Annotated in this window: 203 protein-coding genes, 1 other RNA gene and 3 pseudogenes (2 of these 207 only partly in view); 116 read left to right on the plus strand and 91 right to left on the minus strand. The window is 66.6% G+C overall.

Annotation, left to right across the window (positions count from 1 at the left end):
- On the minus strand, positions 1–410 hold the start of the coding sequence (locus ACCQ12_RS00975; protein ID WP_372382721.1) for an aminotransferase class V-fold PLP-dependent enzyme. 772 nt of this gene lie to the left of the window's left edge; the window shows 410 of its 1,182 coding nt (coding positions 1–410); it begins with the start codon at positions 408–410; its stop codon lies beyond the left edge, outside the window.
- 65 nt (positions 411–475) lie between these two features.
- Here ACCQ12_RS00975 and egtB point away from each other — a divergent pair, with 65 nt between their 5' ends.
- Genes egtB through ACCQ12_RS00990 form a run of 3 tightly spaced genes read left to right on the plus strand, consistent with a single transcriptional unit; the run spans position 476 to position 3,033 of the window.
- A complete protein-coding gene (gene egtB, locus ACCQ12_RS00980; RefSeq protein WP_372382722.1) occupies positions 476–1,765 on the plus strand; it encodes an ergothioneine biosynthesis protein EgtB in 1,290 nt (429 codons plus the stop codon).
- A complete protein-coding gene (gene egtD, locus ACCQ12_RS00985; protein ID WP_372382723.1) occupies positions 1,762–2,751 on the plus strand; it encodes an L-histidine N(alpha)-methyltransferase in 990 nt (329 codons plus the stop codon). Before egtB ends, egtD begins: the two co-directional genes overlap by 4 nt.
- A gap of 12 nt (positions 2,752–2,763) precedes the next feature.
- Positions 2,764–3,033, plus strand: coding sequence for a DUF3253 domain-containing protein (locus tag ACCQ12_RS00990; RefSeq protein ID WP_372382724.1), 270 nt, complete (start codon positions 2,764–2,766; stop codon positions 3,031–3,033).
- A 371-nt stretch (positions 3,034–3,404) separates the two neighbouring features.
- Here the strand turns inward: ACCQ12_RS00990 and ACCQ12_RS00995 are convergent, their stop codons facing one another.
- Together ACCQ12_RS00995 and ACCQ12_RS01000 are read right to left on the minus strand one after the other, a co-directional pair.
- Complete coding sequence (locus ACCQ12_RS00995; protein ID WP_372382725.1) at positions 3,405–4,328, minus strand: IS110 family RNA-guided transposase; 924 nt, start codon at positions 4,326–4,328, stop codon at positions 3,405–3,407.
- Positions 4,329–4,583: 255 nt separating this feature from the next.
- Complete coding sequence (locus tag ACCQ12_RS01000) at positions 4,584–8,291, minus strand: indolepyruvate ferredoxin oxidoreductase family protein (RefSeq protein ID WP_372382726.1); 3,708 nt, start codon at positions 8,289–8,291, stop codon at positions 4,584–4,586.
- 195 nt (positions 8,292–8,486) lie between these two features.
- Between ACCQ12_RS01000 and ACCQ12_RS01005 the strand changes: the two genes are divergently transcribed.
- From ACCQ12_RS01005 to ACCQ12_RS01060, 12 genes are all read left to right on the plus strand, one after another.
- Entirely contained in the window at positions 8,487–9,122 is a 636-nt protein-coding gene (locus ACCQ12_RS01005; protein WP_104580250.1) for a tetratricopeptide repeat protein, read from the plus strand.
- Positions 9,123–9,719: 597 nt separating this feature from the next.
- Positions 9,720–10,637, plus strand: a complete 918-nt coding sequence (locus ACCQ12_RS01010; RefSeq protein WP_047695559.1) for an AEC family transporter — start codon at positions 9,720–9,722, stop codon at positions 10,635–10,637.
- A gap of 66 nt (positions 10,638–10,703) precedes the next feature.
- Positions 10,704–11,768, plus strand: coding sequence for a hypothetical protein (locus tag ACCQ12_RS01015; protein ID WP_372382727.1), 1,065 nt, complete (start codon positions 10,704–10,706; stop codon positions 11,766–11,768).
- A 162-nt stretch (positions 11,769–11,930) separates the two neighbouring features.
- Positions 11,931–12,563, plus strand: a complete 633-nt coding sequence (locus ACCQ12_RS01020) for a nucleotide-binding protein (protein WP_005992682.1) — start codon at positions 11,931–11,933, stop codon at positions 12,561–12,563.
- Between the two features lie 13 nt (positions 12,564–12,576).
- Complete coding sequence (locus ACCQ12_RS01025; protein ID WP_005992684.1) at positions 12,577–13,053, plus strand: SixA phosphatase family protein; 477 nt, start codon at positions 12,577–12,579, stop codon at positions 13,051–13,053.
- Positions 13,054–13,056: 3 nt separating this feature from the next.
- Positions 13,057–13,629: a YceI family protein gene (locus tag ACCQ12_RS01030; protein WP_104580248.1), complete on the plus strand. Its 573-nt coding sequence runs from the start codon at positions 13,057–13,059 to the stop codon at positions 13,627–13,629.
- Positions 13,626–15,668: a phospholipase D-like domain-containing protein gene (locus ACCQ12_RS01035; protein ID WP_372382728.1), complete on the plus strand. Its 2,043-nt coding sequence runs from the start codon at positions 13,626–13,628 to the stop codon at positions 15,666–15,668. The genes ACCQ12_RS01030 and ACCQ12_RS01035 overlap by 4 nt, the downstream gene beginning before the upstream one ends.
- Before the next feature lie 277 nt (positions 15,669–15,945).
- Positions 15,946–16,374 carry a hotdog fold thioesterase gene (locus ACCQ12_RS01040; protein ID WP_039415093.1) on the plus strand — a complete coding sequence of 143 codons (429 nt, stop codon included), beginning with the start codon at positions 15,946–15,948 and terminating at the stop codon, positions 16,372–16,374.
- Between the two features lie 21 nt (positions 16,375–16,395).
- Positions 16,396–17,295 (plus strand): lysophospholipid acyltransferase family protein, encoded by a 900-nt coding sequence (locus ACCQ12_RS01045; RefSeq protein ID WP_372382729.1) that lies wholly within the window; start codon positions 16,396–16,398, stop codon positions 17,293–17,295.
- A gap of 63 nt (positions 17,296–17,358) precedes the next feature.
- Complete coding sequence (locus tag ACCQ12_RS01050; protein ID WP_039415099.1) at positions 17,359–18,345, plus strand: YheT family hydrolase; 987 nt, start codon at positions 17,359–17,361, stop codon at positions 18,343–18,345.
- A gap of 57 nt (positions 18,346–18,402) precedes the next feature.
- The gene (locus ACCQ12_RS01055) at positions 18,403–20,475 is read left to right on the plus strand and encodes a tetratricopeptide repeat protein (protein ID WP_372382730.1); all 2,073 of its coding nucleotides are present in this window, start codon (positions 18,403–18,405) and stop codon (positions 20,473–20,475) included.
- A gap of 569 nt (positions 20,476–21,044) precedes the next feature.
- Positions 21,045–21,656: a YbhB/YbcL family Raf kinase inhibitor-like protein gene (locus ACCQ12_RS01060; protein WP_104580243.1), complete on the plus strand. Its 612-nt coding sequence runs from the start codon at positions 21,045–21,047 to the stop codon at positions 21,654–21,656.
- 52 nt (positions 21,657–21,708) lie between these two features.
- Here ACCQ12_RS01060 and ACCQ12_RS01065 read toward each other — a convergent pair whose 3' ends face one another.
- A complete protein-coding gene (locus tag ACCQ12_RS01065) occupies positions 21,709–22,521 on the minus strand; it encodes an META domain-containing protein (RefSeq protein ID WP_372382731.1) in 813 nt (270 codons plus the stop codon).
- A 169-nt stretch (positions 22,522–22,690) separates the two neighbouring features.
- Positions 22,691–23,485, minus strand: coding sequence for an undecaprenyl-diphosphate phosphatase (locus tag ACCQ12_RS01070; protein WP_372382732.1), 795 nt, complete (start codon positions 23,483–23,485; stop codon positions 22,691–22,693).
- A 224-nt stretch (positions 23,486–23,709) separates the two neighbouring features.
- Between ACCQ12_RS01070 and glnA the strand changes: the two genes are divergently transcribed.
- The 7 genes from glnA (at position 23,710) to ACCQ12_RS01105 (ending at position 31,739) form a co-directional block, all read left to right on the plus strand.
- Complete coding sequence (gene glnA, locus ACCQ12_RS01075) at positions 23,710–25,119, plus strand: type I glutamate--ammonia ligase (RefSeq protein WP_005992704.1); 1,410 nt, start codon at positions 23,710–23,712, stop codon at positions 25,117–25,119.
- Positions 25,120–25,392: 273 nt separating this feature from the next.
- On the plus strand, positions 25,393–25,731 hold the full coding sequence (locus ACCQ12_RS01080; RefSeq protein ID WP_002808480.1) for a P-II family nitrogen regulator: 339 nt from the start codon (positions 25,393–25,395) through the stop codon (positions 25,729–25,731).
- Positions 25,732–25,753: 22 nt separating this feature from the next.
- Positions 25,754–27,196, plus strand: coding sequence for an ammonium transporter (locus tag ACCQ12_RS01085; RefSeq protein ID WP_047695549.1), 1,443 nt, complete (start codon positions 25,754–25,756; stop codon positions 27,194–27,196).
- Positions 27,197–27,461: 265 nt separating this feature from the next.
- On the plus strand, positions 27,462–28,517 hold the full coding sequence (locus ACCQ12_RS01090; protein ID WP_039565894.1) for a two-component system sensor histidine kinase NtrB: 1,056 nt from the start codon (positions 27,462–27,464) through the stop codon (positions 28,515–28,517).
- Positions 28,510–29,934 carry a nitrogen regulation protein NR(I) gene (ntrC, locus tag ACCQ12_RS01095; RefSeq protein ID WP_166743502.1) on the plus strand — a complete coding sequence of 475 codons (1,425 nt, stop codon included), beginning with the start codon at positions 28,510–28,512 and terminating at the stop codon, positions 29,932–29,934. The genes ACCQ12_RS01090 and ntrC overlap by 8 nt, the downstream gene beginning before the upstream one ends.
- Before the next feature lie 508 nt (positions 29,935–30,442).
- Positions 30,443–31,045, plus strand: coding sequence for a superoxide dismutase family protein (locus tag ACCQ12_RS01100; protein WP_166751636.1), 603 nt, complete (start codon positions 30,443–30,445; stop codon positions 31,043–31,045).
- A 46-nt stretch (positions 31,046–31,091) separates the two neighbouring features.
- Positions 31,092–31,739, plus strand: coding sequence for a superoxide dismutase family protein (locus tag ACCQ12_RS01105; protein ID WP_047695547.1), 648 nt, complete (start codon positions 31,092–31,094; stop codon positions 31,737–31,739).
- 218 nt (positions 31,740–31,957) lie between these two features.
- On the opposite strand, the gene ACCQ12_RS01110 is transcribed toward ACCQ12_RS01105, so the two are convergent.
- Positions 31,958–32,353 (minus strand): VOC family protein, encoded by a 396-nt coding sequence (locus tag ACCQ12_RS01110; RefSeq protein ID WP_372383527.1) that lies wholly within the window; start codon positions 32,351–32,353, stop codon positions 31,958–31,960.
- Between the two features lie 38 nt (positions 32,354–32,391).
- Positions 32,392–33,276 carry a hypothetical protein gene (locus ACCQ12_RS01115; RefSeq protein WP_372382733.1) on the minus strand — a complete coding sequence of 295 codons (885 nt, stop codon included), beginning with the start codon at positions 33,274–33,276 and terminating at the stop codon, positions 32,392–32,394.
- Positions 33,277–33,364: 88 nt separating this feature from the next.
- On the opposite strand from ACCQ12_RS01115, the gene ACCQ12_RS01120 reads away from it, so the two are divergent.
- Complete coding sequence (locus ACCQ12_RS01120; RefSeq protein ID WP_104580239.1) at positions 33,365–34,660, plus strand: acetyl-CoA C-acetyltransferase; 1,296 nt, start codon at positions 33,365–33,367, stop codon at positions 34,658–34,660.
- 122 nt (positions 34,661–34,782) lie between these two features.
- The gene (locus tag ACCQ12_RS01125) at positions 34,783–35,325 is read left to right on the plus strand and encodes a hypothetical protein (protein ID WP_047695543.1); all 543 of its coding nucleotides are present in this window, start codon (positions 34,783–34,785) and stop codon (positions 35,323–35,325) included.
- 66 nt (positions 35,326–35,391) lie between these two features.
- On the opposite strand, the gene ACCQ12_RS01130 is transcribed toward ACCQ12_RS01125, so the two are convergent.
- The 3 genes from ACCQ12_RS01130 to ACCQ12_RS01140 form a co-directional block, all read right to left on the minus strand.
- Complete coding sequence (locus ACCQ12_RS01130; protein WP_047695542.1) at positions 35,392–36,663, minus strand: heme biosynthesis protein HemY; 1,272 nt, start codon at positions 36,661–36,663, stop codon at positions 35,392–35,394.
- On the minus strand, positions 36,660–37,637 hold the full coding sequence (locus ACCQ12_RS01135; RefSeq protein WP_372382734.1) for a hypothetical protein: 978 nt from the start codon (positions 37,635–37,637) through the stop codon (positions 36,660–36,662). The genes ACCQ12_RS01130 and ACCQ12_RS01135 overlap by 4 nt, the downstream gene beginning before the upstream one ends.
- Positions 37,638–37,740: 103 nt before the next feature.
- Positions 37,741–38,517, minus strand: coding sequence for a uroporphyrinogen-III synthase (locus ACCQ12_RS01140; RefSeq protein WP_372382735.1), 777 nt, complete (start codon positions 38,515–38,517; stop codon positions 37,741–37,743).
- A gap of 214 nt (positions 38,518–38,731) precedes the next feature.
- On the opposite strand from ACCQ12_RS01140, the gene ACCQ12_RS01145 reads away from it, so the two are divergent.
- The 6 genes from ACCQ12_RS01145 (at position 38,732) to ACCQ12_RS01170 (ending at position 42,913) form a co-directional block, all read left to right on the plus strand.
- Positions 38,732–39,541, plus strand: coding sequence for a glycosyltransferase family 25 protein (locus ACCQ12_RS01145; RefSeq protein WP_047696395.1), 810 nt, complete (start codon positions 38,732–38,734; stop codon positions 39,539–39,541).
- 274 nt (positions 39,542–39,815) lie between these two features.
- On the plus strand, positions 39,816–40,286 hold the full coding sequence (locus ACCQ12_RS01150; RefSeq protein ID WP_039565878.1) for a YiiD C-terminal domain-containing protein: 471 nt from the start codon (positions 39,816–39,818) through the stop codon (positions 40,284–40,286).
- A 30-nt stretch (positions 40,287–40,316) separates the two neighbouring features.
- A complete protein-coding gene (locus tag ACCQ12_RS01155) occupies positions 40,317–40,739 on the plus strand; it encodes a hypothetical protein (RefSeq protein ID WP_104580234.1) in 423 nt (140 codons plus the stop codon).
- 76 nt (positions 40,740–40,815) lie between these two features.
- Positions 40,816–41,250: a rhodanese-like domain-containing protein gene (locus ACCQ12_RS01160; RefSeq protein WP_005992735.1), complete on the plus strand. Its 435-nt coding sequence runs from the start codon at positions 40,816–40,818 to the stop codon at positions 41,248–41,250.
- 109 nt (positions 41,251–41,359) lie between these two features.
- Positions 41,360–41,872, plus strand: coding sequence for a protein-export chaperone SecB (gene secB, locus ACCQ12_RS01165; protein ID WP_039565876.1), 513 nt, complete (start codon positions 41,360–41,362; stop codon positions 41,870–41,872).
- A 15-nt stretch (positions 41,873–41,887) separates the two neighbouring features.
- Complete coding sequence (locus ACCQ12_RS01170) at positions 41,888–42,913, plus strand: NAD(P)H-dependent glycerol-3-phosphate dehydrogenase (protein ID WP_104580233.1); 1,026 nt, start codon at positions 41,888–41,890, stop codon at positions 42,911–42,913.
- 285 nt (positions 42,914–43,198) lie between these two features.
- Here the strand turns inward: ACCQ12_RS01170 and ACCQ12_RS01175 are convergent, their stop codons facing one another.
- Complete coding sequence (locus ACCQ12_RS01175; protein WP_039415115.1) at positions 43,199–43,795, minus strand: OmpO family porin; 597 nt, start codon at positions 43,793–43,795, stop codon at positions 43,199–43,201.
- 359 nt (positions 43,796–44,154) lie between these two features.
- Between ACCQ12_RS01175 and poxB the strand changes: the two genes are divergently transcribed.
- From poxB to ACCQ12_RS01205, 6 genes are all read left to right on the plus strand, one after another.
- Positions 44,155–45,864 (plus strand): ubiquinone-dependent pyruvate dehydrogenase, encoded by a 1,710-nt coding sequence (gene poxB / locus ACCQ12_RS01180; RefSeq protein ID WP_372383528.1) that lies wholly within the window; start codon positions 44,155–44,157, stop codon positions 45,862–45,864.
- Between the two features lie 49 nt (positions 45,865–45,913).
- A complete protein-coding gene (locus ACCQ12_RS01185; RefSeq protein WP_372382736.1) occupies positions 45,914–47,356 on the plus strand; it encodes a sensor histidine kinase in 1,443 nt (480 codons plus the stop codon).
- Positions 47,341–48,687, plus strand: coding sequence for a sigma-54-dependent transcriptional regulator (locus ACCQ12_RS01190; protein ID WP_372382737.1), 1,347 nt, complete (start codon positions 47,341–47,343; stop codon positions 48,685–48,687). Before ACCQ12_RS01185 ends, ACCQ12_RS01190 begins: the two co-directional genes overlap by 16 nt.
- A gap of 186 nt (positions 48,688–48,873) precedes the next feature.
- Positions 48,874–49,626 carry a hypothetical protein gene (locus tag ACCQ12_RS01195; protein ID WP_104580230.1) on the plus strand — a complete coding sequence of 251 codons (753 nt, stop codon included), beginning with the start codon at positions 48,874–48,876 and terminating at the stop codon, positions 49,624–49,626.
- A 102-nt stretch (positions 49,627–49,728) separates the two neighbouring features.
- Positions 49,729–50,346, plus strand: coding sequence for a hypothetical protein (locus tag ACCQ12_RS01200; protein ID WP_047694412.1), 618 nt, complete (start codon positions 49,729–49,731; stop codon positions 50,344–50,346).
- Positions 50,347–50,450: 104 nt separating this feature from the next.
- A complete protein-coding gene (locus ACCQ12_RS01205) occupies positions 50,451–51,680 on the plus strand; it encodes an MFS transporter (protein ID WP_179453376.1) in 1,230 nt (409 codons plus the stop codon).
- Between the two features lie 338 nt (positions 51,681–52,018).
- Here ACCQ12_RS01205 and ACCQ12_RS01210 read toward each other — a convergent pair whose 3' ends face one another.
- Together ACCQ12_RS01210 and ACCQ12_RS01215 are read right to left on the minus strand one after the other, a co-directional pair.
- Entirely contained in the window at positions 52,019–52,495 is a 477-nt protein-coding gene (locus tag ACCQ12_RS01210; RefSeq protein ID WP_039406870.1) for a tRNA (cytidine(34)-2'-O)-methyltransferase, read from the minus strand.
- A gap of 26 nt (positions 52,496–52,521) precedes the next feature.
- Positions 52,522–52,983 carry an XAC0231 family protein gene (locus tag ACCQ12_RS01215; protein WP_372382738.1) on the minus strand — a complete coding sequence of 154 codons (462 nt, stop codon included), beginning with the start codon at positions 52,981–52,983 and terminating at the stop codon, positions 52,522–52,524.
- 384 nt (positions 52,984–53,367) lie between these two features.
- Here ACCQ12_RS01215 and ACCQ12_RS01220 point away from each other — a divergent pair, with 384 nt between their 5' ends.
- The 4 genes from ACCQ12_RS01220 (at position 53,368) to ACCQ12_RS01235 (ending at position 57,123) form a co-directional block, all read left to right on the plus strand.
- The gene (locus ACCQ12_RS01220; protein ID WP_039406865.1) at positions 53,368–53,688 is read left to right on the plus strand and encodes a DUF4156 domain-containing protein; all 321 of its coding nucleotides are present in this window, start codon (positions 53,368–53,370) and stop codon (positions 53,686–53,688) included.
- Between the two features lie 101 nt (positions 53,689–53,789).
- The gene (locus ACCQ12_RS01225; RefSeq protein WP_372361926.1) at positions 53,790–54,806 is read left to right on the plus strand and encodes a 3-oxoacyl-ACP synthase III; all 1,017 of its coding nucleotides are present in this window, start codon (positions 53,790–53,792) and stop codon (positions 54,804–54,806) included.
- Positions 54,807–54,921: 115 nt separating this feature from the next.
- Positions 54,922–56,091, plus strand: coding sequence for a Fic family protein (locus tag ACCQ12_RS01230; RefSeq protein WP_372382739.1), 1,170 nt, complete (start codon positions 54,922–54,924; stop codon positions 56,089–56,091).
- A gap of 129 nt (positions 56,092–56,220) precedes the next feature.
- Positions 56,221–57,123, plus strand: a complete 903-nt coding sequence (locus ACCQ12_RS01235) for an alpha/beta fold hydrolase (protein ID WP_372382740.1) — start codon at positions 56,221–56,223, stop codon at positions 57,121–57,123.
- 142 nt (positions 57,124–57,265) lie between these two features.
- Here the strand turns inward: ACCQ12_RS01235 and ACCQ12_RS01240 are convergent, their stop codons facing one another.
- Positions 57,266–57,649: a YkgJ family cysteine cluster protein gene (locus ACCQ12_RS01240; protein WP_039406853.1), complete on the minus strand. Its 384-nt coding sequence runs from the start codon at positions 57,647–57,649 to the stop codon at positions 57,266–57,268.
- Between the two features lie 293 nt (positions 57,650–57,942).
- On the opposite strand from ACCQ12_RS01240, the gene oleC reads away from it, so the two are divergent.
- The 3 genes from oleC (at position 57,943) to ACCQ12_RS01255 (ending at position 60,919) form a co-directional block, all read left to right on the plus strand.
- Entirely contained in the window at positions 57,943–59,595 is a 1,653-nt protein-coding gene (gene oleC / locus ACCQ12_RS01245) for an olefin beta-lactone synthetase (RefSeq protein WP_372382741.1), read from the plus strand.
- A gap of 90 nt (positions 59,596–59,685) precedes the next feature.
- Positions 59,686–60,696 carry a 2-alkyl-3-oxoalkanoate reductase gene (gene oleD / locus ACCQ12_RS01250; RefSeq protein ID WP_372382742.1) on the plus strand — a complete coding sequence of 337 codons (1,011 nt, stop codon included), beginning with the start codon at positions 59,686–59,688 and terminating at the stop codon, positions 60,694–60,696.
- A 64-nt stretch (positions 60,697–60,760) separates the two neighbouring features.
- Positions 60,761–60,919 carry a DUF1328 domain-containing protein gene (locus ACCQ12_RS01255; protein WP_003468167.1) on the plus strand — a complete coding sequence of 53 codons (159 nt, stop codon included), beginning with the start codon at positions 60,761–60,763 and terminating at the stop codon, positions 60,917–60,919.
- A gap of 113 nt (positions 60,920–61,032) precedes the next feature.
- On the opposite strand, the gene ACCQ12_RS01260 is transcribed toward ACCQ12_RS01255, so the two are convergent.
- Together ACCQ12_RS01260 and ddlA are read right to left on the minus strand one after the other, a co-directional pair.
- A complete protein-coding gene (locus ACCQ12_RS01260; RefSeq protein ID WP_104580223.1) occupies positions 61,033–61,515 on the minus strand; it encodes a GNAT family N-acetyltransferase in 483 nt (160 codons plus the stop codon).
- The gene (ddlA, locus tag ACCQ12_RS01265) at positions 61,512–62,618 is read right to left on the minus strand and encodes a D-alanine--D-alanine ligase (protein WP_372382743.1); all 1,107 of its coding nucleotides are present in this window, start codon (positions 62,616–62,618) and stop codon (positions 61,512–61,514) included. The genes ACCQ12_RS01260 and ddlA overlap by 4 nt, the downstream gene beginning before the upstream one ends.
- A 342-nt stretch (positions 62,619–62,960) precedes the next feature.
- Here ddlA and ACCQ12_RS01270 point away from each other — a divergent pair, with 342 nt between their 5' ends.
- The 4 genes from ACCQ12_RS01270 to ACCQ12_RS01285 all read left to right on the plus strand — a co-directional run bounded on the left by ACCQ12_RS01270 (position 62,961) and on the right by ACCQ12_RS01285 (position 66,863).
- Positions 62,961–63,605, plus strand: coding sequence for a ubiquinone biosynthesis accessory factor UbiJ (locus ACCQ12_RS01270; RefSeq protein WP_355606530.1), 645 nt, complete (start codon positions 62,961–62,963; stop codon positions 63,603–63,605).
- Complete coding sequence (gene ubiB, locus ACCQ12_RS01275; protein WP_047694421.1) at positions 63,602–65,275, plus strand: ubiquinone biosynthesis regulatory protein kinase UbiB; 1,674 nt, start codon at positions 63,602–63,604, stop codon at positions 65,273–65,275. Before ACCQ12_RS01270 ends, ubiB begins: the two co-directional genes overlap by 4 nt.
- A 111-nt stretch (positions 65,276–65,386) precedes the next feature.
- A complete protein-coding gene (locus ACCQ12_RS01280; protein ID WP_372382744.1) occupies positions 65,387–65,977 on the plus strand; it encodes an O-methyltransferase in 591 nt (196 codons plus the stop codon).
- Between the two features lie 112 nt (positions 65,978–66,089).
- Entirely contained in the window at positions 66,090–66,863 is a 774-nt protein-coding gene (locus ACCQ12_RS01285; protein WP_372382745.1) for a pseudouridine synthase, read from the plus strand.
- Positions 66,864–67,352: 489 nt separating this feature from the next.
- Here the strand turns inward: ACCQ12_RS01285 and ACCQ12_RS01290 are convergent, their stop codons facing one another.
- Complete coding sequence (locus ACCQ12_RS01290; RefSeq protein WP_372382746.1) at positions 67,353–67,931, minus strand: DUF2059 domain-containing protein; 579 nt, start codon at positions 67,929–67,931, stop codon at positions 67,353–67,355.
- A gap of 56 nt (positions 67,932–67,987) precedes the next feature.
- Here ACCQ12_RS01290 and arfB point away from each other — a divergent pair, with 56 nt between their 5' ends.
- The 5 genes from arfB (at position 67,988) to lepB (ending at position 73,984) form a co-directional block, all read left to right on the plus strand.
- On the plus strand, positions 67,988–68,419 hold the full coding sequence (gene arfB, locus ACCQ12_RS01295; RefSeq protein WP_047694425.1) for an alternative ribosome rescue aminoacyl-tRNA hydrolase ArfB: 432 nt from the start codon (positions 67,988–67,990) through the stop codon (positions 68,417–68,419).
- Between the two features lie 2 nt (positions 68,420–68,421).
- Complete coding sequence (locus tag ACCQ12_RS01300) at positions 68,422–69,051, plus strand: lysophosphatidylcholine acyltransferase (protein ID WP_039406796.1); 630 nt, start codon at positions 68,422–68,424, stop codon at positions 69,049–69,051.
- Positions 69,052–69,655: 604 nt separating this feature from the next.
- Positions 69,656–70,666: an isoaspartyl peptidase/L-asparaginase family protein gene (locus tag ACCQ12_RS01305; RefSeq protein ID WP_372382747.1), complete on the plus strand. Its 1,011-nt coding sequence runs from the start codon at positions 69,656–69,658 to the stop codon at positions 70,664–70,666.
- A gap of 300 nt (positions 70,667–70,966) precedes the next feature.
- Positions 70,967–73,135 (plus strand): peptidyl-dipeptidase Dcp, encoded by a 2,169-nt coding sequence (dcp, locus tag ACCQ12_RS01310; RefSeq protein WP_372382748.1) that lies wholly within the window; start codon positions 70,967–70,969, stop codon positions 73,133–73,135.
- A 219-nt stretch (positions 73,136–73,354) separates the two neighbouring features.
- Positions 73,355–73,984: a signal peptidase I gene (gene lepB, locus ACCQ12_RS01315; RefSeq protein ID WP_372382749.1), complete on the plus strand. Its 630-nt coding sequence runs from the start codon at positions 73,355–73,357 to the stop codon at positions 73,982–73,984.
- A 79-nt stretch (positions 73,985–74,063) separates the two neighbouring features.
- Here the strand turns inward: lepB and ACCQ12_RS01320 are convergent, their stop codons facing one another.
- Positions 74,064–74,990 (minus strand): oxidoreductase, encoded by a 927-nt coding sequence (locus ACCQ12_RS01320; RefSeq protein ID WP_372382750.1) that lies wholly within the window; start codon positions 74,988–74,990, stop codon positions 74,064–74,066.
- Complete coding sequence (locus ACCQ12_RS01325; protein WP_372383529.1) at positions 74,987–76,015, minus strand: MBL fold metallo-hydrolase; 1,029 nt, start codon at positions 76,013–76,015, stop codon at positions 74,987–74,989. The genes ACCQ12_RS01320 and ACCQ12_RS01325 overlap by 4 nt, the downstream gene beginning before the upstream one ends.
- A 124-nt stretch (positions 76,016–76,139) precedes the next feature.
- Between ACCQ12_RS01325 and ACCQ12_RS01330 the strand changes: the two genes are divergently transcribed.
- The gene (locus tag ACCQ12_RS01330; protein WP_372382751.1) at positions 76,140–76,772 is read left to right on the plus strand and encodes a TetR/AcrR family transcriptional regulator; all 633 of its coding nucleotides are present in this window, start codon (positions 76,140–76,142) and stop codon (positions 76,770–76,772) included.
- A gap of 143 nt (positions 76,773–76,915) precedes the next feature.
- Here ACCQ12_RS01330 and ACCQ12_RS01335 read toward each other — a convergent pair whose 3' ends face one another.
- The 4 genes from ACCQ12_RS01335 to ACCQ12_RS01350 all read right to left on the minus strand — a co-directional run bounded on the left by ACCQ12_RS01335 (position 76,916) and on the right by ACCQ12_RS01350 (position 80,911).
- On the minus strand, positions 76,916–77,278 hold the full coding sequence (locus ACCQ12_RS01335; protein WP_104580367.1) for a VOC family protein: 363 nt from the start codon (positions 77,276–77,278) through the stop codon (positions 76,916–76,918).
- 73 nt (positions 77,279–77,351) lie between these two features.
- A complete protein-coding gene (locus ACCQ12_RS01340) occupies positions 77,352–78,077 on the minus strand; it encodes a DUF6597 domain-containing transcriptional factor (protein WP_372382752.1) in 726 nt (241 codons plus the stop codon).
- Positions 78,078–78,321: 244 nt separating this feature from the next.
- On the minus strand, positions 78,322–79,584 hold the full coding sequence (locus ACCQ12_RS01345) for a cation:proton antiporter (protein WP_372382753.1): 1,263 nt from the start codon (positions 79,582–79,584) through the stop codon (positions 78,322–78,324).
- A 370-nt stretch (positions 79,585–79,954) separates the two neighbouring features.
- Complete coding sequence (locus tag ACCQ12_RS01350) at positions 79,955–80,911, minus strand: LysR family transcriptional regulator (RefSeq protein WP_372382754.1); 957 nt, start codon at positions 80,909–80,911, stop codon at positions 79,955–79,957.
- Between the two features lie 118 nt (positions 80,912–81,029).
- Between ACCQ12_RS01350 and aceB the strand changes: the two genes are divergently transcribed.
- The 4 genes from aceB (at position 81,030) to ACCQ12_RS01370 (ending at position 87,867) form a co-directional block, all read left to right on the plus strand.
- Positions 81,030–82,646 (plus strand): malate synthase A, encoded by a 1,617-nt coding sequence (aceB, locus tag ACCQ12_RS01355; protein WP_372382755.1) that lies wholly within the window; start codon positions 81,030–81,032, stop codon positions 82,644–82,646.
- 163 nt (positions 82,647–82,809) lie between these two features.
- Positions 82,810–84,105, plus strand: coding sequence for an isocitrate lyase (aceA, locus tag ACCQ12_RS01360; RefSeq protein WP_372361952.1), 1,296 nt, complete (start codon positions 82,810–82,812; stop codon positions 84,103–84,105).
- A gap of 192 nt (positions 84,106–84,297) precedes the next feature.
- Complete coding sequence (locus tag ACCQ12_RS01365; protein WP_039406762.1) at positions 84,298–85,374, plus strand: GGDEF domain-containing protein; 1,077 nt, start codon at positions 84,298–84,300, stop codon at positions 85,372–85,374.
- A 3-nt stretch (positions 85,375–85,377) separates the two neighbouring features.
- Complete coding sequence (locus tag ACCQ12_RS01370) at positions 85,378–87,867, plus strand: putative peptide modification system cyclase (protein ID WP_372382756.1); 2,490 nt, start codon at positions 85,378–85,380, stop codon at positions 87,865–87,867.
- 25 nt (positions 87,868–87,892) lie between these two features.
- Here ACCQ12_RS01370 and ACCQ12_RS01375 read toward each other — a convergent pair whose 3' ends face one another.
- Positions 87,893–88,204 (minus strand): NHLP-related RiPP peptide, encoded by a 312-nt coding sequence (locus tag ACCQ12_RS01375; RefSeq protein WP_039563860.1) that lies wholly within the window; start codon positions 88,202–88,204, stop codon positions 87,893–87,895.
- Positions 88,205–88,328: 124 nt separating this feature from the next.
- Between ACCQ12_RS01375 and ACCQ12_RS01380 the strand changes: the two genes are divergently transcribed.
- Positions 88,329–89,444 carry a putative peptide maturation dehydrogenase gene (locus ACCQ12_RS01380; protein WP_372382757.1) on the plus strand — a complete coding sequence of 372 codons (1,116 nt, stop codon included), beginning with the start codon at positions 88,329–88,331 and terminating at the stop codon, positions 89,442–89,444.
- A 125-nt stretch (positions 89,445–89,569) separates the two neighbouring features.
- On the opposite strand, the gene ACCQ12_RS01385 is transcribed toward ACCQ12_RS01380, so the two are convergent.
- The 5 genes from ACCQ12_RS01385 to ACCQ12_RS01405 form a co-directional block, all read right to left on the minus strand.
- On the minus strand, positions 89,570–90,511 hold the full coding sequence (locus tag ACCQ12_RS01385; RefSeq protein WP_372382758.1) for a cyclase family protein: 942 nt from the start codon (positions 90,509–90,511) through the stop codon (positions 89,570–89,572).
- A 313-nt stretch (positions 90,512–90,824) separates the two neighbouring features.
- Positions 90,825–92,912 (minus strand): S9 family peptidase, encoded by a 2,088-nt coding sequence (locus ACCQ12_RS01390; protein ID WP_372382759.1) that lies wholly within the window; start codon positions 92,910–92,912, stop codon positions 90,825–90,827.
- Between the two features lie 99 nt (positions 92,913–93,011).
- A complete protein-coding gene (locus tag ACCQ12_RS01395) occupies positions 93,012–95,039 on the minus strand; it encodes an acetyl/propionyl/methylcrotonyl-CoA carboxylase subunit alpha (protein WP_372382760.1) in 2,028 nt (675 codons plus the stop codon).
- Positions 95,040–95,223: 184 nt separating this feature from the next.
- Positions 95,224–96,834, minus strand: coding sequence for a carboxyl transferase domain-containing protein (locus ACCQ12_RS01400; protein ID WP_372382761.1), 1,611 nt, complete (start codon positions 96,832–96,834; stop codon positions 95,224–95,226).
- 10 nt (positions 96,835–96,844) lie between these two features.
- Complete coding sequence (locus ACCQ12_RS01405; protein WP_039406742.1) at positions 96,845–98,008, minus strand: isovaleryl-CoA dehydrogenase; 1,164 nt, start codon at positions 98,006–98,008, stop codon at positions 96,845–96,847.
- 128 nt (positions 98,009–98,136) lie between these two features.
- Here ACCQ12_RS01405 and ACCQ12_RS01410 point away from each other — a divergent pair, with 128 nt between their 5' ends.
- The 3 genes from ACCQ12_RS01410 to ACCQ12_RS01420 all read left to right on the plus strand — a co-directional run bounded on the left by ACCQ12_RS01410 (position 98,137) and on the right by ACCQ12_RS01420 (position 99,733).
- Positions 98,137–98,754, plus strand: coding sequence for a TetR/AcrR family transcriptional regulator (locus ACCQ12_RS01410; RefSeq protein WP_068838512.1), 618 nt, complete (start codon positions 98,137–98,139; stop codon positions 98,752–98,754).
- Positions 98,755–98,840: 86 nt separating this feature from the next.
- Positions 98,841–99,215 carry a hypothetical protein gene (locus ACCQ12_RS01415; RefSeq protein WP_039406735.1) on the plus strand — a complete coding sequence of 125 codons (375 nt, stop codon included), beginning with the start codon at positions 98,841–98,843 and terminating at the stop codon, positions 99,213–99,215.
- The gene (locus tag ACCQ12_RS01420; protein WP_184553546.1) at positions 99,212–99,733 is read left to right on the plus strand and encodes an RES family NAD+ phosphorylase; all 522 of its coding nucleotides are present in this window, start codon (positions 99,212–99,214) and stop codon (positions 99,731–99,733) included. The genes ACCQ12_RS01415 and ACCQ12_RS01420 overlap by 4 nt, the downstream gene beginning before the upstream one ends.
- A 12-nt stretch (positions 99,734–99,745) precedes the next feature.
- On the opposite strand, the gene ACCQ12_RS01425 is transcribed toward ACCQ12_RS01420, so the two are convergent.
- Genes ACCQ12_RS01425 through ACCQ12_RS01440 form a run of 4 tightly spaced genes read right to left on the minus strand, consistent with a single transcriptional unit; the run spans position 99,746 to position 102,672 of the window.
- Positions 99,746–100,081: a DUF3325 domain-containing protein gene (locus ACCQ12_RS01425; RefSeq protein WP_372382762.1), complete on the minus strand. Its 336-nt coding sequence runs from the start codon at positions 100,079–100,081 to the stop codon at positions 99,746–99,748.
- The gene (locus tag ACCQ12_RS01430; RefSeq protein ID WP_372382763.1) at positions 100,078–101,694 is read right to left on the minus strand and encodes a PepSY-associated TM helix domain-containing protein; all 1,617 of its coding nucleotides are present in this window, start codon (positions 101,692–101,694) and stop codon (positions 100,078–100,080) included. Before ACCQ12_RS01430 ends, ACCQ12_RS01425 begins: the two co-directional genes overlap by 4 nt.
- Complete coding sequence (locus ACCQ12_RS01435) at positions 101,691–102,002, minus strand: DUF3649 domain-containing protein (protein ID WP_047694447.1); 312 nt, start codon at positions 102,000–102,002, stop codon at positions 101,691–101,693. The genes ACCQ12_RS01430 and ACCQ12_RS01435 overlap by 4 nt, the downstream gene beginning before the upstream one ends.
- Before the next feature lie 25 nt (positions 102,003–102,027).
- Entirely contained in the window at positions 102,028–102,672 is a 645-nt protein-coding gene (locus tag ACCQ12_RS01440) for a hypothetical protein (RefSeq protein ID WP_104580203.1), read from the minus strand.
- A gap of 281 nt (positions 102,673–102,953) precedes the next feature.
- Here ACCQ12_RS01440 and ACCQ12_RS01445 point away from each other — a divergent pair, with 281 nt between their 5' ends.
- Positions 102,954–103,472, plus strand: coding sequence for a c-type cytochrome (locus ACCQ12_RS01445; RefSeq protein WP_039412147.1), 519 nt, complete (start codon positions 102,954–102,956; stop codon positions 103,470–103,472).
- 279 nt (positions 103,473–103,751) lie between these two features.
- Positions 103,752–105,470, plus strand: a complete 1,719-nt coding sequence (locus ACCQ12_RS01450) for an ExeM/NucH family extracellular endonuclease (RefSeq protein WP_372382764.1) — start codon at positions 103,752–103,754, stop codon at positions 105,468–105,470.
- A gap of 42 nt (positions 105,471–105,512) precedes the next feature.
- Here ACCQ12_RS01450 and ACCQ12_RS01455 read toward each other — a convergent pair whose 3' ends face one another.
- Complete coding sequence (locus ACCQ12_RS01455; RefSeq protein ID WP_372382765.1) at positions 105,513–105,899, minus strand: MerC domain-containing protein; 387 nt, start codon at positions 105,897–105,899, stop codon at positions 105,513–105,515.
- 61 nt (positions 105,900–105,960) lie between these two features.
- On the opposite strand from ACCQ12_RS01455, the gene ACCQ12_RS01460 reads away from it, so the two are divergent.
- Positions 105,961–107,286 carry a GTP-binding protein gene (locus ACCQ12_RS01460; protein WP_372382766.1) on the plus strand — a complete coding sequence of 442 codons (1,326 nt, stop codon included), beginning with the start codon at positions 105,961–105,963 and terminating at the stop codon, positions 107,284–107,286.
- Between the two features lie 65 nt (positions 107,287–107,351).
- Here ACCQ12_RS01460 and ACCQ12_RS01465 read toward each other — a convergent pair whose 3' ends face one another.
- Entirely contained in the window at positions 107,352–108,233 is an 882-nt protein-coding gene (locus ACCQ12_RS01465; RefSeq protein ID WP_372382767.1) for an EamA/RhaT family transporter, read from the minus strand.
- Between the two features lie 66 nt (positions 108,234–108,299).
- On the opposite strand from ACCQ12_RS01465, the gene ACCQ12_RS01470 reads away from it, so the two are divergent.
- From ACCQ12_RS01470 to ACCQ12_RS01490, 5 genes are all read left to right on the plus strand, one after another.
- Positions 108,300–108,962, plus strand: coding sequence for an alpha/beta hydrolase (locus tag ACCQ12_RS01470; protein WP_039412159.1), 663 nt, complete (start codon positions 108,300–108,302; stop codon positions 108,960–108,962).
- 78 nt (positions 108,963–109,040) lie between these two features.
- Positions 109,041–110,135, plus strand: coding sequence for a cell division protein ZapE (gene zapE, locus ACCQ12_RS01475; RefSeq protein WP_372382768.1), 1,095 nt, complete (start codon positions 109,041–109,043; stop codon positions 110,133–110,135).
- A 293-nt stretch (positions 110,136–110,428) separates the two neighbouring features.
- A complete protein-coding gene (locus ACCQ12_RS01480; RefSeq protein ID WP_184440856.1) occupies positions 110,429–110,887 on the plus strand; it encodes a MarR family winged helix-turn-helix transcriptional regulator in 459 nt (152 codons plus the stop codon).
- A 111-nt stretch (positions 110,888–110,998) separates the two neighbouring features.
- Positions 110,999–111,427, plus strand: a complete 429-nt coding sequence (locus ACCQ12_RS01485; protein WP_104580196.1) for an organic hydroperoxide resistance protein — start codon at positions 110,999–111,001, stop codon at positions 111,425–111,427.
- 165 nt (positions 111,428–111,592) lie between these two features.
- Positions 111,593–112,294, plus strand: coding sequence for an alpha/beta fold hydrolase (locus ACCQ12_RS01490; RefSeq protein WP_372382769.1), 702 nt, complete (start codon positions 111,593–111,595; stop codon positions 112,292–112,294).
- Between the two features lie 142 nt (positions 112,295–112,436).
- Here ACCQ12_RS01490 and ACCQ12_RS01495 read toward each other — a convergent pair.
- Positions 112,437–113,271, minus strand: a pseudogene (locus ACCQ12_RS01495) (DUF2884 family protein).
- A gap of 175 nt (positions 113,272–113,446) precedes the next feature.
- On the opposite strand from ACCQ12_RS01495, the gene ACCQ12_RS01500 reads away from it, so the two are divergent.
- Positions 113,447–113,863, plus strand: a complete 417-nt coding sequence (locus ACCQ12_RS01500; RefSeq protein WP_047694459.1) for a hypothetical protein — start codon at positions 113,447–113,449, stop codon at positions 113,861–113,863.
- A gap of 682 nt (positions 113,864–114,545) precedes the next feature.
- On the opposite strand, the gene dkgB is transcribed toward ACCQ12_RS01500, so the two are convergent.
- The 3 genes from dkgB to ACCQ12_RS01515 form a co-directional block, all read right to left on the minus strand.
- Positions 114,546–115,349, minus strand: a complete 804-nt coding sequence (dkgB, locus tag ACCQ12_RS01505) for a 2,5-didehydrogluconate reductase DkgB (protein WP_104580192.1) — start codon at positions 115,347–115,349, stop codon at positions 114,546–114,548.
- A gap of 75 nt (positions 115,350–115,424) precedes the next feature.
- Positions 115,425–116,453, minus strand: coding sequence for an NADPH-dependent curcumin/dihydrocurcumin reductase (gene curA, locus ACCQ12_RS01510; protein WP_372382770.1), 1,029 nt, complete (start codon positions 116,451–116,453; stop codon positions 115,425–115,427).
- A gap of 102 nt (positions 116,454–116,555) precedes the next feature.
- Positions 116,556–117,524 (minus strand): aldo/keto reductase, encoded by a 969-nt coding sequence (locus ACCQ12_RS01515; protein ID WP_372382771.1) that lies wholly within the window; start codon positions 117,522–117,524, stop codon positions 116,556–116,558.
- Between the two features lie 234 nt (positions 117,525–117,758).
- Between ACCQ12_RS01515 and ACCQ12_RS01520 the strand changes: the two genes are divergently transcribed.
- Entirely contained in the window at positions 117,759–118,613 is an 855-nt protein-coding gene (locus ACCQ12_RS01520; protein WP_039413952.1) for a class I SAM-dependent methyltransferase, read from the plus strand.
- Between the two features lie 314 nt (positions 118,614–118,927).
- On the plus strand, positions 118,928–119,500 hold the full coding sequence (locus ACCQ12_RS01525; protein WP_372382772.1) for a pseudouridine synthase: 573 nt from the start codon (positions 118,928–118,930) through the stop codon (positions 119,498–119,500).
- 233 nt (positions 119,501–119,733) lie between these two features.
- Here the strand turns inward: ACCQ12_RS01525 and ACCQ12_RS01530 are convergent, their stop codons facing one another.
- Positions 119,734–120,165: a hypothetical protein gene (locus ACCQ12_RS01530; RefSeq protein ID WP_039413958.1), complete on the minus strand. Its 432-nt coding sequence runs from the start codon at positions 120,163–120,165 to the stop codon at positions 119,734–119,736.
- A gap of 324 nt (positions 120,166–120,489) precedes the next feature.
- Positions 120,490–122,991, minus strand: a complete 2,502-nt coding sequence (gene hrpB, locus ACCQ12_RS01535; protein ID WP_372382773.1) for an ATP-dependent helicase HrpB — start codon at positions 122,989–122,991, stop codon at positions 120,490–120,492.
- 181 nt (positions 122,992–123,172) lie between these two features.
- On the opposite strand from hrpB, the gene ACCQ12_RS01540 reads away from it, so the two are divergent.
- Positions 123,173–125,287, plus strand: a complete 2,115-nt coding sequence (locus tag ACCQ12_RS01540; RefSeq protein WP_372382774.1) for a methyl-accepting chemotaxis protein — start codon at positions 123,173–123,175, stop codon at positions 125,285–125,287.
- Positions 125,288–125,472: 185 nt separating this feature from the next.
- Here ACCQ12_RS01540 and ACCQ12_RS01545 read toward each other — a convergent pair whose 3' ends face one another.
- From ACCQ12_RS01545 to ACCQ12_RS01595, 11 genes are all read right to left on the minus strand, one after another.
- Positions 125,473–125,946 carry a YehS family protein gene (locus ACCQ12_RS01545; protein ID WP_166749796.1) on the minus strand — a complete coding sequence of 158 codons (474 nt, stop codon included), beginning with the start codon at positions 125,944–125,946 and terminating at the stop codon, positions 125,473–125,475.
- Between the two features lie 326 nt (positions 125,947–126,272).
- Positions 126,273–126,632 (minus strand): hydroxyisourate hydrolase, encoded by a 360-nt coding sequence (uraH, locus tag ACCQ12_RS01550; protein ID WP_081422395.1) that lies wholly within the window; start codon positions 126,630–126,632, stop codon positions 126,273–126,275.
- Positions 126,602–128,023 carry an FAD-dependent urate hydroxylase HpyO gene (gene hpyO / locus ACCQ12_RS01555; RefSeq protein ID WP_372382775.1) on the minus strand — a complete coding sequence of 474 codons (1,422 nt, stop codon included), beginning with the start codon at positions 128,021–128,023 and terminating at the stop codon, positions 126,602–126,604. Before hpyO ends, uraH begins: the two co-directional genes overlap by 31 nt.
- Complete coding sequence (gene uraD, locus ACCQ12_RS01560) at positions 128,020–128,511, minus strand: 2-oxo-4-hydroxy-4-carboxy-5-ureidoimidazoline decarboxylase (RefSeq protein WP_166743561.1); 492 nt, start codon at positions 128,509–128,511, stop codon at positions 128,020–128,022. The genes hpyO and uraD overlap by 4 nt, the downstream gene beginning before the upstream one ends.
- Entirely contained in the window at positions 128,508–128,903 is a 396-nt protein-coding gene (gene hpxZ / locus ACCQ12_RS01565) for an oxalurate catabolism protein HpxZ (protein ID WP_166749792.1), read from the minus strand. The genes uraD and hpxZ overlap by 4 nt, the downstream gene beginning before the upstream one ends.
- Entirely contained in the window at positions 128,900–129,790 is an 891-nt protein-coding gene (gene puuE, locus ACCQ12_RS01570; RefSeq protein ID WP_104580183.1) for an allantoinase PuuE, read from the minus strand. The genes hpxZ and puuE overlap by 4 nt, the downstream gene beginning before the upstream one ends.
- Complete coding sequence (locus tag ACCQ12_RS01575; protein WP_228334618.1) at positions 129,787–131,043, minus strand: pyridoxal-phosphate-dependent aminotransferase family protein; 1,257 nt, start codon at positions 131,041–131,043, stop codon at positions 129,787–129,789. The genes puuE and ACCQ12_RS01575 overlap by 4 nt, the downstream gene beginning before the upstream one ends.
- A complete protein-coding gene (locus tag ACCQ12_RS01580) occupies positions 131,033–132,319 on the minus strand; it encodes an allantoate amidohydrolase (protein ID WP_372382776.1) in 1,287 nt (428 codons plus the stop codon). Before ACCQ12_RS01580 ends, ACCQ12_RS01575 begins: the two co-directional genes overlap by 11 nt.
- A 616-nt stretch (positions 132,320–132,935) precedes the next feature.
- Positions 132,936–134,933 (minus strand): TonB-dependent receptor, encoded by a 1,998-nt coding sequence (locus ACCQ12_RS01585; RefSeq protein WP_372383530.1) that lies wholly within the window; start codon positions 134,931–134,933, stop codon positions 132,936–132,938.
- 171 nt (positions 134,934–135,104) lie between these two features.
- Positions 135,105–135,566: a hypothetical protein gene (locus tag ACCQ12_RS01590; protein WP_372382777.1), complete on the minus strand. Its 462-nt coding sequence runs from the start codon at positions 135,564–135,566 to the stop codon at positions 135,105–135,107.
- A 285-nt stretch (positions 135,567–135,851) separates the two neighbouring features.
- Positions 135,852–136,742: a LysR family transcriptional regulator gene (locus tag ACCQ12_RS01595; protein ID WP_179453427.1), complete on the minus strand. Its 891-nt coding sequence runs from the start codon at positions 136,740–136,742 to the stop codon at positions 135,852–135,854.
- A gap of 383 nt (positions 136,743–137,125) precedes the next feature.
- Between ACCQ12_RS01595 and ACCQ12_RS01600 the strand changes: the two genes are divergently transcribed.
- On the plus strand, positions 137,126–138,013 hold the full coding sequence (locus tag ACCQ12_RS01600) for an alpha/beta fold hydrolase (RefSeq protein ID WP_123137577.1): 888 nt from the start codon (positions 137,126–137,128) through the stop codon (positions 138,011–138,013).
- A gap of 208 nt (positions 138,014–138,221) precedes the next feature.
- Here the strand turns inward: ACCQ12_RS01600 and ACCQ12_RS01605 are convergent, their stop codons facing one another.
- The 3 genes from ACCQ12_RS01605 to ACCQ12_RS01615 all read right to left on the minus strand — a co-directional run bounded on the left by ACCQ12_RS01605 (position 138,222) and on the right by ACCQ12_RS01615 (position 141,433).
- Complete coding sequence (locus tag ACCQ12_RS01605; protein ID WP_372382778.1) at positions 138,222–139,811, minus strand: hypothetical protein; 1,590 nt, start codon at positions 139,809–139,811, stop codon at positions 138,222–138,224.
- Between the two features lie 366 nt (positions 139,812–140,177).
- Complete coding sequence (gvpU, locus tag ACCQ12_RS01610) at positions 140,178–140,636, minus strand: gas vesicle accessory protein GvpU (protein ID WP_039411978.1); 459 nt, start codon at positions 140,634–140,636, stop codon at positions 140,178–140,180.
- A 317-nt stretch (positions 140,637–140,953) separates the two neighbouring features.
- Positions 140,954–141,433, minus strand: a complete 480-nt coding sequence (locus tag ACCQ12_RS01615) for a hypothetical protein (RefSeq protein ID WP_372382779.1) — start codon at positions 141,431–141,433, stop codon at positions 140,954–140,956.
- Here ACCQ12_RS01615 and ACCQ12_RS01620 point away from each other — a divergent pair.
- Positions 141,424–142,511, plus strand: a protein-coding gene (locus ACCQ12_RS01620) for an IS3-like element ISXcd1 family transposase (RefSeq protein ID WP_372382780.1) whose coding sequence is annotated in 2 segments (ribosomal slippage) — positions 141,424–141,676 and positions 141,676–142,511 — 1,089 coding nt in all. Because the reading frame shifts where the segments join, the coding sequence is not laid out codon by codon here. The two genes, ACCQ12_RS01615 and ACCQ12_RS01620, sit on opposite strands and share 10 nt — an antisense overlap.
- A 19-nt stretch (positions 142,512–142,530) precedes the next feature.
- On the opposite strand, the gene ACCQ12_RS01625 is transcribed toward ACCQ12_RS01620, so the two are convergent.
- From ACCQ12_RS01625 to ACCQ12_RS01660, 8 genes are all read right to left on the minus strand, one after another.
- Positions 142,531–142,980 (minus strand): Imm44 family immunity protein, encoded by a 450-nt coding sequence (locus ACCQ12_RS01625; protein ID WP_372382781.1) that lies wholly within the window; start codon positions 142,978–142,980, stop codon positions 142,531–142,533.
- Between the two features lie 277 nt (positions 142,981–143,257).
- Positions 143,258–144,838 carry a gamma-glutamyltransferase gene (ggt, locus tag ACCQ12_RS01630; RefSeq protein WP_372382782.1) on the minus strand — a complete coding sequence of 527 codons (1,581 nt, stop codon included), beginning with the start codon at positions 144,836–144,838 and terminating at the stop codon, positions 143,258–143,260.
- Positions 144,838–146,298, minus strand: coding sequence for an AtzE family amidohydrolase (locus ACCQ12_RS01635; RefSeq protein WP_184368859.1), 1,461 nt, complete (start codon positions 146,296–146,298; stop codon positions 144,838–144,840). The genes ggt and ACCQ12_RS01635 overlap by 1 nt, the downstream gene beginning before the upstream one ends.
- A 210-nt stretch (positions 146,299–146,508) precedes the next feature.
- Positions 146,509–147,666, minus strand: coding sequence for a nucleoside hydrolase (locus ACCQ12_RS01640; RefSeq protein ID WP_184368862.1), 1,158 nt, complete (start codon positions 147,664–147,666; stop codon positions 146,509–146,511).
- A gap of 130 nt (positions 147,667–147,796) precedes the next feature.
- A complete protein-coding gene (locus ACCQ12_RS01645) occupies positions 147,797–149,350 on the minus strand; it encodes an adenosine deaminase family protein (protein WP_372382783.1) in 1,554 nt (517 codons plus the stop codon).
- A 118-nt stretch (positions 149,351–149,468) separates the two neighbouring features.
- Positions 149,469–150,782 carry an NCS2 family permease gene (locus ACCQ12_RS01650; protein ID WP_372382784.1) on the minus strand — a complete coding sequence of 438 codons (1,314 nt, stop codon included), beginning with the start codon at positions 150,780–150,782 and terminating at the stop codon, positions 149,469–149,471.
- Between the two features lie 256 nt (positions 150,783–151,038).
- Positions 151,039–151,998, minus strand: a complete 960-nt coding sequence (locus tag ACCQ12_RS01655; protein WP_372382785.1) for a PDR/VanB family oxidoreductase — start codon at positions 151,996–151,998, stop codon at positions 151,039–151,041.
- Between the two features lie 17 nt (positions 151,999–152,015).
- Positions 152,016–153,068 (minus strand): Rieske 2Fe-2S domain-containing protein, encoded by a 1,053-nt coding sequence (locus ACCQ12_RS01660; protein WP_372382786.1) that lies wholly within the window; start codon positions 153,066–153,068, stop codon positions 152,016–152,018.
- Between the two features lie 126 nt (positions 153,069–153,194).
- Here ACCQ12_RS01660 and ACCQ12_RS01665 point away from each other — a divergent pair, with 126 nt between their 5' ends.
- Both ACCQ12_RS01665 and ACCQ12_RS01670 read left to right on the plus strand, forming a co-directional pair.
- The gene (locus tag ACCQ12_RS01665) at positions 153,195–154,112 is read left to right on the plus strand and encodes a LysR family transcriptional regulator (RefSeq protein ID WP_047694501.1); all 918 of its coding nucleotides are present in this window, start codon (positions 153,195–153,197) and stop codon (positions 154,110–154,112) included.
- A 446-nt stretch (positions 154,113–154,558) separates the two neighbouring features.
- A complete protein-coding gene (locus ACCQ12_RS01670; protein WP_047694503.1) occupies positions 154,559–155,365 on the plus strand; it encodes a TatD family hydrolase in 807 nt (268 codons plus the stop codon).
- Positions 155,366–155,383: 18 nt separating this feature from the next.
- Here ACCQ12_RS01670 and ACCQ12_RS01675 read toward each other — a convergent pair whose 3' ends face one another.
- Both ACCQ12_RS01675 and ACCQ12_RS01680 read right to left on the minus strand, forming a co-directional pair.
- Positions 155,384–156,052 (minus strand): VOC family protein, encoded by a 669-nt coding sequence (locus ACCQ12_RS01675; RefSeq protein WP_372382787.1) that lies wholly within the window; start codon positions 156,050–156,052, stop codon positions 155,384–155,386.
- 156 nt (positions 156,053–156,208) lie between these two features.
- Positions 156,209–157,096 (minus strand): LysR family transcriptional regulator, encoded by an 888-nt coding sequence (locus ACCQ12_RS01680; RefSeq protein ID WP_184440900.1) that lies wholly within the window; start codon positions 157,094–157,096, stop codon positions 156,209–156,211.
- A 98-nt stretch (positions 157,097–157,194) separates the two neighbouring features.
- Between ACCQ12_RS01680 and ACCQ12_RS01685 the strand changes: the two genes are divergently transcribed.
- Both ACCQ12_RS01685 and ACCQ12_RS01690 read left to right on the plus strand, forming a co-directional pair.
- Positions 157,195–158,466 carry an MFS transporter gene (locus ACCQ12_RS01685; protein ID WP_506191668.1) on the plus strand — a complete coding sequence of 424 codons (1,272 nt, stop codon included), beginning with the start codon at positions 157,195–157,197 and terminating at the stop codon, positions 158,464–158,466.
- Positions 158,466–158,573 (plus strand): annotated as a pseudogene (locus ACCQ12_RS01690) (VOC family protein); the annotation flags it as partial. The gene ACCQ12_RS01685 and the pseudogene ACCQ12_RS01690, both read left to right, overlap by 1 nt.
- A gap of 30 nt (positions 158,574–158,603) precedes the next feature.
- Here ACCQ12_RS01690 and ACCQ12_RS01695 read toward each other — a convergent pair.
- Positions 158,604–159,026, minus strand: coding sequence for a MerR family transcriptional regulator (locus ACCQ12_RS01695; RefSeq protein ID WP_372382789.1), 423 nt, complete (start codon positions 159,024–159,026; stop codon positions 158,604–158,606).
- A gap of 89 nt (positions 159,027–159,115) precedes the next feature.
- Between ACCQ12_RS01695 and ACCQ12_RS01700 the strand changes: the two genes are divergently transcribed.
- From ACCQ12_RS01700 to purU, 6 genes are all read left to right on the plus strand, one after another.
- Positions 159,116–160,051, plus strand: coding sequence for an alpha/beta fold hydrolase (locus tag ACCQ12_RS01700; RefSeq protein WP_372382790.1), 936 nt, complete (start codon positions 159,116–159,118; stop codon positions 160,049–160,051).
- A 400-nt stretch (positions 160,052–160,451) separates the two neighbouring features.
- Positions 160,452–161,333: an NAD-dependent protein deacetylase gene (locus tag ACCQ12_RS01705; protein WP_372382791.1), complete on the plus strand. Its 882-nt coding sequence runs from the start codon at positions 160,452–160,454 to the stop codon at positions 161,331–161,333.
- A gap of 81 nt (positions 161,334–161,414) precedes the next feature.
- A complete protein-coding gene (locus ACCQ12_RS01710) occupies positions 161,415–162,512 on the plus strand; it encodes an NADH:flavin oxidoreductase/NADH oxidase (protein WP_506191674.1) in 1,098 nt (365 codons plus the stop codon).
- Positions 162,513–162,549: 37 nt separating this feature from the next.
- On the plus strand, positions 162,550–163,425 hold the full coding sequence (locus ACCQ12_RS01715) for an NAD(P)-dependent oxidoreductase (RefSeq protein ID WP_039411023.1): 876 nt from the start codon (positions 162,550–162,552) through the stop codon (positions 163,423–163,425).
- Between the two features lie 425 nt (positions 163,426–163,850).
- Positions 163,851–164,243: an XVIPCD domain-containing protein gene (locus ACCQ12_RS01720; protein ID WP_039411022.1), complete on the plus strand. Its 393-nt coding sequence runs from the start codon at positions 163,851–163,853 to the stop codon at positions 164,241–164,243.
- Positions 164,244–164,461: 218 nt separating this feature from the next.
- Entirely contained in the window at positions 164,462–165,313 is an 852-nt protein-coding gene (purU, locus tag ACCQ12_RS01725) for a formyltetrahydrofolate deformylase (RefSeq protein WP_039411020.1), read from the plus strand.
- A gap of 90 nt (positions 165,314–165,403) precedes the next feature.
- Here the strand turns inward: purU and ACCQ12_RS01730 are convergent, their stop codons facing one another.
- Positions 165,404–166,318, minus strand: coding sequence for an AraC family transcriptional regulator (locus tag ACCQ12_RS01730; protein ID WP_372382793.1), 915 nt, complete (start codon positions 166,316–166,318; stop codon positions 165,404–165,406).
- A 98-nt stretch (positions 166,319–166,416) separates the two neighbouring features.
- Between ACCQ12_RS01730 and ACCQ12_RS01735 the strand changes: the two genes are divergently transcribed.
- Positions 166,417–167,178, plus strand: a complete 762-nt coding sequence (locus tag ACCQ12_RS01735; RefSeq protein WP_372383531.1) for an SDR family oxidoreductase — start codon at positions 166,417–166,419, stop codon at positions 167,176–167,178.
- Between the two features lie 322 nt (positions 167,179–167,500).
- Here the strand turns inward: ACCQ12_RS01735 and ACCQ12_RS01740 are convergent, their stop codons facing one another.
- The 3 genes from ACCQ12_RS01740 to ACCQ12_RS01750 all read right to left on the minus strand — a co-directional run bounded on the left by ACCQ12_RS01740 (position 167,501) and on the right by ACCQ12_RS01750 (position 171,732).
- The gene (locus tag ACCQ12_RS01740; protein WP_372382794.1) at positions 167,501–169,456 is read right to left on the minus strand and encodes a choice-of-anchor X domain-containing protein; all 1,956 of its coding nucleotides are present in this window, start codon (positions 169,454–169,456) and stop codon (positions 167,501–167,503) included.
- A gap of 304 nt (positions 169,457–169,760) precedes the next feature.
- Positions 169,761–170,651, minus strand: a complete 891-nt coding sequence (locus tag ACCQ12_RS01745; RefSeq protein WP_372382795.1) for a methylenetetrahydrofolate reductase — start codon at positions 170,649–170,651, stop codon at positions 169,761–169,763.
- Positions 170,652–170,817: 166 nt separating this feature from the next.
- Positions 170,818–171,732, minus strand: coding sequence for a LysR family transcriptional regulator (locus tag ACCQ12_RS01750; RefSeq protein WP_372382796.1), 915 nt, complete (start codon positions 171,730–171,732; stop codon positions 170,818–170,820).
- Between the two features lie 177 nt (positions 171,733–171,909).
- Between ACCQ12_RS01750 and msuE the strand changes: the two genes are divergently transcribed.
- The 3 genes from msuE (at position 171,910) to ACCQ12_RS01765 (ending at position 174,689) form a co-directional block, all read left to right on the plus strand.
- The gene (msuE, locus tag ACCQ12_RS01755; RefSeq protein ID WP_166778255.1) at positions 171,910–172,503 is read left to right on the plus strand and encodes an FMN reductase; all 594 of its coding nucleotides are present in this window, start codon (positions 171,910–171,912) and stop codon (positions 172,501–172,503) included.
- Between the two features lie 146 nt (positions 172,504–172,649).
- Positions 172,650–173,633, plus strand: coding sequence for a DUF1852 domain-containing protein (locus tag ACCQ12_RS01760; RefSeq protein ID WP_372382797.1), 984 nt, complete (start codon positions 172,650–172,652; stop codon positions 173,631–173,633).
- A gap of 27 nt (positions 173,634–173,660) precedes the next feature.
- Positions 173,661–174,689: a methionine synthase gene (locus ACCQ12_RS01765; RefSeq protein WP_039411004.1), complete on the plus strand. Its 1,029-nt coding sequence runs from the start codon at positions 173,661–173,663 to the stop codon at positions 174,687–174,689.
- Positions 174,690–174,754: 65 nt separating this feature from the next.
- Here ACCQ12_RS01765 and ACCQ12_RS01770 read toward each other — a convergent pair whose 3' ends face one another.
- Both ACCQ12_RS01770 and ACCQ12_RS01775 read right to left on the minus strand, forming a co-directional pair.
- The gene (locus ACCQ12_RS01770) at positions 174,755–176,206 is read right to left on the minus strand and encodes an OprO/OprP family phosphate-selective porin (protein ID WP_166743588.1); all 1,452 of its coding nucleotides are present in this window, start codon (positions 176,204–176,206) and stop codon (positions 174,755–174,757) included.
- A gap of 748 nt (positions 176,207–176,954) precedes the next feature.
- The gene (locus ACCQ12_RS01775; protein ID WP_372382798.1) at positions 176,955–177,833 is read right to left on the minus strand and encodes an SDR family oxidoreductase; all 879 of its coding nucleotides are present in this window, start codon (positions 177,831–177,833) and stop codon (positions 176,955–176,957) included.
- 135 nt (positions 177,834–177,968) lie between these two features.
- On the opposite strand from ACCQ12_RS01775, the gene ACCQ12_RS01780 reads away from it, so the two are divergent.
- The gene (locus ACCQ12_RS01780; protein ID WP_047695528.1) at positions 177,969–178,400 is read left to right on the plus strand and encodes a winged helix-turn-helix transcriptional regulator; all 432 of its coding nucleotides are present in this window, start codon (positions 177,969–177,971) and stop codon (positions 178,398–178,400) included.
- Positions 178,401–178,769: 369 nt separating this feature from the next.
- Here ACCQ12_RS01780 and ACCQ12_RS01785 read toward each other — a convergent pair whose 3' ends face one another.
- The 5 genes from ACCQ12_RS01785 to ACCQ12_RS01805 all read right to left on the minus strand — a co-directional run bounded on the left by ACCQ12_RS01785 (position 178,770) and on the right by ACCQ12_RS01805 (position 182,129).
- Positions 178,770–179,561, minus strand: a complete 792-nt coding sequence (locus ACCQ12_RS01785; RefSeq protein ID WP_372382799.1) for a hypothetical protein — start codon at positions 179,559–179,561, stop codon at positions 178,770–178,772.
- A gap of 251 nt (positions 179,562–179,812) precedes the next feature.
- Complete coding sequence (locus tag ACCQ12_RS01790; protein WP_228313354.1) at positions 179,813–180,169, minus strand: SymE family type I addiction module toxin; 357 nt, start codon at positions 180,167–180,169, stop codon at positions 179,813–179,815.
- A 407-nt stretch (positions 180,170–180,576) separates the two neighbouring features.
- Positions 180,577–180,933, minus strand: a complete 357-nt coding sequence (locus ACCQ12_RS01795; RefSeq protein ID WP_184440927.1) for a hypothetical protein — start codon at positions 180,931–180,933, stop codon at positions 180,577–180,579.
- Between the two features lie 401 nt (positions 180,934–181,334).
- Positions 181,335–181,805: a hypothetical protein gene (locus tag ACCQ12_RS01800; RefSeq protein ID WP_184440929.1), complete on the minus strand. Its 471-nt coding sequence runs from the start codon at positions 181,803–181,805 to the stop codon at positions 181,335–181,337.
- A gap of 60 nt (positions 181,806–181,865) precedes the next feature.
- Positions 181,866–182,129, minus strand: a complete 264-nt coding sequence (locus ACCQ12_RS01805) for a hypothetical protein (protein WP_104579377.1) — start codon at positions 182,127–182,129, stop codon at positions 181,866–181,868.
- Between the two features lie 1,216 nt (positions 182,130–183,345).
- On the opposite strand from ACCQ12_RS01805, the pseudogene ACCQ12_RS01810 reads away from it, so the two are divergent.
- A pseudogene (locus tag ACCQ12_RS01810) lies at positions 183,346–184,364 on the plus strand (integron integrase).
- A gap of 254 nt (positions 184,365–184,618) precedes the next feature.
- On the opposite strand, the gene ilvD reads toward ACCQ12_RS01810, so the two are convergent.
- Positions 184,619–186,457 (minus strand): dihydroxy-acid dehydratase, encoded by a 1,839-nt coding sequence (ilvD, locus tag ACCQ12_RS01815; RefSeq protein WP_372382800.1) that lies wholly within the window; start codon positions 186,455–186,457, stop codon positions 184,619–184,621.
- Between the two features lie 381 nt (positions 186,458–186,838).
- Here ilvD and ACCQ12_RS01820 point away from each other — a divergent pair, with 381 nt between their 5' ends.
- Positions 186,839–188,209, plus strand: coding sequence for a glycoside hydrolase family 5 protein (locus tag ACCQ12_RS01820; protein ID WP_372382801.1), 1,371 nt, complete (start codon positions 186,839–186,841; stop codon positions 188,207–188,209).
- A gap of 55 nt (positions 188,210–188,264) precedes the next feature.
- Positions 188,265–188,531, plus strand: a complete 267-nt coding sequence (locus ACCQ12_RS01825) for a YkgJ family cysteine cluster protein (RefSeq protein ID WP_052077060.1) — start codon at positions 188,265–188,267, stop codon at positions 188,529–188,531.
- 297 nt (positions 188,532–188,828) lie between these two features.
- On the opposite strand, the gene ACCQ12_RS01830 is transcribed toward ACCQ12_RS01825, so the two are convergent.
- Positions 188,829–189,374, minus strand: coding sequence for a gamma carbonic anhydrase family protein (locus ACCQ12_RS01830; protein ID WP_039408784.1), 546 nt, complete (start codon positions 189,372–189,374; stop codon positions 188,829–188,831).
- A gap of 777 nt (positions 189,375–190,151) precedes the next feature.
- Here ACCQ12_RS01830 and ACCQ12_RS01835 point away from each other — a divergent pair.
- The 6 genes from ACCQ12_RS01835 to ACCQ12_RS01860 all read left to right on the plus strand — a co-directional run bounded on the left by ACCQ12_RS01835 (position 190,152) and on the right by ACCQ12_RS01860 (position 197,296).
- Positions 190,152–191,462, plus strand: coding sequence for an MFS transporter (locus ACCQ12_RS01835; RefSeq protein WP_372382802.1), 1,311 nt, complete (start codon positions 190,152–190,154; stop codon positions 191,460–191,462).
- 141 nt (positions 191,463–191,603) lie between these two features.
- Positions 191,604–192,845: a cyclic di-GMP phosphodiesterase gene (locus ACCQ12_RS01840; RefSeq protein ID WP_372382803.1), complete on the plus strand. Its 1,242-nt coding sequence runs from the start codon at positions 191,604–191,606 to the stop codon at positions 192,843–192,845.
- A 500-nt stretch (positions 192,846–193,345) separates the two neighbouring features.
- Complete coding sequence (locus tag ACCQ12_RS01845) at positions 193,346–193,822, plus strand: MarR family winged helix-turn-helix transcriptional regulator (protein WP_039408776.1); 477 nt, start codon at positions 193,346–193,348, stop codon at positions 193,820–193,822.
- A 137-nt stretch (positions 193,823–193,959) separates the two neighbouring features.
- Complete coding sequence (locus tag ACCQ12_RS01850; protein WP_184374584.1) at positions 193,960–194,979, plus strand: SphA family protein; 1,020 nt, start codon at positions 193,960–193,962, stop codon at positions 194,977–194,979.
- 33 nt (positions 194,980–195,012) lie between these two features.
- Positions 195,013–195,780 (plus strand): coniferyl-alcohol dehydrogenase, encoded by a 768-nt coding sequence (locus tag ACCQ12_RS01855; RefSeq protein ID WP_123137553.1) that lies wholly within the window; start codon positions 195,013–195,015, stop codon positions 195,778–195,780.
- Between the two features lie 34 nt (positions 195,781–195,814).
- Positions 195,815–197,296 carry a benzaldehyde dehydrogenase gene (locus tag ACCQ12_RS01860; RefSeq protein ID WP_104579366.1) on the plus strand — a complete coding sequence of 494 codons (1,482 nt, stop codon included), beginning with the start codon at positions 195,815–195,817 and terminating at the stop codon, positions 197,294–197,296.
- 106 nt (positions 197,297–197,402) lie between these two features.
- On the opposite strand, the gene ACCQ12_RS01865 is transcribed toward ACCQ12_RS01860, so the two are convergent.
- Positions 197,403–198,299 carry a helix-turn-helix domain-containing protein gene (locus ACCQ12_RS01865; protein ID WP_372382804.1) on the minus strand — a complete coding sequence of 299 codons (897 nt, stop codon included), beginning with the start codon at positions 198,297–198,299 and terminating at the stop codon, positions 197,403–197,405.
- Between the two features lie 96 nt (positions 198,300–198,395).
- Between ACCQ12_RS01865 and pobA the strand changes: the two genes are divergently transcribed.
- The 3 genes from pobA to ACCQ12_RS01880 all read left to right on the plus strand — a co-directional run bounded on the left by pobA (position 198,396) and on the right by ACCQ12_RS01880 (position 200,448).
- Positions 198,396–199,583 (plus strand): 4-hydroxybenzoate 3-monooxygenase, encoded by a 1,188-nt coding sequence (gene pobA / locus ACCQ12_RS01870; protein ID WP_372382805.1) that lies wholly within the window; start codon positions 198,396–198,398, stop codon positions 199,581–199,583.
- A 212-nt stretch (positions 199,584–199,795) separates the two neighbouring features.
- Complete coding sequence (locus ACCQ12_RS01875) at positions 199,796–200,311, plus strand: nuclear transport factor 2 family protein (protein WP_039408763.1); 516 nt, start codon at positions 199,796–199,798, stop codon at positions 200,309–200,311.
- Positions 200,312–200,372: 61 nt separating this feature from the next.
- Positions 200,373–200,448: non-coding RNA, sX9 sRNA (locus ACCQ12_RS01880), on the plus strand.
- A 116-nt stretch (positions 200,449–200,564) separates the two neighbouring features.
- Here the strand turns inward: ACCQ12_RS01880 and glpK are convergent.
- The 7 genes from glpK to ACCQ12_RS01915 form a co-directional block, all read right to left on the minus strand.
- Positions 200,565–202,064: a glycerol kinase GlpK gene (glpK, locus tag ACCQ12_RS01885; RefSeq protein ID WP_104579363.1), complete on the minus strand. Its 1,500-nt coding sequence runs from the start codon at positions 202,062–202,064 to the stop codon at positions 200,565–200,567.
- 132 nt (positions 202,065–202,196) lie between these two features.
- Positions 202,197–203,018 carry an MIP/aquaporin family protein gene (locus tag ACCQ12_RS01890; protein ID WP_123137549.1) on the minus strand — a complete coding sequence of 274 codons (822 nt, stop codon included), beginning with the start codon at positions 203,016–203,018 and terminating at the stop codon, positions 202,197–202,199.
- Between the two features lie 176 nt (positions 203,019–203,194).
- A complete protein-coding gene (glpD, locus tag ACCQ12_RS01895; RefSeq protein ID WP_047695514.1) occupies positions 203,195–204,709 on the minus strand; it encodes a glycerol-3-phosphate dehydrogenase in 1,515 nt (504 codons plus the stop codon).
- A gap of 223 nt (positions 204,710–204,932) precedes the next feature.
- Positions 204,933–205,760 (minus strand): DeoR/GlpR family DNA-binding transcription regulator, encoded by an 828-nt coding sequence (locus tag ACCQ12_RS01900; RefSeq protein WP_184374587.1) that lies wholly within the window; start codon positions 205,758–205,760, stop codon positions 204,933–204,935.
- A gap of 154 nt (positions 205,761–205,914) precedes the next feature.
- A complete protein-coding gene (locus tag ACCQ12_RS01905) occupies positions 205,915–206,898 on the minus strand; it encodes a PDR/VanB family oxidoreductase (protein WP_166743604.1) in 984 nt (327 codons plus the stop codon).
- The gene (locus tag ACCQ12_RS01910) at positions 206,891–207,694 is read right to left on the minus strand and encodes a GntR family transcriptional regulator (RefSeq protein WP_372362018.1); all 804 of its coding nucleotides are present in this window, start codon (positions 207,692–207,694) and stop codon (positions 206,891–206,893) included. The genes ACCQ12_RS01905 and ACCQ12_RS01910 overlap by 8 nt, the downstream gene beginning before the upstream one ends.
- A 22-nt stretch (positions 207,695–207,716) precedes the next feature.
- A complete protein-coding gene (locus ACCQ12_RS01915) occupies positions 207,717–208,793 on the minus strand; it encodes an aromatic ring-hydroxylating dioxygenase subunit alpha (RefSeq protein WP_039408740.1) in 1,077 nt (358 codons plus the stop codon).
- A gap of 255 nt (positions 208,794–209,048) precedes the next feature.
- Between ACCQ12_RS01915 and ACCQ12_RS01920 the strand changes: the two genes are divergently transcribed.
- The 9 genes from ACCQ12_RS01920 to ACCQ12_RS01960 all read left to right on the plus strand — a co-directional run bounded on the left by ACCQ12_RS01920 (position 209,049) and on the right by ACCQ12_RS01960 (position 217,127).
- Positions 209,049–209,912, plus strand: coding sequence for a CoA transferase subunit A (locus ACCQ12_RS01920; protein WP_372382806.1), 864 nt, complete (start codon positions 209,049–209,051; stop codon positions 209,910–209,912).
- The gene (locus tag ACCQ12_RS01925; RefSeq protein WP_104579358.1) at positions 209,909–210,697 is read left to right on the plus strand and encodes a CoA-transferase subunit beta; all 789 of its coding nucleotides are present in this window, start codon (positions 209,909–209,911) and stop codon (positions 210,695–210,697) included. Before ACCQ12_RS01920 ends, ACCQ12_RS01925 begins: the two co-directional genes overlap by 4 nt.
- Positions 210,694–211,902, plus strand: a complete 1,209-nt coding sequence (gene pcaF / locus ACCQ12_RS01930) for a 3-oxoadipyl-CoA thiolase (RefSeq protein ID WP_104579357.1) — start codon at positions 210,694–210,696, stop codon at positions 211,900–211,902. The genes ACCQ12_RS01925 and pcaF overlap by 4 nt, the downstream gene beginning before the upstream one ends.
- Positions 211,903–211,985: 83 nt before the next feature.
- Positions 211,986–212,717: a protocatechuate 3,4-dioxygenase subunit beta gene (pcaH, locus tag ACCQ12_RS01935; RefSeq protein WP_104579356.1), complete on the plus strand. Its 732-nt coding sequence runs from the start codon at positions 211,986–211,988 to the stop codon at positions 212,715–212,717.
- A 4-nt stretch (positions 212,718–212,721) separates the two neighbouring features.
- Positions 212,722–213,285 carry a protocatechuate 3,4-dioxygenase subunit alpha gene (gene pcaG / locus ACCQ12_RS01940; RefSeq protein ID WP_372382807.1) on the plus strand — a complete coding sequence of 188 codons (564 nt, stop codon included), beginning with the start codon at positions 212,722–212,724 and terminating at the stop codon, positions 213,283–213,285.
- Between the two features lie 288 nt (positions 213,286–213,573).
- The gene (locus ACCQ12_RS01945; protein WP_372382808.1) at positions 213,574–214,926 is read left to right on the plus strand and encodes a 3-carboxy-cis,cis-muconate cycloisomerase; all 1,353 of its coding nucleotides are present in this window, start codon (positions 213,574–213,576) and stop codon (positions 214,924–214,926) included.
- 10 nt (positions 214,927–214,936) lie between these two features.
- On the plus strand, positions 214,937–215,719 hold the full coding sequence (pcaD, locus tag ACCQ12_RS01950) for a 3-oxoadipate enol-lactonase (protein WP_047695504.1): 783 nt from the start codon (positions 214,937–214,939) through the stop codon (positions 215,717–215,719).
- 23 nt (positions 215,720–215,742) lie between these two features.
- Positions 215,743–216,129, plus strand: coding sequence for a 4-carboxymuconolactone decarboxylase (gene pcaC / locus ACCQ12_RS01955; RefSeq protein WP_372382809.1), 387 nt, complete (start codon positions 215,743–215,745; stop codon positions 216,127–216,129).
- 71 nt (positions 216,130–216,200) lie between these two features.
- On the plus strand, positions 216,201–217,127 hold the full coding sequence (locus ACCQ12_RS01960) for an alpha/beta hydrolase (protein ID WP_047695502.1): 927 nt from the start codon (positions 216,201–216,203) through the stop codon (positions 217,125–217,127).
- Between the two features lie 101 nt (positions 217,128–217,228).
- Here ACCQ12_RS01960 and ACCQ12_RS01965 read toward each other — a convergent pair whose 3' ends face one another.
- Positions 217,229–218,089 carry an IclR family transcriptional regulator domain-containing protein gene (locus ACCQ12_RS01965; protein WP_372382810.1) on the minus strand — a complete coding sequence of 287 codons (861 nt, stop codon included), beginning with the start codon at positions 218,087–218,089 and terminating at the stop codon, positions 217,229–217,231.
- A 148-nt stretch (positions 218,090–218,237) separates the two neighbouring features.
- Between ACCQ12_RS01965 and ACCQ12_RS01970 the strand changes: the two genes are divergently transcribed.
- Both ACCQ12_RS01970 and ACCQ12_RS01975 read left to right on the plus strand, forming a co-directional pair.
- A complete protein-coding gene (locus tag ACCQ12_RS01970; RefSeq protein WP_047695500.1) occupies positions 218,238–219,095 on the plus strand; it encodes a PA4780 family RIO1-like protein kinase in 858 nt (285 codons plus the stop codon).
- Between the two features lie 495 nt (positions 219,096–219,590).
- On the plus strand, positions 219,591–220,538 hold the full coding sequence (locus ACCQ12_RS01975) for an alpha/beta hydrolase (RefSeq protein ID WP_372382811.1): 948 nt from the start codon (positions 219,591–219,593) through the stop codon (positions 220,536–220,538).
- 80 nt (positions 220,539–220,618) lie between these two features.
- On the opposite strand, the gene ACCQ12_RS01980 is transcribed toward ACCQ12_RS01975, so the two are convergent.
- The 3 genes from ACCQ12_RS01980 to ACCQ12_RS01990 all read right to left on the minus strand — a co-directional run bounded on the left by ACCQ12_RS01980 (position 220,619) and on the right by ACCQ12_RS01990 (position 224,939).
- Positions 220,619–221,329 carry a DUF2490 domain-containing protein gene (locus tag ACCQ12_RS01980; protein WP_104579353.1) on the minus strand — a complete coding sequence of 237 codons (711 nt, stop codon included), beginning with the start codon at positions 221,327–221,329 and terminating at the stop codon, positions 220,619–220,621.
- 654 nt (positions 221,330–221,983) lie between these two features.
- The gene (gene mnmG / locus ACCQ12_RS01985; RefSeq protein WP_372382812.1) at positions 221,984–223,888 is read right to left on the minus strand and encodes a tRNA uridine-5-carboxymethylaminomethyl(34) synthesis enzyme MnmG; all 1,905 of its coding nucleotides are present in this window, start codon (positions 223,886–223,888) and stop codon (positions 221,984–221,986) included.
- Positions 223,889–224,465: 577 nt separating this feature from the next.
- The gene (locus tag ACCQ12_RS01990; RefSeq protein WP_372382813.1) at positions 224,466–224,939 is read right to left on the minus strand and encodes a hypothetical protein; all 474 of its coding nucleotides are present in this window, start codon (positions 224,937–224,939) and stop codon (positions 224,466–224,468) included.
- Between the two features lie 158 nt (positions 224,940–225,097).
- Between ACCQ12_RS01990 and ACCQ12_RS01995 the strand changes: the two genes are divergently transcribed.
- The 3 genes in view from ACCQ12_RS01995 to ACCQ12_RS02005 are tightly spaced (at most 42 nt apart) and all read left to right on the plus strand, a layout consistent with a single transcriptional unit that may run on beyond the window.
- A complete protein-coding gene (locus tag ACCQ12_RS01995) occupies positions 225,098–226,057 on the plus strand; it encodes a pyridoxal-phosphate dependent enzyme (RefSeq protein WP_372382814.1) in 960 nt (319 codons plus the stop codon).
- Positions 226,042–226,659: a YdcF family protein gene (locus ACCQ12_RS02000; RefSeq protein ID WP_123137571.1), complete on the plus strand. Its 618-nt coding sequence runs from the start codon at positions 226,042–226,044 to the stop codon at positions 226,657–226,659. The genes ACCQ12_RS01995 and ACCQ12_RS02000 overlap by 16 nt, the downstream gene beginning before the upstream one ends.
- A gap of 42 nt (positions 226,660–226,701) precedes the next feature.
- Positions 226,702–226,714 carry the beginning of a nuclear transport factor 2 family protein gene (locus ACCQ12_RS02005; protein WP_166749741.1) on the plus strand. 407 nt of this gene lie beyond the right edge of the window, so the window shows 13 of its 420 coding nt (coding positions 1–13); it begins with the start codon at positions 226,702–226,704; its stop codon lies off the right edge, out of view.

Consider the following 226,714-nt stretch of genomic DNA (forward strand, 5'->3'; position numbering starts at 1 on the left):
TGCGCACCGACCTCGCTGCACCGCCGCTGCCAGATCAGCAGGTTGGACGGAAACTGCCCTTCCAGCACCAGCACCGCTTCGCCGCGCTGCAACGGCAGATTGCGTGCGGCCGTGGCTAGCCCATGCGCGGCCGATGGCAGCATCGCCACCGCGTCGGCATCGCCATCGAACACCTGCGCAGCCAACCCACGCAGCTGCTCGATGTCCCGCATCCACGTATCGATCGGCAACCGCCACGGCGTGGCCATCGCCTCGACGGCCTCATGGGCAATGCCCTGCACCGCACGCAGCAGTGGCCCGCGAGAGGCAGCGTCCAGATAGATGACCTCATCGGGCAGCGCAAACGCCTGTTGGCGGTGCGCCCAATCGAAGGGGGCGGGGAACGAGCTGGACAGCGAAGACGTCGGCATGCCAACAGCTTACCGCTGGCTGCCATGCCGCCGACACGGCGCGTTCACGGGCGCTGACCAAGCATATGGCGATGTCTGCAACCTCACCCCTGCTGGTCGATCGCCAGCAACAGCAGTTGTCCCTGCTGGAACGCTATGCGCAGACTCGCGCGTTGAGCGATCGCCTTGCCGCACCGTTGAGCGCCGAAGATGCGATGGTGCAGAGCATGCCCGATGCCAGTCCCAGCAAATGGCATCTGGCCCATACCACCTGGTTCTTCGAACGCTTCGTGCTGCAGGCCGACCCGGCGTATCGCGTGTTCGAGCCGGCATGGGATTTCCTGTTCAACAGCTATTACCAGAGCGTGGGCCCGATGCACGCGCGCGCGCGTCGCGGCGTGTTGTCGCGCCCGTCGCTGCAGCAGGTGCGCGACTACCGTGCGGCCGTCGACAGCCAGATGCAGCAATGCCTGCAGGAGGGACGGCTGGATGCGCAGGCCTGCACCATCGTGCAGTTGGGCATCCAGCACGAGCAGCAGCATCAGGAATTGCTGCTGACCGACATCAAGCACGCGCTCTGGAGCAACCCGCTGCAGCCGGCCTACCGCGATGCGCCGGCGCCGCCTGCCGCCATTGCCAGTGCGCTGCGCTGGCACGCGCGCGACGAGCAGATCGTCGAGATCGGCGCTGCCGCATGGCCACACTGCGACAGCTTTGCCTACGACAACGAATCGCCCCGTCACCGCGTGCTGGTGGGCGCGCATGCGCTGGCGCATCGGGTCGTGACCAACGCCGAATTCAAGGAATTCATCGACGCCGGTGGTTATCGCAGTGCCGGCGCCTGGCTCAGCGATGGCTGGGCCATGGTGCAGGCGCAAGGCTGGCAGCACCCGCTGTACTGGGACGCGGACGGGCGCGAGTTCACCCTGGATGGCTGGCGCGTGCGCGATCCGCATGCGCCGGTCTGTCATCTGAGCCTGTTCGAAGCCGATGCCTTTGCGCGCTGGGCCGGCGCGCGCCTACCCACCGAAGCCGAATGGGAACAGGCCGCCACCGGCGTGCCGGTGCAGGGCAATTTTGTCGACGGTGATGCGCTGCACCCACGGGGCGCCGAAGCCGTGGATACCGGGTTGCAGCAACTGTTCGGCGATGTCTGGGAATGGACCGGCAGCGCGTATCTGCCGTATCCGGGCTTTGCGCCGTGGCCTGGTTCGCTGGGCGAATACAACGGCAAGTTCATGAACGCCCAGTGGGTGCTGCGCGGCGGTAGTTGCGCCACGCCGGCCAGCCATATGCGCGCCAGCTACCGCAACTTCTTCCCCTCCGATGCGCGCTGGCAATTTGCCGGCGTGCGCCTTGCCAAGGATCTGTCTTGAACGCCGCCGCCCATGCCATGCAACGCGCCCATGCCGCGCTGACCGATCTGCGCCCGCAGCCGGACGACATCACTGCCGATGCCCTGGCCGGTCTGTCGCAGACGCCCAAGACGCTGCCGTCGAAGTATTTTTACGACGCCCGCGGGTCGGAGCTGTTCGAAGCCATCACCCGGCAGCCGGAGTATTACCTCACCAGCACCGAGCTGGGCCTGCTGGAGGCCAGCATGACCTCGATCGCGCAGGCAATCGGCCCCGGTGTGCATGTGGTGGAATACGGCAGTGGTAGCGGCCGCAAGACCGAACTGCTGCTGCAGGGCCTGCGCGATGTGGTGGCCTACACGCCGCTGGAAATCTCGCGCACCGCGCTGCTGGACAGCACCGCGCGGCTGGCCCAGCAGTTTCCACAGATCCAGATGCTGCCGGTCTGCACCGACTTCACCAAGCCGCTGCGTCTGCCTGAGGCACAGCGCCCGGCGCGTCGCCACGTGGTGTTCTTCCCCGGCTCGACGCTGGGCAATTTCACCGACACTGCGGCGGTTGCGCTGATGGATGCCATGCGCCAGACCATGGGCAGCGACGGCTGCGCACTGATCGGCATCGACCTGGACAAGGACACCAGCCTGATCGAAGCCGCCTACAACGATGCGGCCGGGGTCACCGCCGAATTCACCTTGAACCTGCTGGCGCGCCTCAACCGCGAGATCGGCAGCGACTTCGATCTCGGCGGCTTTCGCCACCATGCGGTGTATGCGCGCGAGCGCGGCCGCATCGAAACCTTCCTGATCAGCCAACGCGCGCAACGCGTGCAGGTCGGCGGCCAGGACATCGCGTTTGCCGAGGGCGAGGCGATGCAGGTCGAATACAGCTACAAATACACCGACGCGCGCTTTGCCGAGCTGGCCGCCGCGGCAGGGCTCAAGGTCACGCACGGCTGGAACGACGCCAAGGACTGGTTCGGCCTGCGCCTGCTGCGTCCCCTGTCATGACGCGGTGCAGGCGTGCAACCGCCCGATGACGCGCAGATTGCCGCGCTGATTCGGCACTTGCTCGCGCAACGGCGGCCCGAGCAGTCGATCTGCCCATCGGAGGTTGCGCGCGCACTGAGCGATGATGCGTCTGTGTGGCGCACCCTGATGCCGCAGGTGCGCGCGGTAGCTGCGGCGGCCGCAGAGGCCGGCGTCGTCCGTGTCACCCAGCAAGGCAGAATCGTGCAGCTGCCCGGCGTACGCGGGCCGATCCGCCTGATGCGCGGGCCGCAGTTCGACTGAGGTTTGGCCTGCACGATAAGCGGTACGAGCAATCACTTCGTGCCGGTTCACTCCAGGGTGGATGATCCAGGCGAAAGCTGTGATCTGTAGCTTGGCTGCAGGACCCTCTACCAGATTTGAAGACAGCCAGCCATCTCGACACGCACGATGCAAGCGTCGCTATCTGATTGCTCGATCCGGGCAGATCAGGCGCAAAGCGAATCATCTGCGCCTTTGCTGCAGGGTCCTTGCCCGCCCAGCATCGCAGGACACGCCGCAAGTACATCCCTGTAGCAACTGTGTTGTTGGAGTGGCTCTGGCTAGTCCATAAGCCGGGCACGGTGGTGCCGGCCGCTGGTCGGCAGCCGTCGCCCCGTCCAGCGCATGGACACTCAGGTCGGGATGGCTTGGGCCACTCCAGCTAGAGCGTCTCTGGCGCGGGCGTTGAGGATGACCAGCATCTTGCGCATCGCCGCCACGACGGCGACCTTGCCTGGCTTGCCGCGTGCTCGCAGGGACCGATAAAACTCCCGGATCCGTGGCTCGTGCTGGATGGCCGACAGGCACGCCATGTACAGCACGTTGCGCACATCTATGCGCCCGCCGCGGATCCGGCGGATGCCGCGCATGCTCCCGCTGTCGTGGGTGATGGGGGCGACGCCGACCAGCTTGGCAATGGCCTTGCCATCGAGGGTTCCTAGCTCTGGCAAATAGCTGGCGATCACGGCTTGCAGGGTCGCTCCCACGCCTTTGAACGCGCGCATCGCCTCCAATTGCGGTTGCTGGCGGACCTGTTCTGCAATGTGCTTTTCCAATCGCAGGCAGTTCTTTTTCATCTGGTTGATGTTGGCCTGCAGTGCGCGGCGCAACGTCGTCTCTGTCACGTGTTCCAACTGGTTTTCTGCGCTCATCGTCAGGTCCACGAGCTGCTGTCGTGCGCGCACGAACTCGCGTAGCTTTCGCCGCCAAGGTTCCATCGGCTGATAGGGCCGCAGCTCCAGCGTGGCGGCCATGCAGGCCAGATTGACCGCATCCAGGCGATCTGTTTTTGCCGACACACCGGTGGCAGCAGCGAAGGCATGGCAGCGCCGCGCATCGGCCCGCACGACCTGGTGACCGGCGTCGAACAGGGCATCCAGCACCCGCTGCTCATAACCGCCAGAGGCCTCCAGGACAATCTGGCCAGCTTCCCGCCTGGCCAGCCAGGACAACAGCTTTCTGTGACCGGCAGGGGTGTTGTGAAACCGTGCGAAAGGGCCGCAATGGACGGCCACATCCAACATGGCCTTGGACACATCAATCCCGATGCCATTCATAGCGAACTCCGTTAGGCTTGAAGGGTCGAGAGCTCCCCTGCCTGCCCAGCCTTACGTCTACGAGCGTCAACTCTGGCAACTGTTCGGGCGACACAGGGGAGATACCGACGTGGGCACCCTGCTACAAGACGATCGGCAAGGATCTAGGCTCTCACGGTGGCCCACGTCGGCTCTCGACACCCACACTGGCAGAATTCCAACAGATAAGCTCCGTGGCCGCAGCGGTCCGCGCTGCAGTGATTGCCGAAGGCTGCCTCAGGCCGCCTGCACTACGTGTAACGCCTTCGGGTTACGCCACTGCGCCAATAGCGCCGCCTCGCGTGCCTTGGCTTCCTGCAGATGCGCGTGCTTGATATGACCGTAGCCACGGATGTGTTCGGGTATGCTGGCGATCTGCGCGGCTAGCCCCACATTGTCGGCATCCAGGCGCTCCAGCAGGTGCTCGACGGTGGCGATGTAATCGGTGATGAGCTGACGCTCGCCACGTCGCTCGGCGGTGTAGCCAAACACGTCGAACTTGCCCCCGCGCAGGAATTTCAGCTTCGCCAGTAGCTTGAAGGCGGTGAACATCCACGGACCGTATTCGCGCTTGAGCAGGTTGCCGTTGGCATCCTTCTTGGCCAGCAACGGCGGCGCCAGGTGGAAGCGCAGCGTGTAGTCGCCTTCGAACTGCTGTTGCAGCCGGCGCTGGAAATAGCCGCGCGTGTACAGGCGCGCCACTTCGTATTCGTCCTTGTAGGCCATCAGCTTGAATGCGTAGCGCGCCACCGCTTCGGTCAAGGCGCTGCTGCCCGGCGCGCGTTGGGTTTCGTGCGTGCGCACGCGTTCCACCAACGTGCGATAGCGCTGCGCATAGGCGGCGTCCTGATAGTCGGTGAGGAATGCGACCCGGCGTGCGATGGCCTCGTCCAGCGATTGCGCCAGCTGCTCGTCATCGAGCGGATGTGCCGGTGCATCGGCACCGCCATGCAGCGTGCTGCCATCGGTCTGCGCCAGTGCACGCGGTGCGCTGGCACCGCTGAGATCGTGTTCTTCCCAACTGCCCGGTGCGCGTGCGGCCGGCGTGTCGCCGTGCAGGTGCGCAGCTGCGTCCGTGGTGCTCAGGCCTGCTGCACGACGCACGGCCGGCAGATCCACCGCGGCCAGCCGGCCCCACGCAAAGGCCTGCTGGTTCATCGCAACGGCTGCGCCATTAAGTTCGATCGCGCGCATCAGCGCCGCATGTGACAACGGCACCAACCCGTGTTGCCAGGCGTAGCCCAGCACGAACAGATTGCTGGCGATCGCATCGCCCAGCAGCGCGGTCGCCAGCTGCGTGGCATCCAGCAACAACGGCTCCTGCCCGCCAAGTGCAGTGCGCACGCCGGCGATGATCTCGGCCGCCGGAAATTGCAGATCCGGCTGGGTGGTGAAGCTGCCCGGCATCGCTTCGTAGGTATTGAGCACCACCTGGGTGCGGCCATCGCGCACCTTGGACAGCGCCCAATAATCGTTGACCACCACCATGTCGCAGCCCAGCACCAGGTCGGCTTCGCCCGCAGCGATACGCACGGCATGGATGTCGGCGGGGGTGCGTGCAATGCGGATATGCGTGGTGACCGCGCCGCCCTTTTGCGCCAGGCCGGTCTGGTCCAGCACGGTGGCGCCCTTGCCTTCCAGATGCCCGGCCATGCCCAGCAGTGCGCCGATGGTGACCACCCCGGTGCCACCGACGCCGGTGATCAGGATGTTCCAGGGCCGCTCCAGCGTGGTGCGTTGTGGTGGCGCGGGCAGGCTGTCCAGCAGCGCGCTGGCATCGCGCTGTTTGCCCTTGCGCGGCGCACCGCCATGCACGGTGACAAAGCTCGGGCAAAAGCCCGACACGCAGGAATAGTCCTTGTTGCAGTTGGACTGGTCGATCTCGCGCTTGCGCCCGAATTCGGTGTCCTTCGGCAGCACCGACACGCAAAAACTCTTCTCGCCACAATCGCCGCAGCCTTCGCACACCAGCGAATTGATCATGACCCGCTTGGGCGGATCGATCAGCTTGCCGCGCTTGCGGCGGCGGCGTTTTTCGGTGGCGCAGGTCTGGTCGAAGATCAGGATCGACACACCCTTGACCGTGCGCAGATGCTGCTGCACCGCATCCAGTTCGCCACGATCGTGAAACGCGACCTCGGCAGGAAACAGATCGCGCCGCCGCGTCCACTTGCCGATATCGTCGCTGACGATGGCGATCTCGTGGATACCTTCGGCGCGTAGCTGATGCGCGATGTCCGGCACGGTGAGCGTGCCGTCTACCGGCTGGCCACCGGTCATGGCCACCGCGTCGTTGTAGAGGATCTTGTAGGTGATGTTGACGCCGGTGGCCACCGATTGCCGGATCGCCAGCGAGCCGCTGTGGAAATACGTGCCATCGCCAAGGTTCTGGAACACGTGCGGCGTGTCGGTGAACGGTGCCTGCCCCGACCAGGTCACGCCTTCGCCGCCCATGTGGGTGAAGGTGTCGGTGGCACGATTCATCCACGTCACCATGTAGTGGCAACCGATGCCGCCGAGTGCGCGCGAGCCTTCCGGGACCACCGTGGAGGTATTGTGCGGGCAGCCGGAGCAGTAATGCGGCACGCGCGGGAACTGCGCGCGCGGCAAGGCCATCTCCGCTTCCTTGGTCTCCATCCAGCGCAGCCGCTGTTCGATCGCGTCGGCGAATGTGCTCGATGGCAACCCGAACCGCTGGATACGTCTGCCGATCACCGCGGCAATGGTGGCCGGTGTCAGCTCGCCGGTGGACGGCAGGATCCACGCGCCCTGCTCGTCGTACTTGCCGACGATGCTCGGCCGCGCCCCTGCACTGGCCGGCCAGTTGTAGAACAGCTCCTTCATCTGGCGCTCGATGAAGGCCTTCTTCTCTTCCACCACCACGATGTCTTCGAGCCCGCGCGCAAACGCGCTGATGCCCACCGGCTCCAACGGCCAGGTCATGCCGACCTTGTACACGCGGATACCGATCTGCGCGCAGGCCTGCGCATCCAGGCCCAGGTATTCCAGTGCCTGCAGCACGTCCAGGTAGCTCTTGCCGGTGGTGACGATACCCAGCCGCGCGTTTGGCGAATCCAGCACGATGCGGTCGATCCGGTTGGCCCGCGCAAAGGCCTGCGCCGCGGCCACGGCATAGCGATGCAGGCGCATTTCCTGATCCACCGGCGGGTCCGGCCAGCGGATGCTCAACCCACCCGGCGGTAGTGCGAAATCCTCCGGCAGCACGATGGTGCGTGCGAACGGGTCCACGTCCACCGAGGCGGACGATTCCACCGTTTCGGCAATCGTCTTGAAGCCGATCCAGCGCCCGGTGTAGCGGCTCATCGCCCAGCCCAGCAGGCCCATGTCCAGGATGTCCTGCACCCCGGCCGGGTTGAGGATGGGCATCATCGCGCTGACGAATTCGTCTTCCGAGCCATGCGGCAGGGTCGAGCTGCGGCAGGCATGGTCGTCGGCGGCCAGCGCCAGCACGCCGCCGAAGGGCGAGGTGCCGGCGGCATTGCCGTGCTTGAACACGTCGCCGCTGCGATCCACACCCGGGCCCTTGCCGTACCACATGCCGTACACGCCCTGCACCTTGGCGCCGGGGAACAGGTTGGTCTGCTGGGTGCCCCACACCATGGTGGCGGCCAGGTCCTCGTTCAGGCCGGGGGTGAAGGTCACTCTGGCCGCGTCCAGATGCTTGCGTGCGCGCCACAGTTCCAAGTCCAGCCCGCCCAAGGGGCTGCCGCGGTAGCCGCTGATGAAGCCGGCAGTATCCAGGCCGGCAGCCTCGTCGCGCAGGCGCTGCAGCAACGGCAGCCGCACCAGCGCCTGCACGCCGGACAGATAGATGCGCCCGTCGGTGCGCGTGTATTTGTGGTCCAGCGTGTAGTCCGCATCCACCCGGCCGAGCTCCGGCGTATTGGCAGAGTCGGGAGAAGAAAGTGCAGCGGTACTGGTCATGGCGTGCCCGGAAAGGGTGGCTGGGACCCGGTGCGGGTCATCTGAAACCAGATGATCCGCCCGACGGATTCCAAAACGGCGGCGCAAAGTGTAACAGTCAGCTTTCACGCGCCCGTCCGCATGCGGATGCGCAGCCGTCGCGCTGCGGTTAGGATGGGGACGGGAAGGGGTCGTTTGCTGTCAGGGGAAAACACAGTGAAAAGGAAATACGCATGGGCCGCCTTGGCCCTGCTCGGGGGCGTGTGGTCGTTGGCGCAGGCGCAGAGCCTGCCCAAGCCCAAGGAGTTCTATTTCGACGAAGACCGCAGCACCACCAAGGCGGTGGTCGCGGTGCAGGGGCAGGGCGATGCCGTGGTCGACCGCCTGGCCGCAATGGTGCAACGTGACGCACGCGCGGCCGAACCGCGTGCCCAGCTGGCCTCGCTGGCCTATGCGGGCGGGCGCACGCAACTGGGTGATGAGCTATACCAGGGCGCGCTGGCACTGGTGTCCAACGGCAGCCAGCAATACCGCGCGATTACCTGGAATTACGGCTGGGACCTGCTGCGCGCCGACAAGCCCGACAAGGCGCTGCAGCAGTGGGCCAACCTGGCCAATGGCCGCCCGGCCACGCCGGAGTGGCTGCCCGTGACGGCCGCGCTGGCCCTGTGGCGCGCGGGGCGCAAGCAGGAGGCTACCGAATGGTATGCCGCCGCCGTGCGCACCTGGCCCGATCGCTGGAGCAGTACCGCCAGCTACGCCAGCCTGCTGCCAGACTGGCGCGAGGCAGAGCGCGCCAGCCTGGCCGAGGTCTTCACGGCATGGCAGGCCAACCCGCCCGCGTTCCCGTAAGCGCTTCGCTCCGCTGCGGGAGTGTCGCGCAGCGGGCCGTGCACCGGGCCGAGTTGCTGCAGGGCCCTTGCCCGTGCACCATCGCGGGACACGCTGCAAGTACGTCCATGTGAGCTCTGGCGCGGCATCCATGCCGCCAAGGGTCCCGCGACGGTGGGCGGGCAAGGACCAGTCCAGATGGTCGATGCGCATGGATCTCAATAGCGACTACCAAGCTGGCGACGCGGTGTCTTAGCTTTCAACAAAACCACCAGCCAACTGTCTGGCGTGGTGTCCTCGCTGATTGCGGGACCGTGTGGCGGCATGGATGCCGCCACCGAGCCTCCACGGACGGATTCACGGCGTGTCCCGCGAGCGGTGAGGGCACCGCGGCCTCGACGCTGCGGCATTGCTGCACTTCCCTTGCCCGCCCGCCATCGCGGGACACGCCGCAAGTACGTCACGTCAGCGCTCATGCGGGATGCCGACTTCGGGATAGACCAGATGACCGAATTGCGTGCCGCGCCTCGCGTCAGCGCGCCCCACGCCAGCGCTCTGCCGACGCCCGCGTTGCGTCATGCGATCCTGTGCCTCTGTTTCCAATGGACCTGACCCCGCATGGCGGTGGATGCCTTCGCGTTGATCCTGGCGATGCTGGGCCTTGGCTTGCTGTTCGCCCGTCTGCGGGTGCTGCCCGACAACAGCGCCGACGTGCTCAATCGCGTGGTGTTGTACATCTGCCTGCCCGCCTCGGTGCTGACCTACGTGCCGCGCCTGCACCTGGACGCCTCGCTGGGCGGGGTGATCGCCACGCCGTGGCTGCTCACCGCGATCATCGTGCCGCTGCTGTGGGCTTGCAGCCGCCTGCTGCGATTGGGCCGTGCCGACTACGCCGCGCTGCTGATGTGCGTGGTGTTCACCAACTCCAGTTTCATCGGGTTTCCGATGGTGCGCGCACTGCTTGGCGATCAGGCCTTGCCGTATGCGGTGGTCTACGACCAGTTCGGCACCTTCGTGCTGCTGTCCACCTTCGGGCTGTACGTGCTGGCGCGCTACAGTGGCGACACCCCACCGACCGCCAGGACCATCCTGACCCGGGTGCTGAAGTTCCCGCCGCTGTGGGCGCTGCTGTTCGCGCTGACGTTGATGCCCGAGCAGCCGCCGGCCTGGATCGGCTCCGGGCTCAAGAGCCTGGCCGATGCCATGCTGCCGCTGGTCATGCTGGCGGTCGGCTTCTCGCTGCAGTTGCGTCTGCCTGCCGACGAACTCAAGCCGCTGGCGGTCGGCCTGGTGTTCAAGCTGGCGGTGATGCCGGTCCTGGCGCTGCCGTTGTCCTGGGCGCTTGGCCTGCGCGGCCTGCTGCTGCAGACCAATGTGCTCGAATCGGCCATGCCCACCATGATCACCGCCGCCGCGCTGGCCATCTCGCATCGGCTGGCCCCGCGTCTGGCGGCAGCGATGGTCGGCTACAGCATCTTGCTATCGTTGCTCACGCTGCCCGCGTGGGCCTGGTTGCTGGCGCAGCTGGTAGCTTGATGCGGTTCAACCCTTATGAAATGCTGATCTCAACAACGTGCACCATCACATGGACAGGAGCAACACATGTACGGATATCGCGTGATCGGCAGTACGCTGCTTTGGATTGGTAGCGTCTGCATGGCACATGCCGCCTCGGTGCCGTCCTCCAATTTATCGGCTCCGGCAAATGACCCTGTCGTGGATCACTGGGCGCAGCAGGTCGGCCAGACCATGCAGGCACGCCTGCGCAGCATGGCGGCCAGCGGTGATCCCAGGCAGCTGTATCTGGCCGGTCTGTTGTGGGCCGATTCCGAGCACGACGACACCGCGCCCGCCGCAGAGGGAGGCTGCGCGCCCATCCAGCGCGTCTGGCTGCAGCGCGCCCTGGACGCGCGGCCGCGCGACCCGATGGTGGCGCGGATGGAAGCAGTCGGTTGCGCGCCCGGATTGCGCTGCGATCCAGACGCAGCGCTTGCCTTCCTGGAGCAGGCCGATGCCGGCAATGCGGATGTGCACCTGCGTGCCTACGCCGCTGCAATGCGTCGCGGCGATCAGCCGGGTGCCGAACGCGCCTGGCAGGCGGCGGTGCAGGCGGATCATTTCGACAGCGGCGCGCTGGAACTTGGCAACGCCCTGCATGCCACCTACGATGACGTGCAATGGCCATCGCTGACCTCGGTCAGCTTGCGCTCGCAACTCGACGTGCAAGGCCTGCCTTCCACCGGCGCGGGCATGGCCGCGATGTTCGTGATGGGCGCCTGGTCTGCACATGCACTTCCCGCGTTAGGCGATGTGGTGCGCCGCTGCACTTCCAATGTCGCTACGCCCGCATTGCGCGACGAATGCATGGCAGTGTTCAACAGCGTGGCCAATGACGAGTCGACCATGCTGACGGCCATGGTCGGCGCCAGGCGCATGGCCGCATTGAGCAGCGGTGCCGACGCCACGCGCTGGCAGGCGCGGCTGCGAGAGCTGGAGTGGCTGCAGCAGCAATACCAACGCCGCGCGCCCACGGCCACCGACCAAGCCATCGATCTGGACGCCCTCCTGACGCAAGGCGAGGTGCCTGCATTGCGCGCGCTGGTGCAGCGTCAAGGCCTTGCACCGCAGCCGCCTGCGCAGTGGCAGCCGAGCGCAGCGGTCCAGTAGTCCAGATAACCTGCTGGCCGCCGCATGCCTGCGTCGGCTACGTTGCCGGCGAGCGATGCTGCGTTGCGACACCTCCCGCCGTTCGACGTTTAACGCCTTTCGACTACTTCCTCACCCAGGTGCGGTGTACGCTGCCGGCTTGCTCCCGGAAGCGAGGCGTGCATGAAGACAGTCCTGGTGGCCGCCTCCAAAGGCGGCGTCGGCAAGACCACGATCGCCACCAATCTGGCCGCACACGCGGCGTTGCAGGGCCAGCGTACCGTGCTGGCAGATGCCGATCCGCAAGGTTCGTCCACCCGCTGGGCGCAGCGTCGCGCCAGTCTCGAAAGTGCGGTGCTGCCGATCGATGCCACCAAGCGCCGCAACTGGCAGGCCGCGGTGCCCGATGGCACCGACCAGCTGATCATCGATGCCCCGGCCGGCGCCATGGCCGACGACCTGAGCGGTTTCCTGGACCATGTCGACGCCATCGTGGTGCCGGTGCTGTCCTCGGCGCTGGACATCGAAGCGGTGGTGGGCTTTCTCAATACGCTCGCCAAGGTGCCGCGCGTGCACCAGCGCAAGCTGCCGGTGGGCCTGGTGCTCAACCGCGCACGTCCCTGGACCCAGACCTCGCAGCAGGCCGCCGAGATGATCGGTACCTGGCCCTATCCGCTGGTGACCCAATTGCGCGACACCCAGGCCTATGTGGTCATGGCCGGGCTGGGGCGCAGCTTGTTCGATTACCGCTCGGCGCAGGTGCGCGACCATCAACAGGACTGGGAGCCGCTGTTGAAGTGGCTCAAGAAGTCCTAACCGGAAAGTTCCCATGCGCGAATTGATCTTGTTGCGACACGCCCACGCCGAACCGGCCGACACCGGCCAGGCCGATTTCGACCGCCCGTTGTCGCCGCACGGCATCGCCGAGGCCGAATCGGCCGGGCGCTGGCTGCGCGAGCAGCGGTTGGTGCCCGACCGGGTACTGTGTTCGCCGGCCCGGCGTGCCCGCGAGACCCTGGAAGCGGTCCTCGAGCTCACCGGCTATATCGAACAACGGCTGGACGAACGCATCTACGAGGCCACGCCCGGCACCCTGGCCAGCCTGGTGGACGAACATCGCGAAGCCGAACGGCTGCTGCTGGTGGGCCACAACCCGGGCCTGGAGCGGTTGGCCGCGTTGATGCACAGTGGGCAGACCGGCGATTACCGCGGCATGCCGACCGCCTCGATCGCCCTGCTGGCCCTGCCGCTGGATGCCACCATCGAGCCGGGCATCGCCCGCCTGACCGCCTTCTGGTGGCCTTGATCCGTGACATCGTCGCTGCGCTGGTTCGCCTGGCTCGCGCTCTGGGTCGCGCTGCCCTGCCTTGCACAGCAGAAGGTGCACACCATCGACCCGGCGCAGTCGCGCTTCGGGTTCGAGATCAAGACCCGCTTCGGAATGAAGATCGAGGGCTTTTTTCCCCGTTTTCGCGGTGAACTGGTGGAGCTGCCCGACCGGCGCCTGCAGGTGCGCTTCCGCCTGGACGCCACCCAGGTGGAGATTCCCGGCAAGGACCGCTACACCAGCTGGATGCGCGGCGAGGATTTCTTCAACGTGGCGCGTTACCCGGTGGTGGAATTCGAGTCGCTCCCCTATGCCGAAGAGGTGGTCAACCAGGGCGGCGACATCACCGGCAACCTGACCATCCGCGGAATCACCCACATCGAGACCCTGCATGTGGCGCCAGCTGAATGCGCACGGCCGGGCTATGATTGCGACGTGATCAGCCGAGGTACGGTCCTGCGTGGACGTTACGGAATGAATGCGTGGCAGATGGCCCTGGGCGACAGGGTGACGTTCATTCTGCGTGGGCGGCTGCAGGAGGCGCGGCGCCCGTGAGGTTCCTGTTGAGGGTCCTGGTGCTGGCAACCCTGTTGCTCGGCACCGGATGCGCCGGCCTGTCGCAAACCGAACGCAACCGCGCGGCCGGTGTTGCCGCTGCCGCGCGCAGCACGGTGGTGGATTGCACCCAGGCCAACCGTTGCGCCCAGCCTTCGCCCTTGCGCGCGCTGGGCGGGCAGGCCATCACCGCCTCCACGCCATCCGCGCCACGGCATTACGCCACCATCCTCGACCACGGTGAGGAATCGCTGGTGGCGCGGCTCAACCTGATCCGCAGCGCCACCCGCAGCATCGACCTGCAGACCTATATCTTCGACAAGGACGACAGCGCGCGCATGGTGCTGGACGCGCTGACCGACGCCGCCCGCCGCGGCGTCAAGGTGCGCATCCTGATCGACCAGCTGTCGGCGATCGCCGATCTGCAGATCCTGGGCGCACTCGCCAGCAGCCACGACAACCTGCAACTGCGCATCTACAACCCCACCTTCGGCAAGGTCAAGCTCAACTACTTCGACTATGCCGGCAGCGTGCTGTGCTGTTTCCGTCGCTTCAACCAGCGCATGCACAACAAGCTGCTGGTGGTGGACGACGTGCTCGGCGTGGTCGGCGGGCGCAATTACCAGGACGACTATTACGACTGGGACAGCGAGTACAACTTCCGCGACCGCGACGTGATTCTGGCCGGGCCGGAAGTGCGTGCGATGGCGGCCAATTTTGATGCGTTCTGGCGCGCGCGGCGCAGCATTCCGGCCGAGCGCCTGAACGATGTCGGCCGGCTGTTGCTGGAGCAGGGCGCCCCGCAGATGCCGCCGGCACAGTTCCGGCGCCCCGAGCGGGTGGCGCGGGTCGATCGCGAGGCAGGCGACGCGCAGTTCATCCGCGACGTCTTCGTGACCCCGGCCATGCCGGTGCAGCGCGTGCTGTACGTGGCCGACCTGCCGCAAAAGCACCGCAAGGAACATGGCGCAAAGGCGGTGTCCACCGCGCCGGAACTCGATGGCCTGATCGCCACTGCGCAGCAGGAAGTACTGCTGCAGACGCCGTACCTGGTGTTGTCCGACGAGGCCCAGGCCATCTTCCGCGATCTGCGCAAACGCCCGCAGCCGCCGCGCGTCGTGGTGTCGAGCAATAGCCTGGCCGCCACCGACAATCCCATCGTGTACGCGCTCTCGTACAAGTTCAAACGGCGCAACCTGCGCGAGCTGGGCTTCAACGTGTACGAGTTCAAGCCATTCCCGCTGGATGCGCCGGTGGACTATGCCAACCTGGTGCCGGATCCGCTCAACCCCGCCTCCGAGATCAACGAGGACAACCGCGACAACCGCGACAACCGCGACAACCGCGACAACCGGTTGATCGGCGGCAGCGCGGCCGGCAATGCGATGCGGGGCAGCAGCGGCGGGGACGGGCGCGCAAGTGCCGGAAGCGTGATTCGCGGCAGCAGTGGGGGCGGCCGTGCACCCGGCGGCAGCGAAGTCGATCGCCGCGTGTTGCGCACCGAAACGCGGCCTTCGTTCCTGGGCACGCGCGCGGTCAACAAACCGCTGCCGGTGACCCGCGCCGGTGCGCGCATGGGGCTGCACGCCAAATCGCTGGTGGTGGACCGCCGCATCGGGGTGATCGGCACGCACAACTTCGATCCGCGCAGCGAGAACTACAACACCGAGGCCGCGGTCGTCATCGACGATGTGCGCTTTGCGCAGGCACTGGCGGCCAGCATCGAGCGCGACATGAGCCCGGAGAATGCCTGGACGGTGGCTCCGCGCGAAAAACCGCCGCTGTTCAGCGGATTGAACTACAGCGTGGGCAAGGTGTCAGAAGCCTTGCCGGTGCTGGATTTCTGGCCCTGGCGCTATGCGACCAACTACGAGTTCCAGCCCGGCCCGGGCTGCCCGTTCCCGCTCAAGCGACAGGACCCGCAGTTCCGGCAGTGCTACGTGGCGGTGGGCGATTTCCCCGAGGTCAACGTCGGGCCGAAATGGCTGCTGGTACGCATGCTGACCGCGTTCGGTGCAGGCCTGGTGCCGATTCTCTGATCGCTGCAGCGTGCTGGCCTGGGCCGGCGTGCAGACGGCGCGTGGTGGGGGCATCGTGCCGTGGCGCGCCGCTGCAATGGCACGTCGCGCGGAAATAGGCCGCGCCGCCAACCCGCTCAAAGTCGCTGGCGCAATTCGGCCCGTAGATAGCCGAAAGGCAGTTGCATCAGACCCCAGCGCCGCCGATGCTGTCCCGATTCCCGATTCCCGATTCCCGATTCCCGATTCCCGATTCCCGATTCCCGATTCCCGATTCCCGATTCCCGATTCCCTGCCCATGACCTTCCGCGCTCCCGTCGACCTCGTTGCCCTCAACGCCTCCAGCAAAAACACCCTGATCGACCATCTGGGCATCGTGTTCACCGAAGCCGGTGACGATTGGTTGCGCGCCACCATGCCGGTGGACACGCGCACCAGGCAGCCGTACGGCCTGCTGCACGGCGGCGCATCGGTGGTGCTGGCCGAAACCCTGGGCAGCAGCGCCGGCAATCTGTGCGTGGATATGACCACGCAGATGTGCGTGGGGCTGGAAATCAACGCCAACCATCTGCGCGCGGCCACCGACGGCCTGGTCACCGGCACCGCGCGCGCAGTGCATGTGGGGCGCAGCACCCAGGTCTGGGACATCGTCATCGAGAACCCGGCCGGCAAACGGGTCTGCGTGTCGCGCCTGACCCTGGCCGTGGTGGCACGCAGCAATGGCTGAGCACGCCCGGCAACGGCATGGGTGGAACAGCGCCATCCGCTGCCGGCGCTGCGCCGCGCCCAGGCTGCTGTCACAATCGTCGTGCTCCCTTTCCCTGTCACCGGTCCCGTTGGTCGAATGAGCGAGTCATCCCTGGACGCCACGCGCGAGGCTGGCGGCGCGTCGCGTTGGTTCCGGTACCTGTATCGGGTGCCGTTGCTGCTGCTGCACCTGTGCATCGGCCTGCCGATCACCATGGTGTGCGTGGTGGCCCCGCCGCTGGCGCGCATCCGCACCGGCCCTGCAGACACCCTGGACGAGCGGATGATCCGCTGGTGGCAGGGCAACCTGATGCGCATCTTCGGCTTCCGGCTGCGCCGCTTCGGCACGCCGCTGTCCGGCGCGACCCTGTTCGTGGCCAACCACGTCAGCTGGGTCGACATCTCGATGCTGCACAGCCAGCGCGTGATGGGCTTTGTAGCCAAGCGCGAAATCGCCGGCTGGCCGCTGGTGGGCTGGCTGGCGACCAAGGGCCAGACCATCTTCCATCAGCGTGGCAGTACCGAATCGCTGGGCGGGGTGCTGCTGGAAATGCTGCAGCGCCTGCGCAGCGGCAAGCCGGTGGGCGTGTTCCCGGAAGGGCGCACCCGCGGCGGCACCGAAGTCGGCCCGTTCCATGCGCGCATCTTTCAGGCAGCGGTGGAGGCCGGCGTGCCGGTGCAGCCGGTGGCGCTGCGCTACGGCGTGCGCGGCAGTGCGCAGGCGGTGGTGGCCTTCGGTGAGCGCGAGAGTTTCTTCGCCAATATCGTGCGCCTGCTCGGCGAGCCGTCGCGGCTGGCCGAGGTGCATTTCCTTGAGCCGATCGCCGCATTCGATCTCGAAGGACGTCGTCGCCTGGCCGATACCTCGCGGCAACGCATCATCGCCGCTATGGAGTCCTGAGCCGACCATGCACGCACGCATCTTCCTTGCGGCCAGCGTCCTGCTGCCAGGCCCAATGCGCGCATGAACGCCTCCGACTTCCAGCCGCCGCGCTGGCTGCGTAACCCGCACGTGCAGTCGGTGCTGGGCAGTAGCGCCTTGCGTCGCCTGCGCAGCCGTCAGTTGCTCAGCGCCAGCGGGGCAGTCACCCGCGAACATATTCTCGATGGCGGCGACGGCGTGCGCCTGCAGGGCTGGATGAGCGTGCCGCCCGGCGATGCGCCGGTGCGCGGCACCGTGCTGCTGCTGCACGGCTGGGAAGGCAGCGCCGATTCCAATTACATGCGGCTGACCGCCGCGCGTTTGCTCGGCCTGGGCTACCAGGTGTTCCGGCTGAATTTCCGCGACCACGGCGGCACCCATCACCTCAACGTGGACCTGTTCCACTCCGATCGCATCGACGAGGTGGTCAACGCCGCAGGCGATCTGTGGCGGCGCTTTCCTGCGCCGCAGCTGCTGGCGGCCGGGTATTCGCTGGGCGGCAACTTCGCGCTGCGGCTGGCCTTGCGCGCACCGGCCGCCGGCCTGCCGCTGGCACGCGTGGCGGCGGTGTGCCCGTTGCTGGACCCGGCGGCCACCATGACCCAGCTGGAAAAGGGCCCGCAGTTCTACGACTGGTATTTCCGCCGCAAATGGCGCGAATCGCTGCTGCGCAAGCGCAAGCTGTTTCCGGACCAGCACGGCTACGACGATGCCACCCTGGCATTGGACATGCGCGAGCTGATGGCCTGGCTGGCCGTGCAGCACACCGGCCACGGGTCGCTGGAAGCGTATTTCAACAGCTATTCGATTGCCGGCGCGCGCCTGGCCGGCCTGCAGGTGCCCTCGGACATCCTGATGGCCGAAGACGACCCGGTGATTCCGTTCGAGGATTTCGCCGGCTGGCAGTTGCCCGAGCATGCGCACCTGGAAATCGCGCGCTGGGGCGGGCATTGCGGGTTTCTGGAAAATGCCCGTGGCGACGGCTTCGCCGAACGCTGGGTGGCCGAGCGGCTGGCCGCTGCCAGGTAGGTCGGCGGCGCAGCGCGCATCGTTACAATAGCGGTTTGTCCTGGACACCCCGCCGCCATGCAAGACGCCATTCTTCAAGCCCTGCGCCGCAATGCGGCCGACGATGCGGTGGCGCTGGCCCGCGAGTGGGCGATCAGCGCGCCCGACAGCGCCGCCGCACACCGCTGGCTCGGGCTGGCCCTGCAGCAGCAGGGGCAGCCGGCACTGGCGCTGACCAGCATCGACACCGCGTTGGCCCTCACACCGGAAGACGCCGACCTGCACCTGCTGCGCGCCGGCCTGCTGCTGGCTGCACGCGACCTGTCCGCCGCCGATGCCGCCTTGTCGCGCAGCACCGCGCTGGACCCGAACCAGTTCAACGCTTACGTGATGCAGGCGCACCTGGCCGTGGCACGCGACGATCTGGACGAGGCCGAGCGGCTCAGCCGCACTGCCGCGCGATTGGCCCCGGAGCATCCGCAGCTGCTTGCGGTCGATGGCGTGGTGGAGATGCGCCGCGGCCAGAGCGACCGCGCGCTGGCGCTGCTGACCCGCGCCGCCGAGCAACTGCCGGACGACCCGCGGGTGATGTTCGCGCTGGGCTTTGCATATCTGCAGAAAGAGCATTTTGCATTTGCCGAGCGCGCCTTCGAGCGCGTGGTCGAACTCAATCCGCCGGGCACCGCGCTGCGCGCCTTCATCGCCCAGCTGGCCCAGCGGCAGGGTCGTCTGGACGATGCGCTGACCGCGATGCAGGGCGTGCTGGCGCAACCCGATGGCGACCTGCCGGCCATGCGCCGGCTGGCGGGCGAGATGGAATTGCAGGCCGGCCGCCCCGACCAGGCCGTGGCGCACCTGCGCCTGGCGCTGGCCCACTGGCCGGCCGACCGCCGCACCTTGCACGCGCTGCTCACCGCCTGGGAACGGCTGGGCGCGACGGACGATGCGCGCGACACGCTGGACGCGGCACTGGCCACCTCGGCCACGGCGCACGACCTGTGGCTGGCGCGCCTGGCGGTGGAGCCGGTCGGCGGGCCGCAGGCGCAGGCCGTGATCGAACGCTGGCTGCTGGCCATGCCCGAGCACCTGCCGGCACTGGAAGCGCTGATGCGCGTGCACGACATGCAGGGTCATGCCGACCAAGCGGAAATGGTGGCGCGCCAGATCGTGGCGGTGGAACCGGGCCGCATCAGCGGCGAGCAGCGCATTGTCGAGGCCTTGCTGGAACGCGACCCGCCGGCGGCGATCGCCTGCGTCGAATCGTTGATCGAGTCGTTGCCGCCGCCACAGCAGACCGTGCTGCGGCCGTGGCTGGGCAATGTGCAGGACCGCGCCGGTCAGCCCGACGCCGCGCTGGCCACCTGGATGCAGTTCCATCGCGAACAGGCCCAGCACCGGCTGCCGTTGCCGCCGCAGGCCGCCAGGCAGCCGATGCAATGGCCTGCGCTGGGCAGCATTCCGGACAGCGTCACCGCGCGCCCGCTGTTCGTGTGGGGCACGCCCGGCTCGCATGTCGAACGCCTGATCGCGGTGATGGACGCCGCCACTCCGCTGGTGCGCGGCGATCGCTACGGCACCACCCCGCCGTCCGATGCGCTGCAGAGCTACCGCACGGTCGAGCAGCTGGCGTCCGGCGAGCTGGCGCCGATGGCGCTGGTGGAAGGCTGGAAAGCGCAGCTGTCGCGTCGCGGCATCGACGACGGCAACGTCATCGACTGGCTGCTGTGGTGGGACAACACCCTGCTCACCGCGCTGCGCCCGCACCTGCCCGAGGGCAGGCTGGCGATCGCGTTGCGCGACCCGCGCGACATGCTGCTGGACTGGCTCTCGACTGGCGCGCCGGCACCGCTGGCGCTGCAGTCGCCGCAGCAGGCCACCGAGTGGTTGCTGGCCGCGCTGGAACAACTGGCGGTGTTGCACGAGCGCGATCTTTACCCGCACCGGATCATCCGGCTCGACGGCATCGAAAGCGACCCGCAGGGAATTTCCGACGCGCTGGAGCAGGCCTTCGGGCTGCGCTTCCCGCTGGTCGAACCACGCGGCCCCGCCCGCCTGGCCTCCGGCCGCTGGCGCAACTACCGCAGCGTGCTCGGTGCCCAGTTCGACCTGCTCACCCTGATCGCGGTGCGCTTCGGATATCCGCAGGACTGACGCGCCGCCGCCGCATATATCCCGCAAGCGCGACGCCGTCGTAGGAGCGGACCCGGCCGCGACAAGGCGTTACCGATACCGGTGACGCCCGTCGCGGTCAGGTCCGCTCCTACGGAGATCCAGAGACCCGGACGACGCGGCGCGCTTGGACGCCGATGGCGTTCACGCGTGCCTGCAATCCATGCCCGGAGATCCCGATGCACAAGGCTGTTGTAGGAGCGGACCCGGCCGCGACGAGGCGTTACCGATACCGGTGAAGCCCGTCGCGGCCAGGTCCGCTCCTACGGAGATCCAGAGACCCGGACGACGCGGCGCGCGTGGACGCCGATGGCGTTCAACGATGCCTGCAATCCGTGCCCAGGGATAGTGCAGCTTGCTGTTTGGCGTGTTGCTCGCCTTGGTGGGCGCATCGCGCGCTCCACTCTCGCTGCGCTCTGCCGCACGCTGAATTGGCTGACAACACGCGCACACCAAACGCGCCTGCTGTGCCACACAAGGTTCCACTGCGACGGCTTCCGTTGCGGTGCCAATCCAGGCAGGCTGGGTGCTTGGATCCACGGAGACTTTGCATGCGTCTGACCAGCACCAGCATCGAAAACGGCAAGCCTATCGCAGTGGAATTTGCTGCCGGTACCCCGGACGGCTTCGCGCCCAACCGCAACCCGCATCTGGCCTGGAGCGATGTCCCGCAAGGCACGCAATCGTTCGCGCTGCTGTGCCTGGACCCGGATGTGCCCACCGTGCCGGAGACCGTCGGCCGCGACGATATCCAAATCCCGGTGGACCAGCCACGCACCGATTTCGTGCATTGGGCCATGGCCGATATCCCCGCCGACGTGCATGAAATTGCGGCAGGCAGTTGCAGCGACGGGTTCGTGGCCAAGGGCAAGCAGCAGCCGGCCGGCCCGGCCGGTGCGCGCCAGGGCCTGAATTCGTACACGCAGTGGTTTGCCGGCAATCCCGACATGGCCGGCAATTATCTGGGCTACGACGGACCGTACCCGCCGTTCAACGACCTGCGCGTGCACCGCTATTTCTTCCGCGTGTTCGCGCTGGACGTGGCCAAGCTCAGCCTGCCCGAGCCCTTCACGGCCGCCGATGTGCTGTCGGCCATCCAGGGCCACGTACTTGCCGAAGCCGCGCTGCATGGCACCTACACACTGAATCCTGCCCTGCGCTGAGAGCCCGACTCCCGACTCCCGATTCCCAAACCTACCCACTGGATTCCCGAACCTACCCACTGGCCTCGATCATCTGATCCAGCACATACACCGGGGCACCATCTGCGCCGGGATACCGGGTGACGCGCAGCAAGGTGCGGATGCCCGCTTCGTGGTCGAAGCCCTCGATCCGGCCATCGAGGGGGCGCCAGGGTTCGGTCGCGGGCTGGCCGTCGGCCGTCTGCTCGCGCAGCTGCAGGCATGCGCGCGACGGGTCGACGGGGCAGGGCACGGTTTCGGCGGCCACCTCGAGCAACAGTGTCTGGCCGGGCCCGCCGTAGCGGGTGGCGGCCGTGGGCGTGCTGCCGAACAGCAGGCGGGTGCCATCGCTGCGGGTCAGGGCCAGCTGCGACGTGGCCAGCGCACTGTCCATCGTCACCGCGAAACGGCCGGACAACAGGTCGCCGGCAGCACGTTCCTGCGCCATCTTGCGCGGCTGCCCGCACAGGCGTTTGCTCGAGACCACCCGGCCGATCTGCAGCTGCGTCCCGGCCACGCTGTAGCTGGCGCCCAGGGCGTTGCAGGTCTGGCTGATGTGGATGCGCTGGTCGCTGAAGTCCAGTTGCAGCGGTGCGCTACCAGCAACGAACAGGCTGCGTAACGCGGTGCCATGGGCGTCGCTGGCCTGCAGCAGCTGCCAGTGCCTGGCCTGCAATGCTGCGCGCAAGGGGGCGTTATCGGCCAACGGCGCAGCGGCGGCGGTCGCGCCGGGCCCGGTACCGCCAGGCCCGGTACCACCAGGATCCTGCGCATCGGGCAGCGCACCCGAACCGCAGGCCGTCACGCCCGCCGCCAGCAGGGCTGGGGCGAAGAACACGGCACGCATGGGCGGCTCCCGGTGGGCAAGGCCTTAGTGATACCGCCGGCGTGCCGCCAGGGCAATGACCGGCGTCACTGCCCGTGCAGTTGCCCTGCCTCGCTGCTCAAGCAGCGACAGGCAGGGCCACGGCCGTGGCGGGTCAAGCAGCGACAGGCAGGGCCACGGCCGTGGCGGCTCAGGCCGCGACCGGCAACCACAGCAGCAGGGCGGCGCCGAGCACGATGCGGTACACCGCGAACACCGTGAAGCGGTGCTTCTTGATGTAGCCCAGCAGCCACTTCACCACCACAAAGCCGGTGAGGGTGGCCGCCACGAAGGCCACTGCCACATCGGTCCAGTTTTCGCTGCCGACGCCGCCTTCCTTGTACATCTCCAGCAGTGCATAACCGCTGGCCGCGAACATGGTCGGGATGCCCACCATGAACACGAAATCCGCCGCCGCCGAGCGCTTGCTCAGGCCCAGCAACATCGCCAGGAAGATCGCCGAGGCCGAGCGCGAGGTGCCGGGAAACACGCCGGCCACCACCTGTGCCAGGCCGACGGCAATCGCCACCTTCCAGGTCACCACGTCGCGCTCGGGCAACTTGCCGGCAAAGTGCTCGGCCACCAGCATCCAGACACCGCCGATCAACAACGCCCAGGCCACCGGGTGCGCGGTTTCCGGCAGCTGCCAGCCGGCCTTGCGCACGATCAGCCCGACCACTGCGGTGACCAGGAAGGCCACGCCGATCTTGAGCACGTAGTCGCGGTTGGCGCGCTCGCCCAGGCCGGTGGCCAGGGTCCACAGCTTCTGTCGCAGCGCCAGGCAGATGGCCAGGATGGCGCCGGCCTGGATGACGATATTGAAGAAGTCAGAACGGCGTCCGAGCCATTGTTCGGCGATCAGCAGGTGGCCGGTGCTGGAGATCGGCAGAAATTCGGTGAGGCCTTCGAGAATGCCCAACAGCAGGGCGGAAATCAGATCGGACATCGGACTGGAGGGGAGGGTTGGGGGAGGCGTCAGGATAGTGCATTGCGGCATGCACCATATTGGTGCAGCATGGATCCGGTTAGCGCCTTTAAGGTGCTAACGCCAACGTGGCGGTCTCAAGTGATGCAAGCAAAATCAACGACTTGTGAAAATCCGCGATTTGGCATGGTCCCTGCTGTATTCCCGTCCACGAGCCACTTCACTCCAATCCGAGGTTTCTTCCGATGTCCGTGGAAAACGTTGAAAAGCTGATCAAGGACAACAAGGTCGAGTTTGTCGACCTGCGCTTCGTCGATATGCGTGGTGTACAGCAGCACATCACCTTTCCGGCCAACATCATCGAGCCGGCGCTGTTTGAAGAAGGCAAGATGTTCGACGGCAGTTCGATCGCGGGTTGGAAGGGCATCAACGAGTCGGACATGGTGTTGCTGCCCGACGCCGGCACTGCGTATCTGGATCCGTTCTTCGCCGATCCGACCATCGTGCTGACCTGCGACATCCTCGACCCGGCCACCATGCAGAGCTATGAGCGCGACCCGCGCGGCATTGCCAAGCGCGCCGAGGCCTACCTCAAGTCCTCCGGCACCGCCGACCAGGCGTTCTTCGGCCCGGAACCGGAATTCTTCATCTTCGATTCGGTGCGCTTTGCCAACGACATGGGCCACACCTTCTTCCAGGTGGGCTCGGAAGAGGCCGCCTGGAACACCGGCGCCAAGTACGACGGCGGCAACAGCGGCTACCGCCCAGGCGTGAAGGGCGGCTACTTCCCGGTACCGCCGACCGACACCCTGCACGACCTGCGCGCGGAAATGATCAAGACGCTGGAACAGGTCGGCATCGAGACCGAAGTGCACCACCACGAGGTGGCGACCGCCGGCCAGTGCGAGATCGGCACCAAGTTCAGCTCGCTGGTGCAGAAGGCCGACGAACTGCTGACCATGAAGTACATCATCAAGAACGTCGCTTACCGCAACGGCAAGACCGCGACCTTCATGCCCAAGCCGATCGTCGGCGACAACGGCTCGGGCATGCACGTGCACCAGTCGTTGACCAAGGGCGGCACCAACCTGTTCGCCGGCGACGGCTACGGCGGCCTGTCGCAGATGGCGCTGTGGTACATCGGCGGCATCTTCAAGCACGCCCGCGCCATCAATGCGTTCTCCAACTCCGGCACCAACAGCTACAAGCGCCTGGTACCGGGCTTCGAAGCGCCGGTGATGCTGGCCTATTCGGCGCGTAACCGTTCGGCCTCGTGCCGCATTCCGTGGGTCACCAACCCCAAGGCGCGCCGCATCGAAATGCGCTTCCCCGATCCGTTGCAGTCCGGCTACCTGACCTTCACCGCGCTGATGATGGCCGGCCTGGACGGCATCAAGAACCAGATCGACCCGGGTGCACCGAGCGACAAGGACCTGTATGACCTGCCGCCGGAAGAAGAGAAGCTGATCCCGCAGGTGTGCTCCAGCCTGGATCAGGCCCTGGAAGCGCTGGACAAGGACCGCGAGTTCCTCAAGGCCGGCGGCGTGATGAGCGACGACTTCATCGACGGCTACATCGCGCTGAAGATGCAGGAAGTGACCAAGTTCCGTGCGGCAACGCATCCGCTGGAATACCAGCTGTACTACGGCAACTGAGTTCCACCGCGGTGATGGCGGAGGCCCCCCCTCCCACCTCCGCCATCGCCGCACATGTTTGACGCTCCACGGCACCGGCCGTGGAGTGAGGGGAACGAGAGAGCACACAGTTCGCGGCGCGCGGGCCTGACCTCTCCCACGCGGCAGATGCATCGCATCGGCCGAGGTCTGCGCGATCTGCGAACGATTGGATGCCGGGGTTGGCATCCAGGTGACTGACACCGCCGGGCGGCGCAATGCCGGCCGGTTCCTTCCACCTTTCGGGGTATGCGCATGAAATTGATCACCGCCATCATCCGGCCGTTCAAGCTCGACGAGGTCCGCGAGGCCCTGTCTGCCGCTGGCGTGTCGGGTATCACCGTCACCGAGGTCAAGGGCTTCGGGCGCCAGAAAGGCCACACCGAGCTGTATCGCGGCGCCGAGTATGTCGTGGACTTCCTGCCCAAGATCAAGATCGAGACGGTGGTGACCGACGACCGGCTCGATGCCGTGGTCGAAGCGATCCAGAACGCGGCCGGCACCGGCAAGATCGGCGACGGCAAGATCTTCGTCACCGCGATCGAGCAAGTGGTGCGTATCCGCACCGGCGAAATCGGCGCCGATGCCCTCTGAGTCCACCACCTCCGGAGTTCGTATGAAGACAGCTCTTTTTGCCGGGTGGAAAGCCCGGTTCTACAGCGTGTGCATGCTGATGCTGTTCAGCGCGCTGGTGGTGGGCGGCATGGGCAGCGCGCAGGCGCAGTCCACCCCGCAGGTCACCCCGCTCCCGACCGAGCCGGTCACCACAGAACCGCTGCCGTCCGCGCAGCCGGCCGCCGCGCCGGTGGCTGCGGCCGAGGCCGCACCGGTGGTGGACAAGGGCGACGTCGCCTGGATGCTCACCTCCACCCTGCTGGTACTGCTGATGGTGGTGCCGGGCCTGGCGCTGTTCTACGGCGGCATGGTGCGCGCCAAGAACGTGCTCTCGGTGCTGATCCAGGTGGCCACGGTGTTCTCGCTGCTGACCATCCTGTGGGTGATCTACGGCTACAGCCTGGCGTTCTCCGGTGAAGGCGCGTGGATCGGCAACCTGGACAAGGCGCTGCTCAAGGGCGTCACCATCGAGACCCTGTCGGCCACCTTCACCAAGGGCGTGAGCCTGCCGGAATACGTGTTCGTCGCCTTCCAGGCCACCTTCGCCGGCATCACCGGTGCGCTGATCGTCGGCGCCTTTGCCGAACGCGCCAAGTTCGCCGCGGTGCTGCTGTTCTCGGTGATCTGGTTCACCTTCGGCTACCTGCCGCTGGCGCACATGGTCTGGGCCACCGGTGGCTACCTGTTTGGCCTGGGCGCGCTGGATTTTGCCGGCGGCACCGTGGTGCACATCAATGCCGGTATCGCCGGCCTGGTGGGCGCCTACTTCGTCGGCAAGCGTGCCGGGCTGGGGCGTGAGGCGATCAAGCCGCACAACGTGACCCTGACCTTCGTCGGTGCCTCGCTGCTGTGGGTGGGCTGGTTTGGCTTCAACGCCGGCTCCAACCTGGAGGCCAATGCCGGTGCGGCGCTGGCCTTCCTCAACACCTTGCTGGCCACTGCCGCGGCCATCCTGGGCTGGTCGTTGACCGAGAAGATCATCAAGGGCAAGTCCTCCGCCCTGGGCGTGGCGTCGGGCATGGTGGCCGGCCTGGTCGGGATCACCCCGGCCTGCGGCACCGTGGGCCCGTTCGGCGCCATCGTGATTGGCCTGGCGGCCGGCGTGCTGTGCGTATGGGGCGTCACCGGTCTGAAGCGCCTGCTGGGCGCCGACGACAGCCTGGACGTGTTCGGCGTGCATGGCCTGGGCGGCATCATCGGCGCGATCCTGACCGGCGTGTTCTCGGCGGCCTCGCTGGGCGGCCAGAAGGGCGGCGATTACGACATCGTGCACCAGGTCGGCATCCAGGCCCTGGGCGTGGGTATCACCGTGGTGTGGATCGGCGTGGTGTCGGTGGTGGGCTTTGTGGTCGCCAAGCTGGTGTTCGGCCTGCGCGTCACCGAAGAAGCCGAGCGCGAGGGGTTGGACATCACCTCGCACGGCGAAGCCGCCTACGAGTCCTGAGCATGGCCACCCGCGGCTCCCTGGCCGCGGGTGGCGCAACGACCCGGCCGGCGCTGCCGTGCCGGGGACGGTTTCTCCCGCGGCCCGTGCTGGCGCGGATCCACTACCGAGGTGCCTGCATGACCAGCCCCCCGCCCGTCACTGTCGGCGCGGATGCGCGTCGGGTCGGTGCACGCCACCACCGTCGGACCCCGGATGTCCTGATGCACGCTTCGTTCGGCGCGCCACACGCGCACGCCGGCGCTGCTTGCACTAAATTGGTGCAATGCTGATGACGACCCCCACACCGTCGCTCGACAGCCTGGGCACGCCGGTGGCCTGGGCCGACCGCGAGGGCCGCGTGCTGGGTGTCAACCCGGCCTTTGCGCGCTGGCTCGGCGTCAGCGCCCGGCGCCTGGTCGACCAGCCGCTGGCCGCGCTGGAAGTGCAGGGCGATGCGCTGGCCCGCTTCCTGCTCAACGACGAGCGCGACGTGCTGCGCCTGCATCGGCTGGCATTGGGCCTGCCCAATGACGCGCCACGCTTTGCCGAAGGCTGGCTGTCGCGGCTGGACGACGGCGGCTGGCTGCTGGAAACCCACCCGGTCGACGAATTCCCCGCGCTGGACCCCACGCATGCCTTGCCCAACGCCTTGAGCGCCGCGCTCAAGGGGCTGGCGCACGAACTGCGCAACCCGCTGGCGGGCCTGAAGGGCGCAGCGCAGCTGCTGGCCCGCCGCTCGGCCGGCCGCGACGAGGACGAGCGCGAGCTGATCGAGTTGATTGGCACCGAGATCGAGCGCCTCAACACCTTGCTCGAGCGCCTGCTCTCACCCTCGCCGCTGCGCCCGCACGAGGGCCTCAACATCCATGTGGTGCTCGAACGCGTGCTGCGTCTGGCCGAGGCCGAAGGCGGCTGGTCGGTGCAGGTGCAGCGCGACTACGACCCCAGCATTCCGGACATCCTCGGCGATGTGGATCGCCTGACCCAGGCGGTGTGGAACCTGGTGCGCAATGCCTTCCAGGCCGGCGCCACCCGGGTGACCCTGCGCACCCGCGTCGAACACGGCCAGCGCATCCGCGACCGCGTGCATGCGATGTCGCTGCGGCTGGAAATCATCGACGACGGCGGCGGCGTGCCCGAAGAGCTGGCCGAGCATCTGTTCCTGCCGCTGGTCAGCGGCCGTGCCGAAGGCAGCGGGCTGGGCCTGGCGCTGGCCCAGCAGGTCTCGCGCGAACACCACGGCACGCTGACCTACCGCTCGCGTCCGGGCCATACCGTTTTCACCCTGCTGCTGCCCGAGCTGGCCGGCGATCACGACAAGGAGCACCTGCATGGCTGAGGCCGCCGCCGCATCCCACCATATCTGGGTGGTCGACGACGATCGTTCGGTCCGATTCGTGCTGTCCACCGCGCTGCGCGATGCCGGCTATGCCGTCGATGGTTTCGACAGCGCTGCCGCTGCATTGCAGGCGCTGGCGATGCGGCCCACCCCGGACCTGTTGTTCACCGACGTGCGCATGCCCGGCGAAGACGGCCTGACCCTGCTGGACAAGCTCAAGTCCAAGCACCCGCAGCTGCCGGTGATCGTGATGTCGGCCTACACCGATGTCGCCAGCACCGCCGGTGCCTTCCGCGGCGGAGCGCATGAATTCCTGTCCAAGCCGTTCGACCTGGACGACGCCGTCGCGCTGGCCGCACGCGCCTTGCCCGACGCCGATGCCGGTGTCGACGAGATCATCGGCACGCCGCTGGCCGAGGGCTCGGCCGCATTGATCGGCGACACCCCGGCCATGCGCGCGCTGTTCCGCGCCATCGGCCGGCTGGCGCAAGCCCCGTTGTCGGTGCTGATCAACGGCGAAACCGGCACCGGCAAGGAGTTGGTCGCACGCGCGCTGCACAACGAATCGCCGCGCGCGCGCAAACCGTTCGTGGCGCTCAATACCGCCGCCATTCCCGCCGAACTGCTGGAAAGCGAGTTGTTCGGCCACGAAACCGGCGCCTTTACCGGTGCCACCAAGCGCCACATCGGCCGCTTCGAACAAGCCGATGGCGGCACCTTGTTCCTGGACGAAATCGGCGACATGCCGCTGCCGCTGCAGACGCGCCTGCTGCGCGTACTGGCAGAGAACGAGTTCTTCCGGGTCGGCGGGCGCGAGTTGATCCGCGTGGACGTGCGCGTGATCGCCGCCACCCACCAGGATCTGGAGGCGCTGGTCGAACAGGGCCGCTTCCGTGCCGACCTGCTGCACCGTCTGGACGTGGTGCGCCTCCAACTGCCGCCGCTGCGCGAGCGTCGCGGCGACATCGCGCAACTGGCGGAAAACTTCCTGGCCATGGCCGGACGCAAGCTCGACATGCTGCCCAAGCGGTTGTCGTCGGCCGCGCTGGAGGACCTGCGGCAGTACGACTGGCCCGGCAACGTACGGGAACTGGAAAACGTGTGCTGGCGCCTGGCTGCCCTGGCCACCGCCGACATCATCGACGTGGTCGACGTGGACGCCGCCCTGTCGCGCGGCCGTCAGCGGGCCGGCCGCAGCGATGGCCAATGGGACGACATGCTGTCCAGCTGGGCCGCGCAACGCCTGAGCGAAGGCGCCCAGGGCCTGCATGCCGAAGCCCGCGAACGCCTGGACAAGACCTTGCTGGAAGCCGCCCTGCAACTCACCCAGGGCCGCCGCGCCGAAGCCGCCGCCCGCCTGGGCCTGGGCCGCAACACCGTAACCCGCAAGCTCGGGCCGGGGCGCAAGCGCCGCTGATCAGCCCGCACGCGGCGTCGAGCCCCTCTCCCGCCTGCGGGAGAGGGGTTGGGGTGAGGGGCGCTGCGAAACGCAGTGCTGCGCGCGCAGGTGCTGGAGCCAGGCAGCGAACCAGGTGGGATTGGCGCGCATCACGGCGGCAAGCGTGCATGCGCTCGCCGGTTTGCTCGCACGCGCCACTGTCTCGATTAGCTGGCGGCGCACAACGCCCCCCATCCGCCCTTCGGGCACCTTCCCCCGCACGCGGGAGAAGGCAAGGCAGGCGGGCAAGGCAGGCGGGCAAGGCAGGCAGGCGGGCAAGGGCAAGGCAGGCAGGCAAAGCGGGCAGAAAACTTCGCAGTCGAGCCCCTCTCCCGCCTGCGGGAGAGGGGTTGGGGTGAGGGGCGCTTTTTGCACATATCCCGGCTCGCGACACCAGCCCCGTAAACTCCCGGGCTGCCCCAGCGCATTTCATGACACGTGAACATGCGCCCGCATAGGTTTCCAGCCTGATCAGGAGAACAGCTCGATGCGTTACCGGTCGCCCACGATCGTTGCCCTCACCGCGCTGGCGCTTGCCGCCTGCAGCAGCACGCCACCGCCGCCAAAGACACCTCCACCGCCGGTGGCGAGGGTAGTGCCCACCCGTCCGGTGCAACAGGCCGAAGCGGTGCTGGCATCGGCCTCGGGCAGCCTGGTCAGCGGTCGCGTTGTGCTGGTGCCTGCATTGCAGGGCATTCGCGTGACCGGAACCGTCGGTGGCCTGCGCCCCGGCGGCGTGGCCGGCTTCCATGTGCACGAGCGTGGCGATTGCAGCGCCGCCGATGCCAGCAGCGCGGGCGCGCATTTCAATCCGGCGGGTGCGCCACACGGGCGCGCTGGCAGCAATCCCCACCACGCCGGCGACATGGACAACCTGCGCGCCGATGCCGAAGGCGTTGCGCACCTGGACATGATCGTTTCGGGCATCACCCTGGGCGATGCCGCGCCCAGCGATGTGGTCGGCAAGTCGCTCATCGTGCATGCCGATCCCGACGACTATCGCAGCCAGCCCAGCGGCAACGCCGGCGCACGCCTGGCCTGCGGCGTCATTCGCGTCACCCAGTGGCGCACACCCCCTTCGCAGCCCTGAGTTGGGGCATCCATGGCCGCCTGCGCGGCCCCTACAGGAGTTTTCCATGCGCATTCTTCCCACCACGCTGTTTCTGGCAACCGCCCTGGCATTGACCGCATGCAAGCGCGAGGAGCCCGCGCCGGCCGATCCCGCCCCCGCACCGCAGGCCGGCACGCCGGCTGAAGCGGCGCATGGTGGCGAGCATGCCGCCTCCATGGTCACCGAAGCGGCGGCCACCACCACGGCCACCGCCGAGCTCAAGCCGACCAAGGGCAATGACGTCAAAGGCACGGTGACCTTCAAGACGGTCGACGGTGCGCTGCGCGTCACCGGACAGCTGAGCGGCCTCAAGCCCAACACCGAGCACGGCTTCCACATTCACGAAAAGGGCGACTGCAGCGCCCCGGACGGCAGCAGCGCCGGCGGCCATTTCAACCCGGCCCAGTCCGACCACGGCAACGTCAGTGCCGATCCGCACCACGGCGGCGACATGCCCAACATCAAAGCCGACGCGCAGGGCAATGCCAGTATCGACGGCCCGGTCTCGAGCAACGTCAATCTCGGCAAGGCCGACCAGTTCGACATCGCCGGACACGCCGTGATCGTGCATGCCGATGCCGACGACTACAAAACCCAGCCCACCGGCAATGCCGGCGGCCGCCTGGCCTGCGGCGTGATCACCACCGACAACGCGCAGGCGGCGACTAAATAAATGGCGGTATGGCGCACCAGTGGCCACACATCCTCATCGATGGACGCGGCTGCGTAATGCAACTGCGTCCATTGCGGATGGAGCCCGAGTGAGATGGCTGAGGCGTCGGTGGGTGTCGCCATGCTGTCGTCCTCTGTGCAGCGAGTAGCGATGGACGTGCATGTGCGAGCGCATGCGAGCGACACGGCCGCCTAACTGCCGTTTCGCCACAGCAACGATCAGTAATTGGCCCAGAGCCCCGGAGTGGCTAGTTCCAGCAGGTGCGCATCGGGATCGCGGAAGTAGATGCTCTGTCCGCCTCCGGGCCATTGTGTGCGGCCTTCGATCGGCACCGCGCACTCACATAGATGTTCTTCCCAGCCGGTCAGCGCGTCGGTGGCGATCGCAAAGGCGTAATGCGTATGCCCGCTACCGTCGTGCGGCGGAATGGTGCCACCAGGCAGGCTGACCGTGGTTGCCGTGCTGCCCTGCAGGAACAGCAGCAACACCTGTGCTGGGGCGATTGCATAGGCGGCCATGCGCGTATCGCGATGCATGGGCTGCAGCCCCAGCACACGGGCATAGAACGCACACGCGCGCTCCAGGTCGGCCACATACACGCCGGTTTCCAGCACACCCTGCAAGGCGGGCGGCGAAGAAACCTGCGCCTGCGTCACGCCGCCAGCGCCTGGTGCGGATCCTGGCCCGGCTCGACATGCACGTACAGCACCGGCAACCCATGCGCTTCCAGCACGGCCGCCATTTGCCGCTGGCGCGAGAGGAATTGCTCGTAGACGCCGCGCAGGCGTTCGCAATGCTCGCGGTCGTGTGCGTAGTAATCGCACCAGCCGGCTGGGTCGAACAGCGCGATGCGCACCTCGCCGCCGACATAGCGCAGCACCGGCTCCGGCGCCTGCTCCAGCCATTCTTCGCTGGTTGGCGCGAGCAGGGCGACTTCGATCAGCGGCCACAGCGGCGCCAGGCCCTGGTTGTCGTACTGCATCGAAATCATCGCCGCCAGGTCGTGCGCGGTGAGGTAGCGCGCGTGTTCGATGCGCGCACCGAAGCTCTCCTGCGCCAGCAGCGCAGTCTCGGCCTGCGCCATGCCCTGAGCCAGCAGCACTTCTTCCATCGCCTCGGCGACGCTGGCCACGGTGTGCGCATCGCCGGTCAGCAGGAAGGGCAGCACGCGCAGGCCGCCACCGGTGAGCTGGGCATCGGCCTGGAACGGCAACGGAATCTCGCCCTGCGCATCGGCGCCGAAGGCCAGCACGCGCGGGCCCTGGTCGCGTCCGGGCGCACGCGCCTGCAGTTCTTCCAGGCGGCGATGCAACGGCCAGCCGGGCCGCAGGACCTCGGCCGGGTCGAAATGCGCCATCGCCACGCTCAGTTCCAGATCGCGGATCTCCGGGATCCATTGCGCCAGGTCGCGGCCGATGCGCTCGGCCAGCATGCCAGCCTGTTCGGGCGGCAGGGCGCCGCGCTCGGGGGCGCTTCCGCCGGTCAATTCCAGCGCCAGCACACCCATGGCGGTCACGCCGTGTTCGGTCTTGCTCATGATTCGCGGTTGGCCCATCACGGGGTCGAAGCTACACTGCGGCCATTATGCCTGCCGGCCCTGTGCAGGCCATGTCCCCGAGTCCTCCATGCCAGGTCAACCGATGCCCGCAGCCCGTCCCGTCGCCATCCTGGGCGGCGTTCGTATCCCGTTCTGTCGTCAGAACACCGCTTATGCGGACGTGGGCAACCTGGGCATGTCGGTGCGCACCCTGGGCGCGCTGGTCGAGCGCTTCGGGCTGCACGGGCAGCAATTGGGCGAAGTGGCGATGGGGGCGGTGATCAAGCACTCCTCGGACTGGAACCTGGCCCGCGAGGCCGCGCTGTCGTCGGGCCTGTCGCCGCTGACGCCGGGCATCACCCTGCAGCGCGCCTGCGGCACCAGCCTGGACTCGGTGATCACCATCGCCAACAAGATTGCGCTGGGGCAGATCGATTCGGGCATCGGTGGCGGTTCGGACACGACCTCTGAAGTGCCGATCGTCTACGGCAAGAAGCTGCGCGCGCGGCTGCTTGCCGCCAACCGCGCCAAGGCCACCGGCGACAAGCTCAAGGCGCTGCTGCGCGGATTCAAGCTGGGCGAGCTCAAGCCAGAATTCCCCGGCGTGGCCGAGCCGCGCACCGGCAAGAGCATGGGCGACCACTGCGAAGACATGGCCAAGGAATGGAACATCTCGCGCGATTCGCAAGACGAATGGGCAGTGGCCTCGCACCACAAACTGGCCGCAGCGTATGAGCGCGGTTTCTTCGATTCGCTGATCGCTCCGTTCCGCGGCGTCTCGCGCGACAACATCCTGCGTGCCGACACCTCGCTGGAAAAACTCGCCACCCTGCGCCCGGCCTTCGACAAGACTTCCGGCCGCGGCACGCTCACCGCCGCCAACTCCACTCCGCTCACCGATGGCGCCGCCGCCGTACTGCTGTCCAGCGAAGCCTGGGCGCTGGCGCACGGCCACACCCCGATGGCCTACCTGCGCGACGCGCAGGTGGCGGCGGTGGATTTCGTGCACGGCGAAGGCCTGCTGATGGCACCCACCATCGCGGTGCCGCAGATGCTGGCGCGCCAGGGCCTGACCCTGCAGGACTTCGATATCTACGAAATCCACGAAGCCTTCGCCGCGCAGGTGCTGTGCACGCTGCGCGCCTGGGAGAGCGAGGATTACTGCCGCAACCGGCTGGGGCTGGATGCGCCGCTGGGCCGCATCGACCCGGACAAGATCAATCCGCTGGGCTCGTCGCTGGCCACCGGTCACCCGTTCGCCGCCACCGGCGCCCGGGTGGTGGCCACCGCCGCCAAGCAACTGGAAGAACGCGGCGGTGGACGCGCGCTGATCTCGATCTGCACTGCCGGCGGCATGGGCGTGGTGGCGATCGTCGAGCGCTGACGCTGCTACGCAGCGCGGGATTGGGCATTCGGGATTGGGGATTCGCAAAGGCGAAACCCGCTCTTGCGAATCCCCAATCCCTAATCCCGAATCCCGAATCCCCAACCTGCAAGGACGCATGGATGTCGAACGATGCAAAGCACCCGTCGCCCAGTCTGTACCTGCCGCCGGTGGACGGCGATGTCTGGCGCGAGGGCGATGTGCTGGTCTGCACGCCGGGCGCCACCTTGCCGCCGCGGTGCGTCAAGTGCAATGCGCCGGCCGATATACCGCCGCGCCGCTACATCTTTCACTGGCATCACCCGGTGATCTACGCCGCGCTGTTGCTCGGCGTGCTGCCGTATCTGATCCTGGCGATCGCGCTGCGCAAGCGCAGCGCCCATGTGCTCATCCTGTGCGAGCAACACGAGCGTCGCCGCGTCCGCTATGTCGCGGTGGCGGTGGCCTCGGTGCTGGCGCTGCTGGTGTGTGGGCTATCGCTGGATGGCCCGTCCCGCTGGCTGATCGGCGCCGGCGTGATGGCCGTGATGTTGCTTGTCGCTCGCCTGGGGTCGCGCGTGTTGTCGCCGACGCGGGTCGGTCACACGCAGGCGCGCTATCTCGGCGCCTGCGATGCATTCCTGGACGATCTGCCACCGCCGCCGTGGGTGTCGCGCGGACGCTGACACTGCGCAGCGCTGTCTATCTGACGCGACGGCCCAGCGCCGTCATATCCACGGCCTGAGCCCGTGTCACAGAATCCGGTCGTCCGGTGGGGGCGCAAACGGGTCGGCCGCAGGCGTTGGCCCCACCGATACGATCGGGCCGCGCAGCGACTGCTGCGGCATGCCCTGCTGCACCGGCTCGCCACGTGCGGCGCGCAAGGCATTGGCGTAGCAATGCTGTGCGGAGAGCAGGTCGCCGGCAGCCGCAAAGCCATGCCCGAGCTCCTCCCACGCATCGGCGCCGGCGCCGGTGGCGATGGCACGGTGCAGGAACTCTTCGGCCTGCGACCACTGCTGCTGATGGCGTGCCAGGCGTGCCAGCGTCAACAGCAAGCCCGGGCTGTCCGGGTACTGGGTGAGCCAGCGCTGTGCACTGGCCCGGCGCGAATCGTATTTTTCCAGCGGCAGCACGCCGTACAGGCGCACCAGCGACTCGTCCCACTGCGCATCCAGTGCCTGTTCCAGGCTATGCACGGCTGCGTCATCCCAATGCAGCACCGCTGCCCGTTGCGCATACGCCCCGACCACGGCCGGATAGGTGCGCAGCGGCTTGGGCAAGGCTTCCCAGCGCTCGGCCAGCGCATTGGCATCGCCGGCCTGCAACAGAGTCTGTTCTGCCAGCGTGGCTTCCAGCGCGCCGTAGGCCTCCGGTGCCAGCACCGCTTGCTGACGCAGGGCGCCGAGCTGGCCGTAGGCCTCATCGGCACGGCCGATCTGGGTCAGCGCATGCGTACGCAGCAACAGCCCGCGCGCCGGCAGCGGCTGCGCATTGGCGGCATCGAGTGCATTGATCGCTTCCACCGGGCGTTGCCGCGCCAGATGCCGTTCGCCCTGCAACAGCGCATGCGCGGTGGGGTCGCGCTCGGCCAATTGCTGCGCAAGCGCATTGGCCGAGGCCTCGTCACCGCGTGCATCGGCCACACGTACTGCGCTCGCCAGCGCAATCCCGCTGACTTCATCGTCTTCGCTGGCAGTGACCAGCAAACGTTCGGCGCGTTGCCACTGGCCGTGGTCGGCGGCGCGCAGGCCTTCGATCAGGCGTGCGCGGCCTTTCTTGCGGCGGTACTTGCCCCACACCCGGAACGGCAGGCTGATCAACGTCCACAACAGCCACAGCACCAGCAGCGCGATGATCAGGATCAACACCGCCTGCGGCATCGCGGCGCGGTAGTCGTTGCCACCGACGCTGACCACGACATTGCCCAGGTCGTAACTGTTCTGGTGCGACAGCCACTGCGCACCGAGCACGCCCAGTGCCACGGCCACCAGCAGGATCAAGACGGTACGCAACACTTTCATTGGGTGGATCTCCCTTCACGCATGGCCTGCAGTTGCAGCAGGGTGGTGCCCAGTTCCGGCAGGCGCGGATGCAGTGGCGCTTGTTGCAACGTGCGCAGGCGTGCAAGCACCTGCGCACGTTGCGGCGACTCCGGCCACAGCCGGGTGGTCCAGGTGTCCACGCGGCGCAGCGCGTGTGCAAAGCCGTCCGCATCGCCGCGTTCTGCGGCCGCGCGGGCCAGGCTGAGTTCGATCTGCAGCGCATCGCCGGCGGCATGGCGGTCGCTGCGGGTCAGCGGGGCATCGCCCCGGCTGGGCCGGATATCCACCAGCGGGGCGAGCACCTTCTGCCACCACGGTCTGGCCGCGTCGCTGGCCTGTGCGGACTGCTCGGGCAGGCGCTGCAGATCGGCGGCGATGCGGTCCAGCGTCTGTTCCACCTGCGCCTGCGGGCCGGCGCCGAGGCGGTCCAGGGCATCGCGCTCCTGCACCAGGGCCTGGCGCAGGTTGAGATAGCCCGGATCGTCGATGCCATTGAGCGCGCCATTGGCCAGCGCGTAGGCGCGGCGTGCGCCATCGGCATCGCCGGCAATGCTGAGCCGTTGCTGGCCGAGCCGCAGCAGCAGCTCCACTTCATCCAGCCGCAATGCCTGTGCGCCGTGACGATTGGGGTCGGCCAGCTTCTGCACGGTGTCTTCGAGCAAGGCGCTACGCTGGCTCAGGCCCAGCATTTCGTCGCGCAGCACGCGGTTGGTCGCTGCCGCATCCTGCAGCCGCTCGTTGGCCAGACGTTGATCGCGTCGCAGCGTTTCCAGCAACTGCTGCGTGCCATCCCAGCGCTGCTGCTGTGCCTGCGCCGCCTGCAGCTGCGCTGCTTGATAGCTCTGCCATGCGCGCCAGCCCAGAAACAGCGCCACGCCCACGGCGACCACCGCCACTGCAAGCAGCAGCCAGGCCAGCGGAAAGCGTCGCGGGGAAGCGGGGACTTCGGTCATTCGGACATCCTCGGGCGGTCACAACGGGCGCAGGCGCCGCAGTCATCCCACACAGCATGGCGTGCGCCGGCAGACGCCCGCAAGCTGTGCTTGAGTTCGCAGTTCAGCAAGGTCGCGACGATGTCACGACGGCAGCTGCCGCAGCGGCCAACTGCACCGGCAGTGGGCCCTCGGCACGCGCCACGCGGGTGAAACCGGCGGCCTGCGCTGACGCCAGCATGCGATCGCTGGACGCCACCACCGGCTGTTGCCGCCATGCCTGGGCCAACGCATTCGGAAGTTGCTGCAGCACCAATGCCAACGCCTCGGCACTGCTCAGGGCCAGGACGCTGCGCGGCATTGCGGCGGCCAGTGCCTTTACCTGCCCGGCGCGCAAGGGCAGCGCGAGGCGTTGGTAGACGTCGGCGCGCAGGATGCGCGCGCCGCGGTGTTCCAGCACGGGGGCAAGCATGCCGCGCCCGCCCGGTGCGGTGACCAGCCCCACCGATGACAGGGGCGGCTGGAACAGCGGCAGGGCGAGCAGGCCTTCGCTGTCCATGCGGGACGGGCGCACCACCTCGTTGATACCGCAGGCATGCAGGGCGCGCGCGGTGCCGTCGCCCACGCTGACCCACTGTGCCTGCGGCAGTCGCTGCAAGGGCGCAAGCCGCTGTGCTGCCTGGACTGCGGCCGGGCTGGTAAACACCACGATCGGTGCCCGCAGCGCCTGGTGCAGGGCAGTGCGTGCCTGGTCGGTGTCATTCGGCGTCAGCCGCCACGGCGACAGGGCAACGACGCGGGCGCCATGGCGCGCGGCGGCACGTCGCAGCGGGCCGTGTTCACCGCTGGGCCGCAGCGAGATCAAGGTCCAGGCAGCGGTGGCAGGGGCAGGGCGGGTCATGGGGCGATTATGCGAGAGCTGCCTGGCCGCCGTGCGGGTGCAGCGCGACGGCGATGTCGCGCTCGGCGATTCGTCGCCCTGCCTGTCACTCCAGGACGTACCCGGGCCCAGCCTGGCCCGGATCATTTTCGAGACTTGACGCGCATTTCCACCCCTCTTGCAAATGCGCCCAATCGCGCCACGATCCGCCACGACAATCGAGCTGGAGCGGCGCGTGATCAAGTCCTACCTCATCAACATGCAGCGCAGCGGCGACCGTCTGCAGGCGATGTCGGCACGGTTCCAGGCGCTTGGCCTGCCGTTCGAGCGTCTTCCGGCCGTCGATGGCGCCACCTTGAGCCCGGAGCAGATCGCCGATTTCGTGCGCGAGCGCCCGCTCGAGGGATCCGGCGATGCCTACAGCGCCGGCCCCCGGAGATGGACCGCCTCCAATATCGGCTGCTTTTTGAGCCACCACGCCGCGTGGCGTATCGCGGCCGAGTCCGACGATGCCTACACCGCCATCTTCGAAGACGACATGCATCTGTCCGATGCGCTGCCGGCGCTGTTGCGCAGCACCGACTGGCTCCCGCCGGGCAACAGCATCGTGCGGCTGGAGCCGTCCTACAACCGGATCAAGCTCGATGCCAAGGTCGCCGACGTCGCCGGGCGCCAGCTGCGCCTGGTGCGTCCATCGCCCCACCAGCATTGCTGGCCGGTGTGCGCCGGTGCGTTGATCATCAGCCGCGATGCGGCGCGCCTGCTGCTGGCGGCGCAGACGCGCTGGCACACCATGGCCGACATCTTCCTGTTCGGCTGGAACGAATCGCCGGTGGCGCAGCAGCTATCCACCTACCAGCTGTCGCCGGCGGCCTGCATCCAGGACAAGTTCTTCCACGCAGCGCCGGAGCAGATCGTGTTCACCAGCACCATCGACGCACCGCTGACCCAGGCGCAGAAGCAACGCAGCGCGCACTGGAAGGCCAAGGCGACGGCCCTGTTGCGCGTGGCGCAAGGCTATCGCAAGGTGGGGTTCGCACCCTGAAACACCGCTGCAGCACGCGTGCGCATTGCCGATGGCGGAGCCGTCGCGCATGCGCACGGAGCGCGCGTGCGGGCTGCACCTGCGTGTGCAGTGCGTGGTGTCCGCCGGCGATTGGCGCGGGCAAGCGCTCCTATTCGATGCGGCATCGGCGACACGACGCGCACCGCAATGCTGCACGCGTTCACCATGCGGTACCGCATGTCATCGAACAGCACAAGACGCTTGCCGGACATTGCGGCATGATGCCGCCCTTCGCCGTCTTCCTGCCTTTCCGATGACTCCTTCGTGCACGCTCGTTTCCGCCCTGCAGTCGCTGCAGCAGCAGTTCATCGCCATGCCGCCGGTGCTGTCGATGGGCATTGCCGTCGACGGGCTGCACGACGGCGCGCTGCGCCTGCGCGCGCCGCTGCAGGCCAACGTCAACGACAAGGCCAATGCGTTCGGCGGCAGCCTGGCCTCGTTGATGACCCTGGCCAGCTGGGGGTGGCTGACGCTGCAACTGCAGCTGGCCGGGCACGAAGCCGACGTGTATGTCGCCGATAGCCAGCTGCGCTACGTCGCGCCGGTCTACGAAGAACTCGTGGCCGACGCCGAGCCGGCCGAGCTGGGCGGCTGGGATGCGTTTCTGTCCACCTTCCGGCAGCGCGGCAAGGCGCGTATCGGCATGCGCGCGCAGATCGCGCTGGGGTCCGGCGCGGCAGCGGCCACGTTGAGCGGGCGCTTCGTGGCGTTTCCAAAACGGTAGGATGCGGGCTGGATGGAAGGGGGATTACGCATGCGTGCAGTTATTGGAGCACTCGTCCTGCTGGGGCTGGCGACGCTGAGCGGGGTGGCCAGCGCGGGCAGCCGCGCCCAGGCGCGCGCGCTGGAAACCACCCAGGCCGCCTACACGGCGGCAGTGCGCTGGAGCGATTTCGATGCTGCGCAGGGGTTTGTCGAACCAACCTATGCGCAGGCGCATCCGCTCAGCGACCTGGAACGTTCGCGCTACGAGCAGGTGCAGATTTCCGGTTACCGCGAGCTGCGCGTGGGCGAAGACGCCAATGGCGACCTGCGCCGCGAGGTCGAACTGCGCGTGATCAACCGAAATACCCAGGCCGAGCGGTTGGTGCGCAGCATCGAGCTGTGGCGCTGGGACGCCGAGCACAAACGCTGGTGGCTGGCCAGCGGCCTGCCCGACCTGTGGAAGGGCCAATAGCCCGGCCCTGCCCGCGCTGGCCGTCGCGTGCGCCAGCTGTGCGACAATTCCCGCCCGCTTGACTGACCCTGACCCCGTGAATTTCGAAGAGCTGCAGGCCTTTGTCGGCCGCAACCCCATGTTGTCGCTGGCCCTGGTGGGCCTGACCATCGCCCTGATCGTCACCGAGGTCGCGCGCCTGTTCCGTGGGTACCGCGCACTCAAGCCGGCCGAGCTGACCCGCCTGATCAACAGCGAAGACGCGCTGGTGATCGACCTGTCGCCGACCGCCGATTTCGAAAAAGGCCATATCGCCGGCAGCCGCAACGTGGCGCTGGCCAAGTTCGACCCGGCCAGCAAGCTGCTGGCCAATGCCAAGGCGTCTCCCGTGGTGGTGGTCTGCCGCAGCGGCAACACCTCTGCAGGTGCGGCCAAGACGCTGAAGAAAGCCGGCTTCGAGAAGGTGTACTGGCTCGAAGGTGGCATTGCTGCCTGGCAGATGGCCGAGCTGCCACTGATCAAGGGCCGCTGACCCGCCTTGTGCGGTCCCCCGTAAGCCCCCATTGCTGGCATGAGAGACTTGCACTTTCACGTCTGCATCACTCAACGCTGCATCCACCGAACCGTTTCTGGAGTTAGGAATGTCCGACGAAATCCTCAACGGCGCCGCTGCGCCGGCCGACGCCGCTGCTGGCCCTGCCTTCACCATCGAAAAGATTTACGTCAAGGACGTGTCCTTCGAATCGCCGAATGCACCGGCTGTCTTCAATGACGCCAACCAGCCCGAGCTGCAGCTGAACCTCAACCAGAAGGTGCAGCGCCTCAACGACAACGCCTTCGAAGTCGTGCTGGCCGTGACCCTGACCTGCACCGCCGGTGGCAAGACCGCCTACGTGGCCGAAGTGCAGCAGGCCGGCGTGTTCGGTCTGGTCGGCCTGGAGCCGCAGGCGATCGACGTGCTGCTCGGCACGCAGTGCCCGAACATCCTGTTCCCGTACGTGCGCACCCTGGTCAGCGACCTGATCCAGGCCGGCGGCTTCCCGCCGTTCTACCTGCAGCCGATCAATTTCGAAGCGCTGTACGCAGAAACCCTGCGTCAGCGTCAGGGCGAAGGCACCTCGCTGGCCGATTCCGAGCCGGCTGGCAACGCCTAAGCACTGTCTGCGCCGATGAGCGAGTCGACCCGGAAAATCGCCGTGCTCGGCGCCGGCTCCTGGGGCACGGCGTTGGCTGCGCTGCTCGCCAGGCACGGTCATCCGACCGTGCTGTGGGGACGCGATGCGGCGATGGTGGACACCATCGACCGCACCCACGAGAACGCGCGTTACCTGCCGGGCATTCCACTGCCCGACAGCCTGCGTGCCACCACCGACCTGCAGGCGGCGATTGCCGATGCCGCCTGGATCCTGGTGGTGGTGCCTTCGCATGCCTTCACCGAAACCATCCGGCTGATTGCACCGCTGCGTCCGGCCAACGCCGGCGTGGCGTGGGCAACCAAGGGCTTCGAGCCCGGGTCCGGGCGGTTTCTGCATGAAGTGGCGCGCGATCTGCTCGGCCCGGCCATTCCGCTGGCCGTGGTGACCGGGCCGTCCTTCGCCAAGGAAGTCACGCTCGGCCTGCCGACCGCCATCACCGTGCACGGTGACGATGCCGCGTTTGCACAGGTCGTGGCCGATGCCATGCATGGCCCCGCCTTCCGCGCCTATACCGGCGATGACATGGTGGGCGCCGAGCTCGGCGGCGCCATGAAGAACGTGCTGGCCGTGGCGACCGGTGTAGCCGATGGCATGCAGCTCGGCCTCAATGCGCGTGCCGGCCTGATCACCCGTGGCTTGAACGAGATGTTGCGGTTGGCTGCGGCGATCGGCGCGCGTCCGGAGACCTTGATGGGCTTGGCTGGCCTGGGCGATCTGGTGCTCACCTGCACCGGCGATCTATCGCGCAACCGGCGGCTCGGATTGGCGTTGGGGCGTGGGCAGAGCTTGACCGATGCAATCCGCGAGATCGGCCAGGTGGTCGAGTCGGTGCAGACCGCCGACGAGGTGATGCGGCAAGCCGAGCAGCATGGCATCGAACTGCCGATCTCCAATGCGGTGCGCGCCGTCCTGCACGGCGAAATCACGCCGGAGGCCGGCTTGAAAGGCCTGCTGGCACGCGAGCGCAAGCCCGAGTACCCGCACACCTTGTTTACCTGAGTGACCCAGCGCGCCGCGTGCGCTGCGCAGAATGCAAAAGCCCGGCACTGCCGGGCTTTTTGCTGTAACCGACCATGGCGATGGCGATGGCGATGGCGATGGCGATGGCGATGGCGCTGCGATCGCGATATGCACGCGGTGCGTTGCCCGAACGCCACGCCGAATGCGGCGTCTGACGCCAACCGCTCCTGGCTTCACCGATCGCACAAAAGAAAGAAGCCCGGTCGGGGGACCGGGCTTCCAATGCAGCGCGGGAGAGAGTCGCGCTGCAGTCAAACGTGCGGCTTACCAGCTGAAGCGCGGGCCGACCGACCATTCCTTGTTGCCGTCGCCATCCATACGGATGTCGCCGTTGATGCCCCAGTTCTGGTTCAACTTCACCTGGGCGCCGAGGCGGCCGTAGAAGTTGTCGCCGATGTCGATGCCGCGCTTCTTGGAGAAGTCTTCGTAGCCAGCCAGGGCATAGACTTCGAAGTGCTCGCCAAAGGCGTTACGCAGACCGGCTTCCACGCTGTAGCCGTCGAAGCTGATGTTCGGGGTGTCCAGGTCCAGCTTGCGGTAGGCAACGCGCGCAACGAAGTCGGTGCTGGTGGCGATCTCGTGGTTGTAGCCCACGCCCACGCCCCACTGCTGGAAGTCGGAGTTGGAGCTTTCGAACACGTTGTCGTTGTCGTCAGCGTTCTGCTTGCTGTAATCGCCGAACACGTGGAAGTTCGGAGCAACGGCGTAGGAGGCCTTCAGGCCCCAACCGTCGGCGTCGCGACCTTCGGTCGGCGTGCGCACATAGTCGCCTTCGACGAAGTTGTAGGAGAGATTTTCAGCAGCGGAGGCCGCAAACGGCAGGGCTGCGAGGAGGCCGAGGGCCAGCAGTGAGTTCTTCATGATCGATACCTGTACTTATGGTTTGGGCCGGCGCTGAGGCGGATGCCGTTCGCTGCCGAGATGTAAATTCTCCGTTATTCGATGGAACGCGACATGAATTCTGGACTGACCAGTGAATGAATCATCGCGCCAGATTCAGCTGCGCTTTCTTGTGGCGCTCAGGCGATGCGCGTAGCGCACGCGTGAAGCGTGACGGCATGACGCTTATGCGGCGCAAATGTGAGATGCGTGTGCAGAAATGCAAAATCCCCGCAATTCCCGCTGCTTTCGCATGTCAGCACATTGTACTGACATCGCCGCTGGGAGCATTGCACGCTCCTGGATGAGTGCGGAGCTGCATCGTGGCGAAGAAGAAGACGTTGGCGCGGTTTCTGGCCGAGACGCTGCAGAGCGCGGGGGTGGAGCGGATCTGGGGTGTGACCGGCGACAGCCTCAACGGCCTGACCGACGCGCTGCGCGAGATGCAGACCATCGAGTGGATGCACGTGCGCCATGAAGAAGTTGCCGCATTTGCCGCAGGCGCAGAAGCGGCGGTCACCGGTGAATTGGCGGTGTGCGCGGGAAGCTGCGGGCCGGGCAATCTGCACCTGATCAACGGGCTGTTCGATTGTCACCGCAGCCGCCAGCCGGTGCTGGCGATCGCCGCGCACATTCCGTCCTCGGAGATCGGCCTGAACTATTTTCAGGAAACCCATCCGCAGGAGCTGTTTCGCGAGTGCAGCCACTTCGTGGAGTTGGTGACCAACCCGGCGCAGTTGCCGGAGGTGCTGCACCGGGCGATGCGCTCGGCCATCCTGCAGCAGGGTGTGGCCGTGGTGGTGATTCCCGGCGATATCGCCTTACTGGAAGTGGACAAGCACCTGTCTAGCGCATGGCCGGCGCTGCGTGCGCCACGCGTGCTGCCCGCCGCGCAAGACGTGCAACAGCTGGCCGAGTTGCTGCAGCAGAGCAAGGCGGTCACCTTGTTGTGCGGCAGCGGCTGTGCCGGTGCGCACGATGCGGTGGTGGCACTGGCCGATACGCTGGGCGCGCCCACCGTGCACGCGCTGCGCGGCAAGGAATACGTGGAATGGGACAACCCGTTCGATGTGGGCATGACTGGCTTGATCGGCTTCAGTTCCGGCTACCACGCAATGCTCAATTGCGACACCTTGCTCATGCTGGGCACGGACTTTCCGTACCGGCAGTTCTATCCGAAGGACGCGACCATCGTGCAGGTGGACCGCGACCCGAGCGCGCTCGGGCGGCGTACGCCGTTGCAGCTGGGCATTGCGGCGGATGTCGGCGAAACCATCGCCGCGTTGCTGCCGCAGCTGCAGCGCCGCGAAGAGCGCGGATTCCTTGAAAAATCGCTTGCGCACTACCGCAAGGCGCGCGAAGGCCTGGACGATCTGGCAGTGCCGGCCGACCCGGGCGAGCCGCTGCACCCGCAGTTCGTGACCCGGCTGATCAGCCAGATTGCCGATCAGGATGCGGTGTTCACCTGCGATGTCGGCACGCCGACGGTGTGGGCGGCACGCTACCTGCGCATGAACGGCAAGCGGCGCCTGCTGGGTTCCTTCAACCACGGCTCGATGGCCAACGCGATGCCGCAGGCGCTGGGCGCACAGGCGGCATTCCCGGGGCGCCAGGTGATCTCACTGTCCGGCGATGGCGGCTTTGCGATGCTGATGGGCGACTTCATTTCGTTGGCGCAGTTGAATCTGCCGGTGAAGATCGTCGTGTTCAACAACGCGTCGCTGGGATTTGTGGCGATGGAGATGAAGGCGGCCGGGTATCTGGATACCGGCACCGAGCTGCGTAATCCGGACTTTGCCGCGATGAGCAATGCGATGGGCATCCTAGGCATTCGTGTCGATGAATCGGCGCAGCTGGAACGTGCATTGCGACAGGCCTTTGCGCATGCTGGTCCGGCGTTGGTGGATGTACGCATCGCCACCCAGGAACTGGCGGTGCCGCCGGCAATCAAGCTCGAACAGGCCAAGGGCATGGGGCTGTACCTGCTCAAGGCGGTGATGAGCGGGCGTGGCGATGAGGTGATCGAACTGGTCAAGACCAACCTGCGTTAATTCAGTTGCACTCGCGCACACTGGCCGCCCTCTTCAGGTCGCTTCGTCCATGCCCCGTTCGCTGCTACGGCAACTGTTGCTGATCTGGGTGGTGATCGTGGCCGCCTGTCTGGGCGTGGCCACGATGCTGTACGGCTTGTATCGGCAGACCGAAGGAGTGCGGCTGGAGGAAGCGCGGCAGCAATTGAGCGGGCAATGCGCGCGCATCGTGCAGCGCTATGCCGGGGCGAGCGAGGCGGCGCGTACCGGCGACGATGGCGTTGGCCTGGCTGCGGTGGTGGTGCATCTGGTGCTGGCCGATGCGCCAGGTGTGGAAGGTGGTGTGTGGGACCTGCACAAGGGCTTCGTTGCCTACGCGTACCCCACTTACGATGGAAGCGACCACAAGACCGACATTCCTGCTGCGGAATGGACCACCATCGTCAACACCGCGCGGCAGAGCGTGAGCGAGGACAAGCCGGTGCACTACCGCCGCGACGGCAGCCGCGAGGTCCTGTTGATCAGCGCCTGTCCGTTGGCATCGAGCAGTGCGGCATGGACGATGATGCGGGTGCCGGCCAGCAAGGCCGATGCGTGGCGGCCGCTGGTCGTCGGCATGCTGTTGATCTTCGCGATGGTGGCGGTGTCGGCCATTGCGCTGGGCGTGGTGGTGCGGCGCTGGCGCCAGCGCCTGCAGCGCATCGAGCAGGCGCTGGCCGCCGACACCGAGACGCCGCAGATCCCGCCAACCGGTACGCCGGAACTGGATCGGCTGGGCGCGGCGGTCAATGACTATGCGCAACGCACGGCACAGGCGCTGGTGCAGGCGCGCAGGTTGGCCGACGAACTGTCGCGGCACGAGCGCCTGGCCGCGCTGGGCCGGATGACTGCCACGGTGGCGCACGAGATTCGCAACCCCATCGCCACGATGCGGCTGGCGGTGGAGAACGAGGTCGCCCAGCGCGAGGCCACCCCCGACTCGGCGGCCCATGCCGAGATGATGCTGGCGCAGATCCGGCGCCTGGACGGGGTGGTCGAGAGCCTGCTCGGCATGGTGCAGCCGATCCGCCTGCACCTGGAGACGGTGGTGGTGCAGGACTGGCTGGACACGCTGCTGGAGCCGAGTCCGTTGCCGCCGGGCACGCCGCCGCCCCGCTTGCTGCTGCCGGCTGCGCCACTGCACTGGACCCTGGACCCGCAGCAACTGGGGCGCGCGGTGCACAACCTGCTGCGCAATGCCGGGCAGCACGCCGATCCGGGCAGTGCGATCACGCTGCAGGCGGCAGCGGTGGAAGGCACGCTGCAGCTGCAGGTCTCCAACCACGGCGCTGCAATCGCCGAAGCGATCGCCGCGCAGTTGTTCGAACCATTCGTCAGTGGCCGTAGCGACGGCAATGGCCTGGGGCTGGCGCTGGTGCGCGAGATCGCGCGCGCGCATGGCGGGCAGGTGCGCTACGCGCATGCCGACGGGCTGACCCATTTCATCCTGGAGCTGCCATGGCGCGCATCCTGATCATCGACGACGATGCCGCGTTCCGCATGACCCTGCAGGCCACCTTGCGCTCGCTCGGGCACACCGTGATCACCGCCGAGAACGGGCCGGAAGGGCTGGCCCGGCTGAGCGAGGGCGGGATCGACATGGCGTTCGTGGATTTCCGCATGCCGGGCATGGACGGCATCGCGGTGCTGCGTGCGCGCCAGGACGATGCGCAGGCGCGTCAGGTGCCGCTGGTGATGCTCACCGCCCATGTGTCCAGCGGCAACACCATCGAGGCGATGACGCTGGGCGCCTTCGATCACCTGGTCAAGCCGGTGGGCCGCGCCGACATTGTCGAGGTGGTGCAACGTGCGCTGCTCAGTCGCGCCGATGCGCAGGCTGCGGCAACGGAAACGCCACGTGCGTCAGACGAGGACGACGACGCGCTGGTGGGACACAGCCCGGCGATGCGCACGGTGCACAAGCGCATCGGGCTGGCGGCGGCGTCCGAGTTGTCGGTGTTGATCACCGGGGAAACCGGTACCGGCAAGGAGCTGGCCGCACGCGCGCTGCATCGCGCCAGCCCACGTGCCAACGCGCCGTTCGTTGCGGTCAACTGCGCGGCCATTCCGCTGGAGCTGATGGAGAGCGAGTTGTTCGGCCATCGCAAGGGTGCGTTTTCCGGCGCCGGCAGCGACCGTCTGGGGCTGATTCGCGAGGCCGACGGCGGCACGCTGTTCCTGGACGAGATTGGCGACATGCCACTGCCGATGCAGGCCAAGCTGCTGCGGTTTCTGCAGGAAGGCGAGGTGACGCCGTTGGGTGGCAGCGGCCCGCAGAACGTGGATGTGCGCGTGCTGGCCGCCACCCATCGCGACCTGGCGGCCTGCGTGGCCGATGGACGCTTTCGCAGCGATCTGCGGTACCGGCTCAACGTGGTGCCGATCGAACTGCCGCCGTTGCGCGAGCGTGGCCAGGACATCCTGCTGCTGGCCAGGCACTTCCTGGGCGCCAGCGCAGCGCGTGCGCAGCGCCTGTCGCCTGCCGCGCAGGAGCGCCTGCTCGCGCACAGCTGGCCCGGCAACGTGCGTGAACTGCGCAACGTCATGCAACGCAGCCAGGTGCTGGTGCGCGGAGCCAGCATCGATGCGGCCGATCTGGACGAGGCACTGGCCGAGATCAGCGAGCCGCCGCCCGCCATCGTGCCGGAGCCGACCGGAACCCTGCCGGAGGCCGTCGCACGGCTGGAGAAACAGATGATCCAGTCTGCCCTGGCGCAGAGCCGGGGCAACCGTGCCGAAGCCGCGCGGCGGCTCGGAATCCACCGGCAACTGCTCTATCGCAAGCTGGAGGAATACGGCCTGTGACGCGCGCGGAGTGCTCGCAGACAGCCGGCAGATGTCCCCGGAGCGGACATGGTGGATGAAATGCAGACGTCTCCGCTGCGCCATCTGACTGCACAAGTCTTGTAAAAACAAGGATTTAAAGGTTGGCATGATTGCTGCTTTGCTTGTCGGCACGCGGCTCCTTTCCGCCGCGCTGGAGACATCCCCATGATGCGTCAGACCGTTCTTGCAATTGCCCTGGCCTGCACCATCGGCGCCGCCGCCGCCCAGGTTGCCGCCCCGCCACCGCCGCCGGCCCCCAATGGCCCGGTCGGCAGCCCGCCGGTCCCGCCGACCCCCGTCGCCGCCACGCCGGTCAGCGTGAGCGGTACCGTCGAGCGCTTCCTGCTCAACCCCAATGGCGAAGTCGACGGACTGTGGCTGCGCGACGGCACCCAGGTCGGGTTTCCACCGCATCTGTCCACCGAGGTGAAAGCGGCTGTGCGTAGCGGCGACAACGTGGTCGTGCAGGGCTTCCGCCTGGGGAATCTGCCCGTGCTGCGGGTCAGCTCGATCCGCTCCGGCCGGAGCGGCCGCGAGGTGGTCGACCGCCCACCCGCCTTCGGTGCGCCGCCACCGCCGCCGCCGACCCCGGGCCAGCTCACCCCGCTGCAGTCCGACGGCACGATCCAGCGCCTGGTGTATGGGCCGGCCGGCGAGGTCCATGGGGCGCTGGTCAGCGATGGCACGGTAGTGCGGATGCCGCCGCATCTGGCGCTGCAGTTCACCGACCTGCTGCGCGTGGGCGCACCACTGAGCGCCAACGGATTCGGCGTGGCCACCCCGGACGGTCGTGCGATCGAGGCCACCCAGGTGGGGCGCGACCGCGCCTCGCTGCGTGCGCTGTTCAGCGCGCCGCGTCCGGACGGCCCGCTGCCGCCACCGCCGCCGGGCGCCCCGGTTCCGCCGGCCGGCCGTTGAGCCGGACTGCACGTTTCGTGTGCGTTGTTCCCTCCGTTGGCCGCGCCGAGCGCGTGGCCAACGGCTTGACCGGCGCTGCCGGTTTCTTCTTCGGAGTATTCCATGCATTGGGTCGACCCTGATTTCCTGCCCGCCACCCACGGCACCCTGGCGCGTTTCCTGCTCAATCCCAAGGCCGATATCGACGGCCTGCTGCTCACCGACGGCACCGAGGTGCACACGCCGCCGCATCTGTCGGCCGCGTTGCTGAAGGCGCTCAAGCCGGGCAGCACGCTCACCGTGCGTGGCCTCAAGCCGCGCGACGTGGACATGCTGGTGGCGCTGGCGATCGATCCGGATGGCGGCAAACGCATCCTCGACGAAGGCCCGCATGGGCCGCATGCCAAACCCAAGCCCAAGCCGCCCGGCAAGCCGCCCAAGCCGGAGGTCACCCGGCACAGCGGCACCATCACCCGGCTGCTGCACGGCCCGCACGGGCAGGTGCACGGCGTGCTGCTGGACGATGCGGTCACGGTGCGGTTTCCACCGCATGCCGGTGGCGACTTCGCCAGACAGCTGGTGGTCGGCAAGCCGCTGGTGGCCGAAGGCGAGACCAAGGCCACGCCGCATGGTGTGCTGATCCATGCCCATGCCTTGGGTGGCAAGGCGGCGACGCTGAAGCAGATTGCGCATCCGCCGCACGGCCCTGCGCACAAACCCAAGCCCAAGCCCAAACACTAGGAGCCGGACATGCAGCCACCGCGTGCGGTTGAGATGCGTGTCCTGCGGTGTGCCCTGCGTGTCTGTGCATGCGCTGGCAGTGCATCCGGCAGCGGAGCACTGCCATGCCGATGACCAGGGCCAGGCCGCGCGGCACACGTGCGCTGGAAGCACTGCACTTCAGCGTGGCCGATGTGCAGGACGGGCTGGGACCCTTCCTCAGCGTGTTCCTGCAATCCAAGGGCTGGTCGGTGGCGGCGATCGGCACGGTGATGAGCATGGGCGGCATGGCCGGCATGCTCGCCACCACGCCGGCCGGCGCGCTGGTCGATGCGACCCGGCGCAAGCGCGCCGTGGTGGTCATCGGCTGTCTGGCGATCCTGCTTGCCACCGCGCTCATCTGGCTGCGCCCGACCTCGACGGGCGTGGCTGCCGCGCAGATCGCCTCGGCCTTGGCGGCGGCCGGCATCGGCCCGGCGCTGACCGGCATCACGCTGGGCCTGGTACATGCGCGCGGCTTCGACCATCAGCTGGCGCGCAATCAGGTGGCCAACCACGCCGGCAACATGCTGGCGGCGGTATTGGCCGGCTGGTTGGGCTGGCGCTACGGTTTTGCTGCGGTGTTCCTGCTGACTGCGGTCTTCGGCGTTCTGGCACTGGTAGCGGTGCTGGCGATTCCAGCCGCAGCGATCGACCACCGCGCAGCACGCGGTCTGGCATCCAGCGATGGCGGCGATGCGCTCAGTGGCTGGCGCGTGTTGCTGACCTGCCGCCCACTGGCGCTGCTGGCGGTCACGCTGGGGCTGTTCCATCTGGGCAATGCGGCGATGCTGCCGTTGTACGGCATGGCGATCGTGGCGGCGCATGCCGGCGACCCGAGTGCGCTGACCGCCACCACCATCGTGGTGGCTCAGGCCACGATGATTGTCGTTGCACTGTTGGCGATGCGCTGGATTCGGGTACATGGACACTGGTGGGTGCTGCTGGTGGCCTTCATGGCGTTGCCATTGCGCGCGCTGGTGGCGGCCTCGGTGATCCATGGCTGGGGCGTGTTCCCGGTGCAGATCCTCGATGGGCTGGGCGCCGGCCTGCAAAGCGTGGTGGTGCCGGCGCTGGTGGCGCGGTTGTTGCAAGGCACCGGGCGCGTGAATGTCGGCCAGGGTGCGGTGATGACGGTGCAGGGCGTGGGCGCGGCGCTGAGCCCGGCGTTCGGGGGTTGGCTGGCGCATGCCTTCGGCTACCGCATCGCTTTTCTGGCATTGGGCGCGATCGCGTTGCTGGCCGTGGCGTTGTGGGCCGGTTGCCGCGGCATGTTGCAGACGGCGACGTCGGTACAGGCGCAGACAGTGTTGTGATCGGCGCGGCGTGCGCGCAAGGACGCGCCGATTGACCGACAGCCATTGCAGCTTGTGCTTTGGTTACTACACTGCGCTGGCGAGGATGGCCAGGTTTGGTTTGACCGGAACCGCGTCTTGTCGTCTCAGGACGCGCCGCGGTCGTGCAGATGATGTGGCATGCCTCATCGTTCCCGCCAGGGCCGGTCGATGGGTGCCTCTCGCCGTCGACCGGGCAGCCAGCACGGTTGCGAGTCTTCGTTGGAGATCCATGCGCGTCACTGAAGATCCCACCGTGCACGTGGCCCTGCGCATGGGCCGCGGGTGCGTCGGCGCGTATGGTTGCGCGCAATCTGCGGCTACTGGCCGCCAGCGAAATTCCACTGCCGCCAGGCTTCGAACACCATCACCGCAACGGTGTTGGACAGATTGAGGCTGCGGTTGTCCGGGCGCATCGGCAGGCGTAGCCGGTGCTGCGGCGGGATCGACTCCAGCACCTCGGCCGGCAGGCCGCGCGTTTCCGGGCCGAACAGAAAAGCATCGCCATCGGCGAACTGCGGAGTGTCATAGCGCACCGTGCTACGGGTACTCAGCGCGAAGACACGCTTGGGACCGATGGCCGCCAATGCGGCCGGCAGATCGGCATGCACCTGCAACGGTGCGTATTCGTGATAGTCCAGGCCGGCGCGCTTGAGCTGCTTGTCGCTGAGGTCGAAGCCCAGCGGCTCGATCAGGTGCAGGCGCGCGCCGGTATTGGCGCACAAGCGAATCACATTGCCCGTGTTGGGCGGAATTTCCGGTTGAAACAGGATGACATCGAGGACGGGTGCTGGCATGCGCGCAAGTGTAGCTGCGCGCGTGCTCAAAGGCCGACGGTGGCGCTGACCAGCGCTTCCAGTTCGGCGGGCGAGGGCTGCAGCTGCGGCACCGGCAGGTTGACGATGACCTGGCCCATCAACGCACCGACGACTGCAGCCGCCTGGCCAACGCCGGTCTGGGTGGTGGCGGCGGCGCTGCGGACCACCAGTTCGGCGCGCTGGTCGGCCGAGGGGCGGACCTGCACCGCAGCCAGGGTGACGATGCGCGGGCCAGCCTGTTCGGCGGCCAATTCAGCCACCTGTTCGGCGGAGGGGCGCACCTGCACGGCGGCCAGGGTGCGGATGTCGCTGCTGCGTTCCAGGGCCTGCTGGGCAATCTGGTCGGCGGCCGGGCGGACCTGGACGGTGTCCAGGGTGGTCAGCTTGGCCGCCTGGGCGACACCGGCCAGGCTGGCGCCGGCAAACAGGGCTGCGGAGAGGGCGATGCGCAGGGTCTGGGTCTTCATGGCGAGGTCTCTTGGTGTTGTTAATCAGTGGTGTGGTAGTAAGGTAGTACACCGTTTCAGTGCGCGCAAGGACTTTTTCGTCGTTCGACTAAGTGTTCAGCTAAAAGTCAGCTTCAAGATTAGGCATCTGGGCGTGTATGTAGCTGAGCAAGCCGCATGCCACCCGGGAGTCATTGTTTTTCATGGTGTTTTTTGCAGTCACAGGTGTCCGTGTCCGGACACCCGGACGCAACGGTGGGCAGCGGACGGCGCTGCGTCTGCGGGAACGCGGTCGTCTCGCCACGGTCGGGTGCGCTGAATGGGGGCGTGTGCTGGGCGCGCAGCGCGCACGAAGCCGCCGGCCAAGTGCGGCACAATCCGGCTTTGCCCACAGGTTGATGACGTATGCGCGTGCTGATGTTGTCTGTTCTGGTTGCCACCACCACGGCGGCGTGCACCTGGGTACCGATCGAACAAAGCGGCAAGAGCGTGCAGGTCCTGCCCGCAGGCCCTGTGCCCGCTGGCTGTCAGCAGCAGGGCGAGGTGGTGGTGACGGTCAAGAGCAAGGTCGGCTTCTACAACCGCAACCCGTTGCGGGTGCAGGAGGAGCTGGAAACCCTGGCGCGCAATGAGGCACCGGGCGCCAACGCCAACGCGGTGCAGGCGCAAGGCCAGCCGGCCGAGGGAAGCCAGCGTTTCAGCGCCTTCCGCTGCCCGCCGCGCTGAACCGTTGGGCTGGGGCGCCGTCCATTCAAATGTAAAGATGCGGTAAAACCAGCCAGCAGCTAGACTAACGCCCCCTCGCCTGACGCCATGGCGCTACTTCGATGCTCTTCCAGAATGTCTCCATCGCGGGACTGGCGCATATTGATGCGCCGCATACGCTGACTTCCAAGGAAATCAACGAGCGCCTGCAACCGACCTACGACCGCCTCGGGATCAAGACCGACGTGTTGGGCGACGTTGCCGGTATCCATGCGCGGCGCTTGTGGGACCAGGATGTTCAGGCCTCCGACGCCGCCACCCAGGCCGCACGCAAGGCGCTGGTCGATGCCGGGATCGGCATCGAGAAGATCGGCCTGCTGGTCAACACCTCGGTGAGCCGCGACTACCTGGAGCCGTCCACCGCCTCCATCGTGTCCGGCAACCTGGGCGTGGGCGACCACTGCGTCACCTTCGACGTGGCCAATGCCTGTCTTGCCTTCATCAACGGCATGGACATCGCCGCGCGCATGCTCGAGCGCGGCGAGATCGACTACGCGCTGGTCGTCGATGGCGAAACCGCCAACCTGGTCTATGAAAAGACCCTGGAGCGGATGACCTCGCCGGACGTCACCGAAGAGGAGTTCCGCAACGAACTGGCCGCCCTGACCCTGGGCTGCGGTGCCGCTGCCATGGTGATGGCGCGCAGCGAGCTGGTACCGGATGCCCCGCGCTACAAGGGCGGCGTGACCCGCTCGGCCACCGAATGGAACAAGTTGTGCCGGGGCAACCTGGACCGGATGGTCACCGATACCCGCCTGTTGCTGATCGAAGGCATCAAGCTGGCGCAGAAGACCTTCGTGGCTGCCAAGCAGGTGCTGGGTTGGGCGGTGGACGAAGTGGACCAGTTCGTCATCCACCAGGTCAGCCGCCCGCACACCGCCTCGTTCGTGAAGTCGTTCGGTATCGATCCGGCCAAGGTCATGACCATCTTCGGCGAGCACGGCAACATCGGTCCGGCCTCGGTGCCGATCGTGCTGAGCAAGCTCAAGGAGCTCGGCCGCCTCAAGAAGGGCGACCGCATCGCGCTGATGGGCATTGGCTCGGGGCTGAACTGCTCGATGGCGGAAGTGGTCTGGTGACGCACTGATGGTGCCTGGCTGGGAATAGTTCCACGCCAGGCGCTCTCGCTGCTTAGATAAAAAAGTGGTATCTAAGTTTCCTTGCAGGAACGGTTGCGGTCTGTAAGGAAAAACGATGGGGCAGCGCATCACCGGGCATTATATTGCGGGCGCTCTCGCAGGGAGCCGTTACCAGGCCTTTGTTCCTGATCCGTTGCCACCGGTGCCGGCCTTGGATTTCGCACAAGCGGAACTGCTGGCACGCAAGGAGCGCGCCGACCAGGCGTTGGGGCGACTGGACGGCATCACACTGATGCTGCCGGATCCGGAACTGTTCCTATACCAGTACATCCGCAAGGAAGCCTTGCTGTCATCCCAGATCGAAGGCACCCAGTCATCGCTCTCGGATCTGCTGCTGTTTGAAATGGATGCCGCGCCGGGCGTGCCTGTCGACGATGTCGAGGAAGTTTCCAACTATGTCGCGGCCCTCAACCATGGCTTGCGGCGGCTGCGTGAGGACGATTTCCCGCTATCGCTGCGTTTGATCCGCGAAATGCATGCGCTGTTGCTGCAGGGGGGGCGTGGTGCCAGCAAGCAGCCAGGTGAATTCCGTCGGAGTCAGGTGTGGGTGGGTGGGGCTTCGCCTGCACTTGCGCACTTTGTTCCGCCGCCGCCAGACGCATTGCCCGACGCGCTGTCGGCACTCGAGCAATTTCTGCATGCGCCGCAGGGCCAGATGCCACCGTTGGTGAAGGCAGCGCTTGCCCACGTGCAATTCGAAACCATCCATCCCTTCAGCGATGGCAATGGGCGTTTGGGTCGGCTGCTGATTACCTTGATCCTGTGCAGCGAAGACGTGCTGCGCGAGCCCAGTCTTTATTTGAGTCTGTATTTCAAGCGTCGTCGTGCCGATTACTACGATCGTCTCAATGCAGTTCGAATCAACGGTGACTGGGAAGGATGGCTTGGTTTCTTTCTGGATGGCGTGGCAGAGACGGCGCAGCAAGCTGTCGATACCGCGCAGCGCCTGTTGGCATTGTTGGCACGCGACCGTGCCCGCATCGCGGCCCTGGGCCAGCGAGCAGGCAACGTCGGCTTGGTATTTGAGCAGTTCGCCCGGCGCGTGGTGTTGGCGGTGCCGCAAGTGGCGCCCAGCCTGTCATTGAGTGCGCCCACCATCCGCGCTGCAGTGCGTACCCTACAGGAACTGCAAATCGTCAACGAACTCACCGGCCAGCAGCGGCATCGTATTTTTGCCTATCACGCCTACCTCGACATCCTCAGCGAAGGAGCGCAGCCGCTGTGAGCGAACGGTTCGCGCACGGCCACGGCCGGCGATACAGCCGGCCCGGCGTATTTTCGGTACTGTCGTGGCGATGTAGTTGACGACTTGCCGGACACACACAGTCCAAGCTTTAGCAATACAGAGAGATCCATGAACTACCCAGGCTATCCCTTCACTCCCAAGCGCCTTGAGGTGCGTCCCGGCATTGCGATGTCGTACCTGGACGAAGGTCCGCGCGATGGCGAGGTCGTGATCATGCTGCACGGCAACCCGTCGTGGAGTTATCTCTGGCGCAACCTGGTGAGTGGCTTGTCCGATCGCTACCGCTGCATCGTGCCCGACCACATCGGCATGGGGCTGTCCGACAAGCCCGATGATGCGCCCGACGCGCAGCCGCGTTACGCGTACACGCTGCAATCGCGCGTGGACGATCTGGACACGCTGTTGCGGCATCTGGGCATCACCGGTCCGGTCACGCTGGCGGTGCATGATTGGGGCGGCATGATCGGCTTCGGCTGGGCGCTGTCGCACCACGCGCAGGTCAAACGGCTGGTGATCACCAACACCGCAGCGTTCCCGTTGCCGCCGGAAAAGCCGATGCCCTGGCAGATTGCGATGGGGCGCCATTGGCGGCCGGGCGAATGGTTCATCCGCACCTTCAATGCGTTTTCGTCCGGCGCATCCTGGTTTGGGGTGTCGCGCCGCATGCCGGCCGCCGTGCGGCGTGCCTATGTCGCGCCGTACAACAACTGGCGCAACCGCATCTCCACCATCCGCTTCATGCAGGACATCCCGCTGTCGCCCGCCGACAAGGGCTGGTCGTTGCTGGAGCGCTCGGCGCAGGCGTTGCCCTCGTTCGCCGATCGCCCGGCCTTCATCGCCTGGGGCATGCGCGACATCTGCTTCGACAAGCATTTCCTGGCCGGCTTTCGCAAGGCGTTGCCGAACGCCGAGGTGACTGCATTCGAGGATGCCAACCACTACGTGCTGGAAGACAAGCACGAGGTGCTGGTACCGGCGATCCGCGCATTTCTGGAGCGCAATCCGCTGTAACGCCTTGCCGCCGGCATTGGATCGCACGTGCTCGATAGCTGCGAGCGATACCAAGCAAATGCGAGGCGACACAGCGGACCGGTGGTGCAGGCGATGCGTCGGCCGTCTTCAGGGATGCACTGCGTGCGTGTTGCGCTGCGCGTTACAGCGTCGGCAACGGGTTGCGTTGCGCATCGTCCACGCCAGCCCAGTCGGCCTCGGTCAACGCATGCAGGCCATGCGCCAGGCGCGATTTATCGCACTGCGCACTGCGCTGCCCGAATTCCAGCGAGGCCGGAACGGCGGCGCAGGACGACGGGCGCCGGTCGTGGATGCTGCAACGGCTGTACCGGCCGATGTCGGCGTCCAGGGCGATGCAGCGCGGTTGCGATTGCGAGGTGCCGCGCATCACCCGCTCGTGCGTGCGCAATGCGTCGGTCAGTTCGATCGGCACCCTGCCGCCCAACGCGGGATCGGCTTCGCTCCAGTGGAAACTGACGCGGAAAAAGGCGCAGCAGGCGCCGCAGGTAAGGCAGGGGTGTGCCATGGAAGCCGGGCCTGGCGCGGCGAAATCACGTGGAGAGCGCGGCATTCTGACCGAACCACGCCGCGATACAAGTGGCACGGCCGCGCGCCGGTTAGCGATTCATCTGCGTAGCTCGAACTGGCGCGTGTGTGCGCAACGCGGAGCGGCACGCGCGAACGCTGCGCGGCATCGCTGCGCCCAGGCGACGCGCAGTCACCTCACCAGCCGCAGCCGCGCTGCGGGCACGCCCCAGCGCAGCGACGTGAGCGCGATCAAGCGGCCGGCACCGTCGGCGCATGGGTGATAATGCGGCAATGACTACTCTTTGCAATATCGCAGCTACCCTGCCGCAGCTGGCGCGCGAGCGCCCCGACCAGATCGCCATCCGTTGCCCGGGCCGCCGTGCCGCCAACGGATTTGCCGCCTACGATGTGACCTTGAGCTATGCCGAGCTGGACACGCGCAGCGATGCGATCGCCGCAGGCCTGGCCTTGCACGGCATCGGCCGTGGCGTGCGTGCGGTGGTGATGGTGCGGCCGTCGCCGGAATTCTTCCTGCTGATGTTTGCCTTGTTCAAGGCCGGCGCGGTGCCGGTGCTGGTGGATCCGGGCATCGACAAGCGTGCGCTCAAGCAATGCCTGGACGAAGCGCAGCCGCAGGCATTCATCGGCATTCCGCTTGCGCAGCTGGCGCGCCGTCTGTTGCGGTGGGCGCGCTCGGCGAAACGGATCGTCAGCGTCGGCGGCCGTTACGGTTGGGGTGGGGTGACATTGGCGCGCGTGGAGCGCGATGGCGCCGGCGCCGGAAGTCAGCTGGCCGACACTGCGCCGGACGATGTGGCCGCGATCCTGTTCACCAGCGGCTCGACCGGCGTGCCCAAGGGCGTGGTGTACCGGCACCGGCATTTTGTCGGGCAGATCGAATTGCTGCGCAACGCGTTCGGCATGCAGCCCGGCGGTGTGGATCTGCCGACGTTTCCGCCGTTCGCCCTGTTCGACCCGGCCCTGGGGCTGACCTCGGTGATTCCGGACATGGACCCGACCCGCCCGGCCACCGCCGACCCGCGCAAGCTGCACGATGCCATTGCGCGCTTCGGTGTCACCCAGTTGTTCGGTTCGCCTGCGCTGATGCGCGTGTTGGCCGACCATGGCCAGCCGCTGCCCAACGTACGCCTGGCCACCTCGGCCGGCGCGCCGGTGCCGCCGGATGTGGTGGCCACGATCCGTGCGCTGCTACCAGCCGATGCGCAGTTCTGGACCCCGTACGGCGCCACCGAATGCCTGCCGGTGGCCGCGATCGAAGGACGTACGCTGGATGCCACGCGCGCGGCCACCGAGGCCGGCGCCGGCACCTGCGTGGGCCAGGTGGTCGCACCCAACGAGGTGCGCATCATCGCCATCGACGATGCGGCCATTGCCGAGTGGAGTGGTGCGCGCGTGCTGGCCACGGGCGAGGTCGGCGAAATCACTGTCGCCGGCCCCACCACCACCGACACCTATTTCAATCGCGATGCGGCCACGCGCATCGCCAAGATCCGCGAGCGCCGCAGTGATGGCAGCGAGCGCATCGTGCACCGCATGGGCGATGTCGGCTATTTCGATGCCGACGGCCGCTTGTGGTTCTGCGGGCGCAAGACCCACCGCGTGGAAACGGCCATCGGCCCGCTGTACACCGAACAGGTGGAGCCGGTCTTCAACGTGCATCCGCAGGTGCGTCGCACTGCGCTGGTGGGCGTGGGCGCACCCGGGCAACAACAGCCCGTGTTGTGCGTGGAATTGCAGCCGGGCGTACCGGCGTCGGCATTTGCGCAGGTGCAAACCGACTTGCGCGCGCTGGGCGCGGCGCACCCGCATACCGCGGGCATCGCGCGTTTCCTGCGCCATTCCGGCTTTCCGGTGGACATCCGTCACAACGCCAAGATCGGCCGCGAAACGTTGGCAGTCTGGGCGGCGCAGCAGCGTGCGTAATCGGCTGCTGCGTGACACCGCTGCGTCGGCGTGTAGCGCCACGCGCGCGGGTAGTCGTTCTTCTTTACGTTCTTGCAATGGAGGTGGTGCGTGCGGATTCTGGTGACCGGTGGTGGCGGTTTTCTCGGTCAGGCCTTGTGCCGCGGGTTGCGTGCGCGTGGGCACGAAGTGGTGAGCTTCCAGCGCGGCGATTACCCCGTGCTGCAGACGCTGGGCGTGGGCCAGATCCGCGGCGACCTGGCCGACCCGCAGGCGGTGCGGCATGCCTTCGCCGGCATCGATGCGGTGTTCCATAACGCCGCCAAGGCCGGTGCGTGGGGCAGTTACGACAGCTATCACCAGGCCAACGTGGTGGGCACGCAGAACGTGCTCGATGCCTGCCGCGCCAACGGCGTGCCACGGTTGATCTACACCTCCACACCCAGCGTGACCCATCGCGCCACCAATCCGGTGGAAGGCCTGGGCGCCGACGAAGTGCCGTATGGCGAAGACCTGCGCGCCGCATATGCGGCGACCAAGGCGATTGCCGAGCGTGCGGTGCTGGCAGCCAACGATGCGCAACTGGCAACCGTCGCCTTGCGTCCGCGGCTGATCTGGGGGCCGGGCGACAATCACTTGCTGCCGCGCCTGGCAGCGCGCGCACGCGCCGGCCGCCTGCGCATGGTGGGCGATGGCAGCAATCTGGTGGACAGCACGTACATCGACAATGCTGCGCAGGCGCATTTCGATGCGTTCGATCACCTCGCGCCGGACGCTGCCTGCGCAGGCAAGGCGTACTTCATTTCCAATGGCGAACCCTTGCCGATGCGCGAGTTGCTCAATCGCCTGCTGGCGGCGGTGCATGCACCGGCAGTGACGCGCTCGCTGTCGTTCAAGACCGCCTACCGGATCGGCGCGGTGTGTGAAACGCTGTGGCCACTGTTGCGTCTGCCAGGCGAGGTGCCGTTGACGCGCTTTCTGGTGGAGCAGCTGTGCACGCCGCACTGGTACAGCATGGAGCCGGCGCGCCGCGACTTCGGCTATGTGCCGCGCATCAGCATCGAAGAAGGGCTCAATCGGCTGCGATCCTCATCTTCCAACGACATCGCCATCACCCGATAAAGACCGGCACATCCACAAGATACGTCTGCGCCGATTCGGCACGACAACTTTTGGAACCATTGCCATGCTGCATTACGCCATCATCTTCTTCGTCATCGCCATCATCGCTGCTGTCCTGGGCTTCAGTGGTATCGCCGGTGCGGCGACCAACATCGCCTGGATCCTGTTCGTGGTGTTCCTGATCCTGGCAGTGATCTCGATGTTCCGTCGCGGCAAGGTATAACGCCTAAACGCGATACGTCACGGCAGCGGCGCTGCCGATCGGCGCTCACATGGCCCGCTTCCGCAAGGAGGCGGGCCATGTGCGTTTTGGGCTGCGCGATGCAGTGCGCTGCGTTACAGCCGCTTTTCCAGGTAGCGCACCTGTTTGCCGCTGGCCAGTACCGCCTCGCCGATCGGTACGAACCCCAGCTGCTCATGCAGTGCCAGCGAGGCCGGATTGGGCGGCTCGATATTCACCTCGCACACCAATCGCAGGTGCGCTGCGGCGCGCGCCTTGCGGATGAGGTCGCCATACAGCTGCATGGCAAGGCCGCGCCGCCGCGCATGTGCGGCGATCACGATGCGGTCGACATAGACGAAGCGCGCAAAGCGCTCGGCCAGCCACGCGAAGTTGGCGTTGGCATAGGCGGCATCCTGATCCAGCGCAATCAACAGGCCATCGGCCGGCGCAACGACGCGCGCATGCCAGGCTCTGCGCAACAGCGCAGTCAGCCCGTCGGCATCGAGCAACGACAACTCGGTGGCATGTGCATTGTTGAGCGCAAGCAAGGCCGGTGCGTCGCACGGTTGTAGCGCGCGCAGGGGAGCGGCGGTCATGGGTGCGTGGGTAGCGCGCTGCGCAGCAACTGGTCGTCGGCATGCCGCTGCAATGCCAGGTCGATCAATTGCGTGATCAGGCTTCTGTAGTCCAGTCCACTTGCCTGCCAGAGTTTGGGATACATGCTGATGCGTGTGAATCCGGGCAGCGTGTTGACCTCGTTGATCACGATGCGCCCGTCCGCGTCCAGAAAGACATCCACCCGTGCCATGCCGGCACAGTCCAGTGCCTGATAGGCCTGCACGGCGACCTGCTGGATGCGCTGTTGCGTCTGTGCGTCGATCGCGGCGGGGATCACGATGTCGGCGCCATGGGCGCTGATGTATTTGGTCTGGTACGAATAGAACGCGTCGTGCACCACCACCTCGCCGCAGACACTGGCTTGCGGGGTGGCATTGCCGAGCACGGCGCATTCGATTTCGCGTCCGGCAATGGCCACTTCCACCAGCACCTTGTGGTCGTATGCCAACGCCAGGGCAAGCGCATCGGCGAAGTCCGCTGCGCTGCGCACCCGGCTGACGCCGACCGAAGAACCCTGGTTGGCCGGTTTGACGAACAACGGCAGCCCGAACCGCGCGATCAGCGCATCCACATCGGCGTGCGCGGCTGTGTGGCGGTTGAAGCACACGAACGGCGCCACCTCCAGGCCGGCATCGCGCAGCACGCGCTTGGCCATGTCCTTGTCCATTGCCAGCGCCGAGCCCAGCACGCCGGAGCCGACGAAGGGCAGGTTGGCCATGCGCAACAATCCCTGCAGCGAGCCGTCCTCGCCCAGGGTGCCGTGCACGATCGGAAACACCACATCGATCTGCGCCAGCGCCTGCTCCGACTCCACCGGGCGCAGCTGCGCCTGCTCGGCGCCGGGCAGCACCGCCACTGCGTGACCGCTGCGGTGCAAGGCGATCCGGCTCGGGTCGTCTGCATCGCGCAGAAAGCCGTCCTGCGCGCTCAGATGCCACTGGCCCTGCTTGTCGATGCCGATCAGCACCGGCTCGAAGCGCTGCGGGTCCAGCGCCTCCAGGACGTTGCGCGCCGACTGCAGCGAGACCTCGTGCTCGGCCGATTTGCCGCCGAAGATGAGACCGACCCGGATCTTGCGCATTGCCTGCTCCTGCCAACTGTTCGAGAAGGGCGCCAGCATGCCCGTGACCGGCCGGCCGAAGGAAGTCGGCAGATCGCGTGCGGCCGGCAAATCCGCACGGACGCCGCACTGCTCACCGCAGGGCGCGATGGCCGCAATGGGCCGCCCGCCCAGCGCAGCGAGTGCAGCCTGCCCACGCGCCGCCGCGCAGCGCCGGCAGGCCAGGCCCTCCAGGCAGCGACCGCTGCATCGATCGCTCCACCGCCAAGCAAGCGCGTGCCATGGCCAGCGCGGCGGCCTTCGGTGCGCAGCGCCCCACCATCGTCAGCCGGCTGCGACATGCAGGGACGGTAGAATGCGGCCATGCCCGGATCACTCTTCAATTCCCTCAAGCCGCTCGCCGGCCAGGCCCTGCAGGCCGCGCTCAATCGCGCGCTGGCGCTGGACCCGGATACCCGCGACGCCCTGTTGCCGCTGGAAGGCCAGCGCATTGCGCTGACCCTGGACGCGCCCGCGTTGGCCCTGCAGATCCGCGTACACGAGCGCCGGTTGCTGGTCGGCCCGGTCGACCCGGCGCAGGAGCCGGATCTGGCGGTGCGCAGCAGCCTGGCCGGCTTGCTCGGGCAATTGCCGCTGCTGGCCAATGCACGGCGCAGCGGCCCGCCGGCCGGCCGGCTCAAGGTCTCCGGCGACGCCGAGCTGGCGCGCCAGCTGCAACAACTGGCCGGGCGCTTCGACCCGGACTGGCAACTGCCCTTCGTGGCGGTGTTCGGGCAGATCCTGGGCGTGCAGATCGCCGGCGCAGTGCGTGCAGCGCTGCAGCAGGCGCGCCGCAGCGCATCGGACCTGGCCCATAGCGCGGCCGAATTCGTCACCGAGGAATCGCGCGACGTGGTGCCGCGTGCCGAGCTCGATGCCTTCTACGACGACGTGGACGAGCTGCGCGACGGCGTCGAACGGCTGGCCGCACGCGTGGCACGGCTGCGCGCGGCCGGAGGTGCCGCATGAAGGCGCTGTTGCGGGCGAGCCGCATCGGCCGGGTGATCCTGCGCTACCGCCTGGACGACCTGCTGCAGGGCAGCGCCGCCGAGCGCTGGCTGCGCCTGGCCAAACCGTTCGTGCCGCGTGCCAGTGCCGAGATCGCCGCGCAGTCGCGCGGTGCGCGGCTGCGGCTGGCGTTGCAGGAACTGGGCCCGATCTTCGTCAAGTTCGGGCAGATCCTGTCGACCCGGCGCGACCTGATCCCGGCCGATGTGGCCGAAGAACTCACCCTGCTGCAGGACCGGGTCAAGCCGTTCGACGGCGAGGCCGCACGCCTGATCGTGGAAGGCGCGCTCGGCCTGCCGGTCAGTGTGGCGTTCGCCTCCTTCGACACCGTGCCGCTGGCTTCGGCCTCGATCGCGCAGGTGCATGCGGCCACCTTGCCGCCGGATGCCAACGGCGTGCGCCGCGCCGTGGTGGTCAAGGTGCTGCGCCCGGACATCGAGCGCCAGATCGATGCCGACATCGCGCTGCTGCATTCGCTGGCCACGCTTGTCGAACGCACCCACCCGCGCGCCGACAAGATCCGTCCGCGCGAGGTGGTGGCCGAGATCGAAGGTACCTTGTCGGCCGAACTCGACCTGCAGCGCGAAGGCGCCAATGCCAGCGTGCTGCGCCGGTTCTGGGAAGGCTCGGACGATCTGTACGTGCCGGAAGTGATCTGGTCGCATACCGCCGAACGCGCGCTCACGCTGGAGCGCGTGTACGGCATTCCCTCCGATGACATCGTCAAGCTCGATGCCGCCGGCATCGACCGCAAGGCGCTCGCGGCCAAGGGCGTGCGTGTGTTCTACACGCAGGTGTTCCGCGACAACTTCTTCCACGCCGATGCGCACGCCGGCAACATCTGGGTCGATTCGGACCCGGAGCGCCGCCTCAACCCACGCTTCATCGCGCTGGATTTCGGCATCATGGGTCAGCTCTCGCAGGAAGATCAGTACTACCTGGCCGAGAACTTCATGGCGATCTTCCACAAGGATTACCGCCGTATGGCCGAGCTGCACGTGGAGGCGGGCTGGATGCCGTCCAACGTGCGCATCGACGAGCTGGAGGCGGCCGCGCGTTCGGTGTGCGAGCCGTATTTCACCCGGCCGTTGTCGGAAATCTCGCTGGCGCAGGTGCTGATCAAACTGTTCCGCGTGGCGCAGCGCTACGAGCTGACCCTGCAGCCGCAATTGATCCTGCTGCAAAAGACGCTGCTCAATATCGAAGGCGTGGGCCGGCAACTCGATCCCAAGCTGGACATCTGGGCAGTGGCGCGGCCGGTGCTGGAGCGCATCCTGCGCGAGCGCTACAGCCCGCGCCGGGTGCTGGGTGAGTTGAGCAAGCGCCTGCCGGAAATCATGACGCACGCACCGGACATGCCGCGCCTGGTACATAGCTGGTTGAAGCAGCAGGTGGAAGGGCGGCATCAACTGGAGATCCGCTCGGCCGAGCTGCGCGCGCTGGATGCGAGCCTGCGCAAGCTGCAGACCCGTGTGGTCACCGCCATTACCGGCAGCGGGCTGCTGGTGGTCGCCGCGGTGCTGTACGGCCTGCACCCGGATGGCTGGTACCTGGGCACGGTGCCGGTGTGGAGCTGGATCAGCGGCGGCGCCGGCTCGGCCGCGCTGCTGGTGGCGTGGCTGCGTCGTTAGGCAAGGGGCTGCGCCAGGGCGCTCATCCGTCGGATGTCGGCGGTGCGGCGGCGGTGTGCCAGGTGTGCGGCGGTCTTGCCGCCACACCGGCAGCGGGCAAGGAGTAAGGGCGTGGCGAGCGATCTGCAGGCATTGAAGGACGAGCTGGCGCGCTTTGGCAGCGCCAACGACGCGCGCGAGTCCGCGCGCGACCGGCGCATGCTCAACATCACCCCGGACACCGGTGCCTTGCTGGCCGTGCTGGTGCGTGCCACCGGCGCGCGCCGCGTTCTCGAAATCGGCACCTCCAACGGCTATTCGACGGTGTGGCTGGCCGAGGCGGCTGCGGCGATCGGTGGGCATGTCACCACCGTGGAGCTTGCCGCCGACAAGGTGGCCCTGGCGCAGGCCACGCTCGCACGCAGTGGCTTGGCGGCGTCGGTGGATGTGGTGCACGGCGACGGTGGCGCGTGGCTGACGCAGGCAGCCAGCGCCAGCGTCGACCTGGTCTTCCTGGATTCGGCGCGCGACGCGTATGTGCGCTGGTGGCCGGCACTGCGCCGCGTGCTGCGCCATGGTGGCCTGCTGGTGGTCGACAATGCGCTGTCGCACGCCGACGAACTGGCGCCGTTCACCGCGCTGCTGGCTGCCGATCCGGCGATCACCTGCAGCGCGGTGCCGGTGGGCAACGGCGAATTGCTGGCGGTGTGCGGCGCGGCCTGAGTGTGCACCGCTGGCCTGCCACGGCCTCACGCCTGAAGGTGTAAGGCTGGCGTGCGCCACATGCTCTGCCGGTGCCAGGGTGCGTTCAACGGCGGAGCGGCGCCGCGACGCGATGGCATGCCGCGGCCACCGCGCGGATAATCCGCCGGTGAGCACATCCCCCAAGCATCTGCAGATTCTCTACCAGGACCCTGTCCTGGCCGTCGTCGACAAACCCGCGGGCCTGATGGTCCACGACAGCAAGCTGGCGCGCGGGGAGGACGACTTCCTGGCCGACCGCCTGCGCGAGCAGTTGGGCAAGCCGATCTTTCTGGTGCACCGGCTCGATCGGGCCACCAGCGGCTGCCTGCTGCTGGCGTTCGACCGCGACAGCGCCAGCGCGCTGGGCAAGGCCCTGATGGCGGGCGAGGTAGATAAAAATTATCTGACCGTCTGCCGCGGCTGGCCGGCCGAGGAGCGCTTCATCGTCGATCACGATCTGGATGGCGGCCCCGGCAAACCGGTCAAGAAGCCGGCGGTGACGCATTTCCAGCGTCTGGCCACCGGCGAGCTGGAGATCCCGTCCACCGGCTTTGCCACCTCACGCTATGCGTTGTTGCGCTGTCAGCCGCAGACCGGCCGCTTCCGGCAGATCCGCCGGCACATGAAGCACCTGTCGCATCACATGATCGGCGACACCAGCCATGGCGATGGCCGCCACAACCGCAGCTTCCGCATGCTCGGCATCCACCGCATGTTGCTGCACGCCGAACAGCTTGAATTCCCGCATCCGGCCGACGGCAGGCGCATCAGCATCACCGCGCCGCTGGATGCGGAATTCACCAAGGCGTGTGCGTTGTTCGGCTGGGACGTGGCGCAATTGCAGGCGATGCCACTCGCACAGTGATGCGGGGGTGCCCAGCGGTCTGTCGATGCCGCAGTGGCGATCGGCAACGCGTCCGGCGAACCGTACCCTCACCCCAATCCCGCACCGCGCCCCGGCCCGCGCTAGCAGCGCGGGCGCTCCAAGGCACGCGCGCCGATGGCGCACAAGCGCTGCCTTCTCGCCCCCGTAGGAGATGGGCTTATATGCGCGAGCCGTTGTCGTCCACAGCGCAGGCGCGGCCGCGCGAGCCAGCGCTTCCCTTCTCCCCGCCGGGAGAAGGTGCCCCGCAGGGGCGGATGAGGGTACGGGCGAAGCCTCGCGCAGTTGAACAACCCGAGGGCTTCGCCCCGTACCCTCACCCCAACCCCCGCTGCGCGCCCCGGCCCGCGCAAGCAGCACGGGCGCTCCAAGGCACGCGCGCCGATGGCGCGCAAGCGGTGCCTTCTCGCCCCGCACGGAGAGGGGCGAGAGCTGCGCTCTTACGAATCTCCAATCCCCAATCCCCGCCCCTCAGGGCCTCTTCGCCGGCGCCGGCTCGTTGACGATCTTCTCCAGATCCTTCTGCAGATCGGCAAACAGCGGCAGCATCTTCTGCTGGATCGCGCCCATCAGGTTCTGGGTCAGGGCCGGGGTCTTGTCGAGCAGGCTCTGGCCGGCCGAGCTCTCGTAGAACTCGGCCATCGCCAGCACGTCCTCGCGCGAGAACGAGCGCTTGTAGATATCCACATACATCGGGCGCAGCTCCGACCACGACAGGGCCTTGCGCACGGTCTGGCGGGTGCGCTCCTGGATGCGTTGCAGCTGCGCCTGCTGGTCGCCGCTGAGCTGGCGCTGCGCGGTGAGCTGGGCGAACTGCTGCTGCTGCATCGCTTCGATCTGCGGCAGCATGGTGTCCAGCATGGTCTGAGCGCGCGAGGCGGCCAGCAGACGGTTGACGTCGGCATCGCTGGGCGCCTGCGCCAGCGCGGCAGGGGCCGCCACGGCCAGCAGGCCGAGCAGCAGCACCCGGCGGGCGAGGCCGCGTGCGGCAGCAAGCGAAAAGGAAGGTGTCATCGGAGCATCCTGCAAGCGGGGAACCGGCAGCAGCATACGGGAAGCCGGCGTTCGCGCGCGCGTCCACGCTGCTGCCGATACAATCGGCGCGTATGGCCAGCGACCCGATCCAGATCACCCCCAGCCTGACGATTCCGCCCAGCGAACTCGTCGAACGCTTCGTGCGCGCCAGCGGCGCGGGCGGGCAGAACGTCAACAAGGTGTCCACTGCGGTGGAGCTGCGGTTCGACGTGGCCGGGTCGCCGTCGCTGCCCGAGCCGTTGCGGGCGCGGCTGCTGTCGCGGCGCGACCGCCGCATGACCGCCGAGGGCGTGCTGGTGATCGATGCGCAGCGCTTCCGCACCCAGGACCGCAACCGCGACGATGCGCGCGAGCGGCTGGCCGAGATCATCAGCGCGTGCCTGTCGGTGCCCAAGCGCCGGGTCGCCACCAAACCGAGTCACGGTGCCAAGCTGCGGCGGCTGGATGCCAAGCGTGAGCGCAGTCAGATCAAGCGTGGACGCTCTGCGTCCCACTGGGAGTAAGCGTGAGTCAACCCGACCCGTCGTTGCCACCGGTAACACAGGCCAACATCCTGCTGCAGCCATCCCCGCCCAGAATGCCGCGTGCGCACGGCCGTTTCGGCCGCTGGCTGGGCCGTACCGCCCTGCGCCTGACCGGCTGGCGCCTGCTCGGGCGGCTGCCCGACGAGCCCAAGCTGGTGATGATCGTGGCGCCGCACTCCTCCAACTGGGACGGCTTCCTGGGCTTTGCCGCCAAGTTCGCGCTCGGCTTCGAGGTGCGCGTGCTGGGCAAGGCGCAGCTGTTCTGGTGGCCGCTGGGCCCGCTGCTGCGCAAGCTCGGCGGCATCCCGCTGGACCGCAGCTCGCCGCAGGGCACCATCGGCCAGGCGGTGCGGCTGATCCGCAATTCCGAACAGATGTGGTACGTGATCACCCCCGAAGGCACGCGCAAGCGCGTGGAACACTGGAAGGCCGGTTTCTGGAAGATCGCCTCCGATGCCAAGGTGCCGATCCTGCCGGTGTACTTCGATTACCCCAGCAAGACCGTGGGCATCGGCGAGCCGTTCTGGACCGGTAACGACATGGCCGCCGACATCGCCGCGATTCGCACCTGGTACCGGCCGTGGCGCGGCAAGCATCGCGACACGTTGTAGCTAGCGTGGTGTGCATGTGCCGATGTGCCTTGCCCAGAGGTGCTGGACCAGACATAAGAGCAGCGGACAAGTGAGGGCTCTTGTATGAGGCCGCTTCTTCCTTCGTGACTCAATGGCGCTACCTACCCAGACAAAAGGCCGAGGGTTCAAACGCGTAATGGGGGACAGATTGTTCGAAGTTCTGGAATCCGTGCGGGATGAGGCATCGTTCGTGCGCTTTGCTGAGCTCCTGGCGGCCGATCGTCGTTCGGCAGATTCTCTTGCAGTGACTGTCGATGGGTTTCGGGGAGAATGGGCTAATCAGTCAATTGCCGACTTTCTGGAGGCAGCGTCCGCGTGGGCGACCAGCTCATCTTTCGGCGAGCTGCCTGGACCCAAGCCAAGCAATCCTTGGCACGCATTTGCTCTATTTCTATGGGCTGGGCGCGGTTATGAGTAACGCAGCTAATGCTTCATTCAAGCCGACAGCGTTTCGTGTTGCTGCCTTACCCAGGGCGTTTTCGATAGGGCAGGGAAGCGTGCATGAGACGAGACTGGCTTGCTCATGACACCTTGCGCAGTGCCAGTGTCGCCATTCACTGCCATGAAGGTTTGAGGAAACACCATGATCGCTTCGTCCACCCGCGCGTTATTGCTGTCCTTGCTGCTGTGTACCGGCCCGACGCTCGCAGCCACGCCGATGCTGGTCATCCACGGCGGCGCGGGCGTAGAGAAATCCAGCCTCTCACCCGACGAACAAGCCCAGGCACGTGAGGCGATGCAGCGCGCACTGCGCGCCGGGCACGCGGTGTTGAATGGTGGCGGCAGCGCGGTGGATGCGGTGGCCGCCACCATCACCGTGCTGGAGGATGCACCGCAGTTCAATGCCGGTCGCGGTGCGGTGTTCACCCACGACGGCAAGAACGAACTGGATGCGGCGATCATGGACGGGGCCAGCGGCAAGGCCGGTGCGATCGCCGGCGTGCACACGGTCAAGAATCCGATCCAGCTGGCGCGCAGCGTCATGGACCGCTCCAGGCACGTGATGCTGGTCGGCGAGGGCGCCGAACAGTTCGCGCGCGAGCAGGGCATCACCCTGGTGGACCCGAGCTACTTCCGCACCGACAAGCGCTGGCAGCAACTGCAGAAAGCGCTCAAGGCCGAAGCCGGCGACCGCCAGGCCCAGGCCGCGCTGGAGCTGGAAACGGCCAAGCACTTCGGCACCGTCGGCGCGCTGGCGCTGGATCGCGGGGGCCATCTGGCCGCCGGCACCTCCACCGGCGGGATGACCAACAAACGCTATGGTCGCGTGGGCGATGCGCCCATCATCGGCGCCGGCACCTATGCCAACAGCCAATGCGCGGTGTCGGGTACCGGCTGGGGCGAGTTCTACATCCGCGCCGTGGCCGCCTACGACATCTGCGCACGCATGAAATACGCCGGCCAGTCGTTGCAACAGGCGGCCGAGACGGTGATCGATCAGCAGATCCCCGCCGCCGGTGGCGACGGCGGCGCCATTGCACTGGACGCGCAGGGCAACGTGGCGTTTCCGTTCAATACCGAAGGCATGTACCGCGGCTGGATCGGCGCCGACGGCAGCCCGCATGTGGCGATCTTCAAGGACGAGACGCTTTGAGGGAGCACCGCGCGCCGGCACGGTGCGTTAGCTGTCCCGCAGCGCTACCACCGTCGGAACGGTACCGATGGCCAGCTTTCGCTCCTGTCGCCGCATACCACCGCTGCTTGCCTGGCTCGCCGCCTCGTCCTTCTCCCGCACGCGGGAGAAGGTGCCCGAAGGGCGGATGAGGGCCACGCACCCTCGGCCGCCTCTGTCCGAACATCGCCATTCATTAATCCCCCAGCCAACGGCACATGCCGGCGCCGCCCAAACCCGCTAGCGTGGCCGGCTGCACTACCCACTCAGGAATCACACGCCATGTCGCGTACCGTCGTTCTGGCCGCTGCCATCACCCTGGCGCTGGCCGCTTGTTCTGGAAAAGAGCCATCCGGTAAGGAGTCCACCACCGTGCCCGAGAAGACCGCCACCGCCCCGGCTGCGGACGCTGCACCGAACCCGTTGCTGACCGCCAGCACGCTGCCGTTCCAGGCGCCGCCATTCGACAAGATCAAGGACAGCGATTATCTGCCGGCCTTCGAAGAAGGCATGCGCCTGCATCTGGCCGAAGTGCGCAAGATTGCCGACAACAGCGAGCCGCCCACCTTCGACAACACGATCGAAGCACTGGAGCGCAGCGGCGAGACGCTGACGCGCGTGTCGCGCATCTTCTTTGGCCTGGTGCAGGCCGATACCAGCGATGCGCGCCAGAAGATCCAGGAAGAGATCGCGCCCAAGCTGGCCGCGCACGAAGACGAGATCAACCTCGATCCCAAGCTGTTTGCGCGCGTCAAGACCATCTACGACCAACGCGACACGCTGAACCTGGATCCGGAACAAAAGCGCCTGGTCGAGCGCGACTACGAAAACCTGGTACGCGCCGGTGCGCAGCTCTCGGATGCCGACAAGGACAGCCTGCGCAAGCTCAACGTGGAAGAAACCACGCTCTCCACGCAATTCCATACCCGCCTGGTGGCCGCCTCGGCCGCCGCTGCGGTGGTGGTGGACGACAAGGCCAAGCTCGATGGCCTGAGCGAAGGCGACATTGCCGCCGCCGCCGAAGCGGCCAAGGCGCGCAAGCTCGATGGCAAGTATCTGCTCACCCTGCAGAACACCACCCAGCAACCGGTGCTGGCGTCGCTGAAGAATCGCGAGCTGCGCGCCGAAGTGTTGAAGGCGTCCGAAACGCGTGCGGAAAAGGGCGATGCAAACGACACCCGCCAGACCATCCAGCGCCTGGCGCAGCTGCGCGCACAAAAGGCCAAGCTGCTCGGGTTCGACAGCTATGCGGCCTACAGTCTTGGCGACCAGATGGCCAAGACTCCGGCCGCCGCGCTGAAACTGCTGACCGACACCGTGCCGGCTGCCACCGCCAAGGCGCGCCGCGAAGTGGGCGAGATGCAGAAGGTGATCGATTCTCAGAAGGGCGGCTTCAAGCTCGCCGCCTCCGATTGGGACTTCTACGCCGAGCAGGTGCGCAAGGCCAAGTACGACCTGGACGAGTCGCAGATCAAGCCGTACTTCGAGCTGGACAACGTGCTGCAGAACGGCGTGTTTTATGCCGCCACGCAGTTGTACGGCATCACCTTCAAGCAGCGCACCGATATCCCGACCTACCACGCCGACATGAAGGTGTATGAAGTCTTCGATGCCGATGGCACCTCGATGGCGCTGTTCTATACCGACTACTTCAAGCGCGACAGCAAGTCCGGTGGCGCATGGATGGACGTGCTGGTCGAACAGGACGGCCTCACCGGCGCCAAGCCGGTGGTCTACAACGTGTGCAACTTCACCAAGCCGGCCGCGGGCCAGCCGGCCTTGTTGAGCTTCGACGATGTGACCACGCTGTTCCACGAGTTCGGCCACGCGCTGCATGGCATGTTCTCCAAGGTGAAATACCCCTCGATCGCCGGCACCAGCACCTCGCGCGATTTTGTTGAATTTCCCTCGCAGTTCAACGAACACTGGGCCTCGGACCCGGCCGTCTTCGCCAACTACGCCAAGCACTACCAGACCGGTGCGGCGATGCCGGCCGAGCTGGTGGAGAAGATCAAGAAAGCCAAGACCTTCAACAGCGGCTATGCCACCACCGAGTACCTGTCGGCTGCGCTGCTGGATCTGGCCTGGCACACCCAGCCTGCCGATGCCCCGCTGCAGGACGTGAGCAAGTTCGAAGCCGATGCGCTCAAGCGCTTCAAGGTGGACCTGGCCGAAGTGCCGCCGCGTTACCGCAGCACGTACTTCGACCACATCTGGGGCGGCGGTTATTCGGCCGGTTACTACGCCTACTTCTGGTCGGAAGTGCTCGATGACGATGCGTTCGAATGGTTCAAGGAAAACGGTGGCCTGACCCGCAAGAACGGCGACACCTTCCGCGCCAAGATCCTTTCGCGCGGCAACACCGTCGATCTGGCCACGCTATACCGCGATTTCCGCGGCAAGGACCCCAGCGTCAAGGCGCTGCTGGAAAACCGTGGCTTGACCGAGTGAGTGATCGAAACAGGTGGTTGCACGGGTAATGTGCAGCCAGCATCGAAGCGGGATGGCCATGTGCCATCCCGTTTTCGTTTGCGCGGGCCGCAACACATCGCAGTTGCGGCTGAGCAAGCAGATCAACGGGGCCATGCCTTTCGTCACTTCCGTGCGCCCGCCACCCACGCGCATTGTCGGGGAGAGCCAACGCGGCTCCCCTGATCGGACAGGTCTGCCATGAACCCATCGCATCCCGCACGCTCCCGTGTGCAGCGCGCCGCACAGTGGTCGCGCAAGGAACTGTTGCCACTGCTCGTCATGCTGGTGCTATTGACCGCCGCGCGCTCGTCGTTCGCCAATCACTACCAGGTGCCCACCGGCTCGATGCAGCCCACCTTGCAGCCGGGCGACCGGGTGGTGGTGGACATGCACGCCTATGGCTGGCGCGTGCCTCTGAGCAACCGCATCGTTGTCGATGGCGAGCAACCGCAGCGCGGCGAGGTGGTGGTGTTCGATTCTCCGCGCGATGGCACGCGCCTGATCAAGCGCGTGGTGGCGGTGGCCGGCGACCGTGTCGACCTGCGCGATGGCCATCTGTCGATCAACGGCCAGCCGTTGCAGGGCGATGGCGACGGTGCGCACGAACGCTTTGGTGCGCGTGTGGCGCAGCTCGACCTGGATGCCGGTGGCGGCCCGGACCTGCACGCGGTACAGGTGCCGGCCGGCAAGCTGCTGGTGGTGGGCGACCATCGCGGCAACAGCCTGGATGGTCGCTATTTCGGCTTTGTCGATGCGGCGGCGGTGTATGGCAAGGCGGTGGCGGTGTATTACCGGCGCGGTGACGGGCTGGAGTGGATCCGGCTGTAAGCCGCGCCCGATTGCTCCCCCGTCGCTGCATGCAAGCAGGCACGCTTACCGGCGGCGCAGACCACGGCTACGCCTGAGCTCAGAACGCCACACCCGCCAGCGTGCAGGAGGTCTCCCACAGGCGCGCAGCCACGTGGCGGTCGTGGGCCTGGCGGGCGATCTTTGCCGGGGCCGGGTCGCCTTTGAGCTCGAACAGGCCGTCCGGGCCGTAATACCCGCCGCCCTGTGCCTGTGGCGCGGTGGCGGCATATAACGTGGGCAGTGCGCCGGCCGCCGCCGAGTGGCTGAGATAAGGCCTCAGCAAGGCGGTTGCCGCGCCAAGCGCCGTACGGCGCTTGGCGGCCGGCCCGTTGGCGATCAATGCGGTCCGTGCAACGCCGGGATGCGCGGCGATTGCGCGCAGCCCCCAGCCCTGCGCATCGCTGCGCCGCTGCAGCTCCATGCTGAACATCAGCATCGCCAGTTTGGATTGGCCATAAGCCTTCCAGGGGCGATACGGGCGCTCGGTCTGCAGGTCGTCGAAATCGATGCGGGCCTGACGGTGGGCCAGGCTCGACAGGTTGACCACGCGTGGCGCTGCGGCCGCACGCAACAGCGGCAGCAGCTTCGCGGTGAGCGCGAAGTGCCCGAGATAATTACTGCCGAACTGCAGCTCCATGCCGTCGGCGGTGGTCTGCCGCTGCGGCGGGGCCATCACCCCGGCGTTGTTGATCAACAGATCCACCCGCTGCTGGTACGCGGCAAGCCGATCGGCAAACGCGCGCACCGATGCCAGTTGTGCAAGGTCCAGGGTTTCAACGCGCACCGCGGCGTCGGGATGCGCGGCAAGCAGTGCCTGCCGGGCGGCCTCGCCCTTGGCGGCATTGCGCGCGGTCAGCACCAGGCTGGCGCCGGCACCGGCCAGGGCCAGCGCGGTTTCATAGCCCAGCCCACCTGGGCTGGCACCGGTAATCACGGCCACCCGCGCCCGCTGCGGGGGCAGGTTGGCCAGCGTCCAACGGCTCACCGCGCCACCGCCAGGCTGTCGGGCAGCGCGCGCCACCAGCGTTCGCCGGTGGCCGGGCGGCGCAGGTCCACGCGCTCGCCCATGTGGGGGGTGGCCAGCGGTACCTGCGCGTCCGCGGCCAGGGCGACGATGCGCTCGAACGGCTCGGTCCACACGTGCAGGGCCAGATCGAAGGTGCCGTTGTGGATCGGCAACAAGGTGCGGCCGCCTACGTCCAGAAACGCCTGCAGGCTCTGCTCCGGTTGCATGTGCACGTCTGGCCACATGTGGTCGTAGGCGCCGTTTTCGATCAGCGCCACATCGAACGGCCCCAGCCGCTCGCCGATTGCCTTGAAGTGCGGGCCGTAGCCGCCGTCGCCGCTGAAGAACACGCGCAGGTCGTCCTGCTGGATCGCCCACGAGCACCACAGCGTGCGATCGCGGTCGAACAGGCCGCGCCCGGAAAAGTGCCGCGACGGCGTGGCAGTGAGCGTAACGCCGTCGATCTGCACCGACTGCCACCAGTCCAGCTGGCGCACCTTGGCCGGATCCACGCCCCAGCGCACCAGCAGGTCGCCCACGCCCAGCGGCGCCACGAACACGCCGACGCGGTCGGCCAGCGCGGCAATGGTGGCCCGGTCCAGATGGTCGTAATGGTTGTGCGACAGGATCACGCCAGCCACGGGCGGCAGGTCGTCCAGCGCAATCGGCGGGGCATGGAAGCGCTTCGGTCCGGCAAACGCAAATGGCGAGGCGCGCCGGGAGAACACCGGGTCGGTCAGCCACAGGCCGCTCCCCAGTTTCATCAACACCGTGGAGTGACCGATCCGGAACAGGCTGCGGTCCGGCGCGTTGTGCAGGTCCGTGGCGGTCAACGGCACAATCGGCAATGCCTGCGACGGCACCGTGCGCGCCGGCTTGTTGAACAGCACCTGCCACAGTAGCCGCAGGCCTCCCAACACGCCGGGAGTGCTCAAGGTGGTGGGCAGCGCGTTGCGGAACCGCCCATGACGAAACTGCGGCGAAGAGGCGTATGGCAGTGGCAGGGATTGGGTGGGCACGACGGTATCCGGCGTAGAGGTGGTGTATCGAAATATTGGAAACACGAAATACACTACACAGTGTAGTTTTATTTTAGGAAATGTAAACCGCCCGGTGTAACATTGCGCCATGTCCAGTTCATCCGATTCGGCGCCGGCGCCGCAGCGGCTCACCGACCGCAAGCGTCACGCCATCCTGGAAGCGGCCGGTGTCGAGTTCCGCCAGCATGGCTTCGAAGCCACCAGCATGGACCGCGTGGCCGCGTCCGCAGGCGTGTCCAAGCGCACCGTGTATAACCACTTCCCCAGCAAGGACGTGTTGTTTGGGGAGATCCTGCGCGGCTTGTGGCAACGCAGCGCCGAGGCGGTGAGCCTGGCCTACCGCCCCGACCAAGCATTGCGCACGCAGTTGACGCAATTGCTGCAGCAGAAATTACGCCTGCTCGACGACGCGGCATTTATCGATCTGTCGCGCGTGGCGATTGCCGAAGGTATCCACTCGCCCGAGCGCGCACGCGCGTTGCTGGCCCAACTGGGCAGCAAGGAAGAGGGCACCACCACCTGGCTGCGCGCCGCACTGGCCGATGGCCGCCTGGCGGCGGTGGACCCGGACTTCGCCTCGCAGCAATTGCAGGCGCTGGTCAAGGGATTTGCGTTCTGGCCGCAGCTTGCGCTGGGGCAGCCGCCGCTGACGCCGGCCCAGCAGGTGCAGGTCGTCGAATCGTCGGTGGAGATGTTTCTGGGGCTTTACGGGCGCGAATGAGCGGCCGGGGGCGAACCGGCGTCGGCTATTGAAGGACATGGGGCCGGCAACGCTGCAGCGCAGGTTGCCGGCTCACGGCGGCCGGATGCAGAAGCCTTCGCCGCACCACGTGGCCTGGGCCGGAGCATGCCCGGCAGGCCAGGTCACGCCTCGGCCAGCTCCTGCGTCCATACCGCCAGCGCGTACCCGTCGGGGTCGGTGAAGTGGAAACGCCGCCCGCCCGGGAATGCGAACACCGGGCGGGTGATGGTGCCGCCAGCGGCTTCGATGCGTGCCTGCGAGGCCGCCAGATCGTCGGAGGCCAGAACCACCAGTGCGCCACCCGGCTGCGGGGCTGCATGGAAGAAGCCGCCGCTCAGGCGGCCATCGCGGAATTCGCAATAGTCCGGTCCGTAGTCCTGAAACGTCCAGTCGAACGCTGCAGCGTAGAAGGCCTTGGCGGTGGCGATAGAGGCCACGGCAAATTCCAGATAGTCGATACGGTGATGCTGTGCGCTGTGTTGCATGGCGATGTCCTCGCGGTCGGTGGCTGCACAGCGTGCCCTGCGCAGCGACCCGGCGGCTTGGCGAAAACGGCCATCACCGTGCGTGTTGCTGCACCAGCTCACGCGGACTCAGCTGGGCAAGCAGGCGCGCATCGCGCACCAGATGCGGTGCATCGCCATACCCGGCCTCCAGCGCGGCGGCGGTCAGCGTGGGTTGGCTGGCTGCCAGCCGCAGGAAACGCTGCAGCCGCAAGATCCGCTCCAGCGTCTTGGGGCCATAGCCGAATGCTGCGTGACAGCGCCGCCGCAGCTGCCGCTCGCTGATCTCCAGGCTTGCGCACAACGCCGGCAGGCGCGGCGCTGCAGGCCCGGCCAGCTGGGAGAAGGTGAAGGCCATCTGTTGGTCCACGGCCACCGCGCGGTGACGACACAGCGCATGCAAGGTCTGCAGCACGTCGCTGCCATCGCACAGCTTCTGTTGCCAGTCGCCTGCATCGCGGCCCCACAGCGCATCCAGTGCCACGCGCTGGTCGGCAATATGGTGCAGCGGAATGCCCAGCACACCGGCAGCCGCGCCTGCAGTCAATCGCACGCCGGTGAGCACGGTGCCGGCGGCTACGCAGGCCATGGTCGCGACATGGTCGGGGCCGGCGACGAACAGTGCAGCGCCATCCCAGATCAGGTCGACGCAGCCGTCCGGTAACACCCGCACCGGCGCATTGGCCGCACCTTGCCGGTGGCGCCAGCTGCAACGCAGCTGGGTGCGCAACTCGGGCGGAGGTGGGAGCTGCGTATAGCGGGACCGGGTTTCTGAGGACATGGCGGCAGTCTGTGGCACAACCCGTCAACGCGCCTGGCGGAAGAACTGCGCTGTGAAGCGGATGCCGCCGATGCGGCAATCGCGCAGCGCAATCCTCCTTGCCACCCGCGTTACCGGGGGTGGCAAGGGTGCTTCACGTCCTGCCGGTGCGATCGCGCGCGAGCAGCGCGGTGTCGACGCACAGCTCGCATGACTGCCTGTGCGCGCTGATGCAACGTTGGCAAGTGCAGTGGCAGACAACACGTCAGTGACCCGAACGGTTCGCTTGCATGCCGTCGGCCGAGGCCGCATGGCGCCGGCCATGAAACCAGGCCACCATCGGCGAGGTCATCACCGTGGTCACCAGCGTCATGCCGAACAACAGCGTGAACAGGTCCGGGCCGATCACGCCGCTGTCCAGGCCGATCTTGATCACCACCAGTTCCATCAGGCCACGTGCATTCATCAGCGAGCCGACGGTGAGACTATCGCGCCAATCGTGCCCGCTCAGCCGCGCGCCCAGCGTGCAGCCGGCCAGTTTGCCGGTCACCGCCACGCCGATCACCAGCACGAAACCGGCAATGCCGGCGCCGGCAAACGCACTGGGGCTGGTGGCCTGTCCGGCGACGGCAAACAGTACCGGCATCAGCAAGCTGATCGCCAACGGTTCGATGCGTCCGGCCAGATGCTCCAGCAAACGGTCGTCGCGCGGCAGGCAGATGCCGAACACGAATGCACCGAAGATCGCATGCAAGCCGATCCATTCGGCTACCGCCGCGCAGCCCAGCAGGCCGATCAACACCCACACCAGCGCAGTGGAGGCATAGCGGCCATCGCTCGCTCGCGGCCGCAGCAGTCGCGCATACGCCGGCTTGAGCACACCGAACACCAGCGCGATCAAGACCAGCGCACCGGCCGCAGTAAATGCCACGCCACCGTGCGCAGTGTTGCCGGTGAGCGTGAGCACGATCGCCAGGAAGATCCATACCGTGGCGTCGTCGATGACCGCCGCGCCCAGTGCCAGACGGCCGGCCGGCGTGCGGGTCATGTTGCGATCCTTGAGGATGCGCGCCAGCACCGGAAATGCAGTGACCGACATGGCTGCCGCAATGAACAGCGCAAACGGCCAGAAGCCGACGCCGTGCGGCGCAAAGCGCGGAAACAGCCACGGCGCAGCGGCCAGGCCCAGTGCCAGCGGCAACACGATGCCCGACACACCAACCAGCACCGACGCGCGCACCTGTGCCTTGGTGCCTTCCGGCGCACGCAGCTCCACGCCGACGACGAACATGAAAAGCACCACCCCCAGATTGGCCAGCCCCGACAACGGTGGCAGGCTCTTGGCGGCGAACAGCGCGCCATGCAGCTCCGGCAGCCACGCGCCGAAGGCGATCGGGCCCAGCAGCAGGCCGGCCGCCATCTCGCCAATGACCGGCGGCTGCCCGACCCGTTGCAATAGCGCACCACACAGGCGCGCCGCCCCCAGAATCACTGCCAACTGCACCAGCAACAACGTGGTCGGATTCATTGCGTCAACGTTCCATTGGTTGAGTCGGCTCGATGTGCGGGTCGAGCGCGCTGTATGCGGTCCGTCGTCCCCTGGACAGACCACGCGCTCGTGCGCTGCATGCTGCAGCGCAGTCGCCGAGTGTAGGCGGACGTCATTGCGTCGTGCATCGCACGATCGTGCATCGCGCGCAATGTCGCCTCCAACGGGTGTGTAGGAGCCACACACCGTGCATCGCCGTCCTGTCGCGTTTGCTGGATTTGTTGCACAGCACACGGCGCCTGCGCAATCGACAGATGGCACGTGGCAACCTCGACCGCGACGCGCACTCACGTAGCGGGCGCGCCAGCAAATTCGGTGATCGCGTTGATCGCGTCGATCACCTGACGGCTCAGCGCTCCGAGTCGCCGCTCTCGTCATAGCCGCGCGGCGTAAACAGATCCGGCTGGATCAGTTCGATGAAGGCGCGTGCCTGCGGCGACAGATACTTGCCCTTGCGCACCACCACGCCGTAGCTGCGGGTAGGGAAAAAATCCTTGAGCGAGCGTGTGGCCAGTTTGTCGCGATCGGTATCGGTGACGCAGATGGCGGTCACGATGGAAATGCCCATGCCCATCGCCACGTACTGCTTGATCACCTCCCAGCCGCCCACTTCCAGTGCCACGGTGTAGGGCACCCGGGCCTGTTGAAAAATCAGGTCGACCAGGCGGTAGGTCACCTGCCGCCGCGGCGGCAGGATCAACGGATACGGCGACAGATCCTGCAACGACACCGTGGGCTTGTGCGCCAGGGGATGGTCGGGCGGGGTGATCAACAGCTGCTCGAAGCGGTACACAGGTGCGTAGTTGAGGTCGGCTGGCACGTCCAGCATCGAACCGACCGCCAGATCCACCGCATCCTCGCGCAGCAGGTCGGTGCCATCGGCGCTGATCGCGTTGTGCAGGGTCAGCCGCACATCCGGATGACGCGCGCGGAAGTTTTCCACGATGCGCGGCAGCAGGTACAGGATGGTGGAACTGTTGGCGGCAATGGTCAGCTCGCCCGCATCCAGCCCGCGCACCTTCTCGCGGAAGCTCGCCTCCAGCCCGTCCAGGCTTTCCACCAGCGGCAGCGCCATGTCGTACAGCAGTTGTCCCTCGCGGCTGGGCGCCAGCCGCCGCCCGGAGCGCTCGAACAAGGGCACACCCAGGTCGCGTTCCAGTGCCTGCAGTTGCAGGGTCACCGCCGGCTGACTGACGTACAGCGCCTCAGCAGCCCGTGAGACGGAGCCCAAGCGCACTGTCTGGCAGAACGCGCGCAGCGGTTTGAGCCGATCGGATTTGTAGGAAAATCGCGGGGTTGGCGCCATATCGGTGAGCGATCATCGATCGATATAAGTACAGATTATTTACAGCATTGATAAAACTGCTTTGTCAAATAGTCGGCTGGCGCGCACGGTGCAGGTCCGGACGCACAAGGACCTCCCCATGTCTGCCACCGCTTTTGCTCCACGTCCTACCGACCGCGCCACCCCAGGTCTGTCGCTGACCACCCAGGTCGCCGGGCAGGCAGAACTGCTGCCGCCAGCGGCGCTGGCGCTGCTGGTCTCGCTGCACCGCGCGATCGAGCCCGGCCGTCAGCAGCGTCTGGCCCAGCGGCGCGCCCGCCAGGCCGCCTTCGACGCCGGCCAGCTGCCGGATTTCCGCGCCGACACCCGGGCCATCCGCGAGAGTGACTGGCGCGTTGCGCCGTTGCCGGCGGCATTGCAGGACCGCCGCGTCGAGATCACCGGACCCACCGACCCGAAGATGGTCATCAACGCGCTCAACTCCGGCGCCAAGGTGTTCATGGCCGACTTCGAGGACTCCACCGCACCGACCTGGCGCAACCTGCTCGCCGGCCAGCGCACCCTGGCGGCCGCCGTGCGCGGCGATCTCAGCTTCCAGGCCCCCAGCGGCAAGCACTACGCACTGCGCCCGGAAGCCGAACGAGCGGTGCTGATCGTGCGCCCGCGCGGCTGGCACCTGGACGAAAAGCATGTCCACATCGACGGGCAGCCGCTGGCCGGCGGCCTGTTCGATGCGGCCCTGTTCGCCTTCCACAACGGCCGCGCGCTGCTGGCCAGGGACCGCGGCCCGTATCTGTATCTGCCCAAGCTGCAGGGCATGGAAGAAGCCGCACTGTGGGAAACGGCGCTGTCGCATATCGAAGCGATGCTGGGCCTGCCGCATGGGCAGATCAAGGTGACCGTGCTGATCGAAACGCTGCCGGCGGTGTTCGAGATGGACGAGATTCTGCACGCACTGCGCGAGCGCATCGTGGGCCTGAATTGCGGGCGCTGGGATTACATTTTTTCGTATCTGAAAACCTTCCGCGCGCACCGCGACCGCGTCCTGCCCGAACGCGGCCAGGTCACCATGACCCAGCCATTCTTGAAGGCGTATTCGGAGCTGTTGATCAAGACCTGCCATCGCCGCGGCGCGCATGCAATGGGCGGCATGGCCGCGCAGATCCCGATCAATCACGACGAAGCCGCCAACGAACAGGCCATGGCGCGTGTGCGTGCCGACAAGCTGCGCGAAGTCAGCGCCGGCCACGACGGCACCTGGGTGGCGCATCCGGCGCTGATCCCGGTGGCGATGAAACTGTTCGACGAGCACATGCCCACCGCGCATCAGCAGCATGTGCTGCGCAACGACGTGCAGGTGACGCGCGACATGCTGATCGCCCCGTCCCCGGGCACCATCACCCGCGCCGGTTTCGAAGGCAATGTCGAAGTCTGCGTGCGTTATCTGGCTGCGTGGCTGGACGGCAATGGCTGTGTACCGATCCACAACCTGATGGAGGATGCCGCCACCGCCGAAATCAGCCGCGCGCAACTGTGGCAGTGGCTGCATCACGGCCAGCATCTGGATGATGGCACCGCCATCGATCAGCACCTGCTGCAGGCCACCTTGCGTGCGCTGCCGGCCCGGTTGGGCGCCACCACCACGTTGCCTGGCGCCGCCCGCATCGATGAGGCGATCGCCTTGCTGCAGGAGCTGAGCGTTGCCGATGCACTGGCCGACTTCCTCACCGTGCCGGCGTACCGCCTGATCGATTGATCGCTGCCGCGGCACCGCCACCGCGTATCGCCGCAGCTCCTGCCTCACCGCAGCACACCGCCCGTTGCGCGCCACCGCGCAACGACGGCCTTGCCTTGCCGCGTGCGCCGTCGGGCACGCCGCTTCCCTGTTCCATCCGTCGTCCCCCTCAGGAGAACGCAAGATGAGCACCACACTGCAAAGCGCCGAACAACTGCAGCAGGACTGGGCCAGCAATCCGCGCTGGACAGGTATCACCCGCAACTACACCGCCGCCGACGTGGTGCGCCTGCGTGGCACCGTGCATGTCGAGCACTCGCTGGCGCGGCTGGGCGCCGAAAAGCTATGGACGTCCCTGCATGCCACCCCGTTCGTCAACGCGCTGGGCGCCTTGACCGGCAATCAGGCGATGCAGCAGGTCAAGGCGGGCCTGAAGGCGATCTACCTGAGCGGTTGGCAGGTGGCGGCCGATGCCAACCTGGCCGGGCAGATGTATCCGGATCAGTCGCTGTACCCGGCCGATTCGGTGCCGGCGGTGGTCAAGCGCATCAACAACACCTTGCTGCGCGCAGATCAGCTCCATCACGCCGAAGGCAACGATGCCATCGACTTCCTGCAGCCGATCGTGGCCGATGCCGAAGCCGGTTTCGGCGGCGTGCTCAATGCCTTCGAACTGATGAAGGCGATGATCGAAGCCGGCGCCGCTGGCGTGCACTTCGAAGACCAGCTGGCCTCGGTCAAGAAGTGCGGCCACATGGGCGGCAAGGTGCTGGTGCCCACGCGTGAGGCGATCGAAAAGTTGAACGCCGCGCGCCTGGCCGCCGACGTGCTGGGCGTGCCGACGCTGCTGATCGCGCGCACCGATGCCGAAGCAGCCGACCTGCTCACCAGCGACGTGGATGCCAACGATCAGCCGTTCACCACCGGGCAGCGCACGGTCGAAGGTTTCTTCAAGACCCGCAACGGCCTGGACCAGGCGATCAGCCGCGGCCTGGCCTACGCGCCCTATGCCGATTTGATCTGGTGCGAAACCGGCAAGCCGGACCTGGCGTTTGCGCGCGCCTTCGCGCAAGCCATCCATGCCAAGTACCCGGGCAAGTTGCTGGCCTACAACTGCTCGCCCAGTTTCAATTGGAAGAAGCACCTGGACGATGCCACCATCGCCAGATTCCAGACCGAGCTGGCCAGCTACGGCTACAAGTTCCAGTTCATCACCCTGGCCGGGTTCCATGCGTTGAACCACAGCATGTTCCAGCTGGCGCACGGTTACGCCCGCAGGCAGATGAGTGCGTTTGTCGACTTGCAGCAGGCCGAATTCGAAGCGGCCGACCGGGGCTTCACCGCGGTCAAGCATCAGCGCGAAGTCGGCACGGGCTACTTCGATGCAGTGACGCAGGCGATTCAGCAGGGCCAGTCGTCCACCACGGCCCTGCGCGGCTCTACCGAAGAAGAACAGTTTCACGGCGACAAGGCCGCCTAGCCTGCAGCGGGCGGCCAGACGTTCGCCACCCCGGGAGGGGGAGGGGCCCGGAAAACCGGGCCCCTTTTTTTTCTGGAATACCCGTCATTTCGTCTCTTTGCCTGTGAGAAAGAGTGTGACCTGGTACTGAACAAGGGGGTCCTGTAGGATTTGTCCATGGGCTAACGTTGTAGGCCGGCCTAAGGAAACTGGATGACTTGCCACAACTCCACAGGCGCAGTCGAGCCGACGGGAAGCGTTGCCAAAACGCTTTCGGACGGGCTGCACGCGTCGATGACTGCCGAGGAACTTGCATTTTTCGCGCGTTTTGGCCGGCTGCGCGACCTTGCCGCGGGCCAGGCGCTGTTCGAGCGCGGCGCGATCGGCACGCAGATGTTCATCGTGGTCAGTGGCCAGATCGACCTGGATTTCGGCGAAGACCTGATGCTCAAGCATCTGGGCCCGGGCGAGTTTTTTGGCGAGCTCGGCCTGCTGATTGGCGACCATGCGCGCAGCGCGGGCGCCAGTGCGTCGATGGACAGCCGCCTGATCGAACTGGCACATGACGATTTCCAGCGCCTGGTCGACCACGACCCGTCGATGGTGGCGCACTTTCTGCGCCGTTCCATCGTGCGTGTGGTCAATAACGAGCAATTGCTGATCCGCCAGCTGCGCCGCCGCAACCATGACCTGGAAGCGGCGCTGGACAACCTCTACGTCACCTCGCACCAGCTCAACCATACCGAAGAGCTCAGCCGCACCGACGAGCTGACCGGGTTGCACAATCGCCGCGGCCTGGCGCTGTATCTGCAGGAATGCCGCCGCGCCGGCAACGTGCCCGGCGTTGGCCTGATCCTGATCGATTGCGACCGCTTCAAGCGCATCAACGACGAATTCGGGCATCTGGCCGGCGACCGCGTGTTGCAGAACGTGGCGCACGCATTACGGTCGGTCATCGCCGAAGGCGATCTGGCCTGCCGGCTCGGCGGCGACGAATTCTGCGTGCTGGTGGCGCAAGGCACGCGCGAGCTGGTGCACCACATCGGCGAATGCATCGTACGCGCGGTGGAAGCGCGGCTGTGCAACGGACCGAGCGAGCAAGGCTGCTCGGTCAGCGTCGGCTTGTGCATGATCGATGCGGATGCGGCCTGGAACGATTGGTACACCCTCGCCGACAGCGCCCTGTACGAAGCCAAACGGCAGGGCGGCAACGTGCTGGCCATGCACGATGCGATCGCATCGGCGATCTCGCCGCCGCCCGGTACCACGCCCGATTCGGGCCATCGTTAAGTCATGAGCGCCCGCAACGCACGCAAGGACGCGTCGTCGGAGGCTATCCAGGCACCACGTCTGCGCACCTTGCTGTTGACCGATCTCTGCGACTCGACCGCGCTGGTCGAACGCATCGGCGACAACGCCGCCGCTGCCCTGTTCCGCGAACACGACCGCCTGGTGGTCAAGCTGCAGCAGCACTGGCGCGGCCGCCTGATCGATCGTTCCGACGGGCTGTTGTTGTTGTTCGATCGCCCTATCGACGGGCTGGGCTTCGCGCTGGATTACGCGCGCGGGCTCAAGGCCATGAGCGATGCCCATGCCCAGCCGCTGTGCGCGCGGCAAGGGTTGCACGTGGGCGAAGTGCTGACCTGGCGCAACAGCGACGAGGCGGTGAGCATCGGCGCCAAACCGCTGGAGGTCGAAGGCCTGGCCAAACCGACTGCCGCACGCCTGATGTCGATGGCACGCCCGGGACAGATCCTGATCTCGGCGGTCGCCGAATCGCTCACCCACCGCGCTGCGCGCGAACTGGGCGACCGCGTCGAACGCATCCTGTGGAAATCCCACGGCCGCTGGCGCTTCAAAGGCGTCCCCACGCCGATGGAAATCTACGAAGTCGGCGAAATCGGCCTGACCCCGTTACGCGCCCCGAAGAACTCCACCAAAGCCTGGCGCGATGTCCCGCTATGGCGGCGGCCGGCGGCGTTGGCGACGGAGCTTGCGGTGATTCTTCTGACCACGGGTATCTTGTGGTTATTCGGGCGACCGCAGCCGGCAATTGCATTTGCCGAACGTGATTGGGTAGTGGTGGGCGATCTCCACAACCTCACCGATAGCGCGACGCTGGATGAGCCGCTGCAGCAAGCGCTGCGGCTCAGCTTGCAGCAGTCAAAGCACGTCAATCTGATTTCTGAAAAACGTGCGCATGACATGCTGGAGCTGATGAAACAAAGCGATCGCACCAAGGTGGACCGGGCGCTTGGTGCGCAAGTTGCAATGCGGGCTGGCGCCAAGGCGCTGATATTGCCGAGCGTTGCCGATATCGGGGGCAACCTCCGCTTCACGGTAGAGGTGATCGATCCAACCACCCAGGCGACGGTCTACATGTATAAAGCGGAAGGCCGCGGGCAGCGTTCGTTGCTCACCTCCGTGGATACGGTGAGTTCGAACCTGCGCGAAGGGCTTGGGGAAACGCTGGCTTCCATCAAGGCAAACTCCGCGCCGTTGCCGCGCGTCTCCACCGCGAATATGGATGCCCTGAATGCCTATGCGCTAGCCCAGCGTGAGTTCGGTGTGGGCCATTATTTGCGCGCCCGGGATTACTACCTGCGCGCCGTGGAACTGGATCCGACATTCGCTTTGGCAAACGTCGGGATCGCCCGTTGCTATTTCTATCTCGAAAACACGTCGACCGGTTTGCCTTATCTCGAAAAGGCACTGAGTCTGCGGGCAAAATTGCCTCCGCGCGAGCAGGTCTATCTCGACGCCTGGTATGCGCAGATCAAGGATCCGGCAAACGCCTACGAGAAATGGATGCAGATGGCAAATCTGTATCCAGACGATTTTGCCGCAGCCGAAAACACCGCCTATGCGTTAGAAGTGCGTAACCGCTACAAGGAAGCGCTGGTCTACGCCAAGCGGGCAGCGGCATCGCGTTACGATTTCGACCCGCTGTCGTTGGAGATGGTCGGGCGTATGCAATTGGCGTTGGGAAAGACCTCCGAGGCGCTAGGGACATTTCGTTCCGCCAGGGCCGCGGGGCTGGCGTCTGCGGCCGTGTGGGAAGCGGTGACCTTGGCGGTCCTGAACGATTTCCCGGCAGCCCATGCGATCTGGCCGGCGGAGGGGCGTCTGGACGTTGCCTACTTCGATCAGGTGTCCATCTATATCGACGAACACCGCAGGGAGCAGGCGTTGGTGGAAATGGCGCGAATCTCCGACTCGATCGACCATGCCTCCTCGCGGTACCAGCAGTCACTGGTCGCCAAAGCATCGGCGCAATATGCGCAGGGCAAGCATGCAGACGCGCTGCAAACCATCGATGCAGCGGTGCCGGTGGCATTGTCGAGCGTTGCCAAAAGTGGCGAGGGTGTCGCACAGCGAAGTGATGCCGTTGTTGCTGCATCGCTTGCCCTCATTGGGCAGCGTATGGGCCATGCCACTGCTGCCAAGTCGGTACTGCGCGCCTTGCTGGCCAAGCCGGAACTGGCCAGGATGCCGTCTGTTGCCGAGCTCGTCGTACTTCTACAGGCGCGCATGGCTCTTTTGGAGGGGCATGCCCAGGAGGCGATCAAGTTGCTGGAGCCAGGCCTTGATGGAAATGAAGCCTACCAGTACCACGTGGTCCTCAAAGAAGCCTATACGGCACTCGGGGATTCACGCGCTGCCGCCAGCGAGAAGACGTGGCTGAAAAATGCACATGGCAGAGCCTATGCAGAGTTCGGTGGATGCGGATGGTGCCAGCAGCCGATGAACGTCTTCGATGCGGCGATGGCTGACGGCAAGTAACGCAAGACTACTTGCCGTCGCTACATCATTTCTTGAGTTGCGGTGACGAACCCAATGGCACGTTCAGGCGAATCGGCTGCATATTGACCGAGGACGTCAGGCTGGCATGAATTTCGTCACGTGCCTGCGCAATCGTGTCTTTGTCGGCCAATGCATCGACCTTGAGCTGGGAAGCCATGAGCTCGGCGTCCTCCGAGGGATAACCGACCTGCAGCAAGGCAGCCTTGGGATCCTTTTTGAACAGGTCACGGAATGCATCGTCGGTGGCCAATAGGTCCAGAAGCTTGTGAGCGACCTCTGGTTGCAGCGGAGCTGGGCGTTTGTCGTTCTCGGTCATGCTCATCAACGGTAGGGAATCTTCAAGAAATCTAATTCCAGACCGCTAGAAGATCAATCTCGATGATGAGCGTTGGATCATGTTGGTGAGGCGCTGTGCAGTTGTCTACGTTGAACCCAGGGAATTGGTAGAGATCGACCTTATCGGCCTATGTGCAGGAGGAGCGGGTACCACGCGCTCCAGGCATTGGGTTGCGCTGGCGCCGCATCTGGATGCGGAACGTCTACTCACCGAGGATGAAGTGCTTCTATTGGGCCGAACCAGCCCGAGCCAATGGCTGCATCAAGGATTCCTCGGGGACAGCTCGGTTGTGGAGTCATTGTTGGAAAAAGGACTGCTGCTGGCGGGCGAGCCGAATCCCAGCCTGACACGCGACCGCGATGAGATTCAGCGGAAAAGCCAGTGGCATCCATTGGCCGCGACGTATCACGCGTTCACCCGATGGAGCAATGTTGACTCGGCCAGGGCTGCCAGGGATGCGGGCGCCGATACGTCGGCAGCGTTGTTGTCGACCTTCGGTCCGCCACCGCCAGAGCAGATCGTACGGGGCAGTGACGGACAGGTCGCGCTCCTGCGAGGTTCCGATGTCTATCTCGACACGGTGCTGCGGAAGCGGACAACATGCCGGAACTTCGATGCCCAGGCTTGCATGGAGTTTGACGTTTTCTCAAAGATCATCGAGCGCACCTTCGCTGCGAATGCAGTGCTGCAGGCAGATGCCGATACCGTCTTTCTAAAGCGTTCTAGTCCGTCGGGCGGCGGCCTGCATCCGCTGGACGCTTATCTACTCATCAGGAACGTCTCCGGCGTTATCGACGGGGTATACCACTACCTTCCAATCGATCACGCGCTGGAGCCATTGGACACCCAGGTACCAGACCTGGAGGGCGTGGCGTTGAAGATCCTGGCCGGTCAGGACTGGTTTTCCGGCGCGCAAGTGATTGTGGCGCTGTGTCCCCGCTACTACCGCAATTTCTGGAAGTATCGCGCGCACGCAAAGGCCTATCGCGCACTCGCATTGGAGGCAGGTCATTTTTCCCAGACGCTCTACATGGCAGCCACAGATGTAGGGCTAGGCGCATTTGTGACCTGCGCGATCAATGAGGTGCAGGTTGAGGACCTGCTTGGGCTGGAGCCCATCATGGAGGGTGTGATGGCGATCTGTGGATTTGGCGTACGTGGCGAGGTCATGAAGACCATGGAACTGGACCCCAATCACGAGGTGTGGGCAGGTCACTAGCCGGAGTCGAGTCGCATGGGAATGGCGGCAAATCGGGAGCAAATAAGCTTTGCAGGAAGTGGCGAGCCACCCAGTAAAGAGTTGCTCTTCGCTATGGATGGTGACGGCTTTGCCCCGGCGATTGGCTAGGGATGCTCGCGCATGACGCCATCGACGTCGCGAATCAGCGGATGGGCGTGCTCCGCCAGTGGCGCACCCGGAACATCATCCACCGACACCCCGTGAGACCAGTTGGGTGGAGCGATGGCGATGTAGCGGGCGAAGCCGCCGGTGCCGCCTTCGGGTTTTGCAAAGCCAATAGCGATCAGGGCGCCGGACGGTGGCACCTGATCGAGATGTGCCACGCCTTCGGCCTGGGCAAAGTTGTGGTGGAGCAGCCACTGTTCGCCTTCTAGGGTGTCGGTCGTATCGGTATCCAGCGGTTCATGGCCGTGGAACAGGATGTGCCGCTGCAGATGCAGATATTTCAACGCGGCCAGTCTGACACCGGGGAAAGGTTTTTCGGCGAAGCGCTGGGTCTGGTTCCAGCGCTTGTACCAGTCGGAGCGGAACATCACCACCGAGCCCTCCGGAATAGGCCCATAGATTCGCTCCCAGGCGGTGACGTCGGCGACGCTGGCGTGGTAGCCGGGGTCTTTTTCGACTTTTTCGTGGATATCGATGACCACCAGCGGGCGTACCGCGTAGGTGGCAGGGAGGTCGCTGATGGTGGCGCCTCTGGGATTCCAGTGGGCCGGTGGATCCAGCTGCGTGCCGTACTGGTCGGTGCTCAGTTCATAGGCGGTGGCGACGAAGCCGTGTGCGTCATAGCGGAATTGTTCGCCTTGGGCGGCAAACCCGGGCAAGGTTTTGCCCGCCACTGCAGGCTTGAACTTGGCTGGCGCGAAGCCGGGCCAGACCGGCTGTGTCGGGGAGAAGGCATGGGTCAGATCGATATATTTGGCCTGCCGCAGACTCTGCTGATAGAGCTGCCACAACTGCAGGTCTGGCACTGGCGTCGCGGCCGTAGCCGAACCGAGCGAAACGGCAAGCGACAATGCGGTCGCTAAGCGAAGCAATGGCGACATGTCAGGTCTCCGGTAAGGAATTCTGCATGCTAGCTGAGTGCGCAAGCGCCGCGCAGCGGTGACACCGGACGCCGGTCAGCGATGACGCGTGGGCAGCGATGGACGCACGACCGCGCCGGTGCAGCGCCCCGACAATCCGGCGTCATCTGCCTTCGACGCGTCGCTGCAGTGTTGCGCACCTGCAGATGTTCCTACGGGGCGATCGACTGTGAAACTTGCACTTGCATCAGCCGGTTGAATTGCTGGAGCGATGAACCGGCGACTGGAGGTCGCCGGTTACGCCGATGTTGTGGCCGATGCCGCCACGTGCACCCTACTGCCGAATCGCCTGCGTATGTGTCTTCAACGCATCGGGCAGGCCGTTGATCTTGTCTGCGCCCTCCGGGACGGTGATGCTGGAGCCGTCGAAGTCTGCGCCGATCGGTTGCGCGCGGCCGCCCAGGCACTGGCTCAGGAAGCCTTCGGTCACTGCGTTGAAGGCCTTGCTGTTCTCGGGGCGACGGAAGCCGTGGCCTTCGTCGGGGAACAGCACGTAGGTGACCGGGATGTTCTTGGCCTTCATCGCGTTGACGATCTGGTCGCTTTCGGCCTGCTTGACGCGTGGGTCGTTGGCACCCTGGCCGATCAACAGCGGTTTGCTGATCTTGTCGACATGGGTGAGTGGGGAGCGTTCGGTCAGCCATTGCTTGCCGGCCTCGGTGGCCGGGTCGCCCATGCGGCGGGTCAACTGCTTATAGAAGCTGGCCCAGTACGGCGGCACGGTGCCGAGCAGGGTGTTGAGGTTGGCGGGGCCGACGATATCCACGCCGCACTTGAAGGCGTCCGGGGTGAAGGTCATGCCCACCAGGGTGGCGTAGCCGCCGTAGCTGCCGCCCATGATGGCGACATCCTCGGGCTTGGTGACGCCTTGCTTGACCGCCCACTGCACCGCATCGAGCAGATCGTCGTGCATCTTGGCGGCCCACTCGCCGTTGCCGGCATTGGTGAATGCCTTGCCGAAGCCGGTGGAGCCGCGGAAGTTCACCGACAGCACCGCATAGCCGCGGTTGGCCAGCCATTGCTCGTAGGGGCCATAGCCGTAGCTGTCGCGTGCCCACGGGCCGCCGTGCACGAACAGCACCAGCGGTACCGGCTTGTCGGCCTTGCCGTCGTGATTGGCGTCGGCTTCAGCGGGCAGGGTGAGGTAGCTGACCAACTTGAGGCCATCGCGTGCAGTCAGTTCCTGCGGCCACATCGGTACCAGCGGCTTGCCCTCCAGCGCAGGCCGTGCGGAGAACAGCTTGGTCAGCTTGCCGCCATCGGCGCGATCGTAGCGGTAGTAAGTCAGTGGCGTTTCTGCTGCCGAATAGCCGACGATCCAGATGCGGTCGTCGAGCGTACGTGCGGCAACGCTGGCATCGCCTGCGCCCAGGGATTTGAGTTTCTGCAGGTCTGCCGCAATGCCGGTATCCAACGCCTTCCACTCTTCGCGCAGGTAGTCGGTCGATACCGCCTGCACCACGCCGGTCCTGGGGTCGTTCAAGGTGGCACCGACGTCGGCGCGCGGGCTTTCGAACAACAGTGTGCGTGCGTTGCTGGCGGTGTCGATGGCGTACAGGGCGGCGGTATCGCGATTGCGCGAATCCTGCATGTAGAGCGTCTTGCCGTCGTCGGTCAGCCCGTCGGGCAAGGTGTTGGTGACATCTTCGAATGGAATGCGGTCCACAGGCTTCCAGCCCTTGCCATCGGGCACCAGCAGTTCCCGGCCGGCGTCGTCGGTGGCACGCGTGGCGTAACGCAGCTGGAAGTTTCCATCCAGCAGATAGGAGTCCAGGCTGTCGGTGTTCTTCTGCACCAGGGTGCGCTTGCCCGAGGCCAGCTCCACGCGGTACAGGTCGTGCCACTTGGCGTCGCGGTCGTTCATGCCGACCATGATGGTGTCCGGATGCTGCGCGCTGACGCGGTACACCTCGGCATTGGTCTTCTTGAACGGGGTCAGGTCCTTGCTGCTGCCATCGGTCAGGTTGACCGAGAACAGATGGAAGTCTTCATCGCCGCCGGTGTCGCGCAGATACAGCAGCGTGTTGGATTGGTAGGTCCAGAAATAGGAGCGGATGCCGCGCGCAGTGTCCTTGGTGATGGCGCGCGCCTGGTCGGGTGCATCCACTGGCGCCACCCAGACATTGAGTACACCATCCAGCGGTGCGACCCAACTGAGATACTTGCCGTCCGGGCTGATGCTGACATTGGCGCGCTCGGGATTGCCGAACAGCGCCTCGCGGGTGATCAGTTCAGGGGGCGCCGTGGGCGCTGCCGCTGCGGCGGATGCTGGCGGTGTGGCCTTGTCGGGTGCGGGAGCGGTCTTGTCGCTGCAGGCAGACAGCGCCAGCAGCATGCTGGAAGCAAGGAGCAAACGTTGCATGAAGCCTCCGGTGGGTAGACGGCCAGTCCGGCCGAGTGCCCACGCTAGGGGCAGCGCCTGCGCGAGCGGACGTGCCGTTGGTCACGCTCCCATGCGGCACTACGCAGATGCGGACACAAATTCCACCAGGGCGACACCGTCGGCCACCAGATCGCCCTCGGCCACCAGGTAGGCCTTGACCATTCCGTCGCCGGGCGCGTGCAGGGTGTGCTCCATCTTCATCGCTTCCAGCACCACCAGCGCCTGCCCGCGGGTGACCGGCTGGCCCACCGCCGCCGCCAGCGACACGATGCGCCCGGGCATCGGCGCCGTCAGGCCGCCGGCCTCGTGCGCGGGCTGGTCCGCGTTCTCCAGCGCATCGTGGTGGCGAAACATCGCGCGCTGCGTGGAGCCGATCACGGTCACCGTATTGCCGTCGCGCAGAAGCCGCGCACGCCACTGCCGGCCATCCATGTCCACGCGTACGTCATGGTCGTGGGAGTGGTGGCGCAGGTGATGCGTCTGGCCGGCATGGGTGACCTGCCAGCCATCGGTGAGCCGCCGCACGCCCAGCGTGCGATGTTCGCCCGCTGCCTCCAGCTGCACGCTACGCGCCGCATGTGCGCCGATCCGCCAGCCGTCGGCGGTCTGCCATGGCGAGAACGGATCGGCAGGATCCGGCGCAGGCTGCAGCGCTGCCTCGGCGATCGTGACCGCAGCCAGGCACCACCAGGCATTCTCGGGGACGGTGGCGTCGGCAAACAGCGCAGCGTGTTCGCGCTCGATCAGCCCGGTATCCAGATCGGCCGATGCGAACGCGTGGGTGCGGATCAGGCGTGCCAGAAATGCGCTATTGGTGGTGACGCCTACCGCATGAACCTGTGTCAGCGCAGCCTGCATGCGTGCCAGTGCCGCAGGGCGGTCGACATCCCAGGCGATGAGCTTGGCGATCATCGGGTCGTAGTAGGGGCTGATGCTGTCGCCTTGCTCCACGCCCGCATCGATGCGCACGTGCGCGCTGGCGACAGGCAACTGCAGCTGGCGCAAGGTACCCGTGGAGGGCAGGAAGCCGCGCTCGGCATCTTCGGCATACAGGCGCGCTTCCAGCGCATGCCCGTGGATGCGCAACTCGTGCTGGCGGCGCGGCAGCGGTGCGCCTGCGGCAACCTGCAGTTGCCACTCGACCAGATCGGTACCGGTGATCAATTCGGTCACCGGGTGCTCCACCTGCAGCCGGGTGTTCATTTCCATGAAATAGAAATCGCCCTCCGGCCCGGCGATGAATTCCACCGTTCCCGCGCCCACGTAGCCCACGGCGCGTGCGGCATCGACCGCTGCCTTGCCCATCGCTGCGCGGCGCTCCTCGGTCATGCCGGGCGCGGGCGCTTCTTCCAATACCTTTTGATGGCGGCGCTGTACCGAGCAGTCGCGCTCGAACAGGTACACCACCTCGCCATGGGTATCGCCGAAGACCTGGATCTCGATATGGCGCGGGCGCTCGACATATTTTTCCACCAGCACATGGGCATTGCCGAACGCCGACTGCGCTTCGCGCTGGCAGCTGGCCAACGCATCCTCGAATGCGGCGCTGGCATCGACCCGGCGCATGCCCTTGCCACCACCACCGGCGCTGGCCTTGATCAGCACCGGGTAGCCAATCGCATCGGCCTGCGCACGCAGGAACGCCGGTGCCTGTTCGTCGCCGTGGTAGCCCGGCGTCAGCGGCACGCCGGCGCGTTGCATCAATGCCTTGGCCGCGCTCTTGTCGCCCATCGCGCGGATCGCAGCGGCCGGGGGGCCGATGAACACGATGCCGGCCTGCGCGCAGGCGTCGGCAAAGACCGCGTTTTCCGAGAGGAATCCGTAGCCCGGATGGATCGCCTGCGCACCGGTGAGGCGCGCTGCCTCCAGGATCGCTTCGCCACGCAGATAACTCTGCTGCGCAGGCGCCGGACCCAGATGCACCGCTTCATCGGCCAGGCGCACATGCCGCGCATCACGATCGGCATCCGAATACACGGCCACCGTGGCGATGCCGAGCGTGCGACAGGTGGCGATCACCCGGCAGGCGATCTCGCCGCGATTGGCGATCAGGATCTTGTCGAAGGGGCGTTGCGCGGCGGTGGCCACGGGGTCGTGCTGTGTCATCGGGTCGGTCTCTGCACATCGCCATCGTGGCGGTGGTCGCGCGCATGAGCGCGGGTGGATGTCGTGCTGCGCTCAGCCATTGCGATGTCTGTGTTCCATGCTGCCGGCAGGGGTTGTGCTGTGTCTGAACGCAGCGCACGTAGACGCATGCGCCGGCACATGCAACGCTGGCCAACGGTCGTGCTCACATCCGGAACACGCCAAAGCGCGTCGGTTCGATCGGCGCATTCAACGCCGCCGACAAGCCCAGGCCCAGTACGCGCCGGGTATCGGCCGGGTCGATGATGCCGTCGTCCCACAGGCGTGCGCTGGCGTAGTAGGGGTGGCCTTGCTGTTCGAACTGCGCGCGGATCGGCGCCTTGAACGCGTCTTCTTCTTCGCCCGACCATGTCCCGCCCTTGGCCTCGATGCCGTCGCGGCGCACCGTCGCCAACACGCTGGCGGCCTGCTCGCCGCCCATGACGCCAATGCGCGCGTTCGGCCACATCCACAGAAAGTTCGGCGAATACGCGCGGCCGCACATGCCGTAGTTGCCGGCACCGAACGAGCCGCCGATCACCACGGTGAACTTGGGTACCTTGGCGCAGGCCACCGCCATCACCAGCTTGGCGCCGTCCTTGGCGATGCCACCGTGTTCGTACTTGCGCCCGACCATGAAGCCGGTGATGTTCTGCAGGAACACCAGCGGAATGCCGCGTTGTGTGCACAGCTCGATGAAGTGCGCGCCCTTGAGCGCGGACTCGGAAAACAGGATGCCGTTGTTGGCGATGATGCCCACCGGGTAGCCATGCAGATGCGCAAAGCCGGTCACCAGGGTGCTGCCATAGCGCGGCTTGAATTCGTCCAGGCGTGAGTCGTCGACGATGCGCGCGATCACTTCGCGCACGTCGAACGGCTTGCGCGTGTCGGCAGGAATCACGCCATACAGCTCGTCGGCGGCATACCGCGGCGGCACCGGCGTTTGCAGTGCCAGGGAAGCAGGCGGTTTGCGCCAGTTGAGCTGCGCGATGATGGCGCGGACGCGTGCCAGTGCCTGCAGATCGTTGTCGGCAAAATGATCGGCCACCCCGGAGATGCGCGTATGCACATCGGCACCGCCAAGCGCCTCGGCAGTGACTTCTTCGCCGGTGGCCGCTTTCACCAACGGCGGGCCGCCGAGAAAGATGGTGCCCTGCTCGCGCACGATTACCGTCTCATCGCTCATCGCCGGCACGTACGCACCGCCGGCCGTGCAGGAGCCCATCACGCAGGCGATCTGCGGAATGCCGTTGGCCGACAGGTTGGCCTGGTTGTAGAAGATGCGCCCGAAGTGGTCGCGATCGGGGAATACTTCATCCTGCAGCGGCAAGAACGCGCCGCCGGAATCGACCAGATAGATGCATGGCAAGCGGTTCTGCTGCGCGATGTCCTGCGCGCGCAGATGCTTCTTCACCGTCATCGGGTAGTAGGTGCCGCCCTTGACGGTGGCATCGTTGGCCACGATCACGCATTCAACGCCAGACACGCGGCCGATACCGGCCACCACACCGGCACACGGCACCTGGTCGTCGTACATGCCGTGCGCGGCGAGCGGTGCGATCTCCAGCAGGGCGCTGCCCGGATCCAGCAGCGCATCGATCCGGTCGCGTACCAGCAGCTTGCCCCGTGCGGTGTGCTTTGCCCGCGCCGCGTCGTTGCCGCCAAGCGCGGTCTGCGCCAGGGTGCGGCGCAAATCATCGACCACCACGCGCATTGCCGCGGCGTTGGCCTGAAAACTCTCGCCGCTGATCTGCAGCTGGCTGGTGATCACGCTCATGAGGGCTCCGTCAGGCGGTGCGTTCGAACAGTTCGCGGCCGATCAGCATGCGCCGGATCTCCGAGGTCCCCGCGCCAATCTCGTACAACTTGGCATCGCGCCACAAGCGTCCGGTGGGGTAGTCGTTGATGTAGCCATTGCCGCCCAGCACCTGGATCGCCTGGCCGGTCAGCCAGGTGGCCTTCTCGGCGGCATACAGGATGGCGCCGGCCGCGTCCTGGCGCGTGGTGCGCCCGGCATCGCAGGCACGTGCCACCGCATACACGTACGCGCGGCAGGCATTGAGTCCCACATACATGTCGGCCAGCTTGGCCTGCATCAACTGGAAGGTGCCGATCGGCTCGCCAAACTGCTTGCGCTCGTGCACGTACGGCAACACCACGTCCATGGCTGCGGCCATCAGCCCCAGTGGCCCGCCGGCCAGCACCACGCGTTCGAAATCCAGCCCGGACATCAGCACGCGCACGCCACCGTTGAGGGTGCCGAGCACGTTCTCGGCCGGCACTTCGCAATCGGTGAACACCAGCTCGCAGGTGTTGGAGCCGCGCATGCCCAGCTTGTCGAGCTTCTGTGCGGTGGAAAACCCCGGCATGCCCTTTTCGACGATGAAGGCGGTGATGCCGCGCGCGCCGGCGTCCGGGTCGGTCTTGGCGTAGACCACCAGCACGTCGGCATCGGGACCGTTGGTGATCCACATCTTGTTGCCGTTGAGCACGTAGCGGTCGCCGCGCGCGTCCGCTCGCAGCTTCATCGACACCACGTCCGAGCCGGAGCCGGCCTCGCTCATCGCCAGCGCGCCCACATGCTCGCCCGTGCACAGCTTGGGCAGATAACGCTGCTTCTGCCCGGGCGTTGCGTTCTTGCGCAGCTGGTTGAGGCACAGGTTGGAATGCGCCCCGTACGAGAGCCCGATGGCGCCACCGGCGCGGGAGATTTCTTCCATCGCCACCACATGCGCCAGGTAGCCCATGCCGCTGCCGCCGTATTCTTCTTCCACGGTCAGCCCCAGCAGGCCTTGCTCACCGAACAGGCGCCACAGTTGCGACGGAAAGACATTGTCGTGATCGGCCGCCGCGGCGAGCGGGGCGATATGGTGGCTGGCGAACGCCGCAACGCTTTCGCGCAGCAGATCGATCTCTTCGCCAAGCTCGAAATTCAAGGACGGCACATGCATGGAGCAACTCCACAGGGATCGGGACGTGCCGGGTGGGGGCGGGCGGGCCGCGCGGCGTAAGCAGGCAGCCTAGCCGTCCCCGGAAAAAAAGTGAACTAGAATTCAACTATTGAACCCAGAATCACACCATGGCTTATCGACGCTCCGCCCTGATGGAAGAACGCCTGGCCGGCAACCGCGAACGCATCCTGCACGCGGCCCGCGCGCTGATCGCCGAGGGCGGCTACCGCAATGCCCCGATCACCGCGGTGGCGGCAGCCGCTGGCGTGTCAACCGGGCAGATTTATCGGCATTTCCCGTCCAAAGCCGAGCTTTTCGTGGAAGTTTTAAACGCGGCGGTGCAGCGTGAGATGACCATCCTGCGCGCCATTGCCACCACCGATGCCAGTGCGGCCGAGCGCCTGCGCACCGCCATCGCCACTTTCGTGCGACGCGCGCTGGCCGGTCCGGCGCTGGCATACGCCTTCATCGCCGAGCCGGTGGAAGGCGAAGTGGATGCCGAGCGCATCCGCGGCCGTCGCCTGTTCGGCGAAGTGTTCCGGCAGTTGTTGGCCGAAGGCGTGGCCGCCGGAGAATTTCCCGAACAGTCACTGGATGCCGCAGCGGCCTGCATCGTCGGCGCCTTCACCGAGGCCCTGGTCGGGCCGATCGCGCCCAGTCGCGGCGACCCGCAGCAAGGCGAACAGCTGGTGGAAGCGATCAGCGGCTTCTGCCTGCGCGCGGTGGGGGCGACCAGGCAGGTCTGACACTGCGCTGACCGTGCATCACGCCGTGCTGGATGGATGCTGATTGCTGTGCATATACTGTGCACGTCACCTGCCCGAGCACACCCATGGTCGCCGTCCTCAATCCCCTCTCCCTGACCGAGCGGTTGCGCGCGCCCGACCGCACCATTCTTTCGCCGGCAGCCATGGCCGGCCTGCTGGAGCTGTCGCAGCAGGAGCTGGCCGAGCTGGCCGGCGTGCATCGCAACAGCCTGCGCGTGCATCCGGAAAGCCCGCGCGTGCAGGAGGTGTTGCGCAATCTCTCGCGGCTGCTGGTGGCGATGGCGCAGATCCAGCCGGACGAACACCAGGTGGTGTTCCATCTGAAAAACACCCCGATCCCCGTCTTCGAGTTCGCCACCCTGCTGGAGGTGGTCAAGCAGGGACGCACCGACGATGCGTTGACCTATCTGCGTACCGTCGCCTCGGGGGCAGCCGGTTGAAGCTGAGCGCTCCGGCGCACTGCACGCTGTATCGCGCCTTCACTCCGCGCTGGGCCGCCGAACCCCTGAGTGGTGCCGGTGCGGCGCGCTCGGGCGGGCGCTTCAATCGTTTCGGTCAGCCGGCGCTGTACCTGTCGCTGCAACTGGACACGGCGGCGGCCGAATACGCACAGGCCGCCCCGTTCCTGCCGCCGTTCACGCTGGTCAGCTACGCGGCCGAGTTGCCGGCGCTGGCCGATCTGCGCCTGCTCGATGCCAGCTGGGACGCGCTCTGGGCCGACTGGACCGACGACTGGCGCAAGGCCCTGGTCACCAAGGTCGAGCCGGTGAGCTGGGTGCTCGGCGACCTGCTGCGTGAGGCGCAGATTCCCGGGGTGATCTTTCCCAGCCTGGCAGCGCCGGACGGGGTCAACGTGGTGCTGTTCCTGGACATGCTGCAGCCCGAGCAGATGCTGCGGGTGCTCGACGATGGCCGGCTGCCACGCGATGGCCGCAGCTGGGGCGATCCGCCGCCATGATCCGCCGCGGTCTCAGCCCATCAGCAGGTGCGCGGCGCCAGCCAGCACCGGCACGGCGATGGCGGCCGGCAGCACGGCGCCACGCCGATAGGGCAGCAGCCACAGTGCCAGCACCGCCGCGGCGGCAGTCAGCGTTCCCAGCCACAGTACCGGGCCGATGCCCCACCCCTGCGCGCGGACCGCCAGGCCAAAGGTGAGCAGCAGCAACAGCCAGCCGATGCTGCGCAACTGCCGCGTGCGCGCAGTGCCCAGGCTGCGGCCACGCAGCTCGTGCTGGTGTTTTTCCATCGCCAGGCACAGCGCCGCGAAGCCGGAAAAATTCAACGCCAGCAACAGCATCACGCTCATGCACTTTCCTGCAGCGGTACGCCGTTTTGCGCCGGGGCGGCGACCGTGGCACGCGCACGTCGGGCAGCCGCGGATTGCGGCGCTTTCCAGTGCTGCAAGCGCCAGCCGGCAATGCCCAGGCAGATACCCAGGCCCAGGCAGACCAGATCGACGCCGGCCAGCATCCATTGGGCGGCCGGCAGCGTCACGCCCAGATGCACATCGGTGGTGATCGCGTTGAGCAGCGGCACCAGCGCAAACAGGGTGCCGCCCAGGTACAGCTGCCAGCTCCACATCGCGCGGCGCGGCCAGACGAACGCAGCCAACAACGCGCTGGCCCAGGCGGCAAAGAACAGGTTCGCTTCCATCGCTGCGCGCGCTTCCAGCACCACCGGCAACAGCCGGTTTGCCCAGAAGAAGCTGGCAAAGGCGATCGGCAGCCCGGCCACGGTGCCGATGTTGAGCGCGTCCACCAGGCGCAGTCCAAACCCGATGCGTCCGGCCTTCAGGTGCTTGGGGCGTTCCTTCACCGCCCACATCACTACGCCGCTGGCCACCATCAGGCAGCCAAGCAGGCCGGAAGCGAAAAACAGCACGCGCAGCCACGGACCGGCAAAATGCGCGATGTGCAGCCCCACCATCACCCCGCGTGTTTCGCTCGCGCCACCGGGCACGCCGCTGCGCTGCAGGCGCGCGCCGGTGAGGCCGTCGTACAGGATGGAGGGCGCGGTGCTGGACAGCTGCGCGGCCAGTTGGCTGACGCCGACTGCCGCATGCGCATCGTTGGGCAGCGACACCGCCACGTTGCCGATCTCGCCCCCGCGCAGGTCGCTGCGGGCGCGCACCACAAACTGTTCCAGCGGCAGCATGTGCGCCGGCGTGCCGGCCGCCTGCCGGGTGTCGGCCACGCGGTTGGCCGACTCGTCGTAAAAGCGCATCTCGTCGCTGGCGTAGCGTGCCTTGATGCCCCACGGCAGGTACATGAACATCAAGGTCACGATGCCGGTATAGGTGATCATCGCGTGGTATGGCAGCGCGGTCACTGCGCTGACGTTATGGAAGTCCAGCCACGAGCGCAGGCCCTTGCCCGGGCGGAACGTGAAAAAGTCCTTGAAGATCTTCTTGTGCGTGATCACGCCGCTGATGATGGCCACCAGCATGAACATCGCGCAGAACCCGACGATGTAGCGTGCCCACATCACCGGCAGGTAATGCAGGTCGAAGTGCAGCCGGTAGAAGAAGTCGCCGCCCAGCGTGTCGCGCGCGGCGATCTCCTTGCCGGTGGCCGGGTCGATGATGGCGTTGCCGTACATCTCGCGGCGGCTGGCCGGTTTGCCGTCGGCAGGCGCCGGGTTCTGCCAGTACATGCTGACCACCGGCGTCCGCGCGTCCGGCAAGGTGATGTTCCAGCTCACTGCGTCTGCTGCATGTGTCTGCAGATACTGCTCGGCGCTGCGGACGGCGGCCTCGCTGCTCACCATGGTGGTGGGCAGTTCCGGACGCATCCAGCGGCTGATTTCATCGCGGTAGTAACTGGCGGTGCCGCCCATGAAGATCAGCAGCAGCACCCAGCCGACCAGCAGGCCGGTCCAGGTATGCAGCCATGCCATCGACTGGCGAAACCCCTGCTTCATGCCGCTCCCCGCTGCAGCCAGGCCGCCAGCGCGAACATCAGCGCCGCCGGGACCGCGATTCCCGCCCAGGCCCGCCACACGCTGGCGGTGGCAAATGCCCACAGCGGCGCGCAGGCGCATACCACGATGCCGACCAGCATGCTGGTCAACACCGCTTCACTGCGCGGCATCGGCAGGACCAGGGCCAGCAACAGGTTGGTGGCGCTGGCCAGCGCATAACCGCCAACAATCGCGGCCAACGTGCGCGCCAGCACGCCCAGCCACGGGCGCCTGAACCAGGGAAGCGACAGGTGCGGGGCGCTGGACATCAGGCAAGCGTTGGAGGTGGCCGGTTCATTCGGCGACGAAGGTCAGCGTGCTGATGTGGTGCACCAGCGTCACCTGCTTGCCGGCGATCTCGCGCTTGACCGGCTCCTTGTTGTTCACCACCAGGATGTGGCGACCGGGGCGCAGCTTGGGCAGGGTGACCTGGCCCTTGGCGTCGGAGGTCAGCGTCTTCTGCCACTTCTGCGGGTCGATCACGGTGACCTCGGCCTTGGGCAGCGGCTTGTTGCGATACAGCACCGTGAGCGTGCTGCCGTTGGCGGTGGTGGGCACCAGTTCCAGATCCAGCTTGGCCGACGGGGTCGCGCGGCCGGCACGGGCGTAATAGCTCACCGTCTCGAAGCCGCCGGCTTCACCCTTCCACGGCTCGAACACGCTGTCGTCGCTCAACCAGGCATCGCCCGCGCCAGACAGAGGTGCAGTCAGGAACTCGCTGCCGCGTTGCAGTGCACCGGCCTTGCCGGCAGTACCGAACACGGTCGGCTTGACCACGCGCTTGATCTCGTCCTGGCCGTGATCGAGCGTTTCCTGCGCCGGCTCGCCGAAGAAGATGCGCACCGGGCCGCTGCCATCGCGTTCGATCCAGATTTCGTGGGCCTGGGCGGACAGACTGAGGCTGGCCAAGGCCAGGCAGGACAGCAGGAAGGATTTCATCGGGGCGACTCCTGGTAACGGGACCGGGCGAGGCGGCAGGCGCGTCCCCGTGGATTGATGGGAATGATACGCAATTCCGTCGGGCCAGACCAACGCGCCATGCGGCATTGCGGCAATTTGCCGGCAGGCGCGAGCGTGCCCGTGCGCAGGACCCATATCCGGGTGGGGCACGCTGCACATTGGCTGCAATCACTGTCACGCACGCTGGTCAGACTGGCAGGAACTGTGCTCTATACTCCGGCGCTAGCAGAGGTCTTCGACCAACAGCCAGGGGTGAGCGCGTGCGGAATTACGACCTCGAGTTCCTGAAAAAATTCTCGATGGTGATCGGATTACTGGTAGTGATCACCCTGGGCCTGATCGCTCTGGCAGCGTATTTGCAACGCGCCATTCCCGACGAGGTCTCGCCGACTGCCGCCAAACGCGTGCAGCAGCGCATCGCGCCGGCCGGCGCGGTCTATGCCGGCACCACCGGTGCGGCGGCGCAGGCAGCCGCCCAGGCGGCAGCGCTGGCCAAGGCCTCATCGCAATCGGCCTACGGTGGCACCACCGACGGCAAGACCATCTTCGACAACCTGTGCACCGCCTGCCACACCACCGGCGTGGGCAAGGCGCCGACGCTGGACCACTCGCACTGGGATGCGCGTATCGCCCAGGGCAAGGACACCTTGTACAAGCACGCGATCGAGGGCTACACCGGCCCGGATGGCGGCATCATGCCGCCCAAGGGCGGCAACCCGGCGCTGACCGAAGAACAGGTGCGTGCAACGGTGGACTGGATGCTGGGCAATCTGAAGTAAGGTCGCTGTGGGGAATCGCGGGGCGTGGTGTGCCGTTGTCGGCCCTGCACCGCCAATCGCCAGCGTTGTCCGTTGCTCGAGCGGATGCGTCGCCTGCAGACCCTGGTGCGGGCAAGCGCAGCGGAGTGTCGATGCAGCACACTGGTCGCATCGCGTGTCCCGTAAAGAACACGCCTGGCGGCACGTCACTGCGGTTTGTTAGCCTGTTCCCGCGCTTCACCCCTCGCGCCGCCTTCCGGGCGGCGCTTGCGTTTGATCCATCCCATCTGGAGTCGTTCGATGTCGCATCGCCCGCTGCTTGTGCTCGGTCTGGCCGGTCTATTGGCGCCACTGCTTTGCAGCGCTGCCGACGGTGCCGCGCAGCGGCTCTCGATTGCCGACGTGCAGGGCGAGGACACCCGCAGCCCGTACGATGGCCGGGCGGTCGAGGTGGAAGGCATCGTCACGGCCGACACGCGGGCGGGCCTGGCCGGCCTGTTCGTGCAGCAGCCGGGCGTCGAGCCGCGGCGCTCGCACGGGCTGTTCGTCACCGGTGCCGGCAATGCCGAGGTGGCGGTGGGCGACCGCGTGCGCATCGTCGGCACGGTGCGCGAGGTCTCGGCAGGTGGCGACGCGAGTCTGACCACGCTGGAGGCCAGCAGTATCGAGCGGCTTGCCAGCGGCCAGCCGGTGCCGGTGCGCATGCTCAGCGGGCCGCCGGCCAACTGGGAAGCGCTGGAAGGCGAACACGTGCGCATCGCCGCGCTGACGCTCAACGGCAGCGATCGCCTGGACACCGACGGCGAGCTGGTTGCCGCGTTCGGTGGGCGGCTGTGGCAGCCGAGCGAAGTGGCGGCGGCCGGCACCCCGGCCTTCGCCCAGGTGGAGGCCGATAACGCGCGTCGCCGCGTGTTGCTGGACGATGCACGCAACGGGCGCAGCCCCAAGCAGGTGTCCTACCTGCCGGCCGATGCGGCGTTGCGCAGCGGCAGCCTGCTCAAGTCGGTCGATGGCATCGTCGATCAGCGCTACGACGGCCGGTACCGCATCCAGGTGCTCACGCCGCTGGCCGTGCCGGCCATGCCCACCGCAGTGGCGCCACAGGTGGGTGGCGACCTGCGCATCGCCTCGTTCAACCTGGAGAATTTCTTCAACGGCAATGGCCGCGGTGGCGGCTTTCCGACCAAGCGCGGCGCGCGCACGCACGAACAGTTCCAGGCGCAGCTGGCCAAGCTGGTCGCCACCATCGTGCCCTTGCGCGCCGACGTGGCCGCGCTGATGGAGCTGGAAAACGACGGCAGCGGCGCCGATACGGCGGTGGCGCAACTGGTGGCTGCGCTCAACGCCGCCGGCAAGGACAAGGATTGGCAGTTCGTCGATACCGGCAGCGGCCCGGGCGATGACGCGATCCGGGTCGGCATCGTGTATCGCAGCTCGCAGGTGACCCCGGTGGGCAAGCCGGCCACGCTGACCGGCGGGCCGTTCGAGAACCACAGCCGCGTGCCGCTGGCGCAGGCGTTCCGCAGCACGCGCGGGGCGACCTTCGTGGTGGTCGCCAATCACTTCAAATCCAAGGGCTGCGGCTCCGCCAGCGGCGCCGATGCCGACCAGCAGGACGGCCAGGCCTGCTGGAACGCCACCCGCACCGAATCGGCCAAACGCCTGCATCAATGGCTGCAGACCGACCCCACCGGCGCGCAGACCAGGCTGGCCGTGCTGCTGGGCGACTTCAACGCCTACGCGATGGAAACGCCGATGCGCAGCCTGCGCGCCAGCGGTTGGCAGGACGCGTTTGCGGTAGCCGGGGTGAAACAGCCTTACAGCTACGTCTACGACGGCATGAGCGGACGCCTGGACCACGCGTTGCTCAGCCCGGCCATGGCCAAGCAGCTGCGCGGCGCGGTTGAATGGCACATCAATGCCGATGCGATGGACGAGGCCGGCTATGCCAAGCGCAATCTGCCCGGCCCATGGCGCAGCTCCGATCACGACCCGGTATTGCTGGGCTTCTCGCTGTAGCGCAGGGCGGGGATCGATGTGGCGCGGTGATCGCTCCTGCCGCTAGCGCGCGCAGTTTCCGTGTCGGCGCCGCAGCCGCAGATTCACCAGGTGGGTGCTTGCCAGCAGCAGGCTGCCGACGACGGTGATCGGTGTTTCCCAGGCGCCGCCGGCCAGGCCGCTCGCGCCGAGCACCAGCCCGGTCAGCCCGCAGATCGCCAACACCCACACCAGTGGCGGCAGCGCGTGCCGGCGGTGGGTGCTCCACAACGCGTAGCCGCTGAGCGGTACCGCCGCCGTGGCAAACACCACATGCACCCATTCGGCCTGGCTCCAGGCGCCCAGCAGTGGCAGCGCGGCGGCCAACAGCGGCAGGGCAAGGCAATGCAGCAGGCACAGCCCGGACAAGGCGATGGCCGAGCTGTCCAGCAGGGAAGCGGTGGCACGCATCTACGGTGTCCTGTCGGCGAAGTGTTATATAGTAACACTTCATCTCAGCCAGGCCTTCAGGATGTCCCTGTCCCCCAAGCGTGATTCGCGTCTGCCCGTCACCGTGCTGTCCGGCTTCCTGGGCGCCGGCAAGACCACCTTGCTCAATCGCATCCTGCATAACCGCGAGGGCCTGCGCGTGGCGGTGATCGTCAACGACATGAGCGAGATCAACATCGATGCGCAGCTGGTGCGCGAGGGCGGCGCGGCCCTGCGGCGCACCGAAGAGACACTGGTGGAATTCAGCAATGGCTGCATCTGCTGCACCCTGCGCGACGATCTGCTGCAGGAAGTGCGGCGGTTGGCCGAACACGGCGGCTACGACTACCTGCTGATCGAATCGACCGGCATTGCCGAGCCGATGCCGGTGGCGGCCACCTTCGCCGTGCGCGACGCCGACGGCTTCAGCCTGTCGGATATCGCCCGTCTGGACACCATGGTGACCGTGGTGGATGGCAGCCGTTTTCTGCAGGACTTCGGCTCGGCCGCCACGCTGGCCGACCTTGGCCAGCAAGCCGGTCCGGACGACACGCGCGGGCTGGTGCAGTTGCTGGGCGAGCAGGTGGAATTTGCCGATGTGTTGGTGATCAGCAAATGCGATCGCATCGACGCGCAGCAGCTGCAACGCCTGCGCGCGGTGCTGCGTGCGCTCAATCGCGAGGCGGCGATCGTGGATGCGGCCCATGGCAATGTGCCCTTGCAGCAGCTGCTCGACACCCGGCGCTTCGACTTCACCCGCGCGCAGCTGGCGCCGGGCTGGATGCAGGAACTGCGCGGCCAGCACACCCCGGAAACCGAGCAGTACGGCATCAGCAGTTTCGTGTATCGCGCACGTCGGCCGTTCCACCCGCAGCGCTTCGCGCGCATGGTGGGCAGCGGTCTGCCGCAGGTGATTCGCAGCAAGGGGTTCTTCTGGCTGGCCAGCCGTATGGACTGGGTGGGCGAATTGTCCAGCGTCGGTGGCGCCACCCAGACCACTGCGGCGGGCTTCTGGTTTGCCGCACGCCATCGCGTGGATGCGCAGGCGATCGGCCAGCCACAGCAAACCAGCATCACCCCGTTGCCCTACACCGATATGGGCTGGCAGCGGCAACAGACGCACTGCTGGAGCGCGCCGCTGCCGCAGCTGCACGAAGTGGGGGACCCCAACGAATATGCCGCCATGCAGCGTCTCTGGCACCCGCTGTGGGGCGATCGCCGCCAGGAGCTGGCGGTGATCGGCGTGGACATGGATGCGCCGCGCACACGCGCGGCGCTGGATGCCTGCCTGCTCAGCGACCAGGAACTGCGCCAGGGTCCGGCACACTGGCAGCTGCTGGATGACCCGTTCCCGCACTGGGAGCGCTAAGCCCGGCGTGCTGACGCATGACGCGCACGGCCATCGTGCACGTCATAAGGCCACGACGCGCTGCGTCAGCGTGATCCCCACGCGATCATTGCGATCGCCACCACCGCCAATGCCAGGCCCACGCGGGTCCAGCGTGTGGTGCGTTCGCCAAAGACCAGCATGCCGACCAGCGCGCCGAGCACCACCACACCGATGTTCATCGTCGCAAACACCGTGGCAGGGCTATGCGCCAAGTATTGATGCGCACGCACGTAGAACAGGATGTTGCCGAAGTTGAGCACGCCCAGCAGCAAGCCGGCGGCGATGCTGGGCAGGTGCAGGCGATGACCACGTCGCACGCGCAACACCTGCGCGCACAGCAGCAGCGCAAAGGCGAGGGCAAAGCACAGCGTCAATGCAGTGAGCGAGGGCGTGCCCGACAGCGCGATGGTCTTGAGCAACACATCGATCAGCGCAAAACCGGCCCAGACGCCCAGTAGCCACGGCCACGCGCGTGCCTGCACCAGCGGTTCCGACACAGGCGCGACAGCAGGCGCTGCGCGCGGGCGCTGCACGATGCCGACGATGGCCAACACGCCGATGCCCAGGCCTGCCAGTTTCCAGACCCCGGCGTGCTCGCCGAACACCGTGAATGCGGCTGCAAGCGACAGCAGCAACGACAGCCGCTGGGCCACATCGGTACGCACGATTCCGGCCACCCGCACCGAGCGCGCCAACACCAGGAAAATACCTGGCAACGCGACTGCCAGCCCCAGCAGCGCGAGCCACGGCGTGCCGGGTGCATGCAGGCTGGCAAACGACGGCTCGAGCAGTCCCGCGGCCAGCACGCTGGCGGTGGCGTAGTTCCAGGTGATGGCCTGAAAGACGTCGATGTCGCGACGCGGTGCGAGCTTCAACAACACCGACACCAGGACACTGCAAATGACGGCAAACAACAGAAAATGCATGGGCAACGCAACGAAGTGTGCAGGCAGGGCGATGAACGCGGCCAGCGGGGCGGCTATTATGAGGCCATGTCCAATCCCCCATTCCCCACCGAATCCGCAGCGCTGACGCTGAGCGGGCCTGTCGGTCCGCTCGATGTCGCGGTGGATCTGCCCGACGCGGACGTGGCCGTGCAACCGGTCACCGCCATCGTCTGCCACCCGCTCTCCACCGAGGGCGGCAGCATGCACAACAAGGTCGTCACCATGGCCGCACGCGCGCTGCGCGAGCTTGGCATCACCGTGGTGCGTTTCAATTTCCGCAGCGTCGGTACTTCAGCCGGTGTATTCGATCATGGCGATGGCGAGCAGGACGACCTGCGCGCAGTGGCCGAGTGGGTACGCGCGCAGCGGCCGGACGACACGCTGTGGCTGGCCGGTTTCAGCTTCGGCGCGTATGTGTCGTTGCGCGCCGCTGGAGCGCTGGCGCCGCAGGCGTTGATCTCGATCGCACCGCCGGCGGGGCGCTGGGATTTCAGCGACATGCAGCCGCCGGCGCAGTGGCTGGTGATCCAGGGCGACGCCGACGAAATCGTCGACCCGCAGGCGGTGTACGACTGGCTGGACACGCTGGAGCAGCAGCCCGAGCTGGTGCGCATGCCCGACACCAGCCACTTCTTCCACCGCAAATTGATCGACCTGCGCGGTGCGATCCAGCATGGTGTCCGGCGCTGGCTGCCGGCCGCCGTCTGACCGCGGCATGGACCACGCGTATCGCCTGGCGATGCGCCGTTGAGCGGGCAGGGCAGCAGCCGGCCCGCGGAGAACGCAATGAGTGAGATGACCCCGTCGCAGCGCTACGCCGCCGGCGTACAACGTGGCGACTGGCGCGCCGACCCTGCCCAGCAGGCGGCCCTGGCGGAACTGGACCGTATCCACGAGGCGCTGGTGGACAGCGCGCAGGATGGCTGGCTGGACCGGCTTTCGGCCTTCTGGAAGAAACCCGAGCCGGTGCGCGGCCTGTATTTCTGGGGCGGAGTCGGCCGCGGCAAGACGTTTCTGGTCGACCTGTTCTACGACGGCCTGCCGATCAAGCAGAAGTACCGCACCCATTTCCACCGCTTCATGCGCGGCGTGCACGAGCAGCTGCGCGAGCACGCCGGGCAAAGCGATCCACTGGCCAAGATTGCCCAGCAATGGCGCGAAAACCTGCGCGTGCTGGTGCTGGACGAATTCTTCGTCACCGACATCGGCGATGCGATGTTGCTGGCGCGCCTGCTCGAGCGCCTGTTCGCCGAAGGCGTGACGCTGGTGACCACCTCCAACACCGCGCCGGAAAATCTCTATGCCAACGGATTGCAGCGCGACAGCTTCATGCCGGCGATCGGGTTGCTGCAGAAGTTCTGCGTGGAGCTCTATGCCGAAGGCACCGAGGATTACCGCATGCGCGCATTGACGCGCTCGCCGGTGTACCGCGCGCCGCTGGACGCGCAGGCCGACGACTGGCTTGCGCAACGTTGGGGCGAGTTGAGCGGCAATGCCGAGGCGCGCGCGGGCAATATCGAAATCGAATCGCGCAAGATCCCGGTGCGCGCGCGTGGCAAGAGCATCGCCTGGTTCGACTTTGCCGCACTGTGCGAAGGCCCGCGCGGACCCAGCGACTACATCGAGATCGCGCGCGAATTCACCACCGTGTTGCTTGGCGGCATCCCGCACTTCGACCGCATCAATGAAGACGCCGCGCGTCGCTTCGTCAACCTGATCGACGAGTTGTACGACCGCCACGTCAATCTGGTCTGCACCGCGCAGGACGCGCCGCCAGACCTGTACGGCGGCCAGCGGCTGGCCGGCGCATTCGAGCGCACCGCTTCGCGCCTGATCGAGATGCAGAGCGCGGACTACCTGGCAACGGCGCATCGGGCGTGAGTTGATGGCGTGACAAGCGCAGGCCACAGGAGCATTGCGCCGATTGCGTTGCTGCCAGGTTCTTGCAGCTGCCGGCGTCATAGCCGGCAGCTCTTTCACCAGGGGCGAGGCCTCCCTTGAAGTGAAGCGCTTTGAGGGTAGCGGTAAGGTCGCGCAGCCGATGGCCGGCGATGCGATCCCAATTATTTATCGCTCGGAGGGCTGCGCTGCGGGACTACGGCAAATCGTGGCTGTGATGATCGCCTACGTAAAATCGCTTGCTATTGAATAGCGTGCTATGTAAAGTGCAACCCATGAACACCGCCGCCACCACCGCCCGGACAGACGCGCTGCTGCAGCTCGACAACCAGCTGTGCTTTGCGCTGTATTCGGCCAATCTGGCGATGCACAAGCTCTACCGCGGCCTGCTGAAGGGGCTGGACCTGACCTATCCGCAGTACTTGGTGATGCTGGTGCTGTGGCAGACCGACAGCCGCAGCGTGTCGGAGATCGGCGAGCGCCTGCACCTGGATTCGGCCACGCTGACGCCGCTGCTCAAGCGGCTGCAGGCCGCCGGTCTGGTGACGCGCACGCGCGCTGCCGTCGACGAGCGCCAGGTCATCATTGCGCTGACCGATGCCGGCCGCGCGCTGCGCAGCAAGGCCGGTGGCGTGCCGGAGCAGGTGCTGTGTGCGTCGTCCTGCTCGTTGGATGAACTGGTCCAGCTCAAGCAGGATCTGGAAAAGCTGCGCGCCAGCCTGGGCGTGGGATAAGGCGGGTCGTCGCGCCCTGCTACCGGTTGATACATCGCGCCCTATACATCGCACCCTATTAAATAGTTACCGATTCACTCACCGCGCATTGCGCCCATCAGGAGAACCACCATGGCCTCACCCGAAAAGATCCTCTATACCGCCCACGCCACCGCAACCGGCGGTCGCGAAGGCCGTGCGGTGTCCTCGGACAGCGCGCTCGACGCCAAGCTGTCCACCCCGCGCGAGCTCGGCGGCGCCGGCGGCGACGGTACCAACCCCGAACAGCTGTTCGCCGCCGGCTACGCCGCCTGCTTCATCGGCGCGATGAAGGCCGTGGCCGCGCAGGACAAGCTCAAGCTGCCGGGTGAAGTGAGCATCGACAGCAGCGTCGGCATCGGCCAGATCCCGGGCGGCTTCGGTATCGCCGTCGAACTGCGCGTGGCCGTGCCGGGCATGGACAAGGCCGAGCTGCAGACGCTGGTCGACAAGGCCCATCAGGTCTGTCCGTACTCCAACGCCACCCGTGGCAATATCGACGTCACCCTGACCCTGGCCTGAGATCGGCCGACGCCGTGCGGCAGACGCATGGCGATGTCAGCAGCGGCCCGGCGCATACGTCGGGCCGCTGCATTGACGGGGCCGGGTGTTGCCAGGGCTTGGCACACGGCACACTGCAGCAATGACACTGCATCTCCCTCCGGCTTCGGCCGGCAGCGTCGGCGCATGAGCGTCGATCGCCCCACACTGTTGCTGCTGCCAGGTCTGCTCAACGATGCCGAGCTGTGGCATGCGCAACGCGAGGCGCTGGCCGACGTCGCCGATTGCGTGGTCGGCGATCTCACCGGCGCCGACAGCATGCGCGCGCTGGCACTGCAATTGCTCGCGCAGCTGCCGCCGCGTTGCGCGGTGGCGGGTTTTTCGTTGGGTGGCTACGTTGCGCAGGAATTGCTGCGCGTGGCGCCCGAGCGGGTGGAGCGCCTGGCCTTGCTGGATACCTCCGCACGCGCCGACACGCCCGAACGCCTCGCGCAGCGACGCGCGCAGGAAGCCAGCGTGCTTGGCGGCAAGAGCTTTCATGGCTTCGGCGAGCGTTTGCTGCGCCACTACGTGCATCCCTCGCGCTGGCACGACCAGGCGCTGCTCGCGCGCGTGCGCGGCATGACCGGGCGGTTGGGCGTGGATGTGTTCGTGCGGCAGAACCGCCTGGAGCGGCAGGACGGACGCGCCCTGTTGCGCGCCTACCCTGGGCCGGTGCTGGTGATGTGCGGGGAAGACGATGCGATCACCCCGCCAGCCCTGCACGAAGAGATGGCCGCACTCGCTCCACAGGCACAGCTGGTGCGGCTGCCCACATGCGGGCATCTGTCGCCACTGGAACAACCGCAGGCGGTGTCGCAGGCGCTGCGGAACTGGCTGGCGCGCTAGCCGCTGCGTGCAGCGCGCTTCCATCGCTCAGCCGGCATTTGCGGACGGTGGCCTGTGCAAGCCACATGTGACATGGGCGCTGCGGCACCCCTGCAGCAATATGATCGGCGCTCGGAACACCGCCTCTTGCCGCCCTGACACTTCAGTGCGCCACGGTCGCCACCACGCTGCCGGATGCGGCGGCGTCTTCTTCCTGCGGATGGGTGTTGAGCTCGAGCATCTGCAGGCGTTGCCCGTCGATGCGGACCTCCAGCGCCTGCTGGATGGCATACAGCGCCTGTGCCTGCACGCAGACCGCTTGCGCCTGTGCCTCCAATGCCTGACTGCGCTGCTGCATGGTCCGCTCCAGCTGCGCATCCAGCGCCGCGCCACGGCGTTCCAGCTGTCCTGCGCGGCCGGTCATCACCGTCCACAGCACGCTGCGGGTGAGGCTGCCGGCCAGATCTTCGGCCGCAGCGTCGACGCTGGCCTGGAAACGCGCATCGAACAGCTGCTGCTCCCAACGCCCACGTCCCAGGCTGCCATCGACCTGTGCCAGCGCGCCGCTGCGCAGCTGCTCGACCTTACGCTGCTGGCGCGTGCTACCGGACAGCACATGCACCACACCGCCCAGCGCATCGAAGGTGATGTCCACCACTGAATGGGCAATGCCCGTCACCGCCGGCATCAGCGCGCGGGTGCGTTGTTCGAGTTCGCGCAAGCGCTGCGCATCCGCTGCACTGACCGGCGCCGGCTGGCGGTCCACGTTGAGCTCGCCACCGTGAAAGAAGATTTCGCGCGGGGCGCCGTGCTTGCGGCGCAGCCAGATCCCGCCGCCATCGGCCAGCACGTCGTAGGAGGTGCTGACCTCGCATTGCCGCGAGGACAGGACCGGCTTGGCCGTCTCGGCCCGCACAGCGCAGCTCGCCAGCAGCAGGATGGGCACGAGGACAAGGCGCATGAGGATGGCCGCTGTAGGGGACTGCAGCATCACGCAGCGCCGCGAAGGCTGCATGGGCAGGAAGTCAGGGTGCCGGTAAGCCGGTTGGCGGTCGCCGGAAAGCGTGAACCGGGTCGAGCATCGGCGCGCTGACGGTTTTCCAACGGCGGGATCACTTGATTCTCACGGCAGATGGTGTGAATTATGTTGCACAGCAGCATCGGAGCTCCGCAATGCTCGACTCACGTATCGAAAAGGTTGACCTGGCGCTGACCGAGATCGCCCAGGACCCATCGGAAAAGGTGGCGCTGTGGCAATGGGCGTGCCGGGAGATGCTGCACGAGACGCTGATCGGCATGCACCAGCTGTCGCACCTGGCCGGGATCGCCCGTCATGTCGCCAACGACTGGCGCGCCCCGGTGGACGTGATTGCGCCGGCAAAGCCCTACCTGGCGGCGTCGGCCTTGGCTGACCGCCGTCTGCCGCAGGTACTGGACGGCCTGGGCAGCACCCAGGACGACGACGACCGTGCCAACCTGTGGCGGTTGCGCTACGCCAGCCTGATCGCCTCGACACTGCAAGGCATGCAGGCATTGGCCGAGAAGCACCGGATCGATCGTCAGGCCATGGCAATGGGCCAGTTGAACTAGGCAACGGCCACGCCACCGCCCATGGTCGGCAGCGGGCGTGGATGTGCACGCCCAAGTATCAGCCTCGAGCAAAGACGCCGCCTGCCTCGTAGGAGCGCGCCCGAGCGCGAGGACATTACCGACCGGACCGACTCCCATTCAATCGCGCAGCACCGCATCGCCGTTGTAGGAGCGCGCCAGATGGCGACGGGCAGGACCGTGTAACACTCATCGCGCGCAAGCGCGCTCCTACGACTGCAGTCATCTCTAGTGCTTCGTGCCAGCACGTTGCAGGTGCCGCCAGGCATCGCGCACAGTCGATACCACGGCACCGATAGCGTCGATTGGGAGCGGTAGTCCGCATCCTGCAACACGCGATACAACCGCGCTTCGGAAGCCTGCGGATTGGCCAGATAGATCGCGTAGCCCAGCGTCGGTACGCGGGCATCGTGGTCAACGCGCAGCCACCCAGATGCCCGTCGGCATGGATCTAGCGCCGGTACGCGATTTCCGCGTCAACGTTGGCGCGAGTGCGGGTCAGAACGGATGCAGCAGGCATGCATGGGAAGGACTCGGTCAGCGAGACTGCTCCCCTGTCGCAGAACCGTAGCAGCGCGTTACAAGCCCACCAGCGCGCGACGACGAGCGGTCGTCGCGCGCTGCGCCTGCACCGCATCAGCCAAGGCGGATACGCACTGCCGGATCAGTCCCAGTCCGGCGCAATGGCGTGCGGGTTGGCCAAGCGCTGGCCACGGTCGAGTGCGGCAATCTCGCCCATGTCCTGCTCGCTCAAACGCAGCTCCTGCGCCTTGAGATTGCTCTCCAGGTTCGCCCGCTTGGTCGACGAGGGAATCACCGAGTATCCCTGTTGCAACGCCCAGGCCAGGGTCACCTGCGCCGGGGTGGCGCCGTGGCGGGCGGCAATTGCCTGGATCACCGGATCCTTCAGTACCTCGCCCACGGCCAGCGTCATGTAGGAGGTGACATGGATGCCCTGTTCGCGCAGGAAGGTGGTCAATGCGCGATTCTGCAGGTACGGGTGTACCTCGATCTGGTTGGTGGCGATCGCCTCGGCGCCCAGGATCTCGATTGCCTGCTTGACCAGCGCGATGGTGAAGTTGGAGACGCCGATCGCCCGCGTCAGGCCCTGCGCCTTGGCTTGCGCCAATGCTTCCAGATACTCGCGCATCGGCACCTGGTCCTTGGGCGAGGGCCAGTGGATCAGGGTAAGGTCGACATGGTCGGTGCCCAGCTTGCGCAGGCTTTCCTGCAGGCTTGGCAGCAGTGCGTCGCGGTCGAACTTGTCGACCCAGATCTTGGTGGTCAGATACAGCTGATCGCGCGCGATACCGGATGCGGCGATCGCCTCGCCCACCTGCGCTTCGTTGTCGTAGATCTGTGCGGTATCGACCGCGCGGTATCCCAACTCAAGTGCAGTGCGCACCGAGTCGATGACGACCTGGTCCTTGAGACGGAAGGTGCCGAGGCCGAATGCGGGGACAGTCATTGTGTTCCTTTGGGAATGGGGAATGGGGAATGGGGAATCGCAAAAGCGTGAGTTCTGCGCGGCGCTGCGAGTTGCTTAGTCGAGGGCGACGACGGCTTTTCCGAAGTTCTTGCCGCGCAGGACGTCGATCAGGACTTGCGGAGCGCTGTCCAGACCGTGCAGCAAATGCTCGCGATACTGAATCTTGTCCTCGCGCAGCCACTGGCCCATTTCGCGCAGGAATGCCGGCATCAGGCGGATGAAGTCGTGCTGGATGAAGCCGCGCACGGTCAGCCGCTTGCGCAGCACCTGACCCATGAAGTCCGGTAGCCGGTCGGGTCCCGGCAGCGCCTGGCCGCGGCTGTTGTAGGTGGCGATCACCCCGCACACCGGGACGCGCGCAAAGTCGTTGAGCTGCGGCAGCACCGCGTCAAAGACCTTGCCGCCGACGTTCTCGAAATAGATGTCGATGCCGTCCGGCGTGGCGGCACGCAATTGCTCTGCAAAGTCGTCGGCGCGATGGTCCAGCGCCACATCCACCTTCAGCGACTCGCGCAGGTAACGCACCTTTTCTTCGCCGCCGGCAATGGCCACCACACGCAGCCCCTGCAGGCGCGCCAGCTGCGCCACCGTGGCGCCGACCGGGCCACTGGCCGCTGCCACCACCAGGGTCTCGCCGGCCTGCGGCTTGCCGATTTCATGCAGGCCGGCATACGCGGTAAAGCCGGGCATGCCATACACGCCGAGCGCGGTGCTCAGCGGCAGGCTGTCGTCCTTGGGCAGCTTGCGCAAGGGCGTGGTCGGGGTGAGCAGGCTATGGGTCTGCCAGCCGCCGCCGAGCACGAGCAGGTCGCCGGGGTGATAGTCGGCATGGTGCGACTCGATGACTTCGCCGATGGTGCCGCCCTCCATCACCGCATCGATCGCAACGGGTGCGGCGTACGAGGGGCCTTCATCCATGCGGCCGCGCATGTACGGGTCCAGCGACAGGAAGCGGTTGCGCACCAGGATCTGGTCGTGCCCGGTGGGCGGCAGGCTGGACTCTTCGATGCGGAAGTTGTCGGCCGTGGGTTCGCCGTGCGGGCGCGAGGCCAGCACGATGCGGCGGTTGGTGATCGATGTCATGCGGGAGATCCTCGCAGCGGGGCCGCAGGTGCGCGGCCAAAGGAGCACAGCCGCACGGGCGGCTGCGCGAGGGAATGAGCAGGTATGCGCTGGTGCGCGGGGTCAGGACGCAGTCGGTTCCGGCGCGCTTGCACTGTCCAGCTGCGCAATCTGGTCGGCACTCAACGACAGCTGCGCTGCGGCCAGCACATCGTGCAGCTGGGTCACGCTGGTGGCGCTGACGATTGGCGCGGTCAAGCCCGGGCGCGCCATCAACCAGGCCAGCGCGATCTGCGCCGGGGTGGCATTGTGGGTGACTGCCAAGTCGTCCAGGGCCTGCAGGATGCGCAGCCCGCGTGGATTGACGTACTGCTTGACCACCGAGGCGCCGCGCGCGCTGCTCTTGCCGGCGTCCTCGGTGCTGCGGTACTTGCCGGTGAGAAAGCCGCTGGCCAGCGAGTAGTAACTGATCACGCCCAGCTCGCGTTCGCGCGCCAGCGGCTCCAGTTCGGCTTCATAGCCGGCGCGGTCGTAGAGGTTGTATTCGGGTTGCAGGCTTTCATAGCGCGGCAGCGTGTATTGCTCGGAGATATCCAGCGCATCGCGCAGACGCGCGGCGGTGTAATTGGACGCGCCGATCGCGCGTACCTTGCCTTGTTCGATCAAGCGGCCGAACGCGGCCAGCGTGGCTTCCAGCGGAATCGATTCGTCGTCTTCATGGGCCTGGTACAGATCGATCACATCGGTCTGCAGACGCGTGAGCGAGTCTTCCACGGCGGCGGCGATGTTGTCCGGCGACAGGCCGGGATGCTCGCTCCACTTGGCCACCTTAGTGGCGATCAGCACCTTGTCACGCTTGCCACTGCGTGCAAGCCAGCGACCGATGATGGTTTCCGATTCGCCGCCACGATTGCCCGGCACCCAGCCCGAGTACGCATCGGCGGTATCGATCAGATTGAAACCGGCATCGACAAAGGCGTCCAGCAACGCAAACGAGGTCGCCTCATCGGCGCTCCAGCCAAAGACGTTGCCGCCGAAGACGATGGGTTGAACCTGCAGGCCGGAGCGGCCCAGTGCGCGGGGGTGAGTCATCGTGGAGGCTCCTGATTCGAACTCCCCACAGGATAGTCATGCACACCGATCGTGCGTGTGACACCAACGTGGATTCAGCGTTCCGTCGATCGTGTCCATCGACTCACAGGATGTGAACAAGTCGCTCACGGCCTGCGTTGCGAACCGCTGCTGCGCGTGGCGAGACGGGCTGATGGCAGGCTCCGGGCCGCATGCTAGGCTCGCGCTACTTTTTATCCGGAAGAGGGCGCTGCGATGATCCGCAACAAGCTGGCCTGTGCATGTGTGATGAGTGTCCTGGTGGCGATGAGCGCGCCGCTGGCGCTGGCGATGAAGCCGGCCGACAGCGCGAGCCTGCCTGCGCCCGATGCCGCGTTGCAGGCGGCCATCAATGGCAACTGGCGCGACCGCGTCTATGTGCAGCGCGATCAATACCGCCATCCGGGCCAGACCCTGGCGTTCTTCGGCATCAAGCCCACCCAGACCGTCATCGAGATCACCCCCGGTGGCGGCTGGTATTCGGAGATCCTGGCGCCCTACCTGCGCGAAAAGGGCAAGTACGTGGCAGCGGTGGTCGACCCGGCCTCTGCTGCGGAAGGCCGCGCACGCGACTACGCCCAGCGTGCGCGCGACGAGCTGGAAAAGAAGTTCCAGGCCAAGCCCGACCTGTACGGCAAGCCGTCGTTCGTGTCGTATGTGCCAAAGTCGCCTTCGTTCGGCGTGGACAACTCGGCCGATCTGGTACTGACCTTCCGCAACGTGCATAACTGGCGCATGGCCGGCAATGCCGAGGCGATGTTTGCCGGCTTCTACAAGGTGCTCAAGCCCGGTGGCGTGCTCGGCGTGGTCGAGCATCGCGCCAAGACCGACGTGCCGGCCGACGACAAGAGCGGCTACGTGGGACAGGCGCAGGTGATCGCGATGGCCGAAGCGGCCGGCTTCAAGCTTGCCGGCAAGAGCGAGCTCAACGCCAATCCGCGCGACACCAAGGATTATCCGGGCGGCGTGTGGACGCTGCCGCCAAGCAACAACCACGACGCGGCCGATGACGCCAAGTACAAGGCGATCGGCGAGAGCGACCGCATGACGCTGAAGTTCGTCAAGCAGTAGCGCGTGTCTGCATGCCGGCGCCAGGTGCGGCCGGCATGCAGCGTTTGCCGCGTCTGCCGCGGTGACGTGCCCGGCGTTTCGGCGTGCATGTCGTCTTCTGCACGCAGGCAATGCCTCTGACGCCAGCGTTCAAGACCGGCCGCGCGCTGGCCAAGCGACGCCGCCGACCGTTGCATGCGCGTTGCGCTCGATGGAATTTCCCGCTTTTTGTGCTGCAGTCCAGCGATCGCGATGGCGGCGCCCAGCCTGATCACGCACCATGGCCGTGCCCGGCGATGGCCGTGTGCAGCGTTCCTTCCGCAACAGGTCTGTCCATGTTGGTGTTGTTGAACAAACCCTATGGCGTGTTGTCGCAATTCAGCGACCGCTCCCAGCCACCCAAACGCACGCTGGCCGAGTTCGGATTGCCGGCAGACGTGTATGCGGCAGGCCGACTGGATCACGACAGCGAAGGACTGTTGCTGCTCACCGACGATGGCGCGCTGGCGCATCGGCTCACCGACCCGCGCCACAAACAGCCCAAGACCTATTGGGTGCAGGTGGAAGGCGAGCCGCAGCAGGCGCAGTTGCAGGCACTGCGCGAAGGGGTGCTGCTCAACGATGGCCCGACCCGGCCAGCGCAGGTTCGCCGGCTCGACCCCGCACCTGTCCTTTGGCCGCGCGATCCGCCGGTACGCGTGCGCAAGACGGTGCCCGATGCGTGGTTGGAACTGCAGATCGGCGAAGGCCGCAACCGTCAGGTGCGCCGCATGACCGCAGCGGTCGGGTTGCCCACCCTGCGACTGGTGCGGGTGGCGATCGGGCAGTGGACCCTGGACACGCTGGCGCCCGGGCAATGGCGGGTGGAAGACACGTCACCGGCACGGCCGCGTCGCAACGCGCGCTGATGGCACTGTATTGGGTCAGACAAGGGCACGGCCGTAACGGCAGGCATCGGTCCATCCGTTACCCCGTTTGCCATCGCGATGGTGAAGCGCATCGATGCGGTGGATGAGGCAGTTGGAACGCCCGGATCCCGTAGCGGGCCAGCGTGAGAACGCGCCACAAATGACGACGCCACGGCAACAAGCCGTGGCGTCGGGCACTGCATGTGTCATCGCCGGATCGGCGAGACGATGGCTTATTCGATGCCGTCGCTCGGGGTCACGGCAGCACGGCGCTGGTAGGCAGCGCGGCGTGCATTGGCGTTGCTCGCATGTTCGCGATCGAGGCGATGCACGTTGCCGCCCAGCACCTGCTGGTCGCGCTGACGCTTGCGGTAGACCGCATAGCCGATCAGGCCCAGGCCGGCGACGGCAGCCGCTACGGTGACAGCGGGGTTGCGCTTGACCAGCTTGGTGGCGACCTTGCCACCAGTGCGCACGGCGCCCAGTGCCGCGCCGGTCTTCAGCCATTCGCTGGCGCCCGGGCCGAAATGACGCAGGCTGCTGCCAGCATGGCGCGCCTGGTCGCCGGCATTGGAGGCGGCGTGACGCAGGTGGTCGCCCGCGTTGCCTGCCAGTTCCAGGGCACGCTCCAGGGCGCGTTCGGTGATCACGGTCAGCTTGCTCATTGGAGGCGTTTCCTTTCTGAGTACGTGGCCGCAGTGTGTGGGCTGGTCCGTATAGACAGCGTTAGCGGGACCAGGCGCTGTTTGGCTTGCGGTTAGGAAGGACGCGACGCGCCGCCGCGACTGATGCTTATCCCGGAAGTGACGGAGGTCTGAACTTGAGCGGTGTCGACGATGAAAGTCCCCCCTCGGGACACTGTCTTCCTTGATGGGGAGAAGGTGCCCCGAAAGGGCGGATGAGGGTACGGGCGAAGCCTGGGGGTTTGGATGAGTGAGAGACGTCGCCCCGTACCCTCACCCCAACCCCTTTCCCGACGGGAGAGGGGCTCAGGTGCCACGTGGTTTTGCTCTGTGCGTTGCAGCGGCGGTCCAGGGGTCGTCCGGCCATGGATGCCGCGGATACCGCCCTTTCATCTCTTTTTTAACGTCCGGGTAGGTGTTGGCCCAGAAGCTCTTCAGGTCCTGGGTCACCTGCAGTGGGCGGCCGCCGGGCGAGAGCAGGTGCAGGGTCAGCGCGATACGGCCGTCGGCGATGCGCGGGGTTTCGGCCAAGCCGAACAGTTCCTGCAGCTTGACCGCCAGCACCGGCGGCAACGGCTGCTGGGCATGGTCGAGGGTGTAGCTGATCTGCCGCTCCATGCCCGATGGCACGCTGATGCGGGTAGGGGCGTGACGGTCGATGGCCTGGCGGCGCTCCCACGGCAGTGCGGCCTTGAGTGCTTCGCCCAGGCTGGCTTCGTCCAGCGCGTCGAGCCTGGTTTTCCCGACAAACGCCGGGCGTAGCCAGGTGTCCAGCGTGTCCAGCAACGTGGTGTCAGAGAGATCGGGCAGGGCGAGCTCCGGCATCCATACGCGCAGCGACTGCACGCGTGCGCGCCACTGCTGCAGGTTGTCAGTCCATGGCAATGCGTCCAGACCGAGTTGACGTACCGCGTCGGTGAGCGCGCCGGCCGCCTGTGCCGGGTCGACGCGGCCGGCCGGGCGGCTGTCGAGCACGATGCGGTCGAAGCTGGATTGGCGGCGCGCCACCAAGGCGCGTTTGTCGGCGTCCCACTGCACCACGTCCTGCTGCACGAAGCGCTCGGGCACGCTGCGGCGCAGATAGCCTTCGTCCACCGGCGCGGCACGCAGCAACAGGGCGTCCTTGGCGTCGTAGCGCAGCTCGCTGGCGACCAGCCACGGTTCGCCGCGCAGATCGCTGTGGTCGAACAGGCGCGCGCTGCGGCCGTTGGCCAGCAGGTAGCGCAGCGGGTCGGCGGGGTGGCGTGCGGCGATACGGTCCGGGAAGGCATGGGAGAGCAGATCACCCAGTGCATGTGCCTCCACGCTGGTGGGCGGGGCGCTGTCGCAGCGCAGCCGGCGTCGCCATTGTTTGGCAGCGCTGTCGATGGCAGCCAGGCCACCGCGATTGGCGTCGGACCCGGTACGGCCCTGACGAAACGCGGCCAGGGCGCGCCAGCGCGCTGCCAATCCATCGCCGCCCTGACGCAGCGGGTCGCGCGCCTCCAGCAGCGCGGCCAGATCGCAGGCCAGGGCCAGGCGGGGCGCATCATCGGCCTGCGCCAGCATCGCGGCCAGCCGCGGATGCGTGCCCAGCGCGAGCATGCGACGGCCCAGGGCGGTCAGGCCGCCGGAGTCGCCGAGCGCGCCCAGCCGTTGCAGCAGTTCGCGCGCGGCGGCCAGCGCGCCGGTGGGCGGCGCATCGACAAAGCGCAGCGCATCGCTGCCCCAGGCGGCCAGCTCCAGCGCCAGGCCGGCCAGCTCCACCTGGGTGATCTCGGCGCGGCGCTGCGGTTCCAGCCGCTGCGACTGCGGCCACAGCCGGTACGCCCAGCCGCTGGCCACGCGTCCGGCGCGTCCGGCGCGCTGGTCGGCCGAGGCCTGCGAAATGGTGGCCACGTCCAGCCGCGAGAACCCGCTGTTGGGGTCGTAGTGCGGCTCACGCGCCTGGCCGCTGTCGATCACCACGCGCACGCCCGGCAGCGTCACCGATGACTCGGCCACGTTGGTGGCCAGCACCACGCGCCGGCGCCCCTGCGGGTCGGGTTGCAGGACCTGCGTCTGCGCCTCCACCGACAATTCGCCGTGCAACGGCAGCACCTGCACGGCCGGGTCCAGCGCTTCCTGCAAGGCGCCGTGCACACGCGTGATTTCGCGCTGGCCGGGCAGGAATACCAGCACATCGCCGGGATGGGTGGCCAGTGCATGCTCCACCGCGCGCCGGGTCTGCGGTTCCAGCGCTTCGTCGCGTCGCGCAGGGAAATGCGCGATGTCCACCGGAAAACTGCGCCCGGCGCTGCTCAGCCGCGGGGCCTCCAGAAAGCCCGCCAGGCGCTCGCCATCCAGCGTGGCCGACATCGCCACGATGCGCAGGTCCTCGCGCAGCTGCGCCTGGACATCCAGCGCCAGCGCCAGACCCAGGTCGCCGGCCAGATGGCGCTCGTGGAACTCGTCGAACAGCAGTGCGCCCACGCGTTCCAGCATGGGGTCGTCCTGGATCATCCGGGTCAGGATGCCCTCGGTGACCACTTCAATACGGGTACGCGCGGAAGTCTTGTTCTCGAAGCGGATGCGGTAGCCCACGGTCTCGCCGACCGGCTCGCCCAGCTGGCGCGCCATAAACGTCGCTGCGCTGCGGGCGGCCACACGGCGCGGTTCGAGCATCACGATCTTGCGGCCGGCCAGCCACGGCGCGTCCAGCAGCGCCAGCGGTACCTGGGTGGTCTTGCCGGCACCGGGCGGCGCTTCCAGGACCAGTCGTGGATGGGCGGCGAGGCTGTCGCGAATCTGCGGCAACAACGGAGAGATTGGAAAAGCGGGCGCATTCATGCGCGGGAGGATACGGCCTGCGTGCGGCCAGCACGATGGTCGGGCATGCGGGTGAAGACTGTCGGGGAATGCCGCAGGGCGCATTCTCGATCGGCAGTTGCGGAGCCTGTTTGCATTGGCCGCCGCTTCAGAGCCAGGCACGGGCGGTCGATAACCGGATATCCCCGTTGCTGGATTCACCATGTCTGCCACTCCGAAATTTGTCAGCCTGCAAAGCAAACTGCTTGGCGCGCTCGCGCTGGGGCTGTCGGTCATCCTGCTGTGCGCACTGGGCGGCCTGGGCACGGCCTGGCTCAGTCTGTCCGGCAAGGTGCCGTCGGAGGTGGCGCAGGCCTCCAGCAGCGAAGAGATCACCCGTGATTTCCGTCTGCAGGTGCAGGAATGGAAAAACGTGCTCATCCGCGGGCGCGACCCGGGGCAATTGAACAAACATCTGACTGCCTTCCGCGAGCAAGGCAAGCGCGTGCAGGCCAGCACCGAGGCGCTGGCCCAGACAACGCAGGACGCACAGGCGCGTGCCTTGGCGCAGGAGTTCGCCAAGGCGCATCTGGCGCTGCAGGCCAACTACGAAGCCGCGCTGGGCAAGTTTGCCGAGGCCGGCCATGACACCCAGGTGGGCGACCAGTTGGTCAAGGGCCAGGACCGCGCGCCCAGCCAGACGCTCGAAGCGCTGGTCAAGCGCAGCAAGACCCTGGCCGACGCTGCGGTGCTGGCCAGCTCGCAATCGGCACAGCACAAACTGGTCTATTCGGCAGTCGCCACGGTGGGCGCCGCGCTGTGTCTGGTGGCGGTACTGGGCTGGTGGATACGGCGCTCGATCGTTCGCCCGATCGAAACGGTTGCACACGCGGCACGCCTGGTGGCGGCCGGCGACCTGTCGGCACGCGCGGCGGTCGGCAATCGTGACGAGATCGGGTTGCTGGGACAGGCAATGGGGCAGGTGGTCACCACGCTCACCGATGTCTCAAGCGCACAGGCGGACATGGCCCAGCGTCATGAAGCCGGGCAGATGAGTTACCGCATGGACGCGCAGGCATTTCCTGGCGCGTATGGCCGCATGGTGGACGACACCAACGGACTGATCGGCGCGCAGGTGGGGTTGATCGGCACCATGCTGCAGGTGATGCAGCATTACGCGGTGGGTGACATGTCGGTGGACATGCCGCGCCTGCCGGGCGAAAAGGCGCAGATCACCGAGGCGATGGACACCACCAAACGCAACCTGGCCGCGATCAACGGCGAAATCCGTGGCCTGGTCAATGCGGCTGCGGCCGGCGACTTTGCCACCCGTGGTAACACCGACGCCTATCAATTCGAGTTCCGCGGCATGGTCGAGGGCCTCAATGGCCTGATGCACAACGTGGACCAGAATCTGGCCGAGCTGTCGCAGCTGCTCAAGGCAATTGCCGATGGCGATCTGACTGCGCGCATGCACGGTAACCAGCAAGGCGTCTTCGCGCGCATGCGTGACGATGCCAATGCCACCGTGCAGCGCCTGACCGATATCGTCGGGGATATCACGCTGGCCGCACAGACCATTCGCACCGCGTCCGCCGAAATCGCCGCCGGCAACAACGATCTGGCGCAGCGTACCGAACAGCAGGCGGCCAATCTGGAAGAAACCGCTGCATCGATGGAAGAGCTCACCTCCACCGTGCGGCAGAATGCCGACACTGCGCAGCAGGCTAGCCGCGGTGCACAGGCGGCTGCCGAGATTGCCAGCCGCGGCGGAGACATGGTGGCCAGCGTGGTTGGCACCATGGGCGAAATCGAAGGGTCGTCCAGGAAGATTGCCGACATCATCAGTGTCATCGACGGCATCGCCTTCCAGACCAATATTCTGGCCTTGAACGCTGCGGTGGAAGCGGCGCGTGCCGGCGAGCAGGGGCGCGGCTTTGCGGTGGTTGCATCCGAGGTGCGCGCGCTGGCACAACGTTCAGCCGGCGCCGCCAAGGAGGTCAAGCAACTGATCGATGCATCGGTGGACAGCGTCGAGCGTGGCAGCGCACGCGTAAATCAGGCCGGGCGAACAATGCAGGACATCGTGCAATCGGTGCAGCAGGTCACCACGCTCATTGCCGAGATTTCCGCCGCATCGCGCGAACAGTCCGCCGGAATCGAGCAGGTGGCGCGCACCGTCAATGACATGGACGAAACCACCCAGCGCAATGCCGCGCTGGTGGAAGAAGCTTCGGCCGCAGCGCGGGCGATGGAAGAGCAGGCGGTGGAGCTGAGCGAAGCGGTCTCGGTGTTCCGTCTGGATGCTCACAAGCCGCGTCTGGCGGCGGCTGCATAGAAGCCGACTCGGAATCGTGGCCGTGCATGCTGGCCGGCTCGCACGGGTGCTTGTTGCGCCGGGGGTGCCTGGCGCATCTGCACCTGCCGGCCTGGCGCCTGCTGAAGCACGTGTGCGGCGGTTGATCGCGCTCGCGTCGCGCGAGCGCTCCTACGAAGAGCGGCGCTTTGGGGCGGTGGTGACGTTCAACCGGCTTCGCGGACCCGGGCGGTCAGGCCCTTGAGGAAGGCGCGCAGCAGTTGGTCGCCGCAGGGGCGGAAATTCTTGTGGCCGGGCTGGCGGAACAGTGCGGAGAGTTCCGGCTTGGACAGCGGGAAGCCGGCGCTGGCGAAGATGGCGTGCATGTCGACGTCCTTCAGTTCGAAGGCCACGCGCAGCTTCTTCAACACCAGGTTGTTGCCGACGCGGGTTTCCAGCGGGCGTGCCGGCTGGGTCTCGTCGCGACCGCGGAAGCGCAGCACCAGGCCGTCGAGAAAACGCGCCAGCATCGCATCGGTGCAGGGCTCGAAACCGGGCTCGTCTTCCTTCTTCAGCCAGGCCTGTACCTGCGGCTTGTCGAGCGCGAACCCGGGGTCGGCCAGGTGGGTGATCTCCACCACCTTGTCGTCGCTGAGATCGAGCATGTAGCGGATGCTGCGCAGTACATCGTTGTGGATCATGACCGTTCCGGTGCCCCGGCCTGTCGCCGGAAAGGCGTCATTCTACGGGGCCGTGGCGGAACGCGGCGTGTGTCGCGCCGAACGGTTGCGACGCCATTGCCGCATAGGCTGCCAAGATGTTGCAAGCAGATGTCAGGTGGATGCACAGATCGCAGTGGCGCCAGTCGAATGCTCTGCCGTGATCCACGGTGCCTGAGGCAGCGTGCGCGTACCAGGCAGGCAGCGACGCGGGGCGGTCTGTCGTTCTGCGCCGGGATGAGGCTGTCGCCGGGACCGGTGAGCCTGGTTCGCTGTGGCAGTCGCCCCAGCTCTCGCGCCAGCGGCTTTCAGCTGCCGCGATAAGTGGAATATCCGTACGGCGAGACCAGCAGCGGCACGTGGTAGTGGCCGTCGTTGGCAATGCCGAAAGCGATGGGCACCTGCTCCAGGAACGGCGGGTCGGTCAGGGCGACGCCGGCCGCACGCCAATAGATGGCGACCTCGAATTCCAGCCGATAGCGGCCGGGCGGCAGCGTGAGGGCGGCCAGTTCCGGGCAGCGCCCGTCCTGGTTGGTGACACCGTCGAAGTGCAACGTATCGCCTGCGAACAGGCGCAGCGGCAGGCCGGAAGCGGGGCGGCCGCTGGCGGTGTCCAGCACATGCGTGGACAGCGTGCTCATGCCACCGCCTGGGTGGGTTGCGGCCATTGGCCGACGAACTCGGGTTGGTCATAGGCCAGATAGGTCTCGACGATGGCCTGGCGGTCGTCCAGAAACAGCTGGTCGGCCACCGCGCGGGCCAGCCGCGGCAGGGCGACCTTGAGCCCGGACAATGCCGCGGCCGAGGGGCCGTGGTTGATCAGCGCCGAATAGTTGAAGGCGAACAGCCCGTGCAGCAGCGCGGCGTCGTCGGGCGTGCGTGGCAGCAGTTCGAAGCCGGGCCCCAGGTAGGGGTGCGCGTCCAACACCGGGTTGGCCTGGCCCGGCGGTGGCTGATAGCGGTCGCCCCAGCAGGCGATGCGCCCGGACAGCGCGGCCAGCTCGGGGCGCAGCTGCGGGTCGGTGACCAGGCCGGTGGCCACCGCCAGAAAATCGAAGCGGTGTTCGCCCTGCGGCGTGCGCACCACAATCTCGCCATCGCGCTCGGCCACCTCCAGCCACGGGGCACCCAGATGCAGTGCGAAGCCGGCGTGCGCGCAGGCGCGCTGGAAGGTGTCGTTGGTGGGCGGTTGGTTGTGCGCGAAAAAGCTGGCCGTCATGCGGTACTTGTCCGCGTCCGGCAGCGTCAGAAAGCGCGGGATGATGCCGGCCTGTTCCATGTGGCGGAACGGATTGATGCGCGGCAATTCGCTGCGGCGCACGAATACCTCGGCGCTGGCGACGCCTTGATCCAGCGCGAAACACGCATTGTCGAAGGCCGAGGCACCGCCACCCAGGATGCCCACGCGCTTGCCGGCCAGTGCGGCGAAATCGATGTGGCTGGAGGTATGCGCGTAGCGCTGTGCGGGCAGGGCGCGGCTGATCCAGTCCGGCACCATCCACTGGCCGCCGCCCTGGATGCCGGTGGCCAGGATCAGCTTGCGCGTCAGCAGTGGCGCGCCCATCGCCAGATGCAGGCGATGGATGCCGGGGGCGACGTCCGGTTCGACACGCGCCAGTTGCGTGGCATTGCGCACCGGCAGGCGTAGCACCGCGCGGTACCAGCGCAGGTAGTCCATCCAGCGGCCGCGTGGAATCTTGTCCAGCGCGTCCCATGCGGCGCTGCCGTGCTGCGCCTCCCACCAGGCGCGGAAGGTGAGCGACGGCACGCCCAGGTCGATCGAGGTGATGTGCTTGGGCGTGCGCAGGGTCTGCATGCGCGCGTAGGTGACCCACGGGCCTTCCTGCCCCGCCGGGTTTTCGTCGATCACCAGCACGTTGTGCACGCGCTCGCGTTGCAGCGCGAACGCCGCGCCCAGGCCGCTCTGGCCGGCGCCGACGATCACCACATCAAAGACATGCCCGGCTGGATGCACGCGCGGTGCCACCCAGGCGTCGCCGCCGTGGGCAAGACGCTGCAGGTCGCGGGCGAGCTCGCGTTCGAGTTGAGCCAGGCTCATGGCAATGCCTCCAGGCGCAGGTGCACGATCTTGCCGATCTCGGCAATGGCGGTGGCGATCTCTGCGTTGCGCGATGCGTCCAGCCGCCGCTCCAGCGCAGCCAGGATGCCGGCCTTGTCGTGCAGCCGCACGCAGATCACGAACGGGAAACCGAAGCGGTGGCGATAGGCCTGATTGAGCGCGTGGAAGCGCTTGAACTCGTCTTCGCTGAGACGGTCCAGCCCGGCCGAGGCCTGCTCTGCGGCCGATGCGGCAGTGAGCGTGCGGTCGATCGCCGCCTTGCCGGCCAGTTCGGGGTGCGCGCGAATCAGCGCCACCTGGTCCTCCGGCGACGCATCCAGCACCACCTGCATCAGCCCGCGATACACATCGGCGAACGGACGCCGCCGTGCGGCGCGTTCGACCACCCAGGGCGAATGCTCGAACAACTCGCGGTAGCGCGCCACGAAGGCGGCATCGTCCAGCACGCCGTCGTCCACCACGCTCATGCGTGCGTGCCTTGCAGCGAGACATGCGCGGCCACCACCTTCCAGCCATCGGCAAAGCGCACCCAGCTCTGGCTTTGCCGCCCGCGTGCACTGCTGCCCTCACGGATGAATTCTGCATGCGTGGTGGCGAAGTCGTGGCCGAAGCCGTGTACCTGCACATGCACGAGCTGGCGTTGCGGCGAGCCACCACGGCCGATGCGGAACGCGCGGATCGCCTCGATGCCGTACAACACCTCGCCCACGCCGTAGCGCACCGTGCTGGGCGCTGCATGGAACAGCGCATCCATCGCCGTGATGTCGTCGCGCATCAGGGCGTCCTCGTAGGCGTGGAAGGCCGCGGTCACTTGCGCGATCACCTCGGGCAGATCGATCTCGGACACGGCAATGCTCATGCCGGGTGCACCTGCAACCAGTGGCGCGCGATATCGATGCGGCGCGCCACCCAGGCGTCGCCACTGGCCAGCACGTGATCGACAAAGCGCGCCAGGGCTGCCGCGCGTGCCGGCTTGCCGACGATACGGCCGTGCAGGCCGACCGAGAGCATGCGCCCGCCCTCGCTGCGCAATTGTTCGAAGCCGTCGCGCAGATAGCGGAAGAACGGCTCGCCATCGGCAAAGCCGTTGTAGGCGACGAATTTCATGTCGTTGGCATCCAGCGTGTACGGCACGATCAATTGCGTGCGGCCATGGCGTGCGTCGTAGTAGGGCACATCGTCCGCGTAGCTGTCGGCGTCATAGACAAAGCCACCTTCTTCGGCGATCAGACGCGCGGTATTGGGGCTGGTGCGGCCCTGGTACCAGCCCAGCGGGCGGCTGCCGGTCACCTGTGTGTGCAGTGCGATGGCCTGCGCGATATGCGCGCGCTCGGTGGCTTCATCGACATGCTGGTAGTCGATCCAGCGCAACCCGTGGCTGGCGATTTCCCAGTCTGCGGCCTGCATCGCGGCCACCGCCTCGGGGTTGCTGGCCAACGCGTTGGCCACGCCAAACACCGTGACCGGTACGCCGCGCGCGGTGAACAGCCGGTGCAGCCGCCAGAAGCCGGCGCGGCTGCCGTATTCGTACAGGCTTTCCATGGCCATGGCGCGTGCGCCCGGCTGCGACTGCGCGCCCACCATTTCCGACAGAAACGCCTCGGAGCCGGTATCGCCGTTGAGCACGCAGTTTTCTGCGCCCTCTTCGTAATTGATGACGAACTGCACGGCGACGCGTGCGCCACCGGGCCACTGCGCCGCCGGCGGTGTGGCGCCATAGCCGACCAGCGCACGCGCGGCGTTCACGCCGCCGGCTCCGCATGCCAGGCCGCCAATGCGGCGTCCACGGCCAGGCCGGGGGTGCAGGCGTAGCCTTCGGCGCGCAGCACCGCTTCCAATGCGGCCAGGGTGATCAGTACCTTGTGCTTCATCGCGTTGTAGCCCATCGCGCCGATGCGCCAGATCTTGCCTTGCAACGGGCCGAATGCGGTGCCGATCTCGATCTCGAAATCCTCGCGCATGCGCCGGCGCACCGCGTCGTTGTCGATGCCGGGCGGGATCACCACGCCGGTGACGTTGGTCATGCGGTGCGCATCGTCGCCGAAGACCGCAAGGCCCATCGCGCGCACGCCGGCGCTCACCGCGCGGCCGGCGGCGGCGTGGCGGGCAAAGCGTGCGGGCAGGCCTTCCTGCAGGGCCACGCGTGCGCATTCGCGTGCGCCGTAGAGCATGGTGGTGGCTTCGGTGTGGTGGTTGAGGCGCTTGTCCGACCAGTAATCCATGATCATGGCCAGGTCGAAATAATTGGAGGCGATGCGCGGCCCATTGCCGTTGACGATGTCATCGCGCGCGATGCCGCGCTCCACATGGCGGCGCGCAAAGATGGCCTCCGCGGCACGCTCGGACACGGTGATCGGCGCCGAGCCCGAGGGCCCGCCCAGGCATTTCTGCAGGCCGCCGGTGACCACGTCCACGCCCCAGCGGTCGCTGGCGATGTCCATGCCGCCGAGGGTGGCCGTGGCATCCACGTAACTCAGTGCGCCGGCCGCGCGGCACAATGCGCCCAGCCCGTCGAGCGGCTGCGCCATGGTGGTGGAGGTGTCGCCGTGCACGGTGGCCACCAGTTTGGGTGCTACCCGCGCGATTGCCTCGGCAATGGCGTCCAGCGGCACCACCTCGCCCCAGGGCGCATCCACGCTGTGTACGTCGGCACCGAGGCGCTGCAGGATTTCGGTGAGCAGCAAACCGAAGCGGCCGAAGTTGATCACCAGCACGCGGTCGCCCGCACTGACCAGGGACACCAGCGCCGCCTCGATACCGGCACGCGCGGTGCCATCGACCAGGAAGGTCCAGCGATTCCCGGTGCCGAACAACGGGCGATAGAGCGCCATCACCTCGTTCATATAGGTGGTCATTTCCGGATCGAACTGGCCCAGCAGATCGGCCGCCATCGCGCGCAGCACGCGCGGATGCGCATTGACCGGGCCCGGGCCCATCAGCAGCCGCTGCGGGGGATCGAGTTCGCCGAAAGTGTGCAGATGGCGCAGATCAGGTGACAAGGGGATCTCCCAGGTGTTCGATGAAATGGCGCATGACCGCCAGGGCGAGGTCGGCATCGGCCGGGTCGACGTGTTCGTCCGGATGATGGCTAATGCCGCCGGCGCAGCGCACGAACAGCATCGCGGTGGGGCATAGCGCGGCCATCGTCATCGCATCGTGGCCGGCGCCGGAGACCAGTTGCCGCGGTGCGATGCCCTGCGCGGCAACCGCATGTTCAAGGCGCGTGATCAGTGCCGGGGCGCATGGGCTGGCGGCCAGTGTCTGTAGCGGCTCGATGGCGATGGCGATGCCGCGCTGCGTGCCGATCTGCGCGAGCGCGTGTTCGATTTCGCGCACGGCCGCGTCGCGGGTGGCATCGCTGCCGGCGCGCACGTCCAGCGTGCAGTCCACCCGGCCCGGCACCACGTTGGTGGCGCCGGGTGCGACCTGCAGTTTGCCGACGGTGGCGACCAGATCGTTGCTGCCAGCGCGCGCGATGCATTCGATCGCCAGCAGTGCCTCGGCCGCCGCGCTCAAGGCATCGCGACGCAAGGCCATGGTGGTGGTGCCGGCATGTCCGGCGCGGCCATCGAAGCGCAGCGCGAAGCGGCGCTGCGCGGCGATGGCGGTGACGATGCCTACCGGCAGTGCTTCTGCTTCCAGCACCGGGCCTTGTTCGATGTGGGTTTCCAGATACGCCAGCACGCTGCCCGGCGTACGGGCGGCATGACGGATCTGCGCGATATCCAGGCCCCAGTCGGCCAGCGCGGCGGCCACGTCGATGCCGCTGGCATCGCTGACCGCCAGCGCGGCGGGGTCCAGCGTGCCGGCCACCGCGCGGCTGCAGAACATGGAGGCGGGAAAGCGCGAGCCTTCTTCGTCGCCGAACGCGATCACCTCGATGGCGAACGGCAGGCGGCGCGCCTGTGCGTGCAGGGCGGCGACGCATTCGATGCCGAGCAGGATGCCCAGCGGGCCGTCGTAGCGGCCGGCATCGCGCACGCTGTCCAGATGGCTGCCGATCAGCAGGGCAGGTGCCTCGGGATGCGCGGCCTCGTAACGTCCGACCAGGTTGGCCGCCGCGTCCACGCGCACCTGCATGCCCGCCTCGCGCATCCACGTGCTGACCTGGGCGACGGCGGCGCGGTGCGCCGGGCTGAGCCAGGCACGGAACAGGCCATCGGGCGTATCGCTGTAGGGCGCACCACCCAGCTGGTCGCAACGCGCAACCGCACGCGCGCCGCCGGGGCGGGCAGGGTCGGTGGCGGGCGGGGCGGTGGGAACGACAGCAGGCATCGACGGGACCGAGAGGGGCTGCGGGACGCGCGCGGCGATCCGGAAGCGGGCAGGGGATGACGCTTCGACTATAGGGAGCCGCTGCTGTCGCCATCAAAGAGTTTTTTCGCCGGTTCGCGCTGCAAAAAATGCAACGCGCGGCGATGCTGTCGCCAGCAGGCGTGGGTGCGGTCGGTGGGCAGTCGGCCCCATCGCGCGAAGTGGCCGGCAGTGGCCGGCGCGGCCGCGGTGGCTCGAAAGCGGGGCCAATGCGCGCGCTGCATGACGCCATGGGCCACACGCATTGCCCGGCATCGTCCACGACGGCCGTCGACCGCGCGACGGTACCGCCGAGGGCGGCGATGCGGATGTGTTCCGGCACCCCAGGAGTGGGCGGCGCCGCCCGCGTTGCGCGTGCGGCGCCGCACGCGCAGCGGCGAGACCTGCTGCAGGCGCGCCTGCTGGGAGCGCGGCGCTCAGGGCGGTAGCACCGTCTGGGCGCGCGCTTCCCTGGCAATCAAAGCCAATCACTGACGCGGCGCTTGCAGTCACCACGCCCAACGCGACGTCTTACGCGTGTGCCAAACGGCCATTACGCCGCCCGCACCCGGCTGCGATGCCGGGTGCCTGGCCAGTGTCAGAACGTCAGGTTCCAGGCCGCATACACGCCACGCCCGTCGGCCGGGGTAAAGCCGGAGATGCCGCTGTCGAAGAAGCCATACACGTACAGCTTGTCGGTGACGTTCTTGATCTGTAGCGACAGCTCGTTGCGCGGGTTGACCTGCCAGGTGGCGCTGACATTGCCGATCACATAGCCGCCGTAACGCCCCAGCGTGTTGGCGCGGTCGATGTAGTAGTCGCCCTGCCCGTTGCCCCACAGGCTGAACTTGAGGCGGTCGCTGGCCTGGTAGTCCACGCCGCCGGTGAGCAACCAGTTGGGGACGTTTTCCACTTCCTTGCCACGCGTGTCCGGCGCGCTGGGGTCGGCCACCACGATCTGCGCCTTCTGCCGCGAGTAGGCCAGCCATGCGCGCCAGCGCTCGCTCGGCTGCAGGTTGAGTTGCGCGTCCCAGCCGCGGCGCAGGGTGCGGCCGACATTGCTGACCTCATCCACCGCCACCGCACCATTGACGCCGATCACGCGCGCCACCTCGCCGGACGCGCGCTGCTCCCAGTAGGCCAAGCGGGCGTCGGCCCAGGACCAGGGCTGGAACTTCAGGCCGCTCTCCCAGCCGTCGTTGATCGAGGGGCGCAGGTTGCGGGCCTGGGTGCGGTAGGCGCCGTTGCCGCCACCGATCTGCCAGGTGCGGCCCCAGTTGGCGTACGCGGTGGCGCGATCGCTCAGGCTGTAGGCGGCGCTGAACTTGGGCTGCAGGATGCTGCCGAAGTCGTAGGTGGAAAACCGCGTGCCGCTGAGCGCATCCAGAAAGCTGCCGCGCACCTGGTCGATGCGGTATGCCGGCACCAGCTTCAGCCGCTCGGTCGGGCGCATCACCAACTGCAGATAGGCGCCGCGGGTATCCAGGCTGTAATCCCAATCGCGCAATGGGCGCACCCGCTCGCGCTCCACGGTGCGATAGCGTTGCGACACGTTGTCCTGCCACTGCGCGTCCACGCCGGCTTCCAGCGCAAATTCGCTGAAGCCCGCCAGCTCCGGCCGCCAGGTGGTGCCGGCAATGACGCCGTGGTGGGTCTCGTTGGTCACGCGCTCCTGTTGCGGATTGCGTTCGACAAAGCGCACGAAGCGCTCGTTCTGGTAGCGGTTGACGTAGGTCTTGGCGGTCCAGCTCCAGTCCTCGCCCAGCGTACCGTCGGCATGCAGCACGGTCTGGATCAGCTGACGCTCGCTCTGGTCGGTATTGGCAAATGCCGGCGAGCTGCGCGGCGCCTGCTGCGCCTGCTGGAAAGTGAGAAAGCCCGCTTCCTGCGCAGTGGCGTGATAGAAGCGCGTGCTCAGGCCGGCGCGCCAGCGGGCGTCCGGGTCGGTGTACAACCATTTGGCGGCGAAGTTGCGCTTGATCGCCAGCGCATGGTCGCGATAGCCCTCCGAACTGCGCCAGCCGACAAAATAATTCTGGCTCCAGCCGCCCTGCTCGAACCCCTTGGCGGCCTGCACGTCGTAGGTGCCGAAGCTGCCGGTGGCGAGGCTGAGCGTGCCGTCGTTGCCGCCGCTGCGGGTGACCACGTTGACGTCGCCGGCGATGGCGTTGAGCCCGTAGCGCGGGTCATTGGTGCCGCGCACGATCTCGATCGCCTCGATGTCCAGCGGCGAGATCATGTCCATGTACGGCATGCCGCCGAGGTTGTCGTTGCCGGGCACGCCGTCGATCAGCAGCTTGACCGCGTTGACGCGGCCTTCGGCATTGAAGCCGCGGAACGAGAACCGCCCGGCTTCGGTGCCGACCTTGAACTGGGTGACCTGCACGCCGGGTGCGCGCGCGAACAGCTCCCAGCTGAAATCCACCTTCTGGTTTTGCAGCAGGTCGGCGCCCAGCACGTCCACCGACGAAAACACGCTGTGCGCGGCGAGCGTGCCGTTGGAGACGGCCGTGGCCTGCACCTTGCCCAGGGTCAGCACCGAGTCGTCCTGCGGCGCGTCGGCGGCATGGGCGCCCTGCGCGCAGGTCAGACCCATCGCCAGTGCGGCGGTGAGGCGATGAAGCGTGGTGGACATCGAAAAACTCCGTGCGGCCTTGCGCAGGCCGTTGCAGCGAATGAGAAGACGCAGACAGCACCGGCAATGGCCGGGCCGTGCGTGAGGTATGGCGGCGCGATCGATACGACGAGCGCGCGGCGAGAGGAGGCGTCAGCCGATCGCCGACAGCGGCGGTCCGCGCACCGGGTGCGCAGCGCGCATGCGTGTCATGGGCCAGGCCGGGTGCGGCGGCCAGGCAAGCACGCGGCGGTGCACGGCCGGCAGCAGGTATAGCAGCGCCGCCGCCAGCAGGAGCAACGCGCGCGCTGCCAGCTGGCATGCCTCGCACGTGGAGGTGTCTTCCGTACCGGTCTGGTCGGACCGCTCGCCGCTGCGGGCCGGCGTCGATACGTCCGCCTCGCCATCGGCATCGGCCACGCGGGTGACGTGGTGCGGGCTGCCAGTGCCGGAGACGTGCGTGGGCAACACCCGCGCGTCTACCGGCCATGGCCCGAGCGTCGCCGAGGCCGCCTGCGTCAGCCGTGGATGACCCAGCACCGGCAACACCACCAGCAGCAACGTCGCCAGAACGGCGAGGCTGCGGAACAGGCGCGATAGCGGGGTGGATGACATCGTTACACTATAACAAGTGTGATGGCCGTGCGCTGCAGGTGCGCGTGCTCGTCCACAGGCAGGGCCCTTCCAGGCAGAGCCGCTGCATCGCGGATGGGTCAGGACGCCATGCGCCGTGATGGTGGTCGCGATCAGCGCCCTGGCATGCAGCCAGACACCGGGCGGCATGCTGCCAGGTCGATCCCTCGATCGATGCCATCCGCAACCGGTGCCCGCGTGTTGCTGGGCCGTCGCTGGTGGCCGCTGCGGGCGACCGTCTTCAGGCCTGACGGCGCGGGCGCGTCATCAGGCATCGTTCGGAGGTGCCAGTTCCTGCCGCAACGCGTCCACGCAGTCGTCCACGAAGCTTCGCACCTTCGATGAGCCACGGCGTCCTTCGAGGTAGACCACATGCACCGGCTCCGGCGCGACTTCGAAGGCGTCGAGCACGCTGACCAATTGGCCGCTGCGCAGATGATCGCGGACCTGGTACGACGGCACCTGCGTGAGTCCCCAGCCCTGCACGGCGGCCTCGATGGCGCCATTGCAGCCGTTGACGCTGAGTCGCGAGTCGGCATCGACCAGGTGGGCGTGCCCGTCCACGCAAAACGGCCACGGTGCCGGGCGCTCGGCCGCGGAGATCGAGATGGTTGCATGCTGCGGCAACGCGTCCGGATGCTGAGGGATGCCATGCGCATCGAGGTACTGCGGTGATGCGCAGACCATGCGACGTACGCCGCCGACCGGGATGGCGGTCAACGACGAATCGGGCAGCGCACCGATGCGCACCGCCACGTCGATGCCTTCGTCCAGCATCGGCACAACACGGTCGAGCAGGATGGCGCGCACGCGTATCAGCGGGTACCGGGCCAGATAGCGCGTTACCACCGGCATCACATGCATGGCACCAAACAGGTGCGGCGCCGTGATCGTGAGCAGGCCGCTGGGATGCGTGTGCAGGCCGGCAGCACGGCGCTCCACCTCATCGAGCTCGGTCAGCAGGCGCCGGCAATCGTTGGCGTATTGATGTCCGGCATCGGTGAGCCGCATGTTGCGGGTGCTGCGCACCACCAGCAGCACGCCAAGGCGCTGCTCCAGCTGCGCGATGCTACGTGTCACCGTGGCGGTGGAAATCCCCAGGCGCCGCGCGACCGCGGCAAAGCTCGCCTGCTCGGCGAGGGCTGCAAACAGCGTCATTTCCTGGATGCGATCCACCGCAGACTCGGCAATTGGCGTTCACCACAGCGTAGCAGCGTCCTGGTGCCGTAGCGGTCCACCTGCAGCACCAGGGCGCCGCGTGTTGTCATCGATGCAGCATTACGAGCGCCGCAATGGTCAATTGCGCTGCCGAGGTGTTCTGCTGCTGCGCGCCGATGCCTAGCATGGCTCTCACTTCATCCGCGTTTGATTGTGCCATCGCTCGATCAGAGCCATCAGCCGCGTCCCTTGCCGACAACGCCCCGGCAGTGCCCGCGTCCACCGGGCTGCTGGTCGCATGGGCCGTGACCGCTGCCTCGGTGGGCGCTGGCATTCCAAACGTGGCAACGGCCAGACAACCACAGACAGTAAAAGGAGACATCATGTTTCATGACCACAGTACGCGTGTGAGCTACAAGACCCAGCAGGTCGGGGACGTCGAAGTGTTCTACCGCGAGGCGGGGCGCAAGGATGCGCCGGTGTTGCTGCTGTTGCACGGGTTTCCCAGTGCTAGCCACGTGTTCCGCGACCTGATGCCGCTGCTCGCACAGCACTATCGCCTGATCGCGCCGGATTTGCCCGGCTTCGGCAATACCAAGGCGCCACCGCGCGGGCAGTTCGATTACACGTTCGAGAACCTCTACAACGTCATCGAAGGGTTCACTGAAGCCTTGGCACTCGCCAGCTACAGCGTGTACGTGTTCGATTACGGCGCGCCGGTCGGCTTTCGCCTGGCTGCTGCAAACCCGCACAAGGTGAGCGCCATCATCAGCCAGAACGGCAATGCCTATGTGGAGGGCATCAGCGATCAATGGGGTGCGTGGCAGGCGTACTGGCGCGAGCCGAGCGCCGCCAATCGTCAGGCATGCCGTGCCTCCTTATCGCCGCAGGCCATTCGCGACTGGCTGTACGGCACCGGCGCCGATCCGGGCAAACTCTCTCCCGATGGCTACACGCTGGATATCGCATACATGGCACGAGAGGGTGCCGAAGAGATCCAGCTCGATCTGATCCTGGACTACCGCAGCAATGTGGCGGCCTATCCTGCCTTCCACGCGTATTTCCGTCAGCATCAGCCAGCCTTTCTGGCAGTGTGGGGCAAGCACGATCCTGCCTTCATTCCGGCCGGTGCACAGGCCTATCGCAACGACCTGCCGAACGCCGAAATCCATTTGCTGGACGCAGGCCACTTCGCGCTGGAAACGCATGCGCCGGAGATTGCGCAGTACCTCCACGATTTCCTGTCACGCACGCTCACGACATCGTCGTAACGTAGGTGCTTGCATGGGCACTGCAGGCGTGGCGACAGCGCTGGTGCTGGCCAGCCTTGTGCGGATCTGCCGATGCAGTGCGGCATGTGCAACGGCACTGACATCAACGCGGGTGGGAGTGATCTTTGCCGGCAGATGCTGCCCGGCCCGGCGCGCTCCGGCCCCGCGTGGTGCGTGATGCGCTTGCGGCCCTATTTCCGCAAGCGCATCACGCAAACATGCCACGCACCACGTCGGCGTTGCTTTGCCCATCGGGGTTGCCCACCGTGCTGTCGGAGGCCAGGTTCCAGCAACTCAGATGCGCCAGCGCGTTGACCAGGGGATAGGACAGATGCAGCTGGGTGACCGTGCCATAGAGGGGGAAATCGTCCACGCTTTGCAGATCCAGCTCGATCTGGGTTTCATCCGGCAATTGTTTCCACCATGCACGCACCCGATCGTTGTACACCCACAGTATCTCGACCGACTGCTGCGCAGGCACGTTGAACCAGTCGTTCTCCAGCACGCGCAAGCGCTGCCGCACCAGTAACGCGCCGCCGGATTTTTTGGCTGCCAGCAGGCCCTGCTTCAATGCATCGAATGCGGTGGTATCGAACACCTGGTTGTGCCGGAACATGCCGTTGGCGTCCTCGCACAATTGCTCGTTGGCATACGCCGGGTAGCTGCGGGTTTTCTCGCAGAACGGCTGCAGCCCGAACAGCGGCGGCAGGTCGTCGGCAACCACGGTTTCGCCCGATTCCGGATCGATGTTCACCCCTTGGTCCGAGTTGACAAACACCAGCAGGCGCGTGAAGCCACGTGCGAGCAGCGGCATGATGCCCAGGTTTTCCAGGTTGCCGCCGTCGGCGAAGCGGTAACTCTCCGTCGATTGATCACGATCACCGACGGGCCAGTACGGGTAACGCGGCACCAGCCCATTGATCTCGGGAAACCTCTCTTCGAAGTCTTCGGCCGGCGCCATGCTGCTGCACCCGGCGATGTCGTTGAGGCTGAAGGCACGCTGGGGCACGCGGGCGGTGACCATGCCGGCACCGTGGTCGGCGGTGTAGTCGCTGCCCATCGCAAACGACTCGATGAGACCACCACCAATGACACCGAGTTGGTCAGGCTGGTCGAAGAACCCGCGGATACCGAGAAACCAGTTGGCTTCGAACGGCAGCAGATCCGCGCTCACGCCATCGTTGATGAAGACGGCGGTGTTGAAGATCGGTAGCGGCCGCCCGTCTCGCAAGGTGTAGAAGTCGTCTGCGGTCAACTGGGGATTGCGCTGCAGCGGGCCTTGCGCCAGGTACGTCGCCGTGCCGGTGAAATAATGCGGATCGATGCCGGTGGCATCGGGCTTCCACAAACCGTAGTCCTTCAGCACCAGCTTGCCGATGACCGCTTGCCACATATCCGATGGGGCGTAGCGTTTGCTCAGCCGGTACTCGGCCAGTTCATTGAGGATCGGCAGCGTGCCAAGCCGATACGGCACCTGGCCGAGATTGTTTGGCGCCATCTGCGCCAGCACGTCCAAGCCGAGTTGCGAAGGATCCAGCACCACCGGGCCCAGGAATTCATCGTCGCTGATGCCCTTCGGCAGGTAGCTGTACAACACATTGGCCCAGGTCCCGCCGGAGACCGATGAAATCGCGCTGACCTTGTCGAGCAGCCCCAGGTAGCGCAGCCCCCGTAGCTGCCCCAGCGCACACGACAGGGCACGGCTGCCGCCACCGGAAAGGCAGATGCCGACGCCAGTTGCCGATGCCGGGGCCGGTGGCGTCTCCAGTACATCGATTGCCACGGTGAATGTCGCCACGGTGTCCCTTCCCCTTTGCACGTAGCCGTTGACGGCGCAGTCGCAAGCCTAGCGCTCAAGGTTCGTTTGCCACGCGACGTTGCGCACAAATTGCGGCGATTTTGCTCGCTCACAAAGATCAGCAGTGCGTCCGGGGATGCACAGAGATGGTCATCGCGCGTCGCACTTCACTCTGTCGGTCGGACTCAACCTGCCGCCATGCCTGCGACGCAAGACATGGCGGAAGGTCGCAACGCCGCACCGGCCACGTAGTGACGATGACTTCGGCGCATGGACGCATCCTGGACAGGGCGCTGCGACGGCGCAGCCCGGCGATCCTGCAAGCCCAGGGCGAGCGACGCATCATGGCGCCAGCGTCAGCCAGCGCTAATCCGCAGAAAGCGATCCCAGGGTGAAGCCGGACACAGCGTTGACCTTGCCACGCCAGAGTACGCCACGGTTGCTCGGCAGCGGCTGGCCGGCGGGTGAAAAGCAGCGCGCATCGATCAGGTGGATGAACTGCGGCGGTGCGCTGCTTTGCTGCGCATCGTCCTCGCTGTCGTAGATGCTGGCGTGGCTGGCAAACGCGCGGCGGATCTCCTCCCTTTCTTCGGCATCGCCGGGGTAGGCGGCAGAAAATTCCTGCGCAAATGCCTCGAAATACTGCTTCCCGCTGACCAGCTGGCCGGACACGATGATGCCATCGACAAACAGCGTAATGCCGAACTGCGCATCCGAGGAGTTGGCAATACCGACCAGCTTCTGCAGATACCAGTCCACGCTCTGGCCGTCGAACGCCAGCTTGACGTCTTCCAGGCTGGGTTGATGTTGCTCTTGGTCTGTCATACAGCTCTCCTTGGTAAAAGATGTAACCGGTGTGTACACATTAAGTGCGGCGAAGAGCCTGCTCATCGCTGCGCATGCCCAAGAAAGCCAGTGCGTCCTATCCAGTGATGGGCATGGTTGAGTCCGCCACCGTCGCCTTGGAGAGCATGCGCAGAGTCTATGACAAGTTCACCTGGCCGGGCTGCCTTGGCACTTACTATTGTTCCAGGGCGCTAGCTTGTACTGCTGGGTAAGTTCTCTCTTGCGCGCGCAAGCGGCATGCGCATTGCAATTTCAGAAGCAGCAGGTCGTCTTTGATTATTCCGAAGCAATCTTGATCAGTGGTCGCAACTGAATTCGCCAGTGATGGTCTTGCCTGCGGTCCACATGGAAGTCTTTTTGCCAACTCCCTTGAGAGTAAAGGATGGCAGCAGCTGTGGATTACCGGGGTTGCGATAAATTAGGTTGATTGTCCTGGTCTTTTCCTCGAACTCAATGACGTGGTAGGAACCGCTCGGCAAGCTTTTCGCGCCATCCGATCCGGGTGGGTGAACCAGAATTTGCTGGATTTTTCCGTAGCCAAGAAACTCAAGGTCATTGGCTGGATTTCCGCTTTGGCTAGTGAACGTGCACATGGTGCTGCTGGCAGTAGCAGGCGCCGCGATCAAAACGAACAGGGTTGAAATTGCACAGGTAGCTCTCATGAGTCTTGTGTCTTGATCAGTTAGCCGAATGAAGTGGTAATCCCCCCACAGGTTAGCTGACGCCAGAAGTGGAATTTTCTCGTACCCTTTTCCGAGGAGGTTCCATGAAGACATCCCGCTTCACCGACAGCCAGATCATTGCCGTCCTCAAGCAGGCCGAGGCCGGCACGCCCGTGCCGGAGTTGTGCCGGGAACACGGCATCAGCTCGGCGACGTTCTACAAGTGGCGCAGCAAGTTCGGCGGCATGGACGCATCGCTGATGTCCCAGCTCAGGGAGCTGCAGGACGAGAACCGGCGCCTGAAGAAGATGTACGCCGATGCCCAGCTCAGCGCCGACCTGCTGAAGGAGACGATGGCAAAAAAATGGTGAGGCCATCTCAACGCCGGGAGATGGCCCGATGGGCCGTAGATGGTGGCCACACGAACATCCGGCATGCCTGCCGGACCTTTGCGGTGAGCGAGACCTGCTTTCGCTATCAAGCCAAGGCCAGCGAGGAGAACGCCCGGATTGCCGATTGGCTGGTGCGGTTGACCACAACCTATCGTGATTGGGGGTTCGGCCTGTGCTTTCTGCACCTGCGCAACGTGAAGGGCTTTGGCTGGAATCACAAGCGGGTGTACCGCATCTATCGGGAGCTGGAGTTGAACCTGCGGATCAAGCCGAAGAAGCGGCTGGTGCGCGAGCGGCCAGAGCCGTTGGCGGTGCCGGAGACGATCAACCAGGTCTGGTCGATGGATTTCATGCACGACCAGCTGGCCGACGGCCGCAGCTTCCGGTTGTTCAATGTGCTCGATGACTTCAACCGTGAGGGTCTGGGCATCGAGGTCGACTTATCGCTGCCATCGGCCCGGGTGATCCGCTCGTTGGAACAGATCATTGACTGGCGCGGCAAGCCAAACGCCATTCGCTGCGACAACGGCCCGGAGTACATCAGCGGCGCGCTGCTAGCTTGGGCACAGCAGCGCGGGATTCAGATCGAGCACATCCAGCCAGGCAAGCCGCAGCAGAATGCCTATGTCGAACGTTACAACCGCACCGTCCGCTACGCCTGGCTGGCCACAACGTTGTTCGACACCATCGAGCAGGTTCAGGACAAGGCCACGCGCTGGCTATGGACGTACAACCATGAGCGCCCCAACATGGCGCTCGGCGGTATCACGCCAGCAATGAAATTGGCGATGGCCGCCTAGCTCCACTTTTGGCGAACGCTCAAAGCGGGGGGATTACCAAGTGTTTTGGGTTAGATGAGGTCGATTCGTCTCGAGGGCCGGTGCAATGCTTTACGGAAAGCGCGCTCATACTCTCGAGTAGGACGGCATAAAGACGCCTAAAATCGAAGTCCTTGGGTTTTCGTTTGGCAAGCGCGATGCGTGAGACAGCATCCAGGAGTGTCTGTTTGAAAAGTTCCAGTTGCAACGCGGCGGTCAGATGTTTGAAGTCATTCCAGTCCAGTTGGCCGACAGTGATGAGTGACTTGCGCTTGGGTCTGTAACTCATGTAACCCTTGGTTGCTTCAAAATTGAATCCTTCCGCAACATCCGTTAGCTCAAAGCCAAAATAGAACGTATCGACAGACACGCCAAAACTCTCTTCTGCCAGAGAATCTTTGATGTGGGATTCAATATTGTCGAGTTGCAGCCACCAAGCGCCCTTGGACATATCGAAAGTCCATCTAGAATCATCGGCACACTTGACCGTCCAGCTTGTCGAAATGAGCAGGCTGAATTTCACAGCAGCCTGGAAGCCGCGTCGCAATAGGCCACAATGTGATGGGTGGCCATCCCCTTTGTGTACAGGGGTCTCTGCTGTTTAGTGTCTATGCCCAATGGTGCGTCCGTCGGCGAAACGTGGGTCTCATGGTGTAGCGCTTCCCTGACTAACTAGCGTGACGCTAGCATGAAGTTGCTGCAGGAAGTTTGTTCAAAGTACCCAACTATCACCAGCCAGCCACCGCACCATCCGAGCGCGGATCACTTGCCCCACTGAGTACGCCATCGACCTCGCGCACCAGCGCGCCGGCATGTCCCATGACCGAGGTATAGGCGGGCAACAGCTCCACCGCATGCCCGGCGTTGCGGAGTGCTTGCACCACTGCCGGATCGAAGCGGTCTTCCAGCTTCAGCGAGGTGCTGGCTTCGCCCCAGGTGCGGCCGAGCAGCCAGCGCGGTGCGGTGATCGCCTGTTGCAGCGGCATGCCGTAGCGGGCGTAGCGCGAGAACACGGCGGCCTGTGTTTGTGGCTGGCCTTCGCCGCCCATGGTGCCGTAGGCCATGACGCGGCCGTCGTCGAAGGTGGCCAGTGCGGGATTGAGGGTGTGGAAGGGTTTGCGGCCGGGGGCCAGGGCGTTCCAGCCGCCCGGTGCCAGACGGAAGCTGCAGCCGCGGTTTTGCCAGGTGATGCCGGTGCGCGGCAGTACCAGGCCGGAGCCGAATTCGAAATAGGTGGACTGGATGCAGCTGACCGCGCGGCCGTACGCGTCGATGGCGCCGAACCACACGGTGTCGCCGGCTTGCGAGGGGTGCGGCCAGGGCAGGGCATGGCGCATGTCGATGCGTGCGGCCAGCGCATCGAGGGCGGCGGCATCGTCCAGCAGCGCCTGTGGGTCGAGCGACATCCAGGCGGGGTCGCCGACATGCGCATCGCGGATCAGGAAGGCCTGTTTGGTGGCTTCGATCAGGCCGTGCAGATGCGCGTAGCTGTCGGGGTGTTCGGCATGCAGGCGATCGAACAAGGCCAGGATCAGCAGCGAGGCCAGGCCTTGCGTGGGCGGTGCGTGGTTGTAGAGGCGCGCGCCGTGGATGGCGACGGAGAGCGGCACGCTGGCGTCGGCGGTGTGTGCGGCCAGGTCGTCTGCATGCAGCGGGCTGCCGAGCGCCTGCAGGTCGGCGGCGATCTCTGCCGCGAGCGCACCGCGGTAAAAACTGTCCAGGCCGTCATTGGCCAACCGCTGCAAGGTGCGGGCGAGCTGCGGTTGCTGCAGCAGCGCGCCTTCGCGCAGGGGCGCGCCGTGCGGTTCGAAGATGCTGGCGTAGGCACCGGGTTGCACACGCAGTTCGGCGCTCTTGCCGGCAGCGATCTGGGCACCGCCCAAGGTGACCGGTACGCCGTCGCTGGCGTGGTGGATGGCCTCCTGCAACAGGCGTTGCAGCGGCAAGCTGCCGCCCGCGTGGTGCAGGGCCAGCGCCCAGCCGGAGACGGTGCCGGCCACGGTATTGGCTGCGCCGGGGCCGCGCCACGGGATGCTGCTGTGGCCCCGGTAGAAATCCAGCGTTGCCGCCTGTGCCGCGCGGCCGCAGGCGTCGATGGCGTGCACGCGGCCATCGGGCTCGTGGATAAGCCAGAAGCCATCGCCGCCGATGCCGGTCATGTGCGGGTACACCACCGCCAGACAGGCGGCGGTGGCCACGGCGGCTTCGATGGCATTGCCGCCGTTGCGCAACACATCGCGCCCGGCCTGCGCTGCGAGGTGGTGCGGGGCCACCACCATGCCGCGGCGCGCGCGCAGGGTATGCAGCATCAGCGTGTCTCCGGCGGCGGGCTGAAGGCGAGCAGGCCATCGCGTTCAAGCTGCGCGGCGAGCGCGAACAGGCGGTCTTCGCGGCCGGGCGCGGCAATCAGCTGCACGCCCAGCGGCAGCCGCCCAGGACGTGGCAACGGTGCGGCCAGCACCGGGCAGGCGGCCAGCCCCAGCGGTTGGGTGAAGATGCCTAGATTGGCGCGTGCCGATACCGGCAGGCCGTCGATCTGGATGGTGTCCTGGTCGATACGCGGTGCCACGCACGGCGTGGTCGGCGCGATGAGCACATCCACATCGTCCCATAGCGCGTGCATGGCGCCGGCAAACCAGCGGGCGAAGTGGTGCGCGTCTGCCACGGCGCTGGCGGGCAGCTGCAGGCCGGCCAGCAGGCGATCGCGCGTGGCGGAGTCGAATTGCGCGGCGTGCGTGGCCAGTGCGCTGCGGTGCCGGTGTCCGCCTTCGGCAGCGGTGAGGACGAAGGCGGCTGCGCGTGCGCGCTCGGCCTCCGGCAGTTCGATCGAGGCACTGCTGTTGCAGGCGGCCAGCACTGCTGCCAGCCCGGCATCGAGGTCTGGATCAAGATTGCGTTGAAACCAGCCGCCCAGGCGTGCGATGCGCAGCTTGCCGGTAGTGGCCGAGGGCAGCGCATGCCCGCGCATCACCTCATAAACAACGCGCAGATCGGCCACCGAGGTTGCGAACGGGCCGACCACATCCAATGCATCCACAAACGGAAACACGCCATCCAGGGGCAGCGCGCCATGCGTCGGGCGCAGGCCGTAGACACCGCAGAGCGCGGCCGGCACGCGGATGGAGCCATTGGTGTCCGAGCCGAGCGCGAACGGCACCAGCCCGGCGGCCACTGCCGCGGCCGAGCCGCCCGATGAGCCGCCGGCCAGATGCTGGTGGTCATGCGGGTTGGCAGTGGTGCCGTAGTGCGCGTTGACGGTGGCAAAGCCGTAGGCGAATTCGTCCATGTTGGCCGTACCGATCAGCACCGCGCCGGCATCGCTGAGCCGCTGCACAACCGTTGCATCGCGCGCAGCAGGCGGGTAGTGCGCGCGAACCGCAGCACCGGCGGTGGTGACCTGCCCGGCGACGTCGAACAGATCCTTGACCACGAACGGCACGCCAGCCAATGCGCCGCCGTCGCTGCCCCCGGCCAGTGCGGCCTGCACGCGCGTGGCATCGGCGGCGGCGCGCGCCGGCAGCAGGCGGGTGATCGCGCACAGGCAGTCGTTGACCTGGTTGATGCGCGTCAGCGTCTGCGTTGCCAGCCGCGCGGCCAGCGTGGGCTGGCTGCGTGTGCTGCTGACGATGGAGGCGATCTGGCCGCGTGGGCCGCTGCCATCACGCGCCGCAGTAGCGGGCGCGTTGAAGGTGGCCAGCAGCTGCGCATGGCCGCGCAGCACTTCGGTATTGCGATCGACGCCGGCCTGCCACTGCGCTGGGAGTTGCATGGGTCACCTTTGGTTGCTGGAGTGGTGCGGGTGCTGGTCTGGCCCCACTCCCGCCGGGGCGAGAAGGCGCGACCTGCGCGCCACTGGCGCGCGTGCATTGGAGCGCCCGCGTCGCAAACGCGGGCTGGGGCGCGGAGCGGGCATTGCGGTGAGGGTGCCCCGGGAGGTGGAGGTGTGTCGGCTGCTCATTGAGCTGGCTCGTTTTCGTACTCAAGTGGCCTCCCGTTTACCGGCTGGCGTGCCCTCATCCGCCCTTCGGGCAGCTTCTCCCGGTGGGAGAAGGGGGAGCGGCAATCCGACTGCTGGCGGCTGCGGCGCAGTGAGGCGGTCGACCAACAACTGCTCGAATGCCTGCACATCCACCGCATGCACCACGCGTTGCGCCTGCTCGCCCAGGCCCGGCTGGTAGCCCGGTGCCCACGACAGGATGTCGCCATATCCGGCATCGAAGGCGGTGTTGGTGTCGACATACAGCGTCTCCACCTGCGTGGCCAACGCCGGCTGCAACCACACTGCCGTGGCCAGTTCATCCCACATCGGAAAGCCAGGCTCGCGCCGGCGCAACGCATGCCCAATGGTGGTGTCGGCCGCGCTCATGCGCGCCAGCAACTCAGGCGTCAGCTCGGTGGCGGTGGAGGGGTCGACCGGCACCATGGTGATCTGGCGCCACGGTGCGCGCATGACGATGCTGGCGGCCTCCGGGTCCCAGCGGATATTGAATTCACGGCGGGGCGAGTTGACGAATTCGCGAGCGAACTGCCGTGCACTGACACTGTTGCGCTGCTGCCGCGGATTGAGGCTGCCGCCCATGTACACCAGCTCGCGCGCGAGCGTGGCAAACGCCGGGTCCAGCGATTGGGCAAGCGCCAGATTGGTCAACGGGCCGGTGGCAATGATGCTCACCTCGCCCGGGTACTGGCGCACCATGCGCAGCATGAACAACGCGGCCGGCTCGTCGCTGGGGCGCACCACGCCGGGATTGCCCAGCGGCAGGTCCGGCACCACGTCGTGCGCGTGATAGCGCGGTGCACTTTGCACGGTGTCGCCCTCCACCCAGTGCTTGGTCCACGCACCTTTCCACACCAGCTTGCCGTACAGCGCTTCCCAGCGTTCGGTGGCCGCTTCGCTGTTGAGCAGCGGATGCACCGGGCCGGGCAGCACCGGAATCTGCGGGTGGCCGGCCAGTTCCAGCAGCCGGCAGGTGTGCGCCAGCACTTCGTCGCGCCAGATATTGCCGCTTACGGCGCTGATGCCCAGCACCTCGACCTCGGGCGATTGCAACAGCAGCAGCTGCGCAGGCGTGAAGCCGTCGATATCGTCTTCGAGAATGACGCGGCGTTTGGATGGGGCGGTGTGTGGGGAAGTCATTGCGCGTTGGTCGTGTGGGTTGAGTGCATTGCAGCGGAGAGGGAGCGGGAAGTCGTCTGTGTAGGAGCGCGCTTGCGCGCGGATGGCGTTGCCGGTAACGCTTCATCGCGCACGAGCGCGCTCCTACCTGTCATGTGCCAGCGTGTTGTTGCCCCAACAGCATGCGTTCGTACTGTGCCAGGTCGGCGTCCAGCTGCCATTGCAGCCGTGCCTTCTCGCTGCCCTGGCGAAATGCCTGGCACGCGGCGTCGTCGGTTTCGCTCTGCAAGGCAGTGGCGCAGGCCGGCGCAGCTGCACCATCCGCATTCCACAGGCTGGCGCCGGGCAGGAAGCTGTAGGTCAGGCCATTGCGTGCCAGCTGCTTGAGCGTTGGGTAGTCGATGCCTTGCTCCTGCATGGCGCGTTGATATTCATGGGTCATGTCTGCGCGCGAGACGCCGGCATCGTCGGTGGACAGCACCACCGGGACGCCGGCGCGCAGATACATCGACAACGGGTGCGCGGCGCCCTTGATGCCAAGAATCACATCGTTGCTGGTGAGATTGATCTCTACCGCCACCTGCTTGCTGCGCATCTGTTGCAGCAGCGCCTGGGCATCGTCTTCGTAGGGCAGGTCCACGCCGTGCCCGATCCGGCGCGCGCCAACATCCACCGCCTGGCGGATGTGCGTGCGCAAGTGCGCAGGCGGCACCAGCCCCAGCGTCAGTTCACCGGCATGCAGGGACAGCGGCACGCCTGGGTAGCGCGCGGCAAAGAAACGGAACATCGCCATATGCCGGGCGTAATCGGCCACTGCCACCGGGTTGTCTTCGGGGGCGACGATGTTCACTGCAACCGCGCGACTGCCACCGGCGGTGATCAGCGCATGGGCCAGTGCCATCTGTCCGAACACCATCGGCTGCGGCAGCACGCGCAACACATACGGCACATAGCGGTAGGCGACCCTGCAGCCGGGACGGGCATCGGCCTGGTCGCAGCGCAGCACGCGGCGGACCTGCGTGTCGGTGGCGGCCAGCTCGCGTTGCGCGGCCTGCACCAGTGCCGGCAAGGCATCCTGCAGGGCGCGCAGGTTCGCGGCATCGTCATCGCCGTTCCAGGGTAGCGCCTGCATGCGCTTGGCGGCCTGGTCCATCTGCGGCGGGTTGGCGATGATCTCCACGTACGGCACACGGTCGCGGGCAGCCTGGTCGAGCACCGCAGCTACGGTGTCGGCCATGTGCGCGCGCACCACCGCGTCGAACTTGCCAAAGGTGCCGAAGAACTGGCCATGCCCGGTGGGTTGCGCGGGGCTGGGGACGAACTTGCGCATCGACAGCGCATCGACCACCCGCCCGTACAACGCGGCATCGCGTGCGGCCAGGCCGCTGGCCGGCTGCTGCCCCTTGCCGCACGGCGGTGCCCGCAGGCTCAGGTCGTCCAGCTGCACGCAGGCACCATCGTCACTGGCCCATTGCAGATAGTCCTCGGCATAGACAGAGCCGGACAAATGATTGTGCAGGTCGCCGCCCTTGGGCATGGCCTGCAACAAGGCGCGCAGCTGCGCAGGTTGCGAGGCAGCGGCCTGGAACAGCTGTGCCACCTGCGTCTGGCGTTGTTGCGCCGGTGTTTGCGCGGGGCGTGCGAGCGCTACGCTCGGCAGCACCACGCATAACGACAGGAGTAGATAACGAAGAAGACGGGGCATGCGGTGGGCTCTGAGAAAAAGGGGGCGGCGCCGTGGCGCTGCAGTGCGTGATGCCACATGCCGCGCTGCATCTCGCGTGGCCAGAAAAAATGGCGGCATACGCGGCGCGGCAGCGGCCTCATTCCAGCGCATGGCGCAGTACGAACAGGCCGGCGATGGCCCAGGTGGCCGGATGCACGGCGCGCCAGCGGCCGCTTCCGAGCTTGAGCACCGCATAGGTGATGAACCCAAGGGCCAGGCCGGTGGCGATGGAGTAGGTGAGCGGCATGGCGAGCATGCAGATGGCCGCCGGCAGGGCTTCGCTGACATCGTCCCACGGGATCTGCGTGCATTCGCGCAGCATCACTGAAGCCAGATAGATCAGCGCCGGCGCGGTGGCGTAGGCCGGCACCATGGCGGCCAGTGGCGAGAACAGCAACGCGAGCAGAAACAACGCCGCCACCACCAGTGCGGTCAGGCCGGTGCGCCCGCCCACCTGCACGCCGGCAGCGCTTTCCACGTAGGCGGTGGTGCTGGAGGTGCCGAGCAGCGAGCCGGCCAGGATGGCGGTGCTGTCGGCCAGCAGGGCGCGGTCGAACTGGCGGCGTTGGGCCTCGGTACGCAGCAGGCCGGCGCGCTGCGCCACGCCCATCAAGGTGCCGGTGGCATCGAACATTTCCACCAGCACGAACACCAGCACCACATGCAGCACGGCGGTGAGCGCGCCGCTGCCACCATGGCCGTGCAGCGCGCCGGCGATATCCAGCTGCAGCAAGGTCGGCGCCAGGCTGGGCGGCAGCGACAGCACGCCCTGGTAGTGCACCAGGCCCAGCGCCAGTGCCGCGGCGGTGACCGCCAGGATGCCGAGCAGCATCGCACCCCGCACACGGCGGACGTCCAGCACCCCGATCAGCAGCAGCCCTGTCAGCGCCAGCAGCGGCTCGGGCCGGTGCAGGTCGCCCAGGGTCACCAGCGTCTGCGGATGCGCCACCACCAGCCCGGCCTTCTGCAGCCCGATCAATGCCAGAAACAGGCCGATGCCGGCAGCGATCGCGCTGCGCAGGGTCGACGGGATGCCATCCACCAGCCAGCGCCGCGCGCCAGTGACGGTGAGCAGCAGGAACACGCAGCCTGAGACAAACACCAGCCCCAGCGTCTGTTGCCAGCTGTAGCCCAGCGTGCCCACCACGGTGAAGGCGAAGAACGCATTCAAGCCCATGCCCGGCGCCATGCCGATGGGGTAATTGGCCAGCACGCCCATCAGTAGCGAGCCCAGTGCAGCGGCCAGGCAGGTCGCCACGAACACCGCGCCGTGGTCCATGCCGGTGGTGGCCAGGATGTCGGGGTTGACGAAGACGATGTAGGCCATCGTCAGGAACGTGGTGGCACCGGCCAGCATTTCCGTGCGCGGGGTGCTGGCATTGGCAGCAAGGGCGAATCCGGGCCAGCGCATCAGCGTGCGCCCTCGGCAGGCCACAGGGTGACGAACGAACAGGCAACCATCAGCAGACTCTCTTCGATGCAGGGACAACCCGCGCAGGCACACCGCGCGGGCCGCTCATCTTGCACTGCGCGTGCCGGTTTGCCACCTTGCGTGGTCGGTAGCGTAGCCGGGCCTGGCCATGCCGCCAGACATCTGCGGCAGCCAATCGCGCTTGCGCTGCCGGTCGACCTGCAGGGCGGTCCTGGCCCGCAGGCCGGTCACGCACTCACAGATCCAGCACCAGGCGCGGCGAGCGGCTGCGCGAGCAGCACAGGGTGATCTGCGCATTGCTGGCGCGTTCGCTGTCGCTGAGCACGCTGTCGCGGTGATCCGGCGTGCCGGCGACCACGCCGGTCAGGCAGGCGCCGCACATTCCCTGCTCGCACGACAACGGCACCTCGATGCCGGCATTCAGCAGCGCGCTGGCAATGCTGCAATCGGCCGGCACCTGTACCACACGGCCGCTGGCAGCCAGCTCCACTTCGAAGGCGTGATCGGCATCGTGTGCACGCCCCGGGTCGGCGGCGGCAAAGTGCTCGCGGTGCACCTGCGCCGCGCGCCAGCCATGGGTCTTTGCAAGCTGCGTGAAGTGGTCCATGAACGCCGCCGGCCCGCACAGATACAGTTGGTCGTGTGCGCGCGCCTGTCCGAGTTCCTCGGGCACATGCACGCGCGGGCTTTGCCCGCCATCGCTCAGGTGCATCTGCACCTGGCCGTGCAGAAAGCCTTGCTGCAGGCGCTGCGAAAACGCCACATCGGTATGCCGGCGCACGTAGTAATGCAGCACGAAGGGCTCGCCGCGCGCTTCCAGCGCTTCGGCCATCGACAGCAGCGGGGTGATGCCGATGCCGGCGGCCAGCAGCACGTGCCGTTCGCCCGCATGCAGCGGGAACAGGTTGCGCGGGCTGGAAATCTGCAGGCGGTCGCCGGTGCTGAGCTGCTCGCACAGGTGCCGTGAGCCGCCGCGCGAGGCGTCGGCCAACTTGACGCACAACAGGTAGTGATCGCGCACATGCGGTGCGCTGGCGATCGAATACTGGCGGATCATGCCGTCCGGCAGATGCAGGTCTACATGCGCGCCGGCCTCGAAGGCGGGCAGTTCGGCATCGATCGGCTCCAATCGGATCGCACGCTGGCGATGGCCCTGGTCGATGACCGCGGCAACGCGCACTTCATGCAGGCTCATGGCGTGCTCCTTGGCGGTCAACGCAGGAAGAAGTCGCTGTAGCCCTGGCCGCGCAGGCCACGGCGATAGGCGATGGAACTGCGGTCGGCCGGGATGTGCACTTCCAGCAGCGGGTCCAGCGGCAGGTATTCCGGCCGCTGCGCTTCCACCATGGCGCGGTCTTCTTCGAATACGCGCAGGTTGAACGCATGCACGTCCTCCACCGGCAGATGGGTGTCAAAGTTGCGCGCGATCGGCACCAGCAGGCGGGTCTTGTGCTTGGACACCGGGCTGGCCGCGTTCATGATCACCAGCCGTTTGCCCGGCACCGGAAAATGGATGGTGAGCGTGGCAGTGAATGGCAGATGCACTTCGAAGTGCCGCAGCCACTGGAAGTCGGGGTCCACGTCCGGCAGCGGCATGTCAACCGAATAATTGGCCACGTTGCTGAGGTAATCGGCATTGAAGCCGGTCGGTGTTTCGGTGGTGGTGTAGGCCGGCACTTCGCGCTTGTCCGGCTGGGCGAAGGTGGCGGTGTGCACGAAGGCGAAATGCGCCACGTCGATGAAGCCTTCCAGCTGGCGTGCGGCGCTGCCGCCGATGTCGAAGGCCGGGCACACGATCTGCTGGAAGCCGTCTTCGTCCCAGCCCGGCATCGGCGGAATCTGTATTTCCGCATCGCTCACTCCGGCCGGTTTGGACAGGCACACCCAGATCAGCCCGTAGCGCTCGGCCACCGCGTAGGTGTGCAGGCGCATCTTGGCCGGGATGTTCTGGCTGGGGCTGGCCGGGATGTGGTTGCAGCGCCCACCGCTGCCGAAGCGCAGCCCGTGATAGGCGCACACCACACCGCCGCCATCGGCCGTGCCCATGCTCAGCGGCACGCCGCGGTGCGGACAGACATCGCGCGCGGCCACCAATTCTTCGCCCAGCCGGTACAGCACCAGCGGCTCGTCCAGCAGGGTGGCCTTGAACGGTGCTTCGCTCACCTCGCTGCTCAGCGCCACCGCATGCCAGTGCTGGGCCAGGCGCTGCCAGTCGGCGGCCTCGAAGGTGCAGTGCAGCGGCAGGGCGGGGACGGCGACATCCATGGGGCGGTCTCTGGCATGAGGCGGGAGCGGTGCCGGATTGACTCTAGGAAGCCGGGGGTGTGTGATCAAACATCGTTTTTCCGCCAAGCCATTGCAAAAAATGCAACGCCAACCGAGCCATGCCGCATGCTGACCTTCTCCCGCTTCACCCGTTACTTCATCGAAGTGGCCCGCTGCGGCAGCATCCGCAAGGCCTCCGAGGTGCTGCACGTGTCGGCCTCGGCGATCGACCGGCAGATCCTCAAGGCCGAGGAAGAGCTGGGCGCGCAGTTGTTCGAGCGCCTGCCGGGCCGGCTGCGGCTCACGGCTGCCGGCGAGCTGTTGCTGGTGGACGTGCGCGGCTGGGAGAAGGCCTACGCCCGTACCCTGGAACGCTTCGACGAGCTCAAGGGGCTGCGCCGCGGGCATGTGGAGATCGCCATGATCGATGCGCTCAGCGAAGGCGTGGTGCCGGCGGCAGTGGCCGCGCTGGTGCAGGAGTACCCCGGCATCACCTTCAACCTGTCCACCGCGCGCAACCAGCGGGTGATGGAAATGGTGACCTCGGCCGATGTGGACATCGGCCTGCTGCTGGACCCGGTGAGCAGCGTGGACCTGGAAGTGCGCGCGTTTGCTGATATCCCGCTCGGCATTGCGATGCCGGTTGGCCACCCCTTGAGCACCCGCAGCGAGTTGCAGCTCAGCGAGACGCTGGAACATCGCCTGCTGCTGCCGGCCGCCCCGCTGATCGTCGGCGAGCATGCCAAGGTGCTGTACCAGCGCCAGCATATCGACGTGAAGCGGCTCACCCATTGCAACGACGTGCGCACCCTGCGCGGCCTGGTGCGCGCCGGTGCCGGCGTGGGCCTGATGTCGTGGCTGGATGCCGCACCCGACGTGGCCGATGGGCGACTGGCCTTCGTGCCGTTCCGCCAGCACCTGACCAAACCGATGACGCTGGCGCTGTGCGTGGCCCCGCAACGGCAGCTCTCGCGCTCGGCGCAGCTGGCGATCCAGGCGCTGGCGGCAAAGATCGATGCGATGGCAGTGCCTGCGATGGGGTGAGTGCGTTGCGCAAGCGGCCCTCACCCCTGCCCCTCTCCCGCAGGCGGGAGAGGGGAAAGGCCGTGCGTTCGTGCGGCGAGGCGGTGGCTGTGGCGGGTGAGTGTGTTGCGCACGCGGCCCTCACCCCTGCCCCTCTCCCGCAGGCGGGAGAGGGGAAAGGCCGTGCGTTCGTGCGGCCGAGGCGGTGCCGGTGATGGTGTGAGTGTGTTGCGCACGCGGCCCTCACCCCTGCTCCTCTCCCGCAGGCGGGAGAGGGGGAAAGGCCGTGCGTTCGTGCAGGCCGATGGCATGCAGGTACCGCTGGCCGCCTGCCGATCCCATTGCGGACCTCCCTTCTCCCGCCTGCGGGAGAAGGTGCCCGCAGGGCGGATGAGGGCAACGTGCACCCAGTGAGGGCAACGTCCACCCAGTACAATCACACCTGCTCTTTCAGGCGACACCGCAGCATGCAGTTGATCGATATCGGCGCCAACCTCACCCACGACTCCTTCGACCGCGACCGCGATGCCGTACTGCAACGCGCACGCGATGCCGGTGTGACGCAATTGGTGATCACCGGTGCCAGCCGTGAGCATTCGCCATTGGCCCTGCAACTGGCGCAACAACACCCCGGATTCCTCTACGCCACCGCCGGCGTGCACCCGCATCACGCAGTGGAATTCACCGCCGAATGCGAAGTGGAAATGCGCACCCTGCAGGCACATCCGCAGGTGGTGGCGGTGGGCGAGTGCGGGCTGGATTACTTCCGCGATTTCGCACCGCGCCCGGCACAGCACAAGGCCTTCGAACGCCAGCTGCAACTGGCCGCCGACAACGGCAAGCCGCTGTTCCTGCATCAGCGCGATGCGCATGACGACTTCCTGTCGATCATGCGCAGCTTCGACGGCAAGCTGGGTGCGGCGGTGGTGCATTGCTTCACCGGCACGCGCGAGGAACTGTTTGCCTATCTGGACCGCGACTACTACATCGGCATCACCGGTTGGCTATGCGATGAGCGCCGTGGTGCGCACCTGCGCGAGCTGGTGCGCAACATCCCGGCCAACCGGTTGATGATCGAAACCGACGCGCCTTACCTGCTGCCGCGCACGCTCAAGCCCCTGCCCAAGGACCGTCGCAACGAGCCGATGTATCTGGCGCATATCGTGGAAGAACTGGCGCGCGACCGCGGCGAAGCAGTGGCCGTGACCGCTGCCAACAGCACGGCAGCAGCACGTGCATTTTTCCGGTTGCCGGCGCCGGCCAGCGCTGCATGAGTGGGGCAGCGCGGCGGCTCACGCCGCCAGCAATTCCCACCCTTGCGCATCGCGCAGGCGCAGGCCCGGTTGCGGCGTGTCCACGCTGATGCGCAGACCGTCGGCCCAGGGCAGCTGCCGTTGTTGCGGAAACCACCGCCGGCGCTGGTCGACCACGATCAACAAGCCGTGGTCATCGCCCAATGCGGCAAAGCCCTCCACGGGTGGAGCGAATGGCTGCACGCTAAAGTGATGCGCAACGCTGCGCGTCACCACCTCGACATTGTCGCTGGGTAACCCGATTTCGCTCAGGCACAGCAGCTCTTCGCCGTGGAACTGGCCGGTGCCGGCCGGAGCATCCTGCAAGGCATCGCGTGCGATCAACTCCAGCACCGCGCCATCGGGGCCGGCGAAATACACCGATTGCGATTGCCACGGGCCGTCCAGAGCGAAATGCCGGCGACCTTGCGAATCGCCCAGCAGGCTGGCGCGCGCGCCGATCCAGTGCGCGGCTGCCTCGAAGCGCGATGGGGCCACGTTGAAGGCCAGGTGCACGCTGCCCACCGGTTGCTGGGCCTGCACGCATTCCAGCGTGCTCCACCCGATACGCACGGTAGTGCCGTGCGACGGTTGCTGCAGCACATCGCGGTAAAACCGCAGGGTGAGGTCGGGATCCAGGCAGGGCAGCACGAGGTGACGGAGATGCATGGCACTCAAGATCGGTGAGGGGCCTGCATTGGACAACCTCAATCGCAGTTGAGGTCAAGCCATGCTGCGCCGGTCGGCAGCCAGGTGCGGCACCGCAGCGCTCGTCCAGCGCGATGCATGCGTCCGATGCGCTGCATCGCCAGAGCCGACGACGCCTCAGATCAGCTCCGCCAGCGCCCATAAATGGCGCACCAGTGGCGCGCTGTCCAAGGCGCCAGGCGACACCGCCAAGGCGAGCCGCGCCAGCGGCATGCGGCCTTCGATATCCAGGTAGCGCACGCCGGGGCGCTGCAGCTGCGCGGTGGAGGCGGGCACCACCGACACGCCCAGTTCGGCGGCGACCAGATTGATGATCGACGACATCTGCGGCGCTTCCTGGGTGATGCGCAAGGTCACCCCGGATTCGCGGCAGGCGGCCAGGATTTCGTCGTACAGGCTGGACCCGAAGCTGCGCGGAAACAGGATGAACGGCTCGCCGGCCAGCGCCGCCAACGGGGCGCTGGCGCGCGCGGCCAACGGATGCGCCGCCGGCACCGCGATCTTCATCGGCTCGTCGGCAAAGCGCAGCAACTGCAGGTCGGGCGGGGTGCTCAGCCCGTAGCGCACGAACGCCGCATCCAGGCGGCCATCGGCCAGGCCCACCAGCAGGCTGGCGGTGTTGGTTTCTTCCAGCAGCAGCTCGACCTGCGGCCATTGCCGGCGGAAATCGCGGATCAGCCGCGGCACCACCGGGCTGAACGCGGCCGAGGCGGTAAACCCCATGCGCAGCCGGCCGGACTCTCCGCGCGCCACCCGCCTGGCGGTGTCGGCGGCGCGCTCCACGTCGGCCAGCACGCGGCGCACCTCGCCCAGGAACGCCTCGCCGGCCGGGGTCAGCTCTGCGCCGCTGTGGGTGCGGCGGAACAGCGGCGTGCCCAGCTCACGTTCCAGCGTCTGGATCTGCTGGCTCAGCGGCGGCTGGCCAATGCCTACCCGCGCCGCAGCGCGGGTGAAGTTGCCTTCCTCGGCAACCGCCAGGAAATAACGCAGGTGACGCAGTTCCATGGGTATCTTTTTTATATATGGAAGCTGCCAGCATCATATATTGGACAGGGGGTGGGCGCAGGCGAATACTCGCCGTCCCTGGTCTCCAGTGCACTCCCGTGTCTTCCTCCCATCGCAGTTCCGGCACGTCCGGCCCATCGCCCGGCGCCGACGCCGGCCCGCCCGCAGCGCTGCGCATCCGTCTGGCGCTGTTCCTGGCCGGCTTTGCCACCTTCTCGCTGCTCTACAGCGTGCAGCCGGTGTTGCCCGAGTTCGCACGCGCCTTCGGCGTGGATGCGGCGGTGGCCTCGCTGCCGCTGTCGCTGGCCACCGGCGGGCTGGCGGTGGCGATCTTCTGCGCTGGCGCGGTGTCGGAAAACCTGGGCCGGCGCGGGCTGATGTTCGCCTCCATCGCGCTGGCAGCCGTGCTCAACCTGGTGGCCGCGTTCCTGCCGCACTGGGGCGCGCTGGTGGTGGTGCGCACCTTGTCGGGTATTGCGTTGGGCGGTGTGCCCGCGGTGGCGATGGTGTACCTGGGCGAAGAACTTCCGGCCAACAAGCTGGGGGCGGCCACCGGCCTGTATGTGGCCGGCAATGCCTTCGGCGGCATGACCGGGCGCATCGCGATGAGCGTGCTGACCGACCACACCGACTGGCGCACCGCATTGGCGCTGCTGAGCGTGGTCGACCTGCTGTGCGCTGTCGCGTTCGTGTGGCTGCTGCCGCCCTCCCGCCACTTCGTGCGCCGGCATGGCGTCAACCTGCAGTTTCATCTGCGCGCCTGGGCCGGGCATCTGCGCGATCGCAACCTGCCGTGGCTGTTTGCGTTGCCGTTCCTGCTGATGGGTGTCTTTGTCAGCCTCTACAACTACGCCGGCTTTCGCCTGGGCGGGCCGGAATTCGGCCTGAGCCAGAGCCAGATCGGCATGATCTTCAGTGCGTACGTGTTCGGTATCGTCAGCTCGTCGGTGGCCGGTGCGGCGTCGGACCGGTTCGGGCGTGGCCCGGTGGTCAGCGCCGGCATCGTGCTGTGCGTGCTGGGCGTGGCGCTGACCCTGGCGCATGTGCTGGCGCTGGTGGTGGCCGGCATCGTGTTGTTGACCATCGGCTTTTTCATCGCGCATTCGGCGGCCAGCGCGTGGGTGAGCCGGCTGGGTGGCGCGCATCGCAGCCATGCTGCGTCTCTGTATCTGCTGGCGTATTACGCCGGCTCCAGCGTGGTCGGCGCGCTGGGCGGCTGGTTCTGGCAGCACGGCGGCTGGTCTGGCCTGGTCGGCATGTGCCTGACGCTGCTCGCACTGGCCTTTGCCGCCGCACACGTCCTGCGCCAACGCGCGGACGACGCGCGGCCCTACGGGCGCTTTGCGCCGCATCCTGCGCGAGGTGAGTGATGCAGATCGAGCGACTCGACCATCTGCTATTGACCGTGGCCGACGTGGAGGCCACCTGCGCGTTCTACGCACGCGTGCTCGGCATGCAGGTGGTCAGCGTCGGCGAGACGGCGTGCACCAGGGTCGGCCAACGCACATCATCCCCGCGGCGGTGTGCGCTTGCGGTGCGTGCGTTGCGGCGTGGCCGGCGCTGACGGATCTTGCGCCAGGGTGGCCAGCAGGCGCGCGCGTCGGCGTTCCAGGTCGGCCAGCTGGCGTTCGATCAGCTGCAGCCGTTGCCGATGCGCCGGCAGGGTTTCCGGGCACAGCGGGGCGCCTTCCACCAGCCGCATGCAATCGGGAAAGCGGCGGATGTCGTCCAGGCTGAAGCCGGTGCCGATCAGGCGTTGAATCTGCCGCACCTGCGTCACGCAGCTGGCCGCAAACAGCCGATAGCCATTGGCGCTGCGCGACGACGTCAGCAGGCCCTGGGCATCGTAGTGGCGGAGCGAGCGCACGCTGACGCCGGTGCGCTGCGCCAGCGCGCCGATGCGCATGTCAGCGGTGGAAGAGGTGCCCATCTGCCAAGCATACGTGGCACGCAGCGCTTGACCCTCACATTGGTGTGAGGCCCGACGATGCCGTCTTCCCTGTTCTGCAAGGCACCTCCATGTCCATTCGACCCGCTTCACCTGCCTGTGCCCGCTGGTGGCAGCGCACGCTGGCCAGCCTGCTGCTGTGTGTCTGCGCGATCGCGTCAGCAAGCCCATCTGCAACCGCCAACTCGCGCAGCTACCAGGTCACTGCTCCAGATGGCGTGGCCCTGGCCGTGCAGGAGCATGGCGCCACCGACGGCCAGGCGATCGTGTTCGTGCACGGCCTGCTGGGCAGCCGCATCAACTGGGATGCACAGCTGGCCGACCCGCAACTGCAGGGCTACCGGCTGATCAGCTACGACCTGCGCGGCCACGGGCTGTCCGGCAAACCGACCGCGGCATCGGCGTATCGGGACGGCGCGCGCTGGGCCGACGATCTGGCAGCGGTGCTCAAGGCCACGGATGCCCGCAATGCGGTGCTGGTGGGGTGGTCGCTGGGTGGCGCGGTGATCAGCAACTATCTCAGTCGCTACGGCGACCGTGGCCTGGCGGGCGTGGTGTACGTCGATGGCGTGATCGAACTGCGCGCGCAGCAGCTGGGGGCGCATCCGGCCATCTATCGCGACCTGGTTTCCGACGACCTGCGCACGCATCTGCAGGCGGTCCAGGACTTCCTGCGGCTGTGCTTCGCCACCCAACCGCCTGCGCCGGTGTTCGACACTTTGCTGGCCAATGCAGCGCTGGCCTCGTGGGACATGCAGCGTGCGGTGCAGGGCATGTCCATCGACATCGCCGGCCTGCAGCGCACCCGCCTGCCCGTGCTGCTGCTGTACGGTGGCCGCGATGCGCTGGTGCTCAGCGAACCGGCACTGGCACGTGCGCGCCAGTTGCAGCCGCGCGCACAGATCCACCTGTATCCGGACGCCGGCCACGCCCCGTTTCTGGAAGACAGCCCGCGCTTCAACCAGGATCTGCTGCAGTTCGTGCAGCAGGCGGGCGTTGCGCACTGAGTGTTGCGCCCACCCGCGCCGGGAGCGTGCGGAAGAGAGGATGCATGGTCGCAATGACTGTTCCAGCTGTCAGTGGCCGGCAGGGCGCTGCCTGACCACCGACACCGCCCGCTGCGCCGGTCCGGCGTGCACGTCTTTTCGTGATGGCGCAGCATGCGCTGCGCGCTCGCTTGGAATCGACCAGCGCAGCCCCAGATCTATGAGCGCGGGCACGCACCAGGCGCGGCCGTCGGCGTGCATCCGCCGCCGTCGGTGTTGCGTAGTACGTGCTGGGCCGCGCCGGGTGGCAACGCGCCATGCCACTGCATCTTTGCTGCGCCATCGAGCAGTGGGGCGGGGGCGGTCCGGTAGCGCCTGCAGGGCGGTCGTAACGTGATCCCATGGCTATTGGAGGTGTTCGATGAGCGCTGTTCCCGCCCACGACAACGACGCGCTGCAGACGTTCATCGAGCGCCATCAGCGCCTGTTCGTGCTCAGTGGTGCCGGCTGCAGCACCGATTCGGGCATCCCGGACTACCGCGATCTGCAAGGCGGCTGGAAGCGTCCGCAACCGGTGACCTTTCAGGCCTTCATGGGCGAGCTCTCCACGCGCCAGCGCTACTGGGCGCGCAGCCTGATCGGCTGGCCGCGCTTCGGGCAGGCCAGACCCAACGCCACCCATCACGCGCTGGCCGCACTGGAGGCGCGCGGGCAGCTGGAACTGTTGCTGACCCAGAACGTGGACCGCCTGCATCAGGCTGCCGGCAGTCAGGCGGTGATCGACCTGCATGGCCGGCTGGACGTGGTGCGTTGCATGGGCTGCGAACGCCGCATGCCGCGGACCGACTTCCAGGTCTTGCTGGAGCAGGCCAACCCCGGCTGGGCCACGCTGGAGGCCGCACAGGCACCCGATGGCGACGCGGATCTGGACGATGTGGCCTTCGACACCTTCGTGGTGCCGCCGTGCCCGGTGTGCGGCGGCGTGCTCAAGCCGGACGTGGTGTTCTTTGGCGAGAACGTGCCGCGTGAGCGGGTGGAGCGGGCGTTTGCGCACCTGCAGGCCGCCGATGCGGTGCTGGTGGTGGGCTCGTCGCTGATGGTGTATTCGGGCTTTCGCTTCGTGCAGGCCGCCGCGCGCAACGGCCTGCCGATCGCCGCGCTCAATTTCGGGCGCACCCGCGCCGACGATCTGCTCACCTTGAAAGTGGAGCAGTCGTGCGCGCAGGCGCTGGCCTTCCTGCATCAGCCGCCGGACCCGCTGCGCAGCGCGCAGGCCAGGTACGACAGTGCGCGCTCTGCATGACGCTGTGATCCATTGCAGCGGTTGTGTCGCAGCGCCGGGCGCAGTGCAATGGGCGCCCCCACGCTGCGTCTGGATGCTGCCTTGAGCCAGTTGTTCACCCCCATCGCCTTCGGCCCGCTCGCGCTCGCCAACCGCATCGTCATCGCGCCGATGTGCCAGTACTCCGCACAGGACGGCCGTGCCGGCGATTGGCATCGCATCCATCTGGGCACCTTGTCGCAATCCGGTGCCGGCCTGTTGATTCTGGAAGCGGCCGCGGTGCTGCCGGAAGGGCGGATCAGTTACGCCGATCTGGGCCTGTACGACGACGCCACCGAGCAGGCGCTGGACGCGGTGCTGCAGTCGGTGCGCCGCTGGTCGCCGATGCCGGTCGGCATCCAGCTGGCACATGCCGGCCGCAAGGCGTCCACCGATCTGCCCTGGAAGGGCGGCGAGGCCATCGCCCCCGATCACGCGCATGGCTGGCAGACGGTGTCTGCCTCGGCCGTGCCGTTCAAGGCCGGCCAACCGGCGCCGCAGGCATTGGACGAGGCCGGCATCGACGCGGTGGTCGCCGCCTTCGTGGACGCGGCCACACGCGCCGAACGCCTGGGCCTGGACCTGATCGAGTTGCATGCCGCACACGGCTACCTGATGCATCAGTTCCTCTCGCCGCTGAGCAACCAGCGCAGCGATACCTATGGCGGATCGCTGGAAAACCGCATGCGGTTGACGCTGCGCATCTTCGACGCCCTGCGCGCGGCGGTGTCCGCGCGCATTGCTGTCGGTGTGCGCATTTCGGCCACCGATTGGGTGGACGGTGGCTGGGATCTGCAACAAAGCATCGCCTTGTCCAAGGCGCTGGATGCACGCGGTGCGCACTACATCCATGTCTCCAGCGGCGGGCTGGACCCGCGTCAGCAGATTCCGGTGCAGGCCGGCTATCAGATTCCGTTCGCGCAGCAGATCAAGGCGCAGGTCGCCACGCCGGTGATCGGTGTGGGCCTGATCACCGAACCGGCGCAGGCCGAAGCGATTGTGCGCGACGGCCAGGCCGATGCCATCGCGCTGGCGCGTGGCATCCTGTACGACCCGCGCTGGCCGTGGCATGCCGCCGCCGCGCTGGGTGCCTCGGTCACGCCTGCACCGCAATACCTGCGCTGCGAACCGCGCGATGCGCGTGGCGTGTTCGCCAATTGATCCGCACCACCAACGCCATTCCGAACAAGGACAACGCATGCCGATAGGGTTTCTGGGGCTGGGCACGATGGGCCTGCCGATGGCGCACAACCTGCTGCGCGGCGGCTTTGCGTTGAGTGTGTGGAACCGCTCGCCGGAACGCGCGCAGTCGCTGCGCGAGGCCGGTGCCACCGTCGTGGACGCGCCGCTGGCTGCGGCGCATGGCCCGCTGCTGTTTTCGATGCTGGCCGACGATCATGCGGTGCGCCAGACCGTGCTGGACGGTGGCGTGCTGGATGCGCTGCCTGCCGGCAGCGTGCACGTCAACATGGCCACCATCTCGGTGGCGCTGGCTCACGAGTTGACCGCCCTGCACGCCGAGCGCGGGGTGGCTTATGTGGCCGCGCCGGTACTCGGCCGTGTCGATGTCGCTGCGGCAGGCAAGCTCAACATCCTGGCTGCCGGCGATGATGCCGCGCTGGCCCGCGTGCAGCCGATGTTCGATGTGCTGGGGCAACAGACCTGGCACATCGGCAGCGCGCCCGAGCAGGCCAATGCCGTCAAACTGGCCGCCAACTTCTGCCTGGCCAGCGCCATCGGCGCCATGGCCGAAGCCAGTGCACTCGCACGCGGCCACGGCGTGGACGCCACCCAGTTCCTGGGCATGCTCACCAGCACCTTGTTCGCCGCGCCCGCGTATCAGGGCTACGGCAAGTTGATCATGCAACGCCAGTACACGCCGGCCGGCTTCACCGCCACGCTGGGTCGCAAGGATGTGGATCTGGCCATCCAGGCCGGTGCCGACAGGCAGGTGCCGATGCCGCTGGGCGAACTGCTGCGCGCGAACCTGGACGAGGCCATCGCCCATGGCGACGGCAACGCCGATTGGGCAGTGCTGGCGGAAGTTGCCGCACGTCGGGCGGGGCAGGCGTAGCGCGGGCGACAACGCACTGGCGGCGGCATGCGCACTGCTTGCGAGGTGAGTTGGTGCAAGAAACGTAGGGCGCCGCTGCAGGCGCACCTTCAGTGCAACGAACATCATGGCCGGGCGCAATGACGCGTCTGCATCTGCACAGCATTGCGGCCAAGGAGCGGGCGCGGCAGACGCCAACGCCGCTGCACCGCACGTCAGAGCGCCCCCACACCGTCATGCCGCGCTCCCGGTGTTGGCTGGCTTGAGGCAATCTGCGCAAGCGGCTAAGGTGCCTGCTCCATTCGGCCAGGCACTGCGCTGCGCGATGCGCAACGCGGTCCGGCCACCACCAGCGCCTTCACGGAGAACGCGATGCGATACCTGCACAACAGGCCCGGTTCCACCGCGTGCCCTTCGCGCGCAGCAGCCTGTGCCGGTGACGCGCAATGACCACCCCGCCGGTCGTCAGCCAGGGCCAGGTCGGCCCGGACCATCCCGAGCATCCGGACCATTATCTGTTCGCGCAGATTCGTGAGGCGGTAGGTGTGCTCGATGCCGAATTGAACAAGCCCACCGACGCGGCCAGCGAGCGCATGGCCGCGCGCTTGTTGCCGCTGGCAAAACAGCATGGCTTCGACCAGGTGGACCACGTGGTGCTCAGCCGTCATCTGGGCGAGGTCGGCGAAAACGTGTTCCTGGTGCGCGGTGATCTGGGCGACCCGGCGCATCTGCGCGCGCACATCACCACCCAGGACGCAATGGACACCTCGGTGGAAGACTCGCTCGCGCAGCTGGATGAAATCAATCGTCGCCTGATGCTGCGCCTGCCGCCGCGCTGAGCGGCACGCGTCATCTCCAGCCCGGGCCTGGGCGATGGTGTGACCGCCGCCTTTCCAGTCGATAGGCTGCTGCTCGGGTCACGCCAGCGGCACCGCGGTGACCAGCACCGTCGTTCGCGGTGCAGCGTCATCGGTGCTATCGCCGCGCTCGCACCATGCAACAGTTACCGACGCAAGCACTGCGCCAGCGGCGTCATGCATTGGCTATCATTGCGCCGATGCGCTCCGACTACATCCTTACCCTGTCTTGCCCCGATCGCACCGGTATCGTGTACCGCGTCACCGGGCTGCTGTTCGATCTGGCCTGCAATATTCTCGACGCCCAGCAATTTGGCGATGACGAGAGCGGCCGCTTCTTCCTACGCGTGCATTTCGACAAGCCGCCGGGCACGGATATCGCCAGCCTCGAGCAACGGTTTGCCGTGTTGGCCAACGCATTTCAGATGACGTGGCAGTTGCACGATGCGCGTCGGCGCGCGCGGCTGCTGGTGCTGGTGAGCAAGCAGGGCCATTGCCTCAACGATCTGCTGTTCCGCATGCACAGCCGGCAATTACCGGTAGACATCGCCGCGGTCGTCTCCAACCACACCGACTTCGCGCCGCTGGCGGCGTCCTACGGCATCGCCTTTCATCATCTGCCGGTCAGCGCCGACACGCGTGCCGCACAGGAAGCGCAACTGCTCGCGTTGGTGGATGATCTGCACATCGATCTGGTGGTGCTGGCGCGCTACATGCAGATCCTCTCGCCCGGCCTGTGCCGCGCGCTGGCCGGGCGCGCCATCAACATCCATCACAGCTTCCTGCCCAGCTTCAAGGGCGCCCAGCCGTATCACCAGGCACACGCGCGCGGGGTCAAGATCATCGGCGCCACTGCGCACTACGTCACCGAAGACCTGGACGAAGGCCCGATCATCGAACAGGACGTCGCGCGCGTCGACCATGCCATGACGCCACGCGACCTGGTGCGCCTGGGCAGCGATACCGAATCGCTGGTGCTCGCCCGCGCGGTGCGCCGCCATGTCGAACACCGCATCGTGCTCAACGGCCATCGCACGGTGGTGTTTCGCTAGCGGCCAGGCCGCATCCCCGTCACCACGGGCTGGTTGCGTCGACGCAATCGGTTCGCATCATGCGCGCTTGTGCGCATGCCGGCTGTGGTGTCACAGCGCTTCTGCCGCCGCACTATGCGCGCGCGCATAGTGCGAGGGTGCACTGCCGGTGTGGCGAGTGAAGGCCACGCTGAAGCTGCTGGCCGAGCCGTAACCCACCCGCTGCGCCGCCTGCGCAACGCCAAGCCCGTGTTCCGACAGCAGTGTCTTTGCCAGCGCCATGCGCCATGCCAGCAGATATTCCATCGGCGCCATGCCCATCGCACGATTGAAGCGCGTGAAGAACGAGGATCGCGACAGCGCCGCTTCCCTGGCGAGCGCCTCGACCGTCCACGCATGCGCCGGTGCAGCGTGCAGTGCGCGCATCGCCGCTGCCAGGCGCACATCGGAGAGTGCGCGCACCAGCCCTGGCGTTGTGTCGCTCGCTGTCAGCGAGCGCAAGGCTTCGATCAACAGCACTTCCAGTAGCCGCGCAAGCACCTCCGCGCGTGCGGGTCGGGTTGCGCGTGCCTCTTCGCCCACCAGATTCACCAACGTGGCAAGGCGTGGCTCACCACGCACATGCACCAGCCGCGGCAGCAGCGACACCAGTAGCGCGGCATCGGGCGAGCCGAAGCTGCAATGGCCAATCACGACACGAAGATCTACCGGGCCGTCCTGCGCACCGATACGGAAACTGCCATCGCCCATATCGGTCGGCACCGTGTGGGCCTGCCCGGCCGACGCCAGCACGCTGCAGAGCGTGATGGCGAGCATGGCGGGTGCCAAAACGAAGTCGCCCGCTTCAAGAACCCGCACCTCGCCATCCTCAAGCGCCAGCCGGCACGATCCTTCGATCACCGCGCAGTAAAACGGGCCTGGCGCATCGGAGCGGCACACCGACCACGCACCAGCACCAACCACAAGCTTGGAAAACCGTGCCGCCGGCCGGAGCAGCAGTACAACCTCGGCAAGCGGGTCAAGCATCGTTGGACTCTTGCAAATGGATTAAATACTTTCAGATATCGAAAGTATGGTTCCTGAAGCCTAACGTACATCTCTCGTCACGTCACCGAGGGTGCTTCATGCAAACCATACTCATCACTGGCTGCTCGTCTGGCTTTGGCCTGGCAACCGCCACCTATTTCCTGGAGCGCGACTGGCGCGTGGTCGCCACCATGCGCACGCCACGCGATGACCTGTTTCCGGCGTCGCCCCGGTTGCAGGTATTGCAGCTCGATGTCACCGATACCGACAGCATCCAGGCCGCGGTTGCTGCGGCAGGCACGATCGACGTCCTTGTCAATAACGCAGGCTTCGGTGCGCCCATGCCGCTGGAACTTGCAAGCCTGCAGTCGGTACGCGAGCTGTTCGAAACCAACACCTTCGGTACGCTTGCAGTAACGCAGGCACTCTTGCCCCAGATGCGTGCGCGCCGTGCCGGGGTCATCGTCAATGTGTCATCGAGCGCAACGCTCAAGCCGCTTCCGCTGATCGGTGCCTATCGTGCAGCCAAGGCCGCGGTGAACGCGCTGAGCGAATCGCTGGCCACCGAGCTGGAGGACTTCGGCATTCGCGTGCGGGTCGTGTCGCCAGGCTCGTGCGGAGAGACGGCGTTCCGTGCCACCGCTCGCACCGGTCTGCGTGGTCTCGACAACGCGGTCTATGGACCGTTTATGCAACAGACAATGGCACGCATGAGCACGTCTACTGGCCCGGGAACCCAGTCGACCGATGTTGCCGAAGCGATCTGGCGCGCAGCCACCGACCTGGACGCGCCGATGTTCATCCCTGCGGGCGCAGATGCAGAACTATGGGCATCCGAAGCGGCTCGGATCAGCCAATAAGACCGCTCGAACGCTGCGCCGCACGCTGGCGGCTAAGTGTGTCGAACATGCGGCGCCCTCACCAATGGTGAGGCACACCGTGAATCCGTCGGTGGAGTTACGTTGGCGGCATCCGTGCCGCCAACGGTTCCGCAATGGTCAGCACACCGCAGCAGGCCGTTTGCTGGTGCCCTTATCGAGAGGCATGCATGCCGACCATCTCGACTTCAGGCAGCGATTGTTTGCAGCCTGCTCTGATTGCAGCAACGCACCGGTGCTCCCATGCATGCCGCAATGGCCGACACGCGTGCCGGCCATCTTCGTGCGTACTGCGAACACTGCACTACCTGGCCGCATTCGCATTCATCACCGCATTGCGGTTGGCATCCAGGTACTGCGCCGGGTCGCGCATGCCGGTGGTGTGGCATTGGCCGGTGGTGTGGCCACGGTTGACGCCGCCGGGCAGCTGCGCATTGACCTGCTCCACGGTGCCGTCTTCCGGGTCGTTCAACACCAGGTCCGAGGCCGCATTGCAGTAGTCGTTGGTATACCAGTTGGTCTTGGCAAACGAGGTGGTGTAGTAGTTGACCTTGGCACGCGCATCGGCGGGAATGCCGGCCAGCCAGGCCTTGGCGCCGTCGTAGGTCATGTCCGCATTGGTGCCGCAGCCCACGCCGAACCACGACCCCACCGCGGCCAGGACGCCGGACAGATTGGTGCCCTGATACGGCGTGCCCACCGACTGCATCACGCGGCCGCCGCTGGCGTTATCCAGCCCGCTCCAGTAGTAGGTGTACAGGTGCAGCGCGGCCATGCCGCCCTGGCTGTGCGCCACCGTGGAAAACGACGACCATTGGCTGGCGAACTGCGCAATGCGCTGTGCGAACTGGTCGTTGCTGCGGTTCTGCTTGGCATCCAGGAACGTGGACGCATTGGTGAACTGCGCCTGCGGCCACACGCCGTTGGAGCAGTAGCCGTGCACCAGCACCAGCTGCGAGCCGGCCGCCTGCGGCTGCGCCATCGCGGCGGCACTGGCCAGCGCGGTCGGGCGCGGGCCCATGCGCATGCTTTCGTCGATGCCGCCGGTGGCCCGCGCGATGCTGGCGCGCCGCAAGGCGGGTAGCTGCAACGGCAAGCTGCCGGCCTGCACCAACGGGATGTAATGGTCCGGGTCTTCGATGCGCAGCCCACGCAGCGAGAACGGTGCGCGCGCGCCCGCACGTGCGATCCAGCGCTCGTCCAGGCTCAGCGGCAGCTGCCCCTGCTGCGGCGTGAGCATGCCGCCGATCCACGCTACCGGCACGTCCTTGCCCTTGGCATCGGTGCCCCAGACCTGGCCGAACACGCGATAGTGCGACGGTGCATTGCCGCGTGCCGCCACCGGCAATGCCAGGGTCAGCCGGGTACCGTCGGTCGCGCGTGCGCTGAGCGCATTGCCCAGCAAGCGCAGCGAGGTATCCAGCACCGGCATCACGTGCTCGCTGGTCCGCACGAACCGCTGCCCGGCCTGATCGTGGCCGCGCACGATGACCTGCGCAATCCAGGTGCCCTCGCGGCCTGGCTGGAAGCTCCCGCCATACACGCCGTCGCCGGCAGCGCCATCGTTGTGTGCGCCGTCGTCGGCCATCGGCAGGACCCGCACCGCGCCTTGCGGATCGATCACCCGCAGGCTGGCGTCATCGATCTGCCCCGCCTGGCCGGCGAGCAAGGTGGTGCCACGTGCATCGCTGCCGCTGAGCATCGCATTGAGCGTCAGCGACTTGCCCACCAGCTGCTGGCGGTCACGCGGGTACGAGGCCAGCTGCGTGCGTGCATCGCCTTCCATCAGCACATACCCGCGCTGCGCCACCGGCGATGCCGATTGCAGGGTCAATGACCAGTTGCCATTCTGCGCGGCGTCCACCGCGTAGCGCATGCCGGTGGTGCCGTGGTCCGCCGTGCCCAGCACGGTGCGCTGTGCCTGCACCTGCGGCGCGGCAGCGGCGCGTGCGCCGGCAACACGTGGTGCCGCCACGTCGGCATCCCAGGCCTGGTCGCCGGCCAGCACCATGAAACGCAGGCGGCCGTTTTCCACCGGCAGCGTGCCCTGCCAGCGTGCGGCGTTACCGGCCGGTGCCAGCTCCACCGGCAACAGGGCGCTCTTGGACAGGATCGCCGACTCGGCCGGATCGGGTGCGCGCATCTGCGCAAATTCCTCCGGTGGGCCGGCAAGCAGTTTGGGTTGCAGCTCGGCCGCCGCCAGCGGCAGCGAGACCAGCGACAGGGTGCACATCACGGACAACAACGAGGGCTTGGGCATGGCGACATCTCTCCTTGGACGTTGCGGATGCAATGCCATCGCGCGCAGCAACGGCATCGGATGCAGCGCCCCCTCGCCGCGATTCGTCGATGGTTATACCCCGCGCGTATGACAAGCCTGCTGTGCGCTGCAACACCTCACGCGTGCAGCAGAAAAACACCAGAATCAAATAGTACGTTCTGTGATTCCGGTCGCGGACACGCCCACGTGCGCACAATTTTTGCCGATCGATCTGCCGCCCAGGGCGGCTGCTGAGCGCCGAGCCGGCGTGCGTGCGCGGCACCGGTGGGCGGGCACCGTCTGTTTAGGTCGTCGGCAGATTGGTGGCAGCGGCAAGCGCCATGCGGGAGCGGTAGTGCTCGGCCCACGCGAGCGACCGTGCGATGCCGCCGAACGGAAACATGTGCAGGCGCACATCGCCATGCGCTGGCGTCAGCCCTGCCGCGAGGCGATCGACAAAGTGGTCCGGCCCTGCGGTCCCCAGCAGCTTGCCGAGCGAGATGCCGTACTTGGACAGCATCGCTGCGCTCGCGCCCACACCGCAGCGTGCGGCATAGCGCGCAAGTACCGCGACGCCGGCAGGACCAGGCACGCCCACGCGTACCGGAGCTTCGATGCCATGCGCGCGCAGCGCGTTCAACCAGGTCAGCACCAGGTCGGCATCGAATGCGAACTGGGTGACGATCAGGGGTGCCATGCCGCGTTCGGCGATGCTGCGACACTTGCGTTGCAGTACCGCCCATCGATCGTCTGCATGCATGGCCGGATGTCCTTCCGGATGTCCCGCCACGGCGATGGTCTTGATGCCTGCGCGCTCGAATACGCCTGTCGCGATCAGCGCCAGGCTGTCCGGAAACGGCCCGAGCGGTAACGACGGATCGCCTGCAACCACCAGGCAGTGCGCAACGCCGGCGTCATCGACGGCGCGCCCGACAAAGGCCTGCAGCGCGTCCCGCGAGGCGATGCGACGCGCGGACAGGTGGGGCATGGGCGCAAAGCCAAGCCCGCGCACCCGCTGTGCGGCAGCCAGCCGCGTCGCGTCGTCTTGGCCGGGCAGCGACGGGATGGCAATGAGGGTGCCAGGCACGATCCGCGGTGCCACCGCAGACAACGCGGCAATGTCGTGTGCGCCCACCTCCAGCGAATAGGCATCGGTGAGTGTGCTGGCGGGCCTGGGCGTGGCTGGATGCATCAACAGGCGTTCCGTTCTTTGATGGAGTGGCGCAGGCATGTCCGCACGGATGACGGAAGGCCGGGCATCGGCATGGCCTTCATCAACGCACCAGAGTGCGGCGCGCTGCAGCAATGCAGCACGTGGCCACCGGGCAACCCAGGTGGCGTGCACAGGCCAGTGGCGCGCATCAGGTGCCCGCCGGTGCGTCAGCGGTGGCATTGGCAGGCTGGCGCGCCAGTTCGATAAAGGCGCGCAGATAGTCGACGGTGATATCGGCCTCGCGTGCGCCCAGGTAGATCTGCTTGGGGATGCCGCGCGCACCCAGCCGCACCGGCACCACGGCCATCCTGGCCGCGTATTCCTCCACCAGCCAGCGCGGCATGGCGGCCACGCCGCGGCCGCTGGCCACCATCTGCATCATGATGTCGGTGGTTTCGATGGCCTTGTGGCGCCGTGGCGTGACACCGGCCGGCAGCAGGAACTGGCTGTAGATGTCCAGCCGCTCCAGGTCCACCGGGTAGCTGATGAGCACCTCGCGGGTCAGCTGCTGTGGCTTGACGTAGGCCGCCGATGCCAAGGCATGGCCCTTGGCCACGACCAGCACCTGCTCGTAGTCGAACACCGGTTCGAACCGCAGCCCCGGCTTGAACAACGGGTCCGGCGTGACCAGCAGATCGATCTCGTAGCCGAACAGCGCGCCGATGCCGCCGAACTGGAACTTCTGCTTCACATCCACATCCACGTCCGGCCAGGTGGCCAGATACGGCGCCACCAGCTTGAGCAGCCACTGGTAGCACGGATGGCACTCCATGCCGATGCGCAGCGCACCGCGTTCGCCCTGCGCAAACTGCCCCAGGCGCTCTTCGGCCAGATCCAGCTGCGGCAGCACCCGGTTCGCCACCGCCAGCAGGTACTGGCCGGCCTGGGTCAGGCGCAGGCTGCGCCCTTCGCGCAGCCAGATGTCGGTGCCCAACTGCTGCTCCAGCTTTTTCATGCTGTGGCTCAGCGCCGACTGGGTCAGGTTCAACACGCCCGCCGCAGCGGTCAACGACCCTTGCTGCTCGACCTGCTGGACGATGGTGAGATGGATGCGCTCAAGCATTCAGATGATCCGAATTCATGGATTGTTGAAATAACACCATTTTACTTCATTGAATGCGACCCCTAGCATCGGGATCGTCGTCGCTCGCCCGCTTCGGAACACACCTGCAACCAGATGTCGGCACGGGCGGCCCCCTCCGGCGGCGCCACGCGCCTCCCACTGCTCAGGTCACCCCACATGACTGCACATCCGCCACATCCGCTCCGCGTCGTTGCCGTCTCCGGTGGCCTGCAACGCCCCTCCAAGGCCGCTGCCCTGGCGCAACACCTGATGGCCCTGATCGGCGAAGCAGTGCCGTGCGAGCAGCATCTGGTCGAACTCGGCGCCCTGGCACCGCACTTTGCCGGCGCGCTGTGGCGCTCGCAGTTGCATGACACGGTAGAGCAGGAACTTGCCGCCGTGGAGCAGGCCGACGTGCTGGTGGTGGCCACACCGGTGTATCGCGGCTCGTTTACCGGGCTGTTCAAGCATTTCTTCGATTTCATCCATCAGGATGCCCTGGTCGATACCCCGGTGCTGCTGGCGGCCACCGGCGGCAGCGAACGCCACGCGCTGGTGATCGACCACCAACTGCGGCCGCTTTTCAGTTTCTTCCAGTCACGCACGTTGCCGCTGGGCGTCTACGCCACCGACCGCGACTTTCTGGATTACCGCGTGCACAACGAGGCGCTGGCCGAGCGCGCCAGCCTGGCGGTGCAGCGCGCACTGCCACTGATCGCACTGACGCGGCCCGCAAGCCCCGGCGCCGCAACCACGGTGGCCGCCGCCTGAGCGGCATCCGCTCCAAGGCGGGTCATCTGCGGTAGGAGCCATTGGCGCCCGCCCGCACATCCACAGGCCGGGAACGCATTCATCCGACACCCATCGCTGCGCCGCAGAGCGCGCGTCTCATCCAACGAATCAAGGCGTCAGTTGCAATGACTCAGCAATTCACCTTCACCATCAAGAGCCTCCGCTTCGACGAGGACTATCAACCCGCGACCAACACGCGCAACACCACCAACTTCGCCAACCTGGCCAGAGGCGAGCGTCGTCGGGAGAACCTGCGCAACACATTGGCGATGATCAACAACCGCTTCAACGACCTGGCGCATTGGGACAACCCCACGCGTGACCGCTATGGCGTCGCGCTGGAGATCATCTCTGCCGAGATGCACATCGACAGCAACGCAGCGGGCAATGCGTTTCCGTTGATCGAAATCTTGAAGCCCACCATCGTCGACCAACACACCGGCGCGCATATCGACGGCATTGCGGGCAACAATTTTTCGTCCTACGTGCGCGACTACGATTTCAGCATCCTGCTGCCCGCGCACAATCAGGACGCCACCGGCTTCGCCATCCCGGAGGACTTCGGCAGCCTGCACGGCACGCTGTTCAAGCAGTTCCTGCACTCGGATGCCTACACCGCGCGCTTCGACAAGCCGCCGGTCATCTGCATCAGCGTCTCCAGCAGCAGGACCTACCACCGCACCGGAAACCAGCACCCCATCCTGGGCATCGAATACAGCCAGGACGAGGGTTCGTTGACGGACCGGTATTTCGCGAAAATGGGCCTGAAGGTGCGCTATTTCATGCCGCCCGGCAGCGTCGCACCCTTGGCGTTCTATTTTGTCGGCGACCTGCTGAGCGACTACGGCAACCTGGAGCTGATCGGCACCATCAGCACCATGGAAACCTTCCAGAAGATCTACCGGCCGGAAATCTACAACGCCAATTCCGCAGCGGGGGCGATCTATCAGCCCAGCCTGAAACACCAGGATTATTCGTCCACCCAGATCGTCTACGACCGCGAAGAGCGCAGCCGCCTCGCTGTCACGCAGGGCAGGTTCACCCAGGAGCACTTCATTCAGCCCTACGGCAACCTGCTTGCGCAATGGGCCTCCCGCCACGCCTCCTGATCACCACGCCTACAAGACACCAACATCATGACGAAGCTGCTCCCCACCTCAACCGCCGGTAGCCTGCCCAAGCCGTCCTGGCTGGCACAGCCGGAAACACTCTGGTCGCCCTGGAAACTGCAGGACGACGCACTGATCGAAGGCAAGCAGGACGCCTTGCGCCTGTCGCTGCAGGAACAGCAGCACGCCGGCATCGACATCGTGAGCGACGGCGAACAGACCCGTCAGCATTTCGTCACCACCTTCATCGAACACCTCAGTGGTGTCGATTTCGAAAAGCGCGAAACGGTCAGGATTCGCGACCGCTACGACGCAAGCGTGCCGACCGTGGTTGGCGCGGTGAGCCGGCCCAAATCCGTATTCGTGGACGATGCCAGATTCCTGCGCCAGCAAACCCGCCAGCCCATCAAGTGGGCGCTGCCGGGCCCCATGACCATGATCGATACGCTCTTTGATGCGCACTACAAGAGCCGCGAAAAACTGGCCTGGGAATTTGCCAAGATCCTCAACCAGGAAGCCAGGGAACTGGAAGCGGCCGGCGTGGACATCATCCAGTTCGACGAGCCGGCCTTCAACGTGTTCTTCGACGAGGTCAACGACTGGGGCGTCGCCACCCTGGAGCGTGCGGTGGAAGGGCTCACCTGCGAGACTGCCGTGCATATCTGTTACGGCTACGGCATCAAGGCCAATACCGACTGGAAGCAGACCCTGGGCTCGGAGTGGCGCCAGTACGAAGAGTCGTTTCCCAAGCTGCAGACATCCTCGCTCGACATCATTTCGCTGGAGTGCCACAACTCGCACGTGCCGATCGATCTGATCGAACTGGTGCGCGGCAAGAAGGTGATGGTTGGCGCCATCGACGTGGCAAGCACCACGATCGAAACGCCGCAGGAAGTGGCCGAGACCTTGCGCAAGGCGCTGCGGTTCGTCGATGCCGACAAGCTCTACCCGTCCACCAACTGCGGCATGGCGCCGCTCGCCCGGCATGTCGCACGCGGCAAACTCAGTGCGCTCAGCGCAGGCGCGCAGATCGTGCGTGGAGAGTTGTCGGCTTAGGGACCAGCGGCACAAAAAAGCCCCCGCAAGCGGGGGCTTTTTCATTTTCCATCGCGTTGCAGCGATCAGTAATTGACCTGCAACTGCAGCCGCAGCAGATCGCCTTCCACCACCGGGTACGGCGCGGTGGTGACGTCGGTGCGCTTCATCTTCGAATAGGCGAACACCAGCTCCAGCGCGTCCATCGGCTGCCACTCGATACCGGCTTCCACTTCGTCCAGGCGCATGCGCGGGGCGTTGGTATCGAACTTGGAGCCGCCACGGTAGGTCTGCCATTTGAGGTAGGGCAGTAAGGTGCCGTAGTTGCCATCGTGCTTGTACATCGCCTGCACGTAGCCGCCGCTCAGCGAGCGGGTGCGGATGCGGCGCTGTTCCACATCCAGTTCCGGGCCGCGTCCCACCGTCCACTCGGCCTGCAGGCCGAACGGCTGCGGGTAGTAGATGACATGCGCGGCCACGCGCTGGTCGGTGTAGCCGTTGGGGTCGGTGATGGCCGGAGTGAAGTTGCGCCCGCCGATGTTCACTGCCGCCGCGGTCGGCACAAAGCGCCCGCTGTACGCATCGGCGCCCACTTCCAGGTACTGCCCGTTGGCGAACTTGAACGGGTAGGTGGCATGCACCACCGCATGCATGCTGTCGTTACGCTCTGCGCGGTTGGCGCCCTGGCCGTTGTAGACGCCCGCACCCAGCACGCCGTAGTCGCCCGAGCCCTTCAGACCGGATTTGACCAGGTCCTGGAAGCGGCCCTTGGCCACGGTGGGGCTGTAATAGAACACCGCACCGATATCGCGTTCGTCGCGCAGGCCGGAGTTGAGCGCGTCGGCGCGGTCCAGGGTGAGGCGGTTCTGGCTGGACTGCAGGTTTTCCCAGCCGTACGGCATCTTCGACTGGCCCACCCGTACGCGGTACTCGCGCTTCTTGTCGAAGAAGATGTCGGCGTAGGCATCGCGCAGCTGCGCGAAGTTGGTGGTGTTGGTGCCGGCCGGCGTGCTCGCAAAGTCCGGCTGGAAATACAGCGACACGTGCTCGTTGAGATCGCCGCTCAACACCAGGCGCGCGCGCCGGATGCCCAGGCTCTGGTCGTTACCGATGAAGCGGTCGCCCGGCGCACGCAGGTCCTGCGCGTCGCCGCCTATGCCCTGGTTGTAGCGGATCTGGGTGTAGCCACGCAGGCTGAGCTTGTCGTACCACTTCTTGCCGGCATCGCTGGCCTTGGCCGGTGCGGGCGCCGGGACCGGGGCGGGGGCAGCCTGGGCAACGGCGGTATCGGCCGGCGTGGTGACGCCCGGCGCAGGCGGCAGCGGCTGTGCGGGGGCGGCGGGCATCGCCGACGCCGGCAGCTTGCCGTTCTCGTCCACCTGCACGAACTTGCCCAACTTGTCGCGGCCCGGCGCCGGCTCGGCGAAGATCTGCTTGGTCTTGCGGTCCACGTACAGCTCCAGCTCGGCGGCCAGCGTGCTGCCGCTGGCGGTGGCGCTGAGCGCGCACAGGACGGTGGCGAGATTGCGTTTTTTCATTGGTCCGGCTCGTGCAAGGGGAAACGGGTCGGCGGCTGCGTCGCGCCGGCGCTGCCCGAAAGGCGCTGCGCGGCATGGAAGCGCCTGCCAGGGCGCCGGTCGTCCTGACGTAGCGGCAAGGGCAGCAGTTATATTTAGATTTGATGTCAGTTTGGTGACATCGGCAGGCCGGCCCATCGCGGCCCTTGTGTCACCGTCGTGTCGGAGCGATGGCAGTTATGCGACCGGCGTGAGACGAGCCCAGCTGCGCGCGGGTTGCCGGGGCCGGGCGGGCGGTGTACGCGAGCCCGCCGGAGCGGCATGAGCGCGAGCGCGCATGGCCAGACGATGTCGTAGGCATGGCTATGCGGTGCCGCGTGCAGAACGCGCCGGGGCAGCTGGTAGGACGAGGGAAGGCGCCTGCGCTGTCATCGCGCAGCGGCGAGCAGGGCCAGCAGAGAAGCGCGACATCGGTACGATGCTGCAGCCATGCGCAACGCCACAATTGCAGCACGCCTGTTTTCCGGGCTGTGCATTCGCCCGCAACCTTCAGATGACCAGTGCCGCTTCGGCACGATCACAGCAAGATGTCGCCGGACAAGACGCGCACGGGCGTGCACTGGATGCCCGACGACCAGGGGAAGCCAGCTGCAGGTAGTGAAGACCGCGCAGCTCGCCGTGATCGCGAACGATCACGGCGAATGCCATCGGAACAGAGCAAGCCACTGCCTGTCGAGACCGTCGGCAATGCAGTGGCCGCCAACGCGACTCAGCGTGCGGCCAGCGCCGCCGCCACTGCATCGCGCAGCGGAGTGGTGGGGCGGCCGATCAGCCCGCTCAGGGTGTGGCTGTCGTCGAACAGGCTGCCACCGCGCGAGGACGCAGAGCACTGCGCCAGCACCTGGGCGAAGCCGGCCGGCAGGCCGATCTGCACCAGCGCCGCCGCGTAATCGGCTTGCGGCAGGTCGTGGTAGGCCACCGGCTTGCCCGACTGCTGCGCCACTTCGGCGGCGTACTCGGCCATGCTGAAGGCGGTATCGCCGGCCAGTTCGTACACTTGCCCGGCCTGCGGCGCCTCCGAGGCCAGCACCGCTGCCGCTGCCGCTGCATAGTCGGCACGCGTGGCGGCGCTGATCCTGCCCTCGCCGGAGCTGCCGATCACCGCGCCGTGCTCCACTTCGGCCGCGATCGAGCCGGTGTAGTTCTCGGTGTACCAGCCGTTGCGTAGCAGCACATGCGGCACGCCGCTCTCGCGCAGCAGCGCTTCGGTGGCCACGTGCTCGTCGGCCAGCGACAGCGTGCTGGTCTCGGCATGCAACACGCTGGTGTAGGCGAGCAGCTCCACCCCGGCGCGCTTGGCCGCCTCGATCACATTGCGATGCTGCGGCACGCGCGCGCCCACCGCGTTGGACGACACCAGCAACACCCGGCCGACGCCGGCAAAGGCCGCATCCAGGCTCTGCGGGTCTGCATAGTCGGCCCGACGCACCGCGATGTCGCGTTTTGCGAACTCGGCAAGTGACGCGGTATCGCGGGCCGTTGCTACGATGCGGCTGGCGGGCACGCGTTCAAGCAGCGCTTCGACAACCAGCGCACCCAGCTGCCCGCTGGCGCCGGTGACAAGAATCAGGGGGGATGCAGATGCCATGGTGTGCTCCGATAGGGGTGTATAAGAGATTTGGTCTACTATTTAGACCGTGTTGTCCGTCAGCATAGTGTCAGCGCCGCCCGGGCCTCCGCAAGGAGGCAGTTTTCCTCCTCCTGGTTACTGAGAGATACCCCCGTGAATGCGATTGCCTTGTTCCCGCCGCCGCCTTCTCTTGAAGGTCCCTTCGACGCTACCAAGTGCCCCGTGCGCGATGTGCTCGACCAGATCGGTGACAAGTGGACCTTGCTGATCCTGTTGACGCTGATCCCCGGGCCGTCGCGTTTCAGCGCCATCCAGCGCGCCGTGCCGGACATCTCCAAGCGCATGCTGACCCAGACCCTGCGCAACCTCGAGCGCAACGGCATGATCACCCGCAAGGTCTACGCCACCAAACCGCCCAGCGTGGAATATGCGTTGTCCAAGCTGGGCATCGCGCTGCTCGGCCCGGTCTCGCAATTGCTCAACTGGGCCGGCGAACACCACGCCAGCATCCGAGCCGCCCGCGAGCGCTTCGACCGCGCGCAACAACCGGTGACCGCGCTGGATGCCGAAGACGCCATGGCCTGACGGTTAGCCTGGCCGTTGCGCGGTGCGCTGCGGCCAAGGCACCACGCGTTACCGCCGGGCATGGTCAGGCGCCTGCCCGGTTCACACACCACGTCCATCGAGCCGGACCCCTGCGAGCCGTCCACCATGTTGCCGCGCTCCGCGGAGCCGATTTCACCATGCCGGTCCATGCCGAACATGCGGCAGACAATCGTCGCCTTGCCATCAAAGCGAATGGTGCGTGTGTTTGTAAAACGCTGCATAGGTGCCGCCAGGCGCGCAGCAGATAATGTGCCTCGGCCAGGATCTGGAAGCGTGTGACGTAAGACACGCACCGCCGTCGAAGTGGGCAACGTACTCACCGCCACATACCAGATACCCAAGCAAACGTTACACAGGCTCGGCAACGTATCGCAGCAACGTGGCACCGGCGAAGTAATTCCCGTAGTACTCGTTCTGCCGCAACCCCGGATTCGCCTCAAAGTCGATGTAAGGCTCGGAACAATGCGGGCAGCGAAACGGATTGAGGTAGGCGTAGCGGGACCCGTCCGGCGCCAAGGGCAGTGCCCGTTCCAGCGCAGCAAGCGCCTGTGCATCGGGCGCGGACAACGCCGCGGGGCTGCCGGGCAACTGGCTGTCGACGGTGATGGTGTAGCTGCCGGACCCGGAATAGAAGTAACCCGCCTCGCTGAAGCCGGCATGGTAGGAGCGGATCAGGAATGAGCGCTTGCAGTGCTCGCACTCGCAGGAAAGCAGCACGTTGCTGTTGGTGACGAGTCCGCTGAAATGCAGCCCCCTCGCAAACAGCCCCTTGCCTGCAAGGGCAGCGTTGGAAATGGCCGCACCCGGCAGGAAGAACGGCTGAAACCGGATCCCCGCTGCCTTGCCCGTGGCAAACGCATCTGGGTCGAGCTGCTCTGTCTGGGAAATGACGCAGTCTGCCTGGCAACCCAGGTTGGCGTGCACCCGAATGGAAAAGTGGAACCACCCAGATGTGGCACCGAGTTCATGTCGGTGCACGTCTCCGGTCGAATCGACAAACTCCAGGATGCTATCGGCTTCCAACCACACACATGGTTTGATCTCGCACGGAAGATCACTTTGGCTGATCCGACACAGCTCGCGTCCATTGGCTTGAACACTCAGTAATGCGGGGGCTTTCTTCTTGAAGATGGAGAACATGCTGTCCTTGGCGGTATGGCGTGAGGGAAAGAGTGGTGGGCAAGATCCGGACAAACTGAAATGTCAGCGCGGGCTGGGTCGAATGACCATTCAACGCCGCCACCGCAGCCGGAACGCGTACTTGGTTACACCACGCACCGTGGATGCTATCGATTTCTCAGTGCGTAGCGGCGAGTGTGCATGATGCGCGACACACGCGATGCGTTGAATGTAGAGCATGTAAGCCTGCGTCACGTGCACGGCACGCCTGGTTAATCCGTAGGTACCACGCTGACCACCAGCTCGCCGTCGCGCAGCCGGATCTGCACCTTGCTGCCGATGGCAAAGCCCAGTTGTTCCAGCCAGCGTCCGCGCAAGCGAAGGGTGGGGATTCGGTGGTTGCTGGCCGGGTAGTAGCCGTAGCCGATGGTGCAGTGGTGCGGGGCGCGTGGATGCCCTGGCCGCGGCGTGCGGGGTTCGCCGCGTGGCTCGGGGATCGGCGTGCGCTCGGCGTACACCCGTGGCGGGATCGAAGGATCGAGCGTGCGCCAGCCGATCTCGGTAGGCGGCGGCACCGTGGCGCGCTTGCGCCCCGACGTAGGACGGGGTGGGGATGGGGATCGGCGCATGGTAAAGCCCTCCTTGACCAACAGGCCCCGCCGCCGGGCGGCGACGGGATGTCGGGAGGTTAGAAACCGCGAACAGTCGGCGGGCGTATTTCCCCGAAGGGTGTTGTATTAGCCGCCCTCCCGACGCAGGCATCGCGTCGGTTGCACCCACAAGAATCTGCAGGCACAAAAAACCCACCGGTTTGACGGAGATGGGCACCGCTGTTCGAGGAGTTTCTACGCTCCTTGAGGTAGAGATTGCTGCGGGTTTGTTGGGATGTCAACTGCTTCGAGCAGCAAGGCGTCGATCAGCATCCAACAAAGCCGTTGGCCATACTGATGAGGCATCTGGAAAATGAGTCTGACCCTTTATTCTCGGGGCCGCGAAGCGGTCTCGGCTTGAACGAATTGTTAGGCCAGTGCTTATATTAGTTCGACCAGCCAGAAATGCTCATTCTGCAAGAAAATTTCTGCGGCAATAACTTTTGATTTCTCAAATGATCTACCGCGTAGGTCCGATACTTTTCATTAACCAGTGGCTCGCCATTCAATCGAACTTCCGACAGATCAACTTCAATATCGGTGACGGCTCCCGATCGCTGAACCACATATGAAATCTTGTATTTGCCTACATAGAGTCCTTCAGTCGCCTCCGGAAGCGCGAGCGGTGGCCGAGAGAAGGCCTGTTCGTTTGTCTCGTCCGGACACTTTGATTCAGGCACTTCCTCTTGTTGAGTGCAGCCAGACAAAAGAAAGAGAGTTGTGAGAAACAGGCGAGGATGCATGGTCACTGGCCTAACGCTTGAATTAAGCCGAGTTGCGAAGCAACTTCGGCTTGAATGAGCTGTTAGGCAGTGAGTGGCCGCAGAAGTTGGATGTTGCAACTTTGCTCCCCAGCACTGCCGCCTGGCCCGAGTGTGCCACAGGTTGTGGGATGGAGCATGCCCAGCGATGCCCGGCGCGTGATGCCACCGAAGCTAATTGCAACGAGCGCAGCATGGCAACAACGTTTGGCGACGAAGCACAGAACGTACCGCAATCAGCAGCGGTGGTGACTGCTGTCCGGATCCGACGGCATGCACTCAAGCAAACTTACTGAAGCGGCAACCACCAACGCATTTTCTCCACCACGGCCTAACGCATAAATTAAGCCGGCCCGCGAAGCAGGTTCGGCTTGTATGAATTGCTAGGGGCTGACCGGTTCATGCCGCGCCTGCCAGAACGAAATCTGGTAGTCCATGATCTCACCGCCATCATCCGGCTCATAGAACTCAACAATGCAAGGCGCGTGCGGAAATTGGCGAGCAAGCTTAGCTTGGTAGATCTCCTTTAGAGCGCGCCCAAGAACAGCGACCTTATCTTGGGTGAGTGCATCGCCGTCTCCGCAGTGGATATCAGCGATGTGGAGATGGTTCATGACCCATTCCACGGATTTTCGGGTGGCGCCTTCTCCGGTCTCAAAGCCGCGGAGTGACTGCTCAGAAAAGCCCTCTCGAAGAATGTAGCCATCGTGTTCGGTGAACTCCGGCCAGAACACTGTCAAATAGCCGACCGCGAGACCGTAGTTGCCCATGCAACTCGTCCAAGCCTCTAAGTCAATACCCGCGCAATTGTTCCAGCGGCCCAGTTCTTGCTTCATGCTTTCGGGAATGTCCATGGCAGCGCCTAACGCCTGAATTAAGCCGACCCGCGAAGCGGGTTCAGCTTGAATGAATTGTTAGGCCCCGGAAGACAGCTCATCGAGGGCCCGGATATTGTGATGCCGGATTATCTTGCCAGACGAGTGATCAACTACGAGATAGAACGGCAAATAGTCCTGGAAATGATTGGAGTACACGACTCTCCCAGCAGCATTCTCTGAGTCTCGAGAGAACTCCAACCCCATGATCTGCTCCGCTTGAGTGACGGTCATGCCGGGCAAGACTCGATCCCAGAGATGCTTCAGTTTGCGGTGCTTGAAGTAGCGCTTGAGGTTGAGCACGGGGCCTAACGCCTGAGTTAAGCCGCGCCGCGAAGCGGCGTCGGCTTGGACGAATTGTTAGGACGCTACTCGACGTAATGCCCCAGAGCGGACGTACGAACACGGACCGCGATGGCTGAGCCTACGCCGAGTGGATATCTAGTACAAAGACTCACGAAGCCAGCGGTTTCCGTCTTGACTTTCAGGTTGGTGCAGCGTCTTGACGGCCACGATGAGATGACTCGGCCGACCTGAAGAGTTGTGTTGCCTACCGCCATGGTGAAGAAGATGCCGAAAACGAAACACGAAAGGAAGAAAACTGCTGCCGACATGATTGTGGCCTGCACGACTACATTGGAAGCGTTGATCTTGGCGGCGCGCGTTACCCTCGGACGTACGCTCCAATGGCCGACTAGGTACCGGTGAAAAGGAAGCCAGACGGCGAGCGACGCGCACAGGGAGAGCAGTAGATAGAGCTTGTTTGGAGAGAATCGGAAGCCGAGCGGAATAACGAAAGCGCAGGCCGCGATAGTGAGGAAAATTACGAATGTGCGCATAGGTTCAGTGCCGCCTAACACCTGAGTTAAGCCGACCCGCGAAGCGGGTTCGGCTTGAATGAATTGTTAGGCCCCGGAAGATAGCTCATCGAGGGCCCGGATATTGTGACGCCGGATTATCTTGCCAGACGAGTGATCAACTACGAGATAGAACGGCAAATAGTCCTGGGAATGATTGGAGTACACGACTCTCCCAGCAGCATTCTCTGAGTCTCGAGAGAACTCCAACCCCATGATCTGCGTCGGCTTGAATGAATTGTTAGGCCTTAGCCTTGTCCGACGAATGCACAAGTCTGGCGGCCTCCAAGAACAGATCACGAGCAATCCCCTGAGCATCCGGAAGGCTGATTACCGAACGCCCATATGCGCGACGGGCATGCTCCGCAACACCTTTTGGTAGCCTCATATCCAATGGCCAATTGTCACAGATGTAGCGAGCTATGGCCTGCTTGTCCCGTGTAAGCAAGTGCGCGTGCTTTTGCAGCAATTCAATTGACCTATCTGCTGTCATGAGGCCTAACAACTATTGGACCGCCGAAATGCGGTGCTGCGCTGAGTATCTTCGATCGCTGGCGCTTTGTGAACGGGGAAAATCCTAGCCGGGGTCACGGGATAGCACGATAGCAAGCGGCCGCGACCATGCGGATGCTTTCAGTGTTATCCAGCAAGGACGCAGGCGTATGAGATACACCCCCCAAAACAATGGCGTAACAGCACCTCCACCGCTTCGGCTACTCGATCAGGTGCGTGACCGCCTGCGGGTTCGGCACTAGAGCCTACGCACCGAGCAGGCGTATATCAGTTGGATACGGCGCTTCATCCTGGCCAACGGCAAGCGCCATCCGGCGCAGATGGGGCAGGCGGAAGTCGAGGCGTTCCTGACGCGGCTGGCCACTGACGGCCGGGTGTCTGCGGGCACCCAGAACCAGGCGTTGGCGGCGCTGTTGTTTCTTTACCGCGAAATGCTGCGCATCGAGCTGCCGTGGATGGAAAACCTGGTGCACGCCAAGCGGCCCAGGCGCGTTCCGGTAGTGCTTTCGCGCGAGGAGGTGGCACGTCTGCTGGCGTGCTGGAGGGGCCGTGCTGGCTGATGGGCAGCTTGCTGTACGGCAGCGGGATGCGGTTGATGGAATGCCTGCGCCTGCGCATCAAGGACGTGGATGCCGCGCGTGGCGAGATCGTGGTGCGCGATGGTAAGGGCGGCAAGGACCGCCGGGTGCCGTTGCCGCCCAGCCTGCGGGAGGCGCTACAGCGGCAACGCGAACGCGCACTGTTGGTGCATGCGGCGGATCTGGCGGCCGGTGCCGGTCGGGTCTTCTTGCCGCACGCGTTGGCGCGCAAGTATCCCAATGCCGACGTTGAGCCGGGGTGGCAATATCTGTTTCCGTCTGCGCGCCGGTCGCGGGATCCGCGCAGCGGCCGGCCTGGGCGGCACCATGTCTCTGAAGAAGTTCTGCAGCGTGCGGTGCAGTCGGCACGGCAGCAGGCTGGCATCGTCAAGCCGGCGATCTGCCACACGTTGCGGCATTCGTTCGCCACCCATCTGCTGGAGGCCGGCCACGATATCCGCACCGTGCAGGAACTGCTGGGGCACAAGGACGTGACCACCACGCAGATCTACACGCATGTGCTGGGACGCGGTGCGTCGGCGGTTCGCAGTCCATTGGATGGGCTGGGCAGCGTTGGTGGTGAAGCGTGAGCTGCCGCGTTGCTGATGCAGCGGATGGCCGCTTGCTGCCAAGCAAGCCACCATGATTGCGCCTGAGACACGCTTTTCAGACTCGATTGTGCGCGATGACGGCAGCCAGTTGCTGCACTGGCCGAGCGCGACCCACCCCACGTTGCGCGCATCGCAGATGGGCGCGAATGCATCCGTGAGGCACGCGTATCACTCCTGCACAATTGCGCTCTGCGGCCATCTGGCGCCTGTTCGATTTATCGTAGCAGCCAGCCTCAACCGTCCAACAACGCCTTATCCCGCACCGCACCCTTATCCGCACTCGTCGCCAACAACGCATACGCCTTCAACGCGGTGGTGACCTTGCGCGGGCGCACCTCCACCGGCTTCCAGCCCTTGGCATCTTGTTCCGCACGACGCAGCGCAAGCTCCTCGTCGGAAACCAGCAGGTTGATCGAACGATTCGGGATATCGATCAGGATCTTGTCGCCATCACGCACCAGGCCGATGGCGCCGCCTGCGGCGGCTTCCGGTGAGGCGTGGCCGATCGACAGGCCCGAGGTGCCGCCGGAGAAGCGGCCGTCGGTGAGCAGGGCGCATTGCTTGCCCAGGCCCTTGGATTTGAGATAGCTGGTGGGGTAGAGCATTTCCTGCATGCCGGGGCCGCCCTTGGGGCCTTCGTAGCGGATCACCACGATGTCGCCGGCTTTCACTTCGTCGGCAAGGATGGCTTTGACCGCCGAATCCTGGCTCTCAAAGACGCGGGCGTTGCCTTCGAAGACGTGGATGGATTCATCCACGCCTGCGGTCTTCACCACGCAGCCGTCGCGGGCGATATTGCCGTACAGCACGGCCAGGCCGCCCTCCTGCGAAAACGCATGCGCGACATCGCGAATGCAGCCCTCGCTGCGATCGGTGTCCAGGCTGTCCCAGCGCGTGGCCTGGCTAAACGCGATTTGGGTGGGAATACCGGCCGGGCCGGCCTTGTAGAACGTGTGCACCTTTTCATCGTCGGCCTGGGTGACATCCCATTGCGCGATGGCGTCGGCCAGCGTGCGTGCGTGCACGGTGGCTGCGTTGGTATGCAGCAGCCCGCCACGCGCCAGCTCGCCGAGGATGGCCATGATGCCGCCGGCGCGATGCACGTCTTCGATGTGATATTTCGGCGTATTCGGGGCGACCTTGCACAGCTGCGGCACGCGCTTGGACAAACGGTCGATATCCTGCATGCCGAATGCCACTTCGCCTTCCTGCGCGGCGGCGAGCAGATGCAGGATGGTGTTGGTCGAGCCGCCCATGGCGATATCCAGCGTCATCGCATTTTCGAAGGCCTCGAACGTGGCGATGCCGCGGGGCAGGGCGGTGGGGTCTTCGGCGCCGTACCAGCGGTGACACAACTCCACCGCCACGCGCCCGGCGCGCAGGAACAGTTGCTCGCGGTCCGCGTGCGTTGCCACCACGGTGCCGTTGCCCGGCAGCGACAGGCCCAGCGCTTCGGTCAGGCAGTTCATCGAGTTGGCGGTGAACATGCCCGAGCAGGAGCCGCAGGTGGGGCAGGCGCTGCGTTCGAACTCGGCCACCTTTTCATCGGAGGCGCTGTCGTCGGCGGCGATCACCATCGCGTCGATCAAATCGAGCTTGTGCTCGGCCAGCTTGGTCTTGCCGGCTTCCATCGGGCCGCCGGAGACGAACACGGTGGGGATATTGAGCCGCAGCGCGGCCATCAACATGCCGGGGGTGATCTTGTCGCAGTTGGAAATGCACACCAGCGCGTCGGCGCAATGCGCGTTGACCATGTATTCCACCGAGTCGGCAATGATCTCGCGGCTGGGCAGCGAATACAGCATGCCGTCGTGGCCCATGGCGATGCCATCGTCCACGGCAATGGTGTCGAACTCCTTGGCCACGCCGCCGACGCGTTCGATCTCGCGCGCGACCAACTGGCCAAGATCCTTCAGGTGCACATGCCCGGGCACGAACTGGGTGAACGAGTTGGCGATGGCGATGATGGGCTTGTGGAAGTCGCCATCGCGCATGCCGGTGGCGCGCCACAGTGCGCGGGCGCCGGCCATGTTGCGGCCGTGGGTGGAGGTCTTGGAGCGGTACTCGGGCATGGCGAATTCGACGGCTAGTCAGCGAGCGATGGCTGGCAATTAGACCGCACGGCGACTGTTGCTGCTGCAACCGTCACCGCCAAGCGGGGGCGCAACAGGTCCAGGCGCAAGGCATTGCAGGCGCGTGGTTGCGTGCGCGAGCGGCACTCGCATGCACCGCACCGTTGGCGGGCGGTCGTTGTGTCTGCCTGCCTCCGCCTGCAACGCGGGCACGTAGCTGTCATGTAATGCGATGTAAACGTATGCGCCGTTTCATGCAGTGACAGCCTGCGAACCGGGTCGCAGACGCGACCGCGCCGCGTCCGCACCATGGCGCCAGGCCGGTGCGCATAGGGGAGCAGCACCGCCATGGATCCCACCACGGCACCGCAGGAGGCGCCCATGTCCGACCATCCACATCCCCGCCGTCGCTCCAGCGCGGCGTGCTCGCATCCTCCCGAACAGACGCTGGCAGCAGCCGGTGGCATCACCCGGCGCCGTGTTCTGCAAGGCGTCACCGGCGCCGCAGTGCTGGCATCGGTGGGGTGGGGCGGCAGCGCCGCTGCGCAGAGCGCCACCTTGCCCTTCGCCGGCCTGAACCTGTCCGGGCTGGCGTCCAACAGCTATGTGGACAATGCCGAGATCGGCACCCACTACCGCGCCATCACCGCACAGCACGTGGCCGCGGCCGGGGCCTGCCCGTTGTTCCGGTTGCCGACCACGGCGGCACGCTTCACGCGCGGGCAGGGCCTGTCGTTGAACGAAACCTACTGCGCGCAGGTGCAGGCGGCGCTCGACAACATCGCCGCGCGCGGCAAACGCGCGATTGTGGAATTGCACGACTACATGCGCTTGCCGCAGCGGGTGGCGGCCAAGTCGGGCTACCGGCGCGATGCCAGCGGCGCCATCGTCGATGCGCGCGGCAACCGCATCGACGATCTGGTCGACCCCGCACTCTGGGCCGACACCTATCCGCTGCGCAGCTTTGGCTACCAGGGCTACTTCGATCGCCGCGACGGGCTGCTCAAGCTCTACGAGTACCGGGTGATCGGCACGCCGGGCTGCACGCTCTACAACGAGGCCGGCCTGCCCGACCTGTGGGCACGTATCGTCAATCGGTTCAGGCAGCATCCGGCCGTGTTCGGCTGGGGCGTGATGAACGAGCCTTACCAGGGCAAGGAACTCAATGCCGATGGCAGTGTGTTGTCGATGGCGGCGCACTGGCAGAAGACCGCCACTGCGTGCTGCAAGACCATCGTCGATCGCGACCGCGAGCACTTCGTGTTCGTGTGCGGCAATGGCTATGCCAGCGCGCGGCGCTGGCAGCAGGATTCGATGGGCCTGTTCGACATCCCCGACCCCTACGCGCGCATCGTCTACGAAGCGCACAACTACCTGGACAGCAACGGGGCGGGCGGCGGCAACTGGATCGGGCCTGGCGGGCGCGACGAGGTGATCCGGCCGGACACCGGCATCGAGATGGTGACGCCCTTCATCGACGCGTTGCGGCATGCCGGCAAGCGCGGCTACCTCGGCGAGCACGGCTACCCGGCCGGCAACCGCAGCGCGGAGGTCGCCACCACGCGCATGCTGGCCCACCTGCAGGCGAACAATATCCCCAGCACGCAATGGTGCTTCGGCCCCGGCTGGCCGGATGACGACGTGCTCGGCATGAGCCGCGACGTGGGCGCGGACATCCAGGCCAAGGGCAACCTGGCCGCGGTGCAGGCGTTCTTTGGCGTGCGCGTGTCCAGCTATGTCCCGCCACGCTAGCCGCCGACGATGACCGGCCGCCGCCGGACCATGGGCGGCGGTTTACACTGCACCAATGCCCATGGACATTCCGTGCCGCGCCGGCTGCGCGGCGTGCTGTATTGCGCCGTCGATCAGTTCGGCGATCCCCGGCATGCCGCATGGCAAGCCGGCCGGCGTGCCGTGCGTGCAGCTGGACGGGCAGGGCCGATGCCGGCTGTTCGGGTTGCCAACGCGGCCGTTGGTGTGTGGCAGCCTGCGTCCTTCCGCGGAGATGTGTGGGAGCTCGCGCGCCCAGGCATTGGCCACCCTCACCGCGCTGGAGCACGCCACGCGGCCCTGAGCCGCGTTCTGCAGGCACAGGTGCGTGAAGCATGCGCACAACGCCGCCGCGCATGCGGCCCAGGCTTCGACCGGCAACAGGCATCCTTCGCCAGCGCGGCCTCTTGGTCTACGCGCATGTGGGCCATCGTGCCGTGCGCGGATGCGATGCATGCGCTCGGAAGCCTGGGCGTCGGCCGGCCGCTCGATTCACCCGCTCGCCTTGCGCGTGGGTAACTGCTGCGGCAACGCTCGGGCGCTCACGCGTTCGTTGCCATCACCACGCGTGCGATGGCGTCTGACGCCTGGTGCGGCGTGCTCAGTGGGCGGCGGGCGTGCCCAGATACTGATCCTTGAGCCGCACATAATGCTGGGCGGAGTAATGCAGGCTTTCGATTTCCTTGTCGCTGAGCGTGCGTGCCGGGCGCGCAGGATTGCCCAGCCACAACTCGGCCTCGCCGACGACCTTGCCCGGGCCGACCACCGCACCGGCACCGACAAAGCCATAGCGCTTGACGGTGGCGCCATCGAGCACGCACGCGCCCATGCCGATCAGGCACAGGTCTTCGATGGTGCAGGCATGCAGGATGGTGCCGTGGCCCACGGTGACGTCTTCGCCGATCACGGTCGGGTAGCCGGCCTTGTTGAAGGGGCTGTGGTGGCTGACGTGGATGATGGTGCCGTCCTGCACGTTGGTGCGCGCGCCGATCTGCACATGATTGACGTCGCCGCGGATCACCGTGCCCGGCCACACCGAGACGTCATCGCCCAGGCTCACCTTGCCGATGATGGTGCAGGCCGGGTCGATGTAGACGCGCGCGCCCAGCTGAGGGGTGTGGTCCAGAAATGGGCGAATCGGGGTCACGGCACTCTCCGGCGGGTCAGCGTGCCACCGACTGCAGCACCGCAGCATGATACCTGCGCGGCGCTGCTGGCTGCCGCAGGCATGACCCGCGCGACAGCGGGCATGGGTGGATGAGCAGCCTGTTGTGTTGTGCAGGCAAGCGCGGACTGCGACCGTGAGGATAAGCGCCTCTGGATGTTGGATGTCGCACGCATCGGCCGGTGGCACTTGGCGCGCGGTTGACCGACAGGCCCGGTGGCCTTGGTCATCGCACCGCGACATCGAACGTGCGCGGTGATGTTGCCCGTGCTGCGATGAATCGCACGACACGCGTGCTGTTGCACGTCACCAGGTGACTGGTGGCCGAGGACTGCCTGCAGCAGCCATCCCGGCGCATGCGCCTGCGCATCGCACGACGGCGCGCATGAATCGCCGCGCCTTTGCCGCCGGCATCGACGCACCACGCAACAAGCCAGGGCGCTGCGGCCAGGGGCATCGATGTCGGCACGCAGGGTGCGGCATGGGGGCGCATGCCGTTGGCGCACCCGGCTCACCGACCGAACGTGTGGCTGGGCAAGCGAAGCGGCGGCCCGCAGCGTCCGATTAGCGCACAGCCGTGCGCTGGCCCGGCTTGAACAGTGCGTGCGATGGGCCTAGCGTGCGTGCAGTCATCGCACTGCCGTGTTCGCCAGGCATTGCCTCGCCCGCGCGCACGGCAGCGTGCCCGTCCACGGCGATGCCATGCCGCGGCCGTGCACACGTGATCGGTACCGGCCCTTCCATGCACAGGACATGCCCATGCTCCAACGCACCCCAGACGCTGCGCCCTTCTTACTGGAGCGCATGACGTCCTTCCAGTGGCGGGCGGTGGCGGTGTGCGTGTTGTTGACCATGCTCGATGGCTTCGACGTGATGGCCATGGCCTTCACCGCGCCGCATGTCTCGGCCGACTGGCAGTTGTCGGGCAAGCTGCTGGGGGCGTTGTTCAGTGCCGGGCTGGTCGGCATGGCGGTGGGCTCGCTGCTGCTGGCGCCGCTGGCAGACCGCATCGGGCGCCGTGCGCTCACCCTGATCTGCCTGGCCATTCTCACGGTGGGCATGGGCGCGTCCGCCCTGGCCGGCAATGCCTGGCAACTGGGCGCATTGCGGGCGTTCACCGGGTTGGGCATTGGCGGCATGCTGGCCTGCGTGGCGGTGACCGCGGCCGAATACTCCACTGCACGCTGGCGCAGCACCGCCACCGTGCTGCAGGCGACCGGTTACCCGGTGGGCGCGACGCTGGGTGGGGCGATTGCGGCGCTGTTGCTGCAGCAGTGGTCGTGGCCGGCGGTGTTCTGGCTGGGCGCGCTCGGGTCGCTGCTGTGCGTGCCGCTGGTGCTGCTGTTTTTGCCGGAGTCGCTGGAATTTCTGATCGCCCGTCGCCCGCCCGGGGCGCTTGCGCGCTTCAACGCCGTGCTGGCGCGCATGGCAATGCCGCCGCATGCGCAGTTGCCGGCGCTGCCGGTGCAGACCGATGCGCAGACGCATGGCTATGCGGCGTTGTTTGTCGGGGCGCTACGGCGGCAATCGCTGTTGATCGCACTGGCTTTTTTCCTGCTGATGTTCTCGTTCTACTTCGTGCTCAGCTGGACTCCCAAGCTGTTGGTGAATGCCGGGCTGTCGGCCGCGCAGGGTGTCACCGGCGGGGTGTTGTTGAACCTGGGCGGCATTGTCGGCGGCAGCCTGTTCGGTTGGCTGGCCCTGCGCGCGCGGCTGTCGTGGCTGACGGCCGGTGCCCTGCTGCTGGTGGCGGCGGCCATGGTCGCGTTCGGGCTGAGCAGCACGGTGCTGCGCTGGGCCTTTGCCACCGCGTTGCTGACCGGCGCCGCCATGACCGCGGCGATGGGCGGGCTGTATGCGGTAGCGCCGGTGGTCTTCCCGGCGGCGGTGCGCTCCACCGGCATGGGCTGGGCGATCGGCGTGGGGCGCGTCGGCGCGATCCTGTCGCCGCTCTGCGCGGGCGTGTTGCTGGACGCCGGGTGGTCGCCGGTGCGGTTGTATCTGGCTTGCGCGGTGCCGCTGCTGTTTGCCGCGGCCGCGGTGCTGGCAATGCGCCTGCCGGATCGCTGAATCGCTCAGCCGAGCGCGGCTGGCCGCTGCCTCGCACGCGGTGGCCGGTGGTCAAAGAAATCGAGCCGGTTGCCGATAACCACGAAGACCGCCAAGCCCGCGGCGGCCTCATCCGTGACCCTCGTGCAGACCAGCGCCGGCATGCTCAGAACCATCGACTCCGACCAACTCCGTCCCGGCATGTATGTATGCAAGCTGCTGGGCGCGTGGGTGCATCATCCGTTCTGGAAGACGTCGTTCCTGGTCGATTCGCAGGACGTCGACAAGATCCATGGCAGCCGGATCGAGCAGCTGGTGATCGACACCGCGCGCGGGCTCGACGTGGACACCGGCGCATCCACGCCCGCACCCGAGGCGATCGACACGCCATCGCCGCCGCCCGTGCCGGAGCCACCGGAGCCGGCGTCCAGCACGCGCGGTGTGCGTACCAACAGCGTCACCGCGCAGGTCGGCATCGAGGCCGAAGTGGTGCGCGCACGCAAGATCTTCGAAGACGGCCGCGACACGGTGGAGGCGATGTTCCGCGACGTGCGGCTGGGGCGCACCGTCGACACCGAGGCGGCGATGCCGCTGGTGGAGGCCATCAACGATTCGGTGCTGCGTCATCCGCAGGCCCTGATCAGCGTGGCGCGGCTCAAGACCGCCGACGATTACACCTACCTGCACTCGATGGCGGTGGCCGGCCTGATGAGCGGGCTGGCGCGTCAGCTCGGTTTGCCCGAGCCGCAGGTCGTGGAAGCGGCGATGGGCGGCCTGCTGCATGACATGGGCAAGGCGGTGACGCCGCTGGACATTCTCAACAAGCCCGGCCGGCTTACCAACGACGAAATGGACATCATGCGCCAGCATCCGCTGGACGGGCATCGGTTGCTGGTGGCCGGTGGCGTGCAGAACGCGGTAGTGCTGGAAATTGCGCTGCACCATCACGAAAAGATGGATGGCAGCGGCTACCCGAACCGTCTGGCCGGCGAAGAGATCTCGCTGATGTCGCGGATGGGCGCGGTGTGCGATGTCTACGACGCCATCAGCTCCGACCGCCCGTACAAGCGCGGCTGGGATCCGGCCGAATCGCTCAAGCAGATGGCGTCATGGAAAGGCCACTTCGACCCGGTGATCTTCCAGGCCTTCGTGCGTCGGCTGGGGATCTATCCGGTCGGTTCGCTGGTGCGTCTGGAATCGCAGAAGCTGGCCGTGGTGATCGAACAGACGCCCGACGCGCTGCTCAAGCCCAAGGTACGCGTGTTCTATTCGGCCAGGCTGCGCAGCCATGTGCTGGTGCAGGACATCGACCTGTCGCGCCCCGACTGCCAGGACCGCATCGCGCAGATGGAAAGCCCGGGCGACTGGGGCTTCCGCGAGCTGGAAAAACTCTGGCTGCCGTAAGCGGGCGGCGTCATCTGCTGACCGGGCAACGCCCGCGGCTCTGAGCGTGCGTGTGCGCCGTCGGCGCCTGCATCGGGCGCCGGCGTGGCCCGGTACAGGCAGCAGCGTGTCGCACCGCCTCGCGCACCGGCTGGCCTTCATCCAGTCCGCGAGCTAGCGGACGCGACCATGCTGCGGTGCAGCTTGGCAATGTAGTTATGATCCATAACTATTCCGGAACGCAATCACATGCCGACCGGATCTCATGTCCATTCCGTGCCTGGATCACCGCCGTCCCCCGCGCGCCGCAGCACCGCTGCCGCGCAGCCGGGCACGCGCGTGCAAGGCGGCAGCGGCCGCTGCGCAGGCAGGCACCTGCACAGCGCAAGCGAAGGTGGGCGGCATGTCCACATCGGTACGGCCGGCCGCGTCTACAATGCGGTGCACGCCGGGGATCGGCGTTGCGGACCGGGCGCCTGCGGCGTCCCGTGCCGCCCGCTGCCTTTGTCGCGAGAACCGTCATGTCCGCTACCGCCGCCGTTGCACCGTTGCCCGATGCCGTCACCACGGTGGACCAGGCGCGCCTGTTGCGGCTGCTGGGCTACCGCATCACCCGCACCGAGCTGCTGGTCCGGCGGATGTTTCAGGACTGCGTGGCGGCCTTCGATCTGAAGCCGGTCGACTTTTCGCTGCTGATGCTGGTGGACGGCAACCCGGGGATCAACCAGCGCCAGATCGGCGATGTGCTGCATGTGTCGCCGCCCAACCTGGCCATCGTGGTGGCGCGCCTGGTCAAGCGCCGCCTGTTGCGGCAGGTGCGCGGGCGCCAGGACCGGCGCATGCAGCATCTGTCGCTGACGCCGGCCGGCGTCACCCTGCTGACCGATGCCGAAGCCGAGGTGCTGCGCATGGAGCGGCAGCTCAGTGCCGTACTCGGCACCAGCGAGGCGCCGTTGCTGCGCGCGCTCGATCGCCTGGACCGGCTCGACTCGCCGTAAGCCGCGCGCTGCAGGCCAGCGCCTGGCAGCGTCTTCCTTCGCACAACCTGTTTGCACGTGCTGTGTACAGCGCGGCGATGCCGCCTGCCTGACGCGTGCCGTCTGGCACGTCCTGTTGTTTCCTCCCAACGCTGGAGATGTCCGCAGTGATTCGAACAACGGTGGTGCGTGGCGCAGGTCGACGGGTGTCGTGGACGCTTTGCGCCGCACTTGGCGCGGTAGGGGTGTGTACCGGCGGTGCGGCGCTGGCGCAGGGCGTTCCGCAAAGCGCGGCGCTGACCAACGGCCTCAATACCGGCGGCACCAGCTTCCTGGACGGTTTCACCCGCACCACGCCCGGCTGGGCGGTGGTCACCTATCTGCGCCAGACCTCGCTGGATGCAGTCAAGGACGCGCAGGGCGACGATGTGCCGGTGTTCGCCAATCCGCGCATCGACTCGACCCTGCTGCTGACCCAGATCGCCTATGTCACGCCGTATAAGCTCTTTGGAGGCGCGCTCGGCATCAACACGCTGATACCGCTGATCAACCTGGACGCCTCGTTCGGCCGCAACAGCATCGCCACCCTGCGCGACAACGGCGCCGGCGTGGGTGATCTGACCTTCGGGCCGTACCTGCAGATGCTGCCGGTGATGCGCGACGGGCGGCCGGTGTTTTCGCAGCGTTTTGAAATCGATGCGGTGGCACCGGTCGGCAAGTTCGACCGCGACCGCGATCTGAATCAGGGTGCCGGGTATTGGTCGCTGGTGCCGAACTACGCCTTCACCGTGCTGCCCACGTCCAACTGGGAAATCAGCGCGCGCCTCAACTACGTCTACAACTTCCGCAGCGAGCGCCGGCCCAATCTGCCCGACGGATTCGACTTCCGTAACGGGCAGGCCGGCGATGCGGGCTGGATCAACTTCGCCACGTCCTGGGAAGTGGCGCCGGATGTGCGGCTGGGCGTCAACGCCTATTACCTGACCCAATTCCGCGACAACCGCACCAATGGCCAGCGCGTGCCCGACAGCCGGCAACGCATCTTCTATGCCGGCCCGGGCGGCGCGTGGCGGCTGGATGCCAGCAACATGCTGTTTGCCAATCTTTACCTGCCGGTGGAGGTCAGGAACGCGGCCTCCGGCAACAACCTCAACCTGCAGTACGTCCATGTGTTCTAGCGCCGGCACGGCTGGCTCCTACGGAGGGTGGCAATGAATTTGCAGAACAAGACGATCGTGGTGACCGGTGTGGCCTCGGGCATCGGCGCAGAGGTCGCACGCCTGGCACGGTTTCATGGCGCCACGGTGATCGGTGTCGATCGCACGCCGGTGCAGATGACGCTGCACGGCTTTCATCAGGCCGACCTGGGCGACCCCGCGTCGATCGATGCGCTGGTGCGCGCACTGCCCGAGCGCATCGATGCGCTGGCCAATGTGGCCGGTGTGCCGGGCACCGCGCCGCTGGATGCGGTAGCGCGCGTCAACTATCTGGGCCTGCGTCATCTGAGCCATGCGCTGTTGCCGCGCATCGTGTCCGGCGGCGCCATCATCAACGTCGCCTCGATCCTGGGCGCAGACTGGCCGCAGCGGCTGGACCTGCACAAGCAGCTGGCCGCCACCGACAGTTTCGAGGCTGGCAGCGCCTGGCTGGCTGCGCACCCGGTGGCGCACGACACCTGCTATCAATACTTCAAGGAAGCCCTGATCGTGTGGACTTTGCTGCAATCGCGGCCGTGGTTCGCCGAGCGTGGCATTCGCGTCAACAACGTCTCGCCGGGGCCGGTATTCACGCCGATCCTGGGCGATTTCGCTGCGATGCTGGGCGAGGAGCGCGTCAAGGAAGATGCCAAGCGCATGACGCGCCCGGCGTATGCCGACGAAGTGGCCGACGCCATCGTGTTCCTTGCATCCGATGCCGCGCGCTGGATCAACGGCATTACCCTGCCGGTCGATGGCGGCCTGGCATCCACCACCCTGTAAATCACCCCCACTGTTTTCAGCAGGAGGCTAGACCATGAATGCTCTTCCCAGCGCAGCGGTCGCTGCAAACGACACCCCCGCGTGGCACGGCTGCATCTTCAACGGCGAGTGGGTGCCCGGCAACGGCGGCGCCCTGCCGATCTATGAGCCTGCCACCGGCGGCCTGCTGCACGAGGTGAGCAAGGCCGACCTGGCCGACGTCGAGGCCGCCGTGGCGCAAGCCAAGCAGGCGCAGCGTGCATGGGCGGCGACCTCGCCACGCGAGCGCGCGGCGATCTTCCATCGCGCCGCCCAGGTGATGCAGGCGCGCAGCGCGGAAGCGGCGCTGCTGATCGCACGCGAAACCGGCGGCATCCTGCCCAAGGCGCAGCGCGAGGTGGATGAGGCGGTGGTGTTCTACCAACAGGCGGCCGGCCTGCCGTTGCAGGCGGTGGGGCAGGTGCTGCCGACCGCCGCCGGCCAGCTCAGTCTTGCGCGCCATCTGCCGCTGGGCGTGATCGCGGTGATCTCGCCGTTCAACTTCCCGCTGATCCTGTCGCTGCGTTCGGTGGCGCCGGCACTGGCGATGGGCAATGCGGTGATCCTCAAGCCCGATCCGCGCACGCCGTACACCGGCGGGGTGATCATCGCGCAGGTGCTCGAAGAAGCCGGCCTGCCCAAGGGGCTGCTGCACGTGCTGCATGGCGATGCGCAGATCGGCCAGGCGCTGGTGGAATCGCCGGAAATTCCGATGATTGCCTTCACCGGCTCCACCGCCGCCGGTCGCCGCATCGGCGAACTCGCCGGACGGCATCTGAAAAAGGTCGCACTGGAGCTGGGCGGCAACAATGCGGTGATCGTGCTGGACGATGCGGACCTGGACAGGGCCGCCTCGGCCATCGCATTCGGTTCCTACCTGCACCAAGGCCAGATCTGCATGGCCACCGGCCGGGTGCTGGTGCAGCGCAGCGTGGCGCAGGCGCTGACCCAGCGGCTGGCGGAAAAGGCGCGGCACCTGCCGGTGGGCGACCCAGTCAGCGGCACCGTGGCGCTCGGGCCCATCATCGACCAGCGCCAGTTGCAGCGGGTGATCGACATCGTCACCGACAGTGTCGCTGCCGGCGCCGTGGTGGAAGCCGGCGCCACCAACGAAGGGCTGTTTTACGCGGCTACCGTGCTGTCCAACGTGCGCCCCGGTATGCGTGTGTTCGACGAAGAAGTGTTCGGGCCGGTGATCAATATCGCGGTGTTCGATACCGATGAAGAAGCTGCCGAGATGGCCAACCATGGCGAGTACGGGTTGGCGGCCGGCATCATGTCGGCCTCGGTGTCGCGTGCGATGGCCCTGGGCGAGCGCCTGCATCCGGGCCTGCTGCATATCAACGACCAGACCGTGGTGGATGAGGTGATCAACCCGTTTGGTGGTACCGGCGCTTCCGGCAATGGCACCAGCGTTGGCGGCCCTGCCGATTGGGAGCAGTACACCCATTGGCAGTGGCTGACGATCAAGAACGAGGTGCCGCAGTACCCGTTTTGATCGCCTGCGCCGGCATCGGCGTGCCCGGTGTCGGTGCAAGCCGGGGTGCGACATGACCGCTTGCTGTCGCCATGGCGGCCAACGCGGCTGCGGCGCACCTGCGCGCTTACGCGCTCGCGCGAAACTGCGTGGGTGAGCATCCCGCGTGCCGTGCGAAATAGCGGCTGAAGTAGGCAGCGTCGAAAAATCCAAGCGCTGCGGCGATCTGCTGCACGCTCAGGCTGGTGTAGCGCAGGCTGCGGCGCGCTTCCAGCATGACCCTGCGCTGCAGCAGCTCCAGCGCCGAGGCATTGGCCAACCGGCGGCACAACGCCGTGAGATGCCCCGGCGTCAGTCCCAGCTGATCGGCGTAGCGGAAGATCGGCCAATGTGCGCGGTAATGCTGGTCGATCAAGGCCTGGTAGGCGCGCAGATGGCGCAAGCCAGGGTCGCCCTGCGCTGCAGTTTCCGCAGCCGCGTGCAGGCCCTGCAGCGCGGTACGTGCGGTCCAGATCACCAGGTGGGTAGCCGCCGCCTGTAGCGCCGCTTCGTGCCCCGGGCGCTGATGCGCGTGGTCGTCGGCGATGCTGGCGAACAAGGCATCGAGCAGGCGCCGCGCCTGGGCTGCCTGCAGTACGGCCGGCGCCGCCAGGCCCGGTTGCAGCAGCGGTGCTGCGCCCAGTGCGTTGCGCACCAGTGGCATGCACAGGGTGATGATGTGACCACGCACGCGCGGGTCGAACGCAAAGCCGTGGACGCAGAGCGGCGGCAGCCACACCACGCTGGCGCCACGCAAGCGCTGTGTTCGTCCATCCAGCTGCAACGTCGCGGGCCCGCGTTGCACGTAGAGCAGCTGCGCCAGGTCCTGGTGCCGGTGCGGGCTGATATGCCAGTCATGCAGCCGACTGCGTGCGGCGATCGATTCCCAATGCAGCAGTTCCGGCGCGTGCGCGTGCCGTTCGCCATACAGGCCGAACGCGGGCACAGCAGTGGATGCATCGGTCTGGCGCGCGCGTGTGGGCATCGTCGAAAAGTCCAAGCACTGCGCGTAATCATCCCTTCAATGGCCGCGTTTGGCTACCGACACTGCCGGCCAAGTCATTGAGAACAGGAGCGCCCCATGCGGACGCAGGTTGCGATTATCGGTGCCGGCCCGTCCGGCCTGTTGCTGGGCCAGCTGCTGCTGCGCGCCGGTATCGATACGCTCATCGTCGAACGGCAGGCGCCCGACCACGTGCTGGGGCGTATCCGTGCCGGCGTGCTGGAGCAGGGCAGCGTGGACTTGCTGCAATACGCTGGCGTGGGCGAGCGCGTGCAACGCGAAGGCTTGCCGCATCATGGCTTCGAGCTGTCGCTGGACGGCCGGCGCGAACGCATCGATCTGCTGCACAGCTGTGGTCGCGCGGTCACCGTGTATGGCCAGACAGAGGTGACCGCCGATCTGATGCAGGCACGTCAGCGCAGCGGTACGCCCACCTACTACAACGCAGACCAGGTCAGCCTGCACGCGCTGGACAGCCCTGCGCCGCGCGTGGAATTCATGCATCACGGTACCCGCCTGCAGGTGGACTGCGACTACATCGTCGGCTGCGATGGATTTCATGGCGTCAGTCGCGCCAGCATTCCCGCCGAGCGCCTGCGCGTGTTCGAGCGCGTGTATCCCTTCGGCTGGCTGGGCGTGCTGGCCGACACGCCGCCGGTGCACGATGAGCTGATCTATGCGCGGCACCGGCTGGGGTTTGCCTTGTGTTCGATGCGCTCGCCCACGCGCAGCCGCTACTACGTGCAGGTGCCGGCCGACGCGCGCGTGGACGCCTGGAGCGACCAGGCATTCTGGGATGCATTGCGCGCACGTCTGCCGGACGCGTTGGCCACGCGCCTGGTCACCGGCCCGTCGATCGAGAAGAGCATTGCGCCGCTGCGCAGTTTCGTGGCCGAACCGATGCAATACGGCCGCCTGTTCCTGGCCGGCGATGCGGCGCATATCGTGCCGCCGACCGGCGCCAAGGGACTGAATCTGGCATTGGCCGATGTCGGCCTGCTTGCGCAGCTGTTCGCGCGCTGGAAGGCCTCCGGCGATGCCGGTGTATTGCAGCAGTATTCGGCGCTGGCATTGCAGCGGGTGTGGAAGGCCGAGCGCTTTTCCTGGTGGATGACCACGCTGCTGCATACCTTCGACGATGAAGACGCCTTCACCGCACGCATCCGCACCGCCGAGCTGGACTATCTGCTCGGCAGCGCGGCAGGGCGCACGACCATTGCAGAAAACTACGCCGGGCTGCCACTGGTCGATCCGGTCAGCGCCTGACACCGCAACCCTGAAGGTAATTCTTTGATTACCAGCAATTGCAGAAGTGTCCTGGTGCACTTTCGGGTGGCTAGCGCGGTAACGGACCTGCTCGGTAGGGTGGCCTGGACGCGTGGCGGTCGCTGTCCGAGCACGCACGCGTCAAATCCAATCGTGCGCCGTATGCCGAGTCCCCCGCACGCGCAAGGCCCCTTCCACCCGAGGAGATCCCCATGAAAAAGACCCTGTTTTCTCGTGCTTTGTTACTGATCATGCTGGTTGCGCCGATGGCGGCGTTTGCGCAGACCGCGGTGACCGAAAACACCAACCACCAGAAGATGCTGATCGGTTCCAACTGGCTGGAAACTGCCAACAAGCGCCTGGTCTACGATTTCTGGCGCATCGTGTTCGAAGCCGGCCAGGTGGATTACGCCCCGTTTTACATGGACAAGAACTACATCCAGCACAACCCGAATGTGGCCAACGGGCGCGATGCGTTCATCAGGTTCCTGACCGCGTTCGTTCCCAAGAGCCCGGTGCAGGAGCGGGTGCAGTTGCCGCTGGTGGCCATCACCGCCGATGGCGATCTGGTGACGCTGGTGTCGGTGCGCACGCTGCCGGATCCGCGTGATCCGAGCAAGACCTACACCACCACCTGGTTCGACATGTTCCGGATCGAGAAGGGCCTGATCAAGGAACATTGGGACCCGGATACCATCGCCGGCCGCGCCAATACCGGCGGCCAGTAAGAGCAGCTAGCAAAACCACTGCGCGGCCGCCAGGCGGGCGCGGTCGGTGCTCGGAATCCCCATGTACCACTCGTACACTGCGGTTCCCCCGCGCCGTCCGCAACTACCTGACGACCGCTCGCTACGTGTTGTTAGCGGCTCTAAGTCGGTGCCTGATCGCCGGCCTGCAGGCTGCAGGCCGGCGATCTGCGTTTCAGACATGCATGACCTGCGCGTCGGGTAAACGCAGGCAGCGTCTGCGCGGTTGAATCACTCAGCTAATACGGAAACCCATCGTCGCTTCCACTGCCTGCTGCCAGCCGGCATACAACTGTTCGCGCTTGTCCTCGGCCATCGCCGGCTCGAAGCGACGATCCACCGCCCACTGCTTGGCGATCTCTTCGCGGCTGCTCCAGAACCCGGTCGCAAGCCCCGCCAGATACGCCGCACCCAGTGCCGTGGTTTCGGCCACTTCCGGCCGCAGCACCGGCACGTTGAGGATGTCGCTCTGGAACTGCGCCATGAAGTCGTTGGCGATGGCGCCACCGTCGGCGCGCAGCTCCTTCAGTTCGATGCCTGAGTCGCTCTGCATCGCGGTGAGCACGTCGCGGGTCTGGTAGGCCATCGATTCGACCGCCGCACGCACGAAGTGTTCCTTGCTGGTGCCTCGGGTCAGGCCGAACACCGCACCGCGAATGTCGCTGCGCCAGTACGGCGCGCCCAGGCCCACGAATGCCGGCACGATGTAGACGCCATCGTTGTCGCCGGCGCGTTCGGCATAGGCCTGCGAGTCACTGGCCTTGCCCAGCATGCGCAGGCCGTCGCGCAGCCACTGCACCACCGAGCCGGCGACGAAGATGGCCCCTTCCAATGCGTATTCGACCTTGCCGTCGACGCCCCAGGCGATGGTGGTCAACAGGCCGGCCTTGGACGCCACCGCCTTGTCGCCGGTGTTCATCAGCATGAAACAGCCGGTGCCATAGGTGTTCTTCGCCATGCCCGGTTCGAAACACGCCTGGCCGAACAACGCGGCCTGCTGGTCGCCTGCAATGCCGGCGATGGGCACCTGTTCGCCGTAGAAATACTGGGTCTGGGTCATGCCGTAGACTTCGCTGGACGAGCGCACCTCCGGCAGCATTTCCTTCGGCACGTCGAGCATCGCCAGCAGCTCGGCATCCCATTCCAGCGTGTGGATATTGAACATCATGGTGCGCGAGGCGTTGGTGTAATCGGTGACGTGTACCTTGCCGCCGGTAAGGTTCCAGATCAGCCAGCTGTCGATGGTGCCGAAGGCCAGCTCGCCGTTGCGGGCGCGCTCGCGCGCACCTTCGACATGGTCGAGGATCCACTTGACCTTGGTGCCGGAAAAATACGCATCGATCAGCAGGCCGGTCTTGTCGCGCACCATCTGCTCGTGCCCGGCTTCCTTGAGCTGGGTGCAGATGTCCTTGGTCTGCCGCGACTGCCACACGATGGCGTTGTAGATCGGCTGGCCGGTGGCCTTGTCCCACACCACCGCGGTTTCGCGCTGATTGGTGATGCCAATCCCGGCAATCGAGCGCGCGTCGATCTGCGCGTTGTTGAGCAGCTCGGTGATGGTGGTGTAGACGCTGGTCATGATCTCGCGCGGGTTGTGTTCCACCCAGCCCGGCTGCGGGAAGATCTGGCCGAACTCGCGCTGCGCCACGCCGGCCACCTTGCCCTGGCGATCGAACAACATCGCGCGCGAGCTGGTGGTGCCTTGATCGATCGCAAGGACGTACTGCTTTTCCATCAGGGTTTCCTCAAACGGTGCCGGCGGTTGCGCACGGCGAGAGTGGTTGGTGCGGCCCGGCGAGCTGCGCAGCCGCGCGTCGATCCGCCGCTGCACGCAGGTCGTTGGGGCCGCAGGGCCGGCGTGCCGTGATCAGCGCGGGTCGTGCGGGGCTGGCTCGCCCTGCAGATGGCGCACGCGCGCCGGCAGGAAGGGCAGGATCAGCCACTGATACGCCAGTGCGCCGATCGGCCCGCCGATGAGCGGCCCCACGATGGGGATCCACCAGTAATTGTCCTTGGCCGGCAACGCCGCCTCGCCCCATCCGGCGAAATACGCGAACAGGCGTGGGCCGAAATCGCGCGCCGGGTTCATCGCCCACGCTTCCAGATAGCCCATCGATGCGCCCAGCGTTGCCACCAGCAGGCCGATCATCAACGCTCCGGAATTGGCGCCCGGCGCGGCTTCGTTGAAGCGCTCGGTAATGGCGAAGATGCCGAAGATCAGGAACGCGGTGATGATGATCTGGTCGACCAGCGCATGCATCGGCGTGACCGCCAGACCGGGTGCGGTGAAGAACACCCCGGCCGCACCGCCGGCTTCGCGGGTGAGTTGCTGCACCTGGTTGTAATGGTCGATCACCGGCCCGTACAGCTGGTAGACGATGGCCGCACCCAGGAACGCACCGATGACCTGGGCGATCCAGTACGGCACGACCTTCTTCCAGGAGAAATCTCGGAACAACGCCAGCGCCAGGGTCACCGCCGGGTTGGCATGGGTGCCGGACACCGAACCGGTGACATAGATGGCCAGCGTCACCGCAAGGCCCCAGGCGATGCACACGCCCCAATAGGCGTTCTGATACGGGCTGGGGTCGTAGAGCACATACATCGCCGCGACCGAATCGCCCAGCGCGATGATGATGAACATCGCCACCGCTTCGGAGATCAACTCACCCACGAGCTGACGGTTCATGCGGGCAGTCCCGGATGCTGGTCACGGCTGCGGGCAGGGTGCTGCGACGCGCGCGCTGGCGCGCCGGGGAATCGGGTGGTGCTCATCAGGGGTGCCCTCCACGTGGCTCGGGGTGATGCCGGCAATGCGCCAGGATACGTTGCCGGACGACCCGTCCTCGCCGGCAACGCGTGTGTTCAGACGGTTGCGACGTCGCGCTGCTGCAGTGCGTGCGTCTGCAGATAGTCTTCCAGCCGCTGGCGGCCGGCCGCATCGATGCGCAGGCCGAGTTTGCTGCGCCGCCACAGGATATCGTCGGCGGTCAGTGCCCATTCGTGCTGCTGCAGGTAATCCACCTCGGCCTGGTACAGGTCCGCGCCGAAGTGCGTGCCCAGACCGGCCAGGTCCTGCGCATCGCCCAACAGCTGGTCTGCACAGGTGCCGTAGTTGCGCACCAGCCGCTGCGCGGTGGCCGCCGGCAACCAGGGCCGCGCGTTGCGCATGCGCTCCAGCAGGCTGGCGATGTCGCGCTGCTCACCGCCGGGCAAGGCTTCGCCGCGTGCAGTCCATGCCGGCTTGCGCGCGCCCAGCGCATGGGTGAGCCGGTCGACCGCTTCTTCAGCGAGCTTGCGGTAGGTGGTGAGCTTGCCGCCGAACACGTTGAGCAACGGCGCACCGTCGTTGACCACTTCAAGTTGATAGTCGCGGGTCACTTCGGCGGCGTTGTCTTCGGCGTCGTCCAGCAGCGGGCGCACGCCGCTGTAGTTCCACACCACATCGGCGGGGCTGATCTGCTGCTGGAAGTACAGGTTCACCGCATCGCACAGGTACTGCACTTCGGCCGCATCGATCTTCGGCGCGGCCGGATCTGCCTCGTAATCGACATCGGTGGTGCCGATCAGGGTGAAGTCGTGTTCGTACGGAATGGCAAACACGATGCGACGGTCCGGTTGCTGAAAGATGTACGCGTGGTCGTGATCGAACAACTTGGGCACCACGATGTGGCTGCCCTTGACCAGACGCAGCGCGTGCTGGTGCGGCACCGCGGCGACCTTGTCCAGGAACGACACCGCCCACGGGCCGGCGGCATTGGCCAGCGCGCGCGCCTGCACGGTGCGGCGGCGGCCCTGGCGGTCTTCGAGTTCGGCGTACCAGAAGCCGGCATCGCGCCAGGCACCGACACAGCGGGTGCGGGTATGGATCCTGGCGCCGCGCCTGGCGGCATCCATCGCATTGAGCACCACCAGCCGTGCGTCCTGCACCCAGGCATCGGAATACACGAAGCCGGTGCGCAAGGATTCCTGCAGCGGCGCGCCAACCGGATGCGTGCGCAAGGAGAGTCGGCGCGAGCGCGGCAGGCTGCGCTTGCTGCCGCCCAGGTGGTCGTACAGGAACAGGCCGGCACGGATCATCCAGGCCGGGCGCAGATGCGGTTGGTGCGGCAACAGGAAGCGCAGCGGCCAGATGATGTGCGGGGCCAGCCGCAGCAGCACCTCGCGCTCGGCCAGCGCCTTGCCGACCAGCGCGAACTCGTACTGTTCCAGGTATCGCAGGCCGCCGTGGATGAGCTTGGTGCTGGCGCTGCTGGTATGCGCGGCCAGATCGTCCTGTTCGCACAGGCACACCGACAGGCCGCGGCCGGCCGCATCACGGGCAATGCCGACCCCATTGATGCCACCGCCTACCACCAGAAGATCGTACGTCTCGCCCATCGGTGCCTCCGTCCGGATTCGCCGCTGAGCGAACCCAAGTTGTCATGTTCGAACATATTCGAACATCACACCTTGCGGGAGCGTGAAGAGCCGAAAGGCGCGCAGGTGATGGGTAACTGCGTTGATAAACTATCGAAAACCAGGTTTGCGATTACTCGCGGCTATCGCCAGCGACCTGCACCCAGGTCGGAAGTTCAAGAATGTACACAAACGAACATCCGGTTCAGCCGGGCTCGGACGCGTCCGCCAGATGCACGCGGGTGCCGGCCTCGGCCAGCACCGCGGCCAGCTCCTGCGGCGGCGGTCGGTCGGTGAACCAGTCGTGCACCTGGGCGATCGCGCCCAGCCGCACCATCGCATTGCGGCCGAACTTGCTGTGGTCGGCCGCCAGCAATACCTGCCGCGAGTGCTCGATGATGGCCTGGGCCACGCGTACTTCCTGGTAATCGAAATCCAGCAGGGTGCCGTCAAGGTCGATGCCGGAAATGCCGATCACCCCGAAATCCACCTTGAACTGGCGGATCAGCTCCACCGTGGCCTCGCCGGTCACGCCCTGGTCGCGTCCGCGCACCACGCCGCCGGCCACGATCACCTCGAAACTGGGATTGGCGCTGAGCATCACCGCCACGTTGAGGTTGTTGGTGATCACGCGCAGGCCGCGATGCTGCAGCAACGCGCGCGCCACTTCCTCGTTGGTGGTGCCGAGGTTGATGAACAGCGAGGCATCGTCGGGAATGAAGCGCGCCACCTGCGCGGCGATGTGCTGCTTTTCGCGCGCCTGCAGCGCCTTGCGCGCGGTGTAGGCCAGGTTCTCCACGCTCGAAGGCATGCTGACGCCACCGTGATACCGGCGCAGCACGCCGGCATCGCACAGCAAGGTCAGATCGCGGCGGATGGTCTGCGGCGTGACTTCAAAGCGCGTTGCCAGCCCTTCGACGTCCGCAAAGCCCTGCTGCCGCACCAATGCCACCAATTGCTCCTGGCGCGGGTTCAAGGCCGGCGCCGGGACAGTCCTGTAGTGAGTCGACTCCATGCGCAGATGATCGCGCATGCGCGTGAGGATGCAAGCACGACGGCGGCGCGGCGGTGCGCAGCGCGACACGGCCAGTCATGCAGCCGTGCGGGCCTGTCTGCTCCCGCACGGACGCGCGCATGCCACCGCCACACGCGCCGCATGCCGGCGCGGTGCACGCTGGCGGGCGTGCTCAGCCCAGCTCGCCGCGGTAGCCGGTATCGATGCTGATGCTGCCGCCCACCGCGCGCGACACGCAGGCGCAGAGCTTGCGGTTTTCGCGGCGTTGTTCGTCGCTGAAGAACACGTCGCGGTGGTCGATGTCGGCCGCGCTGTCGAGCACGTCCACCGCGCACAGGCCACATTCGCCGCGGCGGCATTCGGCAATGAGCTCCACGCCGGCATCGGCCAGCGCATCGAGCATGGATTCGTTTTCGGCCACCGGCACTTCCAGTCCCAGCCCGGGCAGCTTGACCACGAACGCCTGCGCCGGCACCCGGCCGCTGTTGCCGAAGGTCTCGAAGTGCAGCCGCGCGCGTGGCCGGCCGGCGGCGTGCCAGTGCTGGCGTACCGCCTCCAGCATGCCCAGCGGCCCGCACACATAGACCTCGGCATTGGGCGAGAGCCGCGCCAGCTCGGCGGCAAGATCGGGCGGACCGGCGCTGTCGTCGCAGTGCAGTTGCAGGCGCTCACCGAGCTGTGTTTCCAGCTCGTCCACATACGCCATGGCGCGGCGCGAGCGGCCGACGTAGAGCAGGCGGAACGCCTGGTGCCGCTGCGCCAGCCGCTGCGCCATGCCCAGGATGGGCGTGATGCCGATCCCGCCGGCGATCAACAGGATCTCCTCGCCCAGCTCGTCCAGCGCGAAGTTGTTGCTGGGGGGCGACATCTCCACTACATCGCCGGGCTGCAGCGTCCACATGTGCCGCGAGCCGCCGCGGCTGTCGGGCATCTGCCGCACCGCGATGCGGTAGTACCCATCCTTGCGCGGCTCGCCCACCAGCGAATACGAGCGCACATCGTTGCGCCCCTGCAGATGCACGCGGAAATCCACATGACTGCCCACCTCGAAACTGCGCGCGGCCGGGCCTGGATCGAGCACGATTTCGCGCACGCCCTCGCAGGCATCGGCAATGCTGACGACGTGGGCGCGGTGCCACTGGGTGTCTTTACGCATGGGGTACTCCGGGCAGAAGGCCAGGCCGGGCGGTGCCGGCGTTGGAGGCATGGGCACGGCCGATCAGGGCGCCACCGCGCACCTGGCTGACCGCGGCAGGGGTTTGCAGGATGTGGCGCAGATTGCGGTGCGCCAGGCGTGCGTGCTCGCGCATCAGCGCCTCGGCGCGGCCGCCCTGACGGTGCTCGATGGCGGCAATCACTTCGCGATGCTGGTCCTGCGCCAGGGTGAGGATGAGGCGTGCATCGGCATCGCTGGTCTGCGCCATGACCAGCCCGTTGGGCGAGGCGAACGGCAGCTGCACCACGCGGGTCAGGGCGCGTTCGAGCACGTCGCTGCCGGCCATGGCGATCAACAGCGCATGGAACTGCGCATTGGCCTCCACATACGCGCTGAAGTCGACGGTCTCCAGCGGCGCACCGATGATGGCGTCGATCTGCGCCAGCAAGGTGCGCGCCTGGGCCAGTTGCGTCGCGGGCACGCCGCGCTCGGCGGCGATCCGCGCGGCCAGGCCTTCGAGCGTGCCGCGCAGTTCGATGGCGTCGTGCACGTCGCGCTCGCTGAAGGCCTGTACCGCATAGCCGCCGCCCGGCAGGGCGTTGGCCAGGCCTTCTTCGCACAGGCGCTGCAAGGCCGCGCGCACCGGAGTACGCGACATGCCCAGCCGTTGCACCACGGCCAGCTCGGACAGCCGCGTCCCCGCGGGCAGGGTGCCGTCGAGTATCAGTTCGCGCAGCGACAGCAGCGCGCGCGTGGTCTGCGCGGCACTGCTATGGAAGGGCGTGGTCGGTGGCATGGTGGTCTCCTGCGCAATGCGCTCAGCCCACCATGCGCAGCGACAAATCCTGCGCGCGCTGCTCCTGTGCGATCAGGCGGTCGATCACCCGCCGCGCCCACATGCCGCCGGCATCCACGTTGAGGTTGTAGAAGGTGTGATCCGGGTGCGCGTCGATCGCGCGTTGCTGCGCTTCCAGCACCGCCTCGTCTTCGCCGAACACACCGGTGACACCGGCGCGGGTCAGCGTGGTCAACGACTGATCGTGCAGCGCATAGTTGCGCATGAACGCCCAGAAGTAGTGGCAGGTGGTGTCGGTCTCGGGGGTGATGGTGTTGAGCACGTAGCCGTTGACGCCCTGGCTGCGGTCGCCTTCCGGTGCGCCTGTGCCGGCGATGGCCACGCCGACATCGATGGCGATGGTGCCGGGTGCTTCGAAACGGATGATCTGCCAGCGATCGACCTTGCCGTGGTAATCCAGGTGGCGGGCGATCTGGCTGGCCCAGAACGGTGGCGGGTCGATGTTGTGCATCCAGCGCGACACCACCACCGAGCGGTCGCCGTGCACCACATCGAACGGCGCTTCAGCGATTTCGTCCTGGCCGATGCTGGAGCCGTGCACGAAGGTCTCGTGGGTCAGGTCCATCAGGTTGTCCAGCACCAGCCGGTAATCGCACTTGGCGTAGATGGTGCGGCCATCGCCGGCCCAGGCCGGGTCATGCGCCCAGTGCAGGTCGGGAATCAACGCGGTGTCGGCCTTGGCCGGGTCGCCCGGCCAGATCCACACGTAGCGGTGCTTCTCGGCCACCGGAAAACTGCGGACGCAGGCCGACGGGTTGATGGTTTCCTGCGACGGCATGTGCACGCAGCGGCCCTGGGTGTTGTAGACCAGGCCGTGATACCCGCACACCACGTCATCGCCGCGCAGCTTGCCCATCGACAGCGGTACCAGGCGATGCCAGCACGCGTCTTCGAGCGCGATCACCGCCCCGGCGGTGCTGCGATAGAGCACCACCTCCAGGTTGCAGACCTTGCGCGGGCTCAGGGCGTGCTTGATTTCGTGGTCCCAGGCGACGGCGTACCACGCGTTGAGGGGAAACAGCGGCTTGGACTGGGACATGACCGTGACTCCTGGGGTTTGTATACAACCTGGGATACGAATCGGCGCCGACGCGCCGGCCGGCGACCAGTGGACGCCCATTGCGACGCTGGCGTCCGCTTGCGAGCGAAGTTATGTATACACCGGAGACAATGTGGGCGCGTTACAGGCCCATCGAAAACGTGCGATTATCGAATTAATTCATCGATAATCGCATTGACCCCGCCCTCTGGCCGGCTCTACCGTGGCAGCACGTTCGCAGCCCGGGGTCGTGCCATGGTCGAAATCGTTTCGCTGAACCATGCGGTGTCGCAGCTGATCGCCGATGGCGACTGCGTGGCGATGGAAGGCTTCACCCACCTGATCCCGCACGCGGCTGGGCACGAGGTGATCCGCCAGCGCAAGCGCGACCTGCGTTTGGTGCGCATGACGCCGGACCTGATCTACGACCAGCTGATCGGCGCAGGCTGCGCATCGGCGTTGCGGTTTTCCTGGGGTGGCAATCCAGGCGTGGGTTCGCTGCACCGGCTGCGCGATGCGGTCGAGCATGCCTGGCCGCAGCCGTTGCACCTGCGCGAGCACAGCCATGCCGACATGGCCAACGCGTACGTCGCCGGCGCCTCGGGGCTGCCGTTTGCGGTGCTGCGCGGGTACGTGGGCTCGGACCTGCCGCGCGTCAACGACAGCATCAAGTTCCTGCAATGCCCGTATACCGGCGAAACGCTGGCCGCGACCCCGGCAGTGAACCCGGATGTCACCGTGATCCATGCCCAGCAGGCCGACCGCCGCGGCAACGTGCTGCTGTGGGGCATCCTGGGCGTGCAGAAGGAAGCCGCGCTGGCCGCGCGCAAGGTGATCGTGACGGTGGAAGAGATCGTCGACACCCTGGAGGCGCCGCCCAATGCCTGCATCCTGCCGCGCTGGGTGGTGGACGCGGTCTGCCACGTACCCGGCGGCGCGGCGCCGTCCTACGCGCACGGCTATTACGCGCGCGACAACCGGTTCTATCTGGGCTGGGACGCGATCGCACGCGACCGTGTCCGCTTCCAGGCCTGGATCCAGACCCACATTCTCGATACCGAGGACTTCACCGCCTTCCAGCGTGTGTATGCGCACGCGCAGCAACAGGTGGCCGCATGAGCGACTACAGCACCAACGAGATGATGACCGTGGCGGCTGCGCGCCGCCTGCCGGATGGGGCGGTGTGTTTCGTCGGCATCGGCCTGCCGTCCACCGCGGCCAATCTGGCCCGGCTCACGCATGCGCCGGATGTCACCCTGATCTACGAATCCGGCCCCATCGGCGCCCGCCCGGATGTGCTGCCGCTGTCGATCGGCGACGGCGAGCTGGCCGAGACCGCCGACACCGTGGTGTCCACACCGGAGATCTTTCGCTACTGGTTGCAGGGCGGCCGCGTGGACGTGGGCTTTCTGGGCGCGGCGCAGATCGACCGCCACGCCAACCTCAACACCACGGTGATCGGCGATTACGCCGCCCCCAGGACGCGCTTGCCCGGCGCCGGCGGTGCGCCGGAGATCGCGGCCAGTGCCAGGCAGGTGTTCATCATCATGCGGCAATCCAGGCGCAGCTTCGTGGCGGCGCTGGATTTCATCACCACGGTCGGGCATCTGGACGGTGGCGATGCACGCGCCCGTGCCGGCCTGCCCGGCGCCGGCCCCACCGTGGTCGTCACCGACCTGTGCGTGATGGAGCCCGATCCGGTGACCCGCGAGCTCACCGTCACCTCGTTGCACCCTGGCATCGCGCCCGAGCAGGTCAGCGCCGCCACCGGCTGGCCGATCCGCTTTGCCGCCGATCTGGTGCAGACCAGCTCGCCCAGCGCAGACGAACTGCAGGCATTGCGCGCGCTGCAGGCACGCACCGACGCCGCGCATGGCACCCAATCGGCCGGAGCCGACGCATGAGCGAGGTCTATCTGATCGATGGCATCCGCACGCCGATCGGCCGCTACGGCGGTGCGCTGTCCAGCGTGCGTGCCGACGACCTGGGCGCGGTGCCGATCGCCGCGTTGCTGGCGCGCCAGCCGCAGCTGGACCCGGCCGCCATCGACGATGTCTACCTGGGCTGCGCCAATCAGGCCGGCGAAGACAACCGCAATGTCGCGCGCATGAGCCTGTTGCTGGCGGGGCTGCCGAGTTCGGTGCCGGGCTGCACCCTCAATCGGCTGTGCGGCTCGGGGCTGGAGGCGGTCGGCACCGCGGCACGCGGCATCCGCGCGCAGGAGCTGGGCCTGGCCATTGCCGGGGGGGTCGAATCGATGTCGCGTGCGCCCTGGGTCATGGGCAAGGCCGAAAGCGCGTTTGCGCGCACCCAGCAGCTGGAAGACACCACCATGGGCTGGCGCTTCATCAACCCGCGCCTGCAGGCGGCCTACGGCACCGAGCTGATGGGCGAAACCGCCGAAAACGTGGCGCAACGCTATGCCATCGCACGCGCGGACCAGGACGCCTTCGCCCTGCGCAGCCAGCAACGCGCGGCGGCGGCGCAGGCGGCCGGGTTCTTCGATGGCGAGATCACCTCGGTGCCGGTGGCTGCGCGCAAGGGCGGCGAGGCCAGCACCGTCGAATACGACGAAGCGCCGCGGCCGAACACCACCGCCGAGATGCTGGCCAAGCTCAAGCCGGTGTTCCGCCAGCCCGGCAGCGTGACTGCCGGCAATGCCTCGGGCATCAACGATGGTGCGGCCGCCTTGCTGCTGGCCTCCGCACAGGCCGTGCAGACCCATCGGCTGACCCCGCGCGCCCGCGTGCTGGGCTTTGCGTCGGCAGGCGTGGAGCCGGCGTACATGGGCATCGGCCCGGTGCCGGCCACCCAGCGCCTGCTCGCCCGCCTGAACCTGCAGATCGACCACTTCGATGCGATCGAGTTCAACGAAGCCTTCGCTGCGCAGGCACTGGCCTGCACGCGGGCATTCGGGCTGGACGACGATGCGGCCCGGGTCAACGCCAATGGCGGCGCCATCGCCCTGGGCCATCCGCTCGGCATGAGCGGCGCGCGGCTGGCGCTTACCCTGCTGCGGCAGCTGGAGGCCAGCAACGGGCGGCTCGGCCTGGCCAGCATGTGCATCGGGGTGGGGCAGGGCGTTGCCCTGGCCATCGAGCGTCTCTAGGCCTTCGATGGCAACCGACCGCGCCACCACCGCACACCCACACCGCTTGAACGCGCCGCACCGCGGCCGACGGAGATCTCACGATGCGCGATGCCACCCTTGAGACGCCACCCGCCGATCCGCTGCTCGGCTACCGCCGCACCCGTCCGGGCACCCAGCCGGCCTACCTGCATCCGGCCTATGCCTCCACGGCCCTGCGTGGCCCGCTGCAGGCAGCGATCGAGATTCCGGCCACGCTGTCGGAAGTCACCGGCCCGCGCATGGACCGCCTCACCCTGGGAGAGCATGCCGCCGATCTCACCGCAGGATTCGATGGCCAGCCGCTGGGCGAGCGCATCATCGTGTCCGGCCGCGTCCTGGACGAAAACGGCAAGCCGGTGCGCAACAGCGTGGTGGAAGTCTGGCAATGCAATGCCGCCGGCCGCTACCAGCACGAAGGCGATCGCCACGACGCGCCGCTGGACCCCAACTTCCGCGGTACCGGCCAGGTGCTGACCGACGATCACGGCCGCTATGCGTTCAAGACCATCAAGCCGGGCGCGTATCCGTGGCGCAACCACTACAACGCCTGGCGGCCGGCGCATATCCATTTTTCGTTGCATGGCGACGGCATCGGGCAGCGCCTGATCACCCAGATGTATTTTCCCGGCGACCCGCTGCTGGCGCACGACCCCATCTACAACTGCGTCGACGATGCGCAGGCACGCGAGCGCATGGTGTCCCGTTTCGACTGGGAAAACGCCATCAGCGAATACGCGCTGGCCTACCGTTTCGACATCGTGCTGCGCGGTCGCAAACAAACGGTCTGGGAGTAAGCCGATGAGCCTGCACGCCACCCCGTCGCAAACCGTGGGCCCGTACTACCGGCTCGGGCTGGAGCCGCTGTATCGCGACCAGCTTGCACCGGGGCACGTCGCCGGCACGCCCGTGCAGATCAGCGGCGGCGTCTTCGATGGCGCCGGCGTTCCAGTCGCCGACGCGGTGCTGGAGCTGTGGCAAGCCGATGCCGCCGGCATCTACGCGCATGCCGCCGATGCCCGTCATGCGGCGCACGACCCCGGCTTCGACGGTTGGGGTCGCGTGCCCACCGATGCGCAGGGGCGTTTTGCATTCACCACCATCAAGCCGGGCGCCGTGGCCGGGCCGGATGGCCGCCAGCAGGCCGCGCACCTGACCGTGCTGGTGTTCATGCGCGGCTTGCTGCGTGGCGCCTCGACACGGTTGTACTTCGCCGATGACCCGCAGCTGGGTACTGATCCCATCCTGGCCCTGGTGCCGGCGCAACGGCGTGCCAGCCTGCTGGCCCAGCCGCGCGGCGGCGGTGCCTACGCCTGGGACATCCATATGCAGGGCGATGCGGAAACCGTGTTCTTCCGTTACTGACGCGCCCGCTGCCTGCGCGATGTCGTCGGTGCGATGGCGGGATGCCTGCGGTTCGCCGGGTGGTGCTTGCCCAGCACGGTGCCTGCGTGAACGGCATGCACGTCGTCACTTGCGTGCACCGCCTTCGCCAGCACGCGCAGAAGCGCCCGGCGGCGCGCGCATCAACACAGCGGCGCGCTGCATCACCGGTGTCGCTACCGGCTGCGGCGCGGCTCGCATTGCCCTAACGTCTAGTTGGCACCCCCCTGCTTCGGTGCCATGCTGCCGTCACGCCAAGAGAGGCAATGCATGAGCGCGACGTCGTTGCTGTTGGGATCCTTGTTTGGCGAGCCGGCGTGCGATGCCTTGTTCAATGATGCGGCGCGCGTGCAGGCCATGCTCCACTTCGAGTCCGCGCTTGCGCGCGCGCAGGCGCAGTGCGGTGTGATTCCTGCCGACGCGGCCGCGTCCATCGCAGCCGCCTGCGATGTGCAGCACTACGACATCGCCACCCTGGCGCAGGCCACCGCGCTGGCGGGCAACCCCGCCATTCCATTGGTCAAGGCGTTGACCGCGCGCGTCGCCACGCAGGATGCCGCCGCCGCGCGCTGGGTGCACTGGGGCGCCACCAGCCAGGACGTCATCGATACCGGCATGGTGTTGCAACTGCGCGCCGCGCTCGATCTGCTGCTGCCGCGCCTGCAGGGCCTGTGTGGCGACCTGGCTGCACTGGCTGCCCGTGAGCGCGACACCGGCCTGCCCGGGCGCACCTTGTTGCAGCAGGCGGTGCCGGTGACCTTCGGGCTCAAGGTGGCCGGCTGGCTGGATGCGCTGCAGCGCGCGCAGCAACGCCTGCAGGCATTGCAGGACGATGCGCTGGTGCTGCAGTTCGGCGGCGCCGCCGGCACCCTGGCCTCGCTGCAGCAGCGCGGGCTGGACGTGGCGCAGGCGCTGGCCGCCACGCTGGCGCTGCCGCTGCCGGCCTTGCCATGGCACACCGCGCGCGACCGCATCGTCGAGGTCGGCTGCGCGTTCGCCCTGCTGGCCGGCACGCTGGGCAAGATCGGTGGCGATGTGGTGCTGCTGATGCAGTCGGAAGTCGGCGAAGCCTTCGAGCCGTCTGCTGCCGGCAAGGGGGGCTCGTCGGCGATGCCGCACAAGCGCAACCCGGTCTCCAGCGTGGCAGCGGTGGCCGCCGCCACGCGCGTGCCCGGGCTGGTGGCCACCTTGTTCAGCGCGATGGCGCAGCCGCACGAGCGTGCGGCCGGGCAATGGCATGCCGAATGGGACACCGTGCCGCAGATCGTCTGCCTCACCGCCGGCAGCCTGGCGCAGATGCAGGCCTGCCTGCGCGACCTGGAGCTGGACCGCGCGCGCATGCGGGCGCATCTGGACAGCCATGGCGGCGTGCTCTACGCCGAGGCGGCGGTGTTCGCGCTGGCCCCGCAGCTGGGCAAGCCGCAGGCCCACGCGCTGGTCGAACAGGCGGTGGCGCGCGCGCAGGCGCAGCAGCGGCATCTGCGCGAGGTGCTGGGCGAGGACGCACAGGTGAGCGCGGTGCTCACGCACGCGCAACTGCAGGCGGTGTTCGATAGCGACAGCTGGCGCGGCATGTCCTCTGTCTGGATCGATCGCGTGCTGGCCGGTTCTTCTTCCCGCTGACGGTGCTCCGATGGCTTATCTCCAGTTGCCCACCCATCGCCTGCACTACCGCCTGGACGGTACCGAAGGACGCCCCTGGCTCACCTTCTGCAATTCGCTCGGCACCGACCTGCACATGTGGGACGTGCAGATCGACGCCTTCGCCCCGCACTACCGCATCCTGCGCTACGACCGCCGCGGCCACGGGTATTCGGACACGCCCGCCGGCCCGTACAGCGTGGCCGACCTGGGCCAGGACGTGCTGGCGCTGTGGGACGCGCTGGGGATCGAGCGCAGCGACTTCTGCGGCCTGTCCATCGGTGGCCTCACCGGGCAGTGGCTGGGCCTGCACGCGGCGCAGCGGCTGCGGCGGCTGGTGCTCTGCGCCACCGCGCAGAAGATCGGCAGCACCGCCACCTGGGAAACCCGCATCGAACAGGTGCGCAGCGAGGGCCTGCCGATGCTGATCGATGCCACCTTGCAGCGCTGGTTCACGCCGGCCTTCGCCCTCAGCCATGCGCAGCGTTTGGACATGATCGCGGCCGCGTTCGTGTCCACCTCGCCGGCGGGCTACATCGCCTGTTGCCAGGCGGTGGCCGAGGCGGATTTTCGCGGCGCGCTGGACGGGCTCACCCTGCCGCTGCTGGCCCTGGCCGGCGACGACGACCCGGTTTGCCCGCCGCCGAATCTGCGCGAGATCGCCTACGCCGCGCCCGATGGTCATTACGCCCAGGTGCCCGGGCGACACATCTGCAACCTGGAATCGCCGGCTGCGTTCAATGACGCGGTGCTGGGCTTTCTCCAGGCCGATTGATCCTTCCCCCAACGAGGTCCCTCATGCACGAAGACGAGCGTTACCAGGCCGGCTTGCGCGAACGCCGACGCGTCCTGGGCGATGCCCATGTCGACCGCTCGCTGGCCGCACGCACCGAGCTGACCAGCGAATTCCAGGACCTGATCACCCGCTACGCCTGGGGCACCATCTGGACCCGCGACGGCCTGCCTACGCATACCCGCTCGCTGATCACCCTGTCGATGATGGTCGCACTGGGCCACGACGAAGAATTCAAGCTGCACGTGCGCGCGGCGCGCAACAATGGCGTCACGCCCGAGCAGATCAAGGAAGTGCTGCTGCAGGCGGCCATCTACTGCGGCGTGCCGGCGGCCAACCACGCCTTTGCGCTGGCAACGCCGATCCTGCAGGAACAGGCTGCCGAGCGCTGAGGTGCGGCATCACCGCCTCGCGCACACCCGCGCTGCCTGCCGATGTCAGTGCGCCCATCACGAGACATAGCATGACGTTCCGACCCGCCTGCCTGTTCCTGCTCCTGCTGGTCTCGCTGGCCGCGCCTGCCCAACCGCAGCCCGGACCGGGTACCCGGCTGACCCAGGTGCGCGCCGACGATGGACAGTCACTGGCCGTGTGGTCGCGCGTGCCCGCGCAGCCGCGTGGCACGGTGCTGCTGGTGCATGGCCGCACCTGGAGTGCGCTGCCCAATTTCGACCTGCAGGTGCCGGGCGAAGCGCCCGATGCGCGCTCGGTGCTTGCCGCGCTGGCGCAGGCGGGGTTCGCGGCCTATGCGGTGGATCTGCGTGGCTATGGCGGCAGTGCGCGCGACCGCAGCGGCTGGAATACGCCCACGCGCGCGGTGAACGACGTGCAACAGGTCCTGGCCTGGATCGCCCGGCAGCATCCGGAGCTGCCGCCGCCGGCGCTGATCGGGTATTCCAACGGTGCGCGGGTGGCGCTGCTGCTTGGTCAGCAGCAACCGCAGGCGGTGTCGGCGCTGGTGCTGTATGGCTTCCCGGACGATGTCGATGCGCCAGCGGCCGCCACGCCGTCGCCGGCCCGGCCGCTGCGAGAACCCACCACCGCTGCCGCAGCCGGCGAAGATTTCATTACCGCCGGCGCCGCGCCGGCCCGCGTGCGGGACGCCTACGTGGCGCAGGCGCTGGCCGCCGACCCGGTCCGTACCGATTGGCGGGCGATGGAGCAGTTCGCGTTCCGGCCCGAGCAGGTGAGCAGCTTGCCGGTGTTGCTGCTGCGTGGCGTCGACGACCCCATCGCCACGCAGGCCGATAATGCCCATGTCTACGCGCGCCTGCGCAGCGCAGATCGCAGCTGGGTCACCTTGCCGCATGCCGATCATGTGGCGCATGTCGAAGACAGCCACGCGGCCTGGGTGGATGCGGTGGTGGGCTTCCTGCGCCGGCCGCGGTGAGCCTGCGTGGCGTGCGTGCGGGGCAGCGGTCCTGCGTGCGCACCGGCCATGTGCAACGTCACCGGCTTGCAGCGCCTGCGCCGGCACACCACCGGCTGTCTTCAGCTCAGCAACGTACCCAACCGCTGCGCGGCCTGTTTCAGCGGGTCCAGCCATTGCGTCTGCATGGTCTGCAGGCTGACGCGCCCGGCCTGGGCGCCGATGTTGAGCGCGGCGATCACCTCGCCGCGCAGATTGCGCACCGGCACCGCGATCGAGCGCAGACCGATCTCCAGCTCCTGGTCGGTCAGGCACATGCCTTCGCGGCGCGCGCGCGCCAGCACCTCGAGCAGGGCCGAGGCCTGGGTCACCGTGCGATCGGTGCGCGGGCGCAGCGTGGTGCGCTCCAGGTAGGCCTGCAAGGTGTCGCCGGGCAGGGCCGCCAGCAGCACCCGCCCCATCGAGGTGCAATACGCCGGCAACCGGGTGCCCGGGCGCAGCCCGATCGACATGATGCGCACCGTCTCCGCGCGTGCCACGTACAGCAGATCGTCGCCATCCAGCACGCCCAGCGAGCAGGATTCGTGCAACTGGTCGCGCAGTGCGTCCAGCACCGGCTGTGCTGCGGCGGTCATCGACGACGAGGCCGCATACGCACCGCCGATCCCCAGCACGCGCGGCAACAGGACGTAGCCACGGCCCTGCTCGCCGACATAGCCCAGCCTGGACAGCGTGTGCAGCACACGCCGCACCGCCGCGCGCGAGATGCCGGTCTCCAGGCTGATCTGCGACATGGTCACTTCGCGTGCGTGCTGGGCGAACACGCTCAGCACCACCAGCCCGCGCCCCAGCGAAGTCATGAAGTCCGGGTCGCCCTGGGCAGCGGCGATCTGCTGCATCAACTCGTGCGGCAGACCGCGCTCGCTACCGGCCGCGGCCACGGCGGCGGGGCGTTTGCGGCGGCTGGTGGCAGGCTCGGGCATTGGGTCGCGTACGTGACAGGTCCTGTGCATGGTAAGCGCTTGCGCCAATGCATGCCCTCGGTCGCAGTGTGCGCTCCGGCATGTAAGCGCTTCACCCTGCTTGCCGCATAATCGGTGCTGACTTGTTTCGGATCGGTCCCCTTCGTCCATGAAAACCCCCACGGGCCTGCAGCCGCTGATCGACGACGGTGTCATCGACGAAGTGTTGCGGCCACTGAAGAGCGGCAAGGAAGCATCCGTCTACGTGGTCAGCGCCGGCGACGACATCCTGTGCGCCAAGGTCTACAAGGACATGGCCCAGCGCAGCTTTCAGGCACGCGTGCAATACCAGGAGGGCCGCAAGGTGCGCGGCAGCCGCCAGGCACGCGCGATGGGCAAGGCCACCAAGTTCGGCCGCAAGGAAGCCGAGACCGCCTGGAAGAACACCGAAGCCGATGCGCTCTACCAGCTGGTGGATGCCGGTGTGCACGTGCCCAAGCCGCGCGGTTACTTCCACGGCGTGCTGCTGATGGACCTGGTCACCGACGACGCCGGCCACAGCGCACCACGCCTGGGCGAAGTGGAGCTGGAGCCGGAACAGGCACGCGCCTTCCATGCCAGCCTGATCGGCGATGTGGTCAAGATGCTGTCGCTGGGCCTGGTGCATGGCGATCTGTCCGAATACAACGTGCTGGTCTCGCCCGACGGCCCGGTGGTGATCGATTTCCCGCAGGTGGTCAGTGCCGCGGGCAACAACGCCGCGCGCGACATGCTGCTGCGCGACGTGCACAACCTGCGCGATTGCCTGGGCCGCTTTGCGCCGGAGTTGCTGGACACGCACTACGGCGAGGAGATGTGGGCGCTGTTCGAGAAAGGCGAGTTGCGCCCGGATAGCGCGCTCACCGGCCGCTTCAAGTTCGACACCAAGCGCGCCGACGTGCGCGCCATCCGCGCCTCGATCGAAGACGCACGCCAGGAAAACCTGATCCGCCAGCAAGGCCGCGAAGCCGCTGCCGAAGACGACTGAGCACACTGCTCAGGCGTCTGAGCATCCTGCATCTTGGGCGGTAGGCGGCTTGCCGGATCGGGCAGGGTGGTGCCCAACTGCAGCTGTCTGTACGCGTTGCACCTGCACCGCAGCGCGTTTGGCCAATCCGGTGGATCTGCTAGTACTGCCGAAGCGGGCGTTTGGCGCACCGTTGCAGACCTCACCCGCAGCGCACCGTTGCCGTCGCTGCCGCTGTAGCAGTGACGGCAACGCAACGGTGTTGGGCGCATGGCCGCCATGCCGAACAGATTCTGTCCGGCCGCGGATTCGCAGACGTCGCGTGCATCGCGCAGGGGCGCGATGCGATGCAGCAAACACCGTCATGCGACAGGCCAGGCCGCGGTGAGAGCCCTCGTAAACAGTGGCGTTGGCGGGTGCCTGGACTGTTTCGCATGCTTGGTTATGCAAATGAATGGTGATGGCTCATAACAATCTGGCAAGCTCTGCACATCGCCCGCGCGTAATGGAGTCGCCATGTCCTTCGATCCAGATGTCGTCCGCCTGTTTGCACAGTTGCAGCAGAGCGGCGCGCCGCCGATGGAGGCGCTGCCGTTGCCGGAGGCGCGCGCAATGATGCGTGGCATGAGCGCGCAGCTCGGCTTTCCGGTGCTGCCGATGCAGGTACGCGACCTGCGCGCCGCCACTGCCGCCGGCGACGTGCCGCTGCGCCTGTACCGGCCGCCCGGCCTGAGCGACGATCCGGCGCCGACCTGTCTGTTCGTGCACGGTGGTGCCGGGGTGGTGGGCGATCTGGAGTCGCACGACGATGTGTGCCGGCAGTTGGCGGCGCGTGCCGGTTGCCAGGTGCTGGCAGTGGATTACCGCCTCGCCCCGGAACACCCGGCTCCGGCGGGCGTGGAAGATGTCATCGCCACCTTGCACTGGTTGGCGGCGCATCCGCAGCAGGTGGGTGCGGATCTGCGGCGGCTGGCGGTGGCCGGCGACAGCATGGGCGGCGCCATGGCCGCCGTCGTGGCACTGGTCGCACGCGATGCCGGCATTGCCCTGCGCTGCCAGTTGCTGCTTTACCCGCTGACCGATGCGCGCGAAGGCAGCGCAGAACATGCCTCACGCTCGACCAATGCCGACATTCCGCCATTGACTCGCGAGGCGGTGCGATTCTTCAACCAGCACCTCTTCAAGGATCCGGCAGTCATGCACGACTGGCGGATTTCGCCATTGCTGGCACCTGAGGTGGCAGGCGTTGCACCGGCGCTGATCGTGCTGGCCGAGCTGGACATCCTGCATGACGAGGGCGCGCGCTATGCCGACCGCCTGCGTGCGGCCGGCGTAGAGGTCACGGTGCATCGCTTCCCCGGCATGATCCACGGCTTCATCACCATGGGTGGCGTCATCCAGGCGGCCGAGACCACCGTGGAGCTCTGTGCCCAGACGCTGCGCAAACAGCTGTTGCCGGAATAAGGGCAGCTGATGAAACACCTGCGCTTGCCGGCATGCGCAGCGCGCGCGTCGCTGCGCGCTGCTGCATCGGCCACGACGCGTCAGAAGTTGAAACGGAAGGTTGTCATCAGCACGTGGTTCTCGCGGTCCACTGCCGATGTGTTGACGAACTGGTTCAGATAGCCCACGTCCACGTTGGCGATGGCGTTGAATTTCCAGTTGATGCCAACGAATACACGGTTCTGGTCGATGCCGCGCCGTGCACCCCATTGCGTCTGATCGAGGTTGACGAACAACTCGTTGAACAGCACCCAGGACAGCTGCGGACTGAAACCGCTCGGGCGCGTGGCGCGGATCATCTGCCGCACGCGGTAGCCCTCATCGCTGAAGTCTTCGCGATGGCGCTGTTCCAGACGGGTGCGGCTGGTAATGGTGATGTCGGCAATCGGGTCGAACTGGTATTGAAATTGCCCCCACCAACGATTTTCGCGATTGGACGGCTGGCCTGCCGGGTGGCTGATGATGGTGTCGTACCCCATCCAGACGCTGGCCTTGGGATTGAGCCGATAAAACACGGCCGGGCGCAGGATCAACTGGTCGAACTGCTCGCCTTCCTCGCGCCAGCGCGGATGGACATCCATGCTCCAGTACAGGTTTTCAACCGGTAACTTGCCCTGCGCGTAGATACTCAGCCAATACCGGCCGTCTTCTTCCGTATTGGCGTGGGCCGAACTTACCGTGGCCAGCATCACCAGTAGCACAGGGCAGGCGATGCGAAACGTCGCGGTGATTAACGTGCTAAATGCGTTCATTTAGTTAAAATGTGTCGTCGTTGGCAAATCATAGCAATATCTTTTCTGTTTCCATGGACCGTCTGGTCGGCTGATACCCCCGTGTTTCGCTTGCTTCTTCGTTATTCGGGAGAGTCCATCGCATTGCCAGATATGACACCGGTATGCCGGTCTGTGAGCTGCCGTCGGCGCGCGGAGACAAGGGCCGTTTCATGCCTCGATCCGTGTTCGATGCTGCATGACGGCCGTCAATCCGTAGATGACGGCGGTCGTGCAACACATTGCATGTAGATAAACCAATCGCGTGGCGATGTGACGCGTCAGGCGTCCCACCAACGTCCCCGCGGCGACCGCACGATGATGCGGAAGCCCGTTGCTCAGGCATGCCGAGGCATGTGGGTTACTGCGCGTATGGCTGCCGCGGACTGGGTGATGTGCATGCGCGCGGGTACGACACCCGGCAGCCGGCTCTACACCCATCAGGTACGGAAGAAGCATGGCAGACGCAGCATTTGCTCGCCGGCCGCACAGGTCATGCAGGGGGGCTGCCCACCATCCTTCCCTCAGGCGTCATGCTCCGCTCGTGGGCGGATCTTCACTGCCGCTCGGCGCCCCGCACGTTTGCCTGGGAAGTCCAGCAATCGCTGCCACCGTCACCGCGGTCGCCCGGGCCGATCACGCCACCTGGCTGCGCCGCGCACGCTCCAGATGCACCAGCAGCAGCGAGATGGCCGCCGGCGTCATGCCCGGGATGCGTTGCGCCTGGCCAATGTGTTGCGGGCGTACGCGCTCGAGTTTCTGCTGCACTTCGATCGACAGCCCGCGCACGCCGGCATAGTCGAAACCTTCCGGAATGGGCGTGTTCTCCTGGCGTTGCTGGCGCGCGATGTCGTCGCGCTGGCGGTCCAGGTAGCCGGCGTACTTGACGCTGATTTCCACCTGTTCGGCGACCTGCGCATCGTTCACGCCCGGCCCCAGTGCAGGCACGCGCATCAGACTGGCGTAGTTGAGTTCCGGGCGCTTGATCAGATCCAGCACGTTGGTTTCGCGGCTCAGCGACACACCCAGCGTCTGCGTCACCTCGCGCCCCAGGGCATTGCCCGGGGTGGCCCACAGCGCGGACAGCCGCGCGCTCTCGCGCTGCACGGCGTCCTGCTTGGCCGAAAAGCGCGCCCAGCGCGCATCATCGACCAGGCCCATGCTGCGGCCGACGCCGGTCAGGCGTGCATCGGCATTGTCCTCGCGCAGCTGCAACCGGTATTCGGCGCGGCTGGTGAACATGCGATACGGTTCGGTGGTGCCGTGGGTGATCAGATCGTCCACCAGCACACCCAGGTAAGCCTCGTCGCGGCGCGGCGACCACGCCGGCAGGCCATGCACGTGGCGTGCGGCATTGAGCCCGGCCAGCAGGCCTTGCGCGGCCGCTTCTTCGTAGCCGGTGGTGCCGTTGATCTGCCCGGCGAAGAACAGCCCGCCCACTTCCTTGGTCTCCAGCGAGGCCTTGAGCCCGCGCGGGTCGAAGAAGTCGTACTCGATGGCGTAGCCGGGGCGGGTGATGTGCGCGTTCGCAAAACCGTGGATCGAGCGCACCAGCGCCAGCTGCACATCGAATGGCAGCGAGGTGGAAATACCGTTGGGATAGATCTCGGTCACCTCCAGGCCTTCGGGCTCGACGAAGATCTGGTGGCTGGTCTTCTCGGCGAAGCGCACCACCTTGTCTTCGATCGACGGGCAGTAGCGCGGGCCGATGCCTTCGATCTGGCCCGAGTACAGCGGCGAGCGATGCAATGCGCTGCGGATGATGTCGTGGGTCTGCTCGGTGGTCTGGGTGATCCAGCAGCTGACCTGACGCGGATGGTCGCTGCGCTGGCCCATGAATGACATCACTGGCAGCGGGTCGTCGCCGGGTTGTTCGGTCATCACACCGTAGTCGAGCGTGCGCCCATCGATGCGTGGCGGGGTCCCGGTCTTGAGGCGGTCGATCGCGAACGGGCGCTCGCGCAGCCGTGCGGCCAGCGTGGTGGCCGGCGGGTCGCCCATGCGCCCCGCCGCGTATTGGGTTTCGCCGACATGGATCTTGCCGGCCAAGAACGTGCCGGCGGTCAGCACCACCGACGGCGCCTCGAAGCGCAGCCCGGTCTGGGTGATGACCCCGCGCACGCTGTCGGCCTCGCTTGCGCCGTTGTGGATGATCAGATCGTCCACCGCCGCCTGGAACACGGTCAGGTTGGATTGCGCTTCGACCATGCGGCGGATCGCGTTGCGATACAGGTTGCGGTCGGCCTGGCAGCGGGTGGCGCGCACCGCCGGCCCCTTGGAGGCATTGAGCGTGCGCCACTGGATGCCGGCCAGATCGGCCGCGTGCGCCATGGCCCCGCCCAGTGCATCGATCTCCTTGACCAGATGGCCCTTGCCGATCCCGCCGATGGCCGGGTTGCAGCTCATCGCGCCCACGGTTTCGATGTTGTGGGTCAGCAGCAAGGTGCGCGCACCGGTACGCGCGGAGGCCAGCGCGGCCTCGGTGCCGGCATGGCCGCCGCCGATCACGATGACGTCGTAGCGATAGAAAGAGTCGGACATGGGCGTGGGAACCAGGAGCAGAAGGAAGTTGGCGGCCGCGAAAGTATCGGCTGAAGGGCGAGCGAGGTCACTCGACGGGTAAAAGTGTGACGTAAGCCACATTTTAAAATACTGACCCTCAAGTTGGCATGTTTCGTGCGGATATCCCTACTGCACCCGTCGCGGCATTGCGACATGGGCGCAAAGGCTGGAATTGGAACAGGGGCCAGCCGCGCGTGCGACGGGGTAGCGTAAGGGTCGGTAGTCGGGGGACTGCCGACCCTTATTTTTTTCTGCGTCGGTGGGTGCTGACAGAGGATCCAGGCATGCAGCGTCATCTCGAGCCGCCAAGCCAATGCCAAAAACATAAAGCCCCGGCATGCCGGGGCTTTATGCATTGGAGGCGCCGATATCCGACAGGGCCGGAACAGGGGGGATCCAGATTTCCCTGTCGGACATCGACATAAGTCGGTCAGTGGGCCGGGCCGGGTCAGAAGATGACGTGGCGGGTCACACAGAGCACCTAGCTTGCGACCAAGTGCCGGCTGAACGCAAGCCCCCAATGTTGCCATTTGTGGGGCCTGTCGCAGTCAGCTTGTCACGGAATCTGCTCGCGCGTGTTGCGTGGCGCGGTCTGCCGCTGGATTTCGCGGATCACGCGCGGCGGTGCGCCAATGCGGGCCGGGGGCCGTGACGACGGGGCGCCGGTTGCCGGCGGGCGATTGGGTTGCTGCGGGCGCGGCCCGTTCGGACGGGGACCGTTGTTGAACGAGCCATTGGGACGCGGCGGACGGTACTGCGGGCGACGATCATTGGGGCGGTAGTAATACCCGCCGCCACGATAGATCGGGTAGGCCGGGTAGTCGTACAGCCCGATACCGCCCGCGCCATACGGCACGCCGTATGGGCCGCCATAAGGACCGCCGTAGTAGGGCGAGTATCCCGGCGGATAGCGATACTGCACGGCGGGCGCGCCACGGTAGTAGCCGCCTGACCCGCCTCCGGTGTAGTCGTAGGTCGCACAGCCGCCCAGGGCCAGGAGCCCGGCGGCGAAGATCAGACGGAATTTCATGGATGGTGCCCTCCTGCAACCATGATGGCACTTTCGAGCCGATGCATTGAATCGGTCCTTAACTGTGCCGCAATGTGGCGCTTTGTCATCGATCCAGCATGCGCGGGCGGTGTGCGTGCGAGCCGTGAAGAGCAAGGCGATACGTTAATCTTGCAGGCATGATCGACACGGTTCCTCTTGCCCATTCCGATGTCCTGCAGGCCGCCGCGCGCATTGCCCCGCACTGCGCGCCGACACCGTTGCTGACCTCGCACAGCCTGGATGCGCTCTGTGGCGCGCAGCTGTTCTTCAAGGCCGAGCATCTGCAGCGTGGCGGCGCCTTCAAGTTTCGCGGGGCCTGCAACGCGGTGTGGTCGCTGCCGGACGCGCTGGCCCCGCGTGGCGTGGTGACCCATTCGTCCGGCAACCACGGCGCGGCGCTGGCCTTGGCGGCGCGTACCCGCGGCATCGGCTGCCATGTGGTGGTGCCCGAGGGCGCGGTGGCCGCCAAATTGGCCAATATTTCCCGGCACGGCGCCACGCTGTGGCGCTGTGCGCCGACCATCGCCGCGCGCGAGCAGCTGTGTGCCCAGGTGCAGGCCAGTGTCGGGGCGACCCTCGTGCATCCGTACACCGATCCGGCGGTGATCGCCGGGCAGGGCACTGCCACGTTGGAGTTGCTGCACCAGAGCGGTGGGCTGGATGTGGTGCTGGCGCCGGTCGGTGGCGGCGGGCTGGCTGCCGGGGCGGCCCTGGCGCTGCAGGCCGCCCCCGGATGCGCGCTGGTGCTGGCCGAGCCCAGCGGCGCGGCCGACACCGCACGCTCGCTGGCGGCCGGGCAGCGCCTGGTCGACTTCATCCCCGACACCGTCTGCGACGGTCTGCGCGGCACCCTGGGCACGCCGAATTTCGTGCTGCTGCAGGCCGCTGGCGCGCAGGTGATCACCGTGGACGATGCCGCCGTGGTGCAGGCGATGCGGCTGATCTGGCAGGTGCTCAAGCAGGTGGTGGAGCCGTCGTCGGCGATCACGCTGGCGGCGCTGCTGGCCGACCCGGCGCGGTTTGCCGGCAAGCGGGTGGGGGTGATCCTGTCCGGCGGCAACGTCGACCTGGACGCAGTGCCCTGGGCCGCCGCGTGAGCAGGCGTCGGCGCGGGCTCGGCCTGTGGGGCTGGGGCTGGCGGTTATGCATGCTGGCGGTGATCTGGCTGGTGGCGGTGGCCGGGTGGATCGTGTGGGTGGGCGACCGCGACCAGGCCGCACCGGCCGATGTGATCATCGTACTGGGTGCGGCCGCCTACGACGCACGTCCCTCCCCGGTGTTCGAAGAACGCATCCGGCATGCGCTGGACCTGTACGCCCAAGGGTATGCACCGCGCCTGCTATTTACCGGCGGCTTCGGCAACGGCGCGCGCTTTGCCGAGTCGCAGGTGGCACGCCGTTACGCGCTGCGTCACGGCGTGCCGCCGGACGCGATCGTGATCGAGACGGTCTCGCGCACCACCCGGCAGAACCTGGAACAGGCGCGCGTGCTGATGGCCCGCCATGGCATGCACCGGGCGATCATCGTCAGCGACCCGCTGCACATGGCGCGCGCGCTGCGGCTCAGTCAGGAACTGGGCGTGGATGCGCTGGCCTCGTCCACGCCCAGCACGCGCTTTCGCAGCTTCCACACCAGCTGGCGATTTTTGCTGCAGGAGGTCTATTACTTCCACCGCGACCTGGTGGTGCAAGGTCCGTGACCGCAGGCCTATGATGCGGCTTTCCCAGCGGCAGGTTCGAGCATGAGCGAGAGCA

This window comes from Xanthomonas sp. NCPPB 1068, from assembly GCF_041479385.2.
GTDB classification, from domain to species: domain Bacteria; phylum Pseudomonadota; class Gammaproteobacteria; order Xanthomonadales; family Xanthomonadaceae; genus Xanthomonas; species Xanthomonas cannabis.

Bases quoted from the DNA above. Each gene is read 5' to 3' on its own strand.
- ACCQ12_RS01595 (WP_179453427.1), bottom strand. From the start codon at position 136,742: ATGACGCTGTTTGCAGCCCTCGCCGAGCAGGCGAGCTTTGCCGCGGTC.
- ACCQ12_RS01225 (WP_372361926.1), top strand. From the start codon at position 53,790: ATGCTCTTCCAGAATGTCTCCATCGCGGGACTGGCGCATATTGATGCG.
- ACCQ12_RS01070 (WP_372382732.1), bottom strand. From the start codon at position 23,485: ATGTCCGATCTGATTTCCGCCCTGCTGTTGGGCATTCTCGAAGGCCTC.
- oleC (WP_372382741.1), top strand. From the start codon at position 57,943: ATGACTACTCTTTGCAATATCGCAGCTACCCTGCCGCAGCTGGCGCGC.
- ACCQ12_RS01855 (WP_123137553.1), top strand. From the start codon at position 195,013: ATGAATTTGCAGAACAAGACGATCGTGGTGACCGGTGTGGCCTCGGGC.
- ACCQ12_RS01465 (WP_372382767.1), bottom strand. From the start codon at position 108,233: ATGCATTTTCTGTTGTTTGCCGTCATTTGCAGTGTCCTGGTGTCGGTG.
- ACCQ12_RS01965 (WP_372382810.1), bottom strand. From the start codon at position 218,089: ATGCCCGAGCCTGCCACCAGCCGCCGCAAACGCCCCGCCGCCGTGGCC.
- ggt (WP_372382782.1), bottom strand. From the start codon at position 144,838: ATGCTGCATACCCTGCGCGCGCGCCGCGGCATGGTGGTGGCCCCGCAC.
- ACCQ12_RS01740 (WP_372382794.1), bottom strand. From the start codon at position 169,456: ATGCCCAAGCCCTCGTTGTTGTCCGTGATGTGCACCCTGTCGCTGGTC.
- glnA (WP_005992704.1), top strand. From the start codon at position 23,710: ATGTCCGTGGAAAACGTTGAAAAGCTGATCAAGGACAACAAGGTCGAG.
- ACCQ12_RS01670 (WP_047694503.1), top strand. From the start codon at position 154,559: ATGCAGTTGATCGATATCGGCGCCAACCTCACCCACGACTCCTTCGAC.
- ACCQ12_RS01705 (WP_372382791.1), top strand. From the start codon at position 160,452: ATGAGCGCTGTTCCCGCCCACGACAACGACGCGCTGCAGACGTTCATC.
- ACCQ12_RS01920 (WP_372382806.1), top strand. From the start codon at position 209,049: ATGGTCGAAATCGTTTCGCTGAACCATGCGGTGTCGCAGCTGATCGCC.
- ntrC (WP_166743502.1), top strand. From the start codon at position 28,510: ATGGCTGAGGCCGCCGCCGCATCCCACCATATCTGGGTGGTCGACGAC.
- pcaG (WP_372382807.1), top strand. From the start codon at position 212,722: ATGAGCCTGCACGCCACCCCGTCGCAAACCGTGGGCCCGTACTACCGG.
- ACCQ12_RS01170 (WP_104580233.1), top strand. From the start codon at position 41,888: ATGAGCGAGTCGACCCGGAAAATCGCCGTGCTCGGCGCCGGCTCCTGG.
- ACCQ12_RS01085 (WP_047695549.1), top strand. From the start codon at position 25,754: ATGAAGACAGCTCTTTTTGCCGGGTGGAAAGCCCGGTTCTACAGCGTG.
- ACCQ12_RS01080 (WP_002808480.1), top strand. From the start codon at position 25,393: ATGAAATTGATCACCGCCATCATCCGGCCGTTCAAGCTCGACGAGGTC.
- ACCQ12_RS01665 (WP_047694501.1), top strand. From the start codon at position 153,195: ATGCTGACCTTCTCCCGCTTCACCCGTTACTTCATCGAAGTGGCCCGC.
- ACCQ12_RS01440 (WP_104580203.1), bottom strand. From the start codon at position 102,672: ATGAAATCCTTCCTGCTGTCCTGCCTGGCCTTGGCCAGCCTCAGTCTG.
- ACCQ12_RS01015 (WP_372382727.1), top strand. From the start codon at position 10,704: ATGTACGGATATCGCGTGATCGGCAGTACGCTGCTTTGGATTGGTAGC.
- ACCQ12_RS01835 (WP_372382802.1), top strand. From the start codon at position 190,152: ATGCTCCAACGCACCCCAGACGCTGCGCCCTTCTTACTGGAGCGCATG.
- pcaD (WP_047695504.1), top strand. From the start codon at position 214,937: ATGGCTTATCTCCAGTTGCCCACCCATCGCCTGCACTACCGCCTGGAC.
- ACCQ12_RS01385 (WP_372382758.1), bottom strand. From the start codon at position 90,511: ATGTCGCCATTGCTTCGCTTAGCGACCGCATTGTCGCTTGCCGTTTCG.
- ACCQ12_RS01650 (WP_372382784.1), bottom strand. From the start codon at position 150,782: ATGCGCTGGCCCGGATTCGCCCTTGCTGCCAATGCCAGCACCCCGCGC.
- ACCQ12_RS01020 (WP_005992682.1), top strand. From the start codon at position 11,931: ATGAAGACAGTCCTGGTGGCCGCCTCCAAAGGCGGCGTCGGCAAGACC.
- ACCQ12_RS01915 (WP_039408740.1), bottom strand. From the start codon at position 208,793: ATGTCCCAGTCCAAGCCGCTGTTTCCCCTCAACGCGTGGTACGCCGTC.
- ACCQ12_RS01700 (WP_372382790.1), top strand. From the start codon at position 159,116: ATGTCCATTCGACCCGCTTCACCTGCCTGTGCCCGCTGGTGGCAGCGC.
- curA (WP_372382770.1), bottom strand. From the start codon at position 116,453: ATGACATCGATCACCAACCGCCGCATCGTGCTGGCCTCGCGCCCGCAC.
- ACCQ12_RS00995 (WP_372382725.1), bottom strand. From the start codon at position 4,328: ATGAATGGCATCGGGATTGATGTGTCCAAGGCCATGTTGGATGTGGCC.
- ACCQ12_RS01205 (WP_179453376.1), top strand. From the start codon at position 50,451: ATGCCGATGACCAGGGCCAGGCCGCGCGGCACACGTGCGCTGGAAGCA.
- ACCQ12_RS01640 (WP_184368862.1), bottom strand. From the start codon at position 147,666: ATGACTTCCCCACACACCGCCCCATCCAAACGCCGCGTCATTCTCGAA.
- glpD (WP_047695514.1), bottom strand. From the start codon at position 204,709: ATGGGCGAGACGTACGATCTTCTGGTGGTAGGCGGTGGCATCAATGGG.
- ACCQ12_RS01435 (WP_047694447.1), bottom strand. From the start codon at position 102,002: ATGTCCAGCGCCCCGCACCTGTCGCTTCCCTGGTTCAGGCGCCCGTGG.
- ACCQ12_RS01645 (WP_372382783.1), bottom strand. From the start codon at position 149,350: ATGCCCCGTCTTCTTCGTTATCTACTCCTGTCGTTATGCGTGGTGCTG.
- ACCQ12_RS01000 (WP_372382726.1), bottom strand. From the start codon at position 8,291: ATGACCAGTACCGCTGCACTTTCTTCTCCCGACTCTGCCAATACGCCG.
- ACCQ12_RS01540 (WP_372382774.1), top strand. From the start codon at position 123,173: ATGTCTGCCACTCCGAAATTTGTCAGCCTGCAAAGCAAACTGCTTGGC.
- ACCQ12_RS01025 (WP_005992684.1), top strand. From the start codon at position 12,577: ATGCGCGAATTGATCTTGTTGCGACACGCCCACGCCGAACCGGCCGAC.
- lepB (WP_372382749.1), top strand. From the start codon at position 73,355: ATGAACCCATCGCATCCCGCACGCTCCCGTGTGCAGCGCGCCGCACAG.
- ubiB (WP_047694421.1), top strand. From the start codon at position 63,602: ATGAAGGCGCTGTTGCGGGCGAGCCGCATCGGCCGGGTGATCCTGCGC.
- ACCQ12_RS01240 (WP_039406853.1), bottom strand. From the start codon at position 57,649: ATGGCACACCCCTGCCTTACCTGCGGCGCCTGCTGCGCCTTTTTCCGC.
- ACCQ12_RS01945 (WP_372382808.1), top strand. From the start codon at position 213,574: ATGAGCGCGACGTCGTTGCTGTTGGGATCCTTGTTTGGCGAGCCGGCG.
- ACCQ12_RS01590 (WP_372382777.1), bottom strand. From the start codon at position 135,566: ATGTCATCCACCCCGCTATCGCGCCTGTTCCGCAGCCTCGCCGTTCTG.
- ACCQ12_RS01065 (WP_372382731.1), bottom strand. From the start codon at position 22,521: ATGCGTGCCGTGTTCTTCGCCCCAGCCCTGCTGGCGGCGGGCGTGACG.
- ACCQ12_RS01260 (WP_104580223.1), bottom strand. From the start codon at position 61,515: ATGACCGCCGCTCCCCTGCGCGCGCTACAACCGTGCGACGCACCGGCC.
- ACCQ12_RS01695 (WP_372382789.1), bottom strand. From the start codon at position 159,026: ATGGGCACCTCTTCCACCGCTGACATGCGCATCGGCGCGCTGGCGCAG.
- ACCQ12_RS01155 (WP_104580234.1), top strand. From the start codon at position 40,317: ATGCGTGCAGTTATTGGAGCACTCGTCCTGCTGGGGCTGGCGACGCTG.
- pcaH (WP_104579356.1), top strand. From the start codon at position 211,986: ATGCGCGATGCCACCCTTGAGACGCCACCCGCCGATCCGCTGCTCGGC.
- ACCQ12_RS01515 (WP_372382771.1), bottom strand. From the start codon at position 117,524: ATGACTCACCCCCGCGCACTGGGCCGCTCCGGCCTGCAGGTTCAACCC.
- ACCQ12_RS01140 (WP_372382735.1), bottom strand. From the start codon at position 38,517: ATGACCCGCCCTGCCCCTGCCACCGCTGCCTGGACCTTGATCTCGCTG.
- dcp (WP_372382748.1), top strand. From the start codon at position 70,967: ATGTCGCGTACCGTCGTTCTGGCCGCTGCCATCACCCTGGCGCTGGCC.
- ACCQ12_RS01655 (WP_372382785.1), bottom strand. From the start codon at position 151,998: ATGAGCCTGCATGAAGTGCGCGTTGCCGCGGTCATCGACCAGGGCCAT.
- mnmG (WP_372382812.1), bottom strand. From the start codon at position 223,888: ATGTCCGACTCTTTCTATCGCTACGACGTCATCGTGATCGGCGGCGGC.
- ACCQ12_RS01765 (WP_039411004.1), top strand. From the start codon at position 173,661: ATGACGAAGCTGCTCCCCACCTCAACCGCCGGTAGCCTGCCCAAGCCG.
- ACCQ12_RS01395 (WP_372382760.1), bottom strand. From the start codon at position 95,039: ATGACACAGCACGACCCCGTGGCCACCGCCGCGCAACGCCCCTTCGAC.
- ACCQ12_RS01865 (WP_372382804.1), bottom strand. From the start codon at position 198,299: ATGCCCACACGCGCGCGCCAGACCGATGCATCCACTGCTGTGCCCGCG.
- ACCQ12_RS01195 (WP_104580230.1), top strand. From the start codon at position 48,874: ATGATGCGTCAGACCGTTCTTGCAATTGCCCTGGCCTGCACCATCGGC.
- ACCQ12_RS01500 (WP_047694459.1), top strand. From the start codon at position 113,447: ATGCTCGACTCACGTATCGAAAAGGTTGACCTGGCGCTGACCGAGATC.
- ACCQ12_RS01405 (WP_039406742.1), bottom strand. From the start codon at position 98,008: ATGCATGTGCCGTCCTTGAATTTCGAGCTTGGCGAAGAGATCGATCTG.
- ACCQ12_RS01340 (WP_372382752.1), bottom strand. From the start codon at position 78,077: ATGTCCTCAGAAACCCGGTCCCGCTATACGCAGCTCCCACCTCCGCCC.
- ACCQ12_RS01050 (WP_039415099.1), top strand. From the start codon at position 17,359: ATGAACGCCTCCGACTTCCAGCCGCCGCGCTGGCTGCGTAACCCGCAC.
- ACCQ12_RS01585 (WP_372383530.1), bottom strand. From the start codon at position 134,933: ATGGGTCTGACCTGCGCGCAGGGCGCCCATGCCGCCGACGCGCCGCAG.
- ddlA (WP_372382743.1), bottom strand. From the start codon at position 62,618: ATGCGCAAGATCCGGGTCGGTCTCATCTTCGGCGGCAAATCGGCCGAG.
- ACCQ12_RS01480 (WP_184440856.1), top strand. From the start codon at position 110,429: ATGAACACCGCCGCCACCACCGCCCGGACAGACGCGCTGCTGCAGCTC.
- uraD (WP_166743561.1), bottom strand. From the start codon at position 128,511: ATGAGCGTGGTGGACGACGGCGTGCTGGACGATGCCGCCTTCGTGGCG.
- gvpU (WP_039411978.1), bottom strand. From the start codon at position 140,636: ATGACAGACCAAGAGCAACATCAACCCAGCCTGGAAGACGTCAAGCTG.
- ACCQ12_RS01995 (WP_372382814.1), top strand. From the start codon at position 225,098: ATGATCGACACGGTTCCTCTTGCCCATTCCGATGTCCTGCAGGCCGCC.
- ACCQ12_RS01230 (WP_372382739.1), top strand. From the start codon at position 54,922: ATGGGGCAGCGCATCACCGGGCATTATATTGCGGGCGCTCTCGCAGGG.
- ACCQ12_RS01430 (WP_372382763.1), bottom strand. From the start codon at position 101,694: ATGAAGCAGGGGTTTCGCCAGTCGATGGCATGGCTGCATACCTGGACC.
- ACCQ12_RS01335 (WP_104580367.1), bottom strand. From the start codon at position 77,278: ATGCAACACAGCGCACAGCATCACCGTATCGACTATCTGGAATTTGCC.
- ACCQ12_RS01055 (WP_372382730.1), top strand. From the start codon at position 18,403: ATGCAAGACGCCATTCTTCAAGCCCTGCGCCGCAATGCGGCCGACGAT.
- ACCQ12_RS01220 (WP_039406865.1), top strand. From the start codon at position 53,368: ATGCGCGTGCTGATGTTGTCTGTTCTGGTTGCCACCACCACGGCGGCG.
- ACCQ12_RS01625 (WP_372382781.1), bottom strand. From the start codon at position 142,980: ATGTCCAAGGGCGCTTGGTGGCTGCAACTCGACAATATTGAATCCCAC.
- ACCQ12_RS01910 (WP_372362018.1), bottom strand. From the start codon at position 207,694: ATGCCACCGACCACGCCCTTCCATAGCAGTGCCGCGCAGACCACGCGC.
- ACCQ12_RS01990 (WP_372382813.1), bottom strand. From the start codon at position 224,939: ATGAAATTCCGTCTGATCTTCGCCGCCGGGCTCCTGGCCCTGGGCGGC.
- ACCQ12_RS01770 (WP_166743588.1), bottom strand. From the start codon at position 176,206: ATGAAAAAACGCAATCTCGCCACCGTCCTGTGCGCGCTCAGCGCCACC.
- ACCQ12_RS01680 (WP_184440900.1), bottom strand. From the start codon at position 157,096: ATGGAACTGCGTCACCTGCGTTATTTCCTGGCGGTTGCCGAGGAAGGC.
- ACCQ12_RS01525 (WP_372382772.1), top strand. From the start codon at position 118,928: ATGTTGGTGTTGTTGAACAAACCCTATGGCGTGTTGTCGCAATTCAGC.
- zapE (WP_372382768.1), top strand. From the start codon at position 109,041: ATGAGTGAGATGACCCCGTCGCAGCGCTACGCCGCCGGCGTACAACGT.
- ACCQ12_RS01105 (WP_047695547.1), top strand. From the start codon at position 31,092: ATGCGCATTCTTCCCACCACGCTGTTTCTGGCAACCGCCCTGGCATTG.
- ACCQ12_RS01800 (WP_184440929.1), bottom strand. From the start codon at position 181,805: ATGGACATTCCCGAAAGCATGAAGCAAGAACTGGGCCGCTGGAACAAT.
- ACCQ12_RS01730 (WP_372382793.1), bottom strand. From the start codon at position 166,318: ATGCTTGACCCGCTTGCCGAGGTTGTACTGCTGCTCCGGCCGGCGGCA.
- ACCQ12_RS01900 (WP_184374587.1), bottom strand. From the start codon at position 205,760: ATGCGCGATCATCTGCGCATGGAGTCGACTCACTACAGGACTGTCCCG.
- pcaF (WP_104579357.1), top strand. From the start codon at position 210,694: ATGAGCGAGGTCTATCTGATCGATGGCATCCGCACGCCGATCGGCCGC.
- aceB (WP_372382755.1), top strand. From the start codon at position 81,030: ATGTCTGCCACCGCTTTTGCTCCACGTCCTACCGACCGCGCCACCCCA.
- ACCQ12_RS01150 (WP_039565878.1), top strand. From the start codon at position 39,816: ATGACTCCTTCGTGCACGCTCGTTTCCGCCCTGCAGTCGCTGCAGCAG.
- ACCQ12_RS01415 (WP_039406735.1), top strand. From the start codon at position 98,841: ATGGTCGCCGTCCTCAATCCCCTCTCCCTGACCGAGCGGTTGCGCGCG.
- ACCQ12_RS01215 (WP_372382738.1), bottom strand. From the start codon at position 52,983: ATGAAGACCCAGACCCTGCGCATCGCCCTCTCCGCAGCCCTGTTTGCC.
- ACCQ12_RS01460 (WP_372382766.1), top strand. From the start codon at position 105,961: ATGTCCCTGTCCCCCAAGCGTGATTCGCGTCTGCCCGTCACCGTGCTG.
- secB (WP_039565876.1), top strand. From the start codon at position 41,360: ATGTCCGACGAAATCCTCAACGGCGCCGCTGCGCCGGCCGACGCCGCT.
- ACCQ12_RS01845 (WP_039408776.1), top strand. From the start codon at position 193,346: ATGTCCGCTACCGCCGCCGTTGCACCGTTGCCCGATGCCGTCACCACG.
- ACCQ12_RS01660 (WP_372382786.1), bottom strand. From the start codon at position 153,068: ATGGATGTCGCCGTCCCCGCCCTGCCGCTGCACTGCACCTTCGAGGCC.
- ACCQ12_RS01925 (WP_104579358.1), top strand. From the start codon at position 209,909: ATGAGCGACTACAGCACCAACGAGATGATGACCGTGGCGGCTGCGCGC.
- ACCQ12_RS01715 (WP_039411023.1), top strand. From the start codon at position 162,550: ATGCCGATAGGGTTTCTGGGGCTGGGCACGATGGGCCTGCCGATGGCG.
- ACCQ12_RS01040 (WP_039415093.1), top strand. From the start codon at position 15,946: ATGACCTTCCGCGCTCCCGTCGACCTCGTTGCCCTCAACGCCTCCAGC.
- ACCQ12_RS01305 (WP_372382747.1), top strand. From the start codon at position 69,656: ATGATCGCTTCGTCCACCCGCGCGTTATTGCTGTCCTTGCTGCTGTGT.
- ACCQ12_RS01330 (WP_372382751.1), top strand. From the start codon at position 76,140: ATGTCCAGTTCATCCGATTCGGCGCCGGCGCCGCAGCGGCTCACCGAC.
- ACCQ12_RS01235 (WP_372382740.1), top strand. From the start codon at position 56,221: ATGAACTACCCAGGCTATCCCTTCACTCCCAAGCGCCTTGAGGTGCGT.
- ACCQ12_RS01720 (WP_039411022.1), top strand. From the start codon at position 163,851: ATGACCACCCCGCCGGTCGTCAGCCAGGGCCAGGTCGGCCCGGACCAT.
- ACCQ12_RS01060 (WP_104580243.1), top strand. From the start codon at position 21,045: ATGCGTCTGACCAGCACCAGCATCGAAAACGGCAAGCCTATCGCAGTG.
- ACCQ12_RS01470 (WP_039412159.1), top strand. From the start codon at position 108,300: ATGTCCAATCCCCCATTCCCCACCGAATCCGCAGCGCTGACGCTGAGC.
- ACCQ12_RS01350 (WP_372382754.1), bottom strand. From the start codon at position 80,911: ATGGCGCCAACCCCGCGATTTTCCTACAAATCCGATCGGCTCAAACCG.
- ACCQ12_RS01970 (WP_047695500.1), top strand. From the start codon at position 218,238: ATGAAAACCCCCACGGGCCTGCAGCCGCTGATCGACGACGGTGTCATC.
- ACCQ12_RS01890 (WP_123137549.1), bottom strand. From the start codon at position 203,018: ATGAACCGTCAGCTCGTGGGTGAGTTGATCTCCGAAGCGGTGGCGATG.
- aceA (WP_372361952.1), top strand. From the start codon at position 82,810: ATGAGCACCACACTGCAAAGCGCCGAACAACTGCAGCAGGACTGGGCC.
- ACCQ12_RS01175 (WP_039415115.1), bottom strand. From the start codon at position 43,795: ATGAAGAACTCACTGCTGGCCCTCGGCCTCCTCGCAGCCCTGCCGTTT.
- ACCQ12_RS01290 (WP_372382746.1), bottom strand. From the start codon at position 67,931: ATGCTGCTGCCGGTTCCCCGCTTGCAGGATGCTCCGATGACACCTTCC.
- ACCQ12_RS01485 (WP_104580196.1), top strand. From the start codon at position 110,999: ATGGCCTCACCCGAAAAGATCCTCTATACCGCCCACGCCACCGCAACC.
- purU (WP_039411020.1), top strand. From the start codon at position 164,462: ATGCGCTCCGACTACATCCTTACCCTGTCTTGCCCCGATCGCACCGGT.
- msuE (WP_166778255.1), top strand. From the start codon at position 171,910: ATGACTGCACATCCGCCACATCCGCTCCGCGTCGTTGCCGTCTCCGGT.
- hpxZ (WP_166749792.1), bottom strand. From the start codon at position 128,903: ATGAGCATTGCCGTGTCCGAGATCGATCTGCCCGAGGTGATCGCGCAA.
- pobA (WP_372382805.1), top strand. From the start codon at position 198,396: ATGCGGACGCAGGTTGCGATTATCGGTGCCGGCCCGTCCGGCCTGTTG.
- ACCQ12_RS01840 (WP_372382803.1), top strand. From the start codon at position 191,604: ATGCTCAGAACCATCGACTCCGACCAACTCCGTCCCGGCATGTATGTA.
- egtB (WP_372382722.1), top strand. From the start codon at position 476: ATGGCGATGTCTGCAACCTCACCCCTGCTGGTCGATCGCCAGCAACAG.
- hrpB (WP_372382773.1), bottom strand. From the start codon at position 122,991: ATGAATGCGCCCGCTTTTCCAATCTCTCCGTTGTTGCCGCAGATTCGC.
- ACCQ12_RS01130 (WP_047695542.1), bottom strand. From the start codon at position 36,663: ATGAAAGTGTTGCGTACCGTCTTGATCCTGCTGGTGGCCGTGGCACTG.
- ACCQ12_RS01615 (WP_372382779.1), bottom strand. From the start codon at position 141,433: ATGTCTTCATGGAACCTCCTCGGAAAAGGGTACGAGAAAATTCCACTT.
- ACCQ12_RS01370 (WP_372382756.1), top strand. From the start codon at position 85,378: ATGAGCGCCCGCAACGCACGCAAGGACGCGTCGTCGGAGGCTATCCAG.
- ACCQ12_RS01125 (WP_047695543.1), top strand. From the start codon at position 34,783: ATGTCGAACGATGCAAAGCACCCGTCGCCCAGTCTGTACCTGCCGCCG.
- ACCQ12_RS01450 (WP_372382764.1), top strand. From the start codon at position 103,752: ATGTCGCATCGCCCGCTGCTTGTGCTCGGTCTGGCCGGTCTATTGGCG.
- ACCQ12_RS01400 (WP_372382761.1), bottom strand. From the start codon at position 96,834: ATGAGCGTGATCACCAGCCAGCTGCAGATCAGCGGCGAGAGTTTTCAG.
- ACCQ12_RS01795 (WP_184440927.1), bottom strand. From the start codon at position 180,933: ATGCATCCTCGCCTGTTTCTCACAACTCTCTTTCTTTTGTCTGGCTGC.
- ACCQ12_RS01135 (WP_372382734.1), bottom strand. From the start codon at position 37,637: ATGACCGAAGTCCCCGCTTCCCCGCGACGCTTTCCGCTGGCCTGGCTG.
- ACCQ12_RS01100 (WP_166751636.1), top strand. From the start codon at position 30,443: ATGCGTTACCGGTCGCCCACGATCGTTGCCCTCACCGCGCTGGCGCTT.
- arfB (WP_047694425.1), top strand. From the start codon at position 67,988: ATGGCCAGCGACCCGATCCAGATCACCCCCAGCCTGACGATTCCGCCC.
- ACCQ12_RS01270 (WP_355606530.1), top strand. From the start codon at position 62,961: ATGCCCGGATCACTCTTCAATTCCCTCAAGCCGCTCGCCGGCCAGGCC.
- ACCQ12_RS01425 (WP_372382762.1), bottom strand. From the start codon at position 100,081: ATGAGCGTGATGCTGTTGCTGGCGTTGAATTTTTCCGGCTTCGCGGCG.
- ACCQ12_RS01775 (WP_372382798.1), bottom strand. From the start codon at position 177,833: ATGGCATCTGCATCCCCCCTGATTCTTGTCACCGGCGCCAGCGGGCAG.
- ACCQ12_RS01735 (WP_372383531.1), top strand. From the start codon at position 166,417: ATGCAAACCATACTCATCACTGGCTGCTCGTCTGGCTTTGGCCTGGCA.
- ilvD (WP_372382800.1), bottom strand. From the start codon at position 186,457: ATGCCCGAGTACCGCTCCAAGACCTCCACCCACGGCCGCAACATGGCC.
- ACCQ12_RS01200 (WP_047694412.1), top strand. From the start codon at position 49,729: ATGCATTGGGTCGACCCTGATTTCCTGCCCGCCACCCACGGCACCCTG.
- dkgB (WP_104580192.1), bottom strand. From the start codon at position 115,349: ATGACTGTCCCCGCATTCGGCCTCGGCACCTTCCGTCTCAAGGACCAG.
- ACCQ12_RS01375 (WP_039563860.1), bottom strand. From the start codon at position 88,204: ATGACCGAGAACGACAAACGCCCAGCTCCGCTGCAACCAGAGGTCGCT.
- ACCQ12_RS01860 (WP_104579366.1), top strand. From the start codon at position 195,815: ATGAATGCTCTTCCCAGCGCAGCGGTCGCTGCAAACGACACCCCCGCG.
- ACCQ12_RS01635 (WP_184368859.1), bottom strand. From the start codon at position 146,298: ATGCAACTCCCAGCGCAGTGGCAGGCCGGCGTCGATCGCAATACCGAA.
- ACCQ12_RS01850 (WP_184374584.1), top strand. From the start codon at position 193,960: ATGTCCGCAGTGATTCGAACAACGGTGGTGCGTGGCGCAGGTCGACGG.
- ACCQ12_RS01960 (WP_047695502.1), top strand. From the start codon at position 216,201: ATGACGTTCCGACCCGCCTGCCTGTTCCTGCTCCTGCTGGTCTCGCTG.
- ACCQ12_RS01410 (WP_068838512.1), top strand. From the start codon at position 98,137: ATGGCTTATCGACGCTCCGCCCTGATGGAAGAACGCCTGGCCGGCAAC.
- ACCQ12_RS01785 (WP_372382799.1), bottom strand. From the start codon at position 179,561: ATGTTCTCCATCTTCAAGAAGAAAGCCCCCGCATTACTGAGTGTTCAA.
- ACCQ12_RS01210 (WP_039406870.1), bottom strand. From the start codon at position 52,495: ATGCCAGCACCCGTCCTCGATGTCATCCTGTTTCAACCGGAAATTCCG.
- ACCQ12_RS01365 (WP_039406762.1), top strand. From the start codon at position 84,298: ATGACTTGCCACAACTCCACAGGCGCAGTCGAGCCGACGGGAAGCGTT.
- hpyO (WP_372382775.1), bottom strand. From the start codon at position 128,023: ATGAGCCTGGCTCAACTCGAACGCGAGCTCGCCCGCGACCTGCAGCGT.
- ACCQ12_RS01580 (WP_372382776.1), bottom strand. From the start codon at position 132,319: ATGCCTGCTGTCGTTCCCACCGCCCCGCCCGCCACCGACCCTGCCCGC.
- ACCQ12_RS01520 (WP_039413952.1), top strand. From the start codon at position 117,759: ATGATCCGCAACAAGCTGGCCTGTGCATGTGTGATGAGTGTCCTGGTG.
- ACCQ12_RS01905 (WP_166743604.1), bottom strand. From the start codon at position 206,898: ATGCGTAAAGACACCCAGTGGCACCGCGCCCACGTCGTCAGCATTGCC.
- ACCQ12_RS01115 (WP_372382733.1), bottom strand. From the start codon at position 33,276: ATGAGCAAGACCGAACACGGCGTGACCGCCATGGGTGTGCTGGCGCTG.
- ACCQ12_RS01980 (WP_104579353.1), bottom strand. From the start codon at position 221,329: ATGAACGCATTTAGCACGTTAATCACCGCGACGTTTCGCATCGCCTGC.
- ACCQ12_RS01545 (WP_166749796.1), bottom strand. From the start codon at position 125,946: ATGATCCACAACGATGTACTGCGCAGCATCCGCTACATGCTCGATCTC.
- ACCQ12_RS01255 (WP_003468167.1), top strand. From the start codon at position 60,761: ATGCTGCATTACGCCATCATCTTCTTCGTCATCGCCATCATCGCTGCT.
- ACCQ12_RS01760 (WP_372382797.1), top strand. From the start codon at position 172,650: ATGACTCAGCAATTCACCTTCACCATCAAGAGCCTCCGCTTCGACGAG.
- ACCQ12_RS01390 (WP_372382759.1), bottom strand. From the start codon at position 92,912: ATGCAACGTTTGCTCCTTGCTTCCAGCATGCTGCTGGCGCTGTCTGCC.
- ACCQ12_RS01190 (WP_372382737.1), top strand. From the start codon at position 47,341: ATGGCGCGCATCCTGATCATCGACGACGATGCCGCGTTCCGCATGACC.
- ACCQ12_RS01675 (WP_372382787.1), bottom strand. From the start codon at position 156,052: ATGCATCTCCGTCACCTCGTGCTGCCCTGCCTGGATCCCGACCTCACC.
- ACCQ12_RS01790 (WP_228313354.1), bottom strand. From the start codon at position 180,169: ATGCGCCGATCCCCATCCCCACCCCGTCCTACGTCGGGGCGCAAGCGC.
- ACCQ12_RS01285 (WP_372382745.1), top strand. From the start codon at position 66,090: ATGGCATGCCGCGGCCACCGCGCGGATAATCCGCCGGTGAGCACATCC.
- ACCQ12_RS01490 (WP_372382769.1), top strand. From the start codon at position 111,593: ATGAGCGTCGATCGCCCCACACTGTTGCTGCTGCCAGGTCTGCTCAAC.
- ACCQ12_RS01820 (WP_372382801.1), top strand. From the start codon at position 186,839: ATGTCCGACCATCCACATCCCCGCCGTCGCTCCAGCGCGGCGTGCTCG.
- glpK (WP_104579363.1), bottom strand. From the start codon at position 202,064: ATGGAAAAGCAGTACGTCCTTGCGATCGATCAAGGCACCACCAGCTCG.
- ACCQ12_RS01750 (WP_372382796.1), bottom strand. From the start codon at position 171,732: ATGCTTGAGCGCATCCATCTCACCATCGTCCAGCAGGTCGAGCAGCAA.
- uraH (WP_081422395.1), bottom strand. From the start codon at position 126,632: ATGGCCGCAACCCACCCAGGCGGTGGCATGAGCACGCTGTCCACGCAT.
- ACCQ12_RS01825 (WP_052077060.1), top strand. From the start codon at position 188,265: ATGCCCATGGACATTCCGTGCCGCGCCGGCTGCGCGGCGTGCTGTATT.
- ACCQ12_RS01185 (WP_372382736.1), top strand. From the start codon at position 45,914: ATGCCCCGTTCGCTGCTACGGCAACTGTTGCTGATCTGGGTGGTGATC.
- ACCQ12_RS01090 (WP_039565894.1), top strand. From the start codon at position 27,462: ATGCTGATGACGACCCCCACACCGTCGCTCGACAGCCTGGGCACGCCG.
- ACCQ12_RS01600 (WP_123137577.1), top strand. From the start codon at position 137,126: ATGTTTCATGACCACAGTACGCGTGTGAGCTACAAGACCCAGCAGGTC.
- ACCQ12_RS01345 (WP_372382753.1), bottom strand. From the start codon at position 79,584: ATGAATCCGACCACGTTGTTGCTGGTGCAGTTGGCAGTGATTCTGGGG.
- ACCQ12_RS01975 (WP_372382811.1), top strand. From the start codon at position 219,591: ATGTCCTTCGATCCAGATGTCGTCCGCCTGTTTGCACAGTTGCAGCAG.
- ACCQ12_RS01875 (WP_039408763.1), top strand. From the start codon at position 199,796: ATGAAAAAGACCCTGTTTTCTCGTGCTTTGTTACTGATCATGCTGGTT.
- ACCQ12_RS01010 (WP_047695559.1), top strand. From the start codon at position 9,720: ATGGCGGTGGATGCCTTCGCGTTGATCCTGGCGATGCTGGGCCTTGGC.
- ACCQ12_RS01530 (WP_039413958.1), bottom strand. From the start codon at position 120,165: ATGAGCAAGCTGACCGTGATCACCGAACGCGCCCTGGAGCGTGCCCTG.
- ACCQ12_RS01120 (WP_104580239.1), top strand. From the start codon at position 33,365: ATGCCAGGTCAACCGATGCCCGCAGCCCGTCCCGTCGCCATCCTGGGC.
- ACCQ12_RS01455 (WP_372382765.1), bottom strand. From the start codon at position 105,899: ATGCGTGCCACCGCTTCCCTGCTGGACAGCTCGGCCATCGCCTTGTCC.
- pcaC (WP_372382809.1), top strand. From the start codon at position 215,743: ATGCACGAAGACGAGCGTTACCAGGCCGGCTTGCGCGAACGCCGACGC.